Raw genomic sequence first — 229201 nt, forward strand, 5'->3', positions numbered from 1 at the left:
GGTCCTGTGGTCGCTGCTGATCATCGTGGTCTTCCGCACCCTCGCGGTCCGCAAGTACCGCTCCGCCACCGCCTGAGCCCGGGCGCACCCGGACGCGCGCGAGCCCCCGCCGGAACAGGTCCGGCGGGGGCTCGCGTACGTCCTGGTAAAGGGGCCGGTCAGCCGTTGAAGGGCTTGACGGCCATGACCTTCACGGTGGCCTTCTTGCCGTTCGGGAGCTCGTACTGGGCGTCCTCGCCGACCTTCTTGCCCATGACGCCCGCGCCCAGCGGGGACTGCGGGGAGTAGGTCTCGAAGTCGTCGGAGGCGTACTCGCGGGAGGCCAGCAGGAACTCGAGCGTGTCGTCCTCGTCGCCGTCGAACGCGATGGTCACGAGCATGCCCGGGGCCACCTCTCCCTCGGCCGTCGTCGGCGCGGTGCCGACCTTCGCGTTCTCCAGGAGCTGGGTGAGCTGGCGGACGCGCAGCTCCTGCTTGCCCTGCTCCTCCTTGGCCGCGTGGTAGCCGCCGTTCTCGCGCAGGTCGCCCTCCTCGCGGGCAGCCGCGATCTTCATGGCGATCTCCGTGCGTGCGGGACCAGAGAGGTAGTCCAGCTCGGCCTTCAGCTGGTCGTACGCCGCCTGGGTCAGCCAGGTGACGCTCTCGCTCGTCTGGGTCACGGGTGCTCCTCGTCGGTACAGGGGACTACATAGCCGCCAGCGGCGGGCGAAACCACGAGCCTAACAATTCGGGAAGAAAAGGGGGAGGACACGATGTGTATGAAGTGTGTCATTGCCCCCGGAGGGTGCGCGCGTCCTCCCAGACGGTGCTGGTCCCGAAGTACGTGTCGTACAGGTCCTGGACCTCCAGCAGGCTCTCCGGCGGCACCTTCCCGTACCGGATGCGCTCCAGGTGGCGGAAGTACTCGAATCGCTCCACCCCCGGGGTGATGACCACCAGCATCTCGGCGCTCTCCCCGGGTGCGGCGGCGAAGGCGTGCTGCTGCCCCGGCGGCACGATGACCAGATCGCCGGCCTCGGCGGTGACCACCTTGTCGCCGGACAGCAGCTGGGCCGTCCCGTCGATCATGTAGAACATCTCGGCGGAGCGGCCGTGGTGGTGCGGGCGGGCCCCGTCGGAGCCCGCCCGTAGGCTCACGCGCATGGTGGACAGGAACCCGCCGCCCGTGGAGCTGTCAGCCAGCAGCCGCAGGGAGGAGTCGGGCCCGTAGTGGATCTCCTCCGCGTCGGCGGCACGGACGACCACCGAGTCGTCGAAATCCGGGATGAACAGTGACACGTCGGCTCCTGGGGCTCCTGGTGCGCGGATGCGGAACACCCCAGTCCCTACCCCGCCCGCGGCCTGCCGTGCACACCCCCCGGCGGGGCTTCGTCAGCTCTCCGGGCGCTCGAAGTGCCCCGGACGGGTTCAGCGGGCGGTGCCCGCCTCCTGGCAGCCGACCAGCTCGACCATCGTGGCCCGGCCCGTGGTCTTCAGCGTGACCACCTCGTCCACGCGCGCCGCCTTCTGTGGGAACGTGAAGTCCGCCCGGCCTACCTCGCCGTGGTCCTGGTCCTGCGAATCGAGGGTGCAGACGCCGGTGACGGAGGCGTCCTTGCGGACCTCCAGGTGCACCTTCACCTCGGAGTCGGAGACGATCTGGAACTTGATCACCTCGGCGCTGACGCTCTGCCCGCCGACGTAGTCCCAGCCGATCCACCCGACGACGGCCAGCAGCCCGACACCGAGCACCGACCCCACGACCTTGAGCTTCCGGTCCGCACGCTCGTCCGCCGACCGGCCGTAACGGCCTTCCGGGAGCCCTTCGCGCACCGCGCTCATGATCGATTCCTCTCGCTGGGGAGGGTGAGGCACCCAGGAATTTTCCGTCCCCCGATTCGGTCAATATAGAGGTTGACCGTCGCGCCGAATCACAGAGGATCCTGTCTTGACCGAGCAGCTTCGACTGATGGCCGTGCACGCCCACCCCGACGACGAGTCGAGCAAGGGCGCGGCCACGATGGCCAAGTACGTTTCCGAGGGCGTGCCCGTCCTGGTGGTGACCTGCACCGGCGGTGAGCGCGGTTCCGTGCTGAACCCCAAGCTCCAGGGCGACAAGTACATCGAGGAGAACATCCACGAGGTCCGCGCCAAGGAGATGGACGAGGCGCGCGAGATCCTCGGCATCGAGCAGGAATGGCTCGGCTACGTGGACTCCGGCCTGCCCGAGGGCGACCCGCTGCCGCCGCTGCCCGAGGGCTGCTTCGCCCTCGCGGACGTGGAGGAGGCCGCCGGCGAGCTGGTGAAGAAGATCCGCGCCTTCAAGCCGCAGGTCATCACCACGTACGACGAGAATGGCGGCTACCCGCACCCCGACCACATCATGACCCACAAGATCACGATGGTGGCCTTCGACGGCGCGGCCGACACCGACAAGTTCCCCGAGGCCGAGTACGGCGCCCCGTACCAGCCGCAGAAGCTCTACTACAACCAGGGCTTCAACAAGCCGCGCACCATCGCGCTGCACGAGGCGCTGCTCGCGCGCGGCCTGGAGTCCCCCTACGGCGAGTGGCTGGAGCGGTGGAAGGAGTTCGAGCGCAAGGAGCGGACCCTGACCACGCACGTGCCGTGCGCGGACTTCTTCGAGATCCGTGACAAGGCCCTCATCGCGCACGCCACGCAGATCGACCCGGACGGCGGCTGGTTCCGCGTCCCGATGGAGATCCAGAAGGAGGTCTGGCCCACGGAGGAGTACGAGCTGGCGAAGTCGCTCGTCGACACCTCCCTCCCCGAGTCCGACCTCTTCGCGGGCATCCGGGAGAATGCTTAGCCATGAGCGCTATGCAGGCAGCAGTCACCCAGCTCGTTCCGCTGGCCGCCGACACCTTCGACAAGAACAAGGTGACCCCGGGGCTCCTCGGGTTCATCGTGTTCGCGGCCCTCGCCCTCGGCGTGTGGGGCCTGATGAAGTCGATGAGCAAGCACATGGGCCGGGTGAACTTCGAGGAAGCCCCGGAACCGGCCGGCGCGGCGGCGGCCCCGGCCGCGTCCGCCGAGGGCTCCAAGGGCTGATCCCGCACGACGGGTGAGCGCCCGCTCCGCCGGCACCCCCGGCGGAGCGGGCGCTCCCGCGCGCCGAGACCAGCGCTCCCCCCCGGCGAGCGCCGCTCGGGTCGAGGAGCGGTGCTCACGCTAAGGAGCGGTGCTCAGGTCCGCGAGTGGTGCTCAGGTCCGCGAGTGGTGCTCAGGCCCGCGAGTGGTGCTCAGGCCCGCGAGTGGTGCTCACGCCCGCGAGTGGTGCTCGCGCGGATGAGCGGTGGCCGCCCGGCGGCCCTCAGGCCGGTGAGCGGCGGACGCCCTGGCGAGCGGTGGCCGCCCCCGCGAGCGGTGCTCTCGCCGGTGAGCGGCGGCCGCCCCCGTGAGCGGTGCTCGGTGCCTGGTGCGGGCGGGGCTGGGCCGGTCGCAGGGGCGGGAGCTTACGCCGACGGGGTCGGCAGCGGGACGCCCATTACCTCCCGGGCACGCAGGTCCGGGACCAGCCCCAGGCGCCAGGCCTGCCAGCCCTCCGCCGGGTCCACCCCGCGCGCCAGGACCGCCCCGTACGCCTCCAAGCACTCCTCCAGCCGGTCCCCCCGCAGCCCGTGCCCGGCCTTCGCCAGCGCGGCCAGCTCCGCCGCGGCCTCCCGCGCCCCGGCCGGCGAGCCCGCGTAGGGCAGCAGGGTGCAGCGCAGGAAACGGGCCCAGTCCTCCCCGCGCCGGTCCCCGTACGCCCCGAACAGCCCCGCCGCCTCACCGCACAGCGCCAGCGCCTGCGGCACCCGCCCGTTCCCCGCGTCCACCACCGCCAGCTCCAGACACGCCCAGGCCTCCCCGTGGGCCAGCCCGATGCGCCGGAAGTCCGCCCGCGCGTCCACCAGCAGCTGCCGTGCGAAACCCGAGTTGCGCAGGTTCCCCGTGCGCGCCGCCCGCTGGTCCCGCGTCACCCGCCCCGAGTGGTAGCGCGCGTGCGCCAGCCCGTACACGTCCCGCATCCGCGAGAACATCGTCCGGGCCCGCTCCAGCTCCCGCACCGCCCGGTCGATCCCGCCGTCCTCCTCCAGCGCCTGCCCCAGGTAGTACAACGTCCACGCCTCACCGCGCGCGTCCTCCGCCAGCCGGTGCCGGGCCAGCGCGTCCCGAAGCCGCTCCAGCGCCGTCCCCGGATCCCCGGCGATCACCCGGGCCCGCCCCAGCTGGGTCAGCGCCCACGCCTCGCCCCGGTCGTCGCGCGTCCGCCCGTACAGGCCGAGGGCCAGCAGCAGCTCCTCCTCCGCCCGCGACACGTCACCCACCCGCACGTGCACCTGCCCCAGCTGGAAGTGCGCCCAGGCCTCCCCGTGCACGCTCTCGCTCTCCCGGTGCAGCGCCAGGGACCGCTCCAGCAACGCCACCGCCTCCGCCAGGTGCCCCCGGTCCCGCTCGACCGCCCCCAGCGCGTGCAGCGACCACGCCCGGTCGCCCGCCAGCTCCTCCGGCCCCTGCAGCGCCAGCGCCTCCCGGATCCGGGCCGCCGCCTCCGGAAGGTTCCCCTGGTGGTGCAAGGTGATGCCCAGCGACAGCAGGGCCATCGCCGCGCCCGCCTCCTGCCGGGCCTCCTTGTACTGGTCCACCAGCGAGGTCAGCGTCGTCCGCGACTTGTCCAGCTCGCCGAGCTGCCGCGCCGCGATGCCCGTGCGCCACTGCACCGAACGGTTCAGCCGGCCCTGGTCCACCGCCCGCGTCAGCTCGTTGATCTCACCCAGCCGGTAGAGGTCCCCGCGCAGCAGGCAGAAGTCGCACAGCGCCCCCAGCAGGTCCAGCACCGCCTGCTGGTCCACTCCCTCCGACTGCCGCAGCGCCGCCGTGATGAAGCTCGACTCGTCGTCCAGCCAGCGCAGCGCCGCGTCCAGCGAGGGGAACCCGTGGCTCCCGAAACGGTCCGCCCGCGTCGACATCTTCCCGTCGACCATCCGGATCACCGAGTCCGCCAGCCGCGCGTAGTCCCGGATCAGCCGTTCGTGCGCGGCCGCCGCCTCCGCCCGGTCCTCGTCCGCCGCCAGCCGCGCCGCCGCGTACGCGCGCACCGCGTCGTGCATCCGGAACCGCTCCCCGCGTACGAGGTCCAGCAGGCCGGCCCGCGCCAGCTCGCCCAGCAGCCGCCCGGCCTCCACCCGTTCCGTGTCCGCCAGCGCCGCGGCCGCCGCCGCGCCCAGTGAGGCCCGCCCGGCGAGGGTGAGCCGGCGCAGCAGCCGGCGCCGTTCCTCGGGCAGGCGCACGTAGGCCAGCTCCAGGGCCCGCTCCAGCGCCCCCTCCCCGCCCCCGTCCCCGCCGCCGTCCGAGGCCCGCGCCGCCCCGAGCGGGGCCAGCACGCGCAGCGCCAGCGGCAGCCCCGCCGCCAGTTCCAGCAGCCCCGCCTCCGCCGCCGGCCCCGGCGCCGCCTCACCCGCCGCGCGGGCCCCGGCCCGCAGCACCTCGGCCGCCTCCGGCTCCGCCAGCCGCACCACCGGCAGCTGGTGCACCCAGGCCCCCAGGTCCGCGGGCAGCTCCAGCGGCTCCCGGGCCGTGACCAGCACCAGGCTCTCGGACCGCTCCGGCACCAGCGCCCGCACCTGCTCGGGGTCCACCGCGTCGTCCAGCACCACCGTCACGGGCAGCCCCTGGAGGTGCTGGTGGTACAGCTCCCCGAGCCGGCGCACCTGCTGCTCGGCCGACGCCCCCTCCCGGAACAGCAGCTGCTCACGCGGGGCCCCGAGCCGGTTCAGCAGGTGCAGCAGCGCCTCCCGCGTCGACAGCGGAGCCTCACCGGGGGCGGTGCCGCCCCGCAGGTCCACCACGCACGCCCCGCGGAACTGGTCCCGCAGCCCGTGCGCCGCCCGCAGCGCCAGCGCCGTCCGCCCCACCCCCGGCTCCCCGTGCAGCACGACCACCACCGGCCGGGTCTCGGTGCTGGCCCGCGCCGTCCGCACCCACTGGGCGATCCGCGCCAGCTCCGCCCGCCGCCCCGTGAACAGGGCATCGGCGTCCGGCAGCTGCCCGAACGACTGCTCCAGCATGCTCCGCCGCCGCGCCTCGGCACTCCGGTCGGCCCCGCGCAACTGCGACGGCACCGCCCCCCGCGCCGCCGGGCCGGGGCCCGTGGCGCTCGCCGAACCCGCCGCGGCCACGGCCCGCTCCTGCGCCAGGAAGGGCCGGATCCCCCGCACCTCCAACGCCGTCAGCCACTTCAGCCTCAACTGCTCCGGCCCGCCCGGGCGCCCCGCCGCCCCGGCCCGCCGGTTCGCGGCCGGCACGTGCACGGCCGCCACCCGCACCGCCGCCGTCACCGCCCCCGCCACGCCCGCCACGATGCCCGCACTGAGCGCCGTACCGGCGTCGACCCCGAAGGCCACGTCCGCCCCGGCGGCGGCCGCCGAGGCGACGGCCGTCACCAGCAGGGCCGTCCCGCTGCCGGCCCGCCGGAAGGCCTCCCCGAACGACTGCTCCCCGGCGGCGGCCTCGTCCAGCGCGGCCACGTAGGCGGCGTACTCCTCGCCCGCCACCGCGGCCAGCCCGTCGAGCGCCTCCCGCCCCCGCCCGAGCAACACCTCCGCATCCACCCCGCCCCCCGCCCGCCGGACCTCCTCCTGCACGGCCCGGGCCAGCACCCGCTCGGCCTCGACACGATGGCTGTCCCGCATCGGCATCCTCCTCGCAGAGCTCCGCAAACGTGCGCCAAGTGTCCTGCGGGACGGTCCGCAGCGCGAGTCAATCTGAGCTAGATCAGAGGGAGTTGGGCCACGAACGACCATCGGCGTGCATATATGTACGCGCCGCTCGGGGTGGTCGGCGTCCGGGGCGCTGGCTCACAGGCTGAACGGCCCGCCGGCGTCATACTTCTCTGATCATCACGCGGGTATCGCAGAGCTTCGACCAGTCGTCGCGGTCGGAGGTCAGGGCGATCGCGGGGGCCGGGACGCGGAGTGCGAGCGCGGCGACGAGAGCGTCGATGGCGTACTTGTGCCCGTGCAGCCCGCCTGCGTCCCGAAGCAGTGCCACGGCGGTCAGGGAATCCTCCTGGCTGACCGGTTCCACCCGCAACCGGGAGAGCACCCACTTCAAGCGCGCCAGATCGGTCTTCCCCTGCACGGCTTCGACGATGGTCAGCGCAGACACGAGGACGGGAACTCCGGCCTGCCGGGATGCCTCGATGCGAGCCGCCATTTTGCGGTCGTTGCGCAGGAGCAGGGAGAGCGCCTCGGAGTCGAGCACCAGCGAGCGGGCCGGTTGCTCTTTCACGCGGCGCCCCGCTCAGCGTTCTCGTCTCCGAACAACTCGCGTCGTGCGGCTTCGATCTCCTGCTCAGTAAGCGCGCCGTGTACTTCTTCGTGGGCCGTCACGATCTCCGCGAGCCCGTCCATGGCGAGCTGATGCCTGACAGCCTCGGTGACATAGCTGGACAGTCCCCGGCGCCCGGTCCTTGACCGGAGCTCACTGACCAGCTCGGAGGGCATGGAGACGGAGATGTTCTCGGTGGTCCCAGGTCGGCTCGACTTCATGGCCCTAGTGTAATACGGCATCTATTACAACATCGAGCCGCTCGGCGCCGCCTGTCCCTTCCCTCGGCTGCCCGTCCGGAGGGCATCCCGGTATCCGGCCCGTCGTCCTGCAGGATGGGGTCATGCCGAACCGCCTCGCGAACGAGACCTCCCCCTATCTCCTGCAGCACGCCGACAATCCGGTCGACTGGTGGCCCTGGTCCGACGGAGCGTTCGCCGAAGCGCGGCGCCGGGACGTTCCGGTGTTGCTGAGCGTCGGGTACAGCTCGTGTCACTGGTGCCATGTCATGGCGCACGAGTCCTTCGAGGACGAGCTCGCCGCCGCCTACATGAACGAGCACTTCGTCAACATCAAGGTCGACCGCGAGGAGCGGCCCGATGTCGACGCCGTGTACATGGAGGCCGTGCAGGCGGCCACCGGGCAGGGCGGGTGGCCCATGACCGTGTTCCTGACGCCCGACGCCGAGCCCTTCTACTTCGGGACCTACTTCCCGCCCGAGCCGCGGCACGGCATGCCCTCCTTCATGCAGGTGCTCGAAGGCGTGCGCGGGGCCTGGGTCGGGCGGCGGGAGGAGGTGGCCGAGGTCGCGCAGCGGATCGTGCGGGATCTCGCCGGGCGGCAGCTGGACTACGGGAAGGCCGGGCTGCCCGGGGGTGAGGAGCTGGGGCGGGCGCTGCTCGGGCTGACGCGGGAGTACGACGCCGTGCGGGGCGGGTTCGGCGGGGCGCCGAAGTTCCCGCCGTCCATGGCGCTGGAGTTCCTGCTGCGCCACCACGCCCGCACCGGGTCCGAGGGTGCGCTGCAGATGGCGGCCGACACCTGTGAGGCCATGGCCCGGGGCGGGATCTACGACCAGCTCGGCGGGGGGTTCGCGCGGTACTCCGTGGACCGGGAGTGGGTCGTGCCGCACTTCGAGAAGATGCTCTACGACAATGCGCTGCTGTGCCGGGTCTACGCGCATCTGTGGCGGGCCACCGGGTCGGACCTCGCGCGCCGGGTCGCGCTGGAGACCGCCGACTTCATGGTGCGGGAACTGCGCACCGGCGAGGGCGGGTTCGCCTCCGCGCTCGATGCCGACAGTGAGGAGGAGGGGAGCGGGCGGCACGCCGAAGGGGCGTACTACGCCTGGACGCCCGGGGAGTTGGCGGACGTGCTCGGGGAGGACGACGGGCAGCTGGCCGCGGCGTACTTCGGGGTCACCGAAGAGGGGACCTTCGAGCACGGGAAGTCGGTGCTGCAACTGCCGCAGGACGGGCCGGTGGTGGAGGCCGGGCGGTTGGCCTCCATCCGGGAGCGGCTGCTCGCGGCACGCGGGCGGCGGCCCGCGCCCGGGCGGGACGACAAGGTGGTGGCCGCCTGGAACGGGCTGGCCATCGCCGCCCTCGCCGAGTGCGGGGCCTTCTTCGAGCGGCCGGACCTGGTCGAGCGGGCGACCGAGGCCGCCGACCTGCTGGTGCGCGTGCACATGGACGGGACGGCCCGGCTGGCCCGGACCAGCAAGGACGGGCGGGCCGGCGCGAACGCCGGGGTGCTGGAGGACTACGGGGACGTCGCCGAGGGCTTCCTGACCCTGGCCTCCGTCACCGGTGAGGGGGTGTGGCTGGAGTTCGCCGGGTTCCTCGTCGACCTGGTGATGGCCCGCTTCACCGCCGAGGACGGCTCGCTGTACGACACCGCGCACGACGCCGAGCAGCTGATCCGCCGCCCTCAGGACCCCACCGACACCGCCGCCCCCTCCGGCTGGACGGCCGCGGCCGGCGCGCTGCTGTCGTACGCCGCGCACACCGGTTCGCGCCCCCACCGCGAGGCGGCCGAGCGGGCTCTGGGGGTGGTGCAGGCCCTCGGTCCGCGCGCCCCGCGCTTCATCGGGCACGGTCTGGCGGTGGCGGAGGCGCTCGTGGACGGCCCCCGCGAAGTGGCCGTCGTCGGGCATCCCGAGGATCCGGCGACGGCCGCCCTGCACCGCACCGCGTTGCTGGGGACCGCTCCCGGGGCGGTCGTGGCGGTCGGGCCGCCGCGTGCGGCGGACGGCAGCGGAGGGGAGTTCCCCCTGCTGACCGAGCGCACACTGGTGCGCGACCTTCCGACGGCGTACGTGTGCCGGCACTTCGTCTGCGCGCGGCCTACGACGGAACCGGACGAGCTGGCGGACCAGTTGGGTGTGGTTCGTCCCTGAAAGTGCCGGAGTGCTGTCAATTCCGGTTGCGGTACATCGACTCGGAAATGTGGTTTTTAACTGGGCGGCGCCTGGGCTTCACATGCGCTGCCTAGTCTCATGTCTTCGGGAGTCACCGAGGGCAGTCACCGAGACGCGCACTGGGGGGTGTGCACGAGGGGGAACACGGGGGCGGCGGGCCGGGGGGCCCGCGTCACGCCTTCGGGGGGTTTGCCGGTCGCCGCCTGGGGTTGCGGCATGTCTGTGGGGGGACGGTTTGTTCACCTCTGTTGTCATATCCGCCATTTCTGTTGCGCTCTTCTGGATCGCCGCCCTCACCTTGTGGTGGCAAATGCACGCCTGGCGCACGCCGGAGACGCTGGCCTCGACCCGCTTCGACCGCCCCGACGGCGGGGACCGGCTGGCCTTCTCGCTCCTGCTGCCCGCCCGTCACGAGCAGGCCGTGCTGGAACACACCATCGCCCGGCTCCTGGAGTCGGGCCACACCGACTACGAGATCATCGTCATCGTCGGCCATGACGACCCGGAGACCGCCGCCGTCGCCGACCGCGCCGCCGCCGGTGCGCCCGGGCGGGTCCGCGTCGTCGTGGACCACAACGAGGCCAAGAACAAGCCGAAGGCCCTCAACACGGCCCTGCCGCACTGCCGGGGCGACATCGTCGGGGTCTTCGACGCCGAGGACCAGGTCCACCCCCAGCTGCTCTCCCACGTCGACCACGCCTTCCGCGCCACCGGCGCCGACGTGGTCCAGGGCGGGGTGCAGCTGATCAACTTCCATTCCAGCTGGTACAGCCTGCGCAACTGCCTGGAGTACTTCTTCTGGTTCCGCTCCCGCCTCCACCTGCACGCCGAGAAGGGGTTCATCCCGCTCGGCGGGAACACCGTGTTCGTGCGCACCGAGGTGCTGCGCGAGGCCGGCGGCTGGGACCAGAACTGCCTCGCCGAGGACTGCGACCTGGGAGTGAGGCTCTCCTCGGCCGGCAAGAAGGTGGTCGTCGCCTACGACTGCGACATGGTGACCCGCGAGGAGACCCCGGGCTCGCTGATGAGCCTGCTCAAGCAGCGCACCCGCTGGAACCAGGGCTTCCTGCAGGTCTACCGGAAGAAGGACTGGCAGCGGCTGCCCGGCCGGGGACAGCGCTGGCTCGCCCGCTACACGCTGATGACCCCGTTCATGCAGGCGGCCTCCGGGGTGATCATCCCGGTGAACTTCGCCGTCGCGGTCTTCCTCGACGTGCCCGTCGGGGTCGCGATCATCACCTTCCTGCCCCTGATCACGGCGATGGTGACCTTCGTCTTCGAGATCGTCGGCCTGCACGACTTCGGCCGCCAGTACGGGCTGCGCGTGCGCTTCGTGCACTACCTCAAGCTCGTCGTCGGCGGCCCGTTCTACCAGGTGATGCTGGCGGGCGCCGCGATCCGGGCGGTCTGGCGCGAGCAGCGCGGCCGCAACGAGTGGGAACTCACCAGCCACACGGGCGCCCACCTGGAGACCGCCCCCTCCGGCGCCGCTCCCTCCGGCGCCCCGATCCGAGAGGACGCCCACCGGTGACCGCCACCGTGCCCACGGCCACTGATCCCCAGCCCGCCGACGCGACCGCCACCGGCCAGCTCCTGCCCGTACGCCACCTGCCCGGCTCCCGGCGCCCCGCCGGCCCGGACGGCACGGACGGCACGGGCGCGGGTACCGGCGGAGGTCCCGGCTCAAGCCCGTCCGCCCCGGCCCGGCGGGTGGTGCGCTTCCGCTCCTCGCGCCCCGACCTGCTGCTGTGCGGGGTCCTCCTGCTGGTGATCGTCCTCGTCCAGGGCTGGAACCTCACGGCCTTCCCGGCGCTGAGCGACGACGAGGGCACCTACCTGGCCCAGGCGTGGGCGGTCCAGCAGGGCGAGGGACTGGCGCACTACACGTACTGGTACGACCACCCGCCGCTCGGCTGGATACAGATCGCGGGCCTGACCTGGCTGCCGTCCCTGTTCGTGCCCGACGGGATGACGGTCGCGCCGATGCGCTTCTCGATGCTCGCCGTCTCGGCGGCCGGTTCCGTACTGATCTACGTGCTGGCGCGCCGGCTGTGGCTGCCGCGCTGGGCGGCGGGGCTCGCGATGGGGCTGTTCGGGCTGTCCCCGCTGTCCGTGGTGCTCCAGCGGGAGATCTTCCTCGACAACCTCGCAGTGGTGTGGATGCTGCTGGCCTTCTGCCTCGCCGCGTCCCCCAGCCGGCACCTGTGGCACCACTTCGCCTCGGGGCTGGCGGCCGCCACCGCCGTCCTGACCAAGGAGACGATGCTGGTGGTGCTCCCGGCGCTGCTGGTGACGATGTGGCGTCACAGCCACCGCGACACCCGCAAGTTCGCCGTCACCGGAGCCGTCACCGCCTGCGCCCTGATCGGCCTGTCGTACCCGCTGTACGCGCTGCTCAACAACGAGCTGCTGCCCGGCGCCGGACACGTCTCCCTCATCGACGGCATCACCTACCAGATGAGCCGCCCCGGCTCCGGCTTCATCCTGGACCCCGGCTCCGGCTCCAACGGCGTCCTGCGGTCCTGGCTGTACTACGACACCGTCCTGCCGCTGGGCGGCCTGGCCGGCGCCGTCCTGCTGCTGGCCGCCCACCGGTGGTCGGTCACCGCCCGGGCGCTGGCGGGCCCGGCCCTGGCCGCCGTGCTCCTCGCGGTGGTGGCGATGCGGCCCTCCGGCTACCTCCCGGCGATGTACGTCATCCAGGCCCTGCCCTTCCTCGCCCTGGTCCTCGCCGCCGCCGCGGCCGCCGTCGCCCACGCCGTCCTGCGCCGGCACCGCGGGCCCGGGGAGCGGCGGGCGCTGGTGTACGCGCGGTGGGCGCTGGCCGGCGTCCTCGCCGCCTCGGCCGCCGCGTACGTGCTGCCGCGCTGGTACGAGGGCGACCGCACCGCCCTCACGGCCGACGCCAACGGCCCCTACCGGCAGGCCGCGGCCTGGCTGGGCCGGGAGGTGCCCGACCCGGCGAACACCCGCGTCCTCGTCGACGACGCGCTCTGGCTGGACGCCGTTCACTCCGGTTTTGCACCCGGACCGGGCGCGATCTGGTTCTACAAGGCGGACCTCGACCCGGCCGTCGGCAAGACACTGCCTCGGGGCTGGCGGGACATCGACTACGTGGTCTCCTCGCCGACCGTGCGTCGCGACGCGGTGGACCTGCCCACGGTGAAGGCTGCTCTGGAGCATTCGACCGCGGTCGCCGTCTTCGGTACGGGCGAGGACCGTATCGAGATCCGCCGCACCGACCGCGAGAGTGGGAGCTGAAGCACCATGAGCGAGGACCTGTGGCCCCCGCGCGCCCTGGACGATCCGGAAGTCGGCGCTCCGCCGGTGTCCTCCGGGTCCGGCGGCGTCACCCTGATCATCCCGACCTTCAACGAGTCCGCCAACGTCGCCGAGTTGCTCGGGCAGCTGCGCGCCGCCCTGCCCGCGCGCCCGCCCTGCCGGGTGCTCTTCGTGGACGACTCCACCGACGACACCCCGGCCCTCATCGAGAAGGCCGCCGCCGACTGCCCCTTCCCGGTGGAGGTCCTGCACCGCGACAGCCCGGCCGGTGGCCTGGGCGGAGCCGTGGTCGAGGGCATCGCACGGGCCGGCTCGGACTGGATCGTCGTCATGGACGCCGACCTCCAGCACCCCCCGCACCTGGTCCCCGAACTCGTCGGCGAGGGCGAACGCACCGGGGCCGACCTCGTCGTGGCCTCCCGCTACCTCCCCGGCGGCAGCCGGGCCGGGCTCGCCGGCGGCTACCGCGTCGCCGTCTCGCGCGGCGCGACCTGGCTGGCCAAGGGCCTCTTCCCGCGCGCGCTGCGCGGGATCAGCGACCCGATGAGCGGGTTCTTCGCCATGCGCCGCTCCGCCGTCACCGGCGCCGTCACCACCGACGCGCTCAAACCCCTCGGCTACAAGATCCTCATGGAGCTGGCCGTGCGCTGCCAGCCGCAGAAGACCGCCGAGGTCCCCTTCGTCTTCCAGGAGCGCTTCGCCGGGGAGTCCAAGTCCACCGCCCGCGAGGGACTGCGCTTCCTGACCCACCTGGCCGCCCTCCGCTCGGCGAGCCCGCTCGCCCGGATGATCGGCTTCGGCCTGATCGGGCTCTCCGGCTTCGTCCCCAACCTCCTCGCGCTGTGGCTGCTCACCCACGCCGGCATGCAGTATCTCGCCGCCGAGGTGGTCGCCAACCAGGCCGGGGTCCTGTGGAACTTCCTCCTCATCGAGAACCTCCTCTTCCGCGACCGCCGCCGCCACCGCCACTGGGCGGACCGCGTCGGGCGCTTCGCCCTCCTCGCCAACGCCGACCTGCTGCTGCGCATCCCGCTGATCGCGCTGTTCGTCGGCCGGTTCGGCCTCGGCGTCCTGCCCGCGACGGCCCTGGCGCTGGTCACCACCTTCGTCCTGCGCTTCGTCGCCACGGAGGCCCTCGTCTACCTGCCGCGCGGGCCACGCGCGGCGGCCCGTACCCGTCCCACGACCAGGAGTTGAGCCGCACCGAAAGGACCACCGCATGCCAAGGACGATCCGACGGCGGGCAGGGCGCAGGGCCGCGCTGGCCGCCGTCGGGGCGATGACCGCAGGCCTGCTGCTCACCGCCCCCCAGCAGGCCACGGCCGGAGCGCCCAACCTGCTCACCAACCCCGGTTTCGAGACCGCCGGCGCGCCCGGCTCCGACATGCCGTCCTGCTGGGAGAAGTCCGGCTGGGGCGACAACGACTTCACCTTCGCCACCGTCGCCGACGCCCACAGCGGCACCAAGGCCATGAAGGTCTCGCTCACCCGCCGCGTCGACGGCGACCGCAAGGCGCTGGTCACGGAGAACGCCACCTGCGCCCCCACCGTCGTGCCGGGCAGGCAGTACGACCTGTCCGCCTGGTACAAGTCGAACACCCCGGACGTGGCGGTGACCGTCTTCCGCCACGACACCGCCGCCGGCTGGCAGTACTGGACCGACCTGCAGAACCCGCCGGTCAGTGCCGCCTGGTCGCGCACCCAGGTGCGTACGCCGGCCGTCCCGCCCGGTACCGACAAGATCGCCTGGGGGCTGTCCGTCTACGGGGTGGGCACCCTCACCACCGACGACTACGCGCTGGAGGAAGTGACCGCCGTCCCGCCCCAGCCCACCTGCACGGGCACCGCCGAGGAGTGCGCGAAGGGCAAGTGGGAGGTGATGGGCACCCAGAACCCGGTGCGCTCGATGCACGCCGTGGTCCTGAAGAACGGCAAGGTGCTGCTGATCGCCGGTTCCGGCAACGACATCTCCCAGTTCAACGCCGGTACCTTCACCTCCGCCGTCTACGACCCGGTCGCCGGGTCCGTGAAGACGATCCCGACGCCGGTGGACATGTTCTGCTCGGGGCACGTGCAGCTGGCCGACGGCCGGGTGCTGGTGATGAGCGGCAACAAGGGCTATCCGTCGGCCGACGGCAAGACCGGCTACCAGGGGCTGAAGGACAGTTACGTCTTCGACCCGGCGACCGAGACGTACACGAAGACCAACGATCTCAACGGCGGGCACTGGTACCCGTCCGCGACCATCCTCGGCAACGGCGACGTGATCTCCTTCGGCGGGCTGAAGGAGGACTCCACGGGCAACGTCACCGCGGAGCGGTTCTCGGCGGCGCAGAACAAGTGGCTACCGCTGAACCAGGTCAACCAGACCTGGTCCTACTGGGGCCTGTACCCGTCGATGATCCTCATGCAGGACGGCCGGCTGTTCTACTCCGGCAGCCACACCTTCGGCAACGGCACGGCCGGCTCGGGCGCCTCCGTCTACGACTACGACGCCAACACCATCACCGACGTGCCCGGACTGCGCGGGAAGGACCAGCGCGACGAGTCCGCGAGCGTCCTGCTGCCCCCGGCCCAGGCCCAGCGGGTCCTGACCATCGGCGGCGGCAACAACGAGACCAACCCGGCCGCGAACCGGCTCACCGACCTCATCGACCTGAAGCAGCCGAGCCCCGCCTACACCGCGGGCCCCGACCTCCCCCAGGGCCTGGTCGACACCGGCGCGGGCAAGCGCCCGCAGACCGGGGCCGAGGGCAAGATGTACGTCTCCGCCGTGCTGCTGCCCGACGGCAAGGTGCTGGAGACCGGCGGCGGACTGCACGACCGTGCCGACCCGGTCTTCGAGGCCTCCTTCTTCGACCCCGGGACCAACACCTACCAGCCGGGCCTGGCCGCCGACCCGATCCCGCGCACCTACCACTCGGGCGCCTTCCTGCTGCCCGACGGCCGGGTGATGTCGGTCGGGGACAACCCCGGCAACGGTACGTACAACCACGCGGTGTCGGTCTACACCCCGCCCTACCTGTTCAAGGGCCCGCGCCCGAAGCTCACTTCGGTGATCGACACCGACTGGGTGTACGGGGACACCCAGCGGATCACCGTCGACCGGCCCCTGGCCAAGGCGGAACTGATCCGCCCGGCGGCGGTCACCCATTCCTCCGACCCCAACCAGCGGTTCGTCGACCTGCCGATGACCGTGGTCAACGGCACCACCATCGACCTCAACGTCACCAGCAACCCCAACCTCGCGCCGCCCGGCTGGTACATGCTCTTCGGCGTCGACGCGGCCGGGATCCCCTCCGTCGCGACCTGGGTCCACCTGGGCGGAGCCCCCTCACTGGCGGCGGCGGCCGCGCAGCGGCAGCCCGCCCCGCACGAGCACGCCTTCGCCGGCGAGCTGGCCGCGCCGAAGGAGAACCCGGAGCCGCGGACGTCGGTCCCGGTCGCGCCCGCCGTGGCCGGCTGCGACCGGCACTACGGGACGGTCAACGTGTGCGTCCCGACGGCCTTCCCGGCGGAGGTGGCGAAGACCACGGCCGCCCGCTGCGACTGGCTGGCGGCGCACCGCTTCCCCAGGCGCATGAAGGTCAACGGCAGCGACCCGCTGCGCCTGGACGCGGACGGGGACGGCTACACCTGCTAGCCGCCCGCTCCTCGCCCGCACGGAAAAGGGGCCCCGCCGCGTGCTCGCGGCGGGGCCCCCTCCGTGGGCCGCGCCCGGAATGCGAGGTCCGGGCGGCCGTGCGATAACGGCAGGATGAAGCGGTCCTCAGTGCGAGTAGGCGGCCAGCGAGATGCCGACGTAATGGGCCACGAAGGCCGCCAGCGTCAGGGAGTGGAAGACCTCGTGGAAGCCGAAGAACCGCGGCGAGGGGTTCGGGCGCTTGATCCCGTAGATGACCCCGCCCGCGCTGTAGAGGAGGCCGCCGACGATCACCAGCACCAGGACCGCGATGCCGCCGGTGCGCATGAAGTCCGGCAGGAAGAAGACGGCGGCCCACCCCATCGCTATGTAGCAGGGGGTGTAGAGCCAGCGCGGGGCGCCGACCCAGAAGACGCGGAAGGCGATGCCGGCGGCGGCCGCGAGCCACACCGCCCACAGCAGGGTCCGCCCGGTGGAGTCCGGCAGCAGCAGGACGGTGAGCGGGGTGTAGGTGCCCGCGATGATCAGGAAGATGTTGGCGTGGTCGAGCCGGCGCAGGACGGCCTCGCCGCGCGGGCCCCAGGTGCCGCGGTGGTAGACGGCGCTGACGCCGAAGAGCAGGCACGCGGTGAGGATGTACACACCGCACGCGACCCGCGCGCGCGTCGAGTCGGTGAAGGCCATCAGCGCGAGGCCCGCGACCACCACGGCCGGGAACATCCCGGTGTGCAGCCAGCCGCGCATGACCGGTTTGGCCTCCGGAGCTGCGCGTTCGTCCGGTACGGCCGCTACGGCAGCGGCGTCAGAAGTCATGGCCGACATGCTACCTACGGGTCCGTAGGTTTCTGTTAGTCCTCTTTACGGAAGATTGACTGACGTGGCGATGCTCACGTGAGAGGCCCCCTGGACATATGCGCACATGCACCGGATGATCAGATGAGTGCGGTCGACACCGGATGAGCGGAGCGCGAAGCGTCCGGGTCGCGGCCCCCACGGGGCATACACCAAACAAACCCCTCAACAAGGAGCAATCGTGGCGCGCGACAACGCGGCTCCCACCCCTTCCCTCCCGACGACGCACCAGGAGCTGATCTCCTGGGTCGACGAGATCGCGGCGATCACCCAGCCCGACCGCGTCGTCTGGTGCGACGGCTCCGAAGCCGAGTACGAGCGCCTGTGCGAGGAGCTCGTCGCCAAGGGCACCTTCAAGAAGCTCGACGAGACCAAGCGCCCGAACTCGTACTACGCCGCCTCCGACCCCTCCGACGTCGCGCGCGTCGAGGACCGGACCTTCATCTGCTCCGAGAAGGAGGAGGACGCGGGCCCGACCAACCACTGGAAGGCCCCTTCCGAGATGAAGGAGCTCTTCACCGGTGAGAAGGGCATCTTCCGCGGCTCCATGAAGGGCCGCACGATGTACGTCGTGCCCTTCTGCATGGGCCCCCTGGGCTCCGAGCTCTCCGCGATCGGCGTCGAGATCACCGACTCCGCCTACGTCGCGGTCGCCATGCGCACCATGACCCGCATGGGCAAGGCCGTCCTCGACGAGCTCGGCACCGACGGCTTCTTCGTCAAGGCCGTCCACACCCTCGGCGCCCCGCTCGCCGAGGGCGAGGCCGACGTCCCGTGGCCCTGCAACACCACCAAGTACATCTCGCACTTCCCCGAGACCCGCGAGATCTGGTCCTTCGGCTCCGGCTACGGCGGCAACGCCCTGCTCGGCAAGAAGTGCTACGCGCTGCGCATCGCCTCGGTCATGGCCCGTGACGAGGGCTGGCTCGCCGAGCACATGCTGATCCTCAAGCTCACCCCGCCGCAGGGCGAGGGCGAGACCAAGTACGTGGCCGCCGCCTTCCCGTCCGCCTGCGGCAAGACCAACCTCGCCATGCTGGAGCCGACCATCCCCGGCTGGACGGTCGAGACCATCGGCGACGACATCGCCTGGATGCGCTTCGGCGAGGACGGCCGCCTCTACGCGATCAACCCCGAGGCCGGCTTCTTCGGCGTCGCCCCCGGCACCGGTGAGCACACCAACGCCAACGCCATGAAGACGATGTACGCCAACACCGTCTTCACCAACGTCGCGCTCACCCCCGACGGTGGCGACGTGTGGTGGGAGGGCATGACCGAAGAGCCCCCGGCCGAGCTCATCGACTGGCGCGGCAACCCGTGGACCCCGCAGTCCGAGACCCCGGCCGCCCACCCCAACGCCCGCTTCGCCGTCCCGGCTTCGCAGTGCCCGACGATCGCCCCCGAGTGGGAGGACCCCAAGGGCGTCCCGATCTCCGCGATCCTCTTCGGCGGCCGCCGCGCCTCCGCCGTGCCGCTGGTCACCGAGTCCTTCGACTGGAACCACGGCGTCTTCATCGGCTCGAACATCGCCTCCGAGAAGACCGCCGCCGCCGAGGGCAAGGTCGGCGAGCTGCGCCGCGACCCGTTCGCGATGCTGCCGTTCTGCGGCTACAACATGGGCGACTACATGGCCCACTGGGTCAAGGTCGCGGCCGACAAGGACCAGGCCAAGCTCCCGAAGATCTACTACGTGAACTGGTTCCGCAAGAACGACGCGGGCAAGTTCGTCTGGCCCGGCTTCGGCGAGAACAGCCGCGTCCTGAAGTGGATCGTCGGCCGCCTCGACGGCAACGCCGAGGGCGTCGAGACCCCGATCGGCGTCCTGCCGACCAAGGCCGCCCTCGACCTCGACGGCCTGGACATCTCCGACGAGGACCTCGACTTCCTGCTCACCGTCGACAAGGACGTGTGGCGCGAGGAGGCCGCCCTGGTCCCCGAGCACCTCAACACCTACGGCGACCACACGCCGAAGGAGCTGTGGGAGCAGTACCACGCGCTGGTCGAGCGCCTGGGCTGAGCCCGATGCCTGCCCTGATGCGGCAGGCCACCTGAACGTGGGAGTCCCCGACCAAGGTTCTCCCACCGCTGTGGGAATCCCCGACCAAGGCTTTCCCAGAGCAGCACACGCCTGACCGACGGGCGGGAGCCACTGTCCCGGCCACCGCCCGTCAGCCCCCCTGGGGAGCGCCCGCGCTCCCCGGGACAGGCCGTGTGCGTCTGCTGACGGCGGGCCTCCCTGTCCTGGAGGCCCGCCGTCAGGCGTTCCCGGGGCTCCCGCTTCGAAATGCTGTGTGAGTGGGTGGGTGCTGGCGGGGCGGGGGGCGTCCCGGGAGGATCTGGGCATGGCACTGAAATGGCAGGGGTGGGTGGTCGGCCTCGTGGGCCTGGCCGGCCTCCTGGTGTTCGCCCCCCTGGGCCTGTACGTCTGGGCCAGCAGCCCGTCCCGCCCGGCCGACGCGACCGCCGCGCCCCCGCAGGTCCGGGTCACCGACTGCCGCATCGACCCGGCGAGCCGGCGGGTCCTGGCGTCGGTCGAGGCCCGCGGCGGGCAGGGCGCGTACCTGGTCACGGTCGAGTTCCGCGACCGGGAGCCGTCGGCGTCGGCGTCGGCCTCGGCGTCGGCTGGGGACGCCGGCGCCCGCGTGTCCCAATCCCTGGTCCGGCTCCCCGGTCTCGCCCCGGACACCCCGCCCGCCCGCACCGAGGCCGTGGGCCCGGTCTGGCCCCCGTCGACGGCACCATGGTGCGGGGTCGCGGGGGTGGCGCGGGAGGGCGAGGGGCGGGGGTGAGGGCGCGCCATCTCCCCCTCGAGGGGCGGGGATTGGGCGGCGCCTGCCCACCCGCCTCCCCGGGTGCGGGTGGGCGGGTCGGGGGGCGGCATCCCGCCGAGCGGTGACGGGACACCCGACCGGAACCGGGGGCGGCCGGGGCCTCACTCAGCGGTCTCAGGGAGGGGTTGGGGGTTTCCCGTCAGTATCATCGTCCTTCCGCGTCGGGCCGCCCTGTCAAGGGCGCTCCTTCGTCGCGTCGCTTCGCGATCGCCTGCGGCGACCCTTGACAGGCCGTCCCGCCGCGAAATGCCGAAGACTGCCGGGAAACCCCCAAAGGAACGGGACGGACGTTCATAGGGCATCCGGCGGCATCAGCGACCAGGCGGGATGGTCGGGGGCCGCCTCGCCAAGCATCCGGGCCGATGAGGGAGCGAACCGGGGCCGCGATTCGCGACAGATCGCTACGCGCTCCTCCCGTCTCAGCGTCCGACGACCGTCTGGGGCTGCTGCCCGCAGGAAAGGACGACGGAATCGTCATCCGGGGCCGGTGGGCGCATCAAATCGCTACGCGCTCCTCTGATTTCGGCGTCCGACGGCCGCCTGGGGCCGATACCTGCACCAAATGCCAACCAGAAGGGCATCCGGGAACAGCGGGCGCAGGAGATCGCTACGCGCTCCTCAATTCCCGGCGTCCGACGGCCGTCCGGGGCTGCTCATCCGGCTCGCCCAGGGGTTCCCGTCCCCGTTCGCGCCCGTCTGGATCGCCGAAATGGTGCGTCGGAAGAGCTGAGTTCGGCAGGAGCAGCGCCTCCGGCTCGGTTTCAGCCGCAGGTTCATCCCTCTTCAGGCGAGGACTTCTCCCGAGGGTGGATCAGTACGCTGACCGCAGGATTCGGGCGGTCGTTCTGGATATCGGAGAAACCCTCACGCGTGACGATCGCTACTGGGCGTCCTGAGCCGACGCCGACGCGGTCCGCCTCCTACGGCCTGACATCGACATCTCCGCCGAGTACGCGGCCCGTCAGGCGGCGGCCCGAGGCGAGTGGCTCGATGAGACGGATCTGTGCGAGGACGTCCGACCGGCGCTGTCCGCCCTCCGGGCGGCGAACGACCTGGTCGACATCGTGAACCCGAGAGGGCTCAAGTCCCGTCCTATTGACGGCCTGTAGCGGTCGAGGTCGGCGCAGCAGGTGAAGCACCAACTGGCCCTAACACCGATCGTCAGTCATCTGTCGCGGATATCAGCCCCGGACGGCCGCCGGACGCCGAACGGGAGGAGCGCGTAGCGATCTAACGCGCCCATCGGTCCCGCATGCCCATCCCTTCGTCCCTGGGTGAAGGCAGCGACCCAAGACGGTCGCCGGACGCCGAGACGAGAGGAGCGCGTAGCGATCTCCTGCGCCCGCTGTTCCCGGATGCCCTTCTGGTTGGCATTTGGTGCAGGTATCGGCCCCAGGCGGCCGTCGGACGCCGAAATCAGAGGAGCGCGTAGCGATTTGATGCGCCCACCGGCCCCGGATGACGATCCTGTCGGCCTTTGGTGCGGGCAGTGACCCCAGGCGGCTGGTAGACGCTGAGATGAGAGGAGCGCGTAGCGATCTGTCGCGGATCGCGGCCCCGATTCACCGGCTCGTCGGCCTGGATGCTTGGCGAGGCGGCCCCCGGCCCCCCGGCTGGTCGCTGAGGGAGCCGGATCGTCAATGAACGTCCGTCCCGTTCCTTTGGGGGTTTCCCGGCAGTCTTCGTTTTTCCGTGGCGGGACGGGCTGTCAAGAGTGGAGCGCAGCGACATCGCGTAGCGACGCGACGAAGGAGCGCTCTTGACTGACCGGCCCGACGCGGAAGGACGATGAGACTGACGGGAAAGCCCCAACCGATCTCTGAGACCGCTGAGTGTGGTCCCGGCCATCCCCGGTCCCGGTCGGCCGTCCGGTGCCGCCCGGTGGGATCCCGGCCCCAGCCCACCGGCCCGCAGACGGGGAGGCGGGTGGGAAGGCGCCGCCCGGCCCCCACCCCTCGAGGGGGAGATGGCGTGCCCGGGCCGCGGGGGTGTGGCGCCCGGTCCGGAGCCTCCGCGGCCCCGGACCGGGGCCGTCAGGGGGTGCCGGCCAGGTGGGCGGCGGCTGCGTGGGTGTCCATGCGCTGGGCGGCGAGGATGGCCACGGCGGTGTCGGCGCGGGAGGCGGCGACGAGGAGGGCGCGGGCGGCGAGGTCGTGGGCGCGGCGGTGCAGCGTGGCGGTGTCGGCGCCGTCGGGCAGGGCCGGGTAGGTGACCCGTACCGGCTGGGAGCCGCGCAGGCGGGTCACCTGCTCCGCGATGCGGGCGGCGCCGCCGTCCTCCAGGCCGAGCTCGTCGGTGACGGCGAGCAGGGCCGCGAGGTGTCCGGCGAGCTGGATGTCCAGGGCTTCGCCGCGGCTGCTGTGCGGGTACTGGGGTGCGCTGTGGCTGCCGTCCACGTCGTGGACGGCCGACTTGGAGCGGATCGGCTCGTACATGAGGAGGCCTCCTGCGGGGTCAGGAGACCATCCTACCTTGGATCCGTTCTAAAGTTGAGTTGCATCCGGAGTCTGGGACGGGCGCCGTCCCCGCGCGCCCGCCCGCCGTCCGTCAGTGCTGGCCGTACCCGTCCAGGAACTGGCCGATCCGGGTGACCGCGTCCGCGAGGTCCTTGGCGTTGGGCAGGGTCACGATGCGGAAGTGGTCGGGTTCGGGCCAGTTGAAGCCCGTGCCGTGCACGACCATGATCTTCTCGGCCCGCAGCAGGTCGAGGACCATCTGCCGGTCGTCCTTGATCTTGTAGACGGACGGGTCCAGCTTCGGGAACAGGTACAGGGCGCCCTTCGGCTTCACGCACGTGACGCCCGGGATCTGCGTGAGCAGGTCGTACGCCGTGTCGCGCTGCTCCAGCAGCCGCCCGCCCGGGAGCACCAGGTCCACGATCGACTGCCGGCCGCCGAGCGCGGTGGCCACCGCGTGCTGCGAGGGCATGTTCGCGCACAGGCGCATGTTCGCCAGGATCGTCAGGCCCTCGATGTACGAGGCCGCGTGCTTCTTCGGGCCGCAGACCGCCATCCAGCCGGCCCGGAAGCCGGCGACGCGGTAGTTCTTCGACAGGCCGTTGAAGGTGAGGACCAGCAGGTCGGGGGCGATGGCGGCGGTGTTGGTGTGCGTGGCGCCGTCGTAGAGGATCCGGTCGTAGATCTCGTCGGAGCAGACGATCAGGTTGTGGCGGCGCGCGATGTCCGTCAGGCCCCGCAGCATCTCGTCGTCGTAGACGGCGCCGGTGGGGTTGTTCGGGTTGATGATCACGAGCGCCTTGGTGCGGTCGGTGATCTTGCGCTCGATGTCCGCCAGGTCGGGCATCCAGTCGGACTGCTCGTCGCACCGGTAGTGCACGGCCGTGCCGCCCGCCAGGCTGACCGAGGCCGTCCACAGCGGGTAGTCGGGGGCGGGGACCAGTACCTCGTCGCCGTCGTCGAGCAGTGCCTGCATCGACATCTGGATCAGCTCGGAGACGCCGTTGCCGAGGTAGACGTCCTCGACGCCGAGCTCGATGCCCTTGGTCTGGTAGTGCTGCATGACCGCGCGCCGGGCCGACAGCAGGCCCTTCGCGTCCCCGTAGCCGTGGGCGTTGCCCAGGTTGCGGAGCATGTCCTCAAGGATCTCCGGCGGGCACTCGAAGCCGAAGGCCGCGGGGTTGCCGGTGTTGAGCTTGAGGATGCGATGACCTGCCGCTTCGAGCCGCATCGCCTCTTCGAGGACGGGTCCGCGGATCTCGTAGCAGACATTGGCGAGTTTCGTTGACTGGATCACCTGCATGACGGGAGCTTACGGGCCTCCCCGATCCTCCGCTTGGGCATTCCGCCAGGAGGCGGGGGAGGGAAATGCCCGTTTTGCTTTTTGCTTGGAGTGATGGACGGGTGCCGTCCCCGTCCACCCTTGGAAACGGCGGCCGCCCGCCCGCTGGACCTGCGGATCGAGCGGGCGGGCGGTACCGGGGATCAGCCCGGTGTTGCGCTCGTCACGCCGCCCGGCCCCCGGCCAGGAACGCCCGCGCGAGCTCGACCCGGCTGTTCACCCCGTACTTCGCGAACGCGTGCCGCAGGTGGGTGTCCACGGTGTGCGGGGAGAGGAACAGCCGGTCGGCCACCGCCCGGTTCGTCAGCCCCTCCACCACCAGCCGTACGACCCTCAGCTCGGACGGGGTCAGCTCCACGTCCGGCTCCCGCTGCGCGCCCTCGCCCGGCCCGGCGGAAGCGGCCACCGCCCCGGGGCCCAGCCGCTCCAGCCGCCCCCGCACCCGGGCTATCTCCCGCCGGGCCCCCATCCCCGTGTACGCCGCCAGAGCCTCCTCCAGCAGCCCGGCCCCCGCGGCCCCCGCCGCGGCCCCGGCGTCCTCCAGTGCCGAGGCCGCCGCGAGCCGGCGCGGGCCCTCCCGCATCGCCTCGGCGGCCGCCGCCAGGGCGGCGGGGTCCCCGTCCACCAGCCCCGCGGCCTGCGCGGCGAACGCCGCCAGGGAGCCCACGCCCGGGTTGGCCTCCGCCAGCCGCCGGGCCGCGCGCACCGCCGTACGGGCGCCCTCCGCATCGCCGGCCGCCAGGGTGATGCGGACCAGCTGGACCGAGGCGCACGGCTCCTCCGACAGGAAGAGCAGCGACCCGTCGGGCGAGGGCGACAGCGACGACAGCACCCCCGAAGCCGCCTCCAGCGCCTCCCCCGGGCGGCCGTCGGCCTCCAGCTGGAGGGCCGTGATCCAGTCCACGAAGGGCGGTATCGCCCCCAGCGACCCCATCGCGTGGTGGCGGGACTCGCGGATCAGCTCGGCCGCCGCCTTCCGCTCGTCGCGCAGCAGGGCGATCCGCGCCAGCAGGGCCAGCAGGTGCGGGGCCACGGCCCGGGCCGAGAGCTGGTCGGCGACCCGGGCGCCGGCCTCCGCTTCCGCCTGGGCGTCCTCCAGGAACCCGCTCGCCAGCTTGAGCGCGGCCCGGTTGAGCGACCACAGCGGGTGCGACCAGGCGCTCCCGATCCGCTCGGCCTCGCGCCGCCCGAGCTCGTTGACCGCGTCGGCCTCCCCGAACCGGTCGGCCGAGGCCAGGGCGCGGGCCAGCCACAGCCGGGGGTGGCGCCGGCGGACCTCGGCGCTGCCGGTCTCGGCGAGCTGGACGGCCTCGCCCGCCAGGGCCAGCGACCCGGCGATGTCCCCGCGCCCCCGGGCGGTGGCGCTGCGCGCGACGGTGGCGAAGACCACCGCCGAGTCGGCGCCTGAGGCGCGCCCGGCCTGCTGGGCGGCGAGCGCGGACTGCTCGGCGGCCTCGATGCCGGGAAAGGACAGCAGGGCGTGGGACTGTACGGCGTACAGCTCGGCCCGGACCGCGCCCAGTGCCGTCGGCGCGGCCAGGGCCCGGCCCACGTAGTCCAGGACGACCCGGTCGTGCCCGGCGTGCTTGAGCGCTTCGGCGAGGGCCAGCAGCATGGCGGTCTCCTCGCGCGGGTCCAGCCCGCCGCGCAGGGCCCGTTCGCCCAGCGCGCGCGCTTGCCCCAGCCGGCCGGCGCTGGCCAGGAGGCGGACGGCCTCGGTGAGCAGCCGGGGCCGCTCGGGGGAGTCCTCCTCGATCAGGTCGAGGAGCTGGAGCATCAGGTCGGCGGCGATGCCGGACGACTGGGCGGCGGCCTCCCGGACGGCGAGGTGCAGGGTGGCGATGGCCTCGCGGTTGCCACGCTGGCCGCCGCGCGCGAGGTGCTGGGAGATCTCGGCGGCGGGCCGGCCGGTGGCGCGGAGCACGCCCGCGGCCTCCTGGTGCAGGGCGTGCCGGACGGGTCCGGGCAGGGCTTCGTAGACCGTCTCGCGGATCAGGTCGTGCCGGAAGCGCAGCTCGGAGCCGGTGCCGATGAGCATGCCCACGGCGACGGCCTCGCTGACGGCGCTGTTGAGCTCGGCGCCGGACAGCCCGAGCAGCCCGCCGGCCTCGGCGACGCTGAAGGGCCGGGCGAGGACGGAGCCCACCTCCAGCACCCGCCGGGCGGGTTCGGAGAGCCCCGTGAGCCAGCCGCGCGAGAGGGTGGAGGGCGGCTCGGACTCGGGCCGGGACAGCAGCTCGACGAGCAGGAACGGGTTGCCGTCGCTGCGTTCGGCGTGCGCGAGCAGCCGGGGCGAGGGCGCGCTGCCCAGGGTGCGGGCGCACAGTTCGGCGACCTCGGCCCCGGACAGCGGGGCCAGGCGCAGGCGTTCGGCGCCGTCGGCGACCAGCCGGTCCGTCAGGTCGTGGACGGGGCTGGGCTCGGGGGCCGGCCGCAGGGCCAGCAGCCACAGCACCTCGCTGGCGTGCAGGGTGGGCAGCAGGATGCGCAGGGCCTGGGCGGTGAGTTCGTCGGCCCAGTGCATGTCGTCGAGCACGACGGCCAGCGGGCGCCGCCGGGCGGCCTGTTCAATGGCTTCGGCGATGCGGTGGACCAGCCAGAACCGGCCCGACTCGGTGAAGCCGCCGCCCGCGAGGGAGGCGAGGGTGTCGCGGTCGAGGACGGGTGCGGGGCCGGTGCTGAGGGCGCCGAGGAGGCTGGCCATGGGGACGACGTGGTCGAGTTCGGTGGCCTGGCCGCGGGCGACGGCGACGCCGTGCCGGGCGGCCCGCCGCTCGCTCTCGGCGAGGAGCCGGCTCTTGCCGAGGCCGGCGTAGCCCTCGATGACGACGCAGCCGCCGATGCCGTCGCGCACCCGGTGCAGGGCGCGGTCCAGCGTGCTCAGTTCGTTGCTCCGGCCGACGAGTGGACTCTCGTGCTCGGACAGTGTGGACACGGTGTGTGACGCCTCCCCCGTCGGGCGGGTGCCCGACTTCATGGCCCGTCGTCGCGTGGGCCCCCGCGGTTGCCGTTGGTCGTCCCGGCCAGGGACCGGGGCGAGCAGACGCTAACCCGAACCGGCGAGTAGGGCGCCGTCGCGTGCCGGAGGCGACGTGCCTGGTGAAGCGGGTGTTCCGGTTGGATGCGCCGCCTCTTCCCGGCCGGTGACGGGGCGTCGCACGGCCCCGGTGCGGCCCCTGTTCGGCCCCCGCGCGGCCCCCCGCGCGGTCGCCGCTCGATCCCTGCCCCGTCGCCGCTCGATCCCCGCCCGGTCTCCGCTCGATTTTCCGCGTGACCTGCCATCCCGTGCGCGATCACGCCCCGGATCCCGTGTTCGCGTGATGGGCGCCGGTGTCAGCGGAAGGCAAGGTTTGCGTCAAGCCGGCAGCCACGCAGCCGCAGCCGCCTAACGGGAGGAAGAACGATGTCGCTGCACCACGCATACGGTCGAGAGGCCCGGCTCCACAGGCTCTACCACGAAGGCAGCCGCCGCCTGTTCGTCGTTCCGCTGGACCACTCGGTCACCGACGGGCCGCTCCAGCTGCCCGGCGGGGTGAACCGGCTCGCCGGGCAGCTGTCCGGCTCCGGTGTGGACGCCATCGTCCTGCACAAGGGGAGCGTCCGGCAGGTGGATCCCCGGCACTTCGCGGAGACATCGCTCATCGTCCACCTCAGCGCCAGCACCCGCCACGCCCCCGACCCGGACGCCAAGTACCTGGTGGCGAGCGTGGAGGAGGCCCTGCGGTACGGCGCCGACGCGGTCAGCGTCCACGTCAACGTGGGCGCGGAGGACGAGCGGGGGCAGATCAAGGACCTCGCCACCGTGGCGGAGTCCTGCGACCGCTGGAACGTGCCGCTGATGGCCATGATGTACCCGCGCGGACCGCGCGTGACCAATCCCTACGACCCCGAGCTGGTGGCGCACGCCATCACCCTCGCCGCCGACCTGGGCGCGGACATCGTGAAGACCGTGTACGTCGGCAACCCGGCGGAGATGTCGGACGTGGTCAGCGGCGCGCAGGTGCCGGTGATCGTGGCCGGCGGGCCCCGCCTGGACACGCCCGAGCTGGTCGCCGGCTACGTGGAGGAGGCCCTCAAGGGCGGCGCCGCGGGCGTCGCGATGGGCCGCAACGTCTTCCAGGCCGCCGACCCGGCGGCGCTGGCCCGCAGGCTCGCCGACCTGATCCACGCCGACGGGCGCACCCCGTCCTGGGAGGCCCCGGCCCCCGCCGGGGTGCGTGCGCCCGCCACGGTCTGAGAGCCGGACGGACACGGCGGGCACCCGGCCGGGCGCGACGGCACCCGGACGGCCACCCGCGCACCCGTACCCCCGCCCCCGCACCCGCAGGCCCGCACCCGCAGGCCCGCCCCACCCGGAGCGGTCCCACGCCGACCGGCACCGCCCCGCCCCGTCCCGCCCCGTCCCGCCCCGTCCCGTCTCGACCGCCGCCCCAGAGGGGCGCGGCCGTTCCCCGGGCCCGTCCCGGGCCGGTCCCGAGCACGCCTCTAGCGCCCGGACCCGTACCCGCGTGACCGCCGCACGCCCCGCCGCGCCTTCGCGCGGCCCGGGGCCGGCGTGCACGCCGACACAAAACGACGCATACCCCCGCCCCGTATGCCCCCGCTTACGTGCATGCCGACATGCACGTACATCCACAAGGAGTCACGAAGTGAAGCTCAGCTGGGTCGACATCCGCTCCGTCGGTTCCGCCAAGGACGCCATCGTCCAGGAGGCCATCCACGCCCGGATCGACGGCATCCTCGCCGACGACGCCGCCGACTTCGAGGGCCTTCCGCCCACCGTCAAGAAGATCCTCTTCCCGCAGGGCAAGGCGCTGCCGGAGTCCTTCGGCGCGGCCGACGTGGTCATCGTCGACCCCGCCAAGCACGGCGAGACCGCCGAGCTGGCGCTGCGCCACCCCGAGGTGGAGTTCGGCCGGTTCGTGGAGATCGTCGACGCCGCGACGCTGGAGGACGCCTGCCAGTCCGGCCGCACCGAGAAGTGGAGCCTGCTCCTCTTCCGCGACCCCACCAAGATCCCGCTGGAGATCGTGATCGCCGCGGCCGCCCGCGCCCAGGGCTCCCTGATCACCGTCGCCCAGGACGTCGAGGAGGCCGAGATCATCTTCGGTGTCCTGGAACTCGGCTCCGACGGCGTGCTCATGGCCCCGGCCAAGGTCGGCGACGCCACCGCCCTGAAGGCCTCCGCCGAGGCGGGCGTACCCAACCTCCAGCTCACCGAACTGACCGTCACCGCCACCGCGCACGTGGGCATGGGCGAGCGCGCCTGCGTCGACACCGCCACCCACTTCGGCGAGGACGAGGGCCTGCTGATCGGCTCCCACTCCAAGGGCATGATCCTGTGCGTCAGCGAGACCCACCCGCTGCCGTACATGCCGACCCGCCCCTTCCGCGTCAACGCCGGCGGCATCCACTCCTACACCCTCGGCAACAACGAGCGCACCAACTACCTCAGCGAGCTCAAGTCGGGCTCCCGGGTCACCGCGGTCGACATCCACGGCAACACCCGCCTGGTCACCGTGGGCCGCGTCAAGATCGAGACCCGTCCGCTGATCTCCATCGACGCGGTCGGCCCCGACGGCCGCACCGCCAACCTGATCCTCCAGGACGACTGGCACGTGCGCGTCCTCGGCCCGGGCGGTGTCGTCCTCAACTCCACCGAGCTCAAGCCCGGCGACGTGGTGCTCGGCTACCTGCCGACCGAGGACCGGCACGTCGGCTACCCGATCAACGAGTTCTGCCTCGAGAAGTGATCACCCGGTGACCCCCGTGCCCCCGGCCCCGACGCCCCCGCCCGTCTTCGACTTCCACGCGCGCCTGGTCCCGCAGGAAGGCGCGGCAGCCCGCCTGCTCGGCACCATGGACGCGCACGGGATCACCCGGGCGGCCGTCTCCGCCGGGGGCACGATCCCCCTCGACCTGCTGTCCCGGCAGCTGGTCGAGGGGGGCCACATCGAGACCGACGCCGACAACGACGCGGTCCTCGCCGCCTGCCGGACCTCCGGCGGCCGGCTGGTCCCCTTCCACTTCGCCAACCCGCACCGGGAGCCCGGCGCCTACGCCGGCCGGGCCGCCGAGTTCCGCGGCCTGGAGATCTCCCCCGCGGTGCACGGCGTGCCCTTCGCGGACCCGCGCACCCACGCCCTCGTCGAGATCGCCGAGCGGCACCGCCACCCCGTCTACACGGTGTGCCTGCACCGCCCCGGGGCCATGGTCCGCGACCTGGCCGCCCTGGCCGCGGCCTTCCCCCGGGTCACCTTCGTCCTCGGCCACTCCGGCGTCGGCGAGATCGACCTCCACGGGATCGGGCTGATCAAGGACAGCCCCAACGTCCTGCTGGAGACCTCGGGCGGCTACTCGGCCGTCATCCGGCTGGCCGTCGAACGGCTCGGCGCCCGCCGGCTGCTCTTCGGCACCGAACACCCGCTACAGCACCCCGCCGTCGAACTCGCCAAGTACGCGGCCCTGGGCCTGGAGCACCGGCAGCTCCGGCAGATCCTCTGGCACAACGCGGCGGACCTGCTGGGGCCCGAAGACCCCTTGTGAGATGACTATGGAACAGCAGCCACGCATCGCTGTCGTGGGGGCGGGGATCGGAGGTCTGGCCCTCGCACTCGGGCTCGCCCGCGCGGGCCTGTCCTGCGACGTGTACGAACAGACCCGCCACCTGCGCGAGATCGGCGCCGGCCTCCAGGTCGCCCCCAACGCCGCCCGGCTGCTGCACCGCCTCGGCGTCGAGAGCTGCCTGCGCGCGGTCGCCGTACGGCCCCGCGCGATCGAACTGCGCCGCTGGAACGACGGCGGACTCCTCGCCCGCACCCCGCTCGGCGAGGAGTGCGAGGAGAGGTACGGTGCCCCGCACTACGCCGTCCACCGCGCGGACCTGCACCAGATCCTGCTCTCCAAGCTCCCCGCCGGCACCCTGCGCCTCGGCCTGCGGTGCGTGGGCGTCGAGCAGCACGGCGACGAGGCGGTGCTCCGGTTCGAGGACGGCTCCACCCGGCGCGCCGACCTCGTCGTCGGCGCCGACGGGATCCACTCGGCCACCCGCGACCTCCTCGTCAAGGACGAACCCCGCTACTCCGGCCAGGACATGTACCGCGGCCTGGTCCCCGCCGAACGCCTCCCGTACCTGGCCGCCGATCCCGCCGTACGGCTGTGGCTCGGCCCGGGCCGGCACTTCGTCTGCTACCCCGTCGCCGGTGGCACCCGGATCAGCTTCGCCGCGACCGCCCCCGGCGTCGGGCGGCGGCCCGAGGAGTCGTGGAACACCCCCGGCCGCATCGAGGACCTGCGGGCCGCGTACGACGGCTGGCACGGGGACGTCGCCGCCGTCCTCGACGCCGCCGGGGAGGTCGGCCGCTGGGCCCTGCACGACCGCGACCCCGTACCGGGCTGGTCCCGGGGCCGGGTCACCCTCCTCGGGGACGCCGCCCACCCGATGCTGCCCTTCCGGGCCCAGGGCGCCAACCAGGCCGTGGAGGACGCCGCCGCCCTGGTGGTGTGCCTCACCGAGCACGGCGGCACCGGCCTGGCCGAGCGGCTACGCCGCTACGAGCGGGTCCGGATGGCGCGCACCGCGCGGATCCAGCAGATCTCCCGCGACAACGCCAAGACCCTCCACCTGCCGGACGGGGACGGCCAGCGCCACCGCGACGCCGCCCTCGGAAGCAGCCACGAACTGGCCGCCCAGGACTGGCTGTTCGGATACGACGCGGCCGAGGCCGCCAGAGCGGAGCCCATACGATGACCCAGCCCACCGCGACCGCGGAAGCCCCCACCCCGGCCCTGACCCGCGAGGAACTCGCCCGCGCGGCCGCCCTCGGCGGCGGCAGCCTGCTGGAGCACGCCCTCGCCGCCAGCGCCCAGCCCGACGCCCCCTTCCTGCACAGCGAGCACCCGCTGCTCGACCCGGCGGGGGAGCGCCGCCACGACTTCACCCTGAACGGCCTGGACGACCTGGCCCGGACCTGGTCCGCCTGGTACCTCGCGCACGGCATCGGCCCCCGCGACCGGGTCGCCGTCTACCTCAAGGACAGCTTCGAGGACGTCCTGCACTTCCTCGCCCTCAGCCAGATCGGCGCCATCCCCGTCCTGGTCAACGGCCGGCTCCCCGCCGCCGTCGCCGCCGGACTGTACGAGCGCACCGGCGCGTCCGGCCTGGTCACCGACGCCGCCCACCGCGAGGCCCTGCGCGCCGCCGGTGCCCTCGAGGCCTTGCGGGTCCTCGCCGTGTCCGACGAGCTCACCTCCCTCGGCGCCGGCCGTCTCGACCCCGCCGGCCGCTTCCGGCACGCCCCCGACGACCCGGTGCTGATCAGCCACTCCTCCGGCACCACCGGCATCCCCAAGGCCGTCGTGTGGACCCACGAGGGCGCGGTCGCCGCCCTGCGCGAGCTGCTGCTCCTGCCGCAGCCCGCCGAACGCGAGGTGCTGCTGTCCGCCGTACCCCAGTCCCACCAGGCCGGGGCCAGCTTCGCCGCCGGAGCCCTGCTCACCGGCGCCCGCCTGATCGCGCTCGCCGACCGCTCCGGCGCCCACGTGGCCGCCGCGATCACCGAGCACCGCCCGCACACCGTCGTCGCCTTCGCCCAGACCTACGCCGAACTCGCCGCCCTCGGCCCCGACGACGACGTGCTCTCCTCGGTACGGCGGTGGTTCAACACCGGCGACTCCGCGCACGGCCGGCACATCGCCCCCCTGGTCCGCGCCGGCGCCGAGTTCATCGACGGCCTCGGCTCCTCCGAACTCGGCTTCGCCCAGTTCGGCCACGTCACCACCGCCGGCACCGTCCGCCACGACCGCTGCATCGGCCGCCCCCACCCCTGGGCGCGGATCGCCGTCCTGCGCGAGGACGGCACCCCCGCCGCCCGCGGCGAGGCCGGACTGCTCGGCGTCAAGAGCCCCACCCTCACCCCCGGCTACTGGAACGACCAGGACCGCTACTACCGCTCCCGGCTCGGCGGCTGGTTCCTCTCCGGGGACGTCGTCCGCGAGGGCGAGGACGGCACGTACTTCCACCTCGACCGGGCCGTCGACGTCATCCACACCCCCGAAGGCCCGGCGTACTCCCTCCTGATGGAGGAGACCCTGCTCGGCGCCCTGCCCGGGCTCGACGACTGCGCCGTCGTCGGCGTGCGCGACGCCTCCGGAGCCGAACGTCCCGTCGCCGTCCTGCGCCCGGCCGACCCGGCGGGCGCCGACGCCGGGCAACTGCGCGCCGCCGCCGACAAGGCGCTCGCCGGAGCGGGTCTGCCCGCCCTGGGTGCGCTCCACGTCGCCCGCGACGCCGACGAGGTCCCGCTCGGGCCCTCCGGAAAGGTCCTCAAGCGCCAACTGCGCCGGCAGCTCGCCGACGCCCTGACCACTCCCACCCCTGGGGAACCCTCATGAACCTGCGCAGGATCGCGCCGCTCGCGATCGGCACCTTCGCCATCGGCACCGACAACTTCATCGTCGCCGGCATCCTCGGCGGCATGGCCGACGACCTCGGCGTGTCCCTGGCCGCCGCCGGCCTCCAGGTCACCGTCTTCTCCCTGGTCTACGCACTGGGCTCGCCGCTGCTGTCCGCGCTGACCCAGCAGGCCGAGCGGCGGGCCGTACTCGTCGGCAGCATGGGCCTGTTCGCCCTGGCCAACGTGCTCACCGCCGTGGCCCCCGCCTTCGGGGTGCTGCTCGCCACCCGCATCGTCGCCGCCGTCGCCGCGGGCGTCTTCGGACCCGTCGCCACCGCGGCCGCCGCCGAACAGTCCGAGCCCGAGTTCCGGGGCCGGGCCATCTCCATCGTCACCGGCGGGCTCACCGTCTCCATCGTCCTCGGCGTCCCGATCGGCGTCCTGATCTCCGCCCTGTCCGACTGGCGCGGCGCCTTCTGGTTCGTGGCCGCCCTCGCCCTGGTCGCCGCCCTGTCCACCGCCGCCGCGCTGCCCCGGCTGCCCGGCACCCCCGGACCCGGCATCGCCGAGCGGTTCCGGCCGATGCTCCGCCCGGCCGTCGGCCTGACCCTGCTGCAGTCCGTCACCGTCATCGGCTCGACCTTCATCGTCTTCACCTACCTGGCCACCCTGGTGCACGGCACGGGCGTCGGCGGCGACGGGGAGTTCGCCACCACCCTGATCATGCTGGTCTTCGGGGTGGCCGCCGTCCTCGGCAACATCCTCGGCGGCCGCAGCGCCGACCGTGCCGGCGGCACCACCACCATCCGGCGCACCATCGTCGTGCTGACCCTCGCCCTGGCCGCCGTCTCCCTGGTCGCCCAGACCCTCGACGGGACGACCGCCTACGTCGCCCTGGCCGCCGTGATCGCCGTGTGGGGCGTCAGCGGCTGGGCCTTCACCCCGGCCCAGTTCTCCCGGCTCGCGCAGATCGACCCCGCGCACATGCACCTCACGTTCGCCCTCAACAACTCGGCGATCTACATCGGTTCGGCGCTCGGCGCCTCCATCGGCGGCGGCATCGTCGAGTGGGCCTCGGCCGGCGGCCTGGGCTGGGTCGCCGCCGGCGGGGAGGTCATCGGGCTGCTCCTGGTGCTCCTGGCCGTCGCCCGACCCGCCCTCGGCGTCCCCGCCGCCCCGCCCGCCGGCGAGCCCGGCCTCCAGCCGGCGGGCGAGCGATGACCACGACACCGGCGGACGGCTCCGCACCCGCCGCCCCCTCGCCCCCCGCCGCCCCGCCGTCCGCCGCCGCCTGGCCGCGGCTCGGGGACTGGTCCGACCACGCCGGACTGCTCCGCCTCCAGCGCGCGGCCCTGCCCGCCGCCCTCGCCCGCGCCCGGCGCAGCCCCTTCTACGCCGGCCGCCTCACGGCGGGCCGCACCTGCCTCGACGGGATCCGCCCCACGCTCAAGTCCGACCTGCGCGACGCCTACCCCTTCGGGATGCTCGCCGTACCCGGCAGCAAGGTCGCCACCTACCACGAGTCCAGCGGCACCACCGGAGAGCCCACCGCCTCCTACCTCACCGAGAACGACTGGGCGGAGACCGCCGACCGCTTCAACCGCTCCGCGGCGGCCCTCACCGCCGAGGACCGGGTGCTCGTCAAGACCCCGTACTCGATGGCGACCACCGCCCACCAGATGCACCACGCGGCCCGCACCGCCGGCGCCCTGGTGATCCCGGCCGACAACCGGACGTCGATGATGCCCTACCGGCGGCTGCTGCGGCTGGTCCGCGACGTCCGCCCCACCGTCACCTGGTCGCTGCCCAGCGAACCGCTGCTGTGGGCGGCCGCCGACGACGCCCTCGGCGCCGGGACCCTCGCCGCCGCGGCCGCCGGGAACGGCCCGCGCGCCCTGGTCGTCGCGGGGGAGCCGCTCAGCGCCGCCAAGCGGGCCCGGATCGGCGAACTGTGGGGCGGCGCCCGGGTGATCGAGGACTACGGCTCCACCGAGACCACCAGCCTCGCCGGGGAATGCCCCCACGGACGGCTGCACGCCTGGGCCGACCGTTTCCTCTTCGAGGTCCAGGACCCGGCCATCGGCCGCATCACCCCCGCCGGCCGCGGACGGCTGCTCGTGACCACCCTCCACCGGGAGGCCATGCCGCTCCTGCGCTACGACACCGGGGACCTCGTCGTCCTCGGGGCGGAGAACGACTGCCCCTGCGGCTGGGCGCTGCCCGTCATCGAGGTCCTCGGCCGAGACGGCACCCCCGTCCGCGTCGCCGGACGGGCCGTGCGCCCGCACGACATCGACGCGCTGGTCTACGGGCTGCCCGTCGAGTACCGGGCCCACCTCTGGCGCGCCGTCGCCGAGCACGACCGGCTGCGGCTGACCGTCGAGGCCCGCGAGGGCCGCGAGGTGCACGAGGAGGCCGCCGCGAAGCTGCGCGCCGGCTTCGCCGAAACCCTCGGCCTGCCCGTCGAGCTCACCGTCGGCGGCCCCGGAACCCTGATCCCGCCCGGCGCCCTGCTGCGCGAGGACCGGTTCGTCAAGCCCCGCTTCCTGTACGAGGCGGCCGATGCGAGGGAGGACGGATGGACGTATCTGGACTGACGGCGCCCGGCGCCCGGTCCCCGTCGGCGGTCGCGGTCGTCGGCGTCGGACCGCGCGGCCTGAGCCTGCTGGAACGTCTCTGCGCCAACGCCCGGACGCTGCCCGGGGACGCCCGGATCACCGTCCACCTGATCGACCCGGCCGAGCACGGCCCGGGCCGGGTCTGGGCCACCGGGCAGGACCGGCTGCTGCTGATGAACACGGTCGCCTCGCAGGTCACGGTCTTCTCCGACAGCAGCGTGGTGATGGACGGCCCCGTGGAGCCGGGCCCCAGCCTGTACGCGTGGGCCCGCGACCTCGCCGCCGGGGCGGGGGCCGGCGGGGCGCAGGGCCACGGCGCGGACCGCGAACTCCTCGCGGAGGCCCGCGCCCTGACCCCGGACTCCTACCCCAGCCGGGCCTTCTACGGCGCCTACCTGCGCTGGGCCGCCGACCGCGTCCGGGCCGCGGCCCCGCCGCAGGTCGAGCTCGTCACCCACCGCTCGGCGGCCGTGGCCTGCGGCACCGACCCCGCCACCGGCCTGCCCTGGGTCCGCCTCGCCGACGGCACCCGGCTGCCCCGGCTCGCCGGGCTGGTCCTCGCCCAGGGCCACGTGGACGCCGAACCCTCCGCGCTCCAGCGGAAGTTCGCCGCCCACGCCGCCGGGCGCGGTCTGCTCTACGTACCGCCCGGCAACCCGGCGGAGAGCGATCTGGCCGCCGTCGCCGCGGGCGAACCGGTGCTGCTGCGCGGGCTGGGCCTGAACTTCTTCGACCACATGACCCTCTTCACCCACGGCCGCGGCGGCACCTTCACCCAGGAGGGCGACCAGCTCGTCTACCACCCGTCGGGCCGCGAACCGCAGCTGTACGCGGGCTCCCGGCGCGGGGTCCCGTACCAGGCGCGCGGCGAGAACCAGAAGGGCCCGCACGGCCGGCACACCCCGGCCGTACTGCGGCCCGAGGTGGTGGAGTCGCTGGTCAAGCGGTCGGCGGCGGAGGGCGGCCTGGACTTCCGGCAGGACCTGTGGCCGCTGATCGCCAAGGAGACCGAGACCGTCTACTACACCGGTCTGATCACCGCCCGCGACGGCCGTGAGGCCGGGGCCGCCTTCCGCCGCACCTGGCTCGAACTGCCCTGGGACGGCCCGGAGGAACGCGAACGGCTGGAGGCGTACGGCGTCCCCGCCACGGCCCGCTGGGACTGGTCCCGCCTCGCCGACGGCGGCCGCGAAGGGGGCTTCGGCGGGACCGCCGAACACCGCGCCTGGCTGCTCGGCCGGCTCCGCGGCGACCTGGCCCGGGCCCGCGCGGGCAACGTGGACGGCCCCTTCAAGGCCGCCCTCGACGTCCTGCGCGACCTGCGCAACGAGATCCGCCTCGTCGTGGACCACGGCGGGCTCACCGCCCGCTCGCACCGCGACGACCTGGAGCGCTGGTACACCCCGCTGAACGCCTTCCTCTCCATCGGCCCGCCCGCGCGGCGGATCGCGGAGATGATCGCGCTCATCGAGGCGGGGGTCCTCACCGTCCTGGGCCCCGGCACGCGCATGGACGTGGACCCGGTCTCGGGGGCCTTCGCCGCCGAGTCCGCCGTCCCCGGCTCACGGGTCCTGGCCCGGGTGCTGATCGAGGCCCGGCTGCCCGACGGTGACGTCCGGCGCACCGCCGACCCGCTGCTGCGCGGGCTGCTGGACACCGGGCAGGCCCGGCCGTACCGGATCACGGGCGGCCCGGAGGGCATGGAGTACGAGACCGGCGCCCTGGCGGTGACCCGGCGCCCGTACCGCGTCGTCGCCGACGACGGCCGCCCGCACCCGGCCCTGTACGCCTTCGGCGTGCCGACGGAGGGCCTCCACTGGGTGACGGCGGCCGGGGTCCGGCCCGGCGTCGACTCGGTGACGGTCGGCGACGCGGACGCCCTGGCCCGCCAACTCCTCGGCCTCGGGGAGGCGGGGGAGGAGGACCCGGTCGAGGCCCACGAGGCCCACGAGGCGTCCGGGGCCGCCGGGGCGCAACCGTGGCCCGCCCGGGCGGAGTCCGGGCCGGCCCGGGCGGAACCCGAGGCGGCCCGGGCGGCGTCCGGGTCCGCACCGGCGGCGTCCGGGGCCGCGGCGGTGCAGAGCGGGCCGGTGGCGGCGCGGGCCGGTGCCGGGCGGGAGGAGTCCTCCTCCGCCCGGGCGGTGTCCGGGGCGCCGGCGGTGGCTGCGCCCGTGGCGGCGGGCGGCGCGGCCGGGCCGGGGTCCGGCGGGGACGTCGGGCTGCTGAGCCCCGTGCGGGCCGGAACCGCCGCCGAGGCGGCCACCGGTGACGGGGCCTGGCTGCGGGCGCTGCTGGACGCCGAGGTGGCGCTGGTCCGGGCCCAGGCGCGGCTCGGGGTGGTGCCGGCCGCGGCCGCCGAGACGGTGGCCCGCGTGGCCGGGACGGCCCCGCTGCCCGCCGCGCTGCTCGCGGTCCGGGCGCGGGAGTCCGCGAACCCGGTGGTGGCACTGGTGGAGGCGCTGACGGAGGCCGTCGCCGCCGTGGACCCGGCCGCCGCCGACTACGTGCACCGCGGCTCGACCAGCCAGGACATCATGGACACGGCGGCCGTACTCGTCGCGGCCCGGGCGCTGGAGACCGTACTGGCCGACCTGGAGCGGTGCCGCACCGCGCTGGCCGGGCTCGCCGCCCGGCACCGCGACACCCCGATGCCGGGCCGCACCCTCGCCCTGCACGCCGTGCCCGTCACCTTCGGGCTGAAGGCGGCCGGCTGGCTGGAGGCCGTCGCGGTGTCCGCCGCCCGGCTGCGCCGGGTCCGCGCGGACCTGCCCGTGCAACTGGGCGGCGCGGCCGGGACCCTGGCCGGGTACCTGGAGTACGCCCGGCTCGACGCCCCGGGGGAGTCCGGCGAGGACTACGCGGTGCGCCTGGCCGAGGCCTTCGCCGACGAGACGGGGCTGCGCGCCCCGGTGCTGCCCTGGCACACCGTGCGCACGCCCGTCGCGGAACTGGGCGCCGAACTGGCCCTGGCCTGCGGTGCCCTGGGGAAGATCGCCGTGGACGTGCTGTCGCTGGCCCGGACCGAGGTGGCCGAGGTCGGCGAGCCCGGACCGGCCGGGCGGGGGGCCTCCTCCGCGATGCCGCACAAGCGCAACCCCGTGCTCGCCACGATGGTCCGCTCGGCCGCCCTCCAGGTGCCCGCGCAGGCGGCCGTGCTCGCGCAGTGCCTGCTCGCCGAGGACGAGCGGCCCGCCGGGGTCTGGCACGCCGAATGGCAGCCCCTGCGCGAGTGCCTGCGGCTGACCGGCGGGGCGGCGGCCACCGCGGCCGAACTCCTCGAAGGCCTCGCCGTCCACCCGGCACGGATGCGGGAGAACCTCGCCCTGACCGGGGCCCTCACCGCCTCCGAGCGGATCGCCGCCGCCCTGGCCCCCGCCCTCGGCAAGGCAGAGGCCCGCCGGCTCGTCACCACCTGCTCCCGCCGCTCCGCCGACGAGGGCACCGCCCTCGCCGACCTGCTCGCCGCCAGCGCCCGGGTCACCGAGGTGCTGGACCCCGCCGAGATCGGCGCACTGCTCGACCCGGCCGGCTACACGGGCGCCTCCGCAGCGCTCGTGGACCGGGCCCTCGCCCACTACCGCTGACCACCGCCGCGCACCCGAAGAACGCACGCACACCAGGGGGACCCCATGCTCACCAGACGCCGCCTGCTCGGCGCCGCCCTCGCCACCGGAGGCACCGCCCTCACCGGCGCGGCCCTCACCCCGCTGCTCACCACGCCCGCCGCCGCGGCGGCCCCGGTGGTGACGCCGTTCCAGACCGCCATGCCGGTCCCGCCGACCCTCCTGCCGGTGTCCACCGCCAACGGCACCGACACGTACGACATGTACGTCGGCCGGGCCAACACGCAGATCATCCCCGGCGTCGACACCGAGGTGATCACCTTCAACGGAGCCTTCCCCGGCCCCACCGTCCGCGCCCGCCGCGGGCGCCCGGTCGTCATCCGGCAGAAGAACCGCCTGGACATGCCGGTCTCCATCCACCTCCACGGCGGGCACGTCACCCCGGACAACGACGGCGACCCCATGGCCACCATCGCCCCCGGCACCGCACGCCTCTACCGGTACGCCAACGACCAGGCGCACGCCCCCTTGTGGTTCCACGACCACGCCCACCACATGGAGTCCGAGCACGTCTATCGCGGCCTGTCCGCCTTCTACCTGCTCGGCGACGACGAGGAACGCGCCCTGCCGCTGCCCTCCGGCCAGTACGACGTACCGATCGCCCTGCGCGACGTCCGCTTCGACGACGCCGGACAACTCCTCTACGTGATGGACGACTTCCAGAACCGGAACACGATCCTCGCCAACGGCAAGCCCTGGCCGTACTTCCAGGTGGCCGCCCGCAAGTACCGTTTCCGCATCCTGAATTCGACCAACATACGCTTCTTCACCCTCCGCCTCTCCGACGGCGGGGAAATCATCCAGATAGGCTCGGACGGCGGACTGCTCGAAACCCCGTACCGCACCGACACGCTGAGCCTTTCCCCGGGCGAACGCGCCGACGTCGTCATCGACTTCTCCCGCTATCCGCTGGGCACCCGGCTGGTGCTGGAGAACACCGAGGGCCCCGGCCCGGTCGAGCAGGTCGGGAAGGTGCTGCGCTTCGACGTGACGCGCACCGCCGCCGACCCCAGCTCCGTACCCGACCGGCTGCGCACCCTCCCCCCGCTCCCGCCGGCCACCGTCCACCGCGAGATCACCCTGCGGATGGACGAGGACGGGCGGGCTAACCCCGGCGCGTACATGAACGACCTGGTGTACGACCCGGCCCGGATCGACCAGTCGATCGCCTGGGGCAGCACGGAGATCTGGACCGTCAGCAACGTCAACCGGTTCGTCCCGCACAACTTCCACATGCACCTGGTGCAGTTCCGGGTGCTGGAACGCAACGGCGGGCCGGTCGGCCCCGCGGAGGCCGGGCTCAAGGACACCGTACGGGTCATGCCCGGCGAGACCGTGAAGGTCCAGGCGACCTTCGATTCGCACCGCGGGAAGTACCTCTACCACTGCCATCTCTTCGACCACGCCGCCATGGGAATGATGGCGCAAATGGAGATCTCATGACCTGGTGGCGCCGCAACAACACCGCCGATTCAACCAATTCAAGGAGCATTCCCGTGACCAACGTCGCCGTCATCTACTACTCCTCCACCGGAAACGTCCACAAGATGGCCGAGACCGCCGCCGCGGCCGCCGAGAAGGCGGGCGCCGAGGTCCGTCTGCGCCGTGTCGCCGAGACCGCCCCGGCCGACGCCATCGCCTACAACCCGGCCTGGGGCGAGCACCTGGAGGCCACCTCGCACGTGGCCACCGCCACCCTGGACGACCTGGAGTGGGCCGACGCCGTCATCTTCGGCACGCCCGTCCGCTTCGGCCTGCCGGCCGCGCAGCTCAAGGGCTTCCTCGACACGGCGGGCGGCCTCTGGTACCAGGGCAAGCTGGTCAACAAGGTGGTCTCCGCCTTCACCTCCTCCAACACCACGCACGGCGGCCAGGAGTCGACGCTGCTCTCCCTCAACAACGTCTTCACCCACTGGGGTTCGATCATCGTCCCGCCCGGCTACGCCGACCCGGTCCAGTTCGCCGGGTCCAACGGCAACCCGTACGGCGCCAGCAGCGTCTCGGGCGCGACCGGGACCACCCCGCCCACCGACGAGAACCTGGCCGCCGTCGAGTTCCAGGCCCGCCGGGCCCACCAGATCGCGACCGCCCTGAAGAAGGGCCTCGCCGCGCTCTGACCGGCCGCAGGCGCAGCACCGGTCCGTCCCTGTGAGAACAGCAAGGAGCAGCAGCATGTCCCGGATCGTGATCGCGGGCGGCGGATTCGCCGGCGTGTGGGCCGCCAAGGCGGCGGCCCGCATCCGGCGCCAGGCCGGCCGGGCCGGCGAGGACGTCGAGATCACCCTGATCGCCCCCGGCGAGGACCTGGTCATCCGGCCGCGCCTGTACGAGGCCGGGCCGGAGCGGATGCGGGTCCCGCTGGACGGGGTGCTCGCCCCGATCGGGGTGCGGCGGCTGCGTGCGGAGGTCACCGACGTCGACCTTCCGGGGCGGCGGGTGCTCCTCGCCGGCCCGGCGGGGCCGGTTCCGTTCGACCGGCTCGTGCTGGCCACCGGCAGCCGGGTGCGCAAGCCCGCGCTGCCGGGGGCCGGCGCCCTGCACTACATCGACACCCTCGACGAGGCGCACGCCCTGGACCGGCGGCTGCGCTCGCTGGCCGGACTCCCCGACACCCCGGGCCGGTTCACGGTCGTCGTGGTCGGCTCGGGTCTGGCGGGCGTCGAGCTCGCCGGGACCCTGCCCGAGCGGCTGGCGGCGTACCCCGGTGCGCGGATCGTCCTCGTCGAACGGGCACAGCTGCCCGCGCCGGGCCTGGGCGACGAGGCCCGCCCGCTGGTCCTCGACGCCTTCGCCCGGTCCGGCGCCGAGTGGCGCACCGGCTGCTCCCCGCTGTCCTACGACGGCACCACCCTGGGCCTGAGCGACGGCACCCGCCTCGAAGCGGCCACCGTGGTGTGGACGGGCGGCCTCACCGCGAGCCCGCTCACCGCCCGGTTCCCCGGCCCCCGCGACGGGCTGGGCCGGCTGCTCGTGGACGAGCAGCTGCGCCTGCCGGAGGCGGAGGGCGTCTTCGCGGCGGGCGACACCGCGGCTGCGGCCGTGGAGGACGGCCGCACCGCCACCCAGAGCTGCCAGTACGCGATCCCCTCGGGGGCCACCGCCGGGCACAACGCGGTCGCCGACCTCACCGGTGAGCCGGTCGCCGTCTTCCGCCCCGACCCCTACGTGACCTGCGTGGACCTCGGCCCGTCCGAGGCGGTCCTCACCACGGGCTGGGACCGTTCCCTGGCCCGCAGCGGCGCGGACGCCAAGGCCCTGAAGCAGCACATCAACACCCGGCTGATCTACCCCTGAGCGGTGGGGGCGCTGTGTCCGGGCTCACGGTTCCGGCCCGTGGACCCGGATTGACGGACGGGGGACTTTAGGTGAGCCTTACCTTGCTTTGACGCGGCAGACCGTGCCGCGCCCCGTTTCCCCCGGAGCCACCCGCATGTCCTCGCCGGCCGCCAGACTCGCCCCCCGCCCCGTCCGCCTGTACGACTCCTGGTGGACCGTGGCGGCGGGCGCGCTGTGCGCGCTGGTCGTCCTGGCGGCGGGGCTGTGGTGCTCCCTGCACGTGCGGGCCGACGCGGCGATGCACTCCGCCGCGCTCTTCGCGCACCTCGCCTCCCTGGTCCTCGGCTTCGGTGCGGTGCTCTCCGCCGACTACCACGGGCTGCTGTGGGCCACCGGCCGCTGCACCCTGGGCGAGGTGGTCGCCGCGACCGCCCGCCTGCACGTGCCGATCTGGGCCGGCCTGGGCGGGCTCGTGGTCAGCGGGCTGATGCTCCACCCCGACGTCCACTCCCCGCTGACCCTCACCAAGCTCGGCCTGGTCGCCGGCCTCACCGTCAACGGCCTCCAGGCCGGCCTGCTGGGCCGCCGCCTGGAAGCCGCCGAGGGCGAGGCGGGCCGCGGGCTGCTGCTCTGGGGCGGGGTGACCGCCCTGGTGTCCCAGGCCTGCTGGTGGGGCGCGGTCGTCATCGGCTTCCTCAACACCAACACCTGACCGGACCCCGGTGAGGTGACATCCCGGGCGGCGGCGCGGCCGCGCGCCCCGGCCGCCGTGGCAGCATCGGCGCCATGCGCTACCGATACGCCACCGAGGCCGACGCGCCCGCCCTGGCCCGGCTCTTCGCCGCCAACCACCACGACGCCCTGACCGAGGAGCAGCGCACCGCGCAGGGCTTCGTCCAGGGCACCTTCGACGCCGCCACCCTGCGCGACATGGCCGCCGCCGACGAGCTGCTGGTGGCCGACGACGGGGAGGGCCGCATCGCCGGGCTGCTCGCGCTGTCCGTCGCCGCCGACATGGCCGACCCGCCGGCGGCGGTCACCGGACTGCTGCGGGCCCAGTCCGGCCTCGCCTGGCGGGGGCGTCCGCTGGATGAGGTGCCGTGGCTGCTGTACGGGCCGGTGGTGGTCGACGCCGCCTTCCGCGGGCACGGGGTGGCCCGGGGCCTGTTCGCCATGGCCGTGGAGACGTCGGCGGGCCGCGCCGAGGCCCTGGTCGCCTTCATCGAGGCGGGCAACGCGCCCTCCTGGCGCGTCCACGTGGACGCCTTCGGCATGACCCCGCTCGGCGACTACACCGTCGCGGACCGCACCTACCACGCCGTCGCCACCGCCGCCGGGGCCTGACCGGCGGCACGGCCCCATGGCCTAGCGGGCCGAGGTCCAGCCCGCCGCGCGGAGCCGCTCGAAGCCGTCCAGCAGCAGGTCCAGCGCGAACTCGAACTCGAACTGGTCGTCGCAGCCGCCGCCCACCACCGAGCCCGCGTCGTGCGCGGCCGCCCCGGCCAGCTCCGCGATGTGCGGGAAGCGCTCCGCCAGCGCCGGATCCGGGGGCGCCCCGCCGCTCGCGCCGTCGCCCGCCCCGCCGCCCGAGGCGTCGAACAGCTCCTGGCTGAACCCCAGGACCCGGCTGCCCAGCGCGTGCATCGCGTGGTGGGCCAGGTCGGCGGAGAGCCCGCCGCCCCGCAGCACCCCGATCATCGAGTCCAGGTACCCCAGCACCGCCGGCGTCGGCGCGCTGCGCGACTCGATCACCCGGTACGCCCAGCGGTGGCGCAGCAGCACCCGCCGCGCCGACAGCACCCGCCCCCGTACCGCCTCCCGCCAGTCCGAGCGGTCGTCGGGGAGCTCGATCTCCCCGACGACGGCGTCGACCATGCCGTCGAGCAGCTGCTCCTTGTTGGCCACGTGCTTGTAGAGCGCCATCGGTACGACGTCCAGCTCCTGCGCCAGCCTGCGCATGCTCAGCGACTCGATCCCGCCCTCGTCGGCGAGCGAGACGGCGGCCCGCAGCACCCGCTCCCGGTTCAGCCGCGTCATCCCCTGTCCTCCTCATGTGTCCGTCCGCGCCTTGACGAGTGTACGCCGTACACCTATGGTCTGGGGCAGGACAGGGAGGTGTACGCCGTACACCTCATGGAGGGAGGGACCGGGACATGAGAAGGACCGCCGTCACGGCAGGCGTGCTGTTCCTGCTGACCGAGGCCGCCGCGATCGCCGGGGCGGTCCTCTACCGCCCCCTGCTCACCGGGGAGGGGGCCGGGGCCGACGGCCGGGCGGCGCTCGGGGCCCTGTGCGAACTGGTCCTGGTGGCCGCCGTCGCCGGCACCGCCGTGACCCTGTTCCCCGTCGTCCGCCGCTGGGGCGGGACAGCCGCCCTCGGCTACCTCTGCGCCCGCCTGCTGGAAGCGGTGCTCATCCTGTTCGGGATCGTGGCCGTACTGGCCCTGGTCACCCTGCGCCGCGAGCCGGCCGGGCCAGGGGCGGACGCCGTCGCCACGGTGCTGGTGGCCGTGCACGACTGGACGTTCCTGCTCGGCCCCAACCTCTTCCTCGGGCTGAACACCGCCCTGCTGGCCGCGCTCATGTACCGCTCCCGGCTCGTGCCCCGGCCCATCGCCGTCCTCGGCCTGGTCGGAGGCCCGCTGATCTGCGCCTCGGCCGTCGCCGTGCTGTCCGGGCTCTACGCCCAGCTCTCCGTGCCCGGCTCGCTCGCCGCGCTCCCGGTCTTCGCCTGGGAGGTCTCCCTCGCCCTCTGGCTCGTCGCCCGCGGCTTCCGGCGCACCGCCGTCAGCCCTCGATGATCACCAGCGGGAGCTCCCGGGGCCGGGCCGTGGCCTGGTGGTCGTCGAAGAGGGGCCACAGCGCCGTCATGGCCTCCCAGTACGTCTCCCGCTCCTGCGGACCCGCCGTCCGCGCCCAGGCCGGGAAGGCCGCCGTGCCGACCTGGACGCGGACCTCCGGGTGCGCGACGAGGTTGCCGTACCAGGACGGGTGGTGCGGACCGCCCGTACCGGCGGCCACCACCAGCAGCCGGCCCGCGTCCCGCCCGTAGACCAGCGGGGTGCGCACCGCCCGGCCGGAGGCCCGGTCCAGGGTGGTCAGCAGCAGGGTGGGGACCCCGTGCCACAGGTGACCGTCCGTGCCGCCGCTCGACACGTACGTCCGCACGTGTTCCAGCCGCGGCCCCGGGCGGGGGTCCGTGGGGTGGTCCCAGTCGACGGCGAGGGCGACGCTGTTCATCAAACCTCCGTAGGGCGTCCCCCCACTCCGGCTAACGAGCCTCCCCCGAGTCTGGATGCGCCGCGCCCGTCCCGCACCTGCGCACGAAGCGGGCCACGGCCCGGGGGCGACCCCGGGCCGTGGCCCACAGCAGCGCATCCGGCCGGAAGCCGGCTACGGCAGGTAGCGCTCGATGACGGACGGACCCTTCTCGGCGATCAGCTGCCGCGCCTTCTCGACCCGCTCCGGAGTCGGGTCGTGGCCGGTCGCCATCACCAGGTCCTCGGGGTCGTACGGCCGCTCACCGCCGGTGAAGAGCCGGTCCGACCGGGTGGGCTGCTCGTTGGTTTCACTGTCCATCGGAGACCTCCTACGGTGTCCCAGGCCCCCATCCTCCGGCCCCGGGTCCAAGAACGCACTTCGGGGCCGAGAACCCCGCCTCGGGCCCCGCCTCGGGCGGCGGCTCAGGCGGCGGCTCAGGCCGCGGCGAGCGTCGCCGCCGCGCCGATCGCGATCAGCAGCCCGCAGATCGACAGGTTGACCGCCCGGTGCTCCCAGAACACCGCGACGAACTCGCGCAAGGTCGCGCTCGGCAGGAAGTAGCGGGCCGTCGGCGAGCCCACCACCTGCCCGTTGACCCCCGCCTTGCGGGCCATCATCGCGGCCCGGAAGGCGTGGAAGTTGTTGGTGACCACCACGCACCGGTAGCCCGCGTCGTCCGCCAGCATGATCTCCTTCGAGAACAGCATGTTCTCCTCGGTCGTGCGCGAGCGGTCCTCCAGCGTGATGTGCTCCGCCGGAACCCCCTCGGCGATCAGCCAGTCCGCCATCGCCCGCGCCTCCGCGACCCGCTCGTCCGACCCCTTGCCGCCCGAGGTCAGCAGCACCGGGGGGCGCGCGCCCCGGGCCAGCTGGGCCGCGTAGATCTCCTGCCCCTTGCGCAGCCGCGAGGCCAGCAGCGGCGGCACCCGGTCCCCGCCGATCAGCCCGGAGCCCAGCATCACCACGTGGTCGACGTCCCCGCGGACCTTGATCCGGCCGTAGAGGAAGGCGTACCCGAGGAAGCACAGGAAGACGAACGCCACATAGGCCACGACCAGGGTCAGCGTCGCCGCCGCCCCGGTCAGGACGACGGAGTGGAACATCGGGACGGCGATCAGCAGCGCGATCATCCCGAAGATCCCGAGCCCCGCCAGCATCGACAGCAGGTTGGCCGGGCGGCGTCCCTCCTTGCGGACCATCGTCACGCCGTTGGCTATCAGGAAGCCCCCGATGACCATCGTGCCCACGGTGGGCGCGGCGAACGCGAGCGCGATGATCGTCAGCGCCGCCCAGCCCGGCAGGGCCGTCACCTGGAAGAGCAGGGCGGCCGAGAAGGTGATGAACGTCAGGCCGAACAGCACCGCGTTGCGGAAGCGGCGGCGGTCCTTGTACGCGCTGACGCACAGGGCGAGGAGCAGGAGGGCGGGGAGGGCGAAGGCGGCCATGCCGTTCATCGTATGTGCCGCCCGCGGCCCGCCGCCGGGACGGAATTCCTGCCGGAACCCCCTACCGCCGGAAGGGCGTTCTGCGGACGGACCGCCCCGCCAGCACGTCCGTGCGGCGCCCGTCCCGCATCACGAACCGCCCGTCGACCAGCACGTGCGGGATGCCGGTGGGCAGCCTGCGCGGTTCCTCGTACGTGGACCCCGCCGCGACCGTTCCGGGGTCGAAGAGCACCAGGTCGGCCCGGTACCCCTCGCGCACCAGCCCCCGGTCCGGCAGCCGCAGCCGCGCCGCCGGCCGGCCCGACAGGTGCGCCACGCACTCCTCCAGCGACAGCACGCCCAGCTCGCGCACGTAGTGGCCGAGGTAGTGCGGGAAGGTGCCGTACGCCCTGGGGTGCGGCTTCGCGCCGTGCAGGATGCCGTTGGAGCCGCCGGTGTGGACCCGGTGGCGCATGATCGTCCGGACGTTCTCCTCGTGCCCCACGTGCTGGAGGACGGTCGTGCCCAGCCGGTCGCCCAGCAGCAGCCGGCGCGCCCCCTCCCAGCCGTCGAGGCGGGTGCCGACCCGGTGCGCGTACGCGGGGTCGGCCGTCCCCGACACCTCGACCGACGCCCAGTCCACCGGCACCCCGTGGCACCCGTCGGACCCCTGAACCTCCAGTGCGTACCGGATCCGCTCGGCAGTGGCGTCGTCGGCCAGCCGGGTCAGCAGTGCGCCGGGACCGCCCTCGTGCGCCCAGCCGGGCAGGAGGGCGGAGAGGCTGGTGCAGCCGGGGGTGTAGGGGTAGCTGTCGAGGCTGACGTCGGTCCCCTCGGCGAGTGCCCCGTCCAGCAGGGCCAGCAGCTCGGGGGCCCGGCCCTCGTTCTCCGCGAAGTTCAGGGTGGCGTGCGCCAGGTGCAGGGCGCAGCCGGTCTCCCGGGCGAGGTCCAGCATCTCGGCGTAGGCGGCGAGGGCGCCGTGCCCGTACGAGCGGTGGTGCGGGCAGTAGTAGCCGCCGTAGCGGGCCACGACCTCGCACAGCGCGGCGAGTTCGGACCCGGAGGCGTACATGCCGGGGGTGTAGGTCAGCCCGGAGGACAGCCCGACGGCGCCGTCCTGGAGCCCTTCGGCGACCAGCCGCCGCATCCGGCCGGTCTCGGCGGGGGTGGCCGGCCGGTCCTCCCAGCCGAGCACGTGCGCCCGGACGGTCCCCTGCGGCACGAGGTAGGCGGCGTTCACCGCGCAGCCCTGTCCGCCGTGGGCCCGGTCCAGCCGGTCGAGGTACTCCCCGACCGTCCTCCAGTCGAACACGACGTCGTCCCCGGCCCCGTTCCACCCGGCGATCGCCGTCCGCACCTGTGCCAGCGTCCGGTCGTCCACGGGCGCGTACGACAGCCCGTCCTGGCCGAGCACTTCCAGGGTCACCCCCTGGGCGGCCTTCGCCGCGTGGTCCGGGTCGCGGAGCAGCGCGAGGTCGCTGTGGGCGTGCATGTCGACGAACCCGGGCGCGAGGACGAGCCCGTACGCGTCGACGGTCCGCCGCCCGCCGCCGGGCAGCCGCCCGACGGCGGCGATCCGCCCCTCGTGCACGCCGACGTCGGCGAGGTAGGAGGGCCCGCCGGTGCCGTCGGCGACCCGGGCCCCCCGGATGACCAGGTCCATCCCCTAGAAGAAGGTCCGCACGTACTCGCGCACCGCCCCGTCGGCGCTGACCACCGGAATCAGCGGCCACTTCTCGAAGATGGTGCAGGGGTGCGACATCCCGAGCGCCACCCAGTCGCCGACCTGCACGTCCTCGGCGGAGTCGGTCTCCAGCCAGGCGTGCTGGTCCGACAGCTTCACCACCCGCACCCCGGTGGCGGCCCGCTCCTCGCCCGTGGACGCGTCCCGTACGAGCTCGGCCTCGGGCAGCCCGAGGTCGTAGGCGATGTCGCGCTTGCCGGCGTTGACGAAGGCCTGGGTGGGGGAGGGGCGGGAGACGACCTGCGTCCAGAGCCGGAAGGCGGGGCGCAGCCCGCCCTCCTCCGGGACCCGGTTGAAGGGGGTGAGGCGGGTGTACCAGCCGTGGTCGTGGGAGACGTACGCGCCGGAGCGCAGCAGCTTGAGCACGGGCCGGGACAGCTCGGGGAGTTCCCCGAAGACGTCGGCTACGGCGTCGAACCAGGCGGAGCCGCCGGCGCTGACGACGATCTCCTCGACGGTGTCCCCGAAGCGCCCGGCCTTGTCGAACTCCACGGCGAGCCCGGTGAGCCGGCGCAGCCAGGCGTGCACCTTCTCCGGGTCGGCGTCGGGCACCTCGGCCTCGTACCCGGCGATGCCGACGAGGCGCAGGGTGGCCGTGGCGGCGACGGCATCGGCGACGGCCCGGCAGTCCTCGTCGCTGCGGGCCCCGGTGCGGGCCCCCTCGCCGGCGCCGAGCTCGACCACGACGTCCACCCGGGCGCCCTGCCCCTGGAGGGCCCGGTCCATGAGCTGGACCCCGCGCACGGAGTCGACGTAGCAGACGAACCGGAAGCCGGGGTCGGCCGCGAGCTCGGCGGCGACCCAGCGCAGGGCGGCGGGGTCGACGAGCTCGTTGGCGAGGAAGATCCGCTGGATCCCGAAGGCCCGGTAGACGCGGGCCTGGTGGGGCACGGCGGCGGTGATGCCCCAGGCTCCGTGGTCGAGTTGGCGCTCGAACAGCTGGGGGGCCATGCAGGTCTTGCCGTGCGGGGCGAAGGCCAGGTGGTGGCGGGCTGCGTACGCGCCGAGGACGGTGAGGTTGTGGGCGAGGGCGTCGGCGTCCAGGGTCAGCACGGGGGTGGTGAACCCGCCGGAGTACAGGTCCCTGGCCTGCGCGGCCAGCTCACCGACGGTCAGGCCGGCGGCCTCGGCGTCCGGGGGAAGGCCCTTGAAACGGTGGTCGACGGGTTCGGCGGCGAGGCGTCGGACGGCGTCGCTGGGCATGGGGCCTCCTGATGGTGCGGGTGGTGCCTGTGGTGTAACACCGGTGACGACGGGGGGTCAACGCCGCCGGTTCCGTCCGGGGCCCACCCCTGCCGCGGCGGCCACCCGGCCCGACGGGGGCCAGGCCCTAGCGAACCGCTCGAACGCCGGTCACCGGCACGTCGTGGCGCTGACACCATCAAGGTGGCAGCACACCCCATCGACCCCAGCAGAGGACCCCGTGAGCGAGAAGACCGCCGTCACCCCCGACTCCCACCCCGCCGCCCCCGCGAAGTTCTCGCACGGCGCGCGCAAGGGCAACATCCTCCAGGTCGCCGGCCAGGTCGGCTACCTTCCCGCCGTCGCCGGGCAGGCGCCCGCCGTCGCCGGGCCGACCCTGCGCGAGCAGACCCTCCAGACGCTGGAGAACGTCCGTTCCGTGCTGGAGGCGGGCGGCGCGAGCTGGGACGACGCCGTGATGATCCGCGTCTACCTGACCGACACCGCCCACTTCGCCGAGATGAACGAGATCTACAACGCGTACTTCGACGAGCAGGCGGTCAAGGTGCCCGCCGCCCGCACCACGGTGTACGTCGGCCTGCCCGCCGGCCTGCTGATCGAGATCGACGCCCTCGCGGTGCTCGGCTGACCCGGAGCACGAGGGAGGGGCGCCCCCCTGGCGGTGGGGCGCCCCGGGCCGGCCGGCCGCGCCGCGCCTACGCGCAGTACTGGGCTTCCTTGCCGATCGACCGGTACATGCAGTCCGCGTTCTCCAGCAGCTGGAGCACCGCGTCCTTGTTGCGGGCCGTCTCACGGTCGATGACCTCGTCGGGCGGGTAGAAGCCGCCGCCCCCGCCGGTGTCGGAGGGGTACATCTCGAAGGTGTAGGCGAAGATCTTCTGGGTTCCCCACAGCCAGTCGTCGATCGTGCCGTCGGTGATGTACAGGTCGCTGGACTGCTCCGGCGTGTAGCCGTTGCTGGCGGCCATGCTCGTACCGATCTTCTTGTACACCGCGAGGTCGTCCGCGGTCAGGCCCGGCGCGGTGTCGTTGTACGTCCACCCGAAGGGCCACAGCACGAGCTCGCTGTAGGTGTGGAAGTCGATCGCGGCCTTGATCTGCTGCTTGCCGCCGACGATCCGGCTGCGCACGAAGTCGGAGACCACCTTGACCTCGGGCGCCGAGGCGGCCGAGGGCCCGCGGTAGGTCTCGGAGCTCTTGCTGCTGCTGGAGCCGCCGCAGCAGCCCCACTTGTAGTCCCAGTTGCGGTTGAGGTCGGTGCCCACGGCCGTGGAGCCGGAGTTGGGCTGGCGGTTCTTGCGCCAGGAGCGGTAGGAGCCGGTGGCGATGTCGTACTCGCCGCCGTCCGGGTTGAGGTCCGGGACGATCCAGATCTCCCGGTTGTTGACCATGTTGGTGATGCGGGAGTCGCTGCCGTACTTGGAGCCGAACTCCTGGAGCAGGTACAGCGCCATTTCGACGGTCAGGTGCTCGCGCGCGTGCTGGTGGGCGGTGAAGAGCACCTCGGGCTCGTTCTCGTCCGTGCCGACGTTGTCGCTGATCTTGATCGCGACGATGTCCCGGCCCTGGTACGACTTCCCGATGACCTGCTTGCTCATGATCCCGGGGTATTGGGCGATCCGCTGGTCGATCTCCGCGCTCGCCTCGGCGTAGTTGTGGTACTTGGAGTCCGCCGACGGGAAGTCCATCGGACGGTTCGCGACCCCCCGCTCGGAGCGGTCGGGCGGGCCGGCCAGGGCGGTGAGCCGGTAGCCGCGGGTGCGCAGGGCCTTGGCCTGCGCCGGGGTCGCGCTGACCACGACCGAGCGGGCGTCGACCTCGTCGATGGAGACCCCGCTGCTCAGCAGGGCCGTGCGTTCGGCGGCCGTGGACGGGCCCTGGACCTCGTACTGGACGATCGCCTCGTCCTCGGTCGCCGTGGAGGGGGTGGGCGGCGGTGCTGCCGTCGCGCTCATTCCGTAGGCGGGTGCACCGAGCGCGAGCGCCAGCAGGGCGGCCGTGACGGCGGCCCTCCGGCGGGTGTGGAGCCGCATGCGTTCTCCTGGGTGGAGTGTGGGGGTAGCCGTGCGGACGCGCACAGCGTGCTCTTGTGGCATGTCCCGGTCAATAGCCCCGGACGTACCCGGCGCTGGGCACCGGACCGAATCGGCCACCCCCACACACCTACCGCCTACGGCAGCCCGTGGACCTTCGGACCCACCGCGTTGGACCAGGTACTACCCGCCTTGGCGTCCCAGTTCGTCGACCAGGTCATCGCCCCGCGCAGCCCCGGGTAGGTCTTCGACGGCTTGAAGGACCCGCAGTTCGTGCCCCGCGCCAGGCAGTCCAGGGCGTTGTTCACGACCGTCGGCGAGACGTAGCCGCTGCCCGCGCCGCTGGGGGAGGCCGGGACGCCGATGCCCACCTGGGAGGGGTCGAGCCCGCCCTCCAGCTGGATGCAGGCCAGCGCCGTCAGGAAGTCCACCGAGCCCTGGGAGTAGACCTTGCCGTCGCAGCCGTTCATCGCGCCGCTGTTGTAGTACTGCATGTTCACGACGGTGAGGATGTCCTTCACGGCGAGGGCGGTCTTGAAGTACCCGCCCTGCGTGGACTGCATGTCGATGGTCTGCGGGGCCATCGTCAGGACCAGCGAGGGGCCCGCCTTCGCGGCCAGGGAGCGCAGCGCCTGGGTCATGTAGGTCGGGTTGAGGCCGTTCTCCAGGTCGATGTCGATCCCGCTGAACCCGTACTCCTGCATCAGCGCCCAGGCCGAGTTCGCCAGGTTCGCCGCGGAGGCGGAGTCGTTGACCGAGATCGTGCCCTTCTCACCGCCGATGGACAGGATCACGGACTTGCCGGCCGCCTTCTTCGCGGCGATGTCGGCCTTGAACTGCGCGACCGTGTAGCCGCCGAGGCCGGCCGAGTCCAGGTTGAAGGCGATCGCGCCGGGCGTGGTCGTGGCGTCGGCGAAGGAGACGGCGATGATGTCGTACTGGGCGGAGACGTCGGAGAGCTTCTGGACGGTCGCCCCGTTGTCGAAGTTCTGCCAGTAGCCCGTCAGGGCGTGCCGGGGCACGGACGGGTTGGGGTTGGGGTTGCCCCCGCCGCCGGTGGTGGTGCCGGTGACCGGCGGGGACTTGGGCCCCTCGCCGGCCGCGTTGTACGCGCTCACCTGGAAGGAGTACGAGGTGGCGGCGGCGAGCCCGGTGATCTGCGTGGAGGCGGCGGTGACCGTCTGGACGCGGGCACCGTCCTGATAGACGTAATAGCCGCTCGCCCCGCTGACCGCGTTCCACGAAAGGGTGAGCGAGCTGTCGCCCTGGCCGGAAACCGTGGCCGCCGAGGGGTCGCCGGGGACGCTCGGGCCGGGGTCGGTGCCGCCGCCCCCGTCGGGACCGAAGACGCTGAACTCGTCCACGACGTAGGCCGGCTGGCCGTACCAGCCGTGCGTCCAGACGGTCACCCGGGTGGTGTTCGGTCCGGTGGTGAAGGTGGTCGACAGCTTCTGCCAGCCGCCGCCCGATCCGGGGGTCCAGGTGGAGACGTCCTGGGTGCCGGTGCCGGTCGCGCCCAGATAGACGTACGAGCCCTGCACCTGGGCGCCGAGGGTGTACGTGGAATTCGGCTTGACCGTGACGGTCTGGCTGCACTGGGCGTTGTCCTGGCCCGCCGGGGTGGCGCGCAGGGCGCCCGAGCCGGCGTAGACGGGCGAGGGGACGGCGGCGCCGGAGCCGCCGGAGCAGGTCCAGTCGGAGAGGCCCGACTCGAAGCCTCCGTTGCGGGCGACGTTGATGTCGGCGGCCTGGGCCGGTCCCGCCGCGAGGGCGGTGAGGGCGCCGGCGGCGAGGGTGGCGGCGATGGGCAGGGCGAGGGAGCGTATGCGGTTCACGTGGGCTCCGTGGGGGGAGTGAAGGGGGTGGAGCGGAAGGGAGTTCGAAGGGTCCCGAGGGAGGGGGAGTGGGGTTCCCCGCGGCCAAGGGCTGGCGCAGCCAAGTTGGTCCAGACCAATCCCGGTGTCAAGAGTGTTTGCGAAGTGGCTTGAAATGAGCGGGCTGCGGATCCCTGTTGTCCGGGTTTTTCGTCACCTGTGACATGTGCTTCTGGCACGGGAATCCCCAAGCCCCTGACCGGCCAGGGGAGACGCGGATATGGTGCTGGAGCAAGGGGGAAGGCGCGCCGGGCGTTTGCGGTCGCGCAGTACCGCGCATACGCCCCGGCGTGCGCGCGCGTACGTGACGGCCCGGGGAACGGCCGCCGCGTACAGGGTGAACGGGGGGATTCGCGTGCCGACCGCCATCGCTGTCACCAGTGCCGATCTGGTGCTGCCGGCCCCCGACCGGCACACCCCGGGAGCCGCCGTCCTGCGCCCTCCCGGCGAGGCCGACCTGGAGGGCGCGCTCGCCGAGACCACCGCCCTGCTGGAGCGCCACGGCCACCTCGTGGCCCTCGTGCCGCCCTGGCTGCCCCCGGCCACCGTCCGCCGGCTGCACACCGTACGGGCCATCCTGGAGACCGACCGGATCGCGCTCCTCGACATCGACCTCCCGCCCCTGGGCACGGCCGTGCTGGCCCGTCAGCTGCGCCAGCTCACCGTCAGTGACTTCAGCCCCGGAGTGCTCGCCTCCGCCGCCCGGCTGCTCTCCCACTACATCTACGCGGGCGCGGTGCTGGGCAGCGTCGCCAAACTCGACCGGATCCCCGTCGGGCTCAAGGCCCACGCCCGCTCCTGGTCGCCGAGCGCCCAGTTCGCCGTACTCGCCCACCCCCAGCCGCACCTGGCCAGGATCGGCGCCGCCGCGGCCCCCGCCCACGGCGGCGTCCTGCCCCCCGGCCCCGCCTTCGCCACCCACCTCACCTTCGCGCGCGGCCAGCTCGCCTCCGACTGGGTCACCGCCGAACTGGCCCCCGCCTGGAAGGTGCAGGGGGTCATGGAGAACCCGCTCCCGGCCGACTCCGCGCGCTGGTGGGCCACCCCCAAGCTGGTCGAGTTCGCCGCCGCCATCCCGGACGTCTCCGTCCTCTACCAGCTCGTCGCCTCGGTCCGCCGCGAGCAGTGCCGCTGGTGCGGCTTCGAGCTCATCGGCGACCGCTGCGGCTTCTGCGCCGCCCCGATCGCCGCCCCACCGCCCGAGGACGGCGCCGCCCCCCGGCCGCGCGCCGCAACCGGCTCCTGACCGCCCGAACGAACGAAGAACGGCGAGGTAAGACGGCTCATGAACTCACGCCAGCGCCGCGGCGTCATCCTGCTGCTCCTGTCGGCCGTGTGCGCCCTCGCGGCGTTCGCCGGGGTGCTCGTGGTGATCGGCGACGTCAACTCGAAGGTCGGCGCCGAGGTCGTCGCATACCGCGTCAAGGGCGACATCGCCCCTTACAGCGCCCTGAGCGCCGGGCAGTTCGAGGAGGTCATGGTCCCCAAGCGGTGGCTGTCGGACACCGCCGTCAGCGACCTCGCCGCCCTCCGGGGCAAGATCGCGCTCACCACCCTGAAGAAGGGCTCCCTGCTCCAGAGCGACATGTTCGTCGACCAACCAAAGCTCCAGCCCGGGGAGCAGGAGATCGCCATCATGATCGACGCGGCCACCGGGGTGGCCGGCAAGATCACCTCCGGTGCCAAGGTCAACATCATCGCCACCTTCAAGGGCGCCAAGGACTCCGACCCCGCCCGCTCCGTGATCATCGTCGCCAACGCCCGCGTCCTGGGCGTCGGCAAGCTCACCGCCCTCGACAAGGACAGCGACAAGAAGGGCCCCGCCGAGGCCGTCCCGATCACCTTTGCCCTGGGCACCAAGGACACCCAGCGGGTCGCCTACGCGGAGTCCTTCGCGGAGCACGTCCGCCTGGCCCTCGTCGCCCCCGGCACCGACTCCGCCCCCAGCCCGACCGACCGCACGTACACCCTCGACGGGGACAAGTGAGGCGCGGATGACCACTCGAATCCTCCCGGCGGCCGGCGACGCCGACGCCGCCCGCTCCATCGTCGCCCTGCTCAGCCAGCTCCCGGACGCCGAGCCCGCCCCGCCCGTCCCCGACTCGACCGCCCTCCTCGACACCCTGGGCCGGCTCGCCGCCGAGTCCGTCGACGAGCTCCCCGAGGTGGTCCTCGTCCACGAGCGGATCGGGCCCGTCCCCGCGCTGGAACTCGTCCGCGAAGTCGCCCTGCGCTTCCCGGCGGTGGGCGTCGTCCTGCTCTCCTCGGACGCCGGGCCCCAGGTGTTCTCCGCCGCCATGGACTCCGGCGCGCGGGGCCTCGTCGGCCTGCCCCTGCACTACGAAGAGCTCGCCGCCCGGGTCGGCGCGGCCGCCCAGTGGTCGGCCGGCGTACGCCGCCACCTGGGCCGGGGCGCGGAGGTCTTCTCCGGGCCGGGCGGCCGGGTGGTCACCGTCACCGGGGCCAAGGGCGGCGTCGGCACCACCTTCACCGCCGTCCAGTTCGCCCTCGCCGCGGCGGCCTCCGGGCGCCGCACGGCCCTGGTGGACCTCGACCTCCAGGCCGGGGACGTCGGCTCCTACCTCGACGTCCAGTTCCGCCGCTCCATCGCCGACCTCGCCGGCATCCAGGACATCTCGCCCCGCGTCCTGCAGGACGCCGTCTACGAGGACCGCACCGGCCTGGCGCTGCTGCTGGCCCCGGCGGAGGGGGAGCGCAGCGAGGAGCTGGACGAACGCGCCACCCGCCAGGTCCTCAGCGCCCTGCGCGCCCGCTACGAGCTGGTCGTGGTCGACTGCGGCACCCAGGTGACCGGCGCCAACGCCACCGCCGTCGAGCAGGCGGACGTGGCTGTACTGGTCACCACCCCGGACGTGGTCGCCGTGCGGGCGGCCAAGCGGATGGTCCGGATGTGGGAGCGGCTGCAGGTGCGCAAGGCCGAGGACACCGCGATGGTGGTCAACCGCTGGAGCAAGCACACCGAGATCCAGCCCTCGCTGATCGAGAAGATCACCAAGACCCGCCCCACCCGCACCCCCGTCCCCGCCGCCTTCAAGGAGCTCCAGGGGGTGGTGGACGCGGGCCGGGTGCAGGACCTGGACAACCGCTCCACGGTGAAGCAGGCCCTGTGGGCGCTGGCCGGGGAGTTGGGCCTGCTGTCGGACCCGCGGTCGGGGGCGGCGGTTCCCGCGCAGGCCGCCGCCGGCGCGGCCCTGGCGGTCCGCGCGGCCGGGCCGGTGGCGCGGCTGCGGCGCGGCCGGGAGGGCTGACGGATGCGCCGGTGGCCGGGGGAGCGGGAGCGGGACCGGGGGCAGGTGGCCCTGGAGTTCGTGGGCATGGTCCCGCTGATCCTGCTGCTCGTGGCGGCGGTGTGGGAGTGCGTCCTGATCGGGTACGCCTTCTCGCTGGCCGGGAACGCGGCCGACGAGGGGGCGCGGGCGGGCGCGGTGCACGGGGACGGCGCCTGCCGGGCGGCTGCCGCCGAGCACATCGGGGGCGCGTGGGGGATGGAGGCGGAGTGCGGTGAGTCCGGCGGCCTCTACAAGGCGACGGTCAAACTCAACGTCCCGGTCCTCTACCCCGGCCTGGACATCGGCGTCCCCATCACCGGCGAGGCCGGTGCGGCCGTGGAGAAGGAGGACTGAGATGCCCCGCCGCCCCCACCAGCGACCGGGCCGCCCCGCCCGGCCCGGCGGCCCGCCCGCCCGGCCCGCCGGCACGCCCGCCCGGCCCGCCGCCCCGCCCGCCCAGCCTGGCGGCACGCCCGTGCCCCGCGCGGGCGGGCCCGCGTGGCCGCCGCCGCGCCGCGGCCGGATCCTGCGCGACGACCGGGGCCAGGTGGCCCTGGAGTACATCGGCTTCATCCCGATCCTGCTGTTCGTCGCCCTGTGCGGGATCCAGCTGGGCTGGATCGCGTACGTCCACGAACAGGCCGACACCGCCGCCCGTACGGCGGCCCGCGTGGAGGCCCGCAAGGGCTCGGGCGGGAAGGCGGCGGGCGCGGCGGCCGTCCGCGGGGGCCTCGCCCCCGTCGTGACGGTCAGCAAGGACGCCGACGCGGTCACCGCCACCGTGACCATCAAGATCAACAGCATCGTGCCCGGACTGAAGATCGACGAAGCCAAGGCCACCGCCGTCATGCCCAACGACGCCCCGTCCGGACCGAGCGGAGCCCGCCCATGAGCCTGCGTTCCCGGGTCAGCACCCCCGACGACCGCCACAGCCCCCGCGAGGACGGCCGGCTCGTCTCCTCCTACCGCGCCAAACTGCTGGAGGAGATCGACCTCGCCGAGATGTCCGCCCTCGCCCCCGCCGAGCGCCGGGCCCGCCTGGAGCGCGTCCTCGGCCACATCATCAGCCGCGAGGGCCCCGTCCTCTCCACCGCCGAACGCGCCCAGCTGATCCGCCGCGTCGTGGACGAGGCCCTGGGCCTCGGCGTGCTCGAACCGCTCCTGGAGGACGCGTCCATCTCCGAGATCATGGTCAACGGCCCCGACCAGATCTTCGTGGAGCGCTCCGGCCGGGTCGAGCAGCTGCCGATCCGCTTCGCCTCGCACGAGCAGCTGATGCAGACCATCGAGCGCATCGTCTCCACCGTCAACCGCCGCGTGGACGAGGCCAACCCGATGGTCGACGCCCGCCTGCCCAGCGGTGAGCGCGTCAACGTCATCATCCCGCCGCTGTCCCTCACCGGCGCGACCCTCACCATCCGCCGCTTCCCGCGCGCCTTCACCCTCCAGGAGATGATCGCCCTCGGCTCCCTGGACGAGCAGATGCTCCTCCTGCTGTCCGGGCTGGTCCAGGCACGGATGAACCTGATCGTCTCCGGCGCCACCGGCACCGGGAAGACCACCCTCCTCAACGCCCTCTCCGGCCTGATCCCCGAGGGCGAGCGCGTCATCACCATCGAGGACTCCGCCGAACTCCAGCTCCAGCAGGCCCACGTCATCCGCCTCGAATCCCGCCCCGCGAACGTCGAGGGCAAGGGCCAGATCACCATCCGCGACCTCGTGCGCAACTCCCTGCGCATGCGCCCCGACCGCATCATCGTCGGCGAGGTCCGCGGCGGCGAGACCCTCGACATGCTCCAGGCCATGTCCACCGGCCACGACGGCTCCCTCGCCACCGTCCACGCCAACAGCTCCCAGGACGCCCTGATGCGCCTGCAGACCCTCGCCTCCATGTCGGAGGTCGAGATCCCCTTCGAAGCGCTCCAGGACCAGATCAACAGCGCCGTCAACGTCATCGTCCAGCTCACCCGTTTCGGGGACGGCTCGCGCCGCGTCACCGAGATCTCCGTCCTCGAATCCCACGGCCGCGAACCGTTCCGGATCACCACGGTCTGCCGGTACGTCGCCCAGCCCATGGCCGCCGACGGGCGCGTGCACGGCTACTTCGCCTACGCCCCCCTCCCGCGCCGGATCGCGGAGCGCCTCTACATGAACAACCAGCCGATCCCCCAGGCCTTCGGAGTGGCCCCGCCCGAGGACCACTTCGACCCGCTGACCTCCCGGACCCTCCTGTGACCAACCTCGTCCTCCTCACCCTCGGCGCCACCCTGCTGGCCGGACTGTTCATGTCCCTCGGGGTACACGCCTACTCGGCCGGCCTCGCCCAGCGCGCCGCCCTCATCGAACGCCTCGCCGCCGAAGGCGCCCCGGAGGCGCCCGGCCGCCGGCGCCGCTTCCCCGGCCTCGATCGGCGGCTGCGCAGGACGAAGCTCGGCCGGCGCATCGAGGTGAAGCTGGCGACCACCGGCCTCGACCTCACCCCGGGCGAGTTCTTCGCGTACATGCTGATGGCGGTCGCCGGCGTCTGGCTGGTCTCCGCCGCCCTCCTGGCGCCCTTCTTCGGCCCCGTCGCCGGCCTGATCGGCCTGTGGGCGGCGAACGCCTTCCTCAACTGGCAGCGGGCCCGCCGCACCGAGCGGTTCATCAACCAGCTGCCGGAGCTGGCCCGGATCCTCGCGAACGCCACCCAGGCCGGGCTCGCCCTGCGCACGGCCATCGGGATCGCGGCCGAGGAGCTGGAGGCCCCGGCGGGGGAGGAGCTGTCCCGGGTCGCGGACCGGCTCGCGGTCGGTCACTCCATCGAGGAGGCGCTCGGGGAGATCGTGGAGCGGCTGCCCTCCCGGGAACTGGTCGTCCTCGTCTCCACCCTGGTCCTCTCGGCACGGGCGGGCGGCGCCATCGTCGGGAGCCTGCGCAACCTGGTGGTGACCCTGGAGCAGCGCAAGGAGACGCGCCGGGAGATCCGTACGCAGCTCTCCCAGGTGACGGTCACCGCCTACCTCGTCCCGGCGATCGGCCTGGGCTCACTCCTCCTGGTCGACATGATGATGCCGGGCGCGCTGGACCGCATGACCGGCGCCCTGATCGGGCAGACCGCCGTCCTGATCGCCCTCGGCCTGTTCACGCTCGGCTTCGTCCTCATCCGCCGCCTGTCGAAGATCGACGTCTGACGGGAGGACGACGCCACCATGACCCCCTACCTGCCCCTCCTCCTGGCCGCCGTGACGGGCCTCGCGGTCTTCGGCATCCTCCACGGCATCCGCCTCTACCGCGCCGACGTGGAACTCCCCACCGACCTCGCCCTCGCCCTGGAGGTCGGCTCCTCCCGCACGACGGCCGTCGGCTCGGTGGTCGACCGCCTCGGCATCCGCTGGGCACCCCTCGTCCTGCGCCTGATGGGCCCCACGCGGGTGGCGCGCAAACGCGCCCAGATCGACCGGGCCGGCAACCCGGCCGGCCTGACCATCGACCGGTACGCGGCCCGGCGCGCGGTCTACGGCTTCCTCGGCGGCCTCGGCGCCTTCGCCATGCTCCTCAACGGCCAGCTGGTCGTCGCCCTCCTGATGGTCGCGTTCGGACTGTTCTGGATCGAGGCGGGCCTGTGGTCGGCGATCCGGGTCCGCCGCGACGACATCGAGCGCACCCTCCCCGACTTCCTCGACGTCCTCGCGGTCGTCGTCAGCGCCGGGCTCGGCTTCCGGCAGGCGCTGGAGCGGGTCGCGGCCAAGTACGAGGGCCCCTGGGCGGACGAGGTCCGCATCACCCTCCAGCAGATGGACATGGGCGTCAGCCGCCGCCAGGCCTTCGACGAACTGCGCCGCCGCAACGACAGCGAGCAGGTCGCCCAGTTCGTCACCGCCCTCCAGCAGGGCGAGGAACTCGGCTCCCCGATCGTGGACACCCTCATCGCCATCGCCGAGGACATGCGCCGCACGGACGCCCAGAACGCCCGCCGCCGCGCCGCCCGCGCCGTCCCCAAGGCCACCTTCGCGGTCACCATGTTCATGCTCCCGGGGACCCTGATCCTCCTGGTCTGCGGGTTCGTCTACGGAGCGAACGTCGACTTCGGCGCCCTGCTGGGCGGTGGCTGACATGGCGCTGCCCCTGACCACCCTCCCCGCCGCCGGCTCCCCGCTGCGCCTGCGCGCGAACGCCCTCCAGTCCCTGTGCCGCCAGGTCTTCGCCCTGCGCCTGGTGATGATCCCCCTGGGCGCCCCCCTGGCCCTGTCGCACACCGCCCCCGGCGGTCCGGCGTACCTGGTGTCCGGGGCGGTGGTGTTCACCTTCATGCTCTCGTACGCCCTCTTCCGCGACTGGGAGCGCTGCGGTCCCCTGCTCCTGCGCCACCGCTGGCTGCTGGCCGCGGACATGGCCCTGGGCACCCTGCTGCTGATCACCGCCGGCCCCGCCTCCCCGCTGGGCCTGGTGGCCCTGGGCACCCCTCTCCTCGCAGGCCTGGTGTACGGCTGGCGGGGCTCGGCGGTCTACGCGGCGGCCCAGACGGCGGTGATGGCGGCGCTCGGCGGCGGCCTGTCGCTCTCCCTCCTCTGCATCCTGTCGGGCGCGGCGGGCTCCTCCGTGCGCGACTTCCTGATCCGGCTCACCGAAGCGCGGGCGCAGCTGGCGGTGGCGGAGGCGATCCGCGGCGAACGCGACCGGCTGGCCCGGGAGATGCACGACTCGGTGTCCAAGACCCTGCACGGCCTGGCCCTGACGGCCGACGCCCTGACCCGCACCGAGGACCCGGCGGCCATCCGCGTCCAGTCCGCCCTCCTGGCGGTGGCGGCCCGCCGCGCGGTGACGGAGTCCCGCGCCCTCCTCACGGACCTCCGCGAGCCCCTCCCGCCCGTCCCCCTCCTCCCGGCCCTCCACCGCCTGGCCGGCCCCGGCACGACGGTCCACGCCCCGGCCCCCCTCCCCGCGCTCCCCGCCCCCGTGGCCCGCCACCTCCTGTCCATCGCCTCGGAAGCCCTGGAGAACGCCCGCCGCCACGCGCGAGCCACCCGGGTCACCGTCACGGCGACGACCACCCCCACCCACCTCACCCTCACCGTGACCGACGACGGCCGCGGCCTCCCCGCCGGGGGCACGCCCCCCGCCGCCCCGGGCCACTACGGGCTCCTCGGCATGCGGGAACGCGCGGCGGCGATCGGCGCCGACCTCCGCCTGGGCCCCCGCCCGGACGGGAGCAGGGGGACCCGGATCCACCTGACCCTCCCGCTGGAAGGGAGCCCCTGATGCCCGGCCTCCGCGTCCTGATCGCCGACGACAACCCGGTCGTACGGGCCGGCCTGGCCGCGCTGCTGGCGGCGGCGGACGGCATCGAGGTGGCCGCCGAGGCCGCCGACGGCCGCGAGGCCCTGAGCCTGACCCGCCGCCACGCCCCCGACCTGATCCTCCTCGACGTCCGCATGCCGGGCGTGGACGGCATCTCGGCCCTGCCGCACCTGGTGCGGCTGGCGCCGGTGCTGATGCTCACGTACAGCCGGGAGCCGGAAATCGTCCGGGAATCGCTCCTGCTGGGCGCGGGCGGCTACCTGGTCCACGGCGAGTTCACGCCGGAGGACCTGGTGAGAGCGGTCCACGACGTCCGCGAGGGCCGCCCCCACTTCACGCCAACGGCGGCGGACACCCTCCTCGCGAGCCTCCGCACCTCTTCGCAATCGCAACGAACTGTGGCACAGTCTCCGGAGAGGCTGCACAACTCCGTTCTCTTCGGCTTGAGTTCGAGGGAGGTGGAGATCATGGACTTGATCGCGTCCGGGATGAGCAACCAGCAGATCGCGGCGGCGTGCTTCATCAGCGAGAAGACGGTGAAGAACCACATCAACCGCATCTTCGCCAAGCTCCAGAGCACGAGCCGCAGCGAAGCGATAGCCCACTGGCTGGGAACCGCCCGCCCGGGGGTGAGTGGACGTGGGTAGACGCGGTGCGCAGTGGGTCCGTAATTGGGCCCCGGGACCCTTGGTGACGACCGCTCACTCCCCGTACGGTCCGCAAATCGACAGCGGCACCGGACCCGGAGGTTCCCGTGATGAAGCAGAGCACCCTGGCGCGGCTGCGGATGCGCTACGAGACCAGGCCCGGCCGCGACCGCGGGCAGACGGCGTTCGAGTACCTGGGGATCATCCTGGTGGTCGTGGTGATCATCGGCGCGATCGTGGGGACGGGCATCGGGCAGGCCATCACCACCAAGATCACGGGTGCGGTCGCCAGCATCACTGCAGGGAAGTGAGGCGGCCCGGCTTCAGCGACGACCGGGGTCAGGCCTTCCCGATTTACATCGTCATGGTGGTCGGGCTGCTTTTCGCTGCTCTGGCATTCTTTGTCGTCGGGCAGGCAGGAGTGACCCGCAGCAACGCGCAGGGCGCTGCTGACGCGGCTGCCCTGGCGGCGGCCGGCGAGGCCAGGGACAACGCCCTTCTGGACGTCGACCTTCTCGGGCTCAAGCCTGCCGATTGGGAAAGGCTTGTCGCGGGCGACCTCCTCACCGGGCAAGGAGCGTGCGCAAAAGCTGAGGAGTTCGCTGCCTTGAACGACGCCGTTGCGCAGTGTGCGGCAGCCATCCCGCAGGTCACTGTGACGGTGACGACGAAGGGAACGGTCGGACAATCCGTTGTGCCGGGCACCGAGAACGTCCACGGCAAGGCCACCGCGAAGGCGCGCATCAGGCCCCGGTGCTCGCTACGGTCGGCCCCGAGCCAAGCGCCCACTCCCTCAGGCCAAACGCCCGACCCGACGTCGAGTCCAAGCCCGAGCACTTCGCCCGAGCCGGGAAGCGTCACGTTCGTCTGTGACGGCCACCTGCTCAACCTGGATCTGGGGAAGCCGGGTCCGCTGCGCAATCTGGCAAGGGCGCTCTTCACGGTTCGACTGGTCGACTGACCAGCACGCGAGATTAAGGAAGCTGCATAGATGAGGACTCGGCACTCGGCGAAGGCTCGCGGAGGAGTGGCTGCCGTGGCTGCGGTCGTTCTGGCGATCGCGGTGGCGGGTTGCGGCGCGGGCAGCGACGACAAGCCCAAGGCTGCCCAGGATCCGTCGTCGGTGAAGTCCCAGGGCGGTGCCCCCAAGTCCCAGGCCCCGAGCAACGCGCCGCAGCCCACGCCGACGGAGGTGCTCGCCACCGTCAACGGCGAGGCCGGCATGACCCTGCTGATCAACAAAGCGGCTCGCGACGCAGGCGGATTCCTGACTGTTGAGGGCCAGTTGAAGAACACAGGGAGCGCCCCCTACGTCAACACCGCGCCATGGCGCGGGAACGAGCTCAACTCCAGTGGCGTATCCGTTGCCGGCGTCACTTTGGTCGACAAGGTCGGGAAGAAGCGCTATTACGTCCTCCGGGACACCGACGGCAGGTGTCTGTGCACCACCGGCCTCGCCATCATCGAGGCCGGCCAGTCAGTGCCCTTCTTCGCCCAGTTCCCCGCACCCCCCGCCGGCACCACCGAGGTGGAGTTCAGCCTCCCCACCTTCGCCACGGCCACCGTCAAGATCTCCGGGTGACCCCATGACCAAACGCCCCCGCCGCGTCTCCGCCGCGACAGCCGTCGTCGGCCTCGTCATCGCCGGAGCCCACCTCCTCGGCGCGACGAGCGCCCACGCCGACGACCCCAAACCCTCCGTACCCCCCGGCACCGAACCCTCCCCCGCCGCACCCGTGCCCATCGACTCCAACGCCCCGGGTCTCAAGATCCCCCAGGGCGGCACCCTCGCCCCCATCAAGGTCCTCGACATCGCCGAAGTCGTCGAAGACCTCGGCGGCGAGCAGCGCCGGCAGGAGACCAACCAGAACGTCATGATGGCCCTCCAGTCCGAGGTCCTCTTCCCCGAGAACAGCGCCGTCTTCAACGCCCAGGCCGCCGCCCGCATCCAGGCCATCGCGCAGGAGATCAACACCCAGAAAGCCACCCGCATCCGGGTCTTCGGCTTCACCGACGACCAGGGCAGCTACGAACACGGCAAGGAACTCTCCAAGCAGCGCGCCGACGCCGTCCAGGCGGAACTGGCCAAGACCGTCACCAACCCCGGCGTCACCTACGACGTCCGCGGCTACAGCGAGGACTACCCGATCGCCGACAACAGCACCGAGGAAGGCCGCAAGAAGAACCGCCGCGTCGAGATCACCTTCCCCCGCGGCGCAGCCGGATAACGGCGCGCCCATCGAGCCCGGCGCTACCGTAGGGGGATGATCGAACCGCCGCAGGCCTTCGCCCGGGGCACCATCGCCCGCGAGGGCGACCCCGGAGCCGAATGGCTCGCCCGGCTCCCCGGGATCGTGGAGGAACTGCTCGCGCGCTGGGACTGCGCCCCCGACGGCGAGGTCACCCACGGCGGCGTCGGCGTCGTCGTCCCCGTACAGCGGCGCCGGCAGCCCGCCGGCCCGGCCGTCCTCAAGGTGTCGTTCCCGCACCCGGGCAACGTCCACGAACCCGACGCCTTCACCGCCTGGCGCGGCCGCGGCGCCGTCCACCTGCTGGAACGTGACGACGCCCGGTTCGCGATGCTGCTGGAGCGGGCCCGCCCGTCGACCCTGGCGGACGTCGAGGACGGCGACGAGCTCGTCACGGTCGCCGGCCGCCTCAACCACCGCCTCGCCGTCCCCGCCCCGCCCGGCCTGCCCCGGCTGCGCGAGCAGGCCGGCGCCTGGGAGGAGCAGCTGCGCGCGGACGCCGCCGAGCTCCCGCACGCCCTGCCGCCCGGGGTGCTGGACGCCGCCGTGGCCACCGTCCGGGAACTGGGCCCCGCCCAGCCGGACACCCTCGTCCACGGCGACCTCCACGCCGGGAACATCCTGCGCGCCGACCGCGAGCCGTGGCTGGCCGTGGACCCCAAGGGCTACGCGGGCGACCCCGCGTACGACGGCGGCACCCTGCTGAAGTCGCGCGCGCTCACGCTCATCGAAGCCGACGACCCGCGCAAGGCCGTGCACCGGATCCTGGACGTGTTCGCCGAGTCCGCGGAACTCGACCGCGAGCGCGTGCAGCGCTGGGCGCAGTACCACGCCGTCCAGGCGGCGCTCTGGGGACGCCGCCACGGCTTCCGCATCGCCCGCAGCGGGCCGCGCCTGGACCGGCTCACCCGGTTCGCCGACGCCCTGGCGGCACTGCTCACCGAACGCGGCCCCCGTCCCCGTCCCCGCCCCTGATCCGCACGCCGAATTGGCTGTATCTCGTCTGCCTCCCCGCCCCCGCGCGAGCGCTTAATGGTGTTCCAGCCATCTGAGGGTCGGGTTCGCGACACCACGGGGGAGCGCATGGACTCCACAGGAAGCGCCGGAGGACCACCACCACCGCCACCGCCACCGCAGTCACCACCCCCCACGCCCTCCCGGCCCCGTCCGCCGGAGGAGTCCCCGGCCCGGGAAGGGCGCCGGCTGGTGATCCGGGTCAGCGGCCGGATGCTGCGGGTGGGCACGGCGGCCATCCCGCTGCACAACATCACCTGGGTCGACGCCTTCCGGCTCAAGCCCAGGCGGGGCGCGATCTTCCTCCGCACGCTGATGTGGACGGCCGGCACCGTCGCCCTCCTGGTCTACGGCAGCGCCGCATACGCCGGCGGGGGCGACCTGCGCACGATGGGGTTCGAAACCACCCTGCCGGTGCTCGTCCTGGGCACCCTCGTCATCGCCGCCTTCCGGGCCCTGTTCGCCCCCGCCAGGCCGGTACTGGCCATCGAGATGGCCGGCGGCTCCGCGGTGGTCGTGACCCTGCCGAACATGGAAGAGCTGCGGAAGATCGCCGGGCAGGTCGTGTACGCCATCAACCACCCGGAGGCCGAATTCACCGCGATCGTCAACCAGTTCAACAGCAGCAACACGAACCACTTCGGCCCCGTCGTCAACATGAACGGCGGCAGCGGGAACACGGGGATCAGGCTGTGAGTGACACTCCGACCACCAACGCGAACACCAGCACGAACACCAACTACTACGCCCCCGTGGTCAACATGAACGACGGCCAGGGCAACGTCGGCATCAACTACGGCACCATCGGCGACCCGACCGCCCACGACACCGAACTCCGTGCCACCGTCGAGGAACTGGTCCGCCTCCTCGGGGAGCTGCGCCCCCACCTCACGCCCGACCAGGACCGGGCCGTCGAACAGGCCCTGCCCGCGCTCACCTCGGACCCCGCGGCCCTCCCCCAGCGCGGCCTCGTCCTGGCCCGCCTCGCCCAGATCGCGGCCGCCGTCGGCGCGGTGGGCCAGCCCGCGGCGGAAGCGGTGAACAGGCTCCTCGCCCTCCTCGGCGGCTGACTGCGCACCCCTCGAAATGTAATGGTCACATGGTCATAGGACCCCTATACTCCGGCGCATGTCACAGTCCATAACGATCAGGCGCGCCACCGCACATGACGCCGAGGCCCTCACCGCACTCGTGCAGCAGTCGGGCGCCTACTCGGGTCAGTACGCCACGATCATCGCCGGGTACCGGGTGACGGCCGACTACATCGACCGGCACGAGGTCTTCGCCGCCGTCAGGCCGCCCGGCGAGGGCGACGGCGGCGGCTCGGTCCTGGGCTTCTACGCCCTCCTGCCGGAACAGGCCGAACTCGACCTGGCCTTCGTGGCCGACGCGACGCAGGGGGCCGGGGTCGGGCGGCTGCTCGTGGAGCACATGCTCGACCGGGCGCGGAGGGCGGGCCTCGCACACGTGCGGGTCGTGTCGCACCCGCCGGCCGAGGCGTTCTACCGGCGTCTGGGCGCCGAGCGCGTCGGAACGGTCGCCCCTTCGCCGCCGAAGGTCACCTGGGAACGCCCCGAACTGCGCTTCCTGACGACCGCCCCGCCCGTCGCCGCCGCGACGCCCGACACCCGGGTGATCGTCCTCAACGGTGGTTCCAGCTCCGGCAAGTCCGGGATCGTGCGGTGCCTGTAGGCCGTCCTGCCCGGCCCTTGGCTGGCCCTCGGCGTGGACACGCTGGTCGACGCCATGCCGCCCTCCCTCCGGGCGTCGGAGGCGGGGATCGGCTTCGCCGAGGGCGGCGAGGTCGTCGTCGGCGAGGCGTTCCGCACCCTCGACGTCGCCTGGGCCGACGGGATCGCCGCCATGGCCCGCGCCGGGGCCCGGATCGTCGTGGACGACGTCTTCCTCGGCGGCCCGGAGTCCCAGCAGCGCTGGCGGAAGGCCCTGGAAGGGCTGGACGTCCTGTGGGTCGGCATCCGCTGCGACGCCGAGGTCGCCGCCGCCCGCGAGATCGCCCGCGGCGACCGCCCCTCGGGGATGGCCGCGGCCCAGGCCGAGACGGTCCACCGGGGCGTGGCCTACGACCTGGAGGTCGACACGACCCACACCGAATCCCTGACCTGCGCCCGCACCATCGCCGCGCACATCCGGGACACGCACGCCCAGGAGCCGCGTGATGTGTGACGCGGGTCACCTGAAAAGGGTGACACGGGGCTGTCGCGCACCATTGCGAACCTCGACGCATGACGAAGACGAAGACGAAGACGACGAAGACGAAGACGACGAAGGCCTCGAATCCGACCGCGACCCTCCCCCTCACCGACGAGGACTGCCTCGCCGAGACCCTCGCCTTCAATGCGCGTTTCGAGGTCGAAGCGGCGAGCCGCCCCGCCCGCGGGGCCGCCCCGGACGCGGCCCTCCTCGCCCTCCTGCGCCGCAACCGGCTCGCGGGGGACGCGCCGCCCGTGCGGCTGCCCCAGGGGCGGGACCGTACGGTCGCGGGCGGGGTACGGGTGCGGACCTTCATGCCGGGCGCGGGCGCGGGCGCGAACCCGGACGGCGGCGGCCGGGCCCGCGGGGTGTATCTGCACATCCACGGCGGCGGCTGGTCCTTCGGCTCCGCCGACGGTCAGGACGAGCGGCTCCGGCGGATCGCTGAAGAGGCCCGGCTCGCCGTGGTGAGCGTGGACTACCGGCTCGCACCCGAACACCCCTTCCCCGCCGGGCCCGACGACTGCGAGGCCGTCGCCCGCTGGCTCGTCGCGCACGCCGCCGCCGAGTTCGGGACCGACCGCCTCCTCATCGGCGGCGAGTCCGCCGGCGCCCACCTCGCCGTCCTGACCCTGCTGCGCCTCCGCGACCGCCACGGCATCTCCGGGGCCTTCCGCGCCGCACACCTCCTCTACGGCCCCTACGACCTCTCCATGACCCCGAGCCAGCGCTCCTTCGGCCCCCGCCCGCTCCTCAGCAACACCGAATCCCTCCACGGCAGTTACGAGCTCTTCTCGCCCGGCACCGACCCGCAGCAGCGCCGCGACCCCCAGCTCTCGCCGCTCTACGCCGACCTGACCGGCCTGCCGCCCGCCCGTATCGTCGTCGGCACGCAGGACCCGCTCCTGGACGACTCCCTCTTCCTCGCCCGGCGCTGGCAGGCAGCGGGCGCGCCCGTCCAACTCGGTGTCGTGGCAGGCGCGATGCACGGGTTCACCCTCTTCCCCCTCACCATCACCGAACGGGAGCTCGCGCGCGAACGGGAGTTCCTGGCCGCCACCACACCCCGGTAGCGTCGGCCCCATGGACCGCACCACCCGCCTCTACGCCCTGGTGGAGGAGCTGCGCGCCGCGGCGCCCCGCCCCCGTCCGGTCGCCGCCCTCGCCGCCCGGTTCGAGGTCAGTACGCGGACGGTGCAGCGCGACCTCCAGGTACTGATGGACTCCGGCGTCCCCGTCCGCACCACCCTCGGGCGGGGCGGCGGCTGGACGGTCGACCCGGCGATGACCCTGCCCCCCGTCCACTTCACCGCCGACGAGGCCGCGGCCCTGGCCGCCGCGCTCGCCACCGCGGGAACCCCCTACGCGGCCGCCGCCCGTACGGCGTACCAGAAGCTCCTCGCCTCGATGACCGGCCCCGCCGCCGCGGCGGCCGAAACCCTCGCCGACCGGATCGTCGCCCTCCCGTCCCGGACGCGGCGGACGGTCCGCGACGCGGTGGAACGGGCCCTCACCGACGGCACCGCCCTACGGCTCTCGTACGCCGACGCGACCGGCCGCGCCAGCGAACGCGCCGTGGAACCGGCCGGCCTGCTCACCGCCGGGGGCCACTGGTACCTCATCGCCTGGTGCCGCACCCGCCGGGCGGGCCGCGGCTTCCGCCTGGACCGCATCACGGAAGCCACCCCGACCGACGAACCGGCCCGCCCCCACGACCTGACCACCCTCCTCCGCGGCTCGGCGGCCGCCACCGCGACCCCGCCGGCCGCGCTGGACGGGAGTCCGCGCGCCTCTGGTTCCGTGAGATGAAGGGCGTCGTATTGTCAGCCGGTTCTGCACCCGCGGTCCCGTAGCACGGCCTGGTAGAAGGCGTCGAAGATCGCGGAGAGCGCCCTGCCGGACGCGTCGACCCCCTTGTCCAGGAGCAGCTCTCCGTAGGCGTCGTTGTGGCTCATGCCGACGTACAGGTCCCCGGAGGGGCAGGCGACCACGGTCCGCCTGTTGTCGGCCGTGGCCGTCGTGTCGCGGCGGACCCCCCGGGCCAGCACGGGGTCGTCGCTGACCGTCAGGGTGATCCGGGGCTCACCGGGGCCGCGCAGCTGCACCTCGCACGCCCGGGTCCGCGAGCCGCGGCCGGTGACCCGGGAGGGGCCCTGCTCCGCCTTCCCCGGGAGGAGAGCGGCCTGCGGCAACCTGAAGCCGGGCACCTCGCAGGTGTTCGCCGGATCGTCGGCGTCGACCGGCCCCTGAAGGCGCGCGGGGGTGTTGAGCATGCCGGTGTCCTGGCAGCCCAGGCCCTCCGCGACGTGCCGCGCCGCGCTCATGGCGACCTTCGCCAGCGCGACGGGCTCCCCCCTGCCCCTGGTCATGGCGAGCTTGAGTACGGGTACCTGGCTGTGCCGGAGGCCCGGCCGGAGTTCGTAGGTGCAACCGCTGGGCAGCAGCACCCAGGCCTGCGTCCCGGAGGCCGCCCCGGTTGCTCCGCCCACGAAGTAGGAGCCGGCCGAGGCGTTCTTCCACAGCGGCGACCCCGAGAAGGCGAAGTCGGCTTCGTCGAAGGAAAGTTCGGCCGTCATCCGCGGCCGTCCCGCGCCGAGCAGCCCGTCGGCGCGCTGGACGGTGCACGAGAAGGAGTAGTACGGATCCCGGGCATCGTAGCCGTGGCCCTGCTCCAGCCGCCCGGGTCCGGCGAGCGCCGCTCTTGCCTCGGCGGAGTCGAGGGCGCCCTTGCAGAAGCGGTCCTGGCCGAGCACGTCGGTGTCCGACCGGAGGAGCAGCCCGGCGCCGGCCGTCAGAGCCAAGGCCCCGGCCAGCGCGGCGAACAGCGGTCGCCGGCGCCTTCGCGGGGTGTGATCGGACATGGGCGTCACTTTCGGTCTCGCAGGGCGTCGTAGGCGCTCTCCCGGCCGCTGGTGTAGCTCTGCCGGGCTTCCCGCTGAGCGGCCTCGACCATGGTGTTCGGCTGCTGGGCCTTGTCGCCCCAGCTCTTGAAGAACTGGTTGAGGTCCTGCTGGGCGCTGTCGTTCCCGGAGCTGATCCGTTCGCGGGCGAGCAGGCCCTCCTCGGCAGTGACTCCCTTGAGCCATTCGTTCCAGCATCCGTCGACGACGCGTTGGGCCAGGTCACCGACGACCGGAAGGCCGGTGACGGCTCCGCCGATGACGTGGTACCCGTACACGCGCTGGTCGGTGCTGGTGCTCACCTTCAGGTCGCGTTCGCTCAGGTGGACATCGCCGCCGATCGCATTGATCGCGCCGTTGACCTCACCGATCTTCGCCGCGCGGTTCTTGACCGCCTCGGGGTCGGACAGGTTCTCCGTGGTGATCTGCTCCGCCATGTAGCGCCGCTCGGACTCGTGCAGGAGGAAGTAGTTCTCCGGATCCTCGGACGCGCCGCGCAGGACGCGGAGGAGGCTGCTCCTGCTGTTCTGGATCTGGGAGTGGTCACCGTCCGCGCGTGCGTCGTGTGCGCCGACCAGGCCGCCGGGCCCGTCGCCCGCGATGATGTCCACGATGTCGGGGGAGTACGAGGACAGGGCGCGGGCGAGCGGGCCGCGTAGGTTCGCGTACTCGGCGCTCTTCAGGACATTGTCGGCCTGGCCCTTCAAGTGGCCTTTGTCGTCCTTTCCGTTGGCGTCGCCGTAGTCGAGCAGGTTGACCGTGTCGTGCATGATCCGGGCCTCGGCCTCGGAGTGCCGGCCGAGCTCGGTGCCGGGAGAAGCGGCGGGATGGCCCGTCGTGGCCGCTTCCAGGGCGAGTCCCAGCCCCGCGCGGACGTCCTTGTCGAAGGTGTCGCTGCCCGTGCGCTCGATGTTGCCCGTCCAGGTCGTGGTGTCGACGTGGTTCCAGTCGCGGTCCTTCAGCAGGTAGGGGAGATTGTCGTTCTTTCCGTCCGGTCCCGGGTCGAGATAGGAGGCGGCGGCCGCCGGGTCCTTGGACATGATGCCGAGCAGCCCGTCGAGCGGGTCATTGGCGAACCAACCCTTGTTCCTGCCGCTGAAGTCACTCGTCAGATCCCAGACGTCCGGGTTGCCGCCGCGCTTCTTGTCCTCGGCCGTGCGGATGTCGTCGGCCAGATCGCGCATGAACGGTGCCGAGTAGCCATCACCGTTTTGCATGAGGGTGACCAGGCTCTGGTAGCCGCGAACCTTCTGCCCGTGGCCTGTGCCGATCTGAGGGCTGTCGCCGATCTGCTTCAGATCGAACTGCTGCGCACCGGTGTGCTTCAGCTGCGTCCTGAAGTCCTGGTAGAACGCGGACCTGGGGTCCTGCATCGCGTTCGACAGGGAGTTCGCGAGGCCCTTCTCCACGTCCAGGTAGCGCTGCTTGTTGCCCTTGTCGTCGCCGTACGCGTGGTCGTTCAGCTTGTTCGCGAGCTTCAGGGTGTTCTCCGCGCCCATTCCGTTGAGGAAGGTCTGGCTGAACTCCTGGCTCTTGGCGTTGTCGCGGAAGGAACGGTCCAGCTCGGCGTACTCGGCCGCGGAAACGTTCCCGCCGCTGTTGATGCGGGTGGCGATGGACTGGGCGTTGCGGGCCTCGTAGACCTCGATGTCCCCTTGGGCGTCGGCGTTGAAGCCGTGGGAGGTCTGGTCGCCGCCGAAAGCGTCCTTGTTGCTGTCGACCACCACCGCGTCGAGGGCGATCTTGACGCCCTGGTCGGCCTCCGAGACGGCCTTCACCCCGTCGTCGATGCGCTGCTGCCATTCGGTGACGGCCTTGCGTATGGAGGCCTCGCCGTCCGGGTCGTGGTGGTAGGCGCTGCGCTCGGCGGGGGTGAGCCTGGAGAAGTCGAAGGCGACCTGGCCCCCCTCCGAGACGGTCATGCCTGCCTGGACCGCCTTGTCCCGGGCGCTCTCGACCCTGTTCCTCAGGTCGGTGAACTGCTCGTGGGCGTCGCGCAACAGGCCGGCGATCGCCTTGGCCTGGATCTGCGCGGCGGAGTATTCGTAGCGGGTACCGGTGAAGCTGTCGTGGGCGACGAGGGCGCTGGCGCCGAGCCAGTCGGGGCCCATGGTGATCTTCTGGACGCTGTCGCCGTAGCGGCCCTCGACCTTCTTCAGCTCCTCCGCCATGGCGTCCCATTTGTCGGCGGCTGTGGTCAGCTGGGTCAGGTCGGTCGTCAGCACCTGGTGGTACGTCAGCATGCCGGCCGCCTACAGCTCGTTGAGCTTCGACTGCGGGGCGATCGCCCGGAAGCCGTCACCCGTGGCGATGTCGTTGCGCGCGAAGAGCCCCGAGGCGCCGCGCAGTGATCTCTTCTCCGAGGCGAGCCGGCCCATCAGTACCTTGACCTGCTGGTCCCAGGTGTCCGCCACCTTTTTCAGACCTGCGGCGGTGTCCCAGCCCGCGAACGTCTTCACCGCCGTGGCGGTGGCCTCGTCCGCGTGTTCGGCGGCCTTCTTGGTGTTCGGCTGCAGCTCGGTCTCGATGGCGTTCGCGGCGTCCGCCTTCTGGGAGGGTGTGGAGGCGAAGTCCGCCTCGCCGCCTCCTCGTCCTCCCGGATGTAACCGGTCGTGGCCGTCCCGTTCCCCTGGCATGTCCCTGCCCTCCCCTACGGTGGACCGTGATCGTAGAACGGCGGCGCGTCCGTGATCCATGAGGAACGGGGAAAGAAGCCGTCAAGATCCAGGGACAGGGGTCCGGGATCTTGACGGCTCGGGGCGGGTCAGCTGCCGCCGTGGGCGGGGTGGGGGCCGGATCCTGCGTGCTGTCCGGGCGGGGCGGCGGGGTGTGCGTGTGCGTGGGCGGTCGGCAGGAGCCAGGTGGCGACGAGTGCGGTCAGGAGGGCGGTCCACCACGCGATGCGGCCGCGCGTGGTGAACGGGGCGGGCTGGCGCATCATGTCTTCTTCCGAGAGAAGCGGATGATGCGAAAAGCTAGCGAAATGGGAGGTTTCGGTCGGGCATGTCGGCCCGGGGCGGGGTGTGTCGTCAGCCGTCCGGGTGGAGGAGGTGATCGGCCTTGCCGGCCTTGATGTCCCGGATGAGGGCCGATAGCGCTGCGCGGCTGTCGGTGAGGGGACGGTCTTCTTGTCCGGCTACGGCGATATAGCTGTTCCCGTCGCTGTCCACGCCGATCCGGTAGCAGTTGTTGCCCTCGGCGCAGTACGGCTCTTCCCAGGCGATGTCCGGCATAGGCGTGGCTCCTCAGAGTTCGCGGGCGATGGCATGGATGAGGTCCCTGGAGCCTTGAGCATCGAGCGTACGCTCGGCCATCCAGTTCATGTGCGCGTCGTATTTGGCGAGTTGCGCAGGGGCGTGAGTGAATTCCGGTCCGTGCGCCGAGTCGAGCTGGACGGTGTCCAACTGGGGGACCGGCCCGTGCGCGTACATCACTGCGTGGCCTGCCCCAGGGAACTCCCCGACTTCGACGGGGAGTACGTGCAGGGCGATGTGCTCCCGCTCGGACATGGCGCACAGGTGCTCAAGCTGTTCACGCGTCGTGCGGCGCCCGCCGAACTGCATGCGCAGTGCCAGTTCGTGCACGTACGCCGTGTACTGCACCGGCGCTTCCCGCTCCAGCACCCGCTGACGCTGCATGCGTTGCGTGATCCGGAGTTCGATCTCGGACGTGGGGAGGGCTGGGATCGCCGAGGCGAACACCGCGCGGGCGTAGCCGCTCAGCTGGAGCAGTCCGGGCAGGTGCACGGTCTGCATGGTCCGCAGGCGCGTCGCGTGCCATTCGAGTTCGGCAACGTCCAGCAGCCCGTGTGGCAATGTCCCCCGGTACTGTTCCCACCAGCCGCGGGTCCGGTTCCCGGCCATTTCTGCCAGCGCCTCGACGTAAGCGTCGTCCGGGCACTCGTAGTTGCTGGCCAGTATGCGGACGCGCTCGGGTGACGTCGCTCGGACTCCAGCCTCCATGTTGGAGACCTTCGTCCGGTCCAGGCCCAGCAGGCCGCCGGCGTAATCGGTCGTCGCGTCCGCAGCCATCCGCATCTTGCGCAGTTCGGCGCCGAGACGCTGCTGTCGAACGGTGGGCGTCGCTCTGGTTGGCATGCGGGTCAGTCTGCCGCGCACAGACGTGCACGGTCCATTGAGGGGGCAATTGCCTCCAGCTGGTGGCACCCGATCCCCCTGCTGCCCTACATTGGGTAGCACACCGCTCACCCAGGGGAGTCGAAGTGCATCGCCGCAGCATGCCTCGGCCTCGGCGACGGGCCACCTCCCCATACCGCGTGAGCCATCCGTGCGCGTCGAGCTTCCTACGCCAATTCGCCGTCCATCCAGACGACTTGGGAGCCGAACATGCTCACCCCCTTCAACGCGCCCTTCTTCGGCGCCCCCACCGCCTGCCCCGTCGCCCCCGACGGCCCCCCGCAGCCGGCCCCGCCGGACGGGCTTTCGTGCAGCATGACCCTGCCCGCCTCCGCCCGGTCGGCCGGTATCGCCCGGCAGGCGGTGCGGGCCGCCCTGCACGCCTACGCGCTCGACCCCCTCGCGCCCACCGCCGTCCAGGCCGCCTCCGAACTCATGGGCTCCGCCTGGCGGATGGACCCGAACGGGGAGCTGTACCTCTCGCTCCGCCACCGTGACGACGCCCTCCGCCTGATCGTCTACGACGGCCACCCCACCCACGGCCACCCCCGGCTGGCGGCACTGTGCGAGGCGCGCCGGCGGGCCACCCTCCGCGTCTTCTCCGCGCTCGTCCGGGACCACGGCGGGGAATGGGGCGTCGGGCCCTCCCGCGAACCCGGCGGGGGGACCCGTACCTGGGCCACGCTGCCCCTGCGGCCCGGGGAGTAGAACGGCCCCGCCGGGGAGACGGCGGGGCCGGGGTGCAGCAGGGGCGGTCAGTGTTCGGCGCGCAGGACTCCGAGGAGGCCGTTCTCCTCATCGTTGATCCCCGCCGCGAACCAGACGGCTTCCCGGCCGCCGGACTCGTCCGTGCCGCGCTTGAGCCCCCACAGGCCGGGGATCGAGATCGGGTGGCCGTCGCGGTCCTTCACGGTCCCCTTGAACTTGCCCGTGTGCAGGTCGAAGGCGTTGATGCGGCCGTCTCCGAAGTTGCCGACGAGCAGGTCGCCGGCGAACTTCCCGAACCCCTTGGGCGCCACTTCCAGGCCCCACGGCGAGTTGAGGACGCCCCCGCTCACGAAGCGCTCCAGCAGCTTCCCCTGCTTGCTGAACACGTCGATGAACCCGTGGCCCGCGCCGGGGACGTCGTCCTCCTTCTCGTCGTCCTGCAAGGCGTACGTGACGAACACCTTGGAGCCGATCTCCTTGACGTTGAACGGCGCGTAGCCGGCGGGAAGGGAGGGGTCCTGGAACGCCCCGTCGGGCGGGAGGAGGCCGAAGTCCTCGTCGAAGACGTCGATGCGCGCGTCACGGAAGTTGGCGACGAGCAGCCTCGGCTCTCCGTGCTCGCGGCCGTGGTCGTCCTTCTTCTCGCGGACCAGCTCCAGCCCCTTGAAGATGGCGGTCTCGCTGCCGCTGTCCTCGTGGGCGACTGGGATCGCGTTCGTCGGGTTCACCTCCGGGTTGTACGCGAACAGGTCGCCGTGCTCCCCCGCGAAGATGAAGCGGGCCGGGCCGCTCTTCCCGGAGTCGCTGAACTCGAAGTCGTCCCCGTCGTTGCGCACGACCCCGGTGGGCGCGCCGTCCGTGGGGAAGGAGACCACGCGGGACAGGATCTTGACGGGCTTCCCCTTCTGGCCGCCCGAGTACGTCGTGGCCGAGTCGCTGTGGTTGTCCGAGACCAGGATCTGTCCGGAGCGGTTGGTCACCAGGCCCCACGGGTTGGCCAGGTGCGGATCGGTCGCCTGCGCCCTGCCCGGGATGTCGGAGACGAGGTCGACCTCCCGGAACCCGCGGTCCTTGCTGGGATGCGGGTCCCCGGGCACGGGCGGTGCGGCGGCGGCGAGGGCGCCGACGGTGCCGAGGGTCAGCGCGGCCGCCACCAGGCGCGTGCTCAGGGGGCGGGGGCGGCGGCGGGACGAGACGGGCTGGGGCATGCGGATGCTCCACTTCCAGCGGGGACGAACCGGTCGCAGACATCACAGTGGGAGGGCGCGCGGGCGTCCCGCCCGACACGCGACACCCGGTGCGCTCCCCTCGAATGGGCTGCGCCCAACCAGCCGATGGCAGGGTGCGGTGCACGGCATCGCAGTACCGGCTCCGCGCCGACGACGACGCCCACGGCGTCGTCGTCTACCCCAGGCCTACCCGCCCGCCACCGCCGACGCGGCCCTTCGCCCCGGGGTAGGGCCGCCCCGGGGCGGGTCAGGCCTTGCGGGGCTGGTTGAAGCGCAGCATGTTCCCCGCCGGGTCGCGGAAGGCGCAGTCGCGGACCCCGTACGGCTGGTCCATCGGCTCCTGGAGGACGTCGGCGCCCGCCGCGCGGATCCGCTCGAAGGTGGCGTCGACGTCGTCGGTGGTGAAGATGACCCCGCGCAGCATGCCCTTGGCCATCAGCTCCGCGACGGCCTGGCGGTCGGCGGGGGTGGCGTTCGGGTCGGCGAGCGGGGGCTCCAGGACGATCTCCACGTCCTGCGAGGGCGAGCCGACGGTCACCCAGCGCATGTTCTCGTACCCGACGTCGTTGCGGACCTCCAGGCCCAGGACGTCCCGGTAGAAGGGGATGGCCTTGTCGTGGTCGTCGACGGCGATGAAGCACTGCGAAAGCTTGATTCCCATGGCTTCGACCCTACGGGCGGCCGTCCGGTTTGGCTTCTCCGTTCCTGACCGGGCGGGTGTGGATCTTGGCGATGCAGGCGGGGATGGCGGCGCCGGCGCCGTGGTCGCGGGCCCGGTAGGCGCTCGGGCTCTCGCCGACCAGCTCGGTGAAACGGGAGCTGAACGAGCCCAGCGACGTACAGCCGACCTCGAAGCAGACCTCCGTCACCGACAGGTCGCCGCGCCGCAGCAGGGCCTTGGCCCGTTCGATGCGGCGGGTCATGAGGTAGCCGTAGGGGGTCTCGCCGTAGGCGGCGCGGAAGCTGCGCTGGAAGTGACCGACCGACATCAGGGCGATGCGCGCCAGGGCGGGGACGTCCAGCGGCTCCGCGTAGTCGCGGTCCATCGCGTCACGGGCCCGGCGGAGCCGGACGAGGTCCTCCAGGTTCATGGCCCCCACCATCTCACAGGGCGAAATCGGCCTGCCCGAGCCGATCTTGGGCGCCTAGGCTGCGCCGCATGCCGCAGCCCGTGAAACTCCTCGTCCTGATCACCACCCTCCCCGGCCGCGGCCGGGAGCAGCGGGAGGCGTACGAGCGCCTCGCGCCGCTGGTCCGGGCGGAGGAGGGGTGCCTGCGGTACGACCTCCACGGGGTGGCGGACGACCCGGACCGCTTCGTCCTGATCGAGGAGTGGACCTCGAAGGCCGCCCTGGCCGCCCACGACGCCACCCCCCACATGATCGAGGCCGACGCCGCCGCCCCCGCCTTCCGCGCGGGCCCGGCCCAGCTCCTGGAACTGACCACAGCCCTGCCGGCCTGAATCCGCCCGACTGCCGGCCCGTTCGAGGGTTCGGCGGCGATCTCGATGCATATGATCAACGCCATCCGGCGAGACGCCGTGCGCGCGGTGCGCACGGTGCGCGCGCGGACCGGGGCGGAGGGCTGACGGTGGGGCGGCTGTGGGACAGGTTCACGGGCACCAAGCACCCCGCTGACGGGGTCAGGGCCGTGCCCGCCGCCGAGCTCCGGGAGGCCCTGTTCGCGTCGCGGGGACCGGACGCCCCGTTCCGTCTCCGTCAGGGCTTTCCCAAGGAGAGGGCCGACGTGGTGGCGGAACACCGGATCCCGGAACTGGAGCTCACCGTCAAGGTGCGGATGCGGCTGCTTCCGGCGCGCCGTGAGGTCGAAGTGATCACGGAGCAGTGGGGCAGGGTGTCGTACGAGGGCGGGAGCAAGCAGTACGCCCGCGGGGCAGGCCGCACGGTCGCCCGGCGGTGGCAGTTCAAGAAGGGACCCGACGGGCGGCGGCGCCTGGTCGAGTCCTTCCGCTACGACTCGCGCGACATGACGGGCCCCCTGCAGCGGACGGTTCTCGAAGCGGGCTGGGTCTGGCGGGAAGTGTTCTTCGGCAGCTGAGGCGGCGTACCCCGCACCCACATGGGGGTCGTGTCTGTTCTGCCCCCTCCTGCCCCGGTTCGGTAGCGTGGCACGGCGTACGCGCCCGACGATCAGGAGGGGCACGCCGGTGCCGGGTTCCAAGCGGAGGACACGGGCGGTGGTGCGCGGTGCCGAGGCCCTGGACGCGCGGCTGCCGCTGGGTGAGATCGCCAAGGGGGCGGTGCGGAAGGTCTTCCCCGACCACTGGTCGTTCCTGCTCGGCGAGCTCGCCCTCTACAGCTTCGTCGTCCTGCTGCTGACCGGGGTGTACCTGTCCTTCTTCTTCGACCCCTCCATGCGCGAGAGCGTCTACCACGGCGCGTACGGGCCGCTGCGCGGCGTGCGGATGTCGCAGGCCTACCTCTCCACCCTCCGCATCAGCTTCGACGTCCGCGGCGGGCTGCTGATCCGGCAGGTCCACCACTGGGCGGCGATCGTCTTCCTCGCCGCCATCGGCGCCCACCTGCTGCGCGTCTTCCTCACCGGGGCCTTCCGCCGCCCCCGCGAGCTCAACTGGACGATCGGCGTCACCCTGTTCGCTCTGTCCACGCTGGAGGGCTTCGCCGGCTACTCCCTCCCCGACGACCTGCTGTCCGGTACCGGGCTGCGCATCGCGCAGGGCATCGTGATGTCGGTGCCGGTCGTCGGCACCTACCTGGCCTTCTTCGCCTTCGGCGGCGAGTTCCCGGGCCTCGACATCGTCCCCCGGCTCTACCCCGTGCACATCCTGCTGGTGCCCGGCCTGCTGCTGGGCCTGATCACCGTGCACCTGCTGCTGGTCGTCCACCTCAAGCACACCCACTGGCCCGGACCCGGCCGTACCGGCCGCAACGTCGTCGGCCTGCCCTTCTTCCCGCAGTACCTGGCCAAGTCGGGCGGGCTGTTGCTGCTCGTCTTCGGCCTCCTCGCCGGCCTCGCCGCGGTCGCGCAGGTCAACCCCATCTGGATGTACGGGCCCTACCGCCCCGACCTGGTCTCCACCGGCTCCCAGCCCGACTGGTACATCGGCTTCCTGGAGGGCTCCCTGCGGCTGATGCCCGGGACCGAGACCCGGCTGTGGGGGCACACGGTGGTGTGGAACCCGTTCGTGGCGGCCGTCCTGCTGCCCGGCGCGTTCTTCACCGTGCTGTACGCCTATCCCTTCTTCGAGCGCTGGATCACGGGCGACACCGGGGAGCGGCACCTGTGCGACCGGCCCCGTGACCGGCCCGTCCGCACGGGGCTGGGCGCGGCGGCCCTCGCCTGGTACGCCGTGCTGCTGCTGGCCGGGGCCCAGGACGTCCTCGCGTTCATCTTCGCCGTGCCCCTGCCGGAGCTGACCTGGACCCTGCGCGCCGCGTTCTTCGTGGTGCCGGCGGTGGTCTTCTGGCTCACCCGGCGGCTGTGCCTGGCCCTCCAGGACCAGGAGCGGGAGCTGCTGACCGGGGGCGAGGAAACGGGCCTGGTGCGCCAGGGCGTCGAGGGCGGCTTCCATCCCGAGTCCCGGGCCCTGCCGGCCGACGAGCGGTACGTGATGCTGGTCGGGGAGCAGCCCCGGCCGCTGCAGGACGACCACGACCCGACCCGCCCCCTGCCGCAGCGGGCGCTGAAGCGGGTCCGGGCGGCCGTCAGCTCCTGGTACTACCGCGACCGCGTCCCGTACCCGCTGACCCCCGAGCAGCACGCGGAGATCGCCGAGGTCACGGCCGGCCCGGACCGGCCGTCCGGGCGGTAGACGCGGCCGGGCCCTACTCCGGGTGGTCGAGGTTCTGGAAGGCGAAGCCGAAGATCCCCGCCGCCAGGACCCCGAAGCCGATCAGGAACAGCCACAGCCCCTGCACCACCCCCAGCGCCGACAGCGCGGCGCCGACCGCGGTCAGGACGGGGTAGTAGCTGCGGTCGGGGAAGAAGATCCGGCGGCCGGAGGCCTCCAGGACCTCGGCGTCCCCGCGGTCCTCCGGCCGCTCCCCGCCCCGCCGGTGCTGGCGCCACAGGAACGCGGCGACCAGGCCCGACATGATGAAGGACACGCACAGCGCGGAGCTGCCCGCCGGGTCGGTGGAGAACCAGCGGTAGACGACGGTGGTGGCCCCGAAGAACAGGGACGTTCCGGTGAACAGCCAGGCCTCAGCCTTCACGGGGCACCTCCGGGTGGTGCAGGTCGAAGGCCGGGGACTCCGAGCGGATCCGCGGCACGGCGTGGAAGTTGTGGCGCGGTGGCGGGCAGCTCGTCGCCCATTCCAGGGAGCGGCCCCAGCCCCAGGGGTCGTCGACCGTCACCCGCTCGCCCTCGCGCGCGGTCTTCCACACGTTGTAGAGGAACGGCAGCGTGGAGATCCCCAGCAGGAAGGCGCCGATCGAGGAGAGGGTGTTGAGGAGGGTGAACCCGTCGGACGTCAGGTAGTCGGCGTACCGGCGCGGCATGCCCTGCTCGCCGAGCCAGTGCTGGACGAGGAAGGTGAGCTGGAAGCCGGGGAACAGCGTCCAGAAGTGCAGCCGGCCCAGCCGCTCGTCCAGCATCCGGCCGGTCAGCTTGGGCCACCAGAAGTAGAGCCCGCCGAAGGTGGCGAAGACGATCGTGCCGAAGAGGACGTAGTGCAGGTGGGCGACGACGAAGTAGCTGTCGGTCAGGTGGAAGTCCAGCGGGGGCGAGGCGATCAGCACCCCGGTCAGGCCGCCCAGCAGGAAGGTGACGAGGAAGCCGATCGACCACAGCATCGGCGTCTCGAAGGACAGCGAGCCGTGCCACATCGTGCCGATCCAGTTGAAGAACTTCACCCCCGTCGGCACGGCGATCAGGAAGGACAGCAGGGAGAAGAACGGCAGCAGGACGGCGCCCGTCGCGAACATGTGGTGCGCCCACACCGTCGCCGACAGCCCGGTGATGGCGATGGTCGCCCCGATCAGGGACACGTAGCCGAACATGGGCTTGCGGCTGAAGACGGGCAGGATCTCGCTGACCACGCCGAAGAACGGCAGGGCCACGATGTAGACCTCCGGATGCCCGAAGAACCAGAACAGGTGCTGCCACAGCAGCGCGCCCCCGTTCGCCGCGTCGAAGACGTGCGCGCCGAACTTGCGGTCCGCCTCCAGGGCCAGCAGGGCGGCCGTGAACACGGGGAAGGCCAGCAGCGCCAGGATGGACGTGAACAGCACGTTCCAGGTGAAGATCGGCATCCGGAACAGCGTCATGCCCGGAGCGCGCAGGCAGACGATCGTGGTGATGAAGTTGACCGCGCCGAGGATGGTGCTCAGGCCCGCCACGGCCAGTCCCATCGCCCACAGGTCGGGGCCGGTCCCGGGGGAGTAGACGGCCCCGTTGAGCGGGGCGTACGCGAACCAGCCGAAGGCCGCCGCGCCGTCGGCGGTCAGGAACCCCGAGACCACCATCAGGCCGCCGAAGAGGTACACCCAGTAGGTGAAGGCGTTCATCCGGGGGAAGGCGACGTCCGGCGCCCCGATCTGCAGCGGCATCACCGCGTTGGCGAAACCGGTGAAGGTCGGCGTCGCGAACAGCAGCATCATGATCGTGGCGTGGACGGTGAACAGCTCGTTGTACTGCTGGTTCGACACGATCTGCAGCCCCGGCCGGGCCAGTTCGGCCCGCATCGCCAGCGCCAGCACCCCGGCGAAGAGGAAGAAGCAGAAGGCCGTGACCAGGTAGAGGTTGCCGATCACCTTGTGGTCGGTGGTCGACAGCCAGCGCAGCACCGCCGAGCCCTGGCGGACCCGCCGTCGGGTCCGTGCCGCCGTCTCCGGCGGGGGTGAGGGGTCCAGCGCCGTCATCGGGTCCTCCAGGGAGCCTCGCAGCTTCACGGCCCCGCGGCCCCGCCGCCGAGCGTGCACTCCCTTCGACTACCGGCCCCTCGTCCCGTCGCCCGCCCGACGCGCCGGGGCCCGCCCCGGCGCGGGCCCCGTATCCCCCGCCCGGGGGAGCCGGGGCCCGCCCTGCGGGGGTGGGCGGCTACTGCCCGCCGTGGGCGCGGGTGATGAGGTCGGTGGCGACCTCCAGGGCCGCCAGCCGGGTCGCCTCCGGGTCGGCCTCGTCAACGTGCTGGAGGAACATCATCCCCGCGTGCAGCGTGAACAGGGCGCTCACGCAGCGCACCTGGTCCGCCAGCGGCCCGTCCTCCGTGCGCAGCAGCTCGACCAGGGTGAAGATGCGCTTCTTGACGATCTCCCCGATGCTCAGCTCGCGCATCGTCGCCTGGTTCTCGTGCATGAACCGGTACAGCTGCGTGCCCGCGACCATCGCCTCGCTGTAGCGGCGCAGCATCTCGCGCTTGGTCTCCAGCGTCCTCGGCTGTTCCTGCGCCCATTCGATCAGCTCGTCGACGGGCCGCGTGCGGTCCTCGAAGACGCTGATGATGATGTCTTCCTTGGTCTTGAAGTGGTAGTAGAGGGCCGCCTTCGTGACCTCCAGCCGCTCCGCGATCTCGCGCAGCGAGGTCTTCTCGTACCCCTGCTCGGCGAAGAGCTCCAGCGCGACCTCCTGGATGCGCTGGCGCGTGTTGCCGCGCTTGGCCTGCGGTCCCGTGCCGCTGGAGCTGCTGGACATGTGTCTCCCCACGAACTTACTTGACGCCCGGCTAGTGACGCGTCTACCTTCCCCAGTGTAGTGAACTAGCCGGGCGGCAAGTAAGTGTCCGCGCAGGGGAATGAAGAGATCGGTCACGGGGAGTGGACATGAGCGACGCAGTGAAGCAGGCCGCACAGGCGGAGGAGGTGAAGCCGCGCAGCGTACGCGTCGTCCTGATGGCCCTCATGATCGCGATGCTGCTCGCGATGCTCGACAACATGATCATCGGCACCGCGATGCCGACCATCGTCGGCGAGCTCGGCGGCCTCGAACACCTCTCCTGGGTGGTCACCGCCTACACCCTGGCCACCGCCGCCTCCACCCCCATCTGGGGCAAGGTCGGCGACATGTACGGGCGCAAGGGCTCCTTCCTCACCTCGATCGTCATCTTCCTCATCGGCTCCGCCCTCAGCGGCATGGCCCAGGACATGGGCCAGCTCATCGGCTTCCGCGCCATCCAGGGCCTGGGCGCCGGCGGTCTGATGGTCGGTGTCATGGCGATCATCGGCGACCTGATCCCGCCCCGTGAGCGCGGCAAGTACCAGGGCATGATGGCCGGCGTGATGGCCCTCGCCATGATCGGCGGCCCGCTGGTCGGCGGCACCATCACCGACCACATGGGCTGGCGCTGGTCCTTCTACATCAACCTCCCGCTCGGTGCCGTCGCCCTCGCGATGGTCAGTGCGGTCCTGCACCTGCCGAAGAAGAAGGCCCAGGGGAAGATCGACTACCTGGGTGCCGCGCTGCTGACCGTGGCCATCACCTCGACCGTCCTCGTGACGACCTGGGGCGGGACCGAGTACTCCTGGGGCTCCGGGGAGATCATCGGCCTGATCGTGGCCGGCGTCCTCGCCATCGCGGCCTTCCTGTGGGCCGAGACCAAGGCCGCCGAGCCGGTCATGCCGCTGCACATCTTCCGCAGCCGCAACTTCACCCTGATGTCCGTCATCGGCTTCCTCGTCGGCTTCGCCATGTTCGGCGGCGTGCTCTACCTCCCGCTCTTCCAGCAGGCGGTCCAGGGCGCCTCGGCCACCAACTCCGGTCTGCTGCTCCTGCCGATGCTGCTCTCGATGATGGTCGTCTCGCTCGTCGCGGGCCGCATCACCACCAGCACCGGCAAGTACAAGGTCTTCCCGATCGTCGGCGGCGCCCTCATGATCGTCGGCCTGTTCCTCCTCGCGACCATGGACACCGGCACCACCCGCCTGGTCTCCGGCCTCTACATGGCCGTCCTCGGCGCCGGCCTCGGCTTCCTGATGCAGATCACCATGCTGGTCGCGCAGAACAGCGTGGACATGAAGGACATGGGCGTCGCCTCCTCCTCGGCCACCCTCTTCCGCACCCTCGGCGGTTCCTTCGGCGTGGCCCTGATGGGCTCCCTGTTCACCTCCCGGGTCACCGACACCATGTCCGAGCGCCTCGGCCCGCAGGCCGCCCGGGCCGCCGGCTCCGCCCAGCTCGACGCGGCCAGCCTGGCCAAGCTCCCCGAGGCAGTCCGCGACGCCTACCAGCACGCGGTGGCCGCCGGCACGCACTCGGCGTTCCTGCTCGGTGCGGCGATCGCCGTACTCGGCTTCGCCCTCGCCTGGTTCGTCAAGGAGGTCCCGCTGCGGGGCGCCGGCCCGGCCCAGGCCGGCGGCGCCAACGCCAAGGCCGCCGCCTCCCCGGCGGACTCGCTCGCGCACTGACACGCACCGCCCAAGAGGCGGGTGGGGCCCGGGACTTCCCGGGACCCGCCCGCCTCTTCGCGTGTCCCCAGGGGCCTGCGGGACGCCCGTGCCGAGAGTGGCCATAAAGGACCAAAGTCCTGATTACCTGGAATTTATAGGGCAATTACGGGGGAACCTTCTCAGGTTCGAAGGCGTCCTGATCCACATGACGCGCACGCAGAAGCACAGCCTCCGAGCCCGGATAGCCGTCGCGGCCTCGGCCGCAGCCGTCGCCGCCACCGTGTGGGGGGTCACCACCCTGCTCCCCGCCGGCGCGGACCACCCCGTCCATGACAACGCGTCAGGCGCCGGCGCCGCCGCCCCGGCGGACGGGAAGCGGGGCGGCGGCTCCGGCACGACGCCCGCATCCTCCTCGCCCGCACCCTCCTCCGCCGTGCCCGACGGCATCGCGCACGCCTCGGAGGCCGGCGGGAACGCCGTCAACATCACCATCGACGACGGCCCCGACCCCCGCTGGACCCCCCAGGTCCTCGACGTCCTCGCCAAGTACGACGTGAAGGCCGTCTTCTGCATGATCGGCCCGCAGGCCAAGGCCCACCCCGACCTGGTCAGGCAGGTCGTCGCGGCCGGACACCGGCTCTGCGACCACACCATGGACCACGACACGACCATGGCGAAGAAGCCCGTCGCCTACCAGGAGGCGCAGATCCTCGACGCGAAGAAGCTGATCGAGGAGGCCGCGGGCGGCGCCGCGAAGGTCGAGTACTACCGCGCTCCCGGAGGGGCCTTCACCCCCGACAGCCGGCGCATCGCCGCGGCCGCCGGAATGCGCCCCCTCGGCTGGAACGTCGACACCAAGGACTTCGGCAAGCCCGGCACCGCCGCCATCGTCGCCAACGTCAAGCGCGAGATCGGCAACGGCCCCACCGTCCTCTTCCACGACGGGGGAGGCGACCGCCGGCAGACCGTCGCCGCCCTCGACCAGGTACTGGCCTGGCTGAAGGACCAGGGGCGGCCGACCGGCTTCCCGGTCCGCACCGCCCCCTGAACCGCCGCCGCCGCCGCCGCCGCCGGCACCGGCACGGACACGCCGCCGCCCGCCGGACGGGTGAAGGTCTGCGCCCCGGCCCCGCCCACGGTGTTCCCTGGTCGCGCACGCCGCCCCGTACGCCCGAACCCGCCAGGAGGCCCCCGTGATCCCCGCGAACGAGCTCACCGACCCCGCCGTCCGCGCCTTCGTCACCGCTGTCAACGCGAACGACAAGGACGCCTTCGCCGCGGCCCTGACCCCCGGCGCCACCATGTCCGACGACGGCAGCGACCGCGACCTGGGCGACTGGGCCGAGCGGGAGATCTTCTCCTCCAACGGCCGCATGGAGGTCATGTCCGAGGCCGACGACGGCCGCTCCCTGGTCGCCGACTACCGCAACGACACCTGGGGCGCCATGCGCACCGCCTGGCGGTTCACCGTCGAGGACGGCCGCGTCAGCCGTTTCGAGACCGGCCAGGCCTGACGCCGGGGCGCCCGGGGGACTACAGCCCCCGCGCCACCTGGAGCACCGCAGCCGTCAGCGGCCCGTTCTCCGGGGCCAGCCCGCCCGGGAAGCCGAAGCGGCGGCGCGTGTACCCGTACGCGATACCCGTCACCGGGTCGGCGAACCCGTTGGCGCCCGCCGCACCGCAGTGCCCGAAGGCCTCCGGCCCGACCAGCGGCTGGGTCTCGAAGCCCAGCCCGAAGTGGTCCGCCTGCGGCACCACCGCGTCCTGGCCCGGCGTGTGCAGCCGCGCGACCTCGGCCACCGTCTCCGGCTTCAGCAGCGCGGGCCGGTCCTCCAGCCCGCTGATCGCCGCCGCGTACAGCGCCGCCACACCGCGCGCCGTGCCGACGCCGCCCGCCGAAGCCGGGCCGAGGGCCTTCACCTTCGGGTGGTTGGCGTACGCCACCATGTCCATCGGCGGGTCCTGGTGCATGTTGAAGGCGATCCGCATCAGCTCCGGCATCGGCCCGGCCGCCGCCAGCGCCTCCAGCTGCGCCGGCGTCGGCAGCATCTCCAGCACCGGCTTCCAGCGGGGCTCCAGCTCCTGCGGCAGCCCCATGTACAGGTCCAGCCCGTACGGCGCCCGCACCCGCTCCTCGTAGACCTCCTGGACCGAACGGCCCGTCACCCGGCGCACCACCTCACCGGTCAGCGCGCCGATCACGAAGGCGTGGTAGCCGTACGCCGTCCCCGGCTCCCAGTGCGGCTCCTGCCCGGCCAGCGCGGCCGCCACCAGGGCGTCGTCCGCGATCAGCTCGTAGGAGAACGCGTCCACGGCGATCAGCCCGGAGCCGTGCGCGACCAGCTGCCGCACCGTCAGCTTCTCCTTGCCGTGGCCCGTGAACTCCGGCCAGTACTCCGACACCGGCCGGTCCAGATCGAGCACGCCCTCCTGCACCAGCAGCGCCACCACCAGGTGCGCGGCACCCTTGGTGATGGAGAAGACCCCGCTCAGGGTGTCCCCGTCGGTCTCCTCGCCGCCCCACAGGTCCACCACGGTCCGGCCGTGGTGACGCACCGCCAGCTGGGCCTCCGGGGAGTGGGGCTCCGCCGCCACGAAGGCCTCGAAGGCCTCCCGCACCGGCTCCCAGCCCGCCTCGACCGTCCCCTCGACCGTCACGCTCATGACATCCCCCGTAACCATCCGTAGATCATTTCGCTGTTCGTGCACAGACAACCAGAAGACGGTCGGTTGATATGCCTCCCCCGGCCGGAATCTGTCAGCTGTGCCCGCGCGCCCCGCTCACGTACGGGTGAACGCGGGCCCGGTGACGTTCCGGCCCCGCCGCGGGCGCCGTTGGACCGGGCATGAAGCGCACCCGCACCACCGCCCTCACCGTCGTCGCCGCCGTCGCGGCCCTCACCCCCGTCCTCGGCCAGGCGGCCGCCACCGCCGCCGACGGCAAGGGCGACGGCAAGGGGAACCTCCCCCAGGACCCGGTCGGGAGCGGGAAGGCGTGGAGCAAGGACCAGAAGCACAAGGTGGAGGGGGAGGCCCGCTTCCACCCGGGGGTGCAGTACGAGACCGTCACCCGGCCCGGGCCCGCGGGAGCCCCGGAATGGGAGCGCAAGACCGGGGACCCGGACACGCTGGCCTGGCTGCCCTCGTACGAGTTCGCCTGGACGGTCTCCGACGTGCTGGTCAACAAGGGCCTGACCACGAAGAACGGCAGGCACCCCCTCACCCTGCACGCCGTACTGCGCGACGCGCGGCACACCGCGGTCGCGGAGGTGCACAAGGAGCTCGCCGGCCAGGCGGCGACGGGCCGTCAGAAGATCGCGGGCAACAAGCGGATCGCGTGCGACACCGGCGACTACACGGTGGAGTGGACGATCGAGCGCCCGGGCTACGCGAGGGTGGGCGGCACGCTGCGCTGGAACTCCAGCTGCGAGCAGTACCGGACGGCGTTCGCGGCGGAGCACGCGGGGAGGTAGCCGCCCGGGGATCCGGCCCCTAAGGAGGCCTGTCGCCCTGAGCGCCTTGTGGGTGCTCGTCGGGCGACGGGGCCACGGCTCCCGGATCGAGGGCCGTAGGCCATTCTGCCGTACGGGGACGGCGCGTGAGGGGGGCCGAAGGGTCCGCCGGTCCCGTCCCCTTGCGTCTTTCAGCCGTTCTTCCGGCCCGCCTCGGCCGCCTTCGCGGCGATGCCCTCCAGCACCGACTTGGCATCGCCGTTGGCGTCGACGGCGTGGCCGATGTTGCGCTTGATGGTGTCGCTGACCGTCACCCAGGACGGGTCGTTGACCGGGTAGAGCTGCGCGCCGCGCAGGGCGGTCAGGAACTGCTCGTCGTTGCGGTCGAGGCCGCCGCCCGACGGGGTGCGGGAGGCCGAGACCGTCGACGGCAGCAGGTGGTAGCGGCCCGCGAAGTCCGACAGGTTCTTGTCCTGGTAGACGTAGTCCAGGAACTTGCCGATCTCCGCCCGCTTCCCGTTCTGCTTGAACGCCATCATCCAGTCGGCCACGCCCACGGTCGGCGGGGTCTCGCCCGAGCCGAGGTTGTCCGAGACCGGCATGGGGACGGCGTTGACGGTCATGCCCTTGGCGCGGGCCTCGTGGAGCAGCGAGGGGTAGCCGTTGACCATGCCGACCTCGCCGCGCAGGAACGCGGCGAAGGCGTCGGCTCGGTTGAGCTGCGACGGCGGGGTCGGGCCGGTGAGGCCCGGGGTGACCAGCTTGTCCTTGAGCCAGCGGAAGGTCGCGATGTTCTGGTCGGAGGCCAGGCTGTAGTTGCCGCTGTTGTCGGCGTACCCGCCGCCGTTGCTCAGCTCCCAGATCATCGCCTCGGCGTGCGCCTCCTCGGGGCCCAGCGGCAGGGCGATCGGGTACTTCACGCCCTTGTCCTTGAGCGCCTTGGCGTCGGCCGTCAGATCGGACCAGGTCTTCGGTGCCGAGGTGATTCCGGCCTGCCTGAACAGGGTGTCGTTGTAGAAGAGCAGACGGCTGGACGCCACGAACGGCAGGCCGTAGAGGGTGTTGCCGACGGAGCCGGCCTCGGCGAGCGGCTGGAGGAAGTCCGCCTCCGCGCTGATGGAGAGCAGTTCATCCGCGGAATACAGCTTTCCCTGGGCCGCGAAGTCCGAGTACGAGCCCATCAGCGCCATGTCCGGCGCATTGCCGGCCTTGACCATACGGGAGACCTCGCGGTCGATGTCGGCCCAGGGCAGGAGCTGCACCTGGACCTTGATGTCCGGGTTGGCGGCGGTGAAATCCTTCGTCACCTTGTCCCAGAAAGACTTGGAGCTGGTGGCCGGCGAGTCGCCGTATTCTGCGGCCACCAGGTGCAGCGTACCGCCGCCACCTGTGCCTCCGGCGGAAGATCCGCAGGCGGACAGCGGTACGAGCAGGCCGAACACGGTCGCGGCGGCGGTCGCACCGAATATTCTTCGTCGCACGGGTGGATACCCCTGATTTTCTTTTGAGTCCGGATATTACTTATGAGTTGCTCCGGGCTGGGGTGTCCCGCCGTGGCCCGTCCTGGCCGGAATTCTCTCCTGAAGGCGGCGGAGTTGTTTCCACTGGGGCGGCACTTGTGTTCAATGCTCTAAAAAGCCTTTTCCGCATTTGTGTCTTCGAATATGCGGCAATGAAATCGGACGCGCGTAGACCTGCCGAAAAGCCCGTTTCCTTCCGGAAGCGGGCTTCTGCCGTCCGGGTGTCCCGGGCGCGAGCCTGACGCGGGTTTTCCGCCCTGCGGCCCTAGCGTGGCCGCGTGACGGGACATCGGGACGCAGGGCGGCGAGCGGCCGTCGTGCTCTGTGTGGCGGCGGCACTGCTGGGACCGGCGGACCCGGCCGGCGCGTCCGCCGGCCCGCCGGGGGCCCGCGCTCTGGTCTACGTCGCCGACCTCAACTCCGACACGCTGTCGGTCGTCGACGCCGGCACCGGCAGGGTCATGGACGCCGTTCCGGTCGGGCGCGGACCGGACAGCGCGGCCGTGAGCCCGGACGGCTCCCGCGTCTACGTCACCAACTCCGCGGCGGACACCGTGTCGGTGGTCGACGCCCGCACCAGGACGGTCGTCGCCACCGTCGCCGTCGGGGACGAACCGAGCAGGGTGACGGTCTCTCCCGACGGCCGGCGCGTCTACGTCGCCGATGTCGCGGCGGACACCGTCTCCGTGATCAGTGCCCGCACGCTCGCCGTGACGGACACCATCGCCGTGGGCGATTCCCCGCTGGGCGTGGCCGTGACACCCGACGGACGCACCCTCTACGTCGCCAACGCCGCGTCCGGCACCGTCTCGGTGGTCCGGACCGCCACCGGAAGGGTCACCGGCACCATCCGCGTCGGCGCCGGCCCGACCGCCCTGGTGCTCACCCCCGACGGCCGCAGCCTGTACGTCTCCAACCTGGCCTCGGACGACGTGTCGGTGGTCGACGTCCGCCGGGGCGTGGAAGAGGCCCGCATCCCGGTCGGGGACCAGCCCGCGGGGATCGGGGTGCGGCCGGACGGCCGCCGGGTGTACGTCGCCGACATCGGGTCGGACGACGTGTCGGTGATCAGCACCCGCGCCCGTGCCGTCATCGGGACCGTCGCGGTGGGCCGAGGCCCCAACGGCCTGGCCGTCCGCCCGGACGGCTCGCGGGTGTACGTGAGCAACTTCGACTCGGACACCCTGTCGGTCGTCGACACCTCGACGGGGCACGTGACGCGGACGGTGGGGGTGGGCGACGGGCCGACGGGCGTGGCGGTGTCCCCTCTCAAGCCCTAGTCGGCGAACTCGCCGGCGTACGGGTCGGGCTCGCCCGTCTCGGGGTTGCGGCCCTCCTGCCAGCGGCGCTGGGCCTTGCGCCAGTGCACGAAGCTGAGGTGGCCGCCGTCCCAGAAGGTGAGGCCGACGGGGCTCACGTCGAACTCGTCGGAGCACATCCGCAGCAGGAACTCGGCCATGCCGTACGGGTACACCGCGAAGGCGTCCGCGGTGTGCCGCCCGACGACGAGGACCGGCCAGCGGTCCGGGTCGGCGTCGGTGGTGAGCCAGCACAGGATGTCGGCGCCGGCGGTGACCCCCCAGGCGATGATCGACTCCGGGTCCGCGTCGAAGGCGGCCCGGCCGCCCCCGGCCTCCCAGGCCTGCCGGGCGTTGGCGGTCTCCTCGGCCATCTCGGCCGGGTCCCACTGGAGCCCCGGCTTCGGCAGGGGCAGCAGGATCCCGGCCTCGCCGTTGATGGAACCGGCGCCGAAACGACCCATGAAGGCGACGAAGTCGGAGGGGAAACGGGTGCCCCAGACGGCCTCGGCCGCCTGCCAGTCGATGTCCTCGTCGGCGCCGTGCGTCGCCGGCATGATCTGCTCAAGCGCCTTGACCCGCGCGTTCTCCGTCATGCCCGCCGCTCCCCTGACACCCCACCTCAACCGCCCCAACCTACCGCCCGGGCGCGCCGTGACCTAGGCCCTCTCTTCCGGATCTCGCCTGGCCCGCGCCGCCCGGCACCGCACCTCGCCGCCTTGGCGGCGCACCCGAGTACGTCCAGTACAAGGGCGCCCCGCCAACGCGCCGATGCACGGCACCGGACGACGCGGGCTTAACCGGCAAGATCCGAAAGAGACGACCTAGAAGACTGATGAAGATCTTGTTGAGGGGCCGTCCGGCCGTAGGCCGGGCGGCCCCTCTGGTTATGTGATGGCCGGTGCGAGGTGCCAGGTGCCGCCTGTGTGAGTGAGTCCGAGGTTGATCAGGCGGCGGAGGTTGAGGGCGGCTGCTCGGGTGTGGAGCCAGGCGTTGTTGCTGATGGTGCCCCGGTAGCGGAGTCGGCGGTTGCCGTGGTGGACGAGCCAGGCGACGGCACGTTCGACTGGTGGCCGCCAGCGGCGGTAGTCGGCCTGCCAGGCGGGGTCGGTGGCGGCCTGGCGGCGGGCCGCGGCTTGGAGATCGTGGTGGGGGCGGATGGTCAGGACGCGTCCGGCTTTGGCCTTGGTGCACTGCTCACGCAGCGGGCATCGGGTGCACACGTTCCCGAAGACGGCCCTGCGCTGGTGGTGGCGGCCGCCGGGCTCGGACAGGCCGACGGTGTGGCCTTGGGGGCAGGTCACGGTGGCGGCCGAGGTGTCGATGGCGAAGTCGTCGAGGGTGAAGCCGTCTGGGACGGCCGGCCGCAGCGGGGCGGGTTTGAGGAACAGCCGGTGTCCGGCCTCTTCGAGGGCCTGGCGGGCGTCGCCGGTGGAGTAGGCGGTGTCACCGAAGGCGTCCACCGGGGTGTCCTCCTCGGCCAGCAGTTCAAGGCCGACGGCTGCCTCGTGGTGCTCTGGCCCGGCCCCGGGCCGCAGGGCGACGGCGGTGTATAACCCGGTCTCCGGCTCGACGGCGAGGTGGGCCTTGTATCCGTCCTGCTGATGGGAGCGGGTCTTGTGGATGTGCCGGGACTCGGGGTCGACGGTGGAGATCATCCGGTCCGGGGCGGTCCCTTGGGTGATGCGCCAGCGGCCGTCACGGCCGTCGGAGTCCTCGGCCGGTTCCACGTCCTGCCCGGCGACCAGCGCGAGGATGCCGACCGCGTTCGCTGCCTTCTCGCCCAGTTCCTGCTCGGGCAGATGCCCGAGCAGTCTGACCGCGTCGCCGACGAGCGCGTCGACCAGGTTGGCTCGTGCCTGGGCATCGTTCCAGGTGATGCGGGGTTTGCCCGGGTCGGTGTAGTCGTGGGCGGTGCACTGCGCGGCGGCAGCCTCGGCGCCGCCGGGGACTTCCCGGATCACCACCCGGATGGCGCCGATGATCTGGGTGACGGTGTCCTGGGTGGCGACCGCGTCGTCCAGCACGGTGGAGTCCAGTGCCCGCCGGTGCTTGCCCCTGAGGACACCGGTGGCCTTCACGACCTCCCGCACGGCCTCGAAGGCCCGGTTCGGGCTGGTGGAGCGGGCCAGCCGGCGCCGGAAGTACGCCAGAAGCGACGGGTCGAACGCGGTGTCATGCAGTCCCAGCCCGCACGCGGCCTTCCACCGCAGGTCACACCGCAGTTCCTGGACCGTCTCGAAGTCCGACATGCCGTGCAGGGCCTGCAATGTGATCGCCGCGGCCAGAATCTGCGGCGGCATGGACGGCCGCCCGTTCGCCGACGGATACATGTCCGCGAACATCGCCGCGGGGAACAACCGGCCACGGTGCTCGGCCAGGAACGCGAACACACTCCCAGCCGGAATCAACTCCCGGCACGTCGCCCACACATCAGGTCCGACCGTCTCCCCGACCCACTCCCCTTGAACCACAACACGAGTCTGGCCCCACCGCTGACGCGGCGGGGCCAGAACCCAACATCTTCATCAGTCTTCTAGGGGGTGTTTCAGCGCTCCAGCGTGACTGTGGCGCCGGGGCGCAGCCCCCAGCGGGCCATCGCCCCGGCCTCCGCCTCCAGGACGTGGCGGGCGCGGGGGCGCAGGAGGCCGAGGCGGTTCGGGGGCATGGTGGTCACGGCGATGACGCGCAGGCGCCGGTCGAGGTGGGCGACGTCGATGGGGAAGCGCATGCGGAAGGTGTGCACGCCGGCGGCGGGGGTGAGCAGGAGGGCCCCCTCCACCCCGTCGCGCCCGAGGAGCCCCCTCGTCCGGGCGCGGTAGGAGGCGGCGATCTCGAGGGGGATCGCGGCGTCCCCGAACCGGAGGACCCCGGCGCCATCCTGATAGCCCATGGCCCCACCCTAGATTCCGTTGACCCGGCGCGGGGTGCGAACGCCCAGCCTCGCGGGGTCAGGGGCGGAGCCCCTGGGAACGGTGGAAGGGCGGGGAGGGGCGAGCCCCGCGCAGCGGTGACGAGAAGGGGTCCCAGGGCCCATCCCCGCCCGGGGGCAGGGGCCTACCGTCGGCGGATGGGCGTAGTCGTGATCATCCTCGCCGCCGCGTACGGCGCAGCCACCGGCCTCGGGCTCCCCCGCGCCGCCTACCGCCTGTCCGTGGAGCCCGGCGCCCCCTGGCGCACCCACTGCCCCCACGGGCACCCCGTCCCCGGATGGCTCGGCCGCACCCCCTGCCCCCGGGGCCGCCACGCCCCGGCCTGCGAGGGCCCCGCCGAAGCCGGCCGGGGCGGCGGCCCCGCGGGCCCGGGGCCGGGCCGCCGGCGCGGCGGCGCCGGCCCGTGGGCCCCCGCCGCCGTCTGCGCGGCCGTCTGCGCGGCGCTGGCCGCCGCCACGGGGGTCCGGCCCGAAGCGGCGGTCTTCGCCGGGCTGGCGCCGCTCCTCGTGGTGCTCGGGATGGTCGACCTCGCCGTGCACCGGCTGCCCGACGTGCTCACCCTGCCCCTCGCCGCCGCCACCCCCGCCCTGCTCGGCGTCGCCGCCCTCCTGCCGCGCGCCGCGGGCACCTGGCGGGGGGCCCTGCTCGGCGGGGCCGCGCTCGGGGCGGCGTACCTCCTGCTGTTCCTGATCAACCCCGCCGGCATGGGCCTCGGCGACGTCAAGCTCGCGCTCCCCCTGGGGGTCGCTCTTGGGTGGTACGGGTGGGGGGTATGGGCCGCCGGGGCCTTCCTCGGGCTGCTCTACGGGGCCGTATACGGCCTCGCCGCGCTGCTGACCAGCCGCGCGACCCGCAAGACGGGCTTCGCCTTCGGGCCCTTCATGGCCGCCGGAGCCCTCACCGGAGTGCTCCTGGGCGGATTCGGAGCGTAATCATTCTGCGCCGATGCACGCAGGACGCTTTACGAAGGGTTATGGTGGAACCCCCCCCTCGGGCCGGTCCGTATCCCCCCCACGGACCGGCCCGTTTTCCTTTTCCCTTCCCGCGCGGGCAAAAGTGCAGGTCAGCCGCGCTGGGCCCAGATGTTGGTGCCGGGGGTGGAGACGGCGAAGGAGTCGATCTCCTTCAGCTCCTGCTCAGACAGCGGAGCCCCGGCCAGCGCGGCCACGTTCTCCTCCAGCTGCTTCACGCTCGACGCGCCGATCAGCGCCGAGGTCATCCGGTCGTCCCGCAGCACCCAGTTCAGCGCGAGCTGGGCCAGCGACTGGCCCCGGCGGGCCGCGATGTCGCTCAGGCCGCGCAGCCGCCGCACCACGTCCTCCGACAGCAGCGCCGGGTTCAGGGACTTGCCGGCCGCGGCCCGCGAGTCCTCCGGGATGCCGTGGAGGTACTTGCCGGTCAGCAGGCCCTGCGCGAGCGGCGCGAAGGCGATGCAGCCCATGCCGGACTCCTCCAGGGTGTCCAGCAGCCCGTCCTCCTCCGTCCAGCGGTTGATCATGGAGTACGAGGGCTGGTGGATGAGCGGGCGCACGCCCATCTCCCGCAGGATCCGCACGGCCTCGGCGGTCTGCTCCGCCGTGTACGAGGAGACGCCGACGTACAGCGCCTTGCCCTGCTGGACCGCGGACGCGAGCGCGCCCATGGTCTCCTCCAGCGGGGTCTCCGGGTCGAACCGGTGCGAGTAGAAGATGTCGACGTAGTCGACGCCCATCCGCTTCAGCGAGGCGTCCAGCGACCCGAGCAGGTACTTGCGGCTGCCCCACTCGCCGTACGGGCCGGGGTGCATCAGGTAGCCGGCCTTCGTGGAGAGGACCAGCTCCTCGCGGTGGCGCGCGAAGTCCTGGGCGAAGATCTTGCCGAAGTTCAGCTCGGCGGAGCCGGGCGGCGGGCCGTAGTTGTTGGCCAGGTCGAAGTGGGTCACGCCGAGGTCGAACGCGCGGCGCAGGATCGACCGCTGGGACTCCAGGGACTTGTCGTCGCCGAAGTTGTGCCAGAGGCCGAGGGAGATGGCGGGGAGCTTGAGACCGCTGCGGCCCGTGCGCCGGTAGGGCATGGAATCGTAGCGGGAGTGGTCTGCCCGATAGGGATTGGTATCAGTCACGTTGTCCTTGCTATCACGGACTTGTGACCTACCGAGTTGGGTACCCGATCCCGCCGCGCAGTAATGTGGCGGGGACTCGGGGGAGACCGCAATTCGTACGGGGGCATTGCACGGAGGGGCTGGAAGATCGTGAAGCTGCGCGACCTGGTGTACAAGCTCTACGCACGCCGGGTGGAAGGTCGCCTCGACCATGACGCGTCGCCCAAGCACATCGGCGTCATCCTGGACGGGAACAGGCGCTGGGCCAAGGCGTCCGGAAGTTCGACGGTGCAGGGCCACCAGGCCGGCGCCGACAAGATCTCCGAGCTGCTGGGCTGGTGCACCGAGACGGACGTCGAGGTCGTCACGCTGTGGATGCTCTCCACGGACAACCTGGACCGCCCCGAGGGCGAGCTCCTCCCGCTGCTCAACATCATCGAGAACACCGTCAAGGGCCTCGCCGAAGACGGCCGCTGGCGCGTCCACCACGTGGGCAACCTGGACATCCTGCCGTCCCGGACGCAGACCGTGCTGAAGGAGGCCGAGCAGGCCACGCACGACATCGGCGGGATACTGGTCAACGTCGCCGTCGGCTACGGCGGCCGCCAGGAGATCGCCGACGCGGTCCGCTCGCTGCTGCTGGAGCACGCCGAGAAGGGCACCTCCTTCGAGGAGCTCGCCGAGGTCCTCGACATCGACCACATCGCGGAGCACCTCTACACGCGCGGCCAGCCCGACCCCGACCTGGTGATCCGCACCAGCGGCGAGCAGCGGCTGTCCGGGTTCATGCTGTGGCAGAGCGCCCACTCCGAGTACTACTTCTGCGAGGTCTTCTGGCCGGCCTTCCGCAAGGTCGACTTCCTGCGCGCCCTGCGCGACTACGCCGCCCGGCACCGCCGGTTCGGGACCTGACACCGGGAGGATCCCCGCCCCCTCCCGGGCTGCCCCCCGGGCCCCCGGCCCCCGAGGATTCCCCGGGGGCCGAAACCCCTCGGAGCCACTCCGGTCCCGCCCGTCCCCTTCGTCGAGCCTTCACCTGGGCTTCACCGAGCGTCCGTCATATGCCATGGCATGGGCGGCCCCGTTCAAGGGCATAAGCCTTGCAGGTCGATGCCCGATCCACGGGTGTCGAGTCTCAGCGGACGGCAACGGGCCGTCCGCCCGGGAGGCCCTTTGCACCAGGACGAGCGTGCGGTTCGCACGGACGGATTGGAGGGCCGGAAAGCGGCCCTGGCACAGGTGCCGTTGACCGGTCCGGTCTTCATGGCCCGACCTCTTCCGAGGGGGTACGTCCTTCCGTGGTGACCAGCACTAAGCGCCGCCTGTCCGACAGGCGGACCTACGTCCTCGACACCAGCGTCCTGCTGGCAGACCCCAACGCGATCACCCGTTTCGACGAGCACGAGGTCGTGCTCCCGATCGTGGTGATCACCGAGCTGGAGGCGAAGAGGCACCACCCCGAGCTCGGCTACTTCGCCCGTCAGGCCCTGCGCCTGCTCGACGACTTCCGGGTCCGCCACGGCCGCCTCGACGCCCCCATTCCGCTGGGCGATCTGGGCGGGACCCTGCGTGTCGAGCTCAACCACTCCGATCCCGGCGTCCTGCCGGCGGGATTCCGGCTGGGGGACAACGACTCGCGCATCCTCGCGGTCGCCCGCAACCTCCAGGCCGAGGGCTACGACGTCACGGTCGTGTCCAAGGACCTCCCGCTGCGCATCAAGGCGTCCTCCGTGGGCCTGCTGGCCGAGGAGTACCGGGCGGAGCTGGCCATCACCGACGCCGGGTGGACCGGCATGAGCGAACTCGCGCTCTCCGGGGAGCAGGTCGACCTCCTCTACTCCGAGGAGCGGCTCTACGTCCCGGAGGCCGCCGAACTGCCGGTGCACACCGGTCTGATCCTCCAGTCCGAGCGCGGCAAGGCCCTGGGCCGGGTCACCGCCGACGGCAACGTCCGGCTGGTGCGGGGCGACCGCGACGCCTTCGGGCTGCACGGCCGCAGCGCCGAGCAGCGCATCGCACTGGACCTGCTGCTCGACCCGGAGATCGGGATCATCTCGATGGGCGGCCGGGCCGGCACCGGAAAGTCGGCGCTGGCGCTGTGCGCGGGCCTGGAGGCGGTCCTGGAGCGCCGCCAGCACCAGAAGGTGATGGTCTTCCGGCCGCTGTACGCGGTGGGCGGCCAGGAGCTCGGCTACCTGCCCGGGGACCAGTCCGAGAAGATGAGCCCCTGGGCCCAGGCGGTGTTCGACACCCTTTCCTCGGTCGCCGGGCGCGAGGTCATCGAAGAGGTACTGAACCGCGGGATGCTGGAGGTCCTGCCGCTCACGCACATCCGCGGCCGCTCGCTGCACGACGCCTTCGTGATCGTGGACGAGGCCCAGTCCCTGGAGCGCAACGTCCTGTTGACCGTTCTGTCCCGTATCGGCGCCAATTCGCGGGTGGTTCTGACCCATGACGTGGCCCAGCGGGACAATCTCCGGGTCGGCCGGTACGACGGAGTGGTCGCCGTCGTTGAGAAGCTGAAGGGGCATCCGCTCTTCGCCCACGTCACGCTCACCCGCTCCGAGCGCTCCCCGATCGCCGCACTCGTCACGGAGATGCTCGAAACGCTCTGATCACCCAAATCCCCCATAGGGGGACGTCGAGTTGACGCCGTCCGGCAAAGGCGCAGGAGCCTAGCCGGACGGCGTCGTTCCGCACAGGGCTTTGACCAAAACAGCGGCGTCCTGCCTGATGTGACCTTTAACACGCAACGCGGAATTGCCTTGCGGCGTCGAGGTCCGGCAGAGTCTGTTTTCCGTCAGGCCCCGCATACGGCACTCCTGTATCTCCTGTTGGGGATACGCGCAGCACCACAACTCCACAGCCGTTGACCGTATGCCGCCCGGTTTCACGCGGCAGCTCCCGCAGGGGAGTTGTCCTCGGGCCCGTGTCTCCAGTGACCAGAACACCACGGAGTCCAGTGTCGAAGGGGCACTCTTGCGCCCGCGCGGTCACTGCGGACGCTGCTGGAAGGACACCGTGTGAGCCGGATCTCGGTCCGGGGGTTCGCAGTGGCTTCGGCCACCGCGGTCACCACCGTCGGCGCAGTCGTCGGCGTCGCCACTGGCGATGCCGCCACCTCGAACGACCTCGAGACGACCGCGTCCGGAGCGACTCTCCTCACTGACGTTCCGGTCGGCGAGCAGGCCCAGGTCCAGAGCGGGTCCCTGGCCCAGCAGGCCGACGCCATCGCCCACGCCGCCGACGCCGACGCCAAGCGCTCGGCGGAGGAGGCCGCCCGCATCCAGGCCGCCGAGGACGCCAAGTCCAAGAAGGCGGACGCGCAGAAGGCGGAGCAGGAGAAGAAGGACGCGGACGCCAAGAAGCTCAAGGACGAGCGCGACGCCGCGGAGGGCATCGCCAGCCGCTCGGCCACGCGCGACGCGGGCGACTTCCCGGTCCAGGGCTCCTACACGGTCGCCCAGGTCAAGGACATCGCCCGGCAGCTGGTCCCGTCGGGCCAGTTCCAGTGCTTCTCCAACATCATCAACGAGGAATCCACCTGGAACTACCAGGCCGTGAACTCCTCGTCGGGCGCCTACGGCCTGGTCCAGGCGCTCCCCGGCTCGAAGATGGCCTCGGCCGGTTCGGACTGGCGCACCAACCCGGCCACCCAGATCAAGTGGGGCCTGGGCTACATGAACGAGCGCTACGGCAGCCCGTGCAGCGCCTGGAGCTTCCACCAGGCCAACGGCTGGTACTAGAGGCCCGGCGGACACCGCCCGCGCACAACCCGGGGGAACCCCACACCGTCCTACGGTGTGGGGTTCCTCGCGTGTACGGTCGTGCGAGGCGTGACCGCGGGGCGGGGGAAGGGAACGACATGGCGAAGATGACGGGCTGGCTCGGCCGGCTCGGCAGAGGGCTGAGCCGGATGGAGGCGCGCCTGGACGAGCGGAGGGCCGAGGTCGAGGCGGAGGCCGAGGCCGACGTGGAGCCGCTGCCCCTCCCGGCCGCGGCCGCCCCCGGGGCGCCGGCCCCGGCCGGCCCCGAGGAACCCCCGCCGCCCGTCCGGCCCGACCCGGTGGCCGTCATCCCCTGGGGGGTGCGCGTCGCCGCCGAGGCCAGCTGGCGGCTGCTGCTGCTCGCCGGGATGGTCTGGGTGCTGATGAAGGTGATCAGCGAGGTGCGTCTGGTCGTCCTCGCCTTCGCCGCCGCCCTCCTCGTCACCGCGCTGCTCCAGCCGTTCGTGGTCCGGCTGCGCCGGATCGGGCTGCCGCGGGGCCTGGCCACGGCCGTCACCGCGATCCTCGGTTTCGTCGTCATCGGGCTGGTCGGCTGGTTCGTGGTCTGGCAGGTCATGGAGAACCTCGACGACCTCTCCAACCGGCTGCGCGAGGGCATCAACGAGCTCAAGAGCTGGGCACTGGACAGTCCGTTCCACGTGACCGAGAAGCAGATCAACGACATCGCGAAGAACCTCAGCGAGACCATCGGCACCAACACCGAGCAGATCACCTCCGCCGGCCTGCAGGGCGTGACGGTGCTCGTCGAGGTGCTGACGGGCATGCTGCTCGCGATGTTCTCGACGCTGTTCCTGCTCTACGACGGCCAGAAGATCTGGAGCTGGGTCCTCGGCCTGGTCCCGTCCGCCGCCCGCCCCGGCGTCGCCGGAGCCGGCCCGCGCGCCTGGCGCACCCTGACCGCGTACGTGCGCGGCACGGTGCTGGTCGCCCTGATCGACGCCGTGTTCATCGGCCTCGGCATCTACTTCCTCAAGGTGCCGATGGCGGTCCCGCTCGCCGTGTTCATCTTCCTCTTCGCCTTCATCCCGCTCGTCGGCGCGGTGGTGTCCGGCGCCCTGGCGGTGGTCGTGGCCCTGGTGACCCAGGGGCCGTTCGCCGCCCTGATGGTGCTGCTGGTCGTGCTGGCCGTCCAGCAGATCGAGGGGCACGTGCTCCAGCCCTTCATCCTGGGCCGGGCCGTACGGGTGCACCCGCTCGCGGTGGTGCTGTCGGTCGCCGCCGGCGGGATGATCGCCGGCATCGGCGGCGCGGTCGTCGCCGTGCCGCTGGTCGCCGTCACCAACACCGTGGTCGTCTACCTGCGCGCCTACTCGCGCGAGCGGCGCCTGGCACCCCCCTCCCCGACCGGGCCCGCGCCGCACGGGGCCACCGCCGTACAGGCCGCCGAGCGGGAGGGCCGGGGATGATCAGCGAGCCCGAGATCGAGGGCGAGTGGTCCTCACAGCAGCCCGAGCACTCCGCCGCCGACGGCGCCGCCGCCGCGGCGGGGCCCGACCGGGCCTTACGGGCGGCGCACTGGCGCTGGGCGCTGGGCGGGGCGCTCGTGGCCTGCGCGGTGTTCGCGGGGGGCCTGGTCGTGCAGGAACGTTACGGCGAGAGCGGGCCGCCGATCCGCTACCGGCACAGCGAGCAACTGTGCGCGGAGACCCCGCTGAAGGCCGTCGGGGCGGTCCTCGGCGGCCTGGGCGGCGGTGTGCCGAAGCACGGGGAGACCCCCGCCCTGGACTGGTCGAGCTGCTTCGCAGACGGGAGCAAGGAGGGCCAGCCCTTCATGTCCAACGCCCAGCTCATGGTCGAGCTGCACAAGAAGACCGACCCGGGGCCGGAGTTCGGCGTGGTCCCGGAACTGGCGCTGTACGCGATGCCCCTGGCGACCGAGCAGGTGTCCGGGCTGGGCGAGCGGGCGTTCTTCTCCGGTGCAGCGCAGTCGCCCCGGCTCCAGGTGCTCGACGGCGGGACGGTGGTCACCCTCACCGTCGCCTGGTGGACCAGGGGCGCCGCCGACGCCGGGGACAAGGTCGACGAGGACGCGGTCAAGGCGGCGATGGTCGAGGACGTCCGCGGCCTGCTGGCCCGGCTGCGGCAGTAGCCGGGAACGCGCCGCGCCCCGCGGCCGCAAGGGCCGCGGGGCGCGGGGGAGTACGAGGTCCACTCGTACGGGTGAGGCTGCGACCGCCGGCTACTCGGCGGCCAGGGCCGCTTCGGCGTCGAGGGTGACGGCGACGGCCTGGATCACCGAGGCGATCTTGAAGGCCTCCTGGACCGTCTCGCGGTCCACGCCCGCCTTGCGCAGGACCTGCTCGTGCGAGTCCAGGCACTGGCCGCAGCCGTTGATGGCGGAGACCGCGAGCGACCAGAGCTCGAAGTCCACCTTCTCCACGCCCGGGTTGCCGATGACGTTCATCCGCAGGCCCGCGCGCAGCGTGCCGTACTCCGGGTCGGAGAGCAGGTGCCGGGTCCGGTAGAAGACGTTGTTCATCGCCATGACCGCCGCGGCGGACTTGGCGGCGTTGTACGCCTCCGGGGACAGCGCGGCCTTGGCCTCGGGCTCCAGCTCACGCAGGACGCGCGGGGAGCGGGCGGCGATCGCGCAGGACAGGACGGTGCCCCACAGCTGCTGCTGGGTGAGGGTGTCCTGGTTGCCGATGACCGAACCGAGGTTCAGCTTCAGGTCCTTGGCGAAGTCCGGTATGGCGGACTTGAGGGAGTCGAGGGACATCCGTCACTCACCGGCCAGCAGGGCGCCGGCGTTCAGGGTGTCCTCGCCCTTGTTCCAGTTGCAGGGGCACAGCTCGTCGGTCTGCAGGGCGTCGAGGACCCGCAGGACCTCCTTGGGGTTACGGCCCACGGAACCGGCGGTCACCATCGAGAACTGGATCTCGTTGTTCGGGTCCACGATGAAGACGGCGCGCTGGGCGAAGCCGTCCTCGCCCTGGATGCCGCAGGCCTGCATCAGCTCGTGCTTGGAGTCGGCCAGCATCGGGAAGGGCAGGTCGCGCAGGTCGGCGTGGTCCTTGCGCCAGGCGTGGTGGACGTACTCGGAGTCGCCGGAGACGCCGAGGATCTGGGCGTCGCGGTCGAGGAACTCGTCGTTCAGCTTGCCGAACGCGGCGATCTCGGTGGGGCACACGAAGGTGAAGTCAGCAGGCCAGAAGAAGACGACGCGCCACTTGCCCTCGTAGGTCTTCTGGTCGATCTGCGCGAACTCCTTGCCGGCTTCGAGCGAGACGCAGGCGGTCAGGTCGTAGCTGGGGAACTTGTCACCGACAGTGAGCACGAACTCTCCTTGCGGAATGGAAAGTGACCCTTTTGGGGGCTTTCCGAGGGGGTTGGACTGATCTCACATGCTGGCACAGCTGCATTGATTAGGGAAATAGCTAGTCTTGTTGTGGGTGATCGGAGGTACCTATCAGTGGCTGTGAGTAGTAGAGGACAGAAGCAACCGACGCTGGCGCAGCTGCGCGCCTTCGCGGCGGTCGCCGAGCACCTGCACTTCCGGGACGCCGCCGCGGCGATCGGCATGAGCCAGCCCGCGCTCTCCGGGGCCGTCTCCGCGCTGGAGGAGGCCCTCGGGGTGCAGCTGCTGGAACGCACCACCCGCAAGGTGCTGCTCTCCCCGGCGGGCGAGCGGATCGCGGTCCGGGCGCGGGGCGTGCTCGACGCGCTGGGCGGGCTGCTGGAGGAGGCCGAGGCCGTACGGGCCCCGTTCACCGGGGTGCTGAGGCTCGGGGTGATCCCCACCGTCGCCCCGTACCTGCTGCCGACCGTGCTCGGGCTCTTCCACCGGCGCTACCCCCGGATGGACCTCCAGGTCCACGAGGAGCAGACGGCCTCCCTGCTGGAGGGGCTGGCCGCCGGACGGCTGGACCTGCTGCTGCTCGCGGTACCGCTGGGCGTACCCGGCGTGTGCGAACTCCCCCTCTTCGACGAGGACTTCGTACTGCTCGCCCCCCGCGACCACCCGCTGGCCGGGCGCCGGGACATCCCGCGCGAGGAACTGCGGGGCCTGCAACTGCTGCTGCTGGACGAGGGGCACTGCCTGCGCGACCAGGCCCTGGACATCTGCCGTGAGGCCGGACGCACCGCCGGCGCGGACGTCACCACCACCGCCGCCGGACTGTCCACGCTGGTCCAGCTGGTCGCCGGCGGCCTCGGGGTGACCCTGCTGCCGCGCACCGCGCTGCGGCTGGAGACGGCCCGCAACGAGGCCCTGGCCACCGGCTACTTCGCCGAGCCGGCCCCCTCGCGGCGGATCGCCCTGGCCATGCGGACCGGGACCGCCCGGCAGGAGGAGTTCCGGGCCATCGCGGGCGCCCTGCGCGAAGCGGTGCGCCCGCTCCCGGTGTGGCCCACCGACTGAGGGGCCTTCCGGGAACGGGCGCAGGGGGCCCGGGGGTCACTCCGTCCGCAGGCCGTCCGGGCGCATCAGGCGCAGCAGGGGCGGCAGGCTCAGCAGGGTGACCGCCGCGACCACGCCCGCCCCGGCTCCGGCCAGGGCCAGGACGGAGGCCCAGTCGACCCGCACCGGCCGGCCGGTGACCCACAGCAGGGTGGACCCCAGGGCGAGGCCCGCGCCGGTCGCCAGTGACAGCCCGAGCCCGATCGGCAGCGCCGTCTGCCACAGCACGGACAGGCCCAGGGTCCGGCGCGGCGTGCCGAAGGCCACCAGGGCGGCCAGCAGCCTCCGGCGCTCGCGCAGTTGCTCCAGCTGCGCCACCAGCAGGCTCGTGCCGATGACCACGAGCAGGCCCGCCGCGCCGAAGAACAGCCCGGTCCGGATCGTCGTGTACGAGGAGTTCTCGGAGGTCTTGCGCAGGGGCGTCACCGTGGCGAACGGCTCCGCCTTGAACACCGCCGTGCGGATCGCGTCGAGGGCGTCGGGCCGGGACTCGTCGGCCTGCACGAAGACGTGGGCGCCCGGCCAGCTGCCCAGGTTCTTCGGCGCGGCCGACGGGGTGACCAGCAGCCCGTCCCGCAGGGCCCCGAACGGGTCCACGACGGGGCGCACCGTACGGGCGCCCGCGGGCACGGTCCACTCGACGGGTTTCTCGGCGGCCAGTTCCCGCATGCCGTAGCTCGTGATGTTGCCGGCGTACAGCCGCTCCCCGGGTGCGGGGGTGAGCGGCTCCCCGGTGGGGGAGATCCCGCCGCCGGAGAGGGCGAAGGCGTCGCCCTCGGCGCAGTCCCCGAGCTCGGCGACCTCCCGCAGGGCCTCGCAGGTGCCGACGGTGACCCGTACGCTCTGACCGTCGGCCGGGATGGCCCGCGCCGCCTGGACGTCGGTCAGTGCGACGGCCCTGACGACCCCCGGCGCCGCGGCGAGTTCCCCGGCGAGGGCGTCGACGCGGGACTCCGTGCCCATGTGCATCAGGACCGACACGGTCGCGCGGCCGGGGTCCTGGCCGGTGGGCCGCTCGTAGTCCTCCTCGACGCCGGTGAAGACCATCTGGAGGGCGATGGCCCCGGCCACCGCGACCGCGATCCCGTTGACCATGCGGGCGGCGCCGCCGCTGTCGACCTGGAGCCGCCGGACGGCCAGCTGCCAGGAGGCCGGTCCGCCCGAGAGCCGTCCGACGGTCCGCTCCAGCAGCCACGGCAGCAGCACGGTGACGGCGACCAGCAACAGCACCACCCCACCGCCGACCTGCCAGCGGTTGAAGTCGCGGTGCTCGTCGTCCTGTCCGCCCAGCGGCACGAGCAGACCCAGCCCGGCGAGCGGCAGCAGCAGCCGCCACCACACGCGGCGCCGGCGCGGCGCGGCCGTCCGGGCGACGCCCAGCGGCTCGATGACCACCCGCCGCAGGGCGAACACGGTGACGGCCACGGCCGCCGCCGGCACCGCCAGCGCCACCAGCAGGGCCAGCCACGGCGAGGGGTCCAGGTCGTGCGGGAAGACGCTGCGCTGCCGGAAGGAGAGGGACTCCGCCAGGGCGCGGCCGACGAGGAAGAAGCCCGCACCCAGCACCAGCCCGGTCAGCGCTCCCGACAGGGCCTCGCAGGCCGCGATGCGGCGCACCGTACGGCTGTCGGCGCCCACCAGGCGCAGCGCGGCGAGCCGCTGGTCGCGCCGCTCCCCGCCGAAGCGGACGGCGGCGGCGACGAAGACGGCGACGGGTGTCAGCAGTGCGACGAAGGCCAGGACGACCAGCAGCATCAGCACCGGGTCGAGGCCGCGCGGCTCCGGTTCGCCCGCGAAGGCGGTGATCCGCTGGATCCGGTGCTCACCCGGTCCGATGGCCGGCAGGGTGGAGTCGCCCAGGTAGAAGAGGAGTTCGGCCGGGCCGGTCAGGCCGCGGTCGGCGACGGTCCCGGTGATCTCGGCGCCCAGGCGCTCGCGCAGCCCCGCCCCTTCCGGGGAGGCCAGCAGCTGCTTCAGGGCGGGGGAGACCACCATCTCGCCGGCCTTCGGGACGCTCTGAAGCCCCGGCGGCACTGGCGCGTCGGGGCCTTCCGCGCGCAGCACCCGGCCGCCGATCTTCAGGTGGCGGTAGGTCTGGTCGATGCGGGCGATCAGCAGCGTGTCCCGGCCGGGCGCGGCGGCCTCGGTGGCGCCCAGCAGGGAACGGGCGTCCTCGCGTTCGTGCCGGGCGGTCAGCGCCCCCGGTACCGCCGTGCTGATCAGCAGCAGTGCGACGCCGAGGCCGACGCCGACACCGGTGAGCAGGGTGCGGGTCCACCCCTGGCGTCCGCCGCCGAAGGCGAAGCGTGCCCCGAGGGCCAGGTCCCGGGCCCAGGCCCGGAGCGTGCTCATAGGGCGCGCTCCATGTCCCGGGTGCGGCCGTCACGCACGACGATCTCCCGGTCGGAGTAGGCGGCCACCCGGGTCTCGTGGGTGACCAGGACGACGGCGGCGCTCGCCGCCCGGGCGGCCTCGGTGAGCAGCTGCATCACGAGTTCGCCGTTGAGGGAGTCCAGGGCGCCGGTGGGCTCGTCCGCGAAGACCACCCGGGGCCGGGTGACCAGCGCGCGGGCCACGGCCACGCGCTGGCCCTGGCCGCCGCTGACCTCGCCGGGGCGCTTGGCGCCGGTGTCCTCGACCTGGAGCCGCTCCATCCAGCCCAGGGCGGTGGCCTCGGCCTCCTTGCGCCTGACCCCGGCCAGGCGCAGCGGCAGCGCGACGTTCTCCACGCAGGTCAGCTCGGGGACGAGCTGACCGAACTGGAAGACGAAGCCGAACTGGCTGCGCCGCAGGGCGCTGCGCTCGGCGTCGCCCAGGGCGGTGAGCTCGCGGCCGTCGTAGGTGACGCTGCCGGAGTCGGGCGCGACGATCCCGGCGAGGCAGTGCAGGAGCGTGGACTTGCCGGAGCCGGAGGGGCCCATGACGGCGACGACCTCGCCGGGGTGGATGGAGAACTCGGCGCCGTCGAGGGCCCTGGTGGTGCCGTAGGCCTTGTGCAGGCCGGTGGCGACGAGGAGGGAGCCGGCGGGGGCCGTCATCGGCGCACCTCCCGGGCGAGCTGGTCCAGGCGGGCGGAGGTGAGTTCGAGCCAGCGCAGGTCGGCCTCCAGGTGGAACAGGGCGTGGTCGCAGACCAGCTGGTCGGCGAGGTCGCCCTTGCGCTTGCGCTGGGTCAGGATGCGCATCAGGCGCAGGTGTTCGGCGCGCTGGGTGTCGAGCAGACCGTTCGCGCTGCGGCCGGTGAGCAGCGCGAGGACCACCTTCGTGTAGAGGGTGGAGTGGAGGTAGGGCTCCGGCTTCTCCGGCTGGGAGAGCCACTGCGCGACGTCGGTGATCCCGGCGTCGGTGATGGCGTAGCGCTTGCGGTCGGGGCCGCCGCCGCTCTCGATCCCGTCGACCTCGACGAGGCCGTTCTTCAGCAGGCGGGACATGGTCGAGTAGACCTGCCCGTAGGCGAGCGGCCGGTCGTGGCCGAAGTTCTCGTCGAAGGCGCGCTTGAGGTCGTAGCCGTGGCGCGGGCCGGCCTCCAGGAGGCCGAGCAGGGTGTGGCCGATGGACATGGCGGCGACTATACACGGGGTGTATACGCACGGTGTATAGAAGGCGGTCGGCGGATTTTCCCGCGGCGGGTGGCGCCGGCGGGCAGGGAGGAACGCCCGGGCGCGGTGGTCGCGCCCGGGCGGAGGGCCGGGGGTGCCGGGGAGCGGCGGTCAGCCGTCGCGGCCGGTGCGGGGGCGGCCGCGGGGCGGGATCGGGGCGGCGCCGCCGGGGAGCCTGCCGGCCTCCGACAGGGCCCGGCGCAGCAGGAACTCGATCTGCGCGTTGGCGCTGCGCAGCTCCTCGCCGGCCCACCGCGCGAGGGCGTCGTAGACCTGCGGGTCGAGCCGGAGCAGCACCTGCTTGCGCGGCTCCCGTCCGGCCCGGGCGGGCTTGGGCTCGGACGGGTCCTGGGCGCCCCTGGACGTCACTGGTACAGGGTGCCCGTGTTGATGACCGGGGTGGCCGCGCGGTCGCCGCACAGGACCACCATCAGGTTGGAGACCATCGAGGCCTTCCGCTCGGGGTCCAGGTCCACGATCTCCTCCTCGGCCAGCCGGGTCAGCGCGAGCTCCACCATGCCCACCGCGCCCTCGACGATCTGCTTGCGGGCCGCCACGACCGCACCGGCCTGCTGGCGCTGGAGCATCGCGGAGGCGATCTCCGGAGCGTACGCGAGGTGGGTGAAGCGGGACTCGATGATCTCCACGCCCGCCGCGTCGACCCGGGTCGCCAGCTCGGCCGCGAGCTTCTCGGTGATCTCCTCGGCGTTGCCGCGCAGCGAGAGCCCGCCCTCCTCGTGCGAGTCGTAGGGGTACTCGATGGCGATGTGCCGGACGGCGGCCTCGGTCTGCGTCTCGACGAACTCCGTGAAGTCCTCGACCTCGAAGACGGCCCGCGCGGTGTCGGCCACCCGCCACACCACGACCGCCGCCAGCTCGATGGGGTTGCCGTAGGCGTCGTTGACCTTCAGGACGGCCGTCTCGTGGTTGCGGACCCGGGTGGAGATCTTCTCCCGCGAGGTCAGCGGGTTGACCCAGCGCAGCCCGTCCGTACGGATCGTCCCCCGGTAGCGGCCGAACAGCTGGACCACGCGGGCCTCGCCCGGGGCCACCGTGTTCAGCCCGCTCATGGCCAGCGCCGAGACCAGCACCACCAGGATGCCGAGGGGGATCAGGGCCGCCTTCGTCGCCGTCGCGGCCACCGTCGCGCCGAGGCCGATCAGGGCGGCGCCGGCCACCGCCCCCACGAGCCCGAGCAGGAGGGCGAGCCCGCCGCCGACGCTGTGCGCGGCGAACTCCCTTACGTCGGCCGGTCGTTCGCCCGTCGCTGAGGCTGTCATGGAATACCCCCGTTTGGTCCGTCGCGTCCGGTCCCGGTCGACTGGAACGCCTAGCAAAGTGATATCACTTTTTGCGATGACCGCAACCCATCCGGCATCGTGAGCGTCGGTTCCATCGGAGTGGGTGCTGATTCTCACGTCCGAATTGACCGGTATTGGTCAGGGTTAGCCAACCTTTGTCACAGCCTGCGGTGTTAGTTTTCTGAGCTGACGTCGGGGGGGTAATCGAGCGGAGCGGGAGCGATGGGCCGAGCAGATGCGCGACGGGCGCAGCAGCAGCGCGGTGGGCGGAAGGCGCCGGCCGGGCGTGCCGCCGGGCGCGCGGGCAAACCCACCGGGAAGAAGAAGCGCGGCGGCATACGCCGTTTCTTCACCTGGAAGACCATCCTCGGGACCTTCCTCGGCGGGATCCTGCTCCTCATAGCCGGAGCCTTCGCCCTCTACTTCTCCGTGGACGAGCCGACCGACCCGAACAAGACGGCGGTCCTGCAGAGCAACACGTTCAAGTGGGCCGACGGGTCGGTCATGACCCGCACCGGTGACATGAACCGCGAGATCGTCTCGATCGACAAGATCCCCGAGGACGTGCGCACGGCCTTCATCGCGATCGAGAACAAGACCTTCTACAAGGACCGCGGCGTCGACTTCATCGGCATCGCCCGCGGCGCGTTCAACACCCTGCGCGGCAAGGGCACGGCCGGCGGCTCGACGATCACCCAGCAGTACGTCAAGAACTACTACCTGACGCAGGACCAGTCGGCCACCCGCAAGCTCCGCGAAATGGTGATCTCCCTCAAGGTCGACCAGCGCATGGAGAAGGACGACATCCTCGTCGGCTACCTCAACACCAACTTCTACGGCCGCGGCGCCTACGGCATCCAGGCCGCCGCCCAGGCCTACTACGGCGTCGACTCCGACAAGCTCACCCTGGAGCAGGGCGCCTACCTGGCCGCCGTCATCCAGGCCCCCAGCCAGTACGACCTCGCGACCGCGGGCCCCAACGGCCGGCGGCTGGTCAACATCCGCTTCAACGCCGTCCTCGACAACATGGTCGAGATGGGCAAGCTGGACAAGGCCAAGCGCGACACCCTGCACCTGCCCGAGCCCATCAAGCCCAAGCCGCGCCCCGGCATGGACGGCCAGAAGGGCTACCTCATCCAGGCCGCCAAGGCGGAGCTGAGCCGCCAGGGCATCAAGGAAGCCGACATCGAGGCCGGCGGCTGGACGATCACCCTCAACATCGACAAGAAGAAGCAGGCGGCGCTGGAGAAGGCCGTCCAGGACGAGCTGGAGTCCAAGCTCGACCGCAAGGACGTCAAGGAACGCCCGGTCGACCAGAACGTCCAGGCCGGCGCCACCTCCGTGGACGCCAAGACCGGCCACATCGTCGCCATGTACGGCGGCGTGGGTCTGGCCGAGAAGTCGGCGAGCAACGCCCTGCGCACCGACTACCAGCCGGGCTCCACCTTCAAGCCGGTCGTGCTGGCCACCGCCCTGGACACCGGGGCCAAGACCCAGGACGGCCGTCCGATCACCCCCAACACCCTCTACGACGGCACCAGCAAGCGCCCCGTGGTCGGCAGCGACACCCCCTTCGCCCCGCAGAACCAGGACGACATCAACTACGGCGACCCGATGCTCACGGTCCAGGAGGCCACCAACTCCTCCGTGAACTCCGTGTACGCCCAGATGTTCGTGGACGCCAAGCCGGAGGTCGTGAAGAAGACCGCGCTCGCCCTCGGCATGAAGGACCGCGAGGGCTGGCCCGCCGACAAGCCGGCCATGTCGCTGGGCACGATGAGCGCCAACACCGTGGAGATGGCCGGGGTCTACGCCACCTTCGGCAACCACGGCAAGAAGGTCACCCCGACCATCGTCAAGAGCGCCGAGCACGTGGACGCCGAGTACAAGCCGGTCAGCCCCATCGGCGGCCAGGTCATCAAGCGCGAGACCGCCGACACCGTCACCAAGGTCCTGACCGGCGTGGTCCAGGACGGCTCCGGCAAGGCCGTGCGGTCCGACGCCTACCAGGCCGCGGGCAAGACCGGCACCACCGAGTCCAACGTGGCCGCCTGGTTCACCGGCTACACCCCGGAGCTCGTCACCGTCGTCGCGATGTTCGGCGAGGACCCCAACTCGCACAAGCAGGTCACCCTGACCGGTACGGCCGGCAAGGGCCGCGCCGGCGGTTCCAGCTTCCCCGCCCAGATCTGGCAGGCCTACACCACGGCCGCGCTCAAGGGCGTCAGCACCGGCGAGTTCGACCTGTCGGACGCCAACATGGGCACCCCGGTCGGCCCGACCCGTACCGCGGTCCCCTCCAGCGGCCCCTCCGGCACCGCCAACCCGTCCCCGTCCAGCTCCGGCACCCACCCGACGGGCAGCCCGGACCCCTCGGGCAGCGGCACCGGCAAGCCGGACCCGAGCCCGCCGACGAAGAACCCGACCCCGCCGACGAAGAACCCGACGCCCCCGACGGGCGACCCGCAGCCGCCGACGAAGAAGCCGACGCCGCCGCCCCTGTTCCCGGACGCACCCCAGCAGTAGGCCGCAGGCCCTCGTCACAGAACACCGCCGCCCCGCAGCGAGAACGCTGCGGGGCGGCGGTGTTCTGTCGCGGGCCGCTTCAGCGGCGCTCGTGCGCCGGCGGCAGCGCCAGCTCGAACCAGACCACCTTGCCGCTGCTCAGCCGGGTCGCGCCCCAGCGCCGCGCCAGGCGGTTGACCAGGAACAGGCCGCGCCCGCCCTCGTCGGTCTCCCGCGCCCGGCGCTGGCGCGGCAGCTGCGGGGAGTCGTCGCCGACCTCGCAGCGCAGCACGTCCGTACGCAGCAGGCGCAGGGTCACGGGCCGTTCGGCGTACCGGACGGCGTTCGTGACCACCTCGCTGACCAGCAGCTCCAGCGAATCGCTCAGCTCCTCCAGCCCCCAGCGGGCCAGGGCGCGCCGGGCGAACCGGCGGGCCCGGCCCGGGGCGGTCTCCTCCGGGTCCAGGAACCAGTACGCCACGTCGCTGGGCGCGATCCCCTCGAAGCGGGCCGCGAGCAGGGCGATGTCGTCGTCCCGGTCGCCCGGGCCGAGCATGTCCAGCACGTCGTCGCAGAGGGCCTCCAGCGGCGGCGAGTGGTCCAGCCCGGTCAGCTGCGCGGTGGTGGCGAGCCGTTCGCGCAGCTGGTCGATGCCCGTCCACACGTCCCGCAGCCGGGACTCCACCAGCCCGTCGGTGTACAGCAGCAGCGTGGCCCCGGCGGGGGCGTCCAGCTCCACGGCCTCGAAGTCCACCCCGCCGACCCCGATGGGGGCGCCCGGCGGGACGCGCAGCACCTCGGCGCGGCCGCCCAGGTGCAGCAGGACCGGCGGCGGGTGGCCGGCGTTGGCGATGGTGATCCGGTGCGAGACGGGGTCGTAGACCGCGTACAGGCAGGTGGCCATCCGGTCGGAGCCCAGCCGCTGGGCCTGCTCGTCCAGGTGGTGCAGCACCTCGGCCGGGGGCAGGTCCAGCTGGGCCAGGGTCTGCGCGGTGGTGCGCAGCTGGCCCATGATCGCCGCGGAGGTCATGGAGTGGCCCATGACGTCGCCGACGACCAGCGCGACCCGGCTGCCGGGCAGCGGTATGGCGTCGTACCAGTCGCCGCCCACCCGGGCCGTCTCGGCGGCGGGCAGGTAGCGCGAGGCCAGCCGGACCCCGGTGGGCTGCGGCAGGCCGTCGGGCAGCATCGTGCGCTGGAGCTCGTCGGCGATGTAGGCCTCGCGCCCGTAGAGCACGGCTTTGTCGATGCCGAGCGCGGTGTGCGTCGCCAGCTGGGCCGCCACGAGCAGGTCGTTCGTCTCGAACGCGTCCCGGTCCGGGGTGCGCAGGAACACCGCCGCGCCGATCACCCGGCGGCGGCCGCGCAGCGGGGCCAGGATGGCCCGCTGCCCGCGCGGCACCGGATGGTCGGCGCCCAGCAGCTCGGGCAGCGCGTCCCGGGCGCCGGGGGCCGACCCGAACACGGGCCGCACCCCGCGCAGCACCTCGGCGAGGGCCCCGCCGGGCCGGATCTCGCACAGCTCCGCCGCGGGCAGGTCGCCCTGCGGGCCGACCAGCGGCAGCTGGCTGAAGTCGAGTTCGCCGGCGCCCCCCGCGGCTCCGGCGGCCTCGCCGCCGTCGGCCAGGGCCAGGTCGTCGATCGGCCGGAGCCGGTCGGTGCGGCGCAGCCTTAAAACGACCGGGCCGGCGGGCCGCTCGTCGCCGACGGGCAGCGGGTCGCGCAGGTAGACGAGGATCGCGTCGGAGAAGGTCGGCACGGTCGCCCGGCACAGGCCGAGGACGATCTCGTCGAGGTCGATGCCCCGGGCGATCCGGCGCGTGGCGGCGCCGACGAACCGCAGCCGGTCGCCCTCGCGCCGGGCCACGCCGGCCTCGGCGGAACCGGTGCCCGGGCCGCCCGCGCCCGGTACCGCCCGCGCCCCGGCCGCCGCCCCGGCGGCCTCCTCGTCCCGGCCCGCGTTGCGGGCGGCCTCGCCGTCACGGGTCCGCGCGGCCCCGGCGCCGGAGTCCGCCGGGCCGTGGCCGGAGGAGCCGTCGACGGCGGTGCCGCGCGGGCGCGGGAAATCGGCATGCGTGCGTACGGCCTCGGCGGCCGCGATGGGGGCCTTGCCGTGGCCGAGCTCGTCCGTACCTCCGCCGGGGGCGACGGTGGGCTGCGGGCCCTCCTGGGAGGTGGGGTACTCCGTCACGCGTGGAATTCCGTCCGTTTGCGCTCGATGTGCGCTGCACTCAACTCGGTCAGTCGCGGTATACCCGCTCAGCGGCGGGGGCACCACCACCCCCGGGTTCCGCGTCCCGCTCGTTACCTTTCTTTCCGCGTCGACCTCCGGTCAAGTCCCGGTCGCCGCAGGTCATTTACGGGTACGGGACCAGGAGGGCCCCCCGCGCGCGACCGGCGGAGGACGATCCTACGGTTGAACCCCGGGGGCGCATCAAGGGTCTCATGACGTCATATGCGCCGGGGTGCGGTCCCAGTCCTCGGGCAGAACCGGAACCCCCCAGGCCGGATCGGGCCTCCAGTTCTCCCAGCCGTCACCGAACGGCGGCCCCCAGGCCTTGACGACCTCCAGTGCCGCGCGGCCCGCCTCCTCCACCCGCGCGGCCTGCCCGGCGTCGATCAGCCCGATCCGCCGCGCCTGCGCGAACTCGTCCTCGTCCCGCCACTTCCAGCTGCGGTCGGGGTAGACGGAGATGTCGAGGAAGTGGTCCACCGAGTCCAGCCCGCCCGGCCAGCGGGTGCGCGGCTCCTCCAGGTTCACGTACCAGTTCTTGAACAGCCAGCCGTGGTCCCAGAACAGCCACACCGACCAGGGCTCCGCGGGCCGGGCCAGCTTGAGCACCCCGGCGCCGAACCAGCGCGACCGCACGGTGGTGCGCGGCGCCGTGTAGCGGGTGGCGAGGGGCTCCTCGTGCACCGGGGTGCCGTCGGCGAGTACGGGCTTGACGCATTCGGTGCCGGGCGCCATCCACACCGCGAGCAGCTCGTCGGTGTCCTGGACGACGGTCACCGGGCGGGCGATGTGGAACCGCCCGCCGGGTCCGGGGCCGTGGTCGCGGTAGCGCCAGAGGATCTGCGCCCCGGGTGCCCAGTGCGCAGCGTGCGTCCCGCCCGGCGCGGCGGGGTCCGCCGCGCCGGTGCCGGGCCTGGAAGTACCTGTCATGCGCAGATCTTAGGGCGGCTCCCCTCGGGGATGCTGCGGTGCAGGTCACGGTGGGGATCCCCGCAGCGGTGGCCGGGCGGGCGGCCGGGGTCGCGAACGACCGGATCCGGTCCCCTCTCCGGGGTGGACCGGGGGCGGTTCAGGGGCGGGTCATCCGCAGGACGTCCAGCGCCTCGTCCAGCTGCCGGAGCGTCAGCGCGCCCCGGTCGACGTAGCCGGACTCCAGCACCACCTCGCGGATGGTCTTGCGTTCCGCGAGCGAGCGCTTGGCGACCTTGGCCGCCTCCTCGTACCCGATGTAGCGGTTGAGCGGGGTCACCACCGAGGGGGAGGACTCGGCGTACTCCCTGGCCCGTTCGGCGTTGGCGGTGATCCCGTCCACGGTGCGGTCGGCCAGCAGGCGGCTGCCGTTCGCCAGCAGGCGGATGGATTCGAGGAGGTTGCGGGCCATCACGGGGAGCATCACGTTGAGCTCGAAGTTCCCGGAGGCGCCCGCCACGGCGACCGCCGTGTCGTTGCCGGTCACCTGTGCGGCGATCATCAGCAGGGCTTCGGGCACGACCGGGTTGACCTTCCCGGGCATGATCGAGGAGCCCGGCTGGAGGTCCGGCAGATTGATTTCGGCCAATCCGGTGCGCGGTCCGGAGGCCATCCAGCGCAGATCGTTGCAGATCTTGGTGAGCGAGACCGCGATCGTGCGGAGCATCCCCGAGGTCTCCACCAGCGCGTCGCGCGCCCCCTGGGCCTCGAAGTGGTTGCGGGCCTCGGTCAGCGGCAGCCCGGTGGCCCGCGCCACCTCGGCGATCACGGCGGCCGAGAACCCCGGCGGGGTGTTGATCCCGGTGCCGACGGCCGTACCGCCCAGCGGCAGCTCGGCCAGCCTCGGCAGGACGGCCTCCAGGCGCTCGATCCCGTAGCGGATCTGGGCCGCGTACCCGCCGAACTCCTGGCCCAGGGTGACGGGGGTGGCGTCCATCAGGTGCGTGCGCCCGGACTTGACCACCTCGGCGAAGGCGGCGGCCTTGCGCTCCAGGGCCAGTTCCAGGTGGCGCAGGGCCGGCACCAGGTCGTGGGTGACGGCGGCGGTGGCGGCGATGTGGATGGACGAGGGGAACACGTCGTTGGAGCTCTGCGAGGCGTTGACGTGGTCGTTGGGGTGGACCTCGCGCCCGAGCCGCTCGGTGGCCAGGGTGGCGATCACCTCGTTGGTGTTCATGTTGGACGAGGTGCCGGAGCCGGTCTGGAAGACGTCGACGGGGAAGTGCTCGTCCCAGCGGCCCTCGGCGACCTCGGCCGCCGCGGACCGCACGGCCGCGGCGGTCTCCTCATCCAGGACCCCGAGCTCCGCGTTGACCAGGGCGGCGGCCGCCTTGATCCGGGCCAGGGCCTCGATGTGGGCGCGTTCGAGGCGCTGCCCGGAGAGCGGGAAGTTCTCCACCGCGCGCTGGGTCTGGGCGCGCCACTTGGCGTCGGCGGGCACCCGTACCTCACCCATGGAGTCGTGCTCGGTCCGGTACGCCGTGGACTTCTGATCATCGGTCATCTTCACATCCTCCTCAGAAAGTTGAGCAATTGTCTTGTTCGGACTGTTCCCATCTCCCCTACCGGCCAGTAAATACCGGGGGTAACACCGCTATCGGGGAGGCAGTACATGGCTCGTTCGCATGCGAAACCCAGGCTCAGATCTACATTCGCCGCGGTCGCGGCGGCCCTGGCCGCCCTCGGGGGCGTCACCGCCATCACCCCCATGGCCGAAGCGGCCCCCGCCGCATCCGGCTCGATCACACCCCTGTCACCGGAACTCGAAGCCATCCGCGCCGCCGAGGCCACCAAGATCTACGGCGACCCGGCGATCCGCCCCCTCGCCGAACGCAAGACCGGGCTCATCTCCCTCGGCGACAGCGAGATCTCCGGCGAGGGCACGGGCAACTACGACCCCGCCACCAACACCTCCGCCAACCAGTGCCACCGCTCGCCCGACTCGGCGATCCACCGCACGGGCATCCCGGCCGACCTCACCTTCAACGTCGCCTGCTCCGGCGGATACACCGGCAACATCCGCATCGGCGGCAGCAAGCAGTACGCCGACGAACTGGTGCAGAGCGACAACCTGGCCATCAAGGCCCGCAACACGAAGATCAAGATGGTGGTCCTGGTCGCCGGCGCCAACGACGACCTCCAGTTCGGCCCCGTCATGACCGACTGCGTCACCCGCTGGGTCCTCAGCCAGGGCACCTGCGAACCCAAGTACGGCCCGGGCTGGCAGGCCCGCGTCGACGGACTGGTGCCCAAGGTCGAGGCCACCATCGGCGACCTCAAGACGGTCATGCGCGACGCCGGCTACGCCGACTCCGACTACAAGCTCGTCGTCATGGGCTACCCCAGCCCCATCGGCCCCGACTTCTACGACAACCCGAGCTTCCCCGGCAAGCTCCCCGGCGGCTGCGCCGGCTACGACTCCGACGCCGCATGGGGCCGCAACTACGCCGTCCCCGCCTTCGAGAAGGGCATGCGCACCGCCGCCCTCGCCGCCGGCGCCACCTACCTGGACAACTCGCGGCTCTTCCACGGCCACGAGGTCTGCATGGAGGACACCTGGGCCCGCGGCCTCTACCTCGACCTCGGCGACCACTTCCCCTGGGACGAGAACACCGCCCGCCAGTCCTTCCACCCCAACTACCGGGGCCACGGCGCCTTCGCCTCCTGCCTCACCCAGCTCTACGGCTCCGGCCTGCGCGAAGCCTCCTGCGCCGACCCCGCCAGCACCGGCACCCCCGTCCTCCAGCCCGGCGCCTGGGACGACCTCTACACACCCCTGAAGAACGAGGCCACCGGCAACTGCCTCGACTCCTTCGGCGGCTCCAGCGCGAACAACACCAAGGTGGTCGGCTGGGACTGCCACGGCGGCCGCAACCAGGGCTGGTGGTACGACACCGCCAACAAGTCCGTCCACGTCGAACTCAGCCAGGACCGCTGCCTCGACGTCCCCGGCGGCACCTACACGGCCGGCACCGGCCTGATCCTCTGGAACTGCCACGGCGGCGCCAACCAGCAGTTCGTCCGCGACGGCGCCACCCTGCACCCCGCCGCCGCCCCCGCCCTGTGCCTGACCGTCGCCGCCGCCCACGAGCAGCTGCGCCTGCAGACCTGCAACGGCTCGGCCGGCCAGCGCTTCGCGTAGACCCCCGCAACCCCGACCCGCCCTCCAGCGGCTTTGGCCGCGGTTTGGAGAACTTCTGGAGCGGCTCGGCAGCATGGAACGCGTCCCACCCCCACCCACCCTCCGAAGGAGGTGCTTCGAGATGAAGAAGATCCAGATCCGCAAGGCCGGTCCGGTCCGCCTGACCTCTTCCGCGTGCTCGCACTACCCGAGCCCCGCGTAACCGCACCCCGGGCGCGTTCGAGCAAGGGGCGTCCCCAGGCACACCGGGGGCGCCCCACCGGTCCGGGCCCGGCCCACGAGAGACGGAGCCCCCGCCATGGCGGAGCCAGGCCACACCAGCACGGACGACACCCCACTGGCGCTGCATCCGCTGGTCTACCTCCAGGACGGCGACGAGGTCACCATCGGACGCCGCGACACCGAGTCCTACGCGATCTTCCCGCCCGACGGCGCCGCACTCGTCCGCCGGCTCCAGGAGGGCGCCACCCCCGCACAGGCCGCGGACTGGTACGAGGCCGAGTACGGCGAGCGCGCCGACGTCGCCGACGTGGTCGAGGCCCTGCACGAGCTCGGGTTCGTCCGCGCCGAGGGAGAGCCGGAACCGGTCGCCGCACCCGTGCGCTGGCAGCGGCTCGGCAAGGCCGCCTTCTCCCCGGCCGCCTGGACCGCGTACGCACTCCTCGTCGCCTGGGCGGCCGTCAGCGTCGTCCGCGACCCCGGCCTCCTCCCGACCCCCGACGACCTCGTCTTCAGCCACTACTACGCGGTGATCACCCTCGTCCTGTTCGTGGTGGCCGTACCGCTCATCGCCGTCCACGAGATCTTCCACGCCCTCGCCGGCCGCCGCCTGGGCATCCGCTCGCGCACCAGGATGTCGTACCGCTTCTACTTCCTCGTCGTGGAGACCTCCCTGGACGGCCTCGCCGGGGTGGAGCGCCGCAAGCGCTACCTGCCGATCCTCGCCGGGATGGTCGCCGACGTCGTCCTGATCGCCCTCGCCGTCATCACGGCCGGCCTCACGCACGGACTGACCGGCCGCATCTGCCTGGCGGTCGCCTTCACCACCTTCATCCGGCTGCTCTGGCAGTTCTTCCTCTACCTGCGCACCGACATCTACGTCCTCATCACCACCGTGCTCGGCTGCGTCGACCTGCACACCACGGCCGTGCGCATGCTCGCCAACCGGGTCAACCGGCTGCTCGGACGCACCGACCGGCTCACCGACGAGTCCCTGTGGCACCCCGTCGACCGGCGGGCCGCCCGCTGGTACTCCTGGCTGCTGCCCATCGGCTACGCCGTCAGCCTGACCACCTTCCTGTGGGGCGTAGGACCCGTCTTCCTCGCCATGACCTCGGCCTCGCTCGACCGCTTCGGCACCGGCCACTCGACCTGGGTCCAGCTGACCGACGCGGCCGTCTTCCTCGTCCTGACCTTCGGCCAGATCGCCTTCGCCCTCTGGCTCGCCGCCAGGGAGCGCCTGCGCAGCCGGCGGGCCCGGCTCCACCACGTCATCGCCTGACGGGACCACCCCCGGCGGGCCTCTTCCGAAAGGCGGGCCCATGACCGGGCACCACTGGATCTCCGCACCCCACCGCCCCGCACGCGCCGCCCTGCTGGCAGGCCTCGACCTGCCGCCGCTCCTGGCCGCCGTCGACGCGCACCGCCGCCTGCGCGGCCCGTACACCGCGGCCGGAACGCTGCTGCGGCTCCTGGCCCCCGCGGCGCTGGAACGGCGGCCCGCCCTGGCCGCCCGCCACTACATCGAACTCCAGGAGAGCACCCCCGAGCTGGCCCCGCTCGTACCGCCGGTCACCCACCACATCGAGGAGCAGTCCACGGCCGGCGAGGTCAGCCGCTACCCGGCCCGCCTGCACTCCCTGCGCGTGGCCCACGGCATCGTCGACTTCCTGCTCGCCGCCCTCACCGACGCCGGCGAGGGCCCGCGCACCCTCGTCGTGGAGAACGTGCAGCACGCCGACGTCACCGACCAGGAGTTCCTGGCCGCCGCCCTGCGCCGGATCCCGCCCGGACTGCTCACCCTCGTCCTGTGCACCGGCACGGCCGAACTCCTCGACCCGCCCGGCTTCCCCTCCCTCTCCCTGCCGGCCGCCCTCGCCGCCCACACCACCCGGGCCGCCGCCCCCGACGCACCCCCCGCCCCGGCCGCCGACACCGGCCCCGAGGCGGTACGCCGCTACGTGGACGGCGACTGCACCGACGACGACCCCGCCCTCGCCGCCGCGTACGAGGCCCTGCCCGCGGCGGAGCGCGCCGCCCTCCACGACGCCCGCGCCGCCGAGCTCGCCGCCCGCGCCGAGGAGGCCGAGCCCTCCCTGCGGCTGGGCGCCCTCCCCTTCCACCTGGTGCGGGGCAGCGACCCCGGCGGAGCCGGCGTCGAGGCCCTGCGCACGGCCATGCTCCGCTGCAAGTACCTGGGCTTCTACCACCTCGCCGCCGAACTCGGCGACGAGGGACGTCGGCTGACGGACCCGCAGCGACGCCCCGACCTGTGGTGGATCTTCATCCGCGAATCCGGCGTCTGCCTCGCCGCGGCCGGACGCCCCGACGAGTCGGCCGTCCTCCAGGAAGAGGCCCGGACGGCCACCCAGAGCCCCGCGCACCACATGAAGCTCGCCTACGAGATCGGCATGCTCTACGCCCGCCACTACCCCGAGGAGCGGCGCGACCCCCGCCGGGCCCGGGCCTGGGTCAACACCGCCATCTCCATCGCGGACCTGCTCCCCGACCCCAAGGAACGCGCCTTCTACTCCGTCTTCAACCGCAACGGCCTCGCCCTCGTCGAGGTCCGCGACGGCCGCCCGGACGAGGCGCTGCGCCTGCTGGACCAGGGCATCGAGCGCCTGAACCGGGAACTCGGACTCGGCGAGCGCACCTGGCACCAGGTCGGCCTCCGCTACAACCGCGCCCAGGTCAACAGCATGGCGGGCCGGCTGGAGGCGGCCCTGGAGGACTACGGCGAGATCATGGACGCCGACGACGACTTCGCCGACCACTACTTCAACCGCGGCAACATCCTGCGCAAACTGGGCCGCCTGGACGAGGCCATCGCCGACTACGAGCGGGCCCTGTCCCTGGAAGCCCCGTTCCCCGAGGCGTACTACAACCGGGGCGACGCCCGCCTGGAACTCGGCGACACCGACGGCGCCCTCGCCGACTTCGCCCGCACCCTGGAGCTCGACCCGGACAACCGGGAGGCCCTCCTCGCCCGGGCCGGCCTGCTCGCCGACCTCGGCGACCCCGAGGCGGCCCTGGCGGACGTGGCCGCCGGGCTGGCCCTGGCCCCCGACCACGCCCACCTGCTCTGCCTGCGCGGACGCCTGCTCGCGGAGGCGGACCGCACCAAGGAGGCGGCCGAGGCCGTCGACGCGGCGCTCGCCAGCGACCCCGGGCTGGCCGAGGCCTGGGCGATCAAGGGCGAACTGGCCTACGGAGAGGGCGATCTGGGGGCGGCCGTGGCCGATTTCGACCGGGCGGTGGCGCTGGCCGACCGGCCCGAGTTCCGCTTCAACCGGGCCGTGGTCCACGAGACCGCCGGCCGGTTCGCCCGGGCCGCCGAGGACTTCGACGCCGTGTACGCGGCCACCGGCGACCCCGACGCGGTCGAACGCCGCGACGCCTGCCGGCGCGCCGCCGAGCGCAGCGCCGTCTGAGCCGGAGCGCGGCGGATGAGCGTGCGGCAGCGGGAGCAGGGCCTGGAGCGGGGCCGGGAACAGGAGCGGAGCCGGGACGCGGGCCGGGACGCGAGCTGGGACGCGGGACGGGAGGCGGCCCCCGGGCGGGGCCGGGAGCGGCGGGGGAGCGGGGAAGCCGGCCCGGCCGACCCCGTGGCCCGGTTCACCGAGGCCATGGCCCGCCTGGTCTCCGGGGTGGCGGTGGTCAGCGCGCGGCGGGCCGACGGCAGCCCGTGCGGGCTCCTCGTCTCCTCCGTCAGCTCCTACAGCGTGGCCCCGCCGTCCGTCATGCTGGCCCTCTCGCGCGACTCGCGTACCTACCGGGCCATGGAGGCCCGCGTGGGCACCCCCTTCGGGGTGCACCTGCTGGGCTCCGCCGACGAGGCCCTGGCCAGGGTGTTCGCGGGGCGCGGGGAGGACAAGTTCGCGGGCGTGGCCTGGGACTGGGACGAGGGCAGGCCCCGCATCGCGGGCGTCCCGGTCTACCTGGGGTGCCGGGCCGCCGCCGTGTTCCCGCACGGGGACCACGTGGTCCTGCTGGGCGAGGTGGCCGACTGCACCGTCCGGGACGCCACCCCGCTCGTCCACTACCGCCGCCGCCTGGACTGGCACCTGGCGTAGGGGGACCGTGCTGCCTGGCCCGGGCGGCGGGCAGGCCGGGTCCGGGACGGGCCGTGGCGGTGCCGCCCGTTGGTCTCGGGCGGCACCGGGGGAACGGTGATGCCCCAGGAGCCGCGGTCCCGCGGACCGGGCGCCCGCTGGGCCGGGCGGGGGCGCGCCGGTCCTGCGGCGCGGGGGACCGGGGAAGGCGGTGCCCCCCTCCGGGAAGCGGCGGGTCAGCGGCCGGCCGGCTGGAGGAGTAGGGGTCTGCGACATCGGCCGTGCTCGGGGCCCGTCGGGCGTAAGCCGCCCAGCAGCGCCCGCTGGACCGCCTGGAGCCCCGGCCCCGGCTCGATCCCGACGTCCTGGACGACCACCCGCCGGACCCGGGCGTACGCGTCCAGGGCCTCGGCCCGCCGTCCCGAACCGGCCAGGGCCAGCATCAGCTGCTCGTGGAACTCCTCCCGCAGCGGATGGCGGGCGCACAGTTCCGCCAGCTCGGCGATCACCTCCCGGGACCGGCCCGCGCAGATGTCGGCACCGATCCGGTCCTGGACCAGCGCGAGCCGCTCCTCCTCCAGCCGCACCGCGTAGTACGCCGGCAGGCGCGCGGGCCCCAGATCGGCCAGCGGCCGCCCGCGCCACATCGCGAGGGCCGCCGAGAACGCCGCGCTCGCCGCGGCGCAGTCACCTGCCGTCCGCAAACCCCGCCCCAGCGCGGCCCGGGCCCGGGAGCGGTCCAGGTCCAGCTCGCCGGGCTCCACGTGCAGCACGTAGCCGGAGCCGGCCGTCCGCAGCAGCGGGTGGTGGCGGGGGTCGCCCCCGGCGCGGCCGTGCCCCGGGTCCAGCGTCCGGCGCAGCCCGGACACGTACATCTGGAGGGTCGCCTGGGCGCAGCGGGGCGGATGCCCGTCCCACAACTCCTCGATCAGCATGTCCGCGCACGCCAGCCGGTTGGCGTGCAGCAGCAGGATCGCCAGCAGCGCGCGGCGCTTGAGCTGGCTGGGCGTGCACACCGCACCCGAGCGGCGCACCTCCAGCGGGCCGAGGACGAGGTAACTCGGCTCGCCCTCCTCGCCGCCGCCGGTGCCGCTGTCGCCGCCGGGTCTGGCACCGGGTCTGCCGCCGGTGCCGTCGTCCGGTCTGCCGCCGGAGCCGTCGTCGGGGGCGTCGCCGCCGGCGGAACGTTCATCGTGCTGTCCTGCGGCCATGCCCCAGTCACCCTCGCCCGCGCCACGGCGCCGGTGGGCGCCTGTCCGTCGTCGGCCAACGGCATGCCCCCGGCGGATATACCGCCCCGCACGCCACGGCATACGTTCGAGCCTCGCGGGCTGCCTGTCACGGGTGCGAACCAGCCAATGACACACCGTCACACGGCGGGCTGCCGGCCCCCGTCCGCCCCCGCCGCGACCGCCCGGGCGCCGAGCTGCTCGCGCACCGCGCGGGGCCGGTTGGTGATGATCGTCTCCACCCCGAGCCGTACGCACAGCTCCACGTCCTCGGGCTCGTCCACGGTCCACACCCGCACCCGCAGCCCCTTGGCCCTCAGCCGCCCCACCAGCCCCGGATCCCGGCGTACGAGGTCGATCCCCGGACCGGCGTGCCCGGCGAACGGCGGCCGCGGGGCGCGCAGCTGCCGCTCGATCAGGTAGACGGACGGCAGCCCGGGCGCCAGCCGGTGCAGCCGGGTCAGCGCGTTGCGGGAGAAGCTCATCACCTCGACCCGGCCGTCGGAGCCGTCGGCGAGCCCGTACTCCTTCAGCATCCGCACCAGCTCGGCCTCCAGCCGGCCGCCGGCCCGGGTGGGGTGCTTGGTCTCCACGGCCAGCCCCACCGGCCGGTCCGCCGCCAGGGCCTCCTTCAGCAGGTCCTCGAAGAGCAGCACCCGCGCCCCCCGGTGCTCCGCGCCCTTCCAGCCGCCGAAGTCGAACGCGGCCAGCTGCTCGTACGTCAGCTCGGAGACCACCCCGCGCCCGTCGGAGGTCCGCTCCACCGTCCGGTCGTGCACGCACACCAGCCGCCCGTCCGCGCTCAGCCGCACGTCGCACTCCAGGGCGTCGGCCCCGTCGGCGATGGCCCGCCGGTAGGCCTCGATGGTGTGCTCGGGGAACTCGTGGGAGGCCCCGCGGTGCGCGACCACGCGGATCGCGCGGGCGGAGCCGGGGGAGGGGGTCGTCGGTGCCATGCGGGAATCCTTGCGAACCGGGGTGAACAGCCGGGTGCGGGCCTGTGACCCCGACGTTAACCCGGCCACCGGCCGCTCACCGCCCGGGCCCGCGTCACGGCTTCGCGGGACGCGCCGCCGGCGGGGCGTCTGCCCCTGGGCCGACATGCGCGAGGGCCCCTCCCCCGTCCGGGGGAGGGGCCCTCGCCACCACGGGCTACAGGCCCGGGCCGCGCACCGGGATGTGGGTGAACGTCGGCTCCGGGGCCGGGTTCTGGAAGAAGTCGTTGCCCTTGTCGTCCACGACGATGAAGGCCGGGAAGTCCTCGACCTCGATCTTCCAGACCGCCTCCATGCCGAGCTCCTCGTACTCCAGGACCTCGACCTTCTTGATGCAGTCCTGTGCCAGGCGCGCCGCCGGGCCGCCGATCGAGCCGAGGTAGAAGCCGCCGTGCGCGCCGCACGCGTCGGTCACCTGCTGCGAGCGGTTGCCCTTGGCGAGCATCACCTTGGAGCCGCCCGCCGCCTGGAACTGCTCGACGTAGGAGTCCATGCGTCCGGCCGTGGTCGGGCCGAAGGAGCCGGAGGCGTAGCCCTCGGGGGTCTTGGCCGGGCCCGCGTAGTACACCGGGTGGTCCTTGAGGTACTGCGGCATGCCCTCGCCCGCGTCCAGCCGCTCCTTGATCTTGGCGTGCGCGATGTCGCGGGCCACGACCAGGGGTCCGGTCAGGCTGAGGCGGGTCTTGACCGGGTGCTTGGTCAGCGTCGCCAGGATCTCGTCCATCGGCTGGTTCAGGTCGATGCGGACCACGTCGGCCGTCTCGTCCAGGTGCGCGTCCGTGGTCTCCGGCAGGAAGCGCGCCGGGTCGGTCTCCAGCTGCTCCAGGAAGACGCCCTCGGCGGTGATCTTCGCGACGGCCTGGCGGTCGGCGGAGCAGGACACCGCGATGGCGACCGGGAGGGAGGCGCCGTGGCGGGGCAGGCGCACCACGCGGACGTCGTGGCAGAAGTACTTGCCGCCGAACTGGGCGCCGATGCCGATCTTCTGCGTCAGCTCGAAGACCTGCTGCTCCAGGGCCTCGTCGCGGAAGCCGTGGCCCAGCGCGGAACCCTCGCGGGGGAGCTCGTCCAGGTAGTGCGCGGAGGCGTACTTGGCGGTCTTCAGCGCGTGCTCGGCGGAGGTGCCGCCGACGACGATCGCCAGGTGGTACGGCGGGCAGGCCGCCGTGCCGAGCGAACGGATCTTCTCCTCCAGGAACTTCATCATGGAGGCCTCGTTGAGGACCGCCTTGGTCTCCTGGTAGAGGAAGGACTTGTTGGCCGAGCCGCCGCCCTTGGCCATGAAGAGGAACTTGTACGCGCCGCCGTCGGTCGCGTAGAGCTCGATCTGCGCGGGCAGGTTCGAGCCGGTGTTCTTCTCCTCCCACATGGTCAGCGGGGCCATCTGCGAATAGCGCAGGTTCAGCCGGGTGTAGGCGTCGTAGATGCCGCGCGAGAGGGCTTCCTCGTCGCCGCCCCGGGTCAGGACGTTCTGGCCGCGCTTGCCCATGACGATCGCCGTGCCCGTGTCCTGGCACATCGGCAGCACGCCGGCCGCGGCGATGTTGGCGTTCTTCAGCAGGTCGAGGGCGACGAACTTGTCGTTCGCGCTCGCCTCCGGGTCGTCGATGATGCGGCGCAGCTGGGCCAGGTGCGCGGGGCGCAGGAAGTGCTGGATGTCGTGGATGGCCTCCTCGGCGAGCTTGCGCAGCGCCTCCGGCTCGACCTTGAGGAACGTACGGCCGTCGGCCTCGAAGGTCGAGACGCCCTCGGAGGTCACCAGCCGGTAGGGGGTGGTGTCCTCGCCCAAGGGCAGCAGGTCGGTGTACGCGAACTCCGGCATGTGGCCAATCCTCACTCGGCAGACAGCGCTGGCGTCCGTTTTGGCAGCGCGGCTAACCAGCGTAGAACCTCCCCGCTCGGGCGTGTCTGTGAGGTAGGGCTCACCCATCGCTATCGCGATCTATCGTGTCTCGCTATGCTGGCCGACGTGGACATGGAAAAGCACCCCGCAGACGCCGCCGGCCCCGGCCCCGCTCCCGCGCCGCCCGCCGCTCCGGCCCCCGCCGCACCGGCCGCCGGCGGGCTGCGCGCCTCCGACGCCGACCGGGACCGGATCGCACAGGTCCTCTCCGACGCGCTCGCGGAGGGCCGGCTGAGCGCCGAGGAGCACTCCGAGCGCCTCGACACCCTCTACGCGGCCAAGACGGTGGGGGAGCTGGAGGTGCTCGTACGGGACCTCCCCGCCGGAGCCGCCGCCCACCCCGCCGCCCACTCCGCCCACCCCGCAGCCCCCGCGGGGACCGGCCCGGTGGAGTCCGTGGTGGCCGTGTGCAGCAGCTCCACCCGCAAGGGCCGCTGGCGCCCGGGCCCGCACACCCGCGCGGTCTCCGTCCTGGGGGACATCACCATCGACCTCACCGAGGCGGTGTTCGAGCAGCAGGTCACCGAGTTCAACGTGGTCGCGGTCCTCGGCAACGTCGAGGTCCTGGTCCCGGAGAACGTCACCCTGCGCGGCTACGGCAGCGGGCTCCTCGGCAACTTCGAGGTGCACGGCGGGGGCGTGGCCGCCGACCCGCAGGCGCCGGTCGTGATCGTCCGCGGCCTCGCCGTGCTCGGCAACATCGAGGCCCGGCCCAAGCTCGGCGCCCGCCTCGTCGACCTCGCCGGCAAGCTGCGCAAGCGGCTCGGCTGAGCGCGCCGCCGGTGGACGGGTTTCGGACGAACCGCGTCCGGCCCGCCGTCACCGGTGCATAGGGGCACGCGCAGCGGGTAGGGACAGGTGCATCGTCTCTCGCTCGCGTACCCGTCGTCAGGAGTAGACCGTGCCGCATCCGCCGCATCAGTCCCTGCAGGCAGCCGCCGTCCAGAGCCTTCTCACGCGCCCGGCCGCCGTGCCGAAGCCGAGGGTGCCGGCGAGGGAAGAGGGGGACGGGCCCTGGCACACGGAGGCGGTGTGCCGCAGGGACGAGGCGGGTCTGTTCTTCGCACCGTCCAAGGAGCCGACCGCGGCCCGGCTGGCCCGCGAGGAGGCGGCCAAGCGGGTCTGCGCCCGCTGTCCGGTGATGGTCGCCTGCCGGGAGCACGCGCTGCTCCAGCCCGAGCCGTACGGGGTGTGGGGCGGGCTGACCGCCGCCGAGCGGCGGGTGGTGCTGGGCCGCAGGCGGCGCCGCGCCGCCGAACTGCTGCCGGGCGCGCCCGGACCGGTCGCCGCCGCGGGCTGAGCCGCGCGCCGTGCAGGCCGTAGGAGACGACGAGGGGGTGTCCGGCGGATCAGGGCCGGACAGCCCGCGCCGCCGGGCGTCCCGGGCCCGGCCCTGATCCGCCGGACACCACTGCTGACACCACTGAGGGGCGGTCCCCCCGCACGGGGACCGCCCCTCAGTGGTGCCGTCACCGGCGGTGTTGGCTCCTACTGGGCGCGGCCCAGGGAGATGCCGCTGTAGGCGCGCAGCTTCGACAGGCGGTGCGTGGAGTCGATCTGGCGGATCGTGCCCGACTTCGAGCGCATGACCAGCGAGGAGGTGGTCGCGGTCTCCGAGCGGTAGTGGACGCCGCGCAGCAGCTCGCCGTCCGTGATGCCGGTGGCGACGAAGAAGACGTTCTCGCCGGACACCAGGTCGTTGGTGGTCAGGACGCGGTCGAGGTCGTGGCCCGCGTCGATGGCCTTCTGGCGTTCGGCCTCGTCCTTGGGCCAGAGCTTGCCCTGGATGGTGCCGCCGAGGCACTTTATGGCGCACGCCGAGATGATGCCCTCGGGCGTGCCGCCGATGCCCATGAGCAGGTCCACGCCGGTGCCCTCGCGCACCGCCATGACCGAGCCGGCGACGTCGCCGTCGGAGATGAACTTGATCCGGGCGCCGGTCTCGCGGATCTCCTTGACGATGCCCTCGTGGCGGGGGCGGTCCAGGATGACGACGGTGACGTCCTCGGGGGCGATGCTCTTGGCCTTGGCGACCCGGCGGATGTTGACCGAGACGGGGGCGTTGATGTCGACGAAGTCGGCGGCCTCCGGACCGGTGACGAGCTTGTCCATGTAGAACACGGCGGACGGGTCGAACATGGTGCCGCGGTCGGCGGCGGCCAGTACGGCGATGGCGTTCGGCATGCCCTTGGCGTTCAGGGTGGTGCCGTCGATCGGGTCCACGGCGATGTCGACCTCGGCGCCGGTGCCGTCACCGACGTGCTCGCCGTTGAAGAGCATCGGGGCTTCGTCCTTCTCCCCTTCGCCGATGACGACGACGCCGTTCATCGAGACGGTGGAGATCAGGGTCCGCATCGCGTTGACCGCGGCGCCGTCGGCGCCGATCTTGTCGCCACGGCCGACCCACCGGCCCGCGGCGAGCGCCGCAGCCTCGGTGACCCGGACGAGTTCGAGTGCGAGGTTGCGGTCGGGCGAGTCGGGGGCTACTTCGAGCTGGGGCGGCAGGTTGTGCTCGGTCATCGGAGCGCACCTTTCTGTACGACGACGGCCGGGAGTGTGAGGGTGCTGGAACTCTATCGGTTCGTCGACATATTGAGCAGAGCGGGTCACTTATGAGCGCATTATCGGTCAAGCGGTCCGGCTGAGCGGACACGGCGCGCCCCTCGCGCGCCGCCCGCCCCGCCGCCACGGCGACCCCCGGCGGTGATCGCCGTCTGCCATGCGGGACGATGGTGGGGTGGCAGGTATGAAAGGCAAGCAGACGGTCTGGGACATGGTCCGGTCGCTGGCGGTGATCGGTGTCGTGGTCGCGGGTATCTACATGTTCATCCCGCACGACGACAAAGCCGACCCGACGCGCACGGTCGACTACCGGGTGGAGACCCTGACGGCCCGGCGCGCGGCCCCGTACCCGGTGGCGGCCCCCGTGGGCCTGCCGGAGCAGTGGCGGGCCACGTCGGTGACGTTCGAGCGCAAGAACGCCAACGCCTGGCACCTGGGCTTCCTGGACCCGCAGCAGCAGTACGTGGCGGTCGAGCAGTCCACGGACGCCTCGCAGAAGAACGTCGCCAAGCTCACCCAGAAGGCGGCGCCCACCGGGCAGACCCAGCAGGTCGGCGACCGGGCGTGGGAGCGCTGGGACGGCGAGAAGTACGACGCGCTGGTGCGCCAGGACCAGGGCTACGTCACGGTGGTCACCGGGACGGGCTCCTTCGAGCAGCTGGGCGCGATGGCGGCGGCGCTGGAGTTCAAGCAGGGGCCGCAGGGCCAGTGAGCCCGCTCCGGCGCCCCGCGCCGCACGTACGCACGTACGCACGTACGGACTGACCCACGAACCTACGGAAAGGCCGCCCGTCCCGGGGAAACCGGGGCGGGCGGCCTTTCGCGCATGCGCGCGTGCGCGCAATCGGCGCCGTCGTGCCGGGGCTCAGACGGTGGTGATGACCTCGTCGTAGGACAGGCGCGGCGAGCGGGGGTGGAAGGCGTCCTCGCCCGGCTTGCCGATGTTGACGACCATCAGGGCGGAGTGGTCGCCGTCGAGGAACTCCTTGCTGATGCCCTCGAGGTCGGCACCGGTCATCGGGCCGGCGGCCAGGCCGGCGGCGCGCACGCCGACGATGAAGTAGGCGGCCTGCAGCATGGCGTTGCGGCCGGCGAAGGCCTCGCGGGCCGGGCGCTCGGTGAAGAAGTCCTTGACCTGCGGGTAGTGCGGCAGGAGGGTGTCGAACTCCTCGTGGAACTCGTTGTCCGCGGCGAGGATCGCGACCAGCGGGGCGGCGGCCGTCTTGGCCTTGTTGCCGTCCGACATCAGGTTCACCAGGCGCTCGCGGGCCTCGGCCGAGCGGACCAGGGTGATGCGCAGCGGGGTGCCGTTGAAGGCGGTCGGGCCGTACTTCACCAGGTCGTAGATGGCCTGGACCTGCTCGTCGGTCACCGGCTCGTCGGAGAACGAGTTGGCGGTGCGGGCCTCGCGGAACAGCAGGTCCTGAGCAGCGGCGTCGAGCACGAGAGACATCGGTAAGCCTTCTTCTGTACGGAGGTGAAGCGGTAACCCGACTGTAGGACAAAAGTAGATGAAATTTCAACTACTTTCCTTCGCGGGTGATCCGGATCACTCCTCGGGGCCGCCCCCGTCGGCCGCCTCCGCCGCCTCCCGGGCGGCCAGCGCCGAGTCCAGCCGGGCGCGCGCGCCCTCCAGCCAGCGCCGGCAGACCGCCGCCAGCTCCTCGCCGCGCTCCCAGAGCGCGAGCGACTCCTCCAGCGAGGTGCCGCCGGCCTCCAGCTTGCGGACGACCTCGATGAGCTCGTCGCGCGCCTGCTCGTAGCCCAGCGTCGTACCGGCCTCGGTCATTCCCTGTCCCATCGTAGATGTGTCTTACAACGACTCTGTTGCCGGAACGTGTCCGTCTGTAGCGGGGCCCGAGCAGGCCTCCACCACCGTCACCGCGAACTCGCCCTCCGCCACCCGCGCGCGCAGCGCCTCGCCCGGCGCGACCTCCCCGGGCCCCCGCACCACGTGCCCGTCGGCCCGCTGGAGCACCGCGTACCCGCGCTCCAGCGTGGCCGCCGGAGACAGCGCCACCACCCGGGCCCGGGTGTGCTCCAGCTCCGACTCCGCCCGGTCCAGCAGATGTCCCAGCGTGCGCCGGCTGCGGCCCAGCAGGGCCTCGACCTCGTCCTCCCGGCTCTCCACCATCCGCTGCGGATGCACGAACACCGGCCGCGCGAGCGCGTGCGCCAGCCCCCGCTCCTCCCGCTCCAGCAGCCCCCGCAGCGCCCGCAGCCCCCGGCCCTGGAGCTGGCGCACCCGCTCCAGCTCCTCGCCGACGTCCGGCACCACCTTCTTCGCCGCGTCCGTCGGCGTGGAGGCCCGCAGGTCCGCCACCAGGTCCAGCAGCGGGGAGTCCGGCTCGTGCCCGATCGCCGACACCACCGGCGTACGGGCCGCCGCGACCGTCCGCACGACCTCCTCGTCCGAGAAGGGCAGCAGGTCCTCCACGCTGCCGCCGCCCCGCGCCACGATGATCACGTCGACCTCGTCCAGGGCGTCCAGTTCCTTCACCGCCCGCACCACCTGCGGCACCGCGTGCACCCCCTGCACGGCCACGTTGCGCACCTCGAAGCGCACCGCCGGCCAGCGCCGCCGCGCGTTCTCCAGCACGTCCCGCTCGGCCGCCGAGGCACGCCCCACCACCAGCCCGACCAGCTGCGGCAGGAACGGCAGCGGCTTCTTGCGGTCCAGCGCGAACAGCCCCTCGGAGGCCAGCGACCGCTTGAGCCGCTCCAGCCGCGCCAGCAGCTCCCCGATCCCGACGGGCCGTATCTCCGTCACCCGCAGGGACAGCTGCCCGCGCGGCGCGTACCACTCCGGCTTCGCCAGGACGACGACCCGCGCGCCCTCCGACACCACGTCCGCGACCTCGTCGAACACCTGGCGGAAACAGGTCACGCTGACGGAGATGTCGTGCGAGGGGTCGCGCAGCGTCAGGAACACCACCCCCGCCCCCGGCCGCCGGGACAGCTGAGTGATCTGCCCCTCCACCCACACCTGGCCCAGCCGGTCGATCCAGCCCCCGATGAGCCGGGACACCTGACCGACCGGCAGCGGCGCCTCCGCCGACGTATTGAGACCCATGCAGGCAGGCTAACCGCCGCCGCTGACAGCACCTTTCATTCCGGACCTTTCATTCCGGCTCTGTCCGGCCCCGCTGGAAGAACAGCACCCCCAGCCCCACCACCAGCCACACCGCCCCCACCGCCTGCGCCGTCGGCGAGGCCTCCACGATCACCGCCACCGTCACCGCCGCCCCCAGCACCGGCACCACCAGGTGTGCGAACCAGCGCGGCGGGCCCTCCGTGCGCCGCACCACGAACCAGCCCACCACCGACGCGTGCAACAGGGTGAACGCCACCAGCGCCCCGACGTCCACCACCGACACCAGGTGGTCCAGCCCGTCGTCGCGCCGCGCCGCCCACACCGCCGCCACCAGCGTCACCACCGCCGCCACCAGCAGCGCCACCCTCGGCGTACCCCCCGAGGTCCGCGCCAGCACCCCGGGCAGCCGCCGCTCCCGGGCCATCGCGAACAGCAGCCGCCCCGCCGCCGCCTGCCCCGCCAGCGCCGCGAACGCCGCCCCCACCGCCTTGCTCACCGCCACCAGGTCGTGCAGCCAGCCCCCCACCGACGCCTCGACCGCCGTATAGAACGCGGGCCCCTGCAACGCCGGATCCGCGGCCAGCTCCGCCGCCGGGAACGGCGCCAGCAGCGCCGCCAGATACGTCTGCGCCACGAACAGCACCCCCGTCAGCGCCAGACAGAACAGCACCGCCCGGGCCACCCGCGCACTGCCCCCCGTCACCTCCTCCGCGAACGAGGCGATCGCGTCGAACCCCAGGTACGACAGCACCGCCACCGACACCGCCCCCACCACCGCCGCCACCGAGAACTCCAGCGACCCGTCCCCCGTCAGCGGCGACAGCCACCCCCGCCGCGCCCCGTCCCGTACCAGCACCGTCACCGCCGACACCAGGAACACCAGCAGCACCACGATCTCCATCGCCAGCACCGCGAACCCCACCCGCGCGGCCGCCCGCACCCCCCACAGGTTCAGCAGGGTCGTCACCACCACCGCCAGCGCCGTCCACACCCACCGCGACACCTGCGGCACCAGCGCGTTCATCGCGATCCCCGAGAACAGGTACGCCACCGCCGGGATCAGCAGGTAGTCCAGCGCCGCCATCCACCCCGCGACCATCCCCGGCCCCTCGCCCAGCCCCTTGCGGGCGTACGTGAACACCGACCCCGCCTGCGGCGCCACCCGCACCATCTGCGCGTACGAGAACGCCGTGAGCCCCATCGCCACGGTCGCGACGACGTAGACGAGCGCGACCGCCCCGTGCGACTTCGCGTCCAGGGCGCCGAAGACCCCGACCGGGGCCATGGGTGCGATGAAGAGCAGCCCGTAGACCACCAGGTCCCGGAAACCCAGACTCCGCCGCAGTACCGCGGGCGCGGCCGTACCGGGATCCACAGCGGCTGCCATCGTTCCTCCGGGGGCGGTGAAGGGGCGGTGAGGGGGCGGTGGGGACGGACGTTCGACCCAGTCTCTGCCGGACGGGGGGCCTCCGGCCTCCTGGAGCCCCCCGTACGATGGAGCGTATGACTGCCCCCGCACCCGCCTCCCGCCGCGTCCTGCTCGCCGCCCCGCGCGGTTACTGCGCGGGCGTGGACCGCGCCGTGATCGCCGTCGAGAAGGCCCTCGAGCAGTACGGCGCCCCGGTCTACGTCCGGCACGAGATCGTGCACAACAAGTACGTCGTCCAGACGCTGCAGAAGAAGGGCGCCATCTTCGTCGAGAAGACGGAGGAGGTCCCGCCGGGCAGCATCGTCATGTTCTCCGCCCACGGCGTGGCCCCCGTGGTGCACGAGGAGGCGGCGCGCGGCCGGCTCGCGACCATCGACGCGACCTGCCCCCTGGTCACGAAGGTCCACAAGGAAGCGATCCGCTACGCCAACGAGGACTTCGACATCCTCCTCATCGGCCACGAGGGCCACGAGGAGGTCATCGGCACCTCCGGCGAGGCCCCCGACCACATCACCATCGTCGACGGCCCCGCCGACGTGGCCAAGGTCGAGGTCCGCGACGAGTCCAAGGTCGTCTGGCTCTCCCAGACCACCCTCTCCGTCGACGAGACGATGGAGACGGTCGACGCGCTGAAGACGAAGTTCCCGCTGCTCGTCTCCCCGCCCAGCGACGACATCTGCTACGCCACCTCCAACCGCCAGGCCGCCGTCAAGGCGATGGGCGCCGACGCCGACCTGGTCGTCGTCGTCGGCTCGAAGAACTCCTCCAACTCCATCCGCCTCGTCGAGGTCGCCCTGGACGCCGGCGCCCGCGCCGCGCACCTGGTCGACTTCGCCGCCGAGATCGACGAGGCCTGGCTGGAGGGCGTCACCACCGTCGGCCTGACCTCGGGCGCCTCCGTGCCGGAGGTGCTGGTCGAGGAAGTCCTGGAGTGGCTGGCCCAGCGCGGCTTCGCCGACGTGGAGATCGTCAAGACGGCCGAGGAGTCCATCACCTTCTCGCTGCCCAAGGAGCTCCGCCGCGACCTGCGCGCCGAAGCCGCCGCACTGGTGGCCGAGGGCGCCGACGAGTAGCCCGCGCGGCGCCCGCTCCGTACCGTGAGCCCATGCAGATCTTCGGTGTGGACATCGGCGGTACGGGGATCAAGGGCGCTCCCGTGGACCTGGACCGCGGCGAACCGGCGCAGGAGCGCCACAAGGTACTGACACCACATCCGGCCACCCCCGAGGGGGTGGCCGGAGGCGTTGCCGAGGTCGTCCGGCACTTCGCCTGGGAGGGGCCGATCGGCGTCACCTTCCCCGGCGTGGTCACCCACGGCGTGACCCGGACGGCCGCCAACGTCGACAAGGCCTGGATCGGCCTCGACGCGGCCGCCCTGCTCTCCACCACCCTGGGCGGCCGCCCGGTCACCGTCCTCAACGACGCCGACGCGGCGGGCGTCGCCGAGATGACGTACGGGGCGGGGCGCGGGGTGCCCGGCACGGTCGTCCTGCTCACCCTGGGCACCGGCATCGGCAGCGCCCTCTTCCGCGACGGCCGGCTCGTACCCAACACCGAGCTGGGCCACCTGGAGCTCAAGGGCCACGACGCGGAGACCCGGGCCTCGGTGAAGGCCAAGGAGGACGGGGACCTCAGCTGGGAGCGCTGGGCGCGCCGGCTGGACAAGTACCTGGCGCACGTCGAGATGCTCTTCTCCCCGGACCTCTTCATCCTCGGCGGCGGCGTCAGCCGCAAGCCGGAGAAGTTCCTCCCCCTCCTCAAGGACGTCCGCGCGCAGATCGTCCCGGCGAAGCTCCAGAACAACGCCGGGATCGTCGGCGCGGCCATGGCGGCACGCGACGGCCTCACGCAGTGATCATCAGGGATCAGTAGGCGGCGGACCTGCCGCCACGCCTCGCCGCCCGGCGCCGCCCGCTCAGCGCGGCGCGCCGCACCAGTGCGATCAGCCCCGCGACCAGCGTCCCGGCGTACAGCCACCCGGCGTGCAGGGACAGCGCCGACACCACCCCCATCAGCTCACCGCCGAAGCCGCCGGAGCCGCCCGACACGGGCCACACTCCGGCGGCGAAGGCGATGGGCACGCACACCGGCGCGGTGATCAGGTCGGCCGGGCGCACCCACAGGGCGGTCAGGGCGGCCACGGGCAGGAACAGCAGCCCGTACGCGAACAGCGAGGAGTCGAACAGCAGCCAGCAGATCCCGGCGACGAGCAGCATCGCCGCGCAGGCGAACAGCCCGCCGCCGAGCCCGGTCAGCCGGGGCCGCGGCATCCGCCGGGCGGCCGGCGCGGGGGGCCGGGTGCGCCGCACCGCCTGTGCGGGCACCTGCGGGTGACGTACCGAACGCATCCTGTATCGCTCCACCCCACCAACCTAGGCGCGACCCCCCGCCCAGCCCGCCCGGACACGCGTGCAACCACGTCCGCGCTCATAGGAAAGTAAACTGTCCGACGGCCCACTCCGGGCCGCCGCCCCCATACAGCTACGGGAAGTCGCCAACGTGTCGCTCACGATCGGAATCGTCGGCCTGCCGAATGTCGGCAAGTCGACCCTGTTCAACGCCCTGACCAAGAACGACGTACTGGCGGCCAACTACCCGTTCGCCACCATCGAGCCGAACATCGGCGTCGTCGGCGTCCCGGACAAGCGCCTCGCGGTCCTGGCCGGGATCTTCAAGTCGGAGCGCATCCTCCCGGCCACGGTCGACTTCGTCGACATCGCCGGCATCGTGCGCGGCGCCTCGGAGGGCGAGGGCCTGGGCAACAAGTTCCTCGCGAACATCCGCGAGTCGGACGCGATCTGCCAGGTCATCCGTGCCTTCAAGGACGAGAACGTCGTCCACGTCGACGGCAAGGTCTCGCCGAAGGACGACATCGAGACGATCAACACCGAGCTGATCCTCGCCGACCTCCAGTCCATCGAGAAGGCGATCCCCCGCCTGACGAAGGAGTCCCGCCTCCAGAAGGACAAGGTCGCGGTCCTGGCGGCGGCCGAGAAGGCCCAGAAGATCCTGGAGAACGGCGACACCCTCTTCTCCCAGGGCATCACCAAGGGCACCGAGCAGGGCGACCTCCTGCACGAGCTGCACCTGCTGACCACCAAGCCGTTCCTCTACGTCTTCAACGTGGACGAGGACGAGCTGACGGACGACGCCTTCAAGGCCGAGCAGTCCGCCCTGGTCGCCCCGGCGGAGGCCATCTTCCTCAACGCGAAGCTGGAGGCGGACCTCGCCGAGCTGGACGACGAGGAAGCCCTGGAGCTCCTCCAGTCGGTCGGCCAGGACGAGCCCGGCCTCGCCACCCTCGGCCGCGTCGGCTTCGCCACCCTGGGCCTCCAGACCTACCTGACGGCCGGCCCGAAGGAAACCCGCGCCTGGACCATCAAGCAGGGCGCCACGGCCCCCGAGGCGGCCGGCGTGATCCACACCGACTTCCAGCGCGGCTTCATCAAGGCGGAGGTCATCTCCTTCGCGGACCTGGTCGCCTGCGGCTCGGTCGCGGAAGCCCGCGCGAAGGGCAAGGCCCGCATGGAGGGCAAGGACTACGTCATGCAGGACGGCGACGTGGTCGAGTTCCGCTTCAACGTCTGAGCGGATGAAATAACACCACGTCGCTGACGTGGCAAACATGCAGGTCAGGAGGGGGCGGACTCTATCGAGTCAGCCCCCTTCGTCGTCACCGTGCTGGATGGGTGCTGGATATCCCGACGGTGGGTCAGCGGCGATCAGGTCCCATACGCGGTGGACCGGTGTCCCACATGAACGACCCAGAGCACCAGCTCCCCGTTGTCGATCGTGTAGACGACGCGGTAGTCGCCGACGCGCAGACGGCGTCGCTCGGGCTGGGACACGAGTGCGGTGGTGTTGAGGCCGAGGGGGTCGGTCTCCAGCTCGGTCAGCTTGGCCAGGATGCGCAGTGCCATGTGGCGAGGGATCTTCCGGAGCTCGGCCTGAGCCTCGGGTCGGAGGACGGTTCGGTACTCACTCACCGCGCGCCAGCGTCTCCCTCATGATGTCCTCGATCGGGATGCCGGGTGTGGGGGTGGCCATGCGCTCGTCGATGATCCGGTTGATCTCGCGCTCTTCCCACTCCTGGTACTTGCGCAGCACCTCGATGGAGACCACGGCGGCGACTTCCTTGCCCCGGCGCGTGATCACCGTGGGTACGTCGTCGCGGTCCGCGCGCTCCACGACCTCCGCCAAGTGCGCGCGCACGTCGCGGATGGACTCTACGGGCAGTGGCTGCGTCATGCGCTCAAACGTACCGAGTGTCCCATGTGTACACAATGGCCGGAGTCCATGGCGGTCCGTCGCTCGCGCTGGATGAACTCGCACCGTGCTGGATGGGTGCTGGATCGGCTGAGTGACCATCGGTCGTTTCCCCCCTCGGATGACACCAAGAGAGTGGTACGTTATTGAGTACCACTTGATGGGAGGGGTGAAGTCATGTCCATAACCGCGAGTGAAGCCCGCAAGGAACTGTTTCCGTTGATCAAAAAGGTCAACGAGAACCATGAAGCCATCGAGATTGTCTCCAGGCACGGCAACGCGGTGCTTGTCTCGGCCGAGGACTACGCGGCGCTGCGCGAGGGCTCCTACCTGCTGCGCTCGCCAGCGAACGCCCGGCGGCTGCTCAAGGCGTACGAGAACGCCCTGTCGCACATCCACGTGTCGGAGCGTGAGCTGATCGATCCCGAGTCACCGGACGCAGGTGCGGGTGCCGCGTGAGGCTTGTCTTCGAGGATCTGGGCTGGGGGGACTACACCTGGCTCAAGAACGACCGCAAGATGCTCGCCCGGATCAACAAGCTGATCGAAGATGTCAGGCGTGACCCCTTCACGGGCATCGGCAAGCCGGAGCCGCTGAAGTATCACCTGCCTGGGGCCTGGTCGCGACGGATCGACGAAGAGCACCGCCTCGTCTATCTGGTGACGGACAAGGAGATCGTCATCCTCGCCGCCCGGTATCACTACTGATTTCGGAGGCCTCCAGCAGCGACCACGTGCGGGACGCTTCGACGAGGTGCTCCCAGGGCGCGGTCCAGTCGAGTTCCCAGTCCAGTGCGGTGCCGGAGATGCCGTACGTGCGGCCGGCGTCCACCCGCCAGAACTGGGAGTAGAGGATCACCTGGGCGTGGTCGGCCAGGTCGTTGACGATCTCGGTGAAGCGGGCCGCGGGCCAGCCGGGGGCGTTGTCCGCAGCGGTGGCTCGTAGTCGCGCGGTGAGCGGCGGGACGACAGGGCTACGGGCGTCGAGTTCGGTCAGCGCCCAGCGGATGCCGGCAGACTCGGTCCAGTCCGGTGGGGTCGCCCGTTCCAGGCAGGCGCGGTAGGCGCGGCGCAGGGGCTCGATGGCGCCGTCGATCTCCAGGCTCGCCAGGGCCACGGCCGCCCATTCGCGCACGGTCGGGTTGCGGCTTTCCAGCAGGTCGATGAGGGCTGGGCCGCAGCGGGGATCGCCCACTTCCTCGAAGACCTCGATGGCGGTCAGCTGGCCGAAGCCGCCGAGGGAAGGCAGCCCGTCGATGATGGCCGGTATGGCGTCGGCGCCGATCCAGATCAGCTCTGCGCGGGCGTCGTAGGACTCTTCGGCTTTACCGTCGAGCTGCTGGACGAGTGTCTTGATGTGGGTGGTCATGACGCGGAGTGGTCCCGGAGCCGGCGGTGCTCGTCGCAGGTGCCGAAGTCCTGGTAGTTGAGCTGGGCCCCGACGAGAGAGGCCTTGTTCGCTCCGCCGTCCATGGCCGGCCACCGGAACTGGACCCCGTCGTCCTCCCAGAAGCAGACGGGGCAGTCTCGTAGGAGCCGGGCACGGCGTCGAGCACGCGGTGCCCGCAGCAGGGACAGGGGTTGCGGGTCGCTCACATGCGCAGTCTCGCTGCGGGTCCAGCCGGTGCGCCATGGATTTCTCGGGCCTCGGCACCCCCGATCAGTCCGCAGCGAGTCCACAGGAGACTCGTAAAACCGCAGTCGTCATCTCCCGCCAGCTCGGTGTGACGGGCTCCCGCTGGAGAGTCGGCGATCCCGGTCCGGGGGATTTCGGTGACGTGCCGCGCCATGACCGGCCTCGCCAGGGCCGCTTTCCCGTGACCTGGAAGGTCCCCCGGTCCGGCGCCTCCGTCGTCGCTTAACCTCCGTCCATGGACGCAACAGAGCTGACGGAAGCCCGGATCGAGGGTGGGGGCAACGTTCTGGTCGCGCCTTCGGGGTTGTGGGGCGATGGGGGCCTGCTCGGGGATTTTCTCGGGGTCGCGGTCACTCCGGAGGGGCTGGCTTCCGGGTCGGTAGGCCTCGGGGGCAAGACCGTCTACCTGTGTGGCGACGTCTCCGGGATCAGTGCCCGCCAACTGCGCGGCGCGGCCCGGGTGTTCGTCGTCCGGGAGTTGTCGCACGGCTACCGCGAGGGTGGCGGCATGCCGTGGACCGCCGTCGGTGTCGGGCGGGTGCCGCTGCGGGTGCACGGCGTCGGCGTGTACTACCGCCGGTTCTTCGACCCCGACGCCGATCACTTCCGGCGGATCCGTGCGGAGCACGAGTTCCAGTCCCTGACGGAGTCCACCAAGCCGGGAACGGCCCATCGCAGCGGGATCTATCTGACGCCCGTCACGCGGAACGGCGACGAACTGCACTTCCGTCTGCTCCGGTGCTCCACGAACCTGTCGGGGCCGACCGAGGGGTTCGGCCCGACCGACACGGCCATCGTCGACGACCTGAACCGCGAGGCCGCGGCCGTCTTCCGGGATGCGGCGCCGCTGAACCACGTCCTCGCCCAGATCTACCACAACACCCTGGCCACGGCCGAGCGCAAGCAGTCCAAGGCCAGGATCTCGGCCCACGCCGACAAGACGAAGGACATGCCGGTCAACGGCGTCATGGCCTTCTGCACCTTCTACGACGGGCTGGAGAAGCTCCAGCCCCTGGCGGAAGACGCCTTCGACCACGGGGTGAAGGGCGTCAGCGGGCTGACCAGGCTCCGCTTCCGGCTCAAGGAGACGGCCGGCGAGGAGGCGGCCGGGGCCGGGCTCCCCGCGCGGTTCGGCGTGACGCTCCACCCCGGCTCCGTGTTCTTCATGCCGCTGTCCACCAACCGCCTGTACACGCACGAGATCCGGCCCGCGGCGCTGGACGCCGAGTCGCTGCCGACGCGCCTGGGATACGTGGTGCGCTGTTCGAGCGCCGAGGCGGTCCACAAGGACGGCCGCACGTTCCTCAAGAGGGACGGGGGCCTGGTGGAGCTGGGACCGCCCACGCCGGAGGGCATGGACCGGCTGCGCGGGCTGTACGCCGAGGAGAACCGGACCTCGTCCGTCATCGATTACGGCAGCGAATTCCTCTTCAGCATGAACACGGGAGACTACGTTGCCCCGCGGATCTAGCCTCGCGGACGTGATCGGCTGCTACGCCCTGCCGGTCGAGGGGGAGTTGTTCGAGGAGCTTTCCGGGGCGACCCGCTGGGAGGACGTGGGGAAGGGCCGGCAGGGCGCCGTGCTGACCCGGGTCGACGGGGCGGGAGGCGTGCCCCTCGTGCGCACCACCACCCGGTACGGCAGCCCGGCCCAGCGGTTCCGGGCGGTGCACGAACGGCTGGCGCGGCAGGTGCAGGAGTGCGCGGGGGTGTCGGCCGGCTTCAACAACGCCCTCGTCGAGAGCTATTCGAACGCCTACAGGACCATGGGTAGCCATTCCGACCAGGCCCTCGACCTGGCCGACGGGTCGTGCATCGCCCTCTTCTCCTGCTACCGGTATCCGCAGGCGGGTCCGCCGAGGAAGCTCGTCTTCGAATCGAAGGATGCGCCCGGGGGCGAGAAGTTCGAGGTCCCGCTCGCCCACAACAGCGTGGTCGTGTTCTCCGTCGCATCGAACCGGCGGCTCAGGCACAAGATCGTGCTGGACGCGCTGGCCCCGGCGGAGGACAACCAGTGGCTGGGCGTGACCTTCCGGACGTCGAAGACCCTCGTCCGGTACGGGGAGGGCCACGCACACCTCCCGGGCGGTGCGCGCCTCGTGCTGGCGGACGAGGAGCAGAGGGGCGAGTTCTACCGGTTCCGGCGTCGCGAGAACCAGGAAACGGACTTCGTCTACCCCCCGCTGGCGTACACCCTCAGCGAGAGCGATCTGCTGCCGCCCGTCTAGGCCGAGCGCGTAGCCGACGCGGTAGCCGCCGACGCGCAGCCGGCGACGCCCAGCCGGCGGCCTATGGCCTACAGGCCCCGGACCGAGGCGATCGAGAACGTCGTCGGGGTGCCCGTCGAAGGGGTCATCGGGCCGCCCTTGTCGAACTGGGAGCGGACCACCAGGGTGCGGGTCGGGGTCTGGGCCAGGGTGGTGGGGATCTGGAGGGCCGGGTCCGTGAGGGTGTGGAGCAGGCGGGCGTGGGTGCCGTCCGGGGTGAGCTGCCAGCGGCTCAGGGTGTTGGTGATGTTGTGGGCCGCCCGGAGGGTGCCGGTGGGGGAGAGGTCGAGGCCGTCGGCGGCCTTGAGGTCGCCGCCCGTGAGGGTGACCCGGCTGAGGGCGCCGGTGGCGAGGTCGACGCGGTGGAGCTCCCCGGCGGTCATGTCGACCGCGAGGAGGTAGCGGCCCGCCGCGTCTGAGGTGATGCCGTTGAGGGTGAACTTGCCGGGCGGGGGCGGGGTGACCTGGTGGCTCAGGTCGTAGCCCACCGTCAGGGCGCCCGAGCCGGCCCGCAGCTGGGCGGGGGTGACCCGGTAGATCACCGCGCGCACGCTGTCCGTCAGGTAGGCGGTGCCGTCCGGGGTGATGGTCAGGTCGTTGATGAAGTGCGGGACGGCCGGGTCGGCCTCGAAGTGGGCCAGGCGGGTGCCGGTCGCCGTGTCGTACACCGCGACGCCGGCCGTGGAGTCGGTGACCCACAGGCGGCCCCGGGGGTCGACGCGCAGGCCGTTGGCGGTGTGCCGGCCGTCGGTGCCGGAGGGCAGGAACACCTCGGCCGTCCGGGCGCCGGGGCGGGCGCGGTAGACGGTGCCGTCCGCGTACGAGCCGACGTACACCGTGCCGGTGCGGGCGTCGGCGGCTATGCCCTCGGGGTAGACCTTCGCGCCGGGCAGCGTGAACGCCGTCGAGACGCGGGCGGGGCCGGGGGCGGCGGCCGTGGTGAGCGCCGCGGTCAGGGTCAGGAGGGCGGCGACGGGCAGGGCGTATGACAGCTTGCGCATGAGTGCATCCTTCTGGGTGGGTGAGTTCGAAGAGTAGTTAGAGTTCTAATGCTTGGCAAGGGTCATAGGATGACGCCATGACCTCCATGCCCCCCGAGGAGCGCATCGGCTCGCACGTCAAGCGCGCCGAGCAGGCGCTGCTCGCGGCGAAGACCACTGCCTGCAAGCCGGCTGCCGTAACGGTTCCGCAGTACGCGGCCCTGCTCTGGCTCGCCGAGAAGCCGGGCATCTCCGCCGCGGCCCTGGCCCGGCTCTGCGGGGTCACCGCGCCGACGATGAACACCGTGCTGAAGAACCTCCACGAGCGCGGGCTCGTCGAGCGCACCCCGCACGAGTGGCACCGCAACGTGCTGGAGACCCGGCTCACCGCCGAGGGGCGCGCCGCGATGGAGCTCGCCGACGCGGGCGCCGTGCGCGTGGAGACGGCGCTCGCGGGCGCCTTCACCGCGGAGGAGCGCGAGCAGCTCATCGCCCTGCTGGGGCGGTGCGCGGAGGCGCTCGACGCCCTGAAGTGAACGGTTCGACTCCTTCGAACCCGAGGCGCCGGACAAGTTTTTGCGGAAATTTGGAACGATCCGCAGAATTCGCTCATCAGGACTAACCAAGGGGATGTCCGCGTGCCGTCCCGCCCCGGGGTGGCCGAGACCGTTCGGAGCGAAGTTCGTGCATCAGTACCCTCAGCAGTCTTCCGGCCACGAGCCCGAACGGGCCGGGGGCCGCGGGAAGTCGCGGCGCGCGGTGTGGATCGGCGCGGGCGTCGCCGGGGCGCTGCTCCTCGGCGGCGGGGGCTTCGCGGCCTACAAGAACGAGTGGTTCGACGGCAACGGCCAGGCCGTCAGCTTCGGCAAGGACCACGCGCCCGCCACCCCGGGCAAAACCGCCGACGGCTCCGCGAAGAAGAGCGCGAGCCCGTCCGCCTCGCCGACGCCCACCGGTGACCCGGACGTCCAGCTCCCCGCCGGCCCCAGGTCGGAGTTCAAGCAGACGACCAAGCTCGACGACGGCACGGTCATCGCCAAGACGCGCCTGGCCGGGGCCAAGTCCGGCTTCGAGGGGGACGTCTGGGTCTGGGCCCCCAAGGAGTACGACGACCCCAGGTACGCCAAGAGCGCCTTCCCGGTCCTCATCGCCCTCCCCGGCGGCAACGGCTTCCCGGCCAACTACTGGTCCGACCGCAGCCTCGGCCTCCAGACGGCGATCAGCGAGGGGGTCCAGGCCGGGACCAGCCTGCCCTTCGTCGTGATCATGCCGGTGCTCAACCCGGACAACAAGTACTACTACGACGGCGCCGACATACCCGGCCAGCCCAAGATGGGCACCTGGATCGCCGAGGACGTCCCCGACTTCGTCCGCGCCAACTTCCGCACCTACAAGTCCCGCGACGGCTGGGCCTTCATGGGCTCCTCCTCCGGCGCCTTCGTCGGCATGAAGACGGTCCTCCAGTACCCGGACCGCTTCAAGGCCGTGATCGCCAGCGGCGGCGAGATCGTCCCGGACTCGCCGCTGTGGAAGGGCCACCAGGCGGAGATGGACGCGAACAACCCCGAGAAGCTCGCCGACAAGCTGATCAAGGCCGGCGGCCCGGACGTGTACATCAACTTCCAGATCGGCACCAAGGAGTCCGGCAAGGACCGGATGACGAAATTCGTCCAGCAGTACGGCAAGGGCCCCGTCAAGACGACCATCCGCGACATCCAGAACGGCGAGCACAACGGCTGGCACTACGTGCGCGGCATGAAGGAGGGCTCGCTGGAGTGGATCAGCAAGGTGCTGAAGGGCCCGAAGCCCGAAGCCGGCTGAACCGGGCCGGGCGGAGTCCGGCCCGGCCCGGCCCGGCCCGGCTCAGCCCGGCCCAGCCCCGCACCGGCCGCACAGGCGTCCGCCACGTGGCCCTCGCCACGTCGCCCCGGTCCCAGGCAACCCCTACGGTCGTTGACACCTCTGTAGAAGCGAAAAGGGGGACCAATCGGTCCGACCCGCGCCCAACCAGGGCGCCGGAGAAGGAACGGGACACATCCGTGCAGTATGACCAGCAAGACGGCGGCGACGGCGGCCCCACCACCGGCGGGCCCGCCACCACCGGCGCGCCCGCCACCGACGGCGGCCGTCGCCCCGCACGCGGCCCGCGCGGGCGCAAGATCCTCATTGGCGGCGGCCTCGCCCTCGCCCTCGCCGCCGGCGGCGGGGCGGCGTACGGGTTCGGCCTCTTCTCGGACATGGGGGACCCCGTCTCCTTCGGGAAGATCCAGGAGTCGGCGGCCGCCGAGGACATCCGCCCGGGGGTGCTGATGCCCACCGGCCCCAAGTCCGCGTTCGTCCGCACCAGCCGGCTCCCGGACGGCACGCAGATCGCGATGACCACCCTGACCGGCAAGAAGTCCGGCTTCACGGGTGACGTGTGGGTGTGGGTCCCGAAGGAGTACGACGACCCCAGGTACGCCAAGAGCGGCTTCCCCGTCCTGATCTCCCTGCCCGGCGGCCGCGGCTACCCCAAGAACTACTGGGGCACCGGGCCCGGGCTGGGCCTCCAGCAGGCCGTGATCGACGGGGTCAAGAAGGGCACCAGCCTCCCGTTCATCCTGGTCATGCCGGTGATCAACGCCGACACCAAGCACCACTACGACGGCTCCGACATCCCCGGCCAGCCCAAGATGGGCACCTGGATGGCCGATGACGTCCCGGATTTCACGCGGGCCAATTTCCGGACCTTCACCTCCCGCGACGGCTGGGCCTTCATGGGCTCCTCCTCGGGCGGCTTCGGCGCGTTCAAGCACGTCCTGAAGTACCCCGACCGCTTCAAGGCGGCCATCGCGAGCGGCGTCGACTTCGTCCCGGACTCCCCGCTGTGGAAGGGGAACCGGCAGGCGATGGACGAGAACAACCCCGAGAAGCTCGCCGAGCTGCTGATCAGGGAGGGCGGCCCGGACGTCTACATCAGCTTCCAGATCGGCACCAAGGAGAGCGGCCGGGAGCAGACCGAGGCATTCATGAGGGAGTACGGGAAGGGCCCCGTGCACACCCGGCTCCAGGTGATCCAGGATGGGGAGCACAACGGAAAATCGTATGTACGCGGTATGAGGGAGGGCTCCCTGGAGTGGATCAGCAAGGTGATGCAGGCACCCACACCCGACCCCGGCGTGCGATGAGCCCGGTGGTGAAGGGGGCGGCGGCGACGGCCGCCGCCGCGGGGATCGTGGCGGTGGCCGCCGCCGTGCTCCTCGGGGCGTCCGGCGAACAGCCGGTGCACCCCTTCCCCACCGTCGGCGTGCTCATGGCGAACGGGGAGCACTGGTGCACGGCGAGCGTGGTCGACAGCCCCAAGGGCAACGTCGTCGCGACCGCCGCGCACTGCGTGGCCCCGGCCGGCGAGGACGGCCGGCCCGGCGAGGCCGCGCACGACGGGCTGGCCATCGGCGAACTCTCCTTCGCGCCGGCCTTCTCCGGCGAGGGCCCGGGCACCCAGCCCCTCGGGGTGTGGAAGGTCCGCTCGATCCACGTGGACGAGCGCTGGACGAAATGGGGCGACGAGACCGCCGACTTCGCCTTCCTCACCGTCGAGCCGGACGGGAACGGGCGCAGCCTCCAGCAGCGGGTCGGCCAGGGCGAGGCGCCCAAGCCGGACTGGACCTCCGGGTACGAGCGCGAGGTCACGGTCGTCGGCTACCCCGAGTCCGACCACAACCCGCAGAACAAGCCCGTCTCCTGCACCACCCAGACCCGGCACGACGCGGACGACCCCGACATGCTGTACATCAGCTGCGCCGGCTTCTGGACCGGCACCAGCGGCAGCCCCTGGATCGCCGACCGCGGCGGCACCGGCCAGCCCGGACGGCTCATCGGGGTGCTCAGCGGCGGGGACACCGACGTGGACTCCACGGCCGCGCTGTACGACGAGAGGGCCAAGGCCCTCTACGAAGCGGCGGCCCGGGGCTGAGCCGGACCCGGCACCGGGGGGCTACTTGCGGCGCTCGGTGCTGACGATCACGCCCACCGCCGCCACCACGATCGCACCGCCCAGCACGATCGGCAGGGTCAGCGGCTCGTCCAGGATCAGCGCGCCCAGCGCCACGGCCACCACCGGATTGACGTACGCGTACGTGGCCACCAGCGACAGCGGCGCCGCCTGGAGCAGCCACGCGTACGCGGTGAACCCGACGACCGAACCGATCAGCACCAGGTAGCCCAGCGCCAGCCAGGAGGCGGTGGAGAACGAGCCGGGATCCAGACCGCGCTGCTCGCCGCGCAGCAGCCCGACCGCCACCTGGGCGGCCCCGCCCCACAGCATCTGGTAGACGCTGCCCGTGAACGGGTTCCCCGGCAGCGGCAGCCGCCCGGCGGAGAAGGACCCCAGCGCCCAGGTGACCGACCCGGCCACGACCAGCAGCACCCCCGACAGCCGGACCTCCCCGCTGAGCCCCGGGCTGGTCAGGACCGCCATGCCCGAGAGCCCCACGAGCACCCCGGCCAGGGTGCGCGCGGGTGGCCGGTCCTTGGTGACCGCCCGCAGCACCACCACCCACATCGGCACCGCCGCCACCAGCAGCGCGGCCAGCCCCGAGGGCACGGAGGTCTCGGCCAGGACGACCAGGCCGTTGCCGCCGAGCACCAGCAGCAGGCCGACCACCAGCGTCGACCCGAGCTGCGCGCGGGTGACGCGCAGCGCGGAGGGCCCGTACCGCCAGGCGACGATCCCGGCCAGGACCAGGCCGGCGGACAGGAAGCGGGCACCGGCGGACAGGAACGGCGGCATGGTCTGCACGACGATCCGGATGCCGAGGTAGGTCGAGCCCCAGACGACGTACACGAGGGAGAGGGCCGTCCAGACGGCCCCGCCGGTCCCGCGGTGGGGAGTGTCCGGTTCCGCCGTCGCCGGCTCCGCCGGTATCGAGGTGCTCATGGCCGGATCCTACGGACGGTGGCGCATGCACGCTTCTCGGTATCTCAGCCCTTGAGCAGGGCGTTCAGCTCGCCGTACGGGAGGGAGCCGCCGAGGGAGCCGTAGGTTCCGCCGGCGAGCAGCTCCTCGGCCGCCCGGCGGGCGACGGCGTACGCGGCCTCCGCCACCCAGGAGCCGAGGCTGACGCGGGCCACGCCGAGGGCGCCGAGTTCACCGACGGAGGGGGCGCCGGGCCCGACGAGGACGTTGAGCGGGGCGTCGATGCCGCGGGCGAGCTCCGCGATGACGGCGGGGTCGGTGACACCGGGCACGAAGATGCCGGTGGCGCCGGCGGCCAGGTAGGCGGAGGCGCGCTCCAGGGTCTCGTCGAGGCGGGTCGCGCTCTCGCCGAGGCCGAAGAGGTACGTGTCCACGCGGGCGTTGATGTACAGCGGGATCCCGGCGGCGTCGGCGGCCGCACGGGCGGCGGCCAGGCGCTCCGCGTGCTCGGCGGGGGCGCGGGTGCCGTCCTCGATGTTCACGCCGGCCGCGCCGGCGGCGAGCACGCCGGCGACGGTCTCCCCGACCCCGGCGGCGTCGGCGGCGAAGCCGCCCTCGATGTCGGCGGTGACGGGGACGCGGACGGCGGAGGCGACCCGCGCGACCAGGTCCAGGGCCCGGTCCCGCGCGAGCGCGTCCCCGTCGGGCGCCCCGAGCGACCAGGCGACCCCGGCACTGGTCGTCGCCACGGCCGGGGCCCCGGCGGCCTCGACGATCCGGGCGCTGGCCACGTCCCAGGCGTTGGCGAGGGGGAGGGGGGCGGTGGGGGTGTGGAGGGCGGCGAAGGCGGTGGCCTTTTCACGTGTGGTCGTCATGGCGCCAGTCCAGCAGACCGGCGCCGGGCGGGCTGGCGATTTTCCGACGTGGACGGCGCGACCCGCGGCGGTCCCGGCCGCGGCGGCGAGAAGCACCACGCGGCGGTCCCGGCCGCTGCGGCGAGAAGCACCGGCGCGGCAGTCAGGGGGCCAGGCCGGACTTGGCGCCGGCTCCGCACAGGGGGAGGACCGTCGTGCGCCCCTGGAGGGGGTCGCCGGGGGCGCCCGGCCCCACCGCCGCCCAGCAGGCGGCGGCCGTCGGCTCGACGAACAGCCCCCGCCCGGCCAGGTCGCGCTGCGCCTCGCGCACCCGCGCGTCCGGGACGGTCAGGATCGTGCCGCCCGACGTCCGGACCGCCGCCAGGATCTGGCGGGCCCGCGGCGGCGCCGGGATCGCGATGCCCTCGGCGAGCGTCGGCCGCTGCTCCACCGGCTCCGCCTCCTCCGCCCCCGCCGCGAAGGCCGCCGCCAGCGGCGACACCGCCTCCGCCTGCACCCCGACCAGCGCCGGCGCCCGTACGCCCCGCCGGCCCAGCTCCGCCACCGCCAGGGCCGCGCCCAGCAGCAGCGTGCCGTTGCCGACGGGGACGACCAGCACTTCGGGGAGCCGGCCGCCCAGGGCCTCCCAGACCTCGTACACGTACGTCTTCGTGCCGTGCAGGAAGTACGGGTTGAAGACGTGGCTCGCGTAGAAGACCCCCGGTTCGTCCGCCACCGCCCGGGCGGCCTTGGCCGCGGCCTCGCGGCCGCCCGGCACGATCCGTACCGCCGCCCCGTGCGCGCGCATCTGGGCGGTCTTCTTCTCCGAGGTGCCCTCGGGCACGAAAACTTCACACCTCAGCCCGGCCCGCGCGCAGTACGCCGCGACCGAGGTCCCGGCGTTCCCGCTGCTGTCGGCGACCACCCGCTCGGGGCCCAGCCGCCGGGCCAGCTCCGCGAGCATCACCGCGCCCCGGTCCTTGAAGGAGAGCGTCGGCATCAGGTAGTCGAGTTTGGCGTGAATCCGGTCCCCGAGCGGGAGCATCGGGGTGTGCCCCTCGGAGAGGGTGACCGCGAACGCCCCCGGCAGCGGCAGCGCCGGCGCGAACCGCCACAGCGAGTGCGGGCCGGCCGCCGGCTCCAGGGGAATGGCCGGATCGGGCGTGAAGTCGAGGTCCCACGGGCCGCCGCAGACCGGACAGCACCACGGCGCGGTCCGGACATCCGCGCGCGTCCCGTCCTCCGAGCAGACGTAGTCAGGAAGTGCGTGCGTCATGTGCGGAGCACCTTTGCTCGTTCATGGCTGTCGTATGGCACGGATGTTACGCATCCGTGGGGCCCTTGTGGGATGACGCACGGGTGGGTCAACCTTTTCGGGACAGCGGCCCGTTGGGGGCAGGGGATTGTCATGTGCATGATGACACCCGTGCCGACATCCCCGGAATCGATGCTTCCGAACGCCCGCCGCCGCCGGCCCGCACCCCACGCAGCGCACCGCCAATGAGGAGGACCCCTCACATGTCCGTGATGCGTCACACCCGCCGGAAGACCGCCGGCATCGCGACCGCCGTCGTGGCCCTCGCGCTCGGCGCCGCCGCCGCGTTACCCGCCTCCGCCGCCTCCGCGGCCGGCGGGGGCGCGCAGGGCGTCATCGAGAACGCGGGCGTCGCCGGGGCCGTCCCCGGCAGCTACATCGTCACGCTGAAGGACTCCGCCGCCCGCTCCACCGCCGACAGTGGCAGGGCCGTCGCCAAGCGGTACGGCGCGAGGATCGACCGGACCTACAGCGCCGCCCTCAACGGCTACTCCGTGGAGGTCTCCGAGGCGCAGGCGAAGAAGCTCGCGGCCGACCCGGCCGTCGCCTCCGTCGTGCAGAACCGCACCTTCACCGTCGACGCCACCCAGCCCAGCCCGCCGTCCTGGGGCCTGGACCGGATCGACCAGCGCGCCCTCCCCCTCGACCAGAGCTACACCTACCCCGACAAGGCCGGCGAGGGCGTCACCGCGTACATCATCGACACGGGCGTCCGCATCACCCACCAGGACCTGGGCGGCCGCGCCTCCTACGGCTACGACGCCATCGACAACGACAACACCGCCCAGGACGGCCACGGCCACGGCACCCATGTCGCCGGCACCGTCGCGGGCAACAGCTACGGCGTCGCCAAGAAGGCGAAGATCGTCGGCGTCCGCGTCCTCGACAACAACGGATCCGGCACCACCGCCCAGGTGGTCGCGGGCATCGACTGGGTGACCCGCAACGCCGTCAAGCCCGCCGTGGCCAACATGTCGCTCGGCGGCGGCGCCGACTCCGCGCTCGACACCGCCGTGCGCAACTCCATCGCCTCCGGCATCACCTACGGCGTCGCGGCCGGCAACGAGTCCACCGACGCCTCCACCAAGTCCCCGGCGCGCGTGGCCGAGGCCATCACCGTGGGTGCGACCACCAACACCGACGCGAAGGCGAGCTACTCCAACTACGGCTCCATCCTGGACATCTTCGCGCCGGGTTCCTCCATCACCTCCTCGTGGGGCACGGGCGACACCGCGACGAACACCATCTCCGGCACGTCGATGGCCACCCCGCACGTCGTGGGCGCGGCCGCCCTCTACCTCTCCCAGAACCCCTCGGCCACCCCGGCGCAGGTCCGCGACGGCCTGGTCGCGGCGGCCACCCCGAACGTGGTGACGGGCCCCGGCACCGGCTCGCCCAACCGGCTGCTGAACGTGGGCGCCGGCACCACCCCGCCCAGCGGCCCGCGCTTCGAGAACACCGCCGACTACGCCGTCAACGACAACGCGACGGTCGAGTCCCCGATCACCGTCAGCGGGGTCTCCGGCAACGCCCCGGCGACGCTGGGCGTGTCGGTGGACATCAAGCACACCTACATCGGCGACCTGAAGGTCGACCTGGTCGCCCCCGACGGCACCCTCTACAACCTGCACAACCGTACGGGCGGCAGCGCGGACGACATCGTCAAGACGGTCACGGTCAACGCCTCCTCCGAGGTCGCCAACGGGGTCTGGAAGCTGCGCGTGAGCGACAACGCGGCCGCCGACACCGGCAAGATCGACTCCTGGGCGCTGCAGTTCTGACCGTAACCGCGGCCGCTCCGGCCCGGGTTACGGCCGGTCCGCGGCCAAGAGCCCCGCGACCGGCTCGGGTTGGGCCCGCGGGCACCATGCGCTGAAGGCGGGGGCGACCGGATGACCGGTCGCCCCCGCTGCGTACTATTTCGGGCATCCGTTCGCGCGAGGCCGTCCGCGCGCAGCCGTTCCGAGCCCCCGTGATGGAGCACCCCACCCGGTGAGCACCCCGCCCCCGCAACCGCCCCGCCCCGCCGGCCCCGGCCCCTCCTGGCCGCCCCCGCCGCCGCAGCCGGGGTGGGGGCCGCCGCCCGGGCCGCCCGCGCTCAACGGCTTCGCCCTCGCCTCCCTGCTGGTCGGGCTGCTGTGCTTCCCGCCGCTCGGGGTGGTCTTCGGCCTGGTGGCGCTGGCGCAGATCCGGCGCAGGCACGAGCGGGGCAGGGCGCTGGCGGTCTTCGGCCTGGTGGTCTCCCTGGTGACGACGGCGGTCATGCTGTACGGGCTGACGAGCTACACCCGGCCCTTCCTGGAGCGCCTGGGCTCGTCGCGGCCGGCTCCGGAGCAGGTGGAGGGCCAGCTGACCGACACGGGCCGGCTGCGGGCGGGCGACTGCTTCAACGTTCCCGGCGGGGACCTCCTGGACGAGACGCCCTTCACCTACCGCACCGACTGCGCGCGGGTCCACGACGCCGAGGTCACGGCCGCGACGACGCTCGGCCCGGGCCCCTTCCCCGGCGCCTCGAAGCTCAAGGACAGCGCCACGGAGGCGTGCTGGAAGGCGCAGGACGCCTACGCCATGGACACCTGGGCGCTGCCCGAGTACGCGGAGATGTACTACTTCGCCCCCACGCGCGAGGCCTGGCGCGCGGGCGACCGCCGGCTGATCTGCGTGATCGGCACGGCGGGGCAGGACCACAAGGGCAGCCTGCGCAACGACGCGGGGATGCTGACCCCCGAACAGGTCACCCTCCTGACCGCCCTCAACGCGGCGGACGGTGCGCTGGGCAGCGCCCCCGAGCGGGAGCTCGACGAGGCGCTGCCGGAGTACCGGACGTGGGCCGGGAAGGTGGACGCGGCGCTGGGTGCGGAGGAGCTGGTGCTGCGGGACGCGGCCGCCGCGCACCCGGAGGCGGGGGTCCGGCTGAAGGAGCTGGCGGCGGCGCGCGCGCAGTGGCAGCGGGCGGCGCGGGCGGTCAGGCCGGCCGACTTCCGGCCGGCGTGGGACGCGGCGGAGGGCGCGCTGACCACCGGTACGGAGAAGGCGCTGCGGGGCGCGTACGGATTGTCGACGCGGGTTCCGGAGTGGCTGCAGGGCAGTCGGGGGGGCTCGGGGCGGGGTCCTTCGTCCGACGCGGCCTGAGGGCGGCGGAGGGCCTTGGAGGTAACTCGCGGTTACGGGTTTGAGTGACCAGGCTTCATCACATCGGGTGAAACTCTGGCCCGCACTTGCACAGCTCAACAGTCGGTTGCCAGGGTGTAGCTGTCTGTCAACCTGATGGGAGTGGCCCGTGACTTTCGGTGAGCAGCCGGCCTACCTTCGTGTCGCCGGGGATCTGCGGCGGAAGATCGTCGAAGGCTCCCTGCCCCCGCACACCCGGCTCCCTTCCCAGGCCCGGATCCGCGAGGAGTACGGGGTGTCCGACACGGTCGCGCTGGAGGCGCGCAAGGTCCTCATGGCGGAGGGACTGGTCGAGGGGCGTTCCGGGTCGGGCACCTACGTGCGCGAGCAGCCCGTACCGCGCCGGGTGGCGCGCTCCGGCTACCGCACGGGCGGGGCGTCGACCCCGTTCCGGCAGGAGCAGGCCGACTCCGGGGCGAACGGCACGTGGGAGTCCAGCAGCGAGCAGACCGCGGCGCCGGCCGACATCGCGACGCGGCTGGGCATCGAACCGGGGGACCGGGTGATGCGCACCCGGTACGTCTTCCGTGACGCGGGCGAGGCCATGATGCTGTCCACCTCGTGGGAGCCGCTGTCCGTGACGGGACGGACCCCGGTGATGCTGCCGGAGGAGGGCCCGCTGGGGGGCTCAGGGGTGGTCGACCGGATGGCGGCGATCGACGTGGTCGTGGACAACGTGGTCGAGGAGGTCGGCGCGCGGCCGGGGCTGGCCGAGGAGAACATGACGCTCGGCGGCGTGCCGGGACACGTGGTGCTGGTGGTGACGCGGACGTACTACGCGTCGGGACGGGCCGTGGAGACGGCCGATGTGGTCGTCCCGGCCGACCGCTACCGGCTCTCCTATCACCTGCCCGTGCGCTGACCACGCCTTTTCCGGCGCCGCCGGGGCTCGTTGCGCGAGCCCCGGCGGCGCTTTGGCACGCCTGGCCGGATGCGTACGCCCCCAGGTACCTCTTCGTGAAAAACCGTATCCGCTCAGTGAAGGTCGGGCGTAAGCTCGGGCATATGCGCAATGCGGTTTCCTGGGCAGGAACATCGGCGGAGGGTGGAGCGCGATGAACGACAGCGGTGCCCTGCTTCCATGGCTGGTCATACGTCAGGACGACAACGGCAACCGCTACCGGGTGGGCCGGTACGCCACCCGGGCCGAGGCCCAGAAGGTCGTCGACGGCTTCGAGGACCGGGGGCACAGGCAGCTCTACTGGGTCGAGCGGATCGGGCAGGCGGACAGCAGCCCGGCCGCCACGAGGAATTGAAGGCCCGCTCAGGGCCTGGCATAGGCTCCGTCCATGACTGTACGCGTGGTCGTGGGCGGAGCCCTTTGTCGTGACGGGCGCCTGCTGGCCGCCCGCCGCAGCGCACCCCCGGAGCTCGCCGGCCGCTGGGAGCTCCCCGGCGGGAAGGCCGAGCCGGGCGAGACCGTGCCCGAGGCGCTGGTGCGCGAGCTGCGCGAGGAGCTCGGCGTCGAGACCGAGGCGCTGGAGCGGATCCCGGGCGAGTGGCCGCTGAAGCCCGGACTCGTCCTGCACGTGTGGACCGCCCGGCTGCTGTCCGGCGAGCCGGCCCCGCTGGAGGACCACGACGAGCTGCGCTGGCTCGCCCCGCACGAGCTGGACTCCGTCGACTGGCTCGACCAGGACCGGCCCTTCGTCGCCGAAGCGGGCCGCAGGCTCGCCGGCCAGGGAGCGGCCGGGGCGCACCGGGGCGCGTGAGGATCCCGTTCTAGGCCGTCTGCGCCACAGTGCGCCGGTGGGTGGGGATCGGGTGGTACGGCGCCCCGAATATCGGGTATGTCGCTATTAGTCCCTATCTCGTCCCCCATTCGTCCCCGACGAACCTGACTGGGGTCGCTGGTGGCCCGGGAAGTGATCGGCGTGATCGACACAGACGGTGAATGTGCCGAGTGGGCCTTCCCCGCCGAGCCCGGTGCCGTCCGCACCGCCCGCCACGCCGTGCGCGGCGCGCTGCGCTCCTGGGGCCTGGACGCCGTCGGCGATGTGACCGTCCTGCTGGTCAGTGAGCTGGTCACCAACTCCCTGCGCTACGCCTCGGGTCCCATCGGAGTCCGCCTGGAGCGGCGCAATCCCGCCGCCCCGGGCCTCACGGGCGGCCCGGCCCTCCTCGTGGAAGTCTCCGATCCGCTTCCGGATCCGCCCCGCGAACGGGTCGCCGACGCCGACGACGAGGGCGGCCGCGGACTCCACCTCGTCGCCGTCTCCGCGCGCCGCTGGGGCACCCGGCACGGGAAGTCGGGGAAAACCGTGTGGTTCGAGTTGGCTCTTCCTGGTGAGTAACAAGGAGAAGGGCGGCAGGGGTCTCCGGGAGCGCGTCAGGGATGACCGCCAGACGTGGCCGGAAAACAACGGGACCCTTTTGTGATCGTGAACGCCGTGCCGTACGGGGCCGTGGTGCTGAATACTTCGGTCATGGCCGGTCCGGTTGCGGTGAGCTGGAGGGGACGGTCGCGTGAGCGAGATACCTGCGCAGGCACATCAGACCCGAGTGCCCGGGGAGTCGTGGCACGACTCCATGTGGCACAGCAGTCCGCCTGGCTCGATATATGACTACATAAAGGTCGCGTCGTTCTCGATCGGCCCGGACGGGCTGGTCGACCAGTGGAGCCTGCGCGCCGAGGAACTGTTCGGACTTCCCGCAGCCCAGACCGTGGGCCGCGATCCGGTCGAGGCCTTCATGCCCCCCGAACTGCGCGACGGCGGGCACCGCAAGGTCGCGGAGATCCTCGACGGCAAGGAATGGACCGGCCTGGTCCCCTTCCGCATCCCCGGCGGCACCGGCGCGCACGGCGTGGCCGAGATCTACGTGATGCCCACCCAGACCGAGACCGGCGAGCGGGCCGCGCTCTGCGTCGTGGTCGACGTACGCGCACTGCGCCGCATCGAATCCGACCTCGCCGCATCGCAGGCCATATTCGGCCAATCTCCCTTCGGGTTCCTGCTCTTCGGCACCGACCTCACCGTGCAGCGCGCCAACCGCCGCTTCGCCACCGTGTTCGGCGGAGCCGCCGAGGAACACCGCGGCCGCACCGTGCACGACTACCTGCCCCCGCACGAGGCCGACCGCATGACCGTTGCGCTGCGCCGCGTCCTGGAGACCGGCGAATCCGTCACCGACCTGCGGATCACCGGAGCCACCCCCGGCAGCCGCGAAAACCGCCACTGGTCCATCAACCTCTACCGCGTCCACGACGGCACCGGCCGCCCCATCGGCGTCGCCGGCCTCGGCACCGACGTCACCCGGCGCCACCTCGCCGCCCGCGAAGCCGCCGGCGTCCGCCGCAACCTCGCCCTCCTCAACGAGGCCGGGCACCGCATCGGCAACTCCCTCGACCTGGAGACCACCGCCCGCGAACTCCTCGACGTCACCGTCCCCGGCTTCTGCGACGTCGCCGCCGTCGACCTCTACGAAGGCCTCCTGACCGGCGACGACGACCGCCCCGCCCGCCCGCAGGGCCCCGGCGTGCCCTCCCTGCCCGGGCAGGGCGCCCGCCGCGCCCCCTCCGCCCCGCTCCGGCGCGTCGCCTTCGCCTCCGCCGTGTCCGACGCCCCGCTCTCGGGGCCCGGCGCCCCCGCCGCCGTGGGGGAGACCCACCGCTACCCGGCCGCCTCCCCCGGCGCCGTCGCCCTGCGCACCGCACGGACCCGGCTCATCGACGGAGGCGGATCCGACGACCGCGTCCAGTCCACCCTCATCGTGCCGATGGTCGCCCACGACACCGTCGTCGGCCTCGCCCAGTTCTCCCGCACCAAGGGCAGCGAACCCTTCGGCGAACGGGACCGGGCCGTCGCCGTCGAACTCGCCGCCCGCGCCGCCGTCTGCATCGACAACGCCCGCCTCTACCGGCGCGAACACGAACGCGCCCTGATCCTCCAGCGCAGCCTCCTGCCCCCCGGCGACCCCGAAGCGGCCGGCCTGGACATCGCCTGCCGCTACCTGCCCGGCAACGCCGCCACCGAGGTCGGCGGCGACTGGTTCGACGTCATCGAACTGCCCGGGCACCGCACCGCCCTGGTCGTCGGCGACGTCATGGGCCGCGGGCTGCGCGCCGCCGTCGCCATGGGCGAACTGCGGACCGCCGTACGCACCCTCGCCCTGCTCGACCTCGAACCCGCCGAGGTCCTCACCGCCCTCGACGAGGTAGCCCGCGGCCTCGGCGCACCCGGCGGCGCCCAGCAGGCCTCCCGCTCCGCCCTGCACTCCCGCGACGCCGACCGCTCCGAGGTCTACCTCGCCACCTGCGTCTACGCCGTCTACGACCCGGTGACCCGGCGCTGCACCATCGCCAACGCCGGCCACATGCCGCCCGTCCTGGTCGAACCCGCCGAGGACGGCGCCGCCCCCCGCCCCGGCCTGCTGCTGGAGATCCCCACCGGCATGCCGCTCGGCGTCGGCGGCGAACCCTTCGAGGAGGTCGAGGTGGAACTCCCCGAGGGCGCCCTGCTCGCCCTCTACACCGACGGGCTCGTCGAATCCCGCGACCACCCCCTGGAGGAGGGGCTGCGCGGACTGCGCGGAGCCGTCGCGGACCCGGGCCGCCCGCTGGAGGAGGTCTGCGACCACGTCCTGAACACCCTGCACACCCGCCACGGCGAGGACGACATCGCCCTGCTGATGGCCCGCGTCCAGGGACTGCCCGTGGAAGCCGTCGGCGACTGGCAGCTCCCCCGCGAGGCCCGCTCGGTCGGCCGCGCCCGCGAACTGGCCCGCACCAAACTGCCCGCCTGGGGCCTGGAGGGACTCCTCGACACCACGGAACTGCTGGTCAGCGAGCTCGTCACCAACGCCCTGCGGTACGGGGAGGGCGAGATCCGGCTCCGGCTGTTGCTCGACCGGACCCTGGTGTGCGAGGTCTGGGACGCCAACCTGGCCCAGCCCCGCCGCCGCCGCGCCCGGGACACCGACGAGGGCGGCCGCGGCCTGCAACTGGTCGGCCTGCTCTCGGCGGGCTGGGGCACCCGGCGCACCCACCGGGGCAAGACGGTCTGGTTCGAGCTCCCGCTCCCCATGCCGGGCGCCGCCCCGGAGGAGACGGGCGCCGAACTCTCGGCGGAGCAGCTGCTGAGCATGTACGGGTGAGGGGGGCCGCTGCGTCTGTGCCGAGGGCGGCCGCCGCGGCTACGCCGCCCGGGCTTTGAGGGCGGCCAGGCGGGCCTCGATCTCCGAGGCCCTGCCCAACTCCTCCAGCGACTCGAACTGAGCGTCCAGCGAGGACGCCGCCAGCTCCTGCCGGCCCAGGGCCATGGCCTCCTCGCGCCGCACCTTCTCCTCGAAGCGGTGCAGGTCGCTCGTCGGATCCAGCACGTCGACGTCCTTCACGGCGTCCAGCATCGCGTTCTGCGCCTGCGCCGTCCGCGCCCGCGCCACCAGCTCGTCCCGCTTGGCCTGGAGCTGCGTCAGCTTGTCCTTCATCGAGTCCAGCCCCGCCCTGAGCTTGTCGACGACCTCCGTCTGGGCGGCGATCACCGGCGCGGACACCCCCGCCTCCCTCTCCGACTGCATCTGCCGCCCCAGGGCCACCTTCGCCAGGTTGTCGAACCGGTCCGCCTCCGCCGTCGCCCCCGACGCCCGCAGCCCGTCCGCCTTCCGGCTCGCCGCGAGCGCCTTCGTGCCCCACTCGGCGGCCGCGTCCACGTCCTCCTTGTGGTCGGCCTCCAGCATCCGCAGGTTGCCGATGGTGGTGGCCACCGCCTGCTCGGCCTCCGAGATGTTGTTCGCGTAGTCGCGGATCAGCTGGTCGAGCATCTTCTGCGGATCCTCCGCCTGGTCCAGCAGGGCGTTGATGTTGGCCTTCGCGAGCTGGGTGACACGGCCGAGGATGGTCTGCTTGCTCACGGGGGGTCCCTCCAGGGGGTCGCTGGTCACGGGGTGGGTGGTGCGCCGTTCAGAAGCGGCCGCCGCCGCCCATGCGGCCCCGGGTGCCCTGGCCGCCGAAGGAGCCCGGGCCGCTGCCGCCACCGCCGCCGCCGCTCCCGAAGCCTCCGCCACCGAAGCCGCCGCCTCTGCCTCCGCCGAAGCCGCCCCGGCCGCCGCCGCGCAGGAGTTCGCCGAGGATGATCCCGCCGAGGACCGCCCCGCCCCGGCCGCCGCCCGCCCGCTGCCCGGCGTACGGGTTCCGGTACTCCCGTACGTCCTGCTCCGCCAGCTGCTGCGCCTCCCGCGCCAGGGAGTCCGCCCGCTGAGCCTCCGCCAGCGCGCCCGCCGGGTCCCCGTCCGCCAGGGACACCGACCGCTCCAAGTGCCGCTGCGCCTCCGCCAGCCGGGTGCGGGCCTCGCTGCCCACGGCGCCCCGGCTCGTGGTGACGTAGTCCGTCGCCGCGCCGATCGCACTGCGGGCCGACCACTGGGCCTGGTCCAGCAGGGCCGCCGCCCGCCGCCGCCCCGACTCCTGCTCCCGCGCACCCGCCAGGGCCTCGTCCAGCGCCGCGTCGGCCTCCTCGACCCGGCGCAGCGCGTCGATCGGGTCGTACCGGCCGGCCGCCTGCTCCCGCCGCACGTCGGCCAGTACGGACTCCGCCCGGCCGATCCGGCCCCGCAGGTCCGCCGTGGAGGAGCCCGCCGTCGTGCCGGTCAGCAGGCCGCGCGCGTCGGCGAGGTCGGTCTCCGTCTCGGTGAGGGCACCCGGCAGCTTCCCCGCCGCCTCCGCCAGCTCCTGGGCACGCCGCTCCACCGCGTCCACCAGCGTCGCCGCCTGGTCCACCGCCCCCTCGGCGGCCCGCACGTGCACCGCCGCCCGGCCGCTGTCCCCGCCGTCCAGCGCCGCCCGTGCCTCGCCGAGACTGGTCGTCGCGAACAGCAGCCGGTCCTTGGCCTGTTCGGCGTGGGAGGCCACCGGCGCCGACGCGGAGTCCGCGTACCGGCCGGCCAGGGCCGTCAGGGTCGCCGTGGCCGTCGTCGTCCGTCCGGTCAGCTCCCGGAAACGGGCCTCCACCGCGGCCAGGGCCTGCGGGGCGTTCTTCTCCAGGTCCCGCAGCCGGTCGAAGGCCGCCGACTCGGCGTCCAGCCGCCGGTTCGCCTCCGCGCAGCGGGCCAGGATCTCCTCCAGCATCCGGCGGCGGGTGGCGTCGTCCTCGGGGTAGGCGTCGTCCAGCTGCTGGCGCAGCCGGAAGGCCTGCGTCAGCTCGCCCTTGGCGTAGGCGACCGCCCCGATGAAGGAGGTGACCGCCTCCTCGCCGAACTGGGCGGTGGCGAAGCCGAGTTCCTCCGTGCTCGTGCGGATCGCGTCGTCGGTCTCCACCAGCAGCGTCCTGGCCCGCGCGTCCACCTCCGCGAGCGGGGCCGGCTCGGCCCGCCGCCCGTCCCACCCGGGGTGCGCGGTCGCCGTCCCACGGCCGCCGCCCCCGCCGCGCCTGCGGCGGCGGCTCACCGCGTACGCCCCGAGCGCCCCGGCCGCGCCGACGGCGACCACCGGGAGCACGTAGTCCCCGACCCCGCTCTCCCCCTTCGCCGCGCCACCGCCCGGGTTCGCCGGGCCGGGGGTGATGGCCGGCACGGGGACGCGCTTGCCGCCGAGCACCGCCGCGTAGCCGTTGGCCGCGCCGATGGCGGCGCCCGCCCAGTCGTTCTGCCGCAGGGCCGGCTCGATGGCGGTACGGGCGACGTCGGCGAGCTGCGCCTCGGTGAAACCGGAGTCGACGTCCGCCGAATAGGCGTACTGGCGGGAGCCGGTGGCCACCGCGAGCAGGAGGTCGTCCTGCCCGAAGCCGTTCTTCTGGGCGGTGGCGTCGGCCCAGCTCTGGGGGGAGCGGTCGGAGAAGTCGTGCACGTAGGTGACGAACAGCTGGATCCGCCGGTCGGAGTACAGCCGCTCCAGCGCGGCGACGACGGCGGGCCGACGGTTCCCGAGGGCGCCCACCCGGTCGGTGATCTGCCCCTGCTCCAGGGTGACGGGATCCTCGGCCCATGCCCCGGGCGCCGCCACACCCCACCATCCGGCGAGCGCCAACAACACGACGACGAGACGGAGGGCGTGACGCGGCGCGGGGCGCTGTCGCGACGTCCGGGCTCTCGGCGGGTACACATTTGGCAGGGTATGGGCGGTCATGGGGGGCCGCACCCGGAGGGGCCCGGCGGGCCCCGGCCCGGGCCCGGCCGCCTGCATCCGGGAGGCGGGTGGGCAGCTGCCGCCCCGGGCCGGTCCCTCGAGGGGGAGATGGCGGGCCCGCGCCGAGGGGCGCGCGAAGCGAACTAGCCGGGGTCGGAAGGCGTGCGGCGGCGGATGCGGCTGCCCAGCCAGACCAGGGGGTCGTACTTGCGGTCCACGGCCCGCTCCTTCAGCGGGATCAGGGCGTTGTCGGTGATCTTGATGCCCTCCGGGCAGACCTCCGTGCAGCACTTGGTGATGTTGCAGTAGCCCAGCCCGTGCTCCTCCTGGGCCGTGCGCTTGCGGTCCAGGCCCGCCTCCTCGGCCGCGTCCAGGGGGTGCATGTCCAGTTCGGCGACCCGCATCAGGAAGCGGGGACCGGCGAAGGCGGTCTTGTTCTCCTCGTGGTCGCGCACCACGTGGCAGGTGTCCTGGCACAGGAAGCACTCGATGCACTTGCGGAACTCCTGCGAGCGTTCCACGTCCACCTGCTGCATCCGGTACTCGCCCGGCGCCAGCCCGGCCGGCGGTACGAACGCGGGGACCGACCGTGCCTTCTCGTAGTTGAAGGACACGTCCGTCACCAGGTCCCGCACCACCGGGAAGGCCCGCAGCGGGGTGATCGTGACCGTCTCGGCCCGGTCGAAGACCGACATGCGGGTCATGCACATCAGCCGCGGCCGCCCGTTGATCTCCGCGCTGCACGACCCGCACTTGCCCGCCTTGCAGTTCCAGCGCACCGCCAGGTCCGGGGCCTGGGTGGCCTGGAGCCGGTGGACGATGTCCAGGACCACCTCGCCGTCGTGCACCTCGACGGTGAAGTCCCGCAGGTCCCCGCCCTCCGCGTCGCCCCGCCAGACCCGGAAGCGGGCGTCGTAGGTGGTCATCCGTAGAGCTCCTCTTCGGCCAGGTACTTGGCCAGCTCGTCCTTCTCGAACAGCGCCAGCAGGTCGGGGCGGATGGGCTCGGTCCGTACGCGTTCCAGGGCGATCCGGTCGGCGGCGGGGTCGGCGGGGGCCGGATCGACCGGCCGGCACAGCAGGTTCACCGGCCGCCACTCCCGCTCCATCGCCGGGCGGTCCTCGCGGGTGTGCCCGCCCCGGCTCTCGGTACGCTCCAGGGCCGCCCGGGCCACGCACTCGCTGACCAGCAGCATGTTCCGCAGGTCCAGCGCGAGGTGCCAGCCCGGGTTGAACTGCCGGTGCCCCTCGACCCCGGCGCGGGCGGCCCTGGCGCGCAGGCCGGCGAGCCGCTGCAGGGCCTCGGCCATCTCGGCCTCGCGGCGGATGATGCCGACAAGGTCGTTCATGGTCGTCTGGAGCTCCTGGTGGAGCGTGTACGGGTTCTCCGCGCCCTCGTCGGCGTGGAAGGGGGCCAGTGCCTCGGCGGCGGCCGCGTCGATCTGCTCCTGCGAGACCGCCGGGCGCTCCCCGCCGGCCGCCGCGTGCCCGGCCGCGTGGAGCCCGGCCCGCCGGCCGAAGACCAGCAGGTCGGAGAGGGAGTTGCCGCCGAGCCGGTTCGAGCCGTGCATCCCGCCCGCGACCTCCCCGGCCGCGAACAGCCCCGGCACCCCGACGGTGGCGGCGGTGTCGGAGTCCACCGCGATCCCGCCCATCACGTAGTGGCAGGTCGGCCCGACCTCCATCGGTTCGGCGGTGATGTCCACGTCCGCCAGCTCCTTGAACTGGTGGTACATCGACGGCAGCCGCCGTTTGATCTTCTCGGCCGGCATCCGGGTGGACACGTCCAGGAACACCCCGCCGTGCGGGGAGCCGCGCCCGGCCTTCACCTCGGCGTTGATGGCCCGGGCGACCTCGTCGCGGGGCAGCAGCTCGGGCGGGCGCCGGTTGTTGTCCGGGTCCTCGTACCAGCGGTCTCCCTCCTCCTCCGTCTCGGCGTACTTCTCCTTGAAGACGTCCGGGACGTAGTCGAACATGAACCGCTTGCCCTCGCTGTTGCGCAGCACCCCGCCGTCGCCGCGCACCGATTCCGTGACGAGGATGCCCTTCACGGACGGGGGCCAGACCATGCCCGTGGGGTGGAACTGCACGAACTCCATGTTGAGCAGCGGCGCCCCCGCGAGCAGGGCCAGCGCGTGGCCGTCGCCGGTGTACTCCCAGGAGTTGGAGGTGGTCTTGAAGGACTTGCCGATCCCGCCCGTGGCCAGCACCACCGCCGGGGCCTCCAGGACGAAGAAGCGGCCGGTCTCGCGTTCGTAGCAGAAGGTGCCCGCGACCCGGTCCCCGTCCTTGAGCACCCGTGTGACCGTGCACTCCTGGAAGACCTTGAGCCGGGCCTCGTGGTCCCCGTGCTCCCGGAAGTCCTCCTGCTGGAGCTGGACGATCTTCTGCTGGAGGGTGCGGATCAGTTCCAGGCCGGTGCGGTCGCCGACGTGTGCCAGGCGCGGGTACTCGTGGCCGCCGAAGTTGCGCTGGGAGATCCTTCCGTCGGGGGTCCGGTCGAAGAGCGCGCCCCAGGTCTCCAGTTCCCACACCCGGTCCGGGGCCTCCTTGGCGTGCAGCTCGGCCATCCGCCACTGGTTGAGGAACTTCCCGCCGCGCATGGTGTCGCGGAAGTGGACCTGCCAGTTGTCATGCGCGTTGGCGTTGCCCATGGACGCGGCGATCCCGCCCTCCGCCATGACGGTGTGCGCCTTGCCGAAGAGGGACTTGCAGATCACCGCGGTGCGGGCGCCCCGCTCCCGGGCCTCGATCGCGGCCCGCAGCCCGGCACCGCCCGCACCGACCACGACCACGTCCCACTGCTGCCGGTCGACTTCGGTCATGTCAGAAGATCCTCGGGTCGGTGAAGGTGCCGGTGGCCAGCAGGTACACGTAGAAGTCGCACAGGGCCACGCTGATCAGGGAGGCCCAGGCGAGCTGCATGTGGCGGGTGTTGAGCCGGCCGGCCCAGCTCCACAGGCGGTAGCGCACGGGGTGCGCGGAGAAGTGCTTGAGGCGGCCGCCCATGATGTGCCGGCACGAGTGGCAGGAGAGGGTGTAGGCCCAGATGAGCGTGATGTTGACCAGGAACAGCAGGGTTCCGAGGCCCATGTGCCCCCACGCGTAGTGCCCGTCGCGGAAGGTCAGCACGGTGTCGTACGTCAGGATCCCCGCGACCGGGACCGCCGCGTAGAAGAAGTAGCGGTGCGCGTTCTGCAGGACCAGCGGGAAGCGGGTCTCGCCCGTGTACCCGGTGTGCGGCTCCGCGACCGCGCAGGCGGGCGGTGAGGCCCAGAAGCCGCGGTAGTAGGCCTTGCGGTAGTAGTAGCAGGTCAGCCGGAAGCCGAGGGGGAAGACCAGGATCAGCAGGGCGGGGGACAGGCCCCACCAGCTGCCGAACAGGTCGAGGTTGGGGCCGCCGCGCATCGTCTCGCAGTTCTCCGCCAGGCAGGGGGAGTAGAACGGGGAGACGTAGGGGGCCGCGTAGTAGTGGGCGTTCGCGAACGCCCGCCAGGTCGAGTAGACGACGAAGGCGAGCAGCCCGGCCGCGGTGCCGGCGGGGGCCAGCCACCACCGGTCGGTCCGCAGGTGCCGGGCCGTGATCGCGGCCCGGGAGGGGGAGTGGACCCCGCCGGGCCGTTGCTGGGCTGGTTCCGTGCCTGTGGCCAAGGAGAACTCCGGTTGGAGTGTGATGAGGGGTGGCCCAGGAGGCCCGGCCGCTCGCGCGGCCGGGCCAGATGGGAGTGGATGCCGAAGGTGGCCGGTGCCGGGTCTCAGGGGGCGCGGCGGTCGCGGACGCCGAGGCCTTCGTCGTCGGTGTCCGTCCACTTGGACTGGTCGTAGGGGGTGTCCGGGACGGTGACCATCCCGGCCGGGCCGGAGGGCTTGGGGGCGGCGGCCGGCGACTGCCGGGCGACGTCCTGCTCCAGCCGTTCCACCGATCGGACCAGCTCGTTCAGGTTGCGTCGTACAGCGGTCAGATCGTCTTGCAGGGACATGACGTGACCTCACTTCCGCGGGGGTGCGGTGGCAACGCTCACGGGCGCCTGCGAGTGTCGCGCCTCCCGTCCCCGGTTGTGAAGGGACGTGCAGCGATTCCGGGCGCGCAGGCGCAAACCGTGCGCCCCTCCCTGCCCCCATTTTCATCCCTCGAACGAGGGAACGCTCGCTCGGGCCGCAACCGGGATTGGTCCGCACGGGTGGGGTTCGCGGCGTGGCGAGGGTCCGCTCCGGAGGACCCGGCGGGCTGTCGATTTCAGTGGATTCCGGCACCAGTGTGATCAGCTCCATATACCGCCGAACGTGATCAAGACCCCTCTTTCACGGCTCCACGCCCCGCCCCGGAGGTACCACCCATGACCCAGAGAACGCGCAGGTCCTTGGCGCTCCTCACCTCGGGAGTCCTTGCACTGCCGCTCCTCGCGGGCTGCGGGGCGGGCGACGACGACGGCGGGCCGGCCGCCGCCGGACCGGACATCGCGCTGACGGCCCGCGAGCAGGTCGCCGACGGCGGGGTCCTGCGCTGGGCGGTGGACTCCCTGCCGGAGACCCTCAACAGCTTCCAGGCCGACGCGGACGCCACCACCAGCCGGATCGCGGGGGCGGTGCTGCCCCAGCTGTTCACGCTGGACGCCAAGGGGCGGCCGGTGGCCAATCCCGACTACCTGGAGAAGGCCGAGGTCGTCCAGCGCGAGCCCAAGCAGGTCGTGCTGTACCGGCTGAACCAGAAGGCGGTGTGGAGCGACGGGCGGGAGATCGGCGCCCCCGACTTCGTGGCGCAGTGGCGGGCCCTGAGCGGCAAGGACTCGGCGTACTGGACGGCCCGCAACGCCGGCTACGAGCGGATCGAGAAGATCGAGCGCGGCAAGTCCGACCTGGAGGTCAAGGTCACCTTCGTCCGCCCGTACGCGGACTGGCGCTCCCTGTTCAGCCCGCTGTACCCGAAGCAGGTCATGGGCACCCCGGAGGCCTTCAACGAGGGGGCCCGGGGCGCCCTCAAGGTCACGGCCGGCCCCTTCAGCCTGGGGGCCCTCGACAAGAAGACCGGCACCGCGGCCCTGACCCGCAACCCCCGCTGGTGGGGCCGGCCCGCCAAGCTGGACACCCTGGTCCTGACGGCGGTCCCCCGGGCCGGCCGCCCGGCGGCGCTGGCCGAGGGGAAGCTGGACCTGGCGGAGATCGACCGCGCGGGCGCCGACCGCATCGCCCTCGCCCACCGCGACGGCGGCCGGACCGACGGGAGCCACGGCCCGGGCGCCTCCCTCACCCCGGCGCAGGCCACCCTCTCCTGGGCGCTGGCGCACGGCGCGGACGAGGCCAAGGCCAGGGAGGAGCAGGAGAGGCGGCAGAAGAACGCCGAGGCGGTGAAGAAGTACGCGGACGAGCAGTCGGCGCTGCGCGGCTTCGAGGTCCGCAAGTCGCTGGAGCCCTCCTACACCCAGCTGGCCATGAACGGGGCGTCCGGCCCGCTGTCCGACGAGCGGGTGCGCCGGGCGATCGCCCGGGCGCTGGACCGCAAGGAGCTCGCGGAGATCGTCCTCAAGCCGCTCGGCCTGCCGGCGAAGCCGGTCGGCAGCCACCTGGCCCTGGCCGGGCAGCCGGCGTACGCGGACAACAGCGACGCCCTGGGCGGGCGGGACACGCACGCGGCCCAGGCCCTCCTCGCGGACGCGGGCTGGCGCAAGGGCGGCAAGCTCACCGAGCCGGACGGGGCGAAGGCGGGCCCGGAGGGCGAGGGGGCGACGGACGACTCCAAGACCCGGGCGGTCGCCAAGCCCGGGCCGGGCGACGGCACGGGCGACGACGGCCTCTACATCGTGGGCCAGGACGACGGCCGCAACGGCGCCGTGCGCCGGGACCGGCCGGACCGCCGGGCCCGGGCGGGCCGCCCGGGCACCCCGAGTGCCGGCCCGCACGTCTTCCAGGAGGGCCGGGTCGACTTCGGTGAGCAGCTCGTCGACGAGGGGATCGCCTTCGCCCCGGGCGGCCTGCGCGCGGGACTCTCGCCGGTGCTGGCCCCGTCCTCCCTGGCCGCCCAGCAGGAGGACGCCCTGCTGACGCAGGCGGGAGCCATCGAGGACGGCAAGCGCGCGGCGGCCGCGGCCGCGGCCGCGAAGGCGAAGGCGGAGGCGGAGGCCGACGGCGAGGACGCGAAGGAGCCGGCCAAGGAGCCCGCCAGGGCCACTCCCGCCCCGGCTCCGGCCAAGCAGACCACCCCCCGCACGTCGGGCGCCATGCTCGCCAAGGACGGAAAGCAGCTCAACCTGCGCTTCGTCATGCCGGCCGGCCCCGGCTCGGAGGCACTGCGCGCGGTCGGCGAGCGGATCTCCCAGACGCTGCGGAAGATCGGCATCAACACCCAGGTGACCAAGGTGCCCGACGAGAGCTTCTTCAAGGACCACATCGCCTCGGGCCAGTACGACCTGGCCCTGTACTCCTGGCCCGCCACGGCCTTCCCGGCCACCGACGCCCGGCCGATCTTCGCCAAGCCCGAGCCGGCGGCCGACGGCTCGCTGCTCGTCGAGCAGAACTACACCCGGGTCGGCACCGACCACATCGACCAGCTCTTCGACCAGGCGGCCGGCGAGCTGGACGAGGGGAAGGCCCGTGACCTGATGCGCAAGGCGGACGCCCGGATCTGGGCCGAGGCCGGCTCGATCCCCCTGTACCAGCGCCCGGAGCTGGTCGCGGCCAAGCCGGGGCTGGCGAACGCCGGCGCCTTCGGTCTCGGGGCGCCGCGCTTCCAGGACATCGGCTGGAAGAAGCCGCAGGCCGCGAAGGAGGCGAAGCAGAAGTAGCCGGTGGCCGGAAGACGCCCGGCGAAGAAGTGGTGAAAAAACGGGGCCTGTCGGGTTGACCCGCGGGTAGCAAGCTCAGAAGTGACTCAAGTTCCTTGCCCGCCGGATGCCCGGCGGGCAAGGTCGTGCGTACCCGTTGACCCGCAGGAACACACGTCCCCACCCAGTAGCGCAGACGGCCGGGAGCCCCCACCCACACCCCGGCCGTCCTCAGTCGTCCGGCCCCTTGACAGACCCCCGGCAGGCGGTTCCCGCCGATCGACGTACGATGGGGTAAGGCCGTGGCAGGTTTCCGCCCGGTCGAGGCGCGCGTGCCAGGCCGTACGCGACGCCATCCACGATCCCGGGAGAAGCGCCGAAGTGCCCACGCGCCACGACATCCGTAACGTCGCCATCGTCGCCCACGTCGACCATGGCAAGACGACCATCGTCGATGCCATGCTCAAGCAGGCCGGTGCCTTCGCCGCCCACCAGCAGCTCGACGACCGCATGATGGACTCGAACGACCTGGAGCGTGAGAAGGGCATCACGATCCTCGCCAAGAACACGGCGGTGAAGTACCACCCCAAGGACGGCGGGGCGCCCATCACGATCAACATCATCGACACCCCCGGCCACGCCGACTTCGGTGGTGAGGTCGAGCGCGGTCTGTCGATGGTGGACGCCGTCGTCCTGCTGGTCGACGCCTCCGAGGGTCCGCTGCCCCAGACCCGCTTCGTGCTCCGCAAGGCCCTCCAGGCCCGGATGCCCGTCATCCTCTGCATCAACAAGACGGACCGCCCGGACTCCCGGATCGACGAGGTCGTCAACGAGACCTACGACCTGTTCCTGGACCTGGACGCGGACGAGGACCAGATCGAGTTCCCGATCGTCTACGCCTGCGGCCGTGACGGCGTCGCCTCGCTGACCAAGCCGGAGGACGGCACCGTCCCCGCGGACAGCGACAACCTGGAGCCGTTCTTCTCCACCATCCTGGAGCACGTCCCGGCCCCGACGTACGAGGAGGACGCGCCGCTCCAGGCCCACGTCACCAACCTCGACGCCGACAACTTCCTCGGCCGCATCGCGCTGCTCCGCGTCGAGCAGGGCGAGCTGCGCAAGGGCCAGACCGTCGCGTGGATCAAGCGTGACGGCACGGTCTCCAACGTCCGCATCACCGAGCTGATGATGACCGAGGCGCTCACCCGCAAGCCGGCCGAGGTGGCCGGCCCCGGTGACATCTGCGCCGTCGCCGGTATCCCCGACATCATGATCGGCGAGACCCTGGCCGACCCGGAGAACCCGATCGCGCTGCCGCTGATCACGGTGGACGAGCCGGCCATCTCCATGGTCATCGGCACCAACACCTCCCCGCTGGTCGGCCGCGGCGGCACCGGCAAGGGCGCGGACGCGAAGGCCGCGGTCAAGGACCGCAAGGTCACCGCCCGCCAGGTCAAGGACCGTCTGGACCGCGAGCTGATCGGTAACGTCTCGCTGCGCGTCCTGGACACCGAGCGCCCGGACGCCTGGGAGGTCCAGGGCCGCGGTGAGCTCGCGCTGGCCATCCTGGTCGAGCAGATGCGCCGCGAGGGCTTCGAGCTGACCATCGGCAAGCCGCAGGTCGTCACCAAGGAGATCGACGGCAAGACCTACGAGCCCGTCGAGCGCATGACGATCGACGTGCCCGAGGAGCACATGGGTGCCGTCACCCAGCTCATGGGCGTCCGCAAGGGCCGCATGGACAACATGTCGAACCACGGCTCCGGCTGGGTGCGCATGGAGTTCGTCGTCCCGTCCCGCGGCCTCATCGGCTTCCGTACGGAGTTCCTGACCCAGACCCGCGGCACCGGCATCGGCCACTCGATCCACGAGGGTCACGAGCCGTGGTTCGGCAACCTGCAGACCCGCAATAACGGTTCGCTGGTCGCCGACCGCGCCGGCGCGGTCACCGCGTTCGCGATGACCAACCTGCAGGAGCGCGGCGTCCTGTTCACCGACCCCGGCACCGAGGTGTACGAGGGCATGATCGTCGGCGAGAACTCGCGCGCCGACGACATGGACGTGAACATCACCAAGGAGAAGAAGCTCACGAACATGCGCTCCTCCTCGGCCGACTCCTTCGAGGCGATCGTCCCGCCGCGCAAGCTCTCCCTGGAGCAGTCCCTGGAGTTCTGCCGCGACGACGAGTGCGTCGAGGTGACCCCGGAGGCCGTGCGCATCCGCAAGGTCGTCCTGGACCAGAAGGAGCGCTCGCGCACCGCTTCGCGGGCCAAGTCGGCCAAGTAGGACGCGAGTAGGCTTCTGGCCGAAACGCATAACTTCGGCGACGGCCCTTCCCTGCACCGGACCGGTGCGGGGAGGGGCCGTCGCCGTTTGTCAAACGGATTGTGTCGCTCGTGTGTCCGCATACCGACCGTGACACTCCGGAAGATGAACTAACCGTCCGTTTCGCACGTGTCTGTCTCCTATCTGTTTGTCCGGATTTCGGGTTTTCGCCATAGGGTGATGTTGTGAAAACGAGACCACTTAACTGTGGTTTACGGTCTGGGCGTCCCTGAGGATGGCTCCATTGAGCTCGGGTCAATGGGTCACACGCTGTGGGGAGCGTCGACTCACGAGCACACACGACGGGACCGGATTTCGCTGTCAGGGGTGTCAGCGGGGGACGGGCCCACATCATCGACAGTGACTCCTGAGGAGGCTATTACCCATGCGCGGAGCAACGAGCGCCAAGTGGGTCGTGGGTGCGGTCATCGTGGCGATGGCTGCCACCGCATGCAGCAGTGGCGACAAGGACAGCGGCGCGGGTGCCAAGGGCGGCTCGTTCCGCCTCGGCATCACCGAGCCGACCGCGATCGACCCGTTCAACTCCCAGGAGTCCGAGGGCGCGCTCGTCACGCACAACCTCTTCACGGGTCTGTACAGCGCGACGGTCGACGGCAAGCTGAAGCCCGAACTCGCCGAGTCGGTCCAGACCAGCGACGACGGCAAGACCTGGACCTTCAAGATCAAGCAGGGCACGAAGTTCACCAACGGCGAGCCCGTTGACGCCGAGGCCTTCGTCCGCGGCTGGACCCGTGTGGTCGCCAAGGACTCCGCCTCCGACGTGGCCTACCCGTTCGCGGGCATCGCCGGCTACAAGGAGCTCAACAGCGGCGGCGCCACCACCTTCGCCGGTGTGACCGCTCCGGACGCGAGCACCCTCAAGGTCGAGCTCTCCGAGGCCGACTTCGAGTTCGACAAGAAGACCGTGCACCAGGCCTTCAGCCCGGTCCCGAAGGTCGCCGGCGCCGCCAGCAACAAGGCGTACAACGACGCGCCGATCGGCAACGGCCCCTTCAAGATGGAGGGTTCGTGGCAGCACAACAAGTCCATCACCCTCGTCCGTAACGACGACTACGGCCTGCAGAAGGCCAAGCTCGCCAAGGTCGAGATCTCGATCCTGAACTCGGCCAACGGCTCCACCCTGGAGTACCAGGGCTTCCAGTCGGGCCAGTTCGACTGGGCCCGTATGCCCACGCCGCAGCTTCCGGTCGCGAAGGCCAAGTTCTCGCCGAAGAAGCAGTGGATCGAGGCCGACACCAGCGGTGTCAACTACCTGGTCGCCTTCAACCAGGTCGCCCCGCTGAACAACCCCGACGCGCGCAAGGCGATCTCCTACGCGATCGACCGCGAGGCCATCGCCAAGGGTGTCTTCCAGGGCATGCAGAAGCCGGCCACCTCGGTCCTGCCGCCGTCCTTCGCCGACACCTACGTGGACGGCGTCTGCTCCTCCTGCGTCAAGCAGGACAAGGAGAAGGCCAAGCAGTTCGCGGAGAAGGGCGGCCTGAAGCCGGGCACCGTCCTCGACTTCGGCTACAACACCGGTGCGGGCCACGAGGAGTGGGTCCAGGCCATCGCGCAGCAGCTGAAGGAGGTCCTCGGCCTCGACGTCAAGCTGAACGGCAAGCCGTTCAAGGAGGCCCTGGCCCAGCAGCAGGACAAGGGCACCGGCGGTCTGTGGCGCTCGGCGTGGGGCGCGGACTACCCGACCCCGGACAACTTCCTGTACCCGCTGCTCGACTCGGGTTCGATCAACGAGGACCCGGCGACGGGCAAGGCGGCCGGTGACAACCGCGGCCGTTACAACAACCCGAAGTTCGACGAGCTGATCACCAAGGCCCGCGGCACCAAGGACCCGGCGGCCCGCGCCGCGGTCTACAAGGAGGCCGAGAAGCTCGCGATCGACGACGAGCAGGGTCTCATCCCGCTGTGGAAGCGCACCCAGTTCCGTCTCGCGGCCACGGACAAGTTCGACAACATCCAGCTGGACTTCTTCGAGGACCCGAACCTCGCTGAGATCTCGGCCAAGTAAGAGCCTCCTCAACAGCAGGTAGGCGAAGGTCGTGGGGGCCCGAGTTACTTCTCCGGTCCCCACGGCCTTCGCTCAGTCCCGGGCGCACCCCTCTGTCTCGTCGATCCGCGCCCGGATGCGGCCAATCTCCCGATCGGATGAAGCCGCCAACCCCCACGCTCGGTATGTGAAGGAGGCATCGTGGGAAGATATGTGATCCGGCGGCTCGGACAGATGGTTGTCGTTCTCTTCGGTGCGACGGTTATTCTCTTCTGCTGTCTTTTCGTGCTCCCCGGCGACCCTGTGGGCTCGCTCGGTGGTGACAAGGCCCGTGACCCGGCCGTGGTCGAGGCGCTCCGCGAGCGCTACGGCCTCAACGACCCGCTGCCCGTGCAGTACGGGAACTTCGTCAAGAACCTCGCGCAGGGCGACCTGGGTGAGGACTACACCCAGCGCCGGCCGGTGACCGAGGTCCTCCAGCCGAAGCTGGTGAACACCGCGGAGCTCGCTCTGGCGGCCATCGTCCTGGACATCGCGATCGGCCTGCTGGCGGGTCTGATCGCCGCGCTGTTCAGATACTCGTTCTGGGACGTGTTGATCACGCTCCTGACCACCATGGCCGTCGGCTTCCCGTCCTTCGTGATCGGCATGGTGCTCCAGAAGGTCTTCGTGGTCCAGGTCAAATGGTTCCCGCTGATCTCCGACGGCACGATGAAGTCGCTGATCCTGCCCGCCTTCACGCTGGCGATCCTCGACGCCGCCCTCGTGGCGCGGCTCATGCGTGGCACCATGCTCGAGGTGCTGCGGGCCGACTACGTCAAGACGGCCGTCGCCAAGGGCCTGCCCCGGCGGACCGTGCTCGTCAAGCACGTCATGCGCAACTCGATCATCCCGGTCGTCACGTACCTGGGTATCTCCTTCGGCTCGCTGCTCGGTGGCGCCCTGATCACCGAGGCCATCTTCAACTGGGACGGCATCGGTCTCGCCCTGGTGCAGGCGGTCCAGCAGCAGAACAACCCGATCATCATCGGCGTGGTGACCTTCGGCGTCGCCGTGTTCGTTCTGCTCAACCTCATCGTCGACCTCTTGTACGCGGTCCTCGACCCGCGCATCCGTCTCGCCTGATCCCAGGCAGCCCGTTCTAGGAGTTACCCATGACCGAGCTCACCAAGAGCACATCGGTGGCGGGGGACGCGACCGCACCGGCGCAGGCCGCGAACGCGGAGGCCGAACCGGCCGTCGCCCGCGTGACCCAGTGGGGCGAGATCCGCCACCGCTTCCTCGCGAACAAGCTGGCCGTCGTCGGCCTCGGCCTCGTCCTGCTGCTGTTCCTGACCGCGATCTTCGCTCCGCTGATCGCCCCGCAGGACCCGCTGGCCCAGGACCTGAACAACACCCTCCAGGAGCCGGGCAACGGTCACCTGCTGGGTACCGACGCCCTCGGCCGCGACCAGTTCTCCCGCATCATCTACGGCACCCGCATCGCCGTGGAGATCGGTCTCGCGTCGATCTTCCTGGCGTGCCTCATCGGCATCGTCATCGGCGCGCTGGCCGGCTACTTCGGCCGCGCCACCGACTCGGTGCTGATGCGCATCGCCGACGTCTTCTTCGCCTTCCCGCTGCTGATCGGCGCCATCGTCATCATCATCGCGATGGGCCGGGGCGTGATGCCGGTGATCATCTCGCTGGCCGTCTTCTCGTGGCCGACGGTCTCCCGTCTGCTGCGCAGCTCGATCCTGTCGGTCCGCGAGGCCGACTACGTGCTGGCCGCCCGCGCCCTGGGCGCGGACACCCGCCGGATCATCCTGCGGCACATCATCCCCAACTCCATCGCCGCCGTGATGGCCTACGCCGCGTTCAGCGTCGGCGGTGCCATCGTGGCCGAGGCCTCGCTGTCCTTCCTGGGCGTGGGCGTGAGCCCCGAGGTCCCGGAGTGGGGCAACATGCTCGCCGCCGCCAAGGACTTCATGGGGGTCAAGGACTTCCTGTGGACCTACCCCAGCATCGCGATCGTGCTGACGGTCCTTGGCTTCGTATTCGTCGGTGACGGGCTCCGCGACGCCCTCGACCCGAAGCTGCGCTAGAAGGGCGGCACCACCACATGACTGCTTCAAGCATCACCGCAGACGAGTCCCGCCCCAAGGGCGGCGACACCGAGGTGCCCGTTCTCGAAGTGCGCGACCTGCACGTCGAGTTCGCGACCCGTGAAGGCGTCGTCAAGGCCGTCAACGGCGTGAACTACAGCGTCTCCTCCGGCGAGACCCTGGCCGTGCTCGGCGAGTCCGGCTCCGGCAAGTCCGTGACCGCGCAGGCGATCATGGGCATCCTCGACTCGCCCCCCGGGCGGGTCGCCAAGGGCGAGATCCTCTTCCGCGGCGAGGACATCCTCAAGCTGCCGGAGAACGAGCGGCGCAAGCTGCGCGGCCCGAAGATGGCGATGATCTTCCAGGACGCGCTGTCCGCCCTGAACCCGGTGTTCTCCGTCGGCAACCAGCTGGGCGAGATGTTCCGCGTCCACCAGGGCATGTCGAAGAAGGACGCCACGGTCAAGGCCATCGAGCTCATGGACCGGGTGAAGATCCCCGCGGCCAAGAGCCGGGTCAACGACTACCCGCACCAGTTCTCGGGCGGTATGCGCCAGCGCATCATGATCGCGATGGCGCTCGCCCTGGAGCCGGACCTGATCATCGCGGACGAGCCCACCACGGCGCTCGACGTGACGGTCCAGGCCCAGGTCATGGACCTGCTGGCGGACCTGCAGCGCGAGTACAACATGGGTCTGATCCTGATCACCCACGACCTCGGCGTCGTCGCCGACGTCGCGGACAAGATCGCCGTGATGTACGCGGGCCGCATCGTCGAGCAGGCTCCCGTCCACGAGCTGTACAAGCGCCCCGCGCACCCGTACACCCGTGGTCTGCTGGACTCGATCCCGCGCCTGGACCAGAAGGGCCAGGAGCTCTACGCGATCAAGGGTCTGCCGCCCAACCTGCTGAAGGCCCCCTCGGGCTGCGCCTTCAACCCGCGCTGCCCCAAGGCGCAGGACATCTGCCGCACCGAGATGCCGCCCCTGCTCCAGGTGACCGAGCAGGACGGCACCGAGCTGGCCGGCCGTGCCAGCGCCTGCCACTTCCGCGAGGAGCAGCTCCATGGCTGAGTTCGACAAGAAGGATGACGCCGTGGACGCCACCCCCGGTATCAGTGAGGTCGAGGTCGTCGAGGCGGCCACCGAGACGGCGGCCGTGGCCGCCATCGAGGCGCCCGTCGAGCGCGGCGAGCCGATCCTGCAGGTGCGCAACCTGGTCAAGCACTTCCCGCTGACCCAGGGCATCCTGTTCAAGAAGCAGATCGGCGCCGTCCGCGCGGTCGACGGGATCTCCTTCGACCTGCACCAGGGCGAGACGCTCGGCATCGTCGGCGAGTCCGGCTGCGGCAAGTCGACCGTCGCCAAGCTGCTGATGCTGCTGGAGACGGCGACGTCCGGCGAGGTCTTCTACAAGGGCCAGGACATCACGAAGCTGTCGGGCAAGGCCCTCAAGGCCGTGCGCCGCAACATCCAGATGGTGTTCCAGGACCCCTACACCTCGCTGAACCCGCGCATGACGGTCGGCGACATCATCGGCGAGCCCTTCGAGATCCACCCCGAGGTGGCTCCGAAGGGCGACCGGCGGCGCAAGGTCCAGGAGCTCCTGGACGTGGTCGGCCTGAACCCCGAGTACATCAACCGCTACCCGCACCAGTTCTCCGGCGGCCAGCGCCAGCGCATCGGCATCGCCCGCGGCCTCGCGCTCCAGCCCGAGATCATCATCTGCGACGAGCCCGTCTCCGCGCTCGACGTGTCGGTGCAGGCGCAGGTCATCAACCTGATGGCGAAGCTGCAGGACGAGTTCAACCTGTCCTACATCTTCATCGCGCACGACCTCTCGATCGTCCGGCACATCTCGGACCGCGTGGGCGTGATGTACCTGGGCAAGATGGCGGAGATCGGCACCGACGCGCAGATCTACGACCACCCGACCCACCCGTACACCCAGGCGCTGCTCTCCGCGGTGCCGGTGCCGGACCCGGCGGCCCGCGAGGGCCGCGAGCGGATCATCCTGTCCGGTGACGTCCCGTCGCCGGCCAACCCGCCGTCGGGCTGCCGCTTCCGCACCCGCTGCTGGAAGGCCCAGGACCTGTGCTCCACCGAGGTGCCGCTGCTGGCGGTCCCGGAGCGCTTCAAGGGCCAGGACACCGAGGCGGCGCACGAGTCCGCGTGCCACTTCGCCGAGGAGAAGACGGTCCTGCCCGTCTGACCCCCTCGCCACACCCCGCCGGGCACGGCCGCTTGCGGCCGTGCCCGGTCGGCGTTTGCGGGGCCCGGGGGCGTACCCGTACCGGCTCGGTAACGTGACGGCTCAGGTATGTTCTATGGGTCCGGGCGTCCCCGAGGATGGCCCCATCGAGCTCGCGTCTCGGGTCAAGCGCTGTGGGGAGCGTCGGCTCACGAGCACATCGACAGTGACTCCTGAGGAGGCAATTTCCCATGCGTGGAGCAACGCGCGCCCGATGGGCCGCCGGCACCGTCGTGCTGGCGATGGCCATGACGGCCTGCGGCGGCGGGGACGACCCGTCCGCCGAGGGCCGGATGGGCGGCCACATCACCGTGCGGCTGAGCGAGCCGCAGCACGGCCTGGTGGGCCAGAACACCGGCGAGTCCGAGGGCGCCGAGGTGCTGCACGCGCTGTTCACCGGCCTGGTCGCGTACGACAACAAGACCAGCGAGCCGAAGCTCGCGGTCGCCGAGTCCATCGAGTCGACGGACTCCAAGACCTGGACGATCAAGCTCAAGGACGGCTACACCTTCCACAACGGCGAGAAGGTCGACGCGCAGTCCTTCGTGCGCGCCTGGAACTGGGGGGCCAACCAGGAGAACGACGCCGAGGCGATGGGCTTCTTCTCCAAGATCGAGGGCTCCGACGAGCTGGCCCCGGGCAAGGGGAAGACCCCCACCGCCAAGGAGCTCAAGGGTCTCAAGATCGTCGACAGCAAGACCTTCGTGGTCACGCTGAAGGCGCCCTTCTCCCAGTTCAAGAACATGCTGGGCTACAACGCCTTCTACCCGCTGCCCAAGGCCTTCGAGGCGGACCCGCAGAAGTTCGGCGAGGCGCCGATCGGCAACGGTCCGTTCCAGATGGACGGCACGTGGGAGCACAACAAGCAGATCAAGATCAAGAAGTACGCCAAGTACCCGAGCGACGGCCGCGCCAAGCTCGACGGCGTCACCTTCAAGATCTACGACAACCTCGACGCCGCCTACGGCGACCTCAAGGCGGGCAAGCTGCAGATAGTCGACAAGCTGCCGGTCACCGCACTGCCCACCGTCTCCCAGGAGTTCGGCGAGCGCTACATCTACAAGCCGGAAGCCTCCATCGGCTACATCGGCCTGCCGCTCGAAGCCGACCCCGAGGCCTTCGGCAAGCCCGACGTCCGCAAGGCGATCTCGATGGCCATCGACCGGGACGCCATCGCGAAGAGCATCTTCAACGGCACCCGCAAGCCGGCCGACGACTTCATCAGCCCCATCGTCCCCGGCTACCGCAAGGGCGCCCTGGGCGAGGCCGGCCTCTTCAACCCGGTCAAGGCCAGGGAACTGTTCCAGCGCGCCGGAGGCATCCCCGGCAACAAGATGGAACTCGGCTACGAGGCCGACAGCGACAACAGGGAGTGGATCGAGGCCGTCGCCGCCCAGCTGAAGACCAACCTGGGCATCGAGGTCACCCCCAAGCCCTTCCCGAAGGCCGGCGACCTGCTGAACGCGCTGAGCGCCCAGCGGTTCGAGGGAGCCTTCCGCACGGGCTGGGCCATGGACTACCCGGCGGCCGAGGACTACCTGCGCCCGGTGTTCTCCAAGGAGGCCATCGCCAACGGCTCCAACTTCGGGCACTACAAGAGCGAGGAGTTCGAGGCGGCCCTCGCCGCGGCCGACCGCTCCACCGATCCGGCCGACAGCCTCAAGCTCTACCAGAAGGCCGACGACATCGTCATCCGGGACCTCCCGTACATCCCGGTCTTCACCTACATGTCGGCCGCCGCCTACGCCAAGAACGTCACCCACGTCGAGGTCGACGCCCAGGGCCGCATGGACCTCGCCAACGTCCAGCTCACCTGAGGCACCCGCCCGCCCCCGCACGCGCCGGGGGCGGGCAAAGCGGTTGCGGCCGCCCGCCGCGGCGGCCGACAGTGGCCCGATGGCCACCGACACGCTGACCGTCCGCCCGGCCGGCCCCGGGGACGCCCGGGACATCTGCGCCCTGCTCAACGCCGTCGACCTCGTGGAGATCGGCCGGCCCGAAACCGACCTCGGCACCGTCGAGGCCGACCTCAACCACCCCGACGTCGACCTCGCCACCGACTCCTGGCTCGCCTTCCAAGGCGGCCGCCTCGTCGCCTACGCCCTCGTCTGGGCCGACTCCGGACCCGGCCGGATCGACGGCGACCACTACGTCCTGCCCGGCCACGACCGGGCCGCACTGGCGCTGCTGCGCCGGATGGAGGACCGGGCCCGCCGGATGGCCTCCGGCACCGGACGCGGCGCCCGGCTCCGCCTCCAGCTCAACGTCCGCCCCACCCTCGACCTCACCCTCCTCACCGGCCGCGGCTACCGCAGCGTCCGCCGCTACCAGGTGATGACCCGCGCCCTCGGCCCGGCCGCCGACCTGCCGCCCGAGCCGCCCGCCGGCCTCGTGCTGCGCGACTGCGCCGCCGACGAGGCCGACCGCCGCCGCGCCCACGCCCTGGTCGAGGAGACCTTCGCCGCCCACTTCGGACACGTGGGGCGCGACTACGAGGCCTGGCTGGACCACGTCGACGGACGCCGCCTCGACTGGTCCCTGGTGTGGATCGCGAGCCTGCCCGGACAGGGCGACGCGGCCGTCCTCTTCTCCCGCGACGACCGCACCAGCATGGGCTGGATCAGCCACATCGGCGTACGCGAGGAGGTCCGCGGCCGGGGCGTCGGCGCCTTCCTGCTGCGCCACGCCTTCGCCGCCTTCGCCGCCCGCGGCCGCGACACCCTGGGCCTGGGCGTGGACACCCTCAACGAGAGCGGAGCCCTGGCCCTCTACGAGGCGCACGGCATGACCCTGCACTACGCCGTCGACACCTGGGACCTGCCTTTGCACCCCCAGGGGTGACAGGCGGGGGACGCGAGGGTGCAAAACGGCCAACCAGGAGTGAAAGCTGCCCTACATAGGGTGACATTGCCCCTAAGTGAGTCTTGGGACCCTAGGAGGCAGTCCATGCGCGGAGCCACCCACGCCCAGTGGGCCGCATGTGCGGTGGCCGTCGCCCTCGCGGCGACGGCCTGCGGCGGCGGGAGCGACAGCGGCGGCGGTGGCGGTGCGGCGGGGATCGTCAGCTCCTCCTGGGGCGACCCGCAGAACCCGCTGGAGCCGGCCAACACCAACGAGGTGCAGGGCGGCAAGGTCCTCGACATGCTCTTCCGCGGCCTCAAGCGCTACGACGCCAAGACGGGCGAGGCCCGCAACATGGTCGCCGAGAAGATCGAGACCACCGACAGCCAGAACTTCACCATCACCCTGAAGGACGGCTGGAAGTTCAGCAACGACGAACCGGTCACCGCCCAGTCCTTCGTCGACGCCTGGAACTACGCGGCGGACGTGCGCAACAAGCAGAACAACGCCACCTTCTTCGCAGGCATCCGCGGCTACGACGACGTGCACCCCGCCTCCGGGGAGCCCAAGGCCAAGACCATGTCCGGGCTGGTGGTCAAGGACCCCAAGACCTTCACCGTCGCCCTGAAGTCGAAGTTCTCCACCTGGCCCGAGACCCTCGGCTACCAGGCCTTCTCCCCGCTGCCCAAGGCCTTCTTCACCGACCACTCCGGCTGGCTGAACAAGCCGGTCGGCAACGGCCCGTACACGGTGGACTCGTACACCAAGGGCACCGGCATGAAGCTGCGCAAGTGGGACGGCTACCCCGGCGAGGACAAGGCGCAGAACGGCGGCGTGGACCTCAAGGTCTACACCGACAACAACACCGCCTACACCGACCTGATCTCCGGCAACCTCGACCTCGTGGACGACGTCCCCGCGCAGCAGCTGAAGAACGTCAAGAACGACCTCGGCGACCGCTACATCAACCAGCCGGCCCTCATCCTCCAGACCCTCACCTTCCCGCTCTACGACCCGCAGTGGAGCAAGGAGGGCATGGACAAGGTCCGCCGCGGCATCTCCATGGCGATCAACCGCGACGAGATCACCGAGCAGATCTTCCGCGAGACCCGCACCCCGGCCAAGGACTGGACCTCGCCCGCCCTCGGCGACAAGGGCGGCTTCAAGTCCACGCTCTGCGGCGACGCCTGCAAGTTCAACCCCGCCGAGGCCAAGAAGCTCATCCAGGAGGCCGGCGGCCTGCCCGGCGGCAAGATGACCCTCACCTCGAACGTGGACACCGGCTCCCACCGCGACTGGATGGAGGCCGTCTGCAACAGCGTCAACAACGCCCTGGGCGAGGGCCCCGTCTGCACCGTCAACCCCATCGGCACCTTCGCCGACTTCCGCAACCAGCAGAGCGCCTTCAAGCTGACCGGCCCCTTCCGCTCCGGCTGGCAGGCCGACTACCCGCTCATCCAGAACTTCCTCCAGCCGCTCTACTACACCGGCGCCTCCTCCAACTACGGCAAGTTCAGCAGCCCGGACTTCGACAAGCTCGTCGACGAGGCCAACCAGGAGAGCGACACCGCCAAGGCCATCGGCAAGTTCCAGGACGCCGAGAAGATCCTCGCCGAGCAGATGCCCTCCATCCCCCTCTGGTACCAGAACGGCAGCGCCGGGCACTCCGAACGGATCTCCGACGTCGCCCTGAACCAGTTCAGCGTCCCCGTCTACAACGAGATCAAGGTCAGCTGACGCCCGCCGCCGAGCCCGACACCCTGGAGCATCCATGGGACGTTACGTGATCCGGCGGCTGCTCCAGATGATCCCCGTGTTCATCGGCAGCACCTTCCTGATCTTCTTCATGGTCTACGCACTGGGCGACCCGGTGGCGGCCCTCTTCGGGGACAAGGCCCCCGACCCCGCCACCGTCGCCCGCATCCGCAAGGACCTCTACCTCGACCGGCCCCTGTGGGAGCAGTACGTCCACTACATGGGGCAGATCTTCCAGGGCGACTTCGGCACGGCCTTCAACGGCCAGAAGGTCACCGAGCTGATGGGCACCGCCTTCCCCGTCACCCTCCGGCTGACCTGCGTCGCGATCCTCATCGAGATCCTCGTCGGCATCACCCTCGGCGTGATCGGCGGACTGCGCCGGGGCAAGGCCGCCGACACCAGCCTGCTGGTGGCCACCCTCGTCGTCATCTCCGTGCCCACCTTCGTCACCGGGTACGTGCTCCAGTTCCTCTTCGGCGTCAAATGGGGCTGGGTCCGGCCCACCGTCTCCCCGGACGCCCGCTTCGACGAGCTGATCCTGCCCGGCCTCGTCCTCGCCCTGGTCTCCCTCGCCTACGTCACCCGGCTCTCGCGGACCTCCATCGCCGAGAACGTCAAGGCCGACTACGTCCGCACCGCCGTCGCCAAGGGACTGCCGCGCCGCCGGGTCATCACCCGCCACCTGCTGCGCAACTCCCTCATCCCGGTGGTCACCTTCATCGGCACCGACATCGGCGCCCTGATGGGCGGGGCCATCATCACCGAGCGGATCTTCAACATCAAGGGCGTCGGCTACCAGCTCTACCAGGGCATCCTGCGCGGCAACTCGCCCACCGTCGTGGGCTTCGTGACCATCCTCGTCATCGTCTTCCTGGTGGCGAACCTGCTCGTCGACCTGCTCTACGCGGTCCTGGACCCGAGGATCCGCTATGCCTGAACCCGAGCGGCAGCCGCCCTACGACCCGCTGAAGCCGGGCGAGCACGAGGCCATCGCCCCGACCGGACAGGGAGGCGCCATGGACCTCGCACTGGAGGAGGCCGAAAGCCTGGAACAGCCCCTCGACCCCGGCCCCGGCGGCCCCCGCGAGCGGGCCCGCTCCCTGTGGTCCGACGCCTGGCACCAGCTGCGCCGCAACCCCGTCTTCATCGTCTCCGCCCTGCTCATCCTCTTCCTCGTCGTCATCTCCCTCTGGCCCCAGCTCATCGCGAGCGGCGACCCGCTCCACTGCGAGCTCGCCAAGTCGCAGCAGGGCCCCGCCCCCGGGCACCCCTTCGGCTACGACACCCAGGGCTGCGACGTCTACACCCGCACCGTCTACGGGGCCCGCGCCTCCATCACCGTCGGCATCTGCGCCACCCTGGGCGCCGCCCTGCTGGGCTCCGCGCTCGGCGGGCTCGCCGGGTTCTTCGGCGGCTGGGGCGACGCCGTGCTCTCCCGGGTCGCGGACATCTTCTTCGGGATCCCGGTCGTCCTCGGCGGGCTCGTGTTCCTCTCCGTGGTCACCAGCACCACCGTCTGGCCCGTGGTCGGCTTCATCGTGCTGCTCGGCTGGCCGCAGCTCGCCCGCATCGCCCGCGGCTCGGTGATCACCGTCAAACAGAACGACTACGTCCAGGCCGCCCGGGCCCTCGGCGCCGGCAACGCCCGCATGCTGCTGCGGCACGTCGCGCCCAACGCCGTCGCCCCGGTCATCGTCGTCGCCACCATCGCGCTGGGCACCTACATCTCCCTGGAAGCCACCCTGTCCTTCCTCGGAGTCGGCCTGCGCCCGCCCACCGTCTCCTGGGGCATCGACATCTCCAACGCCGCCTCCCAGATCCGCAACGCCCCGCACATGCTGCTCTGGCCGGCCGGCGCCCTGAGCCTGACCGTGCTCGCCTTCATCATGCTCGGCGACGCCGTGCGCGACGCCCTCGACCCCAAGCTGCGCTGAGGAGTGAGCCGCCAGATGCTGCTCGAAGTCCGGGACCTGCACGTGGAGTTCACCACCCGCGACGGGGTCGCCAAGGCCGTCAACGGCGTGGACTACTCGGTGGACGAGGGCGAGACCCTCGCGGTGCTCGGCGAGTCCGGCTCCGGGAAATCGGTGACGGCCCAGGCCGTGATGGGGATCCTCGACATGCCGCCCGGCCGGATCACGGGAGGCCAGATCCTCTTCAAGGGCAAGGACCTGCTGAAGATGAAGGAGGAGGAGCGCAGGAGGATCCGCGGCGCCGAAATGGCGATGATCTTCCAGGACGCCCTGTCCTCCCTCAACCCCGTCCTCACGGTCGGCGCCCAGCTCGGCGAGATGTACGAGGTCCACCGCGGGATGTCCCGCAAGGACTCCCGCGCCAAGGCCGTCGAGCTGATGGACCGGGTGAAGATCCCGGCCGCACGTCAGCGCGTGGGCGACTACCCGCACCAGTTCTCCGGCGGCATGCGCCAGCGCATCATGATCGCCATGGCGCTGGCCCTGGAACCCTCCCTGATCATCGCCGACGAACCCACCACCGCCCTCGACGTCACCGTCCAGGCCCAGGTCATGGACCTGCTCGCCGAGCTCCAGCGCGAACTCGCCATGGGGCTGATCCTGATCACCCACGACCTCGGCGTCGTCGCCGACGTGGCCGACAAGATCGCCGTGATGTACGCGGGCCGGATCGTCGAGTCCGCCCCCGTCCACGCCCTCTACAAGACACCCGCCCACCCCTACACCCGGGGCCTGCTCGACTCGATCCCGCGCCTGGACCAGAAGGGCCAGGAGCTCTACGCCATCAAGGGCCTGCCCCCCAACCTCCTGGCCATCCCGCCCGGCTGCGCCTTCAACCCGCGCTGCCCCATGGCCCGGCCCGTCTGCCGGACCGAGGTCCCGCCGCTGGCGGAGGCCGGCCCCGACCGGACCAGCGCCTGCTTCTTCTGGAAGGAGTGCCTCGGTGCCTGAGCCCCTTCTGGAGGTCCGTGACCTCGTCAAGCACTACCCCCTCACCCGGGGCGTCCTCTTCAAGAAGCAGATCGGCGCGGTCAAGGCCGTCGACGGGGTCTCCTTCGGCCTCGCCGCCGGCGAGACCCTCGGCATCGTCGGCGAGTCCGGCTGCGGGAAGTCCACCGTCGCCAGGATGCTGGTCCACCTGGAACGCCCGACCGCCGGGGTCATCTCGTACAAGGGCGAGGACATCACGAAGCTGTCGGGCAAGGCCCTCAAGGCCGTGCGCCGCAACATCCAGATGGTGTTCCAGGACCCCTACACCTCGCTGAACCCGCGCATGACGGTCGGCGACATCATCGGCGAGCCCTTCGAGATCCACCCCGAGGTGGCCCCGAAGGGCGACCGGCGGCGCAAGGTCCAGGAGCTCCTGGACGTGGTCGGCCTCAACCCCGAGTACATCAACCGCTACCCGCACCAGTTCTCCGGCGGCCAGCGCCAGCGCATCGGCATCGCCCGCGGCCTCGCCCTGCGGCCGGAGGTCATCGTCGCGGACGAACCGGTCTCCGCGCTCGACGTCTCCGTCCAGGCCCAGGTCGTCAACCTCCTGGACCGGCTCCAGGCCGACTTCGGCCTCTCCTACGTCTTCATCGCGCACGACCTCTCCATCGTCCGGCACATCTCCGACCGGGTCGGGGTCATGTACCTCGGCCGGATCGTCGAGACCGGCACCGACACCCAGATCTACGACCACCCCACCCACCCCTACACCCAGGCCCTGCTCTCCGCCGTGCCGGTGCCCGACCCCGAGGCCCGCGCCCACCGGGACCGGATCCTGCTCTCCGGCGACGTGCCCTCCCCGGCCAACCCGCCCTCGGGCTGCCCCTTCCGCACCCGCTGCTGGAAGGCCGAATCCCGCTGTGCCACGGAGGTGCCGCTGCTGACCGTCCCGCCGGTCTTCCCGGCGGGCCCGGCGGCCCATCCGTCGGCCTGCCACTTCGCGGCGGAGCGGCAGGTGGTCCCGCCCCCGGGGGAACTCGCGCCCCCGCCGTCCCCGCTGACGGAGGAGTAGGGAGCGGGCTGGAAAACACCGGAGGGACCGATCATTTCCGGCCACCCCGCATAGTCCCCCCGGAGGGTGCCGATTCGGCTCCAACCCGCCCTCAGGGAGGGTGACTTGACCGATTCTGCCCCGAGTTCCGGCCCCGGCCGGCGGGGCGGGATACGGCCGTACGGGCGCCGGCGGGCGCGCAGGCCTCCCTCACGGCTCCGCCACGCCCCCGGGCGTGCGCGGTATGCGCCCCTCGTGCTGCCGGAATTCGACCGATGCGCTGGTACGGATAGTTATGATCCGTAGCGCACGGTGGGTATGAATCGCCGAGCACGAGTACGCGTACCGATGTCCGCTCGACATGGAGGTGAAACGCCGTGGCACTATCGATCTCGGCCGTGGTGCTGCTGGCGATCGTCGTCTTCCTTCTGGTCCGGAGGTCGGGACTGAAGGCGGGGCACGCGTTCGTCTGTGTACTGCTCGGGTTCTACCTGGCGAGTTCGACGGTGGCTCCCACCCTCAGCCAGCTCACCTCGAACGTGGCGAGCATGATCAGTGGCCTCAAGCTGTAGGGCGGCCTCGTAGGCTGGGCCCATGAACGGTCTTCCCGCCCGTCGTCTGCTGCTCGTGCACGCGCACCCGGACGACGAGTCGATCAACAACGGCGTCACCATGGCCAAGTACGCGGCCGAGGGCGCCCACGTCGCGCTGGTGACCTGCACCCTCGGCGAGGAGGGCGAGGTCATCCCGCCCGAGCTGGCCCACCTCGCGCCGGACCGCGACGACACCCTGGGTCCCTTCCGGGTCGGCGAGCTCGCCGCCGCCATGAAGGAGCTCGGGGTCGCCGACCACCGCTTCCTCGGCGGCGCCGGCCGGTTCCGCGACTCCGGGATGATGGGCGCCCCGCAGAACGCCCGCCCCGGCGCCTTCTGGGCCACCGGCGTGGACGAGGCCGCGGGCCACCTCGTCGCCGTCATCCGGGAGCTGCGCCCCCAGGTCCTGGTCACCTACGACCCGGACGGCGGCTACGGCCACCCCGACCACATCCAGGCCCACCGCGTCGCCATGCGCGGCGCCGAGCTGGCCGCCGACCCCGCCTACCGGCCCGAGCTGGGCGCCCCGCACGCCATCGCGAAGGTCTACTGGAACCGGGTGCCGCTCTCCGCCGTCGAGGAGGGCTTCGCGCGGCTGCGCGAGCTGGGCAACGAACTGCCCTTCCCGGGCCTGGCGACCCCCGCCGACGTCCCGGGCGTGGTCCCCGACGGGCGGATCACCGCCGAGATCGCCGACGCGGAGGGCGAGCGGGTGCTGGTGGAGGCCAAGGCGGCCGCCATGCGGGCGCACGCCACCCAGATCGCCGTGGACGGCCCCTTCTTCGCCCTCTCCAACGACCTGGCCCAGCCGTTGTTCGCCCGCGAGTACTACGAGTTGGCCGTGGGGGAGTCCGGGGCCCCGGCCGGAACGCGCGAGCGGGACCTCTTCGCGGGGGTGGAGGCGTGACCGCGGCGCTGACGGCGGGGCGGATCGCCGCCCTGCTGGGCCTGCTCGTCGCCGGTGCCGCCACCGGACTGGCCGGGTGGCTCGTGGTGGACCTGTGGTTCCCGGCCGGGCTGGTGCTCGCCGTACTGGCCCTGCTCGGGCTGTTCCTGGGGGCCCGGATCGCCCTCGGGGGCGGGCTCGGCGTGGGCGTCGCGGCGGCCGGCTGGTTCCTCTCGTACGTCCTGCTCGGTGTCCCGCGCCCCGAAGGGGACTTCCTGCTCGGTTCCTCCGGAATCGGTATGTACGCATACCTTTTGGGCGGGAGTGCGGTCGCTGTGATCTGTGCCACGATGCGCGTTCCCGTGGAACCGCCGGTTTCGGCCCCGAAACCGCGCGGCTGACGGGCCGCCGAACTCCGCCACCCTCCGATCGGGGACGGGTTGCGGGGGTTTGACGGGCCCTCGGGGGAGGACCTGCGGAGGGCTAAGGGGAACCTTTCATTCCCCTGGGACAGTTGCGTGCGCGCGGCGGCCAGTATGGTGGACGGGCCGCCGAGCTGCCCGCGCACGGCACGCGGGCGGCGGAGCCAACCGGGAGAACCTGCCTTGAGTCGTGAAACCGACAGTTCGCCCCCCGGGCCCGTAGGGCACGGTGGAGCCGCCTACCCCTCGGGTACGCCGCCGTACGGAACCGGCCAGTCCGCGCCCACGTCCCTGCCGCCCCGGCCTGGCGCGACCGCCCCGGAGGAGAATCCTGTGAGTTCGAACCCGTCCACGCCCGACACCGACGGGCCGAAGACCGAGACCACCCTGACGACCCGGATCCGGATCAACATCCCGGGTTCGCGGCCGATCCCGCCCGTGGTCGTCCGCAAGCCGGTGAAGGACGGCTCCGCGGAGCCCGCCCCCGGCTCCGCCGAGTCGGTCCCGGCCCCGGCCCCGCGCGGCCAGGCCCAGCCCCCCGTGCGCGCCGCCCTGCCGGAGCGGCCCACGGGCCAGACGCCCGCGTCCGCCGCGGCCCCGCAGGCGCCCGCCCCGGCCCCGCAGGCCCCGGCCGAGGCGCCGTCGGGCGGCGGCTGGTTCGCCCCACGCAAGGCGGCCGCGCCCCCGCCCGCGGCCCCGGCGCCCGCCGCGGCCTACGGCTCCTCCGCGCCCCGCCCCGGCAACGGCGCGGGCGGCCCGATGGGCGGCGGCTTCGACGCCGGCCCCGCGGGCGCCCCGGGCCACGCCCCGTACGAGGGAGCCGGCACCGGTGCGGGATTCGCGCCCCCGGCCGCCCCCGGCCTCCCGCAGCGGCCCGCCCCCGCCCCCGGTACCGGCGCGGGTGCCGGCTTCGCGCCCGCCCCCGCCGTCGGCGGACCCGGCGCCGGCTCGGCCCCGGGCTACCCGGCGTACGACGGCGGCCCGTCCACCGAGGCCTTTCCCGCCTTCACGGAGCCCTCCGGCCCCACCGGCGGGCCCGCGCTGGGCACCGTGCCCGTGGGCGCCGACGAGACCCCGCGCTGGCCCGGTCCCGAGGCCCTGGACACCCCCGCTCCGGGCGCCCCCCGGCCCGGCCCGGCCGCGCCGCCGCCCGGCCCGCAGCCGCCCCGGTCGATGCCCGCCCCGGCCCCGGCCGGGAAGTCCGGCAAGGCGGCCCCGGCCGGCAAGCCCGCCAAGAAGAAGGGCCGCTCGAAGCTGGTCCTGCTCGGCGGCGCGGTCCTCGGCCTCGCCGCCGTGGCCTACGGCGCCGGGCTGCTGATGAACCACTCCGACATCCCCAAGGGCACCAAGGTGCTCGGCGTCGACATCAGCGGCAGCCGCGACGACGCCGTCGACAAGCTCCAGACGGCCTTCGGCAAGCGCTCCGCCACCCCGCTCCAGGTCACCGTCGGCGGCAAGACCGTCGAGCTGAAGCCCGAGAAGGCGGGCCTGACCCTCGACAGCCAGACCACCGTCCGCAACGCCACCGGCAGCGACTACAACCCGGTCACGGTCATCGGCTCGCTGTTCGGCGTCGAGCGCACGGCCGCCGCCGTCATGCCCGTCGACGAGGAGAAGCTGAAGGACTCCCTCCAGGAGCTCGCCGGCACCGCCGGCACCGCCACCGAAGGCACCATCACCTTCGACACCGGCAAGCCCGTCGCGGTCCCCGGCAAGGCCGGCACCAGCCTGGACGTGGACGGCTCCATGGACAAGGTCACCAAGGCCTTCCGCGAGCTCGTCGCCAACGGCAAGGCCGCCCCCGTCGAACTCCCCACCGCCACCAAGGAACCGACCATCACCCAGGCGGAACTGAACCGGGCGATGAAGGAGTTCGCGGAGCCCGCCATGTCCGCCCCCGTCACCGTCAAGGCGGGAACCAAGTCCCTGGCCTTCGGCGCCAAGTCCCTGCCCAAGATCCTCAGCATGGCCCCCGTACAGGGCAAGCTCGTCGAGAAGTACGACCTCGAGGCCCTCAAGGCCACCTACGGCAACGCCTTCGAGGGGGTGCTGATCACCCGGGGCACCGGCGCGAAGACCCCCGTCACCCCGCAGGACGTCGTCGGCGCCCTCGGCAAGGGCCTCCTCGGCAAGACCCCGGCCGAGCGCGTCGTGACCATCGACACGAACGCCAACTGAGTCCCGGCGCCGGCGTGTGGAGCCCCTTCCCGGACCCGGGAAGGGGCTCCACACGTCCCCGGAACCCGGCCTGACCAGGGGCGTCACCCCCTTCGCATGACATCTGTCATGCAGCTGTCACGACTGGAGACACTGCCGCGCGGACCTCCGTCCGCGAGAAGCTCGGTGCATGACGACGACGACCGCGACGCACTCCGGAACACCCGGACCCGCACGAGGTGCCGGCCACGGCACCGTGGTGAGCTTCCAGAACGTGACCAAGAGCTACGGCCAGGTCAGGGCCGTCGACGGCCTCACCCTCGAACTCCACCCGGGCGAGACCGTCGCGCTCCTCGGCCCCAACGGCGCCGGCAAGTCCTCCACCCTCGACCTGCTCCTGGGCCTGCGCCCCGCCGACTCCGGCACCGTCAGCCTCTTCGGCACCACCCCCCGCGAAGCCCTCGCGGCCGGCCGGGTCGGCGCCATGCTCCAGAGCGGCGGCCTGATGGAGGAGGTGACCGTGCGCGAGCTCGTCACCCTCGGCTGCGCCCTGCACCCCCGCCCCTACCCGGTGGACGAGGTGCTCTCCCGCGCCGGCATCGAGGAGATCGCAGGACGCACGGTCAACAAGCTCTCCGGCGGCCAGGAGCAGCGCGTGCGCTTCGCGCTCGCCACCGCCGGCCACAACGACCTGATCATCCTGGACGAGCCCACCACGGGCATGGACGTCACCTCCCGCCAGGCCTTCTGGGCCACCATGCGGGAGCAGGCCGCCCAGGGCCGCACGGTCCTGTTCGCCACCCACTACCTGGAGGAGGCGGACGCCATCGCCGACCGGGTACTGGTCCTCAACAAGGGCCGGCTGCTCGCCGACGGCACCGCCGCCGAGATCAAGGCCAAGGCCGGCGCCCGGAAGGTCGCCTTCGACCTCCACGGCGAGATCGACGAGCAGATCCTGCGCGCCCTGCCCGCCCTGACCTCCTTCGAGGTCAACGGCACCACCGTGCGCCTGCAGTCGCGCGACGCCGACGCCACCGTGCACGCGGTGTACGCGCTCGGCCTCTACCCCCGCAACCTGGAGGTCGCGGGCCTCGGCCTGGAGCAGGCCTTCATCGCCCTGACCGAGGCCGAGGAGGCCACCCGATGAGCACGTCCCCCAACGCCGGCACCCTCCAGCTGGTCAAGCTGGAGATCACCCGCGCCCTGCGCAACAAGAAGTACCTGTTCTTCACCGTCCTCTACCCGGCCGCCCTCTTCCTGATGCTCGGCGGCACCCTGGACGGCACGACGAAGGTCTACGGCACCGAACTGACCATGCCGGCCTTCTACATGGTCGCCATGGCCTCCTTCGGCGCCCTGACCGCGGTCCTGGTCGGCAACAGCGAGCGCATCGCCAAGGAGCGCGAGAAGGGCTGGGTGCGCCAGCTGCGGCTGACGGCCCTGCCCGGCCACGGCTACGTGCTCGCCAAGACCGCCAGCGCCGGCGTGCTCTCCCTGCCCTCCATCCTGGTCGTCTTCGCGGTCGCCGCGTTCGGCAAGGGCGTCCGGTTCGAGGCCTGGCAGTGGCTGGCCCTCACCGGCTCCATCTGGGCGGGCAGCCTGGTCTTCGCCGCGCTGGGCGTGGCCGTCGGCTACCTGGCCACCGCGGACAACGTCCGCCCGCTCACGATGCTGATCTACTTCGCCCTGGCGATCCTCGGCGGCCTGTGGATGCCCACCGCGAACTTCCCGCAGTGGCTGAAGAACATCTGCGAGTGGCTGCCGACCCGCGCCTACACCGGGCTCGGCCAGGCCATCGAGCTGGGCGGCGCCCCGCACGCCAAGGACGTGGCGATCCTCGCGGTGTACTTCGTACTGTTCACGGGTGCGGCCGCCTGGCTGTACCGCAAGGACTCACTGAAGGCGTAGGAACGTGGCGCTGACGCACGAGGCCGAGGGGAGCCGGATCGTCCGGGCCCCCGAGAGCACCGTCCACCGGGTGGTCAAGGGCCTCTGGATCCTCATCTGGCTCTTCTACCTCAGTGCCCCCGTCACCGACCTGGTGCGCGGCGGGCACAGCGACGGCGCCCGGGTGCTCGGCGGGCTGGGCCTGCTGGGGTTCGTCGCCTGGTACCTCGTGCTGGTGTTCCGGCCGGACCAGCAGAAGCCGGTCCGGCCGGTCCTGCTGTCGCTGGCGGTGCTCACTGCCGAAGCCGCGGTCCTCTCGCTGGTGCTCGGCCGCGAGTGGCTCGTGCTCTTCGTCTACGTCTCCATCGCCTCCGGCGCCGCGCTCCCCGCGAAGGTCGCCCGCTTCACGGTGCCCGCCGCGACCGCCCTGCTGTCCGTGCTGGCCCTGTACGTGCCGGAGGGCGGCGACTACCTGTTCGGGCTGCTGATCCCGGCCCTGATGGGCGGGTTCGCGATGGTCGGGGTGCGCGAGATGATCCGGACCACCATCGAGCTGCGGCAGGCCCGCGCCACGGTGGCGCAGCTCGCGGCCAACGAGGAGCGCCTGCGGATGGCCCGCGACCTGCACGACCTGCTGGGCCACTCGCTGTCGCTGATCACCCTCAAGAGCGAGCTCGCGGGCCGGATGCTGCCCGACCACCCCGACCGGGCCGCCCAGCAGGTGGCGGACATCGAGAAGGTCTGCCGGCAGGCCCTGACCGACGTACGGGAGGCCGTGAGCGGCTACCGGCGGCCCACCCTGCCCGGCGAGCTCGCGGGCGCCCGGACGGCGCTGGCGGCGGCCGGGGTGAAGGCCGACCTGCCCGTGGACTTCACCGAGGAGGTGCCGGAGGAGCAGGAGAGCGCGCTGGCCTGGTCGCTGCGCGAGGCGGTGACCAACGTGGTCCGGCACAGCGGCGCCACGCTCTGCACGGTCACCCTGACGGCCCGCCAGACCCTCGCGGGCCCGGTGCTGGAGCTGTCGGTGACCGACGACGGCGCGGGCGGCCCCGCCGTCCCCGGCAACGGCCTGACGGGCCTGACGGAGCGTCTGGAGGCGGTCGGCGGCACGCTGTGGGCGGGCCCGGCGGGCAAGACCGGCTTCCGGCTGCTGGCGCGGGTCCCCCTAGGATCCCGGTCATGACGGAAGCCCGCGAAGCCGCCCCGGCCCCCATCCGCATCCTCCTGGCGGAGGACCAGTCCATGGTCCGGGAAGCCCTCGCGGCCCTGCTGGGACTGGAGCCGGACATCGAGGTCCTGGCCCAGGTGGCACGGGGCGACGAGGTCGTGCCGGCCGCTCTGGCCCACGACGTCAACGTGGCGCTGCTGGACATCGAGATGCCGGGCATGACCGGCATCGAGGCGGCCAGGGCCCTGCGCCGGGCCCGCCCGGCCCTGAAGATCGTGATCGTGACCACCTTCGGCCGGCCCGGATACCTGCGCGGCGCGATGGAAGCGGGCGCCTCCGCGTTCCTGGTCAAGGACGCGCCCGCCGCGGAGCTCGCGGAGGCGGTGCGCAAGGTCCTCGCCGGCGAGCGCGTCATCGACCCCGGTCTCGCGGCGGCCGCCCTGGCGGAGGGCGCCAACCCGCTCACGGAGCGGGAACGGGACGTGCTGCGCGCGGCGGAGCACGGCGCGACCAACGCCGAGCTGGCGGCGGCCCTCTCCCTGTCCCAGGGCACGGTCCGCAACTACCTCTCGACCGCCATCCAGAAGCTGGCGGCCCGCAACCGGGCCGAAGCGGTCCGCGTCGCCCGGGAAAAGGGCTGGCTCTGACGAGGCGTTCTTGACCACACTACGGCGGTGTTCGGAAAACTGTGGATGGCGACCGCCGCGTCGAACCTGTCCGACGGGGTGAGCCTGGCCGCCGCGCCCCTGCTCGCGGCCACGATCACCCGGGACCCGACCCTGATCGCCGGGATCACCGTCGCCCAGCGGGCCCCCTGGCTGGTCCTGGCCTTCGTCTCGGGGGCGCTCGCCGACCGCCTCGACCGCCGGAAGGTGGCGCAGAGCGCGAACTGGATCCGCGCCGCCGCGTTCGCCGCCCTCACGGCGGCCGTCCTCACCGACGCCCTGTCCATGCCCCTGCTGTACGTGGTCTTCTTCGCGATCGGCACCGCCGAGACGCTCTACGACAGTGTCTCGGCGGCCTGGGTGCCGGTGCTGGTCGGCCCCGAGGAGCTGACCCGCGCCAACAGCCGGCTGCAGACCACCTTCGTGGTCTGCAACGAGTTCGCCGGCCCGCCGATCGGAGGCTTCCTCTTCGCGGCTGCGGCCTCCGCGCCGTTCGCCCTGGGAACGGCCGGATACCTGGCCGCCGTGGGCCTGCTCGCCCTCATCCCCTCGGCGGCGAGCCGGGCGCAGGGGGCGGACGGCGGACCGCTGACGGTCGCGGGCGTGCGCGAGGACATCGCCGTCGGCGCCCGCTGGTACTGGTCCTCGCCCGTGCTGCGCGCCCTGAGCCTGGTCGCGGCCGTCGGCAACGCCGCCACCGCGGCGAGCTACGGCATGCTGGTCCTGCTCGCCCAGGACGAACTCGGCGTCTCCGACGAGGGCTACGGCGTGATGCTCGCCGCCGCCGCGATCGGCGCAGTCCTCGGCGGGATGGCGGCCGGCCGGGTCGGCGCGTGGTTGCGGCCCGGCACGCTGATCCTCGTGACCAGCCTGCTCTCGGCCGCCGCGACGGCCGGACTGGGGCTGGCCGTCAGCCCTGCGGTGACCGTCGCCCTGATGGCCCTGGACGGCTTCGTGGTGCTGGTCGTGTCCGTCCACATGGTGACCCTGCGCCAGCAGATCGTCCCCAACGAGCTGATGGGCCGGGTCACCTCCGTCTACCGGGTCGTCGCCGTGGGCTCCTTCGCCGTCGGCGGCGTCGCGGGCGGCGCGGTGGCCGGGGCCTTCGGCGTCCCCGCCTCCTTCTACGCCGGCGGGGCGGCCATCGCCGTCGCCGCCCTCCTGGTGCTGCCGGTCCTGAGCAACGCCCGCCTGGCCGAGGTGAGGCGCCGCGCGGAGGCCGTCGCGGCCACGGCCGAACCCGCTTCCCTCAGTTGAGCAGGGCGCGGGCCGAGGCGGCCTCCGCGCGGATGCGGGTCGCCGCGTCCGGGTCCACCGCGTCCATGACCACCGCGTACGCGTCCATCTCGGCGGCGCCCGCCTGGAAGGAACCCCGCTCCACCAGCAGCCGGGCCCGCTCGTAGCGCAGGGCCGCCGGATGCGAGGGCAGCAGCAGGGACAGGTCCAGGGACCACAGCGCGACCGCCGAGTGCTCCGGACGGGCGGACGCCCACACCCGGATGTTGCCCAGCACGCGCAGCACGATGTCCAGCGTCCGCGCCGGCGTCCGCGGCCCCCGCGCCAGCTCCGCCGGGCCCGCGCCCAGCGAGGCCCCGCCCGCGAACGGGTCGACGACGACGCCCTCCTCCGGATCGCCGAAGCCCACGGTGAAGTGCCCGGGCAGCGCCAGCCCGTACACCGGCGCCCCCGCCCGCCGGGCCACCTCCAGCCAGACCACCGACAGCAGGATCGGCAGGCCGCGCCGGCGCCGCAGCACCTCGTGCAGCAGCGAGGACTCCAGCCGTTCGTAGTCCTTCGGGGTGCCGTGGAAGCCCATCCGGCCGCCCAGCAGGTCCGTCACCGCCGCCGCCCAGGCCTTCGCCCCGCGCAGCCCGTACGGCAGCATCCCCGCCAGCCGGTCCAGTTCCATCTGGGCCCAGTCCATGGCCCGTTCGTCCAGCTCCGGGTCGGCCTCCGCCGCCAGCAGCAGGCACAGCAGCGCCAGGTCCGGCCGCTCGGAGCGGGCCTCCGCCGCGAACAGCTCCCGTGTCGCCGCGCTCATGCCCCGGCCCCGGCGCGGAAGTGGTGGTAGGCGTGGTGGGTGGCGAAGCCCATCCCGTCGTACAGGGCCCGCGCCGCCGGGTTGTCGGTCTCCACCTGCAGCCAGGCCGCCGAGGCGCCCTCCTCCAGGGCCCGCCGGGCCAGCGCCGCCATCACCGCCGTCGCCAGCCCGCGCCGGCGGTGCTCCGGGCCGACCGTCACCGCGCCGAAGCCGGCCCAGCGGCCGTCGACCACGCACCGCCCGATCGCCCGGCCGCCGTCCAGGGAGGCGAACCACACCGACGGGCCCTCCACCAGCATCCGCCGGGCCAGTTCCGGGTCGCGGACCTTGCCGTAGCGGCCCAGCCACTCCTCGTCCGGCTCGCGGGTCAGCCGTATCCGGGACACGTCCGCGTCCTGGTCGGCCACCGGGGCCAGGCCGGCGGTCCGGACCTCCGCCGAGACCTCGTTGACCCAGCCGCGCCGCTCCAGCTCCGCGCAGAGCAGCTCCTGGGTGCCGGCCGAGCCGGTCGCGGCCTGCACGTAGGCCGGGAGCTCCCGCCGCGCGTACCAGTGCGTCACCCGCGCGAGTGCTTCGTCCAGGGGTATCCCGGGGTCGCCGAGGGCCAGCACCGAGTTGGCGCGGCGGGTGAAACCGCCGGCCGCCCGCAGCGTCCAGTCGCCCAGCGGCTCGCTCTCCAGCGGCTGCCAGGCCCGCGCCGTCACCCGCGCCAGCTCCTCGAAGGAGGCCGCGGGACCCCTGCGGCGGGCCGGCGCGGCGGGCACCACCTTGCCCGCGACCAGGGAGGATTCCGGGATGTGGACGGACACGCCGTCCTTGCGTGTGATCGTCAGCACACCCGCGGTCCAGGATGTGAGAACCCCGACCGCGTCGGTGAAGCCGCCGGAGCCGCCGACCCCTTCCTGCACCCGTCGTACAGAGACTCGTTTACCCACGTCAGCCGGGGTAATACGGATCTCCAGCAGTCCACCGGCAGTGATTTCCACAGCTCTGTCCGCCCCTCCTGTTCGGATCGTGCCCGGGAACGGAGATACTAGGTGCGGGCATCGACGACGCCGCGCTCCCGCGCGAATGGAAAGCCCTACCGAGGAGGAACGAGAGCGTGACCTACGTCATCGCGGAGCCTTGTGTCGACGTCAAGGACAAGGCATGCATCGAAGAGTGCCCCGTCGACTGCATCTACGAGGGCCAGCGGTCCTTGTACATCCACCCGGACGAGTGCGTCGACTGCGGCGCGTGTGAGCCGGTCTGCCCGGTCGAGGCCATCTTCTACGAGGATGACACCCCGGAGGAGTGGAAGGACTACTACAAGGCGAACGTCGAGTTCTTCGACGAGCTCGGCTCGCCCGGTGGTGCCTCCAAGCTCGGTCTGATCGAGCGCGACCACCCCTTCATCGCCGCGCTGCCCGCCGGCATCAACGGCGAGCACTGACCGTTTCACGGCAGACGCGCCTCTCGGTCCCGTCCGGCACTGCTGCCGCACGGGACCGAGCCGTTTTCCCGTACCCCTCCCGCCCCTGAGAGAGAGCAGAGCACCGTGGCCGCAGTTTCCGACCGTCTCCCCACGTTCCCCTGGGACAAGCTGGAGCCGTACAAGAAGACGGCGGCGGCCCACCAGGACGGCATCGTCGACCTCTCCGTCGGGACGCCCGTCGACCCGGTGCCGCAGCTGATCCAGGACGCCCTGGTCGGCGCCGCCGACTCGCCGGGCTACCCGACGGTGTGGGGCACCCCGCAGCTGCGCGACGCGATCACCGGCTGGCTGCGCGGCCGGCTCGGCGCGAGCGCCGCCGGACACCGCAACGTCCTGCCCGTGGTCGGCTCCAAGGAGCTCGTGGCCTGGCTGCCCACCCAGCTGGGCCTGGGCCCCGGCGACAAGGTGGCCTACCCCCGCCTCGCCTACCCCACGTACGAGGTCGGCGCGCGGCTGTGCGGCGCCGAGGCCGTGGTCTACGACGACCCGACGGAACTGGACCCGGCCGGCCTGAAGCTGCTGTGGCTCAACTCCCCGTCCAACCCCACCGGAAAGGTCCTCGGCAAGGAGGAGCTGATCCGGATCGTCGCCTGGGCCCGCGAGCACGGCATCCTGGTCTTCAGCGACGAGTGCTACCTGGAACTCGGCTGGGAGGCCGAGCCGGTCTCCGTCCTGCACGACGAGGTCTGCGGCGGCTCCTACGAGGGCCTGGTCGCCGTCCACTCCCTCTCCAAGCGCTCCAACCTGGCCGGCTACCGGGCCGCCTTCATCGCCGGCGACGAGGACGTCCTCGCCGAGCTGCTGGAGATCCGCAAGCACGGCGGCATGATGACCCCGGCCCCCGTCCAGGCCGCCGTCGTCGCCGCCCTCGGCGACGACGCGCACGTGACCGAGCAGCGCGGCCGCTACGCCGCCCGCCGCGAGGCGCTGCGCACCGCCCTGGAGGCGCACGGCTTCCGGGTCGAGCACAGCGAGGCCAGCCTCTACCTGTGGGTGACCCGCGACGAGCCCTGCTGGGACACCGTGGCCCACCTGGCCTCCCTGGGCATCCTGGTCGCGCCGGGCGACTTCTACGGCGAGGCCGGGGCGAACTTCGTGCGTGTCGCCTTCACCGCCACCGACGAGCGGGTCGAGGCCGCGGTCAAGCGCCTGGGCTGACCCCGCCGGACGGCCGCGGGACGCCCCGAGGGGCCGGGAGCTGCGCGCTCCCGGCCCCTCGGCGTTGCGGCGTGTGCGGCGGGCTCAGCCGCCCAGCGGCAGACCGCCCAGCGGCAGACCGCCGACCGGCAGGTCATGGCCCACCGGCAGGTCGTGGCCCACCGGCAGGTCGTGGCCCACCGGCAGCTGCGAGACGGGCAGCCCGCCCAGCATCTGGCCCGCGCTGCCCGCCACGTCCGAGGCGGGGGCGGCGGCCGGGACGGCCTTGGTGGCGGTGCCCGCGACCTCGGTGGCCGCTCCGGTGGCCGCCCCGGTCGCGGCGGAGGCGTCGGCGGTGTCGGGGGCGGCGAGCGAGCCCAGCTGCGGCACGGACTCCAGGCCCGCGGCGCTGGCCGCGCCGGCCGCACCGACCACCGGGGCGGTGCCGGCGGCGAGGAGAAGCGCGGCGCGGGCGATCCGGCGGGTCAGGGGGAGGGACATGATGCTCCTAAGCGGTAGCGGCTGAGTACGCCGTGTACAACCGCTGCCGGGGTGCGCCGAGTTGCGGACCGGCCGGGTAAAGGATCAGTAACGCATCGTTTAATCGGCTTCCGTGACAAGCCCATCGGACCCGCGCCCACCAGGGCTTCTGCCGTCAACACGCCCGGGGGCGAGGAGTGCGCGGCCACCCCCTCCCGGGGGACGCCCCGCACGCGCGAACGATCACGTCCCGTCGGCGGGACGGCTCCCGTGCCGCCCTGGCGCCGGGCCCGTCGGCGGCCTCAGCCGGCGCTGCCGGGGAAGAAGATCCGGACCTGGCCCGGGACCGCCCGGTACGGGTCGGGCGCCGTGCCGCCCTTCGTGCCGCCGGCCCCGTCGCGCTGCCACTCGCCCCGGTTCCCGCCCGCCACCCAGGCGGAACCGTCGTACGAGACACGGGCGATGCCCAGCTCCCCGGCGCGGGCCACCGCCCAGTGCGCCATCGCCCGGCCGCGCCGTGCCTCGCCCGGACCGCCGCCGTCCTTCAGCCAGAGGTCCACCTCCGCCTCCGGGGCGCCCGCCGACGGCGAAGGCGCCGCGGCGGGGGTTGCAGAGGAGCCCGCCGAGGGGCTCGCCGAGGTCTTCGGAGCGGGGCTGCCCGAGGCCTTCGGGGCGGAGCCCGCCCCGGCCTTCGCCGAGGCGCTCGCGGAGGCCTTCGGCCCGGCGTGCGGCGCGGTGCGGCCCGTGGACAGGGCCTCCTTGCCGAACGCCCGCGCCAGCTCCGTGCGCACCTTCTCCGGGTCGCCCTTGACCGGCGCCGGGCCCGCGCAGGTCAGCGTGGCCGGCGCCTCGCCCTCGCCGAAGGCGGCCGTCAGCACCGTGGCGTCCGGCTCGTGCTTGGCGTAGGCCTGCGGGAACCCGCTGAGCTGCACCCGCTGCGCCGCCACCGTCAGCGGCAGGCGGGTGTAGCCGTTCACCTCCACGAGCCGGTCGTAGAAGATCCCCGCCGAGTACACCGGGTCCATGATCTGCTCCGGGGTGCCCCAGCCCTGCGAGGGCCGCTGCTGGAACAGGCCCAGCGAATCCCGGTCGCCGTGGTCGAGGTTGCGCAGCCCCGACTCCTGCATCGCCGTCGCCAGCGCGATCGTCAGCGCCCGGTCCGGGAGCCCCTTGGAGATCCCGACGGCGGCTATGGTCGCGGCGTTCGACGCCTGCTCGGGGGTCATCTCGTACGTCTGCACGGCCCCCTCGGATCCGCCCGCAGCGCCCTTCGCCGTCACCCTGCAGTACGGGGAACCGATCCCGCCGTTGGAATAGTGGTGCACCAGGACGTATCCGATCACCGCGAGCAGGACGGCCAGACCCAGGGCCGCGCGGAGCGGCCCGCGGCGGCGGGGGCGGGGGCGATCGGTCTCGGACACGCGGCCCACCGTACTGGAGGCCGATAACGCGTCCACCGACCGGACGCCGCCGGTACCCGCCCATCCCGGGGCGTTAGGGTCGGTTCATGTCCGAATCCGAGCTCGACCTCACCCTCGACGCTGCCGGGCTGACCGCCCGCCTCGTCGACATCCCCTCCGAGAGCGGCGACGAGAAGGTGCTCGCCGACCTCGTGGAAGACGCCCTGCGCCGCCTGCCGCACCTCACCGTCGACCGCCTCGGCAACAACGTCGTCGCCCGCACGGACCTCGGCCGCGCCGAGCGCGTCGTGCTCGCCGGGCACCTCGACACCGTGCCGATCGCCGGCAACGTCCCGTCCCGCCTGGACGAGAACGACGTCCTGTGGGGCTGCGGCACGACGGACATGAAGTCCGGGGTCGCCGTACAGCTGCGGATCGCCGCCACCGTGCCCGAACCCAACCGCGACCTCACCTTCGTCTTCTACGACCAGGAGGAGGTCGCCGCCGACCTCAACGGCCTCGGCAAGGTCGCCGCCGCCCACCCCGACTGGCTGGCCGGCGACTTCGCCGTCCTGCTGGAGCCCTCCAACGCCGAGGTCGAGGGCGGCTGCCAGGGCACCCTGCGCGTCCTGCTGCACACCCGCGGCGAGCGCGCCCACTCCGCCCGCAGCTGGATGGGCTCCAACGCCATCCACGCCGCGAGCCCCATCCTGGCGAAGCTGGCCGCCTACGAGCCCCGCAGGCCCGTCATCGACGGCCTGGAGTACCACGAGGGCCTCAACGCCGTCCGCATCGAAGGCGGCGTCGCCAACAACGTGATCCCGGACGCCTGCACGGTCACGGTCAACTTCCGCTACGCCCCCGACCGCAGCGAGGCCGACGCGCTCGCCCACGTGAAGGAGGTCTTCGCGGACTGCGGCGTCGACGCCTTCACGGTGGACGACTCCTCGCCCGGCGCCCTGCCCGGCCTGTCCCACCCGGCGGCCGCGGCCTTCATGGAGGCGGTCGGCGGCCACGCGATGCCCAAGTTCGGCTGGACGGACGTCTCCCGCTTCAGCGCGCTCGGAGTACCGGCCGTCAACTACGGACCCGGTGACGCGCTGCTCGCGCACAAGGTTGACGAGCGGGTCGAAGCCAAGGCGATCCTGCACTGCGAGGAACGACTCCGCGCCTGGCTGACCTCGTAAATTCCCCCTCCCGTCACTTTTGTGCGCCTAATCTGATCCAACGATCAGCAGGAGGGAGCACATCATGGGCAACTCCGAAGGCAGCGGGAGCCGGCGCCCCGAGGAACAGCAGCTCGGACCGGTGCTGCGCAGACGGGGTCAGGTGCAGGCGGGCAGTACGACGGACCAGCGGCTGCTGGACTCGGCCGGACCCACCGAGTGGGTGCACACCGACCCCTGGCGGGTCCTGCGCATCCAGTCGGAGTTCATCGAGGGCTTCGGCACGCTCGCCGAGCTGCCGCCCGCGATCAGCGTGTTCGGCTCGGCCCGCACCGCGGTGGGCTCACCGGAGTACGAGGCCGGCGTGCGGATCGGCAGCGCACTCGTCGAGGCCGGATTCGCCGTCATCACCGGCGGCGGCCCGGGCGCGATGGAGGCGGCCAACAAGGGCGCCCGCGAAGCGAACGGCATCTCGGTCGGCCTCGGCATCGAGCTCCCCTTCGAGCAGGGGCTCAACCAGCACGTCGATCTCGGGCTGAACTTCCGGTACTTCTTCGTCCGCAAGACGATGTTCGTGAAGTACAGCCAGGGGTTCGTGGTGCTGCCCGGCGGGTTCGGCACCCTGGACGAGATGTTCGAGGCGCTGACCCTGGTGCAGACGCAGAAGATCACCCGGTTCCCGATCGTGCTCTTCGGCACCGAGTACTGGGGCGGGCTCGTCGACTGGCTGCGCAACACGGTCATCGCCCAGGGCAAGGCCTCCGAGAAGGACCTCTACCTCTTCCACCTCACGGACGACGTGGACGAGGCGATCGCCCTGGTGACGAAGGAAGTCGGCAAGTAGCGAGCGCCTGGCGCGCCCGCACGCGCCCGGGGAGCGGGGACCACACCGCCGCCCGGCGGCCGGCCGCCGGGGACGGGGTGGCCCGGGCCGGCTCAGGCCAGCCCGCGCCGGGCCACGGCCGGCGGACGGTGCCCCTGGATCGAACGGACCATGTCCAGGATCTGCTTGGTCTCCGCGACCTCGTGGACCCGGTAGACCTGGGCGCCGAGCCAGGCCGAGACGGCCGTGGTCGCCAGGGTGCCCAGCAGCCGCTCCTTGACCGGCTTGTCCAGGGTCTCGCCGACGAAGTCCTTGTTGGACAGGGACACCAGGACCGGCCAACCGGTTCCGGTCATCTCCGCCAGGCGGCGGGTGGCTTCCAGCGAGTGCCGGGTGTTCTTCCCGAAGTCGTGGCCCGGGTCGATCAGGATCGACTCCCGGGGCACGCCCAGGGCCTCGGCCCGCTCCGCCAGCCCGACCGTGACGCGCAGGATGTCCTCCATCACGTCCTCGTACGCGGTCCGGTGCGGCCGGGTGCGCGGCTCGACCCCGCCCGCGTGGGTGCAGACGATGCCCGCCCCGTGGCGCGCCGCGACCTCCGCCAGCCTGGGGTCCACCCCGCCCCAGGCGTCGTTCAGCAGGTCCGCCCCGGCCGCGCAGACGGCCTCGCCGACCTCGTGCCGCCAGGTGTCCACGCTGATCACCACGTCCGGGTGCCGGCGGCGCACCTCCGCCACGAACCCGACCGTGCGCCGGGCCTCCTCGGCGGCGTCCACGTGCTCGCCCGGACCCGCCTTGACCCCGCCGATGTCGATGATCGCCGCGCCCTCGGCCACGGCCCGCTCCACCCGGTCCAGCGCGGGCTCGTCGCGGAAGGTGGCGCCCTGGTCGTAGAAGGAGTCAGGGGTCCGGTTCACGATGGCCATGATCACCGGCTCGTGGGTGTCGAACTCGCGCCTGCCCAGTCGCAGCATCCCGCTCTTTCCTCCTTCGGCGACCCTCTCGCCACGTCTGCGACCTTAACCTGGTGGCCGGAGTCTCTCAGGGGAGTTGATCGTGTTCTGGTTCTTGCTGATCGCGCTGGTCGTGGTCGTGGCCGCGGTCACCCTCGCGGTGGTCGGCGGAGGCGCGGAGGCCGTGCTGCCCGAGGCCGAGCCCGACCGGGTGGCGGACGCCCTGCCCGAGACCCGGCCGGTGGTACGGGAGGACATCGACGCGCTGCGGCTGCCGATCGCGCCGCGCGGCTACCGGATGGCCGAGGTGGACGACGTACTGGACCGGCTCGCGGCGGAGCTGGCCGAGCGGGACGCGCGGATCGCCGAGCTGACGGCGGCGCGCACCCCGGCGGCCGTGGGCCCGGCGGCGGCCGCAGCGGCGCAGGGACAGGGCCAGGCGCAGGGTCACGCCCAGGCGCCGGCTCCCGCTCCGGCGGACCAGCCGGTCGACCTCACCAAGGACGAGCGATGAGCGGCGGCGGGCTGCTGGCCGGCCCGGACGGCGCCCTGCGCTGCCCCTGGGGCCTGTCCACGGAGGACTACGTCACGTACCACGACACCGAATGGGGCAAGCCGGTCCACGGCGACGACGCCCTGTACGAGCGGCTGTGCCTGGAGGCCTTCCAGTCGGGGCTGTCCTGGCTGACGATCCTGCGCCGGCGCGAGGGGTTCCGCAAGGCCTTCTGCGACTTCCGGATCGCGGCGGTCGCGGAGTTCGGCCCGGCCGACGCCGAGCGGCTGCTCGCGGACGAGGGGATCATCCGCAACCGCGCCAAGATCGAGGCCACGCTCGCCAACGCGAAGGTGCTGGCCGGCTGGGAGCCCGGCGAGCTGGACGCGCTGATCTGGTCCCACGCCCCGAAGCGCAAGGGCCGCGCCCCGAGGAGCACCGGCGAGGTGCCGGCGGTCACCCCGGAGTCCACGGCCCTGGCCAAGGCGCTCAAGAAGGCGGGCATCCGCTTCGTCGGGCCCACCACGGCCTACGCCCTGATGCAGGCGTGCGGCCTGGTCAACGACCACCTCGCGGGGTGCGTCTCCCGCGAGGCGTGAACTTTCGGTGAACGTTCAGCGGCCCAGGTACCGCGGGGGCTGCTTGGCGAGGAAGGCCTGGACGGCGATGGAGTGGTCCTCCGAGGCTCCCGCGCGGGTCTGGAGGACGTCCTCGCGCTCCAGGGCCTCGGAGAGGGTGTGGGAGGCCCCGTACGCGAGGGATTCCTTCAGGGCCGCGTAGGCCACCGTGGGGCCCGCGGCGAGGGTCCGGGCCACCGCCTCGGCCTCCTCGTGCAGGGAGTCCGCCGGCACGAGACGGTTGACGATGCCCAGCTCGTAGGCCTCCTGCGCCTTGATCGAGCGGGGGAACAGCAGCAGGTCCGAGGCGCGGGAGGCGCCGATCAGCCGGGGGAGGGTCCAGGAGACCCCGGAGTCGGCGGTCAGCGCGACACCGGCGAACGAGGTGTTGAAGGAGGCGGTGTCGGCGACCACCCGGAAGTCCGCCGCCAGCGCGAACCCGAAGCCCGCCCCGGCCGCGACGCCGTTGACCCCGGCCACCACGGGCTTGGGCATCTCGGTCAGGGCCCGCACGATCGGGTTGTAGTGCTCGGAGACCGTGTTCATCGTGAGCTTCGAGCCGGTCTCGCGGTCCGCCGCCAGGTTCCCGATGTGCTCCTTGAGGTCCTGGCCCACGCAGAAGGCCCGGGTGCCGGAGGCGGTCAGCAGGACCGCCCGCACGGCCGGGTCGGCGGCCGCCGCCTGCACGGCGTCGCGCAGGGCGACCTTGGCCTCCGTGTTCATGGCGTTCATCGCGTCGGGCCGGTTGATCGTGACCTTCGCGAGTCCGTCGGTCACTTCGTAGAGCACGCTGTCGGCCATGGCGGGGGTCCCCCTTCGTCGCGGGTGTGGCTACCGGCCGGTACCGGCCGGTCCAAGGGTCAGCATGGCGGACGCGACCACCACCGGACATGTGATGTGCGTCAAACGAACCGGAGCCCCTTCCCGGTGAGAGGCGGCGAAGTATCGCAGGCGGATCCCCGAAATGAGTGGTTTTGGCCGAGCGCGTTGCCCAAGCGTTCCCCGCCGATGTTGGTCATCGGGTCCTGACATGCGGGATAATGGCTGGGAAGCAATGTGTTCGATGCCGGGTACTAGGCGCCTGAACGGGGCCGTCGGCTGACGATGAGCTGGTTTCAGGAAGGGGAACGAGCATGGCGGCCATGAAGCCGCGGACGGGCGACGGCCCGCTCGAGGTCACCAAGGAGGGGCGAGGCATCGTCATGCGCGTACCGCTCGAAGGCGGCGGTCGGCTTGTCGTCGAGCTGACGCCGGACGAGGCGGACGCCCTGGGTGACGCCCTGAAGAAGGTCGTCGGCTGAGCCTCGGCACCACAGATCCTCACACCGCCCCGCCGCTCCTGCGGCGGGGCGGTGTTGCATCCGCCCGGCGGCGGCTCCGCGCTGCGGCGCCCCCACCCCGGGCGGCCGGCGCTAGCGCCGCACCGCGCAGAGCAGCCCGTCGCCCACGGGCAGCAGCGCGGACTCCAGCGCGGGGCTCTCCCGGACGCTGCGCAGCAGCTCCCGCACCCGCAGCACCTCCACCGGCTGCGCGGCGGAGTCGACGGTGCGCCCGTCCGCGAACACCCCTTCGAAGCACACCAGCCCCCCGGGCCGCAGCAGGCGCAACGATTCCGCGAGGTAGTCCAGCGACTCGGTCGGGTCCCCGTCGCAGAACACCAGGTCGTACCCGCCGTCGGCGAGCCGCGGCAGCACGTCCAGGGCCCGCCCCGGGATGAACCGCGCCCGGTTCCCCGCGAAGCCCGCCGCGCGGAACGCCTGCCGGGCGAAGGCCTGCCGGTCCGGCTCCGGGTCCACCGTGGTCAGCACCCCGTCCGGCCGCATCCCGTGCAGCAGGTGGATCCCCGAGACGCCCGTCCCGGTGCCGATCTCGGCGACCGCCTTGGCGTCCGCGGTGGCGGCGAGCAGACGCAGCGCGGCCCCGGTGCCGGGGGAGACCGAGCGCAGGCCCGCTTCCCTGGACCGGTCGCGGGCCCATCGCAGAGCGTCGTCCTCGGCGACAAACGCGTCGGCGAACGCCCAGCTCGTCTGCCGGTTGCCGGTAATGACCCTCTCCTGTCCCCATAGTTGGCGCAACGGTGACTGTATCCGCTGGAGTCGGGAACCCGCAGATGGGACCGGGCGTTGGGAGGGTGAGAGGCGGGATAGAGGGGACGCCGGCGGGCAGATCGGCGAAGCGGAACCCGAGTCCCGGGCAAAGTTACTGCAAAAATGCTTATCCGGAGCTGACGGGAGGGGTGGCTATGGTAGGGGCTCCACTGGACACCACCAGAGCCGACAGGGGAGGTGCGGCTGCGCCTGTGGATCGTGGAGGCGTCCTGAGACGCCTCTTCTGGTCGGCGGGTGAGCCGAAATCCGTGACCTACACCGCTGACCGTTTCCACACCGCCCACACCGCGACCACCGCGACCTTTGCCGCCGATGCGGGCTCCCAGGCGTGGACCCCTCCCACCTGGGAGGAGATCGTCAGCACGCACAGCGCGCGGGTCTACCGCCTCGCCTACCGCCTGACGGGTAACCAGCACGACGCCGAGGACCTGACGCAGGAGGTCTTCGTCCGCGTCTTCCGCTCGCTGTCCACGTACACGCCCGGCACCTTCGAGGGCTGGCTGCACCGCATCACCACCAACCTGTTCCTGGACATGGTCCGCCGCAAGCAGCGGATCCGCTTCGACGCGCTCGCCGACGACGCCGCCGAGCGGCTTCCGAGCCGTGAGCCCTCCCCCCAGCAGGTGCTCCACGACACCCACTTCGACGCCGACGTGCAGCAGGCGCTGGACACCCTCGCGCCCGAGTTCCGTGCCGCCGTGGTGCTCTGCGACATCGAGGGCCTCTCCTACGAGGAGATCGCCGCCACCCTCGGCGTGAAGCTGGGGACCGTCCGCAGCCGTATCCACCGCGGCCGTTCGCACCTGCGCAAGGCGCTCAAGCACCGCTCTCCCGAGGCCCGCGCCTCCCAGCGCGCCCTGGCCGGAGTGGCGGTGGGCGCCCCGGGCGCCGGGGGAGAGGGCGGAGCCGAGTGAGCGGAGTCAGTCCGTCCCCCGCCGAACAGCACCTGGGCGACCGCCTCGCCGCCCTGGTGGACGGGGAGCTGAAGCACGACGCCCGCGAGCGGGTCCTGGCGCACCTGGCCACCTGCGCCAAGTGCAAGGCCGAGGCCGATGCGCAGCGCCGTGTGAAGAGCCTGTTCGTGGAGAGCGCCCCGCCGCCGCTCTCCGCCGGACTGCTGGCCCGGCTCCAGGGACTGCCAGGGGCCGGCCCCGAGGGCCCCGCGGGCCCGCCGGGCGGGCCCGGTGCGGCGCGCAGCCCAGCGCCCCCCGGTGCCGACCCTTTCGCCACCTTCGGTTACGCCGTCCCGGCCGCCCCGCGCGAAGGGTTCCGCATCCATGAGACGGGGCGTCCCAGACGCCGCCTCGCCTTCGTCGCGGCCGGAGCCGTTTCGCTGGCCGCGATCGCCCTGGGCGGCACGCTCCCGCTGGACGCGATCGAGCCGAACGCCCGTGGTGAGGCGCCGGCCTCGCGGCCCGGGCCGTCGATCCCGCTGACCGACGCCGCCATCCGCGACCGGCTGCCGCTGCGGGACGGGGTGCGCACCCCGAGCCCGTCCGCCCCGCTGCCCTCGGCCGTCTCCCCGCCTCCGGTCACGGCCCAGCCGGCCTCCCTCACCCGCTGACCCGGGGGCCCGCCCCCGGCTCCGCCCCGGGCCAGCGAGGGGGTCCGGCACCTGGTTGAATCTGCGGCACACGTGCCGCCCCGCGGCGCGCCAGGCCCGCGGGGGAGCGCACATGTCCGACAGCCAGCACAACGCCCCGGCTCCCACCTGGTGGAGCCGCCCCGCCACCCCGCCCCACCCACCCACCGAGCCCGGCCCGCCGCCGCCCGAGCCCGCGGCGGAGGCCGCCGCTGCTCCCGCTCCCGGTGCCGGTGCCGGGGCGGCGGCCGAGGCCGGTGTCCAGCCCGAGCCCGGTGCCAAGCCCGCAGCCGACGCCGACGCCGAGCCCGTGACCGAGGTCGGTGCCGGGTCCGTGGCCGAGCCCGCGGCCGCTCCCGGCGTCGAGCCTGTTGCCGAGCCGGCGGCCGAGACCGCGGCCGAGGGCCCGGACGGGGCGCGGTACGACCCGTGGGCCGCCGGGCCGCTCCAGATGGCGGACGATGCCGGGGCGCCTCGCCGGGGCGGGCCCTCCCTGTGGCGGCTGGCCGTCTTCGGCGTCGTGATCGCCCTCCTCGCCGGCGGCGTCGGCGGCTGGCTGGGCATCCTCGCCGAGCGCCGCACCAGCACCCGCCTGGAGCTCCCGCAGGCCGCCGTGGACAGCAAGGGCCGGGCCCCCGACAGCGTGGCCGGCATCGCCGCCACCGCCCTGCCCGGCGTGGTCACCCTGCACGTCAGCGGGGGCGAGGGCAGCAGCACCGGAACCGGCTTCGTCCTGGACGGCCAGGGCCACATCCTGACCAACAACCACGTCGTGGCCGGCGCCAAGGACATAACCGTCACCTTCAGCACCGGCGACAGCGTCACCGCCGAACTGGTCGGCCGCGACAGCGGCTACGACCTGGCCGTCGTCAAGGTCACCGGCGTCCAGGGCCTGCGCCCGCTGGCCCTCGGGAACTCCGAGAACGTCCGCGTCGGCGACCCCGTGGTCGCCATCGGCGCCCCCTTCGACCTCTCCAACACCGTCACCGCCGGCATCATCAGCGCCACCGGCCGCCCCATCACCGCCGGCGGGGACAAGGGCAGCGGCAGCGACGTCAGCTACGTCGACGCCCTCCAGACCGACGCCCCCATCAACCCCGGCAACTCCGGCGGCCCCCTCCTCGACTCCCGCGCCCGCGTCATCGGCATCAACAGCGCCATCCGGGGCGCCGACAAGGGCGACGACGACAGCGACCGCACCCGCCAGAGCGGCAGCATCGGCCTGGGCTTCGCCATCCCCGTCAACCAGGGCAAGCGCGTCGCGGAGGAGCTCATCCGCACCGGCCACGCCACCCACCCCGTCATCGGCGTCACCTTGGACATGCAGTACACGGGCGACGGAGCCCGGGTCGACACCAAGGGCGAGGACGGCAAGCCCGCCGTCATCGCCGACGGCCCCGGCGCCCGCGCCGGCATCCGCCCCGGCGACGTGATCACCAAGGTGGACGGGGTCCGCGTCCACGGCGGCGACGAGCTGATCATCAAGATCCGGGCCCACCGGCCCGGCGACCACCTCTCCCTGACCGTGCTCCGCGACGCCCGGGAGCGCACCCTTGACGTGGTGCTCGGTTCGGCCAGCGGCTCCTGAGACCGGCCGTCCGTGCGGCAAACACGACACGACGGCCGGGTGAATCCGGCGAAGGGCCCGCACCGGCGTAGGGGCGGGCCGGGAACGCCGGGTACCGTTGACCGGGCCGGACGTGGAGAGAGCCGAGGAGCGGCAAGGTGTTCAACGACATAGGCGCACTCGAGCTGGTCACCATCGTGGTGCTCGCCATCCTCATCTTCGGGCCCGACAAGCTCCCGAAGGTGATCCAGGACGTCGCGGGCTTCATCCGCAAGATCCGCGCGTTCTCGGACAGCGCCAAGCAGGACATCCGCTCCGAACTGGGACCCGAGTTCAAGGACTTCGAGTTCGAGGACCTGAACCCCAAGACCTTCATCCGCAAGCAGCTCACCGAGAACGAGGACCTCCAGGAGCTGCGCACCAGCTTCGACCTCCGCAAGGAGCTGAACGAGGTCACCGACGCCGTCAACAGCCGCGACACCGGCCCGGCTCCCTCCGCCTCCCCGGTCGCCGCCACGCCCGCCGCCGGCACTGCGCCCGATCTGCTGAAGAAGCCCGCCGCACCGGCCCAGGAACCGCGTACTCCCTTCGACGCCGACGCCACCTGAGCCGCAGCCTGCCCGTCGATCCGGGACCGGATGGCTATCCTCCATCTGTCCGGACCGAGGACGCCCGAGGATGGGGGTCCCCCCAGCGACGCGAGGGGGAGGGCCGTTCCGGACCCCACGGAACGAGAGGCCGCCCATGGAGACGACGAGCACGAGCAGTAGCAGGGTGGGCGCACAGCCCGCCGAAGCCCCCGACGCCACGGCCCCGCAGGCCGGGCCGGCGGCGCCGACCGCCGACGCCACCGCGCCCGTCCCGGCGGCCCGCCGGGCGGCCGCGGGCTACCTGAAGGCAGAGTTCCCCTGGTACGGGCTGGACGGGGCGTTCACCGGCCCCCGCTGGCTCATGCAGGTGGGCACCGGCGCCGACGGCACCGTGGAGCACGGCTCCACCGGCCACGGCGACGAGCCCTCCGCCCGGGGCGAGATCGCCACCGGCGAGAAGGAACGCTTCGCGGTGGTCATCACCGTCGCCAGCAACCCCCTGCGCCGCAGCGGCGACGGCACCGGCGTCCTGGAGGCCACCTCGGTCTCCTCGGCCGCCTGGCTGGCCGGCTCCGGGCTGCTGGCCTACAGCTGGCCGCCGCAGATGGACCACAGCCTGCGCGACGACTGGCTGGACCAGCAGACGGAAGCGGCGTGGGAACTCGCCGACGACCTCACGGGGCCCGACTGGTCGACGCTGTCCCTGCCGGTGGACGGAGAGCCGACGCCGTTCCACTACCGGGAGTCGGAGTTCGGGTGGGTGCTCGCCGGCTCCACCGGGAGCGGGGTGCACCTCGGGGCGTACGGGCGGGGGATGAGCGCGTACGGGCTGGGCTTCTCGGCCATCGCGGACCTGGGGTCGTACGAGTAGTGGCCCGGGGTACGGGAAAGGGGCACCGCCCGGCGGCGATGCCCCTTCGCGCTGCGCGGCCCCTGCGGGTGCGCGTGCCGGTGCGGCCACCCGTGCCGCCCAGCGGCACGATGACCCACACCTCCGTGACTAGAACTTGTTGCGCGGCGTGATGCCCAGGGACATGCCCGACAGGCCGCGGGCGCGCCCGCCCAGCTTGCCGGCGATCGACCGCAGGGCCGCGCCCGCCGGCGAGTCCGGGTCCGCCAGGACGACCGGCTTGCCGTTGTCGCCGCCCTCGCGCAGCCGCACGTCGATCGGGATCTGCCCCAGCACCGGCACCGTGGCGCCCGTCGTCTTCGTCAGGCCGTCCGCGACCATCTGGCCGCCGCCGGTGCCGAACACGTCCACCATCTCGTCGCAGTGCGGGCACGGCAGGCCCGACATGTTCTCGACGACGCCCACGATCTTCTGGTGGGTCTGCACGGCGATCGACCCGGCCCGCTCCGCGACCTCGGCCGCGGCCTGCTGCGGGGTGGTGACGACCAGGATCTCCGCGTTCGGGACCAGCTGCGCCACCGAGATGGCGATGTCGCCCGTGCCCGGCGGGAGGTCCAGCAGCAGCACGTCCAGGTCGCCCCAGAACACGTCGGCCAGGAACTGCTGGAGCGCCCGGTGCAGCATCGGGCCGCGCCACACCACCGGGGCGTTGCCCGGGGTGAACATGCCGATGGAGATGACCTTCACGCCGTTCGCGGACGGCGGCATGATCATGTTCTCGACCTGGGTGGGCTTGCCTTCGACGCCCAGCATCCGCGGCACGCTGTGGCCGTAGATGTCCGCGTCGACCACGCCGACCTTCAGGCCGTCGGCAGCCATCGCGGCCGCCAGGTTGACCGTGACCGAGGACTTGCCCACGCCGCCCTTGCCGGAGGCGACCGCGTACACACGGGTCAGCGAGCCCGGCTTGGCGAAGGGCACCTCGCGCTCGGCGGTGCCGCCGCGCAGGGTGGCGGCGAGCTCCTTGCGTTGCTCGTCGCTCATCACGTCCAGCGAGACGGACACGGAGGTGACGCCCGCGACCTTCGCGACGGCGTCGGTGACGTTCTTGGTGATGGTCTCGCGCATGGGGCAGCCCGACACCGTCAGGTACACCGTGACGGCGACGGCACCGCCGTCGCCGATCTCCACCGCTTTGACCATGCCGAGTTCGGTGATCGGCCGGTGGATCTCGGGGTCGTTGACCGTCGCCAGCGCGTCCAGGATCGCGTCCTGCTCCGGCACGGCGGCGGAGGGTGTCTCGGTAGCCATGTCCCTGATGGTACGGCTCGCCGGCACGGCTCCGGTAAGCCCGTCAGCGGTCGCCTTCGTCACTTTCCCCCGAGAACAGCCGGCGCTCGTCCATCTCCTTGATCAGGTCCTGGAACTCCGAGCGGATCCAGTCGCGCGTGGCGACCTCGCCCAGGCCCATCCGCAGCGCCGCGATCTCCCGGGTCAGGTACTCGGTGTCCGCGATCGACCGCTCGTTCTGCTTGCGGTCCTGCTCGTGGGTGACCCGGTCCCGGTCGTCCTGCCGGTTCTGCGCGAGCAGGATCAGCGGGGCCGCGTACGAGGCCTGCAGGGACAGCATCAGCGTCAGGAAGATGAAGGGGTACTGGTCGAAGCGCAGGTGGTCCGGGGCGAAGACGTTCCACAGCACCCACACCACGATGACCAGGCTCATCCAGACGATGAACCGGCCCGTGCCGAGGAACCGCGCCACCCGCTCCGACAGCCGCCCGAAGGCCTCCGGGTCGTACTCCGGCAGCAGCTTGCGGCGGTCCTGGCGCGGCTGGTCCAGCCGCACCCGTGAGCGCGTCAGCGCACTGGCACCCGAGGGCACGCCGGCCCGCGCCCGCTCGGAGGAACGTTCCGCCGACCGATCGCCGCGCAGCCGCGCCGCCTCCTCCAGCCGCTCCGAGAGCCCTTCGCGGGCCCGCTCGCGCCTCTCCCGGCGCCGCTCGCGCGCCGCCTCGCCACGTCCGCGTTCAGTGGCCATGGACGGCCTCCTCGGAGTGGAAGTCCGTCTCCCGCCAGTCCTCGGGCAGCAGGTGGTCCAGGACGTCGTCGACCGTCACCGCGCCCAGCAGCGATCCGCTCTCGTCGACGACCGGCGCCGCGACCATGTTGTACGCGGCCAGGTAGCTCGTCACGACGGGCAGCGAGGCGTCCGGGGGCAGCGGCGGCAGGTCCGTGTCCACGATCGAGCTGACCAGGGTGAACGGGGGGTCCCGCAGCAGCCGCTGGAAGTGCACCGTCCCCAGGTACTTGCCCGTCGGCGTCTCGTCCGGCGGCCGGCACACGTACACCTGCGCCGCCAGCGCCGGCGACAGGTCCGACTGGCGCACCCGGGCCAGCGCGTCGGCGACGGTCGCGTCGGGCCGCAGCACGATCGGCTCGGTGGTCATCAGACCGCCCGCGGTGTTCTCCTCGTACGACAGCAGACGCCGCACGTCGGCCGCGTCGTCCGGCTGCATCAGCGTCAGCAGCCGCTCCTTGTCGTCCTCCGGCAGCTCCGAGAGCAGGTCGGCCGCGTCGTCCGGGTCCATCGCCTCCAGGACGTCGGCGGCGCGCTCCTCCTTCAGCTTGCCGAGGATCTCCACCTGCTCGTCCTCGGGCAGCTCCTCCAGCACGTCCGCGAGCCGGTCGTCGTCGAGGGCATTGGCCACCTCGGCGCGGCGCTTCGGCGTCAGGTGGTGCAGCACGTTCGCCACGTCGGCCGGGCGCATCTGCTCGAAGGTGGCGACCAGGTTCTCGGCTCCCTGGCCCTCCTCCTCCAGGGAGAAGCCGGTCACCGCCGACCACTCCACGGTCAGCGTCTCGCCGCGGCGGCGCAGCGCGCCCGCCTTGCCCTTGCGGACGAAGATCCGGTCGATCTCCCAGTCGCGGCGCGCGGGCAGCTGCTGGATGGCCACGTCCAGCACGGTGACCTCCTCGCCGCTGGCCACCAGCGTCACCCGGCGGTCCAGCAGCTCGCCGATGACCAGCCGTTCGGTCGGGCGCTGCTCGAAACGCCGCATGTTGACGACGCCGGTGGTGATGACCTGCCCGGACTCCACGCCCGTCACCCGGGTCATGGGCAGGAAGATCCTGCGCCGGCTGACCACCTCGACCACCAGGCCCAGCAGCCGGGGCGGGCGGCCGCCGACACGCAGCATCGCCACGAGGTCGCGGACCCGGCCCACCTGGTCGCCGTTGGGGTCGAAGACGGGCACACCCGACAGATGCGAGACGAAGATCCGCGGGGCGCCTGCACCCATCCGAGCGCCTCCTAGAGCGTCGATCACCAGTCCTGCCGTGCCTCAGGCTAGCCCCTGCCGGGGGACAGCGTCCTGGTGGGGCGGTCCGGCCGGGGGTCCGGCGGGACGGGTTCCGCAGGCGGGTACGCTGCCTGCTGCTCCTGCGGCCACCGCCGGGAGCCGTACCCAGCCGACCCACGACGAGAGGCACCCGACGTGAGCGCCCACTCCTCCGCCGTACGGCTGCGCCGGGCCGCCGTCATCGGTGCCCTGTGCGCGGGCATCGCCGTCACCGCGACGGGCTGCGCGGAGAAGACGGACCCCGACAAGGGCACGAACGGGGTCGGCAAGCAGACGCCGGAGAAGATCGAGAGCCAGGCGAAGGCAGCGGCCGCCGCCGCCAACTCGGTCCACCTCTCCGGAAACCTCGTCGTCGGCGGCAAGCCCTTCACCCTCGACCTGAGGCTGAAGGCCGACGGGGGCTCCGGCGAGGTGAAGTCGCAGGCCGACACCTTCCAGGTGCTGCGGGTCGGCGAACAGCTGTACCTGAAGGCGAGCGCGGCCTTCTGGGGGAAGTCGGACTCGGCCGGCAAGCTCGGCGACAAGTACGTGAAGGTGCCCGAGAGCGACCCCACGTACAAGCAGTTCCGCGGGTTCACCGACATACACGTGCTGCTCGACGGGCTCCTCGGCCTCCAGGGCAAGCTCACCAAGGGCGGCTACACCACCGTCGGGCACACCCGGGCGGTGCCGGTCTCCGCCGACGCGGGCAAGGGCGGCAAGCTGACGGTCTCCCTGGAAGGCACCCCGTACCCGCTGCTGATGGAGCGCGCGGGCGGCGCGGGCCGGGTGGAGCTGTCCGAGTGGGGCAAGACCTTCCCGCTGGAGGCGCCCGCGCAGGACCAGACCGTGGACTACGGCTCCCAGCTGCCGACCACCAAGGACGGCACGGGCGCCACGGGAGGCACCACCGGCGGCACCACGGGCGGCAAGGGCAAGGGCACGGGAGCCTCCCCGGCCCCGTCCAAGGGCACCGCAACGAGCGGCACCGGCGCCTCGGGCGCCGGCACCTCCGGGCAGGGGTCGAACCCGACGGGCGGCTGAGCGCCCGCCCGGCTCAGCCCCACCCGCCCCGCCTCAGCCCCGCTTCTTCTTCCGCTTCAGCAGCAGCTTCGGCAGACCCGCCGGGATCGGCCTGCGGGTCGTCGCGGGGGAGGCCAGGGGCGCCGCGGCCAGCGAGCCCTCGGGCAGCCGGCCGGCCACCGCCACCGGCTCCAGCCGCAGCAGCCGGCACTCCCGGGCCCAGCGCTCCGTCATCCCCTCCGAGTCGGGGGCGTTCAGCCGCTTGCCCTTCAGCTCGGCGACGGCGCTCTCCCACGGCCCGCTGCCGGGCGCGAGCTCCCGTACCGCCGCGGTCCAGGCCACGAGCCGGCCGCCCTTGTCCTTGCTGCGTACCGTCACCTCGGCGGCGCCGCCGTCGGCGAGCCCGGGGAAGGGCTGCTCGCCGGGGCCGTCACCGAGCACGTGCGCGGCACCGTCCACCCACGCGTGCCACAGGGCCCGGTCGGCGCCGGCGCCGCGGACCCAGATCAGGCCGGACTTCTTGGAGGCCTCCTCGACGAGGGCCAGGTCGAGTGCGCTGAGAGTCATGCGCACAGCGTAGGGCGTGCGCTCCCGCCCGCTACAGCCAGCCGTTGCGCCGCAGGGCCCGGTGGATGGTGAGGCAGCTGCCGACGATCGCCGCCATCACCAGCGGATAGCCGTAGCGCCAGTGCAGCTCCGGCATGTGGTCGAAGTTCATCCCGTACACGCCGCAGATCATCGTGGGGACGGCGATGATCGCCGCCCAGGAGGTGATCTTGCGCATGTCCTCGTTCTGGGCGACGGAGGCCTGGGCCAGGTTCGCCTGGAGGATGGAGTTCAGCAGCTCGTCGAAGCCGATGACCTGCTCGTGCACCCGGGCGAGGTGGTCGGCGACGTCGCGGAAGTACTTCTGGATGTCCGGGTCCACCAGCCGCATGGGCCGCTCGCTCAGCAGCTCCATCGGCCGCAGCAGCGGGGAGACCGCCCGCTTGAACTCCAGCACCTCCCGCTTGAGCTGGTAGATGCGGCCCGCGTCGCCGCCCCGGGCGACCCCCTTGGCGGGGGCGGCGAACACCGCGCTCTCCACCTCGTCGATGTCGTCCTGCACCGCCGACGCGACGGCGATGTAGCCGTCCACCACGTGGTCGGCGATCGAGTGCAGCACCGCCGACGGGCCCCGGGCGAGGAGCTGCGGGTCGTCCTGGAGGCGGTGGCGCAGGGTCCGCAGGGAGCCCTGGCCGCCGTGCCGGACCGTGATCACGAAGTCGGGGCCCGTGAAGCACATCACCTCGCCGGTCTCCACCACCTCGCTGGTGGCGGTCAGTTCGGCGTGCTCCACGTAGTGGATCGTCTTGAAGACCGTGAACAGGGTCTCGTCGTAGCGCTCCAGCTTCGGCCGCTGGTGCGCGTGCACCGCGTCCTCCACGGCCAGCGGGTGCAGCCCGAAGGTGGCGGCGATCCCGGCGAACTCGGCCTCGGTGGGCTCGTGCAGACCGATCCAGGCGAACCCGCCGTCCTCCCGGACCCGGCGCAGCGCCTCACGGGGCGTCAGGCAGTCGCCCTGCGCCCGCCGGCCGTCGCGGTAGACGGCGCAGTCCACCACCGCGCTGCTCGCGGAGGGGTCGCGGGTGGTGTCGTAGCCGGGCAGGACGGGAGTGGACTTGCGCAGTGCCGGACGGACGGCGGCACGGAGGTAGGGCAGCATCGACATGGCAGGCTCCTTCTCGCGCACGGCTGCGGACCGCACGGGTGGGAGGCCCTCCGGCGGCGGGCACGCGGGCCCGTGCGGACGGAGGGAAACAGGACGGGAGGACAAAGTTCTGCCGTCGCTCTTCTGCTGATCAGAAGATCAAAGGGGGCTGGAGCCGCCCTGGAAAGTCGCCGAAGAGCGATTGGTACTGCACGATCGACTTCGATCCATCGCAGCCCCACCTCCTCCGGCCGGTCCCCCGTGGGGGACGTCCTGTCGCCGGAGCCCTGAACCATGCTTCTGCACGCGGCCCCGACCAGCTGTCAACACTATCAGCCGACGGATGGTCAAACGCCGGTCTTTACCCGCCGGATAGGAGTTCTATGCTCCCTCCATGGCAGAAATTCCGGCCCTCGTCGAAGCCCGGCTGCGCAGCGCGTTCGGCGAACCCGACGCCCGCGCCGCCGTCACCTTCCTGGGCACCGACCGCATCGAGGTCCTCCGCTTCACCGAGGGCGACCTCGTGCGGTACGCGACCCTCGGCATGTCCGCGCACCCCATGACCGACCCCACCGCCGTGGTCGCCGACCCGGTGCGCGGGCCGCGCGCCGAGCTGGTGCTGACGGTACGGGCGGGGCTCGCGCCCACCGACAAGGTGCTGCGGCCCCTCGCGGTGCTGGCGGCCTCGCCGGTGGTCGAGGGGCTGGTCGTGGCCCCCGGCGCCTCCCTCGACGTGGGCGAACCGCTGTGGGAGGGGGCACCGTTCACCTCGGTCCTCGTCGCGGAGCCGGGCGGACTGGTCGAGGACCTGGAACTGGACGAGCCGATGGACCCCGTCCGCTTCCTGCCGCTGCTGCCGATGACGGCGAACGAGGCCGCCTGGAAGAGGGTGCACGGCGCGGCCGCCCTCCAGGAGCGCTGGCTCGCGCGCGGCACGGATCTGCGGGACCCTCTGCGTACGGCCGTCGCACTGGACTGAGCCTGGACCGAGCGCGGCACCTGCGGGCACGCATGCCATCCGGACGGGTGATCGCGTCTTGACGGGGCGCCGGGCGGGGAGGAGCGTGCTTCCTATGAGGGGCGAACCGAGTTGCCCGAAGTGTGGTGGCCGGGTCCGCGCGCCCGGTCTCTTCTCCGACTCCTGGCAGTGCGCCGTGCACGGCCCCGTCCACCCGCTGCAGCCCGTCATCCCGCCCAGCGTGGAGGGCCTGGGCGTGGTGGCGAACCGGTCCAAGGTGCCGGTGTGGATGCCCTGGCCGCTGCCGGTGGGCTGGCTGTTCACCGGGGTGGCGTCCGCCGGTGACGACCGGACCGGCGGCCGGGCCACGGTCGTGGCCTGCACCGGCCCCGGCCCGCTGGGCGGCCTGGGCGAGCTGCTGCTGGTCTCCGAGGAACTCGGCGTCGGCCTCGGCGCCCGCTTCGCGGGCATCGACGGCCCCGACCCCGGCACGGGCCTCGACGTCTCGGGCCCCCCGCACGCCAAGGTCGTCGCCGACGGCAGGCCGACCCCGCTGTGGCACGTGTCGGGCGTCCCGGAGGACCGCGCCGTCTTCGCGGGCGAGGCCCGGGGCCTGTGGCTGTGGGCCATCGTCTGGCCGGAACAGTCGGGTCTCCTCATGTACGACGAACTGGTCCTGGCCGACCTCCGCGACGCGGGGGCGGAGGTGGAACTGGTCCCGTGCGGCGCACTGAGCCCCCGGATCCTGGGGCCATGAGGCGGGCCATCGCCCCCTCGAGGGGTGGGGGCCGGGCGGCGCCTGCCCACCCACCTCGCGGCGGGACCTGACCTGGCCGGAACGAGACAGCGGACCGGTACCGGAGAGGGCGGGGCCAGAGCCGGGCGGTCTCAGGGATGGGTTGGGGCTTTCCCGTCAGTCTCATCGTCCTTCCGCGTCGGGCCGCCCTGTCAAGGGCGCTCCTTCGTCGCGTCGCTTCGCGATCGCCTGCGGCGACCCTTGACAGGCCGTCCCGCCGCGCAATGCCGAAGACTGCCGGGAAACCCCCAAAGGAACGGGACGGACGTATCTGAGACATCCGGCGGCATCAGCGACCAGCCGGGGAGGTCGGGGGCCGCCTCGCCAAGCATCCGGGCCGCCAGGATTGCCATCCGGGGCCGCGATCCGCGACAGATCGCTACGCGCTCCTCCCGTCTCAGCGTCTACCAGCCGCCTGGGGTCGCTGCCCGCAGGGAAGGACGACGGATTCGGCATCCGGGGCCGGTGGGCGCCACAAATCGCTACGCGCTCCCCTCTTTTCGGCGTCCGCCGACCGCATGGGGCTGCTGCCTGCACGAAATGCTGATGAGAAGGCCATCGGGCGACCTCAGGCGCGTCAGATCGCTACGCGCTCCTCATTTCTCGGCGGCTGATGGCCGTCTTGGGCCGGGATGCTCTGCGGATCGGCTTTTGGTGCCGTCACCAGCCCCAGACGGCCGTCGGACGCCGGAATTCGAGGAGCGCGTAGCGATCTGGCGCGCCCCAGAGCCCGGATGCCGCTCTGTTCGTCATTTGGTGCAGGTATCAGCCCAATACGGCCGCCGGACGCCGGAATTCGAGGAGCGCGTAGCGATCTGGCGCGCCTGGCGGCTTCGGATGCCAATTCCGTCGGCTTTTGGTGCGGGCAGCGGCCCCAGACGGGTCGCGGACGCCGAAATCAGAGGAGCGCGTAGCGATTTGATGCGCCCACCGGCCCCGAATGCCACTCCCATCATCCTTTGGTGCGGGCAGCGGCCCCAGGCGGTCGTCGGACGCTGAGAAATGAGGAGCGCGTAGCGATCTGTCGCGAATCGCGGCCCCGTTTGACACTCCTGGCGGCCCGGATGCTTGGCGAGGCGGCCCCCGACGACCCCGAAGGGTCGCTGATCCCGCGTATGTCCATCGATGGACCGTGCCGTCCTTTTGGGGGTTTCCCGGCAGTCTTCGGCATTGCGCGGCGGGACGGCCTGTCAAGGGTCGCCGCAGGCGATCGCGAAGCGACGCGACGAAGGAGCGCCCTTGACAGGGTGGCCCGACGCGGAAGGACGATGAGACTGACGGGAAAGCCCCAAGGCTGCTCTGAGACCGCCGAGTGTGGCCCCGCCCACCCCCGGCACCGGTCCGCTGTCCCGTTCCGACCCCGCCCCACCCCCCCCGAGCCGGGGGGCTTGCCATGGCGTGGCACGGGTACCCTGGAGTGTCCCCCTCGTCCGTTCGAACCCTGGAGCCCGGCTGTGCGCATCGACCTGCACGCCCACTCCACGGCTTCCGACGGGACCGACACCCCGGCCGAGCTGGTGCGCAATGCCGCCGCGGCCGGGCTGGACGTGGTCGCGCTGACCGACCACGACACCGTCGGGGGATACGCCGAGGCCATCGCGGCCGTGCCGCAGGGCCTCACGCTGGTCACCGGGGCCGAGTTGTCCTGCCGGCTCGACGGGGTCGGGCTGCACATGCTGGCCTACCTCTTCGACCCGCAGGAGCCCGAGCTCGCCCGTGAGCGGGAGCTCGTGCGTGACGACCGCACCCCGCGCGCCCAGGCCATGATCGGCAAGCTCCAGGAGCTCGGTGTCGGTGTGACCTGGGAGCAGGTGGCCCGGATCGCCGGGAACGGCTCCGTCGGGCGGCCGCACATCGCGACCGCCATGGTTGAGCTGGGGGTCGTCCCCACCGTCTCCGACGCGTTCACCGCGGACTGGCTCGCCGACGGCGGCCGCGCGTACGCCGAGAAGCACGAGCTGGACCCCTTCGACGCCATCCGCCTGGTCAAGGCGGCCGGCGGGGTCACCGTCTTCGCGCACCCCGCCGCCGTCAAGCGCGGCGTCTGCGTGCCCGAGGAGGCGATAGCCGCCCTCGCGGCCGCGGGCCTGGACGGCATCGAGGTGGACCACATGGACCACGACACCGACACCCGCGCGCGCCTGCGCGGACTGGCCGGGGACCTCGGTCTGCTGACCACCGGTTCCAGCGACTACCACGGCAGCCGCAAGACCTGCCGTCTCGGGGAGTACACCACCGACCCCGAGATCTACGGCGAGATCACGCGCCGGGCCACGGGGGCCTTCCCCGTGCCGGGCGCCGGCGGAGTCACCCGCGCCTGAGCGTCGCCGACCGCCGCTGAGGCAGCGGTCGCCGGGCCCGTGTGCGCCCTTCCCTCTCGCCCCTTTTCGTAACACCCCTCTATGCAAGGCATCACTGTGTTCGACTTCGCCGTCTTCGGATCCCTTTTTCTCACGCTTTTTGTGATTATGGACCCGCCGGGCATCACTCCGATCTTCCTCGCGCTGACCTCGGGACGCCCGGCCAAGGTGCAGCGCCGTATGGCCTGGCAGGCCGTCTGCGTCGCCTTCGGCGTGATCGCCACCTTCGGCATCTGCGGCCAGCAGATCCTGGACTACCTGCACGTCTCCGTCCCGGCGCTGATGATCGCCGGTGGTCTGCTGCTCCTGCTCATCGCGCTCGACCTGCTCACGGGCAAGACGGACGAGCCCAAGCAGACGAAGGACGTCAACGTCGCCCTGGTCCCGCTGGGCATGCCGCTGCTGGCCGGTCCCGGTGCGATCGTCTCCGTGATCCTGGCCGTGCAGAAGGCCGACGGGTTCGGCGGGCAGCTCTCGGTGTGGACCGCGATCGCCGCGATGCACGTGGTGCTGTGGCTGACCATGCGCTACTCGCTGGTGATCATCCGCATCATCAAGGACGGCGGTGTCGTCCTGGTCACCCGCCTCGCCGGCATGATGCTCTCGGCCATCGCCGTCCAGCAGATCATCAACGGCGTCCTCCAGGTCGTCCACGGAGCCTGACCCGCCGCCGCACATGCGAACGCCCCCGTACCGGATCGGTACGGGGGCGTTTCGGAAGCATCAGGAGGACGCACTCTCGGCCGGTCGGATCAGGATGCGCTGGCCGATGGCGGCCGCCTGCTGCACGATCCGGTTGACGGAGGCCGCGTCCACGACGGTGCTGTCCACGGCGGTTCCGTCGACATCGTCCAGGCGCAGAATCTCGAAGCGCACGGCTTCTCCCTTCGTCGGTGTTCTCCTTGCACAGGGGTCAACCAGGCGCCCTTCGGAAACATTCCCTACGCTAAGGAAATTTTTTCCTTAGCTAACTACTGCGTGGTCAAGGATCGCCAGAAGGCCGCTAGAGAAGCCGCCGTGACCTGCGGATTCTCCGCGTTGGGGGAGTGTTCGGCCCCTTCGACGACCACCCGCGAAGCGCCCAGCCGGACGGCCATCTCGTCCATCAGGGGGACCGGCCAGGCGTAGTCCACCACCCCCGACAGGACCAGCTTCGGCAGCGGGACCGCCGCCAGCTCCGCCACCCGGTCCGGCTCCGAGACCAGGACCCGGCCGGTGGTGATCAGCTGCTCCGGGACGGTGGCCAGCCAGCGGTCGCGCAGGAACGCGGCCAGCTCGGGGGAGTCGGGAACGGCGTCGGCCGGGTCCTGGGCCCGCATGGCCTCCCAGATGGCGGGCATGTCGTCACGCATCGCCTCCAGTGCCGCCACCAGGAGCTTGGTGCGCGCCTGCTGCTCCTCCGTGATCGCGGCGGGGCCGCTGCTCATCAGGGTGAGGGAGGCGAAGGGGGAGGCGTCGCGCAGGACGGCGGCGCGGGAGACGAGGCCGCCCAGGGAGTGGCCGACCAGGTGGAGGGGGCCGCGGGCGTCCAGGGCCCGGGCCTGGGCCAGGAGGTCGAGGGCCAGCTCGTGGAGCTCGTACGCGGACTCCTCGCGCGGGCCGGGGCTCTCGTGCTGACCGCGCCCGTCGACGGCGACCGCCCGGAACCCGGCGGCGGCCAGGGGCTCCAGCAGGGCGATGAAGTCCTCCTTGCTGCCCGTGAACCCGGGGACCAGCAGGGCGGTGCCGTGCACGGGCTCGCCCGCCTCGTGCACGGCGAACTCGCCGCGCGAGGTGGTCAGGCGGTACGCGCGGGCGGCGGGGGGCAGGGTGAGGCGCGGCGGCTTGCTCATGGCCCGAGGCTACCGGCCCGTAGGCCCGCATACGAGGACGGCCCCGGCCCCCTGGGAAGGGGTGCCGGGGCCGTCCTCGTACGCGTGGTGCCTAGCGGAAGCGGCGGGTCGTGCGGACCGGCTCGCTCGGCGGGGCGATCTGGAACTGCGGCTCGGAGGCCGGGGCGACCACCTTGCGGGTCCGGCGGCGCGGGGCCGCGGGAGCCTCGTCCACGATCACCACGTCCGGGATCGGGGTCGGCGCGGCCTTGCGGGTCGGAACCCGGCGCGGCCGGACCGGAGCATCGGCGACCGGAGCATCGGCGACCGGGGCGACGGCCGCGGGGGCCTCCGCCACCGGGGCCTCCGCGACGGCGGCCTTGCGGGTCCGGGTGCGCTTCGGCTGCGCCGGAACCTCCTCGGCCACGACGGCCTCCACGACCGGGGCCTCCGCGACGGCGGCCTTGCGGGTCCGGGTGCGCTTCGGCTGCGCCGGAGCCTCCTCGGCCACGACCGGGGCCTCCGCGACGGGAGCTTCCACGACCGGCGCCTCGGCGACGGCCTTGCGGGTCCGGGTACGGCGCTGCTGGACCACCGGCGCCTCCTCGGCCACGACCGGCGCCTCGGCCAGGGGGGCCTCGACGACCGGCGCCGCCACGAGCGGGGCCTCGGCCTCGTTCACCGCGGCGACGGCCGCGGCCGTCAGCCGGGTGCGGCGGCGGCGCGGGCGGCGCGCCTCGTCGGCAGGCGCCTCGGCGGCCGGGGACGCCACGGCGGCGGCCTCGACCTCGGCGCCCAGCTCCGACCCACCGCGGGTGCGGCGGCGCTGGCGCGGCGTACGGGTCCGGGCGGGACGCTCCTCGGCCGGAGCGGCGGCGGCGCGGCCGCCACGGCCACCGCGTCCGCCGGTCTCGCCCAGGTCCTCCAGCTCCTCGGCCTTCAGGCCGGCCCGCGTGCGCTCGGCGCGCGGCAGGATGCCCTTGGTGCCGGCCGGGATGCCCAGCTCCTCGAAGAGGTGCGGCGAGGTGGAGTACGTCTCGACCGGGTCGTGGAAGTCCAGCTCCAGCGCCTTGTTGATCAGCTGCCAGCGCGGGATGTCGTCCCAGTCGACCAGGGTGACGGCAGTGCCCTTGTTGCCCGCGCGGCCGGTGCGGCCCACGCGGTGCAGGAAGGTCTTCTCGTCCTCCGGCGTCTGGTAGTTGATGACGTGCGTGACGCCCTCGACGTCGATGCCGCGCGCGGCGACGTCGGTGCACACCAGCACGTCGACCTTGCCGTTGCGGAAGGCGCGCAGCGCCTGCTCGCGGGCGCCCTGGCCCAGGTCGCCGTGGACGGCGCCGGAGGCGAAGCCGCGCCGCTCCAGCTGCTCGGCGATGTCGGCGGCCGTGCGCTTGGTACGGCAGAAGATCATCGCGAGCCCGCGGCCGTCGGCCTGGAGGATGCGGGAGACGAGCTCCGGCTTGTCCATGTTGTGCGCGCGGAAGACGTGCTGCTTGATGTTGGCGACGGTCGCGCCCTCGCCGTCCTCGGAGACGGCGCGGATGTGCGTCGGCTGCGACATGTAGCGGCGGGCGAGGCCGATGACGGCGCCCGGCATGGTCGCCGAGAACAGCATCGTCTGGCGCTTGGCCGGCAGCAGGTTCATGATCTTCTCGACGTCGGGCAGGAAGCCCAGGTCGAGCATCTCGTCGGCCTCGTCCAGGACGAGGGCCTTGACGCGGGACAGGTCGAGCTTCTTCTGCCCGGCCAGGTCCAGCAGGCGGCCCGGGGTGCCGACGATCACGTCGACGCCCTTCTGGAGCGCCTCGACCTGGGGCTCGTACGCGCGGCCGCCGTATATGGCGAGGACGCGGACGTTGCGGACCTTGCCCGCGGTGAGCAGGTCGTTGGTGACCTGGGTGCACAGCTCGCGGGTGGGAACCACCACAAGCGCCTGCGGTGCGTCGGTCAGCTGCTCGGGCGTGGCCCGGCCGGCCTCGACGTCCGCGGGGACGACGACCCGCTCCAGCAGCGGAAGGCCGAAACCGAGCGTCTTGCCGGTTCCGGTCTTCGCCTGGCCGATGACGTCCGTGCCGGAGAGGGCGACGGGGAGGGTCATCTCCTGGATCGGGAAGGGGGACACGATGCCGACGGCTTCCAGGGCCTCGGCGGTCTCGGGGAAGATCCCGAGTTCTCGGAACGTAGTCAGGGTGCTGCCTCTTCTGTGAGACGCGGCGCGAGGCGGCGAGGGGGGTCCTACCGTGCCGGGCTTGCGGTACTGCGCCCACCCGGGGTTCGGGCGGGTCGTACGAAGCTGCGCGGGACCACTGCCATCGCTCAGGCTCTCGTGCCGCTGAGGGGGCCCCTCGTGGAGGCGGTACGCATGTGCGCACTGCCCGCGCCGAGGGCGGTCGGGTGGAGCCGATCGGGCCACCGACCGGGCATCCTCATTCGGATGGCCCGCCGAGTATTCGGCAGGCGCATTACCACTGTACCCCGGAATCGCGCAGGTGTGTCGGGTGAATTCACCAGGTAAGCGGGTTTACACGGAGCGGGAGCATGGTGGAGTGGTGACTTGTCCCGCCTTTCGGCGGGCTATTGTGCGGAGCATGTCGACCGTTGAAAACGCATCTCCCGCCGACGAGAACGCCCAGGCCGGGGCGCAGGGCATCGCCGCCCAGGACTGGGCGACCGCCTCCGCCTCCCCGCAGTACCGGGCCGCCGTCGTGGACCTCCTCGGCGCGCTGGCGTACGGGGAGCTCGCGGCCTTCGAGCGCCTGGCGGAGGACGCGAAGCTCGCGCCCACCCTCGGCGACAAGGCCGAGCTGGCGAAGATGGCCTCCGCCGAGTTCCACCACTTCGAGCGGCTGCGCGACCGGCTCGCCGCGATCGACGCCGAGCCGACGGCCGCGATGGAGCCCTTCGCCAAGGGCGTGGACGACTTCCACCGCCAGACCGCCCCCTCCGACTGGCTGGAGGGCCTGGTCAAGGCGTACGTCGGCGACTCGATCGCCAGCGACTTCTACCGCGAGGTCGCCACCCACCTCGACACCGACACCCGCGCCCTGGTCGTCGGCGTCCTCGACGACACCGGTCACGGCGGCTTCGCCGTGGAGAAGGTGCGCGCCGCGATCGAGGCCGACCCGCGCGTCGGCGGCCGGCTCGCCCTGTGGGCGCGCCGCCTGATGGGCGAGGCCCTGTCGCAGGCCCAGCGCGTGGTCGCCGAGCGCGACGCGCTGTCCACCATGCTGGTCGGCGGTGTGGACGGGATGGCGGCCGGCTTCGACCTGGCGGCCGTCGGCGAGATGTTCACCCGGATCACCAAGGCCCACACCAAGCGCATGGCCGCCCTCGGCCTCGCGGCCTAGCGCTTGGCGCTCCGCGGTAGGTGGTCCGTCGGCGGCTGGTCGCGCGGTTCCCCGCGCCCCTGACGGGGGCGCGGGAGGACAGCGGTTCAGTCCCGCGCCCCGCCGTCCCCGGCCCCGCCGCTGTCAGCTCCGCGACGGAAGCGAAAACGGAGGGCGGCGCGGACCGCCGCCGCCCCCGGCCGCCGGACGCAGCAGCAGGGACAGCACGACGGCCGACACGCCGAGGCCGCCGAGCAGGGTCGCGAACAGCGTGTTGTGCCCCGGTCCCAGCGACATGTGCGTCAGATAGGCCCCGAACAGGGCGCCGGTCACCCCGCTGACCAGCACCGTTCTGGTGGAGGGCAGTCGTTTGGCGAGCACCCGCACGGCCACGCCCGCGAGGGCGAGGCCCAGCAGACCGGAGCCGACGGCCTCCATCAGCATCATCTGGTCACTCCCCTACGTCAGGGCAAACCGGGTCACTGCGGTCCTACCCGAAGCGGAAGAAGCGGAAACGGCCCGGCGGATGCATCCGCCGGGCCGATCCACTCGTACTCGAGTGCCTCAGAGAGCCCCGAAACCGACCTTGCGCTGCGCCGGCTCGCCCAGGTCGACGTACGCCAGACGGTCGGACGGCACCAGGACCTTGCGGCCCTTGACGTCGGTCAGGCTCAGCAGCGGCGCGGTGCCGGTCAGGGCCTCGGCGACGATGCCCTCCAGCTCCTCGGCGCTCAGGCCGCTCTCCAGCACGATCTCCCGGGGTGCGTGCTGCACGCCGATCTTGACCTCCACGGCTTTGTCCCTCCGACGGTCCGGTTCGCGCGATCAGCCGCGCCGTACCCGGTCCACATTAGCCCGGTGAGGGGACACGATCGGCTCGCGGCGGACACGCTCGCAGCGAACAACGGCCGGTCAGGCCTCCGTGCCGTGCAACGGGAAACCGGCAATGCCGCGCCAGGCGAGCGAGGTCAGCAGACCCACCGCCGTGTCCCGGGCGACCGGGCTCTCGCTCGACAGCCAGTACCGGGCCACGACCTGCGAGACCCCGCCCAGGCCCACGGCCAGCAGCATCGACTCGTCCTTCGACAGCCCCGTGTCCTCGGCGATCACGTCCGAGATGGCCTCCGCGCACTGCAGCGACACCCGGTCGACGCGCTCGCGCACCGCCGGCTCGTTCGTCAGGTCCGACTCGAACACCAGCCGGAACGCGCCACCCTCGTCCTCCACGTACGCGAAGTAGGCGTCCATCGTCGCCGCCACGCGCAGCTTGTTGTCACTGGTGGACTCCAGCGCCCCGCGCACCGCCTGCAGCAGGTTCTCGCAGTGCTGGTCCAGCAGCGCCAGGTAGAGGTCGAGCTTGCCGGGGAAGTGCTGATACAGCACCGGCTTGCTGACGCCCGCCCGCTCCGCGATGTCGTCCATCGCCGCGGCGTGGTAACCCTGCGCGACGAACACCTCCTGGGCAGCGCCCAGCAACTGGTTGCGCCGGGCACGGCGCGGCAGCCGCGTACCCCGCGGACGCGCTGCCTCGGTCTGCTCGATGGCTGTCACGCCGCCTCCCACTTTCTCTAAGAACACAGTGCGCTCTGCGCCGCGCCGCCATCGTACTTTTCGGTAACCGAATCTGGTGGGTTCAAGCCGGGTTTTCTCGCTGTGCGGACGGCCTGGACGCACCCCGGACATGCTGGTCAGCGCCTGGCAGATGCTGTCAGCGGTAGTCCTCCTCGTCCAGGGGCACGACCCGGGCCTGCTCCGCGGCGTCGGCTTCAGGGGCGTCGTCCCGGTCCGCGCCGGTGAGCGGGTCGTCCTCCTCCTGCTGGACGTCGGTGAGCTGCTCGGCGGCATCCGCCTCCGGAGCCTCGGCGCCGATCGGTTCCGCGAACCGTCCCCGGAAGCTGTCCGGTTCGCCAGGGTCGACAGTCATTCCACTCCCCTCGCCTTCGCTCGTCCTCCTCTGAGCCTAGGAGGATCGGCAGCCCGCCGCCAGGCGGTCCTGTGACCGCCAACACAAGGCAACGCCGGGGGGTGAGCGTGATCGTCTCGTAACATTGGCCCATGTCTTCGACCGAGCTGCCGGGCGTACGGTCCACCACCGAGCCGACCTCCCAGGTGGGAGCCGTCCGGGTGGCCGAAGGGGAGGGCCTGCGCACCGTCGCG

The 229201-nt window shown here is 72.4% G+C and carries 215 protein-coding genes and 6 pseudogenes (2 of these 221 only partly in view); 133 read left to right on the forward strand and 88 right to left on the reverse strand.

The genetic code is table 11. From position 1 onward, the window contains the following. Positions 1-76 (forward strand): annotated as a pseudogene (locus tag BX286_RS23150) (ABC transporter permease); its annotated part reaches 383 nt to the left of the window's first position; the annotation flags it as partial. Between the two features lie 82 nt (positions 77-158). Here BX286_RS23150 and greA read toward each other — a convergent pair. The 3 genes from greA to BX286_RS23165 all read right to left on the reverse strand — a co-directional run bounded on the left by greA (position 159) and on the right by BX286_RS23165 (position 1821). Then, positions 159-659, reverse strand: a complete 501-nt coding sequence (gene greA / locus BX286_RS23155) for a transcription elongation factor GreA (protein WP_079429476.1) — start codon at positions 657-659, stop codon at positions 159-161. Between the two features lie 109 nt (positions 660-768). Continuing rightward, positions 769-1278, reverse strand: coding sequence for a cupin domain-containing protein (locus BX286_RS23160; protein WP_079429477.1), 510 nt, complete (start codon positions 1276-1278; stop codon positions 769-771). A gap of 129 nt (positions 1279-1407) precedes the next feature. Beyond that, entirely contained in the window at positions 1408-1821 is a 414-nt protein-coding gene (locus tag BX286_RS23165) for a DUF4307 domain-containing protein (protein WP_079429478.1), read from the reverse strand. A gap of 106 nt (positions 1822-1927) precedes the next feature. Here BX286_RS23165 and mca point away from each other — a divergent pair, with 106 nt between their 5' ends. After that, complete coding sequence (gene mca, locus BX286_RS23170) at positions 1928-2809, forward strand: mycothiol conjugate amidase Mca (RefSeq protein ID WP_079429479.1); 882 nt, start codon at positions 1928-1930, stop codon at positions 2807-2809. Between the two features lie 2 nt (positions 2810-2811). Then, positions 2812-3051, forward strand: a complete 240-nt coding sequence (locus BX286_RS23175) for a hypothetical protein (protein ID WP_079429480.1) — start codon at positions 2812-2814, stop codon at positions 3049-3051. Positions 3052-3455: 404 nt separating this feature from the next. On the opposite strand, the gene BX286_RS23180 is transcribed toward BX286_RS23175, so the two are convergent. The 3 genes from BX286_RS23180 to BX286_RS23190 form a co-directional block, all read right to left on the reverse strand. Continuing rightward, positions 3456-6674 carry a tetratricopeptide repeat protein gene (locus BX286_RS23180; protein WP_121016212.1) on the reverse strand — a complete coding sequence of 1073 codons (3219 nt, stop codon included), beginning with the start codon at positions 6672-6674 and terminating at the stop codon, positions 3456-3458. A 190-nt stretch (positions 6675-6864) separates the two neighbouring features. Continuing rightward, positions 6865-7272, reverse strand: coding sequence for a PIN domain-containing protein (locus BX286_RS23185; RefSeq protein ID WP_079429482.1), 408 nt, complete (start codon positions 7270-7272; stop codon positions 6865-6867). Then, positions 7269-7532, reverse strand: a complete 264-nt coding sequence (locus BX286_RS23190) for a hypothetical protein (protein WP_079431916.1) — start codon at positions 7530-7532, stop codon at positions 7269-7271. The genes BX286_RS23185 and BX286_RS23190 overlap by 4 nt, the downstream gene beginning before the upstream one ends. A 122-nt stretch (positions 7533-7654) precedes the next feature. On the opposite strand from BX286_RS23190, the gene BX286_RS23195 reads away from it, so the two are divergent. The 5 genes from BX286_RS23195 (at position 7655) to BX286_RS23220 (ending at position 16655) form a co-directional block, all read left to right on the forward strand. After that, a complete protein-coding gene (locus BX286_RS23195) occupies positions 7655-9709 on the forward strand; it encodes a thioredoxin domain-containing protein (RefSeq protein WP_121016213.1) in 2055 nt (684 codons plus the stop codon). 256 nt (positions 9710-9965) lie between these two features. Then, complete coding sequence (locus BX286_RS23200) at positions 9966-11261, forward strand: glycosyltransferase (protein ID WP_079429484.1); 1296 nt, start codon at positions 9966-9968, stop codon at positions 11259-11261. After that, a complete protein-coding gene (locus BX286_RS23210; protein ID WP_398898796.1) occupies positions 11258-12991 on the forward strand; it encodes a glycosyltransferase family 39 protein in 1734 nt (577 codons plus the stop codon). The genes BX286_RS23200 and BX286_RS23210 overlap by 4 nt, the downstream gene beginning before the upstream one ends. A 6-nt stretch (positions 12992-12997) precedes the next feature. After that, entirely contained in the window at positions 12998-14209 is a 1212-nt protein-coding gene (locus BX286_RS23215; RefSeq protein ID WP_121016215.1) for a glycosyltransferase family 2 protein, read from the forward strand. Positions 14210-14231: 22 nt separating this feature from the next. Continuing rightward, positions 14232-16655, forward strand: coding sequence for a galactose oxidase early set domain-containing protein (locus BX286_RS23220; protein WP_185117194.1), 2424 nt, complete (start codon positions 14232-14234; stop codon positions 16653-16655). A gap of 126 nt (positions 16656-16781) precedes the next feature. Here the strand turns inward: BX286_RS23220 and BX286_RS23225 are convergent, their stop codons facing one another. After that, positions 16782-17468, reverse strand: coding sequence for a hemolysin III family protein (locus BX286_RS23225; RefSeq protein ID WP_079431918.1), 687 nt, complete (start codon positions 17466-17468; stop codon positions 16782-16784). Positions 17469-17688: 220 nt separating this feature from the next. On the opposite strand from BX286_RS23225, the gene BX286_RS23230 reads away from it, so the two are divergent. The 3 genes and pseudogenes from BX286_RS23230 to BX286_RS37535 all read left to right on the forward strand — a co-directional run. Further along, positions 17689-19524, forward strand: a complete 1836-nt coding sequence (locus BX286_RS23230; protein ID WP_079429487.1) for a phosphoenolpyruvate carboxykinase (GTP) — start codon at positions 17689-17691, stop codon at positions 19522-19524. A gap of 325 nt (positions 19525-19849) precedes the next feature. Next, entirely contained in the window at positions 19850-20296 is a 447-nt protein-coding gene (locus BX286_RS23235; protein WP_121016217.1) for a hypothetical protein, read from the forward strand. 872 nt (positions 20297-21168) lie between these two features. Further along, a pseudogene (locus BX286_RS37535) lies at positions 21169-21381 on the forward strand (HAD family hydrolase); the annotation flags it as partial. Between the two features lie 990 nt (positions 21382-22371). Here BX286_RS37535 and BX286_RS23250 read toward each other — a convergent pair. From BX286_RS23250 to BX286_RS23260, 3 genes are all read right to left on the reverse strand, one after another. Beyond that, the gene (locus BX286_RS23250; RefSeq protein WP_079429492.1) at positions 22372-22773 is read right to left on the reverse strand and encodes a hypothetical protein; all 402 of its coding nucleotides are present in this window, start codon (positions 22771-22773) and stop codon (positions 22372-22374) included. Positions 22774-22885: 112 nt separating this feature from the next. Beyond that, on the reverse strand, positions 22886-24097 hold the full coding sequence (locus tag BX286_RS23255) for a pyridoxal phosphate-dependent aminotransferase (protein ID WP_100862992.1): 1212 nt from the start codon (positions 24095-24097) through the stop codon (positions 22886-22888). A gap of 202 nt (positions 24098-24299) precedes the next feature. Continuing rightward, complete coding sequence (locus BX286_RS23260) at positions 24300-27071, reverse strand: helix-turn-helix transcriptional regulator (RefSeq protein ID WP_187344179.1); 2772 nt, start codon at positions 27069-27071, stop codon at positions 24300-24302. Between the two features lie 468 nt (positions 27072-27539). On the opposite strand from BX286_RS23260, the gene BX286_RS23265 reads away from it, so the two are divergent. The 15 genes and pseudogenes from BX286_RS23265 (at position 27540) to BX286_RS23325 (ending at position 44392) form a co-directional block, all read left to right on the forward strand. Next, the gene (locus BX286_RS23265) at positions 27540-28373 is read left to right on the forward strand and encodes a 2-amino-3,7-dideoxy-D-threo-hept-6-ulosonate synthase (RefSeq protein ID WP_079429495.1); all 834 of its coding nucleotides are present in this window, start codon (positions 27540-27542) and stop codon (positions 28371-28373) included. 412 nt (positions 28374-28785) lie between these two features. Then, positions 28786-29889 carry a 3-dehydroquinate synthase II family protein gene (locus tag BX286_RS23270; RefSeq protein ID WP_079429496.1) on the forward strand — a complete coding sequence of 368 codons (1104 nt, stop codon included), beginning with the start codon at positions 28786-28788 and terminating at the stop codon, positions 29887-29889. A 7-nt stretch (positions 29890-29896) separates the two neighbouring features. Next, positions 29897-30682, forward strand: a complete 786-nt coding sequence (locus tag BX286_RS23275) for an amidohydrolase family protein (RefSeq protein WP_261993497.1) — start codon at positions 29897-29899, stop codon at positions 30680-30682. A gap of 7 nt (positions 30683-30689) precedes the next feature. After that, positions 30690-31886 (forward strand): FAD-dependent monooxygenase, encoded by a 1197-nt coding sequence (locus tag BX286_RS23280; protein ID WP_121016219.1) that lies wholly within the window; start codon positions 30690-30692, stop codon positions 31884-31886. After that, positions 31883-33529, forward strand: coding sequence for a class I adenylate-forming enzyme family protein (locus tag BX286_RS23285; RefSeq protein ID WP_100862988.1), 1647 nt, complete (start codon positions 31883-31885; stop codon positions 33527-33529). Before BX286_RS23280 ends, BX286_RS23285 begins: the two co-directional genes overlap by 4 nt. Beyond that, positions 33526-34752: an MFS transporter gene (locus BX286_RS23290; RefSeq protein WP_121016220.1), complete on the forward strand. Its 1227-nt coding sequence runs from the start codon at positions 33526-33528 to the stop codon at positions 34750-34752. The genes BX286_RS23285 and BX286_RS23290 overlap by 4 nt, the downstream gene beginning before the upstream one ends. Further along, positions 34749-36128, forward strand: coding sequence for an AMP-binding protein (locus tag BX286_RS23295; RefSeq protein WP_121016221.1), 1380 nt, complete (start codon positions 34749-34751; stop codon positions 36126-36128). The genes BX286_RS23290 and BX286_RS23295 overlap by 4 nt, the downstream gene beginning before the upstream one ends. Next, positions 36110-38077, forward strand: a pseudogene (locus BX286_RS38055) (FAD/NAD(P)-binding protein); the annotation flags it as partial. The gene BX286_RS23295 and the pseudogene BX286_RS38055, both read left to right, overlap by 19 nt. A gap of 429 nt (positions 38078-38506) precedes the next feature. Continuing rightward, positions 38507-39226, forward strand: a pseudogene (locus BX286_RS38060) (lyase family protein); the annotation flags it as partial. A 228-nt stretch (positions 39227-39454) separates the two neighbouring features. Further along, entirely contained in the window at positions 39455-39733 is a 279-nt protein-coding gene (locus tag BX286_RS38065) for a hypothetical protein (protein WP_398898901.1), read from the forward strand. 45 nt (positions 39734-39778) lie between these two features. Beyond that, complete coding sequence (locus BX286_RS23305) at positions 39779-41215, forward strand: multicopper oxidase family protein (RefSeq protein WP_121016224.1); 1437 nt, start codon at positions 39779-39781, stop codon at positions 41213-41215. Positions 41216-41268: 53 nt separating this feature from the next. Continuing rightward, positions 41269-41889, forward strand: coding sequence for an NAD(P)H:quinone oxidoreductase (gene wrbA / locus BX286_RS23310; protein WP_100862984.1), 621 nt, complete (start codon positions 41269-41271; stop codon positions 41887-41889). A gap of 55 nt (positions 41890-41944) precedes the next feature. Further along, positions 41945-43066 (forward strand): NAD(P)/FAD-dependent oxidoreductase, encoded by a 1122-nt coding sequence (locus BX286_RS23315; RefSeq protein ID WP_079429504.1) that lies wholly within the window; start codon positions 41945-41947, stop codon positions 43064-43066. A gap of 136 nt (positions 43067-43202) precedes the next feature. Further along, positions 43203-43760, forward strand: a complete 558-nt coding sequence (locus BX286_RS23320) for a hypothetical protein (RefSeq protein ID WP_079429505.1) — start codon at positions 43203-43205, stop codon at positions 43758-43760. A gap of 74 nt (positions 43761-43834) precedes the next feature. After that, complete coding sequence (locus tag BX286_RS23325) at positions 43835-44392, forward strand: GNAT family N-acetyltransferase (RefSeq protein WP_100862983.1); 558 nt, start codon at positions 43835-43837, stop codon at positions 44390-44392. A 21-nt stretch (positions 44393-44413) separates the two neighbouring features. Here the strand turns inward: BX286_RS23325 and BX286_RS23330 are convergent, their stop codons facing one another. Continuing rightward, entirely contained in the window at positions 44414-45085 is a 672-nt protein-coding gene (locus BX286_RS23330; protein ID WP_079429507.1) for a TetR/AcrR family transcriptional regulator C-terminal domain-containing protein, read from the reverse strand. A gap of 116 nt (positions 45086-45201) precedes the next feature. Between BX286_RS23330 and BX286_RS23335 the strand changes: the two genes are divergently transcribed. Beyond that, positions 45202-45849, forward strand: coding sequence for a DUF4386 domain-containing protein (locus BX286_RS23335; RefSeq protein WP_121016225.1), 648 nt, complete (start codon positions 45202-45204; stop codon positions 45847-45849). On the opposite strand, the gene BX286_RS23340 is transcribed toward BX286_RS23335, so the two are convergent. From BX286_RS23340 to BX286_RS23360, 5 genes are all read right to left on the reverse strand, one after another. After that, a complete protein-coding gene (locus tag BX286_RS23340) occupies positions 45836-46288 on the reverse strand; it encodes a nitroreductase/quinone reductase family protein (RefSeq protein WP_079429509.1) in 453 nt (150 codons plus the stop codon). The genes BX286_RS23335 and BX286_RS23340 overlap by 14 nt on opposite strands. A gap of 153 nt (positions 46289-46441) precedes the next feature. After that, on the reverse strand, positions 46442-46627 hold the full coding sequence (locus BX286_RS23345; RefSeq protein ID WP_079429510.1) for a hypothetical protein: 186 nt from the start codon (positions 46625-46627) through the stop codon (positions 46442-46444). A gap of 116 nt (positions 46628-46743) precedes the next feature. Continuing rightward, positions 46744-47754, reverse strand: a complete 1011-nt coding sequence (locus BX286_RS23350; protein WP_100862981.1) for a YdcF family protein — start codon at positions 47752-47754, stop codon at positions 46744-46746. Between the two features lie 61 nt (positions 47755-47815). Further along, entirely contained in the window at positions 47816-49396 is a 1581-nt protein-coding gene (locus tag BX286_RS23355) for an amidohydrolase family protein (protein ID WP_121016226.1), read from the reverse strand. A gap of 3 nt (positions 49397-49399) precedes the next feature. Beyond that, on the reverse strand, positions 49400-50680 hold the full coding sequence (locus BX286_RS23360) for an alanine racemase (RefSeq protein ID WP_079429513.1): 1281 nt from the start codon (positions 50678-50680) through the stop codon (positions 49400-49402). Between the two features lie 220 nt (positions 50681-50900). Here BX286_RS23360 and BX286_RS23365 point away from each other — a divergent pair, with 220 nt between their 5' ends. Further along, on the forward strand, positions 50901-51308 hold the full coding sequence (locus BX286_RS23365) for a RidA family protein (RefSeq protein ID WP_121016228.1): 408 nt from the start codon (positions 50901-50903) through the stop codon (positions 51306-51308). 67 nt (positions 51309-51375) lie between these two features. Here the strand turns inward: BX286_RS23365 and BX286_RS23370 are convergent, their stop codons facing one another. Together BX286_RS23370 and BX286_RS23375 are read right to left on the reverse strand one after the other, a co-directional pair. Next, entirely contained in the window at positions 51376-52713 is a 1338-nt protein-coding gene (locus tag BX286_RS23370; RefSeq protein ID WP_187344180.1) for a M14 family metallopeptidase, read from the reverse strand. Between the two features lie 137 nt (positions 52714-52850). Continuing rightward, on the reverse strand, positions 52851-54548 hold the full coding sequence (locus BX286_RS23375) for a chitinase (protein ID WP_121016231.1): 1698 nt from the start codon (positions 54546-54548) through the stop codon (positions 52851-52853). 394 nt (positions 54549-54942) lie between these two features. On the opposite strand from BX286_RS23375, the gene BX286_RS23380 reads away from it, so the two are divergent. From BX286_RS23380 to BX286_RS23480, 21 genes and pseudogenes are all read left to right on the forward strand, one after another. Next, on the forward strand, positions 54943-55833 hold the full coding sequence (locus tag BX286_RS23380) for a hypothetical protein (protein ID WP_187344181.1): 891 nt from the start codon (positions 54943-54945) through the stop codon (positions 55831-55833). Positions 55834-55872: 39 nt separating this feature from the next. Continuing rightward, on the forward strand, positions 55873-56574 hold the full coding sequence (cpaB, locus tag BX286_RS23385) for a Flp pilus assembly protein CpaB (RefSeq protein WP_121016232.1): 702 nt from the start codon (positions 55873-55875) through the stop codon (positions 56572-56574). Between the two features lie 7 nt (positions 56575-56581). Then, a complete protein-coding gene (locus BX286_RS23390; RefSeq protein ID WP_121016234.1) occupies positions 56582-57856 on the forward strand; it encodes an AAA family ATPase in 1275 nt (424 codons plus the stop codon). A 3-nt stretch (positions 57857-57859) separates the two neighbouring features. Next, positions 57860-58231, forward strand: a complete 372-nt coding sequence (locus BX286_RS23395; protein ID WP_079429519.1) for a TadE/TadG family type IV pilus assembly protein — start codon at positions 57860-57862, stop codon at positions 58229-58231. 1 nt (position 58232) lies between these two features. Further along, positions 58233-58769, forward strand: coding sequence for a TadE/TadG family type IV pilus assembly protein (locus BX286_RS23400; RefSeq protein WP_121016236.1), 537 nt, complete (start codon positions 58233-58235; stop codon positions 58767-58769). Then, positions 58766-60112: a CpaF family protein gene (locus tag BX286_RS23405; protein WP_100862975.1), complete on the forward strand. Its 1347-nt coding sequence runs from the start codon at positions 58766-58768 to the stop codon at positions 60110-60112. Before BX286_RS23400 ends, BX286_RS23405 begins: the two co-directional genes overlap by 4 nt. Beyond that, the gene (locus BX286_RS23410; RefSeq protein ID WP_121016238.1) at positions 60109-61047 is read left to right on the forward strand and encodes a type II secretion system F family protein; all 939 of its coding nucleotides are present in this window, start codon (positions 60109-60111) and stop codon (positions 61045-61047) included. The genes BX286_RS23405 and BX286_RS23410 overlap by 4 nt, the downstream gene beginning before the upstream one ends. A gap of 30 nt (positions 61048-61077) precedes the next feature. Next, positions 61078-61968, forward strand: coding sequence for a DUF5936 domain-containing protein (locus BX286_RS23415; protein WP_079431920.1), 891 nt, complete (start codon positions 61078-61080; stop codon positions 61966-61968). A gap of 1 nt (position 61969) precedes the next feature. Next, positions 61970-63115 carry a sensor histidine kinase gene (locus BX286_RS23420; protein WP_121016239.1) on the forward strand — a complete coding sequence of 382 codons (1146 nt, stop codon included), beginning with the start codon at positions 61970-61972 and terminating at the stop codon, positions 63113-63115. Next, positions 63115-63801, forward strand: a complete 687-nt coding sequence (locus tag BX286_RS23425; protein WP_121016241.1) for a response regulator transcription factor — start codon at positions 63115-63117, stop codon at positions 63799-63801. The genes BX286_RS23420 and BX286_RS23425 overlap by 1 nt, the downstream gene beginning before the upstream one ends. Before the next feature lie 110 nt (positions 63802-63911). Then, entirely contained in the window at positions 63912-64112 is a 201-nt protein-coding gene (locus BX286_RS23430) for a hypothetical protein (RefSeq protein WP_100862972.1), read from the forward strand. Then, positions 64109-64762 (forward strand): pilus assembly protein TadG-related protein, encoded by a 654-nt coding sequence (locus BX286_RS23435; RefSeq protein ID WP_100862971.1) that lies wholly within the window; start codon positions 64109-64111, stop codon positions 64760-64762. Before BX286_RS23430 ends, BX286_RS23435 begins: the two co-directional genes overlap by 4 nt. A 75-nt stretch (positions 64763-64837) precedes the next feature. Continuing rightward, positions 64838-65383 carry a hypothetical protein gene (locus tag BX286_RS23440; RefSeq protein ID WP_315974757.1) on the forward strand — a complete coding sequence of 182 codons (546 nt, stop codon included), beginning with the start codon at positions 64838-64840 and terminating at the stop codon, positions 65381-65383. A 4-nt stretch (positions 65384-65387) separates the two neighbouring features. Next, complete coding sequence (locus BX286_RS23445) at positions 65388-66029, forward strand: OmpA family protein (protein WP_100862969.1); 642 nt, start codon at positions 65388-65390, stop codon at positions 66027-66029. Between the two features lie 36 nt (positions 66030-66065). Next, entirely contained in the window at positions 66066-67025 is a 960-nt protein-coding gene (locus BX286_RS23450; protein WP_121016244.1) for an aminoglycoside phosphotransferase family protein, read from the forward strand. Between the two features lie 231 nt (positions 67026-67256). Beyond that, complete coding sequence (locus BX286_RS23455) at positions 67257-67760, forward strand: DUF6232 family protein (protein WP_237293073.1); 504 nt, start codon at positions 67257-67259, stop codon at positions 67758-67760. Next, on the forward strand, positions 67757-68134 hold the full coding sequence (locus tag BX286_RS23460) for a hypothetical protein (RefSeq protein ID WP_237293074.1): 378 nt from the start codon (positions 67757-67759) through the stop codon (positions 68132-68134). The genes BX286_RS23455 and BX286_RS23460 overlap by 4 nt, the downstream gene beginning before the upstream one ends. Before the next feature lie 58 nt (positions 68135-68192). After that, positions 68193-68585: pseudogene (locus tag BX286_RS23465) on the forward strand (GNAT family N-acetyltransferase); the annotation flags it as partial. A gap of 111 nt (positions 68586-68696) precedes the next feature. Continuing rightward, positions 68697-69248 (forward strand): annotated as a pseudogene (gene cpt / locus BX286_RS23470) (chloramphenicol phosphotransferase CPT). Positions 69249-69307: 59 nt separating this feature from the next. Continuing rightward, positions 69308-70348: an alpha/beta hydrolase gene (locus BX286_RS23475; protein WP_121016246.1), complete on the forward strand. Its 1041-nt coding sequence runs from the start codon at positions 69308-69310 to the stop codon at positions 70346-70348. A gap of 10 nt (positions 70349-70358) precedes the next feature. Beyond that, positions 70359-71084, forward strand: coding sequence for a YafY family protein (locus BX286_RS23480; protein WP_121016248.1), 726 nt, complete (start codon positions 70359-70361; stop codon positions 71082-71084). 14 nt (positions 71085-71098) lie between these two features. On the opposite strand, the gene BX286_RS23485 is transcribed toward BX286_RS23480, so the two are convergent. The 6 genes from BX286_RS23485 to BX286_RS23505 form a co-directional block, all read right to left on the reverse strand. After that, entirely contained in the window at positions 71099-72136 is a 1038-nt protein-coding gene (locus BX286_RS23485) for a hypothetical protein (protein ID WP_121016250.1), read from the reverse strand. Positions 72137-72141: 5 nt separating this feature from the next. Further along, complete coding sequence (locus BX286_RS23490) at positions 72142-74418, reverse strand: DUF6571 family protein (protein WP_187344182.1); 2277 nt, start codon at positions 74416-74418, stop codon at positions 72142-72144. A gap of 9 nt (positions 74419-74427) precedes the next feature. Continuing rightward, positions 74428-74811, reverse strand: a complete 384-nt coding sequence (locus tag BX286_RS23495; protein WP_261993498.1) for a hypothetical protein — start codon at positions 74809-74811, stop codon at positions 74428-74430. Between the two features lie 128 nt (positions 74812-74939). Further along, complete coding sequence (locus BX286_RS36705; RefSeq protein ID WP_159402116.1) at positions 74940-75113, reverse strand: hypothetical protein; 174 nt, start codon at positions 75111-75113, stop codon at positions 74940-74942. A gap of 91 nt (positions 75114-75204) precedes the next feature. Beyond that, the gene (locus BX286_RS23500) at positions 75205-75408 is read right to left on the reverse strand and encodes a hypothetical protein (protein ID WP_079429533.1); all 204 of its coding nucleotides are present in this window, start codon (positions 75406-75408) and stop codon (positions 75205-75207) included. A 12-nt stretch (positions 75409-75420) separates the two neighbouring features. Then, positions 75421-76272, reverse strand: a complete 852-nt coding sequence (locus BX286_RS23505; protein ID WP_079429534.1) for a helix-turn-helix transcriptional regulator — start codon at positions 76270-76272, stop codon at positions 75421-75423. 249 nt (positions 76273-76521) lie between these two features. Here BX286_RS23505 and BX286_RS23510 point away from each other — a divergent pair, with 249 nt between their 5' ends. After that, positions 76522-77019, forward strand: a complete 498-nt coding sequence (locus BX286_RS23510) for an ATP-binding protein (RefSeq protein WP_079429535.1) — start codon at positions 76522-76524, stop codon at positions 77017-77019. A gap of 47 nt (positions 77020-77066) precedes the next feature. Here BX286_RS23510 and BX286_RS23515 read toward each other — a convergent pair whose 3' ends face one another. The 3 genes from BX286_RS23515 to BX286_RS23525 form a co-directional block, all read right to left on the reverse strand. Beyond that, positions 77067-78227: a TIGR03118 family protein gene (locus BX286_RS23515; RefSeq protein ID WP_079429536.1), complete on the reverse strand. Its 1161-nt coding sequence runs from the start codon at positions 78225-78227 to the stop codon at positions 77067-77069. A gap of 268 nt (positions 78228-78495) precedes the next feature. After that, positions 78496-78909 (reverse strand): VOC family protein, encoded by a 414-nt coding sequence (locus tag BX286_RS23520; RefSeq protein ID WP_079429537.1) that lies wholly within the window; start codon positions 78907-78909, stop codon positions 78496-78498. 10 nt (positions 78910-78919) lie between these two features. Further along, entirely contained in the window at positions 78920-79339 is a 420-nt protein-coding gene (locus BX286_RS23525) for a helix-turn-helix transcriptional regulator (protein WP_079429538.1), read from the reverse strand. Between the two features lie 68 nt (positions 79340-79407). Here BX286_RS23525 and BX286_RS23530 point away from each other — a divergent pair, with 68 nt between their 5' ends. The 3 genes from BX286_RS23530 to BX286_RS23540 all read left to right on the forward strand — a co-directional run bounded on the left by BX286_RS23530 (position 79408) and on the right by BX286_RS23540 (position 82041). Next, a complete protein-coding gene (locus tag BX286_RS23530; protein ID WP_079429539.1) occupies positions 79408-79710 on the forward strand; it encodes a putative quinol monooxygenase in 303 nt (100 codons plus the stop codon). 284 nt (positions 79711-79994) lie between these two features. Further along, a complete protein-coding gene (locus tag BX286_RS23535; RefSeq protein ID WP_237293076.1) occupies positions 79995-80306 on the forward strand; it encodes a hypothetical protein in 312 nt (103 codons plus the stop codon). Between the two features lie 109 nt (positions 80307-80415). Further along, on the forward strand, positions 80416-82041 hold the full coding sequence (locus tag BX286_RS23540; protein ID WP_261993499.1) for a cytochrome bc complex cytochrome b subunit: 1626 nt from the start codon (positions 80416-80418) through the stop codon (positions 82039-82041). A 13-nt stretch (positions 82042-82054) separates the two neighbouring features. On the opposite strand, the gene BX286_RS23545 is transcribed toward BX286_RS23540, so the two are convergent. The 3 genes from BX286_RS23545 to BX286_RS23555 all read right to left on the reverse strand — a co-directional run bounded on the left by BX286_RS23545 (position 82055) and on the right by BX286_RS23555 (position 84864). Further along, positions 82055-82444: a cytochrome c oxidase subunit 4 gene (locus BX286_RS23545; RefSeq protein WP_079429541.1), complete on the reverse strand. Its 390-nt coding sequence runs from the start codon at positions 82442-82444 to the stop codon at positions 82055-82057. Then, a complete protein-coding gene (gene ctaD / locus BX286_RS23550) occupies positions 82434-84092 on the reverse strand; it encodes a cytochrome c oxidase subunit I (protein ID WP_079431926.1) in 1659 nt (552 codons plus the stop codon). Before ctaD ends, BX286_RS23545 begins: the two co-directional genes overlap by 11 nt. Before the next feature lie 178 nt (positions 84093-84270). After that, complete coding sequence (locus BX286_RS23555; RefSeq protein WP_079429542.1) at positions 84271-84864, reverse strand: TetR/AcrR family transcriptional regulator; 594 nt, start codon at positions 84862-84864, stop codon at positions 84271-84273. A 128-nt stretch (positions 84865-84992) separates the two neighbouring features. Between BX286_RS23555 and BX286_RS23560 the strand changes: the two genes are divergently transcribed. From BX286_RS23560 to BX286_RS23570, 3 genes are all read left to right on the forward strand, one after another. Then, positions 84993-86573 carry an MDR family MFS transporter gene (locus BX286_RS23560; RefSeq protein ID WP_121016251.1) on the forward strand — a complete coding sequence of 527 codons (1581 nt, stop codon included), beginning with the start codon at positions 84993-84995 and terminating at the stop codon, positions 86571-86573. 187 nt (positions 86574-86760) lie between these two features. After that, positions 86761-87603: a polysaccharide deacetylase family protein gene (locus BX286_RS23565; protein WP_261993500.1), complete on the forward strand. Its 843-nt coding sequence runs from the start codon at positions 86761-86763 to the stop codon at positions 87601-87603. 145 nt (positions 87604-87748) lie between these two features. Further along, entirely contained in the window at positions 87749-88069 is a 321-nt protein-coding gene (locus tag BX286_RS23570) for a hypothetical protein (protein WP_079429544.1), read from the forward strand. 19 nt (positions 88070-88088) lie between these two features. Here the strand turns inward: BX286_RS23570 and BX286_RS23575 are convergent, their stop codons facing one another. Beyond that, complete coding sequence (locus BX286_RS23575) at positions 88089-89219, reverse strand: serine hydrolase (protein ID WP_107438302.1); 1131 nt, start codon at positions 89217-89219, stop codon at positions 88089-88091. Between the two features lie 182 nt (positions 89220-89401). Here BX286_RS23575 and BX286_RS23580 point away from each other — a divergent pair, with 182 nt between their 5' ends. Continuing rightward, entirely contained in the window at positions 89402-90028 is a 627-nt protein-coding gene (locus tag BX286_RS23580; protein ID WP_121016253.1) for a hypothetical protein, read from the forward strand. Positions 90029-90198: 170 nt separating this feature from the next. Here the strand turns inward: BX286_RS23580 and BX286_RS23585 are convergent, their stop codons facing one another. After that, complete coding sequence (locus BX286_RS23585) at positions 90199-91428, reverse strand: extracellular solute-binding protein (protein ID WP_079431929.1); 1230 nt, start codon at positions 91426-91428, stop codon at positions 90199-90201. Positions 91429-91805: 377 nt separating this feature from the next. Here BX286_RS23585 and BX286_RS23590 point away from each other — a divergent pair, with 377 nt between their 5' ends. After that, the gene (locus BX286_RS23590; protein ID WP_121016254.1) at positions 91806-92807 is read left to right on the forward strand and encodes a beta-propeller fold lactonase family protein; all 1002 of its coding nucleotides are present in this window, start codon (positions 91806-91808) and stop codon (positions 92805-92807) included. Here BX286_RS23590 and BX286_RS23595 read toward each other — a convergent pair. The 3 genes from BX286_RS23595 to BX286_RS23605 form a co-directional block, all read right to left on the reverse strand. Continuing rightward, complete coding sequence (locus BX286_RS23595) at positions 92804-93421, reverse strand: SMI1/KNR4 family protein (RefSeq protein ID WP_079429547.1); 618 nt, start codon at positions 93419-93421, stop codon at positions 92804-92806. The two genes, BX286_RS23590 and BX286_RS23595, sit on opposite strands and share 4 nt — an antisense overlap. 291 nt (positions 93422-93712) lie before the next feature. Next, entirely contained in the window at positions 93713-95257 is a 1545-nt protein-coding gene (locus BX286_RS23600) for an IS1182 family transposase (protein WP_079423731.1), read from the reverse strand. Positions 95258-95373: 116 nt separating this feature from the next. Beyond that, the gene (locus tag BX286_RS23605) at positions 95374-95718 is read right to left on the reverse strand and encodes a DUF192 domain-containing protein (RefSeq protein WP_121016256.1); all 345 of its coding nucleotides are present in this window, start codon (positions 95716-95718) and stop codon (positions 95374-95376) included. A gap of 177 nt (positions 95719-95895) precedes the next feature. Here BX286_RS23605 and BX286_RS23610 point away from each other — a divergent pair, with 177 nt between their 5' ends. After that, the gene (locus tag BX286_RS23610; protein WP_079429549.1) at positions 95896-96690 is read left to right on the forward strand and encodes an A24 family peptidase; all 795 of its coding nucleotides are present in this window, start codon (positions 95896-95898) and stop codon (positions 96688-96690) included. Between the two features lie 131 nt (positions 96691-96821). Here the strand turns inward: BX286_RS23610 and mgrA are convergent, their stop codons facing one another. Beyond that, positions 96822-97859, reverse strand: a complete 1038-nt coding sequence (gene mgrA, locus BX286_RS23615; protein ID WP_079429550.1) for an L-glyceraldehyde 3-phosphate reductase — start codon at positions 97857-97859, stop codon at positions 96822-96824. A 129-nt stretch (positions 97860-97988) separates the two neighbouring features. On the opposite strand from mgrA, the gene BX286_RS23620 reads away from it, so the two are divergent. The 5 genes from BX286_RS23620 (at position 97989) to BX286_RS23640 (ending at position 103715) form a co-directional block, all read left to right on the forward strand. Next, on the forward strand, positions 97989-98750 hold the full coding sequence (locus tag BX286_RS23620; RefSeq protein ID WP_079429551.1) for an isoprenyl transferase: 762 nt from the start codon (positions 97989-97991) through the stop codon (positions 98748-98750). A gap of 386 nt (positions 98751-99136) precedes the next feature. Further along, entirely contained in the window at positions 99137-100453 is a 1317-nt protein-coding gene (locus tag BX286_RS23625) for a PhoH family protein (protein WP_079429552.1), read from the forward strand. A gap of 408 nt (positions 100454-100861) precedes the next feature. After that, positions 100862-101584 (forward strand): transglycosylase SLT domain-containing protein, encoded by a 723-nt coding sequence (locus BX286_RS23630; RefSeq protein ID WP_079429553.1) that lies wholly within the window; start codon positions 100862-100864, stop codon positions 101582-101584. Positions 101585-101703: 119 nt separating this feature from the next. Next, entirely contained in the window at positions 101704-103032 is a 1329-nt protein-coding gene (locus BX286_RS23635; protein ID WP_079429554.1) for an AI-2E family transporter, read from the forward strand. Next, entirely contained in the window at positions 103029-103715 is a 687-nt protein-coding gene (locus BX286_RS23640) for a hypothetical protein (protein ID WP_079429555.1), read from the forward strand. The genes BX286_RS23635 and BX286_RS23640 overlap by 4 nt, the downstream gene beginning before the upstream one ends. Before the next feature lie 90 nt (positions 103716-103805). Here the strand turns inward: BX286_RS23640 and BX286_RS23645 are convergent, their stop codons facing one another. Further along, positions 103806-104345 (reverse strand): alkyl hydroperoxide reductase, encoded by a 540-nt coding sequence (locus tag BX286_RS23645; RefSeq protein ID WP_079429556.1) that lies wholly within the window; start codon positions 104343-104345, stop codon positions 103806-103808. A gap of 3 nt (positions 104346-104348) precedes the next feature. Next, positions 104349-104903, reverse strand: a complete 555-nt coding sequence (locus BX286_RS23650) for a peroxiredoxin (protein WP_079429557.1) — start codon at positions 104901-104903, stop codon at positions 104349-104351. A 135-nt stretch (positions 104904-105038) separates the two neighbouring features. Here BX286_RS23650 and BX286_RS23655 point away from each other — a divergent pair, with 135 nt between their 5' ends. Further along, complete coding sequence (locus tag BX286_RS23655) at positions 105039-105986, forward strand: hydrogen peroxide-inducible genes activator (RefSeq protein WP_079429558.1); 948 nt, start codon at positions 105039-105041, stop codon at positions 105984-105986. A gap of 36 nt (positions 105987-106022) precedes the next feature. Here BX286_RS23655 and BX286_RS23660 read toward each other — a convergent pair whose 3' ends face one another. The 5 genes from BX286_RS23660 to BX286_RS23680 all read right to left on the reverse strand — a co-directional run bounded on the left by BX286_RS23660 (position 106023) and on the right by BX286_RS23680 (position 110903). Then, positions 106023-108377, reverse strand: a complete 2355-nt coding sequence (locus BX286_RS23660; RefSeq protein ID WP_121016257.1) for an ABC transporter permease — start codon at positions 108375-108377, stop codon at positions 106023-106025. Then, the gene (locus tag BX286_RS23665) at positions 108374-109063 is read right to left on the reverse strand and encodes an ABC transporter ATP-binding protein (protein ID WP_079429560.1); all 690 of its coding nucleotides are present in this window, start codon (positions 109061-109063) and stop codon (positions 108374-108376) included. Before BX286_RS23665 ends, BX286_RS23660 begins: the two co-directional genes overlap by 4 nt. After that, a complete protein-coding gene (locus BX286_RS23670; RefSeq protein WP_079429561.1) occupies positions 109060-109584 on the reverse strand; it encodes a PadR family transcriptional regulator in 525 nt (174 codons plus the stop codon). The genes BX286_RS23665 and BX286_RS23670 overlap by 4 nt, the downstream gene beginning before the upstream one ends. Before the next feature lie 150 nt (positions 109585-109734). Next, complete coding sequence (locus tag BX286_RS23675) at positions 109735-109992, reverse strand: hypothetical protein (RefSeq protein ID WP_079429562.1); 258 nt, start codon at positions 109990-109992, stop codon at positions 109735-109737. Then, a complete protein-coding gene (locus BX286_RS23680) occupies positions 109989-110903 on the reverse strand; it encodes an SPFH domain-containing protein (RefSeq protein WP_079429563.1) in 915 nt (304 codons plus the stop codon). Before BX286_RS23680 ends, BX286_RS23675 begins: the two co-directional genes overlap by 4 nt. Before the next feature lie 243 nt (positions 110904-111146). On the opposite strand from BX286_RS23680, the gene BX286_RS23685 reads away from it, so the two are divergent. Next, entirely contained in the window at positions 111147-113450 is a 2304-nt protein-coding gene (locus BX286_RS23685; RefSeq protein ID WP_079429564.1) for a transglycosylase domain-containing protein, read from the forward strand. 79 nt (positions 113451-113529) lie between these two features. Here BX286_RS23685 and BX286_RS23690 read toward each other — a convergent pair whose 3' ends face one another. The 3 genes from BX286_RS23690 to BX286_RS23700 form a co-directional block, all read right to left on the reverse strand. After that, positions 113530-115620 carry an ATP-binding SpoIIE family protein phosphatase gene (locus tag BX286_RS23690; RefSeq protein ID WP_107438303.1) on the reverse strand — a complete coding sequence of 697 codons (2091 nt, stop codon included), beginning with the start codon at positions 115618-115620 and terminating at the stop codon, positions 113530-113532. A 252-nt stretch (positions 115621-115872) separates the two neighbouring features. Continuing rightward, entirely contained in the window at positions 115873-116592 is a 720-nt protein-coding gene (locus BX286_RS23695) for a DUF402 domain-containing protein (protein WP_121016259.1), read from the reverse strand. A gap of 139 nt (positions 116593-116731) precedes the next feature. Continuing rightward, positions 116732-118135 (reverse strand): aspartate ammonia-lyase, encoded by a 1404-nt coding sequence (locus BX286_RS23700; protein ID WP_079429566.1) that lies wholly within the window; start codon positions 118133-118135, stop codon positions 116732-116734. Positions 118136-118243: 108 nt separating this feature from the next. On the opposite strand from BX286_RS23700, the gene BX286_RS23705 reads away from it, so the two are divergent. From BX286_RS23705 to BX286_RS23720, 4 genes are all read left to right on the forward strand, one after another. Next, positions 118244-119773, forward strand: coding sequence for a ricin-type beta-trefoil lectin domain protein (locus BX286_RS23705; RefSeq protein WP_100862955.1), 1530 nt, complete (start codon positions 118244-118246; stop codon positions 119771-119773). 298 nt (positions 119774-120071) lie between these two features. Then, positions 120072-121274, forward strand: coding sequence for a PqqD family protein (locus tag BX286_RS23710; protein ID WP_100862954.1), 1203 nt, complete (start codon positions 120072-120074; stop codon positions 121272-121274). Positions 121275-121314: 40 nt separating this feature from the next. Further along, positions 121315-123426 (forward strand): tetratricopeptide repeat protein, encoded by a 2112-nt coding sequence (locus BX286_RS23715; protein WP_121016260.1) that lies wholly within the window; start codon positions 121315-121317, stop codon positions 123424-123426. 15 nt (positions 123427-123441) lie between these two features. Further along, positions 123442-124068, forward strand: coding sequence for a flavin reductase family protein (locus BX286_RS23720; RefSeq protein ID WP_079429570.1), 627 nt, complete (start codon positions 123442-123444; stop codon positions 124066-124068). Positions 124069-124283: 215 nt separating this feature from the next. Here the strand turns inward: BX286_RS23720 and BX286_RS23725 are convergent, their stop codons facing one another. From BX286_RS23725 to BX286_RS23735, 3 genes are all read right to left on the reverse strand, one after another. Beyond that, positions 124284-125258, reverse strand: coding sequence for an AfsR/SARP family transcriptional regulator (locus BX286_RS23725; RefSeq protein ID WP_100862952.1), 975 nt, complete (start codon positions 125256-125258; stop codon positions 124284-124286). A 158-nt stretch (positions 125259-125416) separates the two neighbouring features. Continuing rightward, the gene (locus BX286_RS23730) at positions 125417-126232 is read right to left on the reverse strand and encodes a glycerophosphodiester phosphodiesterase (protein ID WP_079429572.1); all 816 of its coding nucleotides are present in this window, start codon (positions 126230-126232) and stop codon (positions 125417-125419) included. A 196-nt stretch (positions 126233-126428) separates the two neighbouring features. Beyond that, positions 126429-128093 carry a fumarate hydratase gene (locus BX286_RS23735; RefSeq protein WP_187344183.1) on the reverse strand — a complete coding sequence of 555 codons (1665 nt, stop codon included), beginning with the start codon at positions 128091-128093 and terminating at the stop codon, positions 126429-126431. Between the two features lie 147 nt (positions 128094-128240). On the opposite strand from BX286_RS23735, the gene BX286_RS23740 reads away from it, so the two are divergent. Then, positions 128241-128945 carry a DUF1707 domain-containing protein gene (locus BX286_RS23740; RefSeq protein WP_398898797.1) on the forward strand — a complete coding sequence of 235 codons (705 nt, stop codon included), beginning with the start codon at positions 128241-128243 and terminating at the stop codon, positions 128943-128945. 130 nt (positions 128946-129075) lie between these two features. Further along, a complete protein-coding gene (locus BX286_RS23745) occupies positions 129076-129474 on the forward strand; it encodes a WhiB family transcriptional regulator (protein WP_398898798.1) in 399 nt (132 codons plus the stop codon). 188 nt (positions 129475-129662) lie between these two features. On the opposite strand, the gene glpX is transcribed toward BX286_RS23745, so the two are convergent. Continuing rightward, positions 129663-130694, reverse strand: coding sequence for a class II fructose-bisphosphatase (gene glpX / locus BX286_RS23750; protein ID WP_079429574.1), 1032 nt, complete (start codon positions 130692-130694; stop codon positions 129663-129665). 226 nt (positions 130695-130920) lie between these two features. Between glpX and BX286_RS23755 the strand changes: the two genes are divergently transcribed. Continuing rightward, a complete protein-coding gene (locus BX286_RS23755) occupies positions 130921-131448 on the forward strand; it encodes a DUF4245 domain-containing protein (RefSeq protein ID WP_237293351.1) in 528 nt (175 codons plus the stop codon). Positions 131449-131601: 153 nt separating this feature from the next. Here BX286_RS23755 and BX286_RS23760 read toward each other — a convergent pair whose 3' ends face one another. From BX286_RS23760 to BX286_RS23775, 4 genes are all read right to left on the reverse strand, one after another. Continuing rightward, positions 131602-132189 (reverse strand): malonic semialdehyde reductase, encoded by a 588-nt coding sequence (locus tag BX286_RS23760; RefSeq protein WP_079429576.1) that lies wholly within the window; start codon positions 132187-132189, stop codon positions 131602-131604. Between the two features lie 96 nt (positions 132190-132285). Continuing rightward, positions 132286-132525, reverse strand: coding sequence for an exodeoxyribonuclease VII small subunit (locus tag BX286_RS23765; protein WP_079429577.1), 240 nt, complete (start codon positions 132523-132525; stop codon positions 132286-132288). A gap of 24 nt (positions 132526-132549) precedes the next feature. Continuing rightward, complete coding sequence (gene xseA / locus BX286_RS23770; RefSeq protein ID WP_121016262.1) at positions 132550-133809, reverse strand: exodeoxyribonuclease VII large subunit; 1260 nt, start codon at positions 133807-133809, stop codon at positions 132550-132552. A 49-nt stretch (positions 133810-133858) separates the two neighbouring features. Then, positions 133859-135217 carry an APC family permease gene (locus tag BX286_RS23775; protein WP_121016263.1) on the reverse strand — a complete coding sequence of 453 codons (1359 nt, stop codon included), beginning with the start codon at positions 135215-135217 and terminating at the stop codon, positions 133859-133861. A 107-nt stretch (positions 135218-135324) separates the two neighbouring features. On the opposite strand from BX286_RS23775, the gene BX286_RS23780 reads away from it, so the two are divergent. Both BX286_RS23780 and ppgK read left to right on the forward strand, forming a co-directional pair. Further along, the gene (locus BX286_RS23780; RefSeq protein ID WP_187344184.1) at positions 135325-136332 is read left to right on the forward strand and encodes a 4-hydroxy-3-methylbut-2-enyl diphosphate reductase; all 1008 of its coding nucleotides are present in this window, start codon (positions 135325-135327) and stop codon (positions 136330-136332) included. A gap of 32 nt (positions 136333-136364) precedes the next feature. Further along, positions 136365-137114, forward strand: coding sequence for a polyphosphate--glucose phosphotransferase (gene ppgK, locus BX286_RS23785; RefSeq protein ID WP_079429581.1), 750 nt, complete (start codon positions 136365-136367; stop codon positions 137112-137114). Between the two features lie 10 nt (positions 137115-137124). On the opposite strand, the gene BX286_RS23790 is transcribed toward ppgK, so the two are convergent. Further along, positions 137125-137607 carry a DUF6542 domain-containing protein gene (locus BX286_RS23790; RefSeq protein ID WP_398898799.1) on the reverse strand — a complete coding sequence of 161 codons (483 nt, stop codon included), beginning with the start codon at positions 137605-137607 and terminating at the stop codon, positions 137125-137127. Between the two features lie 151 nt (positions 137608-137758). On the opposite strand from BX286_RS23790, the gene ychF reads away from it, so the two are divergent. Next, positions 137759-138847: a redox-regulated ATPase YchF gene (gene ychF / locus BX286_RS23795; protein ID WP_079429583.1), complete on the forward strand. Its 1089-nt coding sequence runs from the start codon at positions 137759-137761 to the stop codon at positions 138845-138847. A gap of 134 nt (positions 138848-138981) precedes the next feature. On the opposite strand, the gene BX286_RS23800 is transcribed toward ychF, so the two are convergent. Together BX286_RS23800 and BX286_RS23805 are read right to left on the reverse strand one after the other, a co-directional pair. Beyond that, positions 138982-139245, reverse strand: coding sequence for a type II toxin-antitoxin system RelE/ParE family toxin (locus tag BX286_RS23800; protein ID WP_100862946.1), 264 nt, complete (start codon positions 139243-139245; stop codon positions 138982-138984). Continuing rightward, complete coding sequence (locus BX286_RS23805; RefSeq protein ID WP_079429585.1) at positions 139238-139507, reverse strand: type II toxin-antitoxin system Phd/YefM family antitoxin; 270 nt, start codon at positions 139505-139507, stop codon at positions 139238-139240. The genes BX286_RS23800 and BX286_RS23805 overlap by 8 nt, the downstream gene beginning before the upstream one ends. A 195-nt stretch (positions 139508-139702) precedes the next feature. Between BX286_RS23805 and BX286_RS23810 the strand changes: the two genes are divergently transcribed. Continuing rightward, entirely contained in the window at positions 139703-139984 is a 282-nt protein-coding gene (locus BX286_RS23810) for a type II toxin-antitoxin system Phd/YefM family antitoxin (protein WP_079429586.1), read from the forward strand. Next, entirely contained in the window at positions 139981-140232 is a 252-nt protein-coding gene (locus BX286_RS23815; RefSeq protein WP_079429587.1) for a Txe/YoeB family addiction module toxin, read from the forward strand. The genes BX286_RS23810 and BX286_RS23815 overlap by 4 nt, the downstream gene beginning before the upstream one ends. Here BX286_RS23815 and BX286_RS23820 read toward each other — a convergent pair. After that, a complete protein-coding gene (locus BX286_RS23820; protein WP_079429588.1) occupies positions 140204-140893 on the reverse strand; it encodes a HEAT repeat domain-containing protein in 690 nt (229 codons plus the stop codon). The two genes, BX286_RS23815 and BX286_RS23820, sit on opposite strands and share 29 nt — an antisense overlap. Further along, the gene (locus BX286_RS23825) at positions 140890-141120 is read right to left on the reverse strand and encodes a CPCC family cysteine-rich protein (RefSeq protein ID WP_261993501.1); all 231 of its coding nucleotides are present in this window, start codon (positions 141118-141120) and stop codon (positions 140890-140892) included. Before BX286_RS23825 ends, BX286_RS23820 begins: the two co-directional genes overlap by 4 nt. A gap of 275 nt (positions 141121-141395) precedes the next feature. On the opposite strand from BX286_RS23825, the gene BX286_RS23830 reads away from it, so the two are divergent. Further along, positions 141396-142631, forward strand: coding sequence for a hypothetical protein (locus BX286_RS23830; RefSeq protein WP_100862944.1), 1236 nt, complete (start codon positions 141396-141398; stop codon positions 142629-142631). A gap of 10 nt (positions 142632-142641) precedes the next feature. Beyond that, positions 142642-143388: an alpha-ketoglutarate-dependent dioxygenase AlkB gene (locus BX286_RS23835; protein ID WP_398898800.1), complete on the forward strand. Its 747-nt coding sequence runs from the start codon at positions 142642-142644 to the stop codon at positions 143386-143388. A 68-nt stretch (positions 143389-143456) separates the two neighbouring features. Here the strand turns inward: BX286_RS23835 and BX286_RS23840 are convergent, their stop codons facing one another. Continuing rightward, positions 143457-144428: an SMP-30/gluconolactonase/LRE family protein gene (locus tag BX286_RS23840; protein WP_121016270.1), complete on the reverse strand. Its 972-nt coding sequence runs from the start codon at positions 144426-144428 to the stop codon at positions 143457-143459. A 77-nt stretch (positions 144429-144505) separates the two neighbouring features. On the opposite strand from BX286_RS23840, the gene BX286_RS23845 reads away from it, so the two are divergent. The 4 genes from BX286_RS23845 (at position 144506) to BX286_RS23860 (ending at position 148362) form a co-directional block, all read left to right on the forward strand. Beyond that, on the forward strand, positions 144506-144943 hold the full coding sequence (locus BX286_RS23845; RefSeq protein ID WP_079429592.1) for a MarR family winged helix-turn-helix transcriptional regulator: 438 nt from the start codon (positions 144506-144508) through the stop codon (positions 144941-144943). Between the two features lie 148 nt (positions 144944-145091). Further along, a complete protein-coding gene (locus BX286_RS23850) occupies positions 145092-146228 on the forward strand; it encodes an esterase family protein (protein WP_079429593.1) in 1137 nt (378 codons plus the stop codon). 218 nt (positions 146229-146446) lie between these two features. Further along, on the forward strand, positions 146447-147574 hold the full coding sequence (locus BX286_RS23855; RefSeq protein WP_121016272.1) for an esterase family protein: 1128 nt from the start codon (positions 146447-146449) through the stop codon (positions 147572-147574). Then, positions 147571-148362 carry a serine protease gene (locus BX286_RS23860; protein WP_079429595.1) on the forward strand — a complete coding sequence of 264 codons (792 nt, stop codon included), beginning with the start codon at positions 147571-147573 and terminating at the stop codon, positions 148360-148362. The genes BX286_RS23855 and BX286_RS23860 overlap by 4 nt, the downstream gene beginning before the upstream one ends. Positions 148363-148383: 21 nt before the next feature. Here BX286_RS23860 and BX286_RS23865 read toward each other — a convergent pair whose 3' ends face one another. From BX286_RS23865 to BX286_RS23875, 3 genes are all read right to left on the reverse strand, one after another. Continuing rightward, positions 148384-149325, reverse strand: coding sequence for an EamA family transporter (locus tag BX286_RS23865; protein ID WP_121016273.1), 942 nt, complete (start codon positions 149323-149325; stop codon positions 148384-148386). Between the two features lie 44 nt (positions 149326-149369). Further along, positions 149370-150179: an isocitrate lyase/phosphoenolpyruvate mutase family protein gene (locus BX286_RS23870; RefSeq protein WP_079429597.1), complete on the reverse strand. Its 810-nt coding sequence runs from the start codon at positions 150177-150179 to the stop codon at positions 149370-149372. Between the two features lie 142 nt (positions 150180-150321). Next, positions 150322-151434 (reverse strand): pyridoxal-phosphate dependent enzyme, encoded by a 1113-nt coding sequence (locus BX286_RS23875; RefSeq protein WP_079429598.1) that lies wholly within the window; start codon positions 151432-151434, stop codon positions 150322-150324. A 242-nt stretch (positions 151435-151676) separates the two neighbouring features. Here BX286_RS23875 and BX286_RS23880 point away from each other — a divergent pair, with 242 nt between their 5' ends. The 7 genes from BX286_RS23880 (at position 151677) to BX286_RS23910 (ending at position 159738) form a co-directional block, all read left to right on the forward strand. Next, positions 151677-153254, forward strand: coding sequence for a S8 family peptidase (locus BX286_RS23880; protein ID WP_100862939.1), 1578 nt, complete (start codon positions 151677-151679; stop codon positions 153252-153254). Between the two features lie 211 nt (positions 153255-153465). Continuing rightward, on the forward strand, positions 153466-154605 hold the full coding sequence (locus BX286_RS23885) for a DUF4190 domain-containing protein (protein WP_079429600.1): 1140 nt from the start codon (positions 153466-153468) through the stop codon (positions 154603-154605). A 148-nt stretch (positions 154606-154753) separates the two neighbouring features. Beyond that, positions 154754-155506: a GntR family transcriptional regulator gene (locus BX286_RS23890; protein ID WP_079429601.1), complete on the forward strand. Its 753-nt coding sequence runs from the start codon at positions 154754-154756 to the stop codon at positions 155504-155506. A gap of 193 nt (positions 155507-155699) precedes the next feature. Further along, positions 155700-155900 (forward strand): hypothetical protein, encoded by a 201-nt coding sequence (locus BX286_RS23895; RefSeq protein WP_079429602.1) that lies wholly within the window; start codon positions 155700-155702, stop codon positions 155898-155900. A 33-nt stretch (positions 155901-155933) separates the two neighbouring features. Beyond that, a complete protein-coding gene (locus BX286_RS23900) occupies positions 155934-156356 on the forward strand; it encodes a (deoxy)nucleoside triphosphate pyrophosphohydrolase (RefSeq protein ID WP_079429603.1) in 423 nt (140 codons plus the stop codon). Positions 156357-156509: 153 nt separating this feature from the next. Next, positions 156510-156938 carry an ATP-binding protein gene (locus BX286_RS23905; RefSeq protein WP_079429604.1) on the forward strand — a complete coding sequence of 143 codons (429 nt, stop codon included), beginning with the start codon at positions 156510-156512 and terminating at the stop codon, positions 156936-156938. Positions 156939-157173: 235 nt separating this feature from the next. Further along, entirely contained in the window at positions 157174-159738 is a 2565-nt protein-coding gene (locus BX286_RS23910) for a SpoIIE family protein phosphatase (protein WP_121016275.1), read from the forward strand. A 39-nt stretch (positions 159739-159777) separates the two neighbouring features. On the opposite strand, the gene BX286_RS23915 is transcribed toward BX286_RS23910, so the two are convergent. The 6 genes from BX286_RS23915 to BX286_RS23940 all read right to left on the reverse strand — a co-directional run bounded on the left by BX286_RS23915 (position 159778) and on the right by BX286_RS23940 (position 166682). Further along, on the reverse strand, positions 159778-160494 hold the full coding sequence (locus BX286_RS23915) for a PspA/IM30 family protein (protein WP_121017722.1): 717 nt from the start codon (positions 160492-160494) through the stop codon (positions 159778-159780). A 49-nt stretch (positions 160495-160543) separates the two neighbouring features. Then, complete coding sequence (locus BX286_RS23920) at positions 160544-162703, reverse strand: TPM domain-containing protein (protein ID WP_121016276.1); 2160 nt, start codon at positions 162701-162703, stop codon at positions 160544-160546. A 143-nt stretch (positions 162704-162846) separates the two neighbouring features. Continuing rightward, positions 162847-163629, reverse strand: coding sequence for a succinate dehydrogenase/fumarate reductase iron-sulfur subunit (locus BX286_RS23925; protein ID WP_079429607.1), 783 nt, complete (start codon positions 163627-163629; stop codon positions 162847-162849). Further along, positions 163626-165527, reverse strand: a complete 1902-nt coding sequence (locus BX286_RS23930; RefSeq protein ID WP_079429608.1) for a fumarate reductase/succinate dehydrogenase flavoprotein subunit — start codon at positions 165525-165527, stop codon at positions 163626-163628. The genes BX286_RS23925 and BX286_RS23930 overlap by 4 nt, the downstream gene beginning before the upstream one ends. Before the next feature lies 1 nt (position 165528). Continuing rightward, a complete protein-coding gene (locus tag BX286_RS23935; RefSeq protein WP_079429609.1) occupies positions 165529-166353 on the reverse strand; it encodes a hypothetical protein in 825 nt (274 codons plus the stop codon). Between the two features lie 104 nt (positions 166354-166457). After that, positions 166458-166682 (reverse strand): hypothetical protein, encoded by a 225-nt coding sequence (locus tag BX286_RS23940; protein ID WP_079429610.1) that lies wholly within the window; start codon positions 166680-166682, stop codon positions 166458-166460. 357 nt (positions 166683-167039) lie between these two features. Here BX286_RS23940 and BX286_RS23945 point away from each other — a divergent pair, with 357 nt between their 5' ends. The 23 genes from BX286_RS23945 to BX286_RS24060 all read left to right on the forward strand — a co-directional run bounded on the left by BX286_RS23945 (position 167040) and on the right by BX286_RS24060 (position 195718). Then, a complete protein-coding gene (locus tag BX286_RS23945) occupies positions 167040-169481 on the forward strand; it encodes an ABC transporter family substrate-binding protein (protein ID WP_121016278.1) in 2442 nt (813 codons plus the stop codon). Positions 169482-169841: 360 nt separating this feature from the next. Then, positions 169842-171746: a translational GTPase TypA gene (typA, locus tag BX286_RS23950; RefSeq protein ID WP_079429612.1), complete on the forward strand. Its 1905-nt coding sequence runs from the start codon at positions 169842-169844 to the stop codon at positions 171744-171746. 424 nt (positions 171747-172170) lie between these two features. Then, positions 172171-173814, forward strand: coding sequence for an ABC transporter substrate-binding protein (locus BX286_RS23955; RefSeq protein WP_079429613.1), 1644 nt, complete (start codon positions 172171-172173; stop codon positions 173812-173814). A gap of 192 nt (positions 173815-174006) precedes the next feature. Then, the gene (locus tag BX286_RS23960) at positions 174007-174918 is read left to right on the forward strand and encodes an ABC transporter permease (protein WP_237293354.1); all 912 of its coding nucleotides are present in this window, start codon (positions 174007-174009) and stop codon (positions 174916-174918) included. Between the two features lie 29 nt (positions 174919-174947). Continuing rightward, a complete protein-coding gene (locus BX286_RS23965) occupies positions 174948-175877 on the forward strand; it encodes an ABC transporter permease (protein WP_079429614.1) in 930 nt (309 codons plus the stop codon). Between the two features lie 17 nt (positions 175878-175894). Then, positions 175895-176950 carry an ABC transporter ATP-binding protein gene (locus tag BX286_RS23970; protein ID WP_079429615.1) on the forward strand — a complete coding sequence of 352 codons (1056 nt, stop codon included), beginning with the start codon at positions 175895-175897 and terminating at the stop codon, positions 176948-176950. Then, the gene (locus tag BX286_RS23975) at positions 176943-178088 is read left to right on the forward strand and encodes an ABC transporter ATP-binding protein (protein ID WP_079429616.1); all 1146 of its coding nucleotides are present in this window, start codon (positions 176943-176945) and stop codon (positions 178086-178088) included. The genes BX286_RS23970 and BX286_RS23975 overlap by 8 nt, the downstream gene beginning before the upstream one ends. Positions 178089-178318: 230 nt before the next feature. Beyond that, positions 178319-179944, forward strand: coding sequence for an ABC transporter substrate-binding protein (locus tag BX286_RS23980; RefSeq protein ID WP_079429617.1), 1626 nt, complete (start codon positions 178319-178321; stop codon positions 179942-179944). Positions 179945-180023: 79 nt separating this feature from the next. Further along, positions 180024-180968, forward strand: coding sequence for a GNAT family N-acetyltransferase (locus BX286_RS23985; protein WP_079429618.1), 945 nt, complete (start codon positions 180024-180026; stop codon positions 180966-180968). Between the two features lie 105 nt (positions 180969-181073). Next, positions 181074-182705, forward strand: a complete 1632-nt coding sequence (locus BX286_RS23990; RefSeq protein ID WP_079429619.1) for an ABC transporter substrate-binding protein — start codon at positions 181074-181076, stop codon at positions 182703-182705. A 34-nt stretch (positions 182706-182739) separates the two neighbouring features. Beyond that, positions 182740-183663, forward strand: coding sequence for an ABC transporter permease (locus tag BX286_RS23995; protein WP_079429620.1), 924 nt, complete (start codon positions 182740-182742; stop codon positions 183661-183663). Beyond that, positions 183656-184660 carry an ABC transporter permease gene (locus BX286_RS24000; protein ID WP_100862932.1) on the forward strand — a complete coding sequence of 335 codons (1005 nt, stop codon included), beginning with the start codon at positions 183656-183658 and terminating at the stop codon, positions 184658-184660. Before BX286_RS23995 ends, BX286_RS24000 begins: the two co-directional genes overlap by 8 nt. 15 nt (positions 184661-184675) lie before the next feature. Further along, positions 184676-185650 carry an ABC transporter ATP-binding protein gene (locus tag BX286_RS24005; protein ID WP_079429622.1) on the forward strand — a complete coding sequence of 325 codons (975 nt, stop codon included), beginning with the start codon at positions 184676-184678 and terminating at the stop codon, positions 185648-185650. After that, positions 185643-186704 (forward strand): ABC transporter ATP-binding protein, encoded by a 1062-nt coding sequence (locus BX286_RS24010; RefSeq protein WP_079429623.1) that lies wholly within the window; start codon positions 185643-185645, stop codon positions 186702-186704. Before BX286_RS24005 ends, BX286_RS24010 begins: the two co-directional genes overlap by 8 nt. A 356-nt stretch (positions 186705-187060) precedes the next feature. Beyond that, positions 187061-187255, forward strand: coding sequence for a hypothetical protein (locus BX286_RS24015; RefSeq protein ID WP_045952243.1), 195 nt, complete (start codon positions 187061-187063; stop codon positions 187253-187255). 22 nt (positions 187256-187277) lie between these two features. Beyond that, a complete protein-coding gene (gene mshB / locus BX286_RS24020; protein ID WP_100862931.1) occupies positions 187278-188183 on the forward strand; it encodes an N-acetyl-1-D-myo-inositol-2-amino-2-deoxy-alpha-D-glucopyranoside deacetylase in 906 nt (301 codons plus the stop codon). Further along, a complete protein-coding gene (locus tag BX286_RS24025; protein WP_121016280.1) occupies positions 188180-188563 on the forward strand; it encodes a DUF6113 family protein in 384 nt (127 codons plus the stop codon). Before mshB ends, BX286_RS24025 begins: the two co-directional genes overlap by 4 nt. Positions 188564-188917: 354 nt before the next feature. Then, positions 188918-190762 carry a hypothetical protein gene (locus BX286_RS24035; RefSeq protein ID WP_121016282.1) on the forward strand — a complete coding sequence of 615 codons (1845 nt, stop codon included), beginning with the start codon at positions 188918-188920 and terminating at the stop codon, positions 190760-190762. 169 nt (positions 190763-190931) lie between these two features. Beyond that, positions 190932-191888 (forward strand): ABC transporter ATP-binding protein, encoded by a 957-nt coding sequence (locus tag BX286_RS24040; RefSeq protein ID WP_260337995.1) that lies wholly within the window; start codon positions 190932-190934, stop codon positions 191886-191888. Next, positions 191885-192649, forward strand: coding sequence for an ABC transporter permease (locus BX286_RS24045; protein WP_079429628.1), 765 nt, complete (start codon positions 191885-191887; stop codon positions 192647-192649). The genes BX286_RS24040 and BX286_RS24045 overlap by 4 nt, the downstream gene beginning before the upstream one ends. 37 nt (positions 192650-192686) lie before the next feature. After that, positions 192687-193811, forward strand: a complete 1125-nt coding sequence (locus tag BX286_RS24050) for a sensor histidine kinase (protein ID WP_167747653.1) — start codon at positions 192687-192689, stop codon at positions 193809-193811. Further along, on the forward strand, positions 193808-194443 hold the full coding sequence (locus BX286_RS24055) for a response regulator (protein WP_079429630.1): 636 nt from the start codon (positions 193808-193810) through the stop codon (positions 194441-194443). The genes BX286_RS24050 and BX286_RS24055 overlap by 4 nt, the downstream gene beginning before the upstream one ends. A gap of 27 nt (positions 194444-194470) precedes the next feature. Beyond that, positions 194471-195718, forward strand: a complete 1248-nt coding sequence (locus BX286_RS24060; protein WP_123995334.1) for an MFS transporter — start codon at positions 194471-194473, stop codon at positions 195716-195718. Here the strand turns inward: BX286_RS24060 and BX286_RS24065 are convergent. Then, positions 195711-196502 (reverse strand): transglutaminase-like domain-containing protein, encoded by a 792-nt coding sequence (locus BX286_RS24065; RefSeq protein ID WP_079429632.1) that lies wholly within the window; start codon positions 196500-196502, stop codon positions 195711-195713. The genes BX286_RS24060 and BX286_RS24065 overlap by 8 nt on opposite strands. After that, the gene (locus BX286_RS24070; protein WP_121016286.1) at positions 196499-197488 is read right to left on the reverse strand and encodes a GNAT family N-acetyltransferase; all 990 of its coding nucleotides are present in this window, start codon (positions 197486-197488) and stop codon (positions 196499-196501) included. The genes BX286_RS24065 and BX286_RS24070 overlap by 4 nt, the downstream gene beginning before the upstream one ends. Positions 197489-197604: 116 nt before the next feature. Between BX286_RS24070 and fdxA the strand changes: the two genes are divergently transcribed. Beyond that, positions 197605-197934 (forward strand): ferredoxin, encoded by a 330-nt coding sequence (fdxA, locus tag BX286_RS24075; RefSeq protein WP_030713714.1) that lies wholly within the window; start codon positions 197605-197607, stop codon positions 197932-197934. Between the two features lie 105 nt (positions 197935-198039). Further along, a complete protein-coding gene (dapC, locus tag BX286_RS24080; protein ID WP_079429634.1) occupies positions 198040-199134 on the forward strand; it encodes a succinyldiaminopimelate transaminase in 1095 nt (364 codons plus the stop codon). 84 nt (positions 199135-199218) lie between these two features. Here the strand turns inward: dapC and BX286_RS24085 are convergent, their stop codons facing one another. Both BX286_RS24085 and BX286_RS24090 read right to left on the reverse strand, forming a co-directional pair. Continuing rightward, entirely contained in the window at positions 199219-199614 is a 396-nt protein-coding gene (locus BX286_RS24085; RefSeq protein WP_121016288.1) for an ATP-binding protein, read from the reverse strand. Positions 199615-199895: 281 nt separating this feature from the next. After that, positions 199896-201023 carry a hypothetical protein gene (locus tag BX286_RS24090; RefSeq protein WP_260338045.1) on the reverse strand — a complete coding sequence of 376 codons (1128 nt, stop codon included), beginning with the start codon at positions 201021-201023 and terminating at the stop codon, positions 199896-199898. A gap of 77 nt (positions 201024-201100) precedes the next feature. Between BX286_RS24090 and dapE the strand changes: the two genes are divergently transcribed. Further along, positions 201101-202180 carry a succinyl-diaminopimelate desuccinylase gene (dapE, locus tag BX286_RS24095; RefSeq protein WP_079429636.1) on the forward strand — a complete coding sequence of 360 codons (1080 nt, stop codon included), beginning with the start codon at positions 201101-201103 and terminating at the stop codon, positions 202178-202180. A 64-nt stretch (positions 202181-202244) separates the two neighbouring features. After that, positions 202245-203003: a TIGR00730 family Rossman fold protein gene (locus BX286_RS24100; protein WP_079429637.1), complete on the forward strand. Its 759-nt coding sequence runs from the start codon at positions 202245-202247 to the stop codon at positions 203001-203003. Between the two features lie 92 nt (positions 203004-203095). Here BX286_RS24100 and folP read toward each other — a convergent pair whose 3' ends face one another. Further along, a complete protein-coding gene (gene folP / locus BX286_RS24105) occupies positions 203096-203956 on the reverse strand; it encodes a dihydropteroate synthase (protein WP_100862927.1) in 861 nt (286 codons plus the stop codon). A gap of 76 nt (positions 203957-204032) precedes the next feature. On the opposite strand from folP, the gene BX286_RS24110 reads away from it, so the two are divergent. After that, the gene (locus BX286_RS24110; protein WP_398898801.1) at positions 204033-204449 is read left to right on the forward strand and encodes a DivIVA domain-containing protein; all 417 of its coding nucleotides are present in this window, start codon (positions 204033-204035) and stop codon (positions 204447-204449) included. Beyond that, on the forward strand, positions 204446-205027 hold the full coding sequence (locus BX286_RS24115; RefSeq protein WP_079429639.1) for a DNA-3-methyladenine glycosylase I: 582 nt from the start codon (positions 204446-204448) through the stop codon (positions 205025-205027). Before BX286_RS24110 ends, BX286_RS24115 begins: the two co-directional genes overlap by 4 nt. A 15-nt stretch (positions 205028-205042) precedes the next feature. Here the strand turns inward: BX286_RS24115 and BX286_RS24120 are convergent, their stop codons facing one another. Then, a complete protein-coding gene (locus BX286_RS24120; RefSeq protein ID WP_100862926.1) occupies positions 205043-205846 on the reverse strand; it encodes an enoyl-CoA hydratase/isomerase family protein in 804 nt (267 codons plus the stop codon). A gap of 332 nt (positions 205847-206178) precedes the next feature. Here BX286_RS24120 and BX286_RS24125 point away from each other — a divergent pair, with 332 nt between their 5' ends. Next, the gene (locus BX286_RS24125; RefSeq protein ID WP_003966491.1) at positions 206179-206346 is read left to right on the forward strand and encodes a DUF3117 domain-containing protein; all 168 of its coding nucleotides are present in this window, start codon (positions 206179-206181) and stop codon (positions 206344-206346) included. A 111-nt stretch (positions 206347-206457) separates the two neighbouring features. Here the strand turns inward: BX286_RS24125 and BX286_RS24130 are convergent, their stop codons facing one another. Continuing rightward, positions 206458-207120 (reverse strand): O-methyltransferase, encoded by a 663-nt coding sequence (locus BX286_RS24130; RefSeq protein WP_042820075.1) that lies wholly within the window; start codon positions 207118-207120, stop codon positions 206458-206460. Between the two features lie 167 nt (positions 207121-207287). On the opposite strand from BX286_RS24130, the gene sigE reads away from it, so the two are divergent. The 5 genes from sigE to BX286_RS24155 all read left to right on the forward strand — a co-directional run bounded on the left by sigE (position 207288) and on the right by BX286_RS24155 (position 211763). Then, the gene (gene sigE / locus BX286_RS24135; protein ID WP_079429641.1) at positions 207288-208067 is read left to right on the forward strand and encodes an RNA polymerase sigma factor SigE; all 780 of its coding nucleotides are present in this window, start codon (positions 207288-207290) and stop codon (positions 208065-208067) included. Then, a complete protein-coding gene (locus BX286_RS24140; RefSeq protein ID WP_107438304.1) occupies positions 208064-208717 on the forward strand; it encodes a zf-HC2 domain-containing protein in 654 nt (217 codons plus the stop codon). Before sigE ends, BX286_RS24140 begins: the two co-directional genes overlap by 4 nt. Before the next feature lie 112 nt (positions 208718-208829). Next, positions 208830-210323: a S1C family serine protease gene (locus BX286_RS24145; RefSeq protein WP_261993504.1), complete on the forward strand. Its 1494-nt coding sequence runs from the start codon at positions 208830-208832 to the stop codon at positions 210321-210323. Between the two features lie 137 nt (positions 210324-210460). Continuing rightward, on the forward strand, positions 210461-210910 hold the full coding sequence (locus BX286_RS24150) for a sec-independent translocase (protein WP_100862924.1): 450 nt from the start codon (positions 210461-210463) through the stop codon (positions 210908-210910). Positions 210911-211046: 136 nt separating this feature from the next. Further along, positions 211047-211763 carry a hypothetical protein gene (locus BX286_RS24155; protein ID WP_100862923.1) on the forward strand — a complete coding sequence of 239 codons (717 nt, stop codon included), beginning with the start codon at positions 211047-211049 and terminating at the stop codon, positions 211761-211763. 129 nt (positions 211764-211892) lie between these two features. On the opposite strand, the gene BX286_RS24160 is transcribed toward BX286_RS24155, so the two are convergent. From BX286_RS24160 to BX286_RS24170, 3 genes are read right to left on the reverse strand one after another with little or no spacing between them, the layout of a single operon-like run. Further along, positions 211893-213053, reverse strand: coding sequence for an Mrp/NBP35 family ATP-binding protein (locus tag BX286_RS24160; RefSeq protein WP_079429645.1), 1161 nt, complete (start codon positions 213051-213053; stop codon positions 211893-211895). Positions 213054-213096: 43 nt separating this feature from the next. Then, entirely contained in the window at positions 213097-213780 is a 684-nt protein-coding gene (locus BX286_RS24165; protein ID WP_237293093.1) for a DUF1003 domain-containing protein, read from the reverse strand. After that, the gene (locus BX286_RS24170; protein WP_079429646.1) at positions 213770-215041 is read right to left on the reverse strand and encodes a magnesium transporter MgtE N-terminal domain-containing protein; all 1272 of its coding nucleotides are present in this window, start codon (positions 215039-215041) and stop codon (positions 213770-213772) included. Before BX286_RS24170 ends, BX286_RS24165 begins: the two co-directional genes overlap by 11 nt. 195 nt (positions 215042-215236) lie before the next feature. Between BX286_RS24170 and BX286_RS24175 the strand changes: the two genes are divergently transcribed. After that, positions 215237-216124 carry a hypothetical protein gene (locus BX286_RS24175; protein WP_315974759.1) on the forward strand — a complete coding sequence of 296 codons (888 nt, stop codon included), beginning with the start codon at positions 215237-215239 and terminating at the stop codon, positions 216122-216124. Between the two features lie 33 nt (positions 216125-216157). Here the strand turns inward: BX286_RS24175 and BX286_RS24180 are convergent, their stop codons facing one another. Both BX286_RS24180 and BX286_RS24185 read right to left on the reverse strand, forming a co-directional pair. Then, positions 216158-216670, reverse strand: a complete 513-nt coding sequence (locus tag BX286_RS24180) for a hypothetical protein (RefSeq protein WP_079429647.1) — start codon at positions 216668-216670, stop codon at positions 216158-216160. 31 nt (positions 216671-216701) lie between these two features. Next, positions 216702-217814, reverse strand: a complete 1113-nt coding sequence (locus BX286_RS24185) for a magnesium and cobalt transport protein CorA (protein ID WP_079429648.1) — start codon at positions 217812-217814, stop codon at positions 216702-216704. A gap of 373 nt (positions 217815-218187) precedes the next feature. On the opposite strand from BX286_RS24185, the gene BX286_RS24190 reads away from it, so the two are divergent. The 4 genes from BX286_RS24190 (at position 218188) to BX286_RS24210 (ending at position 222570) form a co-directional block, all read left to right on the forward strand. After that, a complete protein-coding gene (locus BX286_RS24190; protein WP_079429649.1) occupies positions 218188-218772 on the forward strand; it encodes a suppressor of fused domain protein in 585 nt (194 codons plus the stop codon). A 94-nt stretch (positions 218773-218866) separates the two neighbouring features. Then, the gene (locus BX286_RS24195) at positions 218867-219508 is read left to right on the forward strand and encodes a DUF6758 family protein (protein WP_079429650.1); all 642 of its coding nucleotides are present in this window, start codon (positions 218867-218869) and stop codon (positions 219506-219508) included. A 1493-nt stretch (positions 219509-221001) separates the two neighbouring features. Further along, positions 221002-221868, forward strand: coding sequence for a PHP domain-containing protein (locus BX286_RS24205; RefSeq protein ID WP_079429652.1), 867 nt, complete (start codon positions 221002-221004; stop codon positions 221866-221868). A 96-nt stretch (positions 221869-221964) separates the two neighbouring features. Then, positions 221965-222570, forward strand: a complete 606-nt coding sequence (locus tag BX286_RS24210) for a MarC family protein (protein WP_079429653.1) — start codon at positions 221965-221967, stop codon at positions 222568-222570. A 60-nt stretch (positions 222571-222630) separates the two neighbouring features. Here BX286_RS24210 and BX286_RS36710 read toward each other — a convergent pair whose 3' ends face one another. The 3 genes from BX286_RS36710 to BX286_RS24220 all read right to left on the reverse strand — a co-directional run bounded on the left by BX286_RS36710 (position 222631) and on the right by BX286_RS24220 (position 225840). After that, positions 222631-222783 carry a hypothetical protein gene (locus BX286_RS36710; protein ID WP_007266367.1) on the reverse strand — a complete coding sequence of 51 codons (153 nt, stop codon included), beginning with the start codon at positions 222781-222783 and terminating at the stop codon, positions 222631-222633. A 95-nt stretch (positions 222784-222878) separates the two neighbouring features. After that, complete coding sequence (locus BX286_RS24215) at positions 222879-223739, reverse strand: alpha/beta fold hydrolase (protein WP_121016292.1); 861 nt, start codon at positions 223737-223739, stop codon at positions 222879-222881. A gap of 91 nt (positions 223740-223830) precedes the next feature. Beyond that, on the reverse strand, positions 223831-225840 hold the full coding sequence (locus BX286_RS24220) for a DEAD/DEAH box helicase (RefSeq protein ID WP_121016294.1): 2010 nt from the start codon (positions 225838-225840) through the stop codon (positions 223831-223833). A 466-nt stretch (positions 225841-226306) separates the two neighbouring features. Between BX286_RS24220 and BX286_RS24225 the strand changes: the two genes are divergently transcribed. Then, positions 226307-227065: a ferritin-like fold-containing protein gene (locus BX286_RS24225; RefSeq protein WP_079429655.1), complete on the forward strand. Its 759-nt coding sequence runs from the start codon at positions 226307-226309 to the stop codon at positions 227063-227065. A gap of 123 nt (positions 227066-227188) precedes the next feature. On the opposite strand, the gene BX286_RS24230 is transcribed toward BX286_RS24225, so the two are convergent. The 4 genes from BX286_RS24230 to BX286_RS24245 all read right to left on the reverse strand — a co-directional run bounded on the left by BX286_RS24230 (position 227189) and on the right by BX286_RS24245 (position 228968). Then, positions 227189-227491, reverse strand: coding sequence for a hypothetical protein (locus BX286_RS24230; protein WP_398898802.1), 303 nt, complete (start codon positions 227489-227491; stop codon positions 227189-227191). A 117-nt stretch (positions 227492-227608) separates the two neighbouring features. Next, positions 227609-227836: a DUF3107 domain-containing protein gene (locus BX286_RS24235; protein ID WP_079429656.1), complete on the reverse strand. Its 228-nt coding sequence runs from the start codon at positions 227834-227836 to the stop codon at positions 227609-227611. A 120-nt stretch (positions 227837-227956) separates the two neighbouring features. Beyond that, positions 227957-228595 (reverse strand): TetR/AcrR family transcriptional regulator, encoded by a 639-nt coding sequence (locus BX286_RS24240; RefSeq protein ID WP_007266374.1) that lies wholly within the window; start codon positions 228593-228595, stop codon positions 227957-227959. A gap of 157 nt (positions 228596-228752) precedes the next feature. Next, complete coding sequence (locus BX286_RS24245) at positions 228753-228968, reverse strand: hypothetical protein (protein WP_079429657.1); 216 nt, start codon at positions 228966-228968, stop codon at positions 228753-228755. A 131-nt stretch (positions 228969-229099) separates the two neighbouring features. Here BX286_RS24245 and BX286_RS24250 point away from each other — a divergent pair, with 131 nt between their 5' ends. Further along, a protein-coding gene (locus BX286_RS24250; RefSeq protein ID WP_100862919.1) for an alpha/beta fold hydrolase crosses the window boundary here: on the forward strand, positions 229100-229201 show its start. 894 nt of this gene lie beyond the right edge of the window; only the first 102 of its 996 coding nucleotides appear in the window; the start codon lies at positions 229100-229102; the stop codon falls past the right edge of the window.

This window comes from Streptomyces sp. 3211.6 (assembly GCF_003634815.1).
Classification (GTDB): Bacteria; Actinomycetota; Actinomycetes; order Streptomycetales; family Streptomycetaceae; genus Streptomyces; species Streptomyces katrae_A.

Bases quoted from the DNA above. Each gene is read 5' to 3' on its own strand.
- BX286_RS23975 (WP_079429616.1), top strand. From the start codon at position 176,943: ATGGCTGAGTTCGACAAGAAGGATGACGCCGTGGACGCCACCCCCGGT.
- BX286_RS23970 (WP_079429615.1), top strand. From the start codon at position 175,895: ATGACTGCTTCAAGCATCACCGCAGACGAGTCCCGCCCCAAGGGCGGC.
- BX286_RS23930 (WP_079429608.1), bottom strand. From the start codon at position 165,527: ATGACCGAAGTCGACCGGCAGCAGTGGGACGTGGTCGTGGTCGGTGCG.
- BX286_RS23420 (WP_121016239.1), top strand. From the start codon at position 61,970: ATGGCGCTGCCCCTGACCACCCTCCCCGCCGCCGGCTCCCCGCTGCGC.
- BX286_RS23340 (WP_079429509.1), bottom strand. From the start codon at position 46,288: ATGAACAGCGTCGCCCTCGCCGTCGACTGGGACCACCCCACGGACCCC.
- BX286_RS23840 (WP_121016270.1), bottom strand. From the start codon at position 144,428: ATGCGCAAGCTGTCATACGCCCTGCCCGTCGCCGCCCTCCTGACCCTG.
- BX286_RS24040 (WP_260337995.1), top strand. From the start codon at position 190,932: ATGACGACGACGACCGCGACGCACTCCGGAACACCCGGACCCGCACGA.
- BX286_RS23405 (WP_100862975.1), top strand. From the start codon at position 58,766: ATGAGCCTGCGTTCCCGGGTCAGCACCCCCGACGACCGCCACAGCCCC.
- BX286_RS23345 (WP_079429510.1), bottom strand. From the start codon at position 46,627: ATGGACAGTGAAACCAACGAGCAGCCCACCCGGTCGGACCGGCTCTTC.
- BX286_RS23250 (WP_079429492.1), bottom strand. From the start codon at position 22,773: ATGTACGAGCCGATCCGCTCCAAGTCGGCCGTCCACGACGTGGACGGC.
- BX286_RS23980 (WP_079429617.1), top strand. From the start codon at position 178,319: ATGCGTGGAGCAACGCGCGCCCGATGGGCCGCCGGCACCGTCGTGCTG.
- BX286_RS23765 (WP_079429577.1), bottom strand. From the start codon at position 132,525: ATGACCGAGGCCGGTACGACGCTGGGCTACGAGCAGGCGCGCGACGAG.
- BX286_RS23390 (WP_121016234.1), top strand. From the start codon at position 56,582: ATGACCACTCGAATCCTCCCGGCGGCCGGCGACGCCGACGCCGCCCGC.
- BX286_RS23575 (WP_107438302.1), bottom strand. From the start codon at position 89,219: ATGAGCGTGACGGTCGAGGGGACGGTCGAGGCGGGCTGGGAGCCGGTG.
- BX286_RS23860 (WP_079429595.1), top strand. From the start codon at position 147,571: ATGAGCCCGGTGGTGAAGGGGGCGGCGGCGACGGCCGCCGCCGCGGGG.
- ppgK (WP_079429581.1), top strand. From the start codon at position 136,365: ATGCAGATCTTCGGTGTGGACATCGGCGGTACGGGGATCAAGGGCGCT.
- mshB (WP_100862931.1), top strand. From the start codon at position 187,278: ATGAACGGTCTTCCCGCCCGTCGTCTGCTGCTCGTGCACGCGCACCCG.
- BX286_RS23995 (WP_079429620.1), top strand. From the start codon at position 182,740: ATGGGACGTTACGTGATCCGGCGGCTGCTCCAGATGATCCCCGTGTTC.
- BX286_RS23220 (WP_185117194.1), top strand. From the start codon at position 14,232: ATGCCAAGGACGATCCGACGGCGGGCAGGGCGCAGGGCCGCGCTGGCC.
- BX286_RS23265 (WP_079429495.1), top strand. From the start codon at position 27,540: ATGTCGCTGCACCACGCATACGGTCGAGAGGCCCGGCTCCACAGGCTC.
- BX286_RS23555 (WP_079429542.1), bottom strand. From the start codon at position 84,864: ATGTCCAGCAGCTCCAGCGGCACGGGACCGCAGGCCAAGCGCGGCAAC.
- BX286_RS23560 (WP_121016251.1), top strand. From the start codon at position 84,993: ATGAGCGACGCAGTGAAGCAGGCCGCACAGGCGGAGGAGGTGAAGCCG.
- BX286_RS23325 (WP_100862983.1), top strand. From the start codon at position 43,835: ATGCGCTACCGATACGCCACCGAGGCCGACGCGCCCGCCCTGGCCCGG.
- BX286_RS23640 (WP_079429555.1), top strand. From the start codon at position 103,029: ATGATCAGCGAGCCCGAGATCGAGGGCGAGTGGTCCTCACAGCAGCCC.
- BX286_RS23695 (WP_121016259.1), bottom strand. From the start codon at position 116,592: ATGACAGGTACTTCCAGGCCCGGCACCGGCGCGGCGGACCCCGCCGCG.
- BX286_RS24125 (WP_003966491.1), top strand. From the start codon at position 206,179: ATGGCGGCCATGAAGCCGCGGACGGGCGACGGCCCGCTCGAGGTCACC.
- BX286_RS24055 (WP_079429630.1), top strand. From the start codon at position 193,808: ATGACGGAAGCCCGCGAAGCCGCCCCGGCCCCCATCCGCATCCTCCTG.
- BX286_RS23925 (WP_079429607.1), bottom strand. From the start codon at position 163,629: ATGACCACCTACGACGCCCGCTTCCGGGTCTGGCGGGGCGACGCGGAG.
- BX286_RS23235 (WP_121016217.1), top strand. From the start codon at position 19,850: ATGGCACTGAAATGGCAGGGGTGGGTGGTCGGCCTCGTGGGCCTGGCC.
- BX286_RS23715 (WP_121016260.1), top strand. From the start codon at position 121,315: ATGACCGGGCACCACTGGATCTCCGCACCCCACCGCCCCGCACGCGCC.
- BX286_RS23530 (WP_079429539.1), top strand. From the start codon at position 79,408: ATGCCGCAGCCCGTGAAACTCCTCGTCCTGATCACCACCCTCCCCGGC.
- BX286_RS23215 (WP_121016215.1), top strand. From the start codon at position 12,998: ATGAGCGAGGACCTGTGGCCCCCGCGCGCCCTGGACGATCCGGAAGTC.
- ctaD (WP_079431926.1), bottom strand. From the start codon at position 84,092: ATGACGGCGCTGGACCCCTCACCCCCGCCGGAGACGGCGGCACGGACC.
- BX286_RS23820 (WP_079429588.1), bottom strand. From the start codon at position 140,893: ATGACCACCCACATCAAGACACTCGTCCAGCAGCTCGACGGTAAAGCC.
- cpaB (WP_121016232.1), top strand. From the start codon at position 55,873: ATGAACTCACGCCAGCGCCGCGGCGTCATCCTGCTGCTCCTGTCGGCC.
- BX286_RS23865 (WP_121016273.1), bottom strand. From the start codon at position 149,325: ATGAGCACCTCGATACCGGCGGAGCCGGCGACGGCGGAACCGGACACT.
- BX286_RS23305 (WP_121016224.1), top strand. From the start codon at position 39,779: ATGCTCACCAGACGCCGCCTGCTCGGCGCCGCCCTCGCCACCGGAGGC.
- BX286_RS23725 (WP_100862952.1), bottom strand. From the start codon at position 125,258: ATGGCCGCAGGACAGCACGATGAACGTTCCGCCGGCGGCGACGCCCCC.
- BX286_RS23605 (WP_121016256.1), bottom strand. From the start codon at position 95,718: ATGGGCTATCAGGATGGCGCCGGGGTCCTCCGGTTCGGGGACGCCGCG.
- BX286_RS24215 (WP_121016292.1), bottom strand. From the start codon at position 223,739: ATGAGCAAGCCGCCGCGCCTCACCCTGCCCCCCGCCGCCCGCGCGTAC.
- BX286_RS24115 (WP_079429639.1), top strand. From the start codon at position 204,446: ATGAGCGGCGGCGGGCTGCTGGCCGGCCCGGACGGCGCCCTGCGCTGC.
- BX286_RS23595 (WP_079429547.1), bottom strand. From the start codon at position 93,421: ATGACGGAGAACGCGCGGGTCAAGGCGCTTGAGCAGATCATGCCGGCG.
- BX286_RS23285 (WP_100862988.1), top strand. From the start codon at position 31,883: ATGACCCAGCCCACCGCGACCGCGGAAGCCCCCACCCCGGCCCTGACC.
- BX286_RS23525 (WP_079429538.1), bottom strand. From the start codon at position 79,339: ATGAACCTGGAGGACCTCGTCCGGCTCCGCCGGGCCCGTGACGCGATG.
- glpX (WP_079429574.1), bottom strand. From the start codon at position 130,694: ATGACCGAGCACAACCTGCCGCCCCAGCTCGAAGTAGCCCCCGACTCG.
- BX286_RS24000 (WP_100862932.1), top strand. From the start codon at position 183,656: ATGCCTGAACCCGAGCGGCAGCCGCCCTACGACCCGCTGAAGCCGGGC.
- BX286_RS23485 (WP_121016250.1), bottom strand. From the start codon at position 72,136: ATGTCCGATCACACCCCGCGAAGGCGCCGGCGACCGCTGTTCGCCGCG.
- BX286_RS23330 (WP_079429507.1), bottom strand. From the start codon at position 45,085: ATGACGCGGCTGAACCGGGAGCGGGTGCTGCGGGCCGCCGTCTCGCTC.
- BX286_RS23335 (WP_121016225.1), top strand. From the start codon at position 45,202: ATGAGAAGGACCGCCGTCACGGCAGGCGTGCTGTTCCTGCTGACCGAG.
- BX286_RS23175 (WP_079429480.1), top strand. From the start codon at position 2,812: ATGAGCGCTATGCAGGCAGCAGTCACCCAGCTCGTTCCGCTGGCCGCC.
- BX286_RS24195 (WP_079429650.1), top strand. From the start codon at position 218,867: ATGAGGGGCGAACCGAGTTGCCCGAAGTGTGGTGGCCGGGTCCGCGCG.
- BX286_RS24165 (WP_237293093.1), bottom strand. From the start codon at position 213,780: ATGGCCACTGAACGCGGACGTGGCGAGGCGGCGCGCGAGCGGCGCCGG.
- BX286_RS23475 (WP_121016246.1), top strand. From the start codon at position 69,308: ATGACGAAGACGAAGACGAAGACGACGAAGACGAAGACGACGAAGGCC.
- sigE (WP_079429641.1), top strand. From the start codon at position 207,288: ATGGTAGGGGCTCCACTGGACACCACCAGAGCCGACAGGGGAGGTGCG.
- BX286_RS36705 (WP_159402116.1), bottom strand. From the start codon at position 75,113: ATGCGCCAGCCCGCCCCGTTCACCACGCGCGGCCGCATCGCGTGGTGG.
- BX286_RS23370 (WP_187344180.1), bottom strand. From the start codon at position 52,713: ATGCGGCTCCACACCCGCCGGAGGGCCGCCGTCACGGCCGCCCTGCTG.
- BX286_RS23720 (WP_079429570.1), top strand. From the start codon at position 123,442: ATGAGCGTGCGGCAGCGGGAGCAGGGCCTGGAGCGGGGCCGGGAACAG.
- BX286_RS24065 (WP_079429632.1), bottom strand. From the start codon at position 196,502: ATGAGCGCGGCGACACGGGAGCTGTTCGCGGCGGAGGCCCGCTCCGAG.
- BX286_RS23880 (WP_100862939.1), top strand. From the start codon at position 151,677: ATGTCCGTGATGCGTCACACCCGCCGGAAGACCGCCGGCATCGCGACC.
- BX286_RS23395 (WP_079429519.1), top strand. From the start codon at position 57,860: ATGCGCCGGTGGCCGGGGGAGCGGGAGCGGGACCGGGGGCAGGTGGCC.
- BX286_RS23320 (WP_079429505.1), top strand. From the start codon at position 43,203: ATGTCCTCGCCGGCCGCCAGACTCGCCCCCCGCCCCGTCCGCCTGTAC.
- BX286_RS23830 (WP_100862944.1), top strand. From the start codon at position 141,396: ATGGACGCAACAGAGCTGACGGAAGCCCGGATCGAGGGTGGGGGCAAC.
- BX286_RS23610 (WP_079429549.1), top strand. From the start codon at position 95,896: ATGGGCGTAGTCGTGATCATCCTCGCCGCCGCGTACGGCGCAGCCACC.
- BX286_RS23955 (WP_079429613.1), top strand. From the start codon at position 172,171: ATGCGCGGAGCAACGAGCGCCAAGTGGGTCGTGGGTGCGGTCATCGTG.
- BX286_RS23730 (WP_079429572.1), bottom strand. From the start codon at position 126,232: ATGGCACCGACGACCCCCTCCCCCGGCTCCGCCCGCGCGATCCGCGTG.
- BX286_RS23940 (WP_079429610.1), bottom strand. From the start codon at position 166,682: ATGTCCCTGCAAGACGATCTGACCGCTGTACGACGCAACCTGAACGAG.
- BX286_RS23900 (WP_079429603.1), top strand. From the start codon at position 155,934: ATGACTGTACGCGTGGTCGTGGGCGGAGCCCTTTGTCGTGACGGGCGC.
- BX286_RS23875 (WP_079429598.1), bottom strand. From the start codon at position 151,434: ATGACGCACGCACTTCCTGACTACGTCTGCTCGGAGGACGGGACGCGC.
- BX286_RS24245 (WP_079429657.1), bottom strand. From the start codon at position 228,968: ATGACTGTCGACCCTGGCGAACCGGACAGCTTCCGGGGACGGTTCGCG.
- BX286_RS23670 (WP_079429561.1), bottom strand. From the start codon at position 109,584: ATGTCCATCGGCCACACCCTGCTCGGCCTCCTGGAGGCCGGCCCGCGC.
- BX286_RS23355 (WP_121016226.1), bottom strand. From the start codon at position 49,396: ATGGACCTGGTCATCCGGGGGGCCCGGGTCGCCGACGGCACCGGCGGG.
- BX286_RS23315 (WP_079429504.1), top strand. From the start codon at position 41,945: ATGTCCCGGATCGTGATCGCGGGCGGCGGATTCGCCGGCGTGTGGGCC.
- BX286_RS23985 (WP_079429618.1), top strand. From the start codon at position 180,024: ATGGCCACCGACACGCTGACCGTCCGCCCGGCCGGCCCCGGGGACGCC.
- BX286_RS23780 (WP_187344184.1), top strand. From the start codon at position 135,325: ATGGAGCGTATGACTGCCCCCGCACCCGCCTCCCGCCGCGTCCTGCTC.
- BX286_RS24145 (WP_261993504.1), top strand. From the start codon at position 208,830: ATGTCCGACAGCCAGCACAACGCCCCGGCTCCCACCTGGTGGAGCCGC.
- BX286_RS23705 (WP_100862955.1), top strand. From the start codon at position 118,244: ATGGCTCGTTCGCATGCGAAACCCAGGCTCAGATCTACATTCGCCGCG.
- BX286_RS23845 (WP_079429592.1), top strand. From the start codon at position 144,506: ATGACCTCCATGCCCCCCGAGGAGCGCATCGGCTCGCACGTCAAGCGC.
- BX286_RS23645 (WP_079429556.1), bottom strand. From the start codon at position 104,345: ATGTCCCTCGACTCCCTCAAGTCCGCCATACCGGACTTCGCCAAGGAC.
- BX286_RS23180 (WP_121016212.1), bottom strand. From the start codon at position 6,674: ATGCGGGACAGCCATCGTGTCGAGGCCGAGCGGGTGCTGGCCCGGGCC.
- BX286_RS23490 (WP_187344182.1), bottom strand. From the start codon at position 74,418: ATGCTGACGTACCACCAGGTGCTGACGACCGACCTGACCCAGCTGACC.
- BX286_RS23945 (WP_121016278.1), top strand. From the start codon at position 167,040: ATGACCCAGAGAACGCGCAGGTCCTTGGCGCTCCTCACCTCGGGAGTC.
- BX286_RS23920 (WP_121016276.1), bottom strand. From the start codon at position 162,703: ATGACCGCCCATACCCTGCCAAATGTGTACCCGCCGAGAGCCCGGACG.
- BX286_RS24045 (WP_079429628.1), top strand. From the start codon at position 191,885: ATGAGCACGTCCCCCAACGCCGGCACCCTCCAGCTGGTCAAGCTGGAG.
- BX286_RS23500 (WP_079429533.1), bottom strand. From the start codon at position 75,408: ATGCCGGACATCGCCTGGGAAGAGCCGTACTGCGCCGAGGGCAACAAC.
- BX286_RS23990 (WP_079429619.1), top strand. From the start codon at position 181,074: ATGCGCGGAGCCACCCACGCCCAGTGGGCCGCATGTGCGGTGGCCGTC.
- BX286_RS23195 (WP_121016213.1), top strand. From the start codon at position 7,655: ATGCCGAACCGCCTCGCGAACGAGACCTCCCCCTATCTCCTGCAGCAC.
- BX286_RS23565 (WP_261993500.1), top strand. From the start codon at position 86,761: ATGACGCGCACGCAGAAGCACAGCCTCCGAGCCCGGATAGCCGTCGCG.
- BX286_RS23580 (WP_121016253.1), top strand. From the start codon at position 89,402: ATGAAGCGCACCCGCACCACCGCCCTCACCGTCGTCGCCGCCGTCGCG.
- BX286_RS23425 (WP_121016241.1), top strand. From the start codon at position 63,115: ATGCCCGGCCTCCGCGTCCTGATCGCCGACGACAACCCGGTCGTACGG.
- BX286_RS23190 (WP_079431916.1), bottom strand. From the start codon at position 7,532: ATGAAGTCGAGCCGACCTGGGACCACCGAGAACATCTCCGTCTCCATG.
- BX286_RS24230 (WP_398898802.1), bottom strand. From the start codon at position 227,491: ATGATGCTGATGGAGGCCGTCGGCTCCGGTCTGCTGGGCCTCGCCCTC.
- BX286_RS23700 (WP_079429566.1), bottom strand. From the start codon at position 118,135: ATGACCGATGATCAGAAGTCCACGGCGTACCGGACCGAGCACGACTCC.
- BX286_RS24005 (WP_079429622.1), top strand. From the start codon at position 184,676: ATGCTGCTCGAAGTCCGGGACCTGCACGTGGAGTTCACCACCCGCGAC.
- BX286_RS24155 (WP_100862923.1), top strand. From the start codon at position 211,047: ATGGAGACGACGAGCACGAGCAGTAGCAGGGTGGGCGCACAGCCCGCC.
- BX286_RS24085 (WP_121016288.1), bottom strand. From the start codon at position 199,614: ATGTCCCTCCCCCTGACCCGCCGGATCGCCCGCGCCGCGCTTCTCCTC.
- BX286_RS23350 (WP_100862981.1), bottom strand. From the start codon at position 47,754: ATGGCCGCCTTCGCCCTCCCCGCCCTCCTGCTCCTCGCCCTGTGCGTC.
- BX286_RS24170 (WP_079429646.1), bottom strand. From the start codon at position 215,041: ATGGGTGCAGGCGCCCCGCGGATCTTCGTCTCGCATCTGTCGGGTGTG.
- BX286_RS23290 (WP_121016220.1), top strand. From the start codon at position 33,526: ATGAACCTGCGCAGGATCGCGCCGCTCGCGATCGGCACCTTCGCCATC.
- BX286_RS23280 (WP_121016219.1), top strand. From the start codon at position 30,690: ATGGAACAGCAGCCACGCATCGCTGTCGTGGGGGCGGGGATCGGAGGT.
- BX286_RS24225 (WP_079429655.1), top strand. From the start codon at position 226,307: ATGTCGACCGTTGAAAACGCATCTCCCGCCGACGAGAACGCCCAGGCC.
- BX286_RS24100 (WP_079429637.1), top strand. From the start codon at position 202,245: ATGGGCAACTCCGAAGGCAGCGGGAGCCGGCGCCCCGAGGAACAGCAG.
- BX286_RS23760 (WP_079429576.1), bottom strand. From the start codon at position 132,189: ATGTCTCTCGTGCTCGACGCCGCTGCTCAGGACCTGCTGTTCCGCGAG.
- BX286_RS23665 (WP_079429560.1), bottom strand. From the start codon at position 109,063: ATGACGGCCCCCGCCGGCTCCCTCCTCGTCGCCACCGGCCTGCACAAG.
- BX286_RS23495 (WP_261993498.1), bottom strand. From the start codon at position 74,811: ATGCCAGGGGAACGGGACGGCCACGACCGGTTACATCCGGGAGGACGA.
- BX286_RS23775 (WP_121016263.1), bottom strand. From the start codon at position 135,217: ATGGCAGCCGCTGTGGATCCCGGTACGGCCGCGCCCGCGGTACTGCGG.
- BX286_RS23165 (WP_079429478.1), bottom strand. From the start codon at position 1,821: ATGAGCGCGGTGCGCGAAGGGCTCCCGGAAGGCCGTTACGGCCGGTCG.
- BX286_RS23755 (WP_237293351.1), top strand. From the start codon at position 130,921: ATGAAAGGCAAGCAGACGGTCTGGGACATGGTCCGGTCGCTGGCGGTG.
- BX286_RS23225 (WP_079431918.1), bottom strand. From the start codon at position 17,468: ATGACTTCTGACGCCGCTGCCGTAGCGGCCGTACCGGACGAACGCGCA.
- BX286_RS23515 (WP_079429536.1), bottom strand. From the start codon at position 78,227: ATGCCCCAGCCCGTCTCGTCCCGCCGCCGCCCCCGCCCCCTGAGCACG.
- xseA (WP_121016262.1), bottom strand. From the start codon at position 133,809: ATGGGTCTCAATACGTCGGCGGAGGCGCCGCTGCCGGTCGGTCAGGTG.
- BX286_RS24180 (WP_079429647.1), bottom strand. From the start codon at position 216,670: ATGACTCTCAGCGCACTCGACCTGGCCCTCGTCGAGGAGGCCTCCAAG.
- BX286_RS23520 (WP_079429537.1), bottom strand. From the start codon at position 78,909: ATGGGAATCAAGCTTTCGCAGTGCTTCATCGCCGTCGACGACCACGAC.
- BX286_RS23450 (WP_121016244.1), top strand. From the start codon at position 66,066: ATGATCGAACCGCCGCAGGCCTTCGCCCGGGGCACCATCGCCCGCGAG.
- BX286_RS23255 (WP_100862992.1), bottom strand. From the start codon at position 24,097: ATGCAGGTGATCCAGTCAACGAAACTCGCCAATGTCTGCTACGAGATC.
- BX286_RS24185 (WP_079429648.1), bottom strand. From the start codon at position 217,814: ATGTCGATGCTGCCCTACCTCCGTGCCGCCGTCCGTCCGGCACTGCGC.
- BX286_RS23870 (WP_079429597.1), bottom strand. From the start codon at position 150,179: ATGACGACCACACGTGAAAAGGCCACCGCCTTCGCCGCCCTCCACACC.
- BX286_RS23445 (WP_100862969.1), top strand. From the start codon at position 65,388: ATGACCAAACGCCCCCGCCGCGTCTCCGCCGCGACAGCCGTCGTCGGC.
- BX286_RS24160 (WP_079429645.1), bottom strand. From the start codon at position 213,053: ATGGCTACCGAGACACCCTCCGCCGCCGTGCCGGAGCAGGACGCGATC.
- BX286_RS23510 (WP_079429535.1), top strand. From the start codon at position 76,522: ATGCTCACCCCCTTCAACGCGCCCTTCTTCGGCGCCCCCACCGCCTGC.
- BX286_RS23360 (WP_079429513.1), bottom strand. From the start codon at position 50,680: ATGCCCAGCGACGCCGTCCGACGCCTCGCCGCCGAACCCGTCGACCAC.
- BX286_RS23710 (WP_100862954.1), top strand. From the start codon at position 120,072: ATGGCGGAGCCAGGCCACACCAGCACGGACGACACCCCACTGGCGCTG.
- BX286_RS24190 (WP_079429649.1), top strand. From the start codon at position 218,188: ATGGCAGAAATTCCGGCCCTCGTCGAAGCCCGGCTGCGCAGCGCGTTC.
- BX286_RS23735 (WP_187344183.1), bottom strand. From the start codon at position 128,093: ATGCCGGAGTTCGCGTACACCGACCTGCTGCCCTTGGGCGAGGACACC.
- BX286_RS23910 (WP_121016275.1), top strand. From the start codon at position 157,174: ATGTGGCACAGCAGTCCGCCTGGCTCGATATATGACTACATAAAGGTC.
- dapE (WP_079429636.1), top strand. From the start codon at position 201,101: ATGTCCGAATCCGAGCTCGACCTCACCCTCGACGCTGCCGGGCTGACC.
- BX286_RS23805 (WP_079429585.1), bottom strand. From the start codon at position 139,507: ATGACGCAGCCACTGCCCGTAGAGTCCATCCGCGACGTGCGCGCGCAC.
- BX286_RS23965 (WP_079429614.1), top strand. From the start codon at position 174,948: ATGACCGAGCTCACCAAGAGCACATCGGTGGCGGGGGACGCGACCGCA.
- BX286_RS23685 (WP_079429564.1), top strand. From the start codon at position 111,147: ATGGGCCGAGCAGATGCGCGACGGGCGCAGCAGCAGCGCGGTGGGCGG.
- BX286_RS23660 (WP_121016257.1), bottom strand. From the start codon at position 108,377: ATGAGCACGCTCCGGGCCTGGGCCCGGGACCTGGCCCTCGGGGCACGC.
- BX286_RS24120 (WP_100862926.1), bottom strand. From the start codon at position 205,846: ATGGCCGACAGCGTGCTCTACGAAGTGACCGACGGACTCGCGAAGGTC.
- BX286_RS23295 (WP_121016221.1), top strand. From the start codon at position 34,749: ATGACCACGACACCGGCGGACGGCTCCGCACCCGCCGCCCCCTCGCCC.
- BX286_RS23635 (WP_079429554.1), top strand. From the start codon at position 101,704: ATGGCGAAGATGACGGGCTGGCTCGGCCGGCTCGGCAGAGGGCTGAGC.
- BX286_RS23400 (WP_121016236.1), top strand. From the start codon at position 58,233: ATGCCCCGCCGCCCCCACCAGCGACCGGGCCGCCCCGCCCGGCCCGGC.
- BX286_RS23680 (WP_079429563.1), bottom strand. From the start codon at position 110,903: ATGACAGCCTCAGCGACGGGCGAACGACCGGCCGACGTAAGGGAGTTC.
- BX286_RS23430 (WP_100862972.1), top strand. From the start codon at position 63,912: ATGAAGCAGAGCACCCTGGCGCGGCTGCGGATGCGCTACGAGACCAGG.
- BX286_RS23480 (WP_121016248.1), top strand. From the start codon at position 70,359: ATGGACCGCACCACCCGCCTCTACGCCCTGGTGGAGGAGCTGCGCGCC.
- BX286_RS23790 (WP_398898799.1), bottom strand. From the start codon at position 137,607: ATGCGTTCGGTACGTCACCCGCAGGTGCCCGCACAGGCGGTGCGGCGC.
- BX286_RS38065 (WP_398898901.1), top strand. From the start codon at position 39,455: ATGCGGGAGAACCTCGCCCTGACCGGGGCCCTCACCGCCTCCGAGCGG.
- BX286_RS23810 (WP_079429586.1), top strand. From the start codon at position 139,703: ATGTCCATAACCGCGAGTGAAGCCCGCAAGGAACTGTTTCCGTTGATC.
- BX286_RS23505 (WP_079429534.1), bottom strand. From the start codon at position 76,272: ATGCCAACCAGAGCGACGCCCACCGTTCGACAGCAGCGTCTCGGCGCC.
- folP (WP_100862927.1), bottom strand. From the start codon at position 203,956: ATGCTGCGACTGGGCAGGCGCGAGTTCGACACCCACGAGCCGGTGATC.
- BX286_RS23895 (WP_079429602.1), top strand. From the start codon at position 155,700: ATGAACGACAGCGGTGCCCTGCTTCCATGGCTGGTCATACGTCAGGAC.